This is a genomic window from Pseudomonas sp. BLCC-B112, from assembly GCF_028550695.1.
Lineage (GTDB): Bacteria > Pseudomonadota > Gammaproteobacteria > Pseudomonadales > Pseudomonadaceae > Aquipseudomonas > Aquipseudomonas danubii.
Genome location: NZ_JAQQGK010000001.1, coordinates 785,695 through 1,016,380 on the forward strand (window position 1 = coordinate 785,695; position 230,686 = coordinate 1,016,380).

At 59.3% G+C, this 230,686-nt stretch carries 185 protein-coding genes and 12 pseudogenes (2 of these 197 running past the window's edge); 124 read left to right on the forward strand and 73 right to left on the reverse strand.

The annotated features are described in order from the left end of the window. The 14 genes from PQT43_RS03715 to PQT43_RS03780 form a co-directional block, all read left to right on the forward strand. Positions 1-424 carry the 3' portion of a GntR family transcriptional regulator gene (locus tag PQT43_RS03715; protein ID WP_102879083.1) on the forward strand. 293 nt of this gene lie to the left of the window's left edge, so 424 of the gene's 717 nt are visible here — the last part of the coding sequence; the start codon falls outside the window, past its left edge; the stop codon is at positions 422-424. After that, positions 421-1,209 (forward strand): SDR family oxidoreductase, encoded by a 789-nt coding sequence (locus tag PQT43_RS03720; RefSeq protein ID WP_272753519.1) that lies wholly within the window; start codon positions 421-423, stop codon positions 1,207-1,209. The genes PQT43_RS03715 and PQT43_RS03720 overlap by 4 nt, the downstream gene beginning before the upstream one ends. Before the next feature lie 99 nt (positions 1,210-1,308). Continuing rightward, positions 1,309-2,241: a 3-keto-5-aminohexanoate cleavage protein gene (locus tag PQT43_RS03725; protein ID WP_272753520.1), complete on the forward strand. Its 933-nt coding sequence runs from the start codon at positions 1,309-1,311 to the stop codon at positions 2,239-2,241. A 79-nt stretch (positions 2,242-2,320) separates the two neighbouring features. After that, the gene (locus tag PQT43_RS03730) at positions 2,321-3,670 is read left to right on the forward strand and encodes an MFS transporter (RefSeq protein WP_253083907.1); all 1,350 of its coding nucleotides are present in this window, start codon (positions 2,321-2,323) and stop codon (positions 3,668-3,670) included. Between the two features lie 544 nt (positions 3,671-4,214). After that, positions 4,215-4,796 carry a fimbrial protein gene (locus tag PQT43_RS03735; protein ID WP_272753521.1) on the forward strand — a complete coding sequence of 194 codons (582 nt, stop codon included), beginning with the start codon at positions 4,215-4,217 and terminating at the stop codon, positions 4,794-4,796. Between the two features lie 28 nt (positions 4,797-4,824). Then, entirely contained in the window at positions 4,825-5,580 is a 756-nt protein-coding gene (locus PQT43_RS03740) for a fimbrial biogenesis chaperone (protein WP_102878731.1), read from the forward strand. A 144-nt stretch (positions 5,581-5,724) separates the two neighbouring features. Beyond that, positions 5,725-8,349 (forward strand): fimbria/pilus outer membrane usher protein, encoded by a 2,625-nt coding sequence (locus PQT43_RS03745; RefSeq protein ID WP_323808908.1) that lies wholly within the window; start codon positions 5,725-5,727, stop codon positions 8,347-8,349. Next, positions 8,346-9,095, forward strand: a complete 750-nt coding sequence (locus tag PQT43_RS03750; protein ID WP_253083909.1) for a fimbria/pilus periplasmic chaperone — start codon at positions 8,346-8,348, stop codon at positions 9,093-9,095. Before PQT43_RS03745 ends, PQT43_RS03750 begins: the two co-directional genes overlap by 4 nt. 85 nt (positions 9,096-9,180) lie before the next feature. After that, the gene (locus PQT43_RS03755; protein WP_253083967.1) at positions 9,181-10,833 is read left to right on the forward strand and encodes a ShlB/FhaC/HecB family hemolysin secretion/activation protein; all 1,653 of its coding nucleotides are present in this window, start codon (positions 9,181-9,183) and stop codon (positions 10,831-10,833) included. A gap of 76 nt (positions 10,834-10,909) precedes the next feature. Beyond that, positions 10,910-13,903 carry a two-partner secretion domain-containing protein gene (locus tag PQT43_RS03760; RefSeq protein WP_123393409.1) on the forward strand — a complete coding sequence of 998 codons (2,994 nt, stop codon included), beginning with the start codon at positions 10,910-10,912 and terminating at the stop codon, positions 13,901-13,903. Positions 13,904-14,037: 134 nt separating this feature from the next. Continuing rightward, entirely contained in the window at positions 14,038-15,201 is a 1,164-nt protein-coding gene (locus tag PQT43_RS03765) for a fimbrial protein (protein WP_253083910.1), read from the forward strand. A 90-nt stretch (positions 15,202-15,291) separates the two neighbouring features. Next, positions 15,292-16,212: a LysR substrate-binding domain-containing protein gene (locus PQT43_RS03770; protein ID WP_110595086.1), complete on the forward strand. Its 921-nt coding sequence runs from the start codon at positions 15,292-15,294 to the stop codon at positions 16,210-16,212. 238 nt (positions 16,213-16,450) lie between these two features. Continuing rightward, positions 16,451-17,641, forward strand: a complete 1,191-nt coding sequence (locus tag PQT43_RS03775) for a low temperature requirement protein A (RefSeq protein ID WP_272753522.1) — start codon at positions 16,451-16,453, stop codon at positions 17,639-17,641. An 82-nt stretch (positions 17,642-17,723) separates the two neighbouring features. After that, positions 17,724-18,089 (forward strand): 5-carboxymethyl-2-hydroxymuconate Delta-isomerase, encoded by a 366-nt coding sequence (locus PQT43_RS03780; protein ID WP_102878737.1) that lies wholly within the window; start codon positions 17,724-17,726, stop codon positions 18,087-18,089. 12 nt (positions 18,090-18,101) lie between these two features. Here the strand turns inward: PQT43_RS03780 and PQT43_RS03785 are convergent, their stop codons facing one another. The 5 genes from PQT43_RS03785 to PQT43_RS03805 form a co-directional block, all read right to left on the reverse strand. Then, on the reverse strand, positions 18,102-19,040 hold the full coding sequence (locus PQT43_RS03785) for a LysR family transcriptional regulator (protein ID WP_102861732.1): 939 nt from the start codon (positions 19,038-19,040) through the stop codon (positions 18,102-18,104). Positions 19,041-19,220: 180 nt separating this feature from the next. Further along, complete coding sequence (locus PQT43_RS03790) at positions 19,221-20,129, reverse strand: DMT family transporter (RefSeq protein ID WP_272753523.1); 909 nt, start codon at positions 20,127-20,129, stop codon at positions 19,221-19,223. A gap of 21 nt (positions 20,130-20,150) precedes the next feature. Further along, positions 20,151-21,335, reverse strand: coding sequence for a cyanate transporter (locus tag PQT43_RS03795; RefSeq protein WP_110595089.1), 1,185 nt, complete (start codon positions 21,333-21,335; stop codon positions 20,151-20,153). 236 nt (positions 21,336-21,571) lie between these two features. Next, positions 21,572-22,042 (reverse strand): cyanase, encoded by a 471-nt coding sequence (cynS, locus tag PQT43_RS03800; protein ID WP_267269534.1) that lies wholly within the window; start codon positions 22,040-22,042, stop codon positions 21,572-21,574. A gap of 35 nt (positions 22,043-22,077) precedes the next feature. Beyond that, positions 22,078-22,737 (reverse strand): carbonic anhydrase, encoded by a 660-nt coding sequence (locus PQT43_RS03805; protein ID WP_102878741.1) that lies wholly within the window; start codon positions 22,735-22,737, stop codon positions 22,078-22,080. A 108-nt stretch (positions 22,738-22,845) separates the two neighbouring features. On the opposite strand from PQT43_RS03805, the gene cynR reads away from it, so the two are divergent. After that, complete coding sequence (cynR, locus tag PQT43_RS03810) at positions 22,846-23,736, forward strand: transcriptional regulator CynR (RefSeq protein ID WP_110651917.1); 891 nt, start codon at positions 22,846-22,848, stop codon at positions 23,734-23,736. Here cynR and PQT43_RS03815 read toward each other — a convergent pair. Continuing rightward, on the reverse strand, positions 23,715-24,497 hold the full coding sequence (locus tag PQT43_RS03815) for a transporter substrate-binding domain-containing protein (RefSeq protein ID WP_272753524.1): 783 nt from the start codon (positions 24,495-24,497) through the stop codon (positions 23,715-23,717). The two genes, cynR and PQT43_RS03815, sit on opposite strands and share 22 nt — an antisense overlap. 181 nt (positions 24,498-24,678) lie before the next feature. Between PQT43_RS03815 and PQT43_RS03820 the strand changes: the two genes are divergently transcribed. The 4 genes from PQT43_RS03820 to PQT43_RS03835 all read left to right on the forward strand — a co-directional run bounded on the left by PQT43_RS03820 (position 24,679) and on the right by PQT43_RS03835 (position 27,939). Next, positions 24,679-25,341 carry a class I SAM-dependent methyltransferase gene (locus tag PQT43_RS03820; protein ID WP_110595094.1) on the forward strand — a complete coding sequence of 221 codons (663 nt, stop codon included), beginning with the start codon at positions 24,679-24,681 and terminating at the stop codon, positions 25,339-25,341. Positions 25,342-25,463: 122 nt separating this feature from the next. Further along, on the forward strand, positions 25,464-26,597 hold the full coding sequence (gene rnd / locus PQT43_RS03825; protein WP_272753525.1) for a ribonuclease D: 1,134 nt from the start codon (positions 25,464-25,466) through the stop codon (positions 26,595-26,597). After that, a complete protein-coding gene (locus PQT43_RS03830) occupies positions 26,594-26,887 on the forward strand; it encodes a YcgL domain-containing protein (protein ID WP_016964446.1) in 294 nt (97 codons plus the stop codon). Before rnd ends, PQT43_RS03830 begins: the two co-directional genes overlap by 4 nt. A 119-nt stretch (positions 26,888-27,006) precedes the next feature. Beyond that, positions 27,007-27,939 (forward strand): D-2-hydroxyacid dehydrogenase, encoded by a 933-nt coding sequence (locus tag PQT43_RS03835; protein ID WP_272753526.1) that lies wholly within the window; start codon positions 27,007-27,009, stop codon positions 27,937-27,939. Between the two features lie 31 nt (positions 27,940-27,970). On the opposite strand, the gene PQT43_RS03840 is transcribed toward PQT43_RS03835, so the two are convergent. After that, the gene (locus PQT43_RS03840; RefSeq protein WP_102861634.1) at positions 27,971-28,564 is read right to left on the reverse strand and encodes a nitroreductase family protein; all 594 of its coding nucleotides are present in this window, start codon (positions 28,562-28,564) and stop codon (positions 27,971-27,973) included. A 273-nt stretch (positions 28,565-28,837) separates the two neighbouring features. Here PQT43_RS03840 and PQT43_RS03845 point away from each other — a divergent pair, with 273 nt between their 5' ends. Then, positions 28,838-29,287 (forward strand): YcgN family cysteine cluster protein, encoded by a 450-nt coding sequence (locus tag PQT43_RS03845; RefSeq protein WP_102861635.1) that lies wholly within the window; start codon positions 28,838-28,840, stop codon positions 29,285-29,287. A gap of 50 nt (positions 29,288-29,337) precedes the next feature. After that, positions 29,338-30,573: a hypothetical protein gene (locus tag PQT43_RS03850; protein ID WP_272753527.1), complete on the forward strand. Its 1,236-nt coding sequence runs from the start codon at positions 29,338-29,340 to the stop codon at positions 30,571-30,573. 39 nt (positions 30,574-30,612) lie between these two features. Here PQT43_RS03850 and PQT43_RS03855 read toward each other — a convergent pair whose 3' ends face one another. The 4 genes from PQT43_RS03855 to PQT43_RS03870 form a co-directional block, all read right to left on the reverse strand. After that, the gene (locus PQT43_RS03855) at positions 30,613-30,984 is read right to left on the reverse strand and encodes a YgaP family membrane protein (protein ID WP_102878748.1); all 372 of its coding nucleotides are present in this window, start codon (positions 30,982-30,984) and stop codon (positions 30,613-30,615) included. Positions 30,985-31,066: 82 nt separating this feature from the next. Beyond that, on the reverse strand, positions 31,067-31,534 hold the full coding sequence (locus PQT43_RS03860; protein WP_102861638.1) for an RNA methyltransferase: 468 nt from the start codon (positions 31,532-31,534) through the stop codon (positions 31,067-31,069). Between the two features lie 108 nt (positions 31,535-31,642). Continuing rightward, positions 31,643-32,020, reverse strand: a complete 378-nt coding sequence (locus tag PQT43_RS03865) for a YajD family HNH nuclease (RefSeq protein WP_102861639.1) — start codon at positions 32,018-32,020, stop codon at positions 31,643-31,645. 49 nt (positions 32,021-32,069) lie between these two features. Then, on the reverse strand, positions 32,070-32,756 hold the full coding sequence (locus PQT43_RS03870; RefSeq protein ID WP_272753528.1) for a spermidine synthase: 687 nt from the start codon (positions 32,754-32,756) through the stop codon (positions 32,070-32,072). A gap of 75 nt (positions 32,757-32,831) precedes the next feature. Here PQT43_RS03870 and PQT43_RS03875 point away from each other — a divergent pair, with 75 nt between their 5' ends. Continuing rightward, positions 32,832-33,146, forward strand: a complete 315-nt coding sequence (locus PQT43_RS03875; RefSeq protein WP_102861641.1) for a hypothetical protein — start codon at positions 32,832-32,834, stop codon at positions 33,144-33,146. Here the strand turns inward: PQT43_RS03875 and PQT43_RS03880 are convergent. Both PQT43_RS03880 and PQT43_RS03885 read right to left on the reverse strand, forming a co-directional pair. Further along, positions 33,143-33,616, reverse strand: coding sequence for a cyclic nucleotide-binding domain-containing protein (locus PQT43_RS03880; RefSeq protein WP_272753529.1), 474 nt, complete (start codon positions 33,614-33,616; stop codon positions 33,143-33,145). The genes PQT43_RS03875 and PQT43_RS03880 overlap by 4 nt on opposite strands. Before the next feature lie 103 nt (positions 33,617-33,719). Next, on the reverse strand, positions 33,720-35,774 hold the full coding sequence (locus tag PQT43_RS03885) for a S9 family peptidase (protein WP_272753530.1): 2,055 nt from the start codon (positions 35,772-35,774) through the stop codon (positions 33,720-33,722). A 100-nt stretch (positions 35,775-35,874) separates the two neighbouring features. On the opposite strand from PQT43_RS03885, the gene PQT43_RS03890 reads away from it, so the two are divergent. Genes PQT43_RS03890 through PQT43_RS03900 form a run of 3 tightly spaced genes read left to right on the forward strand, consistent with a single transcriptional unit; the run spans position 35,875 to position 37,734 of the window. Next, positions 35,875-36,372, forward strand: coding sequence for an MFS transporter (locus PQT43_RS03890; protein ID WP_102861644.1), 498 nt, complete (start codon positions 35,875-35,877; stop codon positions 36,370-36,372). A gap of 32 nt (positions 36,373-36,404) precedes the next feature. After that, complete coding sequence (locus tag PQT43_RS03895; RefSeq protein ID WP_102878751.1) at positions 36,405-37,181, forward strand: class II glutamine amidotransferase; 777 nt, start codon at positions 36,405-36,407, stop codon at positions 37,179-37,181. A gap of 10 nt (positions 37,182-37,191) precedes the next feature. After that, on the forward strand, positions 37,192-37,734 hold the full coding sequence (locus PQT43_RS03900) for a DUF2937 family protein (RefSeq protein ID WP_272753531.1): 543 nt from the start codon (positions 37,192-37,194) through the stop codon (positions 37,732-37,734). A gap of 130 nt (positions 37,735-37,864) precedes the next feature. Here PQT43_RS03900 and PQT43_RS03905 read toward each other — a convergent pair whose 3' ends face one another. Next, positions 37,865-38,785, reverse strand: a complete 921-nt coding sequence (locus tag PQT43_RS03905) for a LysR family transcriptional regulator (protein ID WP_272753532.1) — start codon at positions 38,783-38,785, stop codon at positions 37,865-37,867. Positions 38,786-38,923: 138 nt separating this feature from the next. Between PQT43_RS03905 and PQT43_RS03910 the strand changes: the two genes are divergently transcribed. From PQT43_RS03910 to PQT43_RS03925, 4 genes are all read left to right on the forward strand, one after another. Beyond that, complete coding sequence (locus tag PQT43_RS03910; protein WP_102861648.1) at positions 38,924-40,207, forward strand: MFS transporter; 1,284 nt, start codon at positions 38,924-38,926, stop codon at positions 40,205-40,207. Positions 40,208-40,279: 72 nt separating this feature from the next. Continuing rightward, positions 40,280-41,032, forward strand: coding sequence for a 5-oxoprolinase subunit PxpA (locus PQT43_RS03915; protein WP_110595101.1), 753 nt, complete (start codon positions 40,280-40,282; stop codon positions 41,030-41,032). Then, the gene (gene pxpB, locus PQT43_RS03920; RefSeq protein WP_265074335.1) at positions 41,029-41,733 is read left to right on the forward strand and encodes a 5-oxoprolinase subunit PxpB; all 705 of its coding nucleotides are present in this window, start codon (positions 41,029-41,031) and stop codon (positions 41,731-41,733) included. Before PQT43_RS03915 ends, pxpB begins: the two co-directional genes overlap by 4 nt. After that, positions 41,730-42,647 carry a biotin-dependent carboxyltransferase family protein gene (locus tag PQT43_RS03925; RefSeq protein ID WP_272753533.1) on the forward strand — a complete coding sequence of 306 codons (918 nt, stop codon included), beginning with the start codon at positions 41,730-41,732 and terminating at the stop codon, positions 42,645-42,647. The genes pxpB and PQT43_RS03925 overlap by 4 nt, the downstream gene beginning before the upstream one ends. Positions 42,648-42,779: 132 nt before the next feature. Here the strand turns inward: PQT43_RS03925 and PQT43_RS03930 are convergent, their stop codons facing one another. From PQT43_RS03930 to PQT43_RS03940, 3 genes are all read right to left on the reverse strand, one after another. Next, positions 42,780-43,958 carry a vWA domain-containing protein gene (locus tag PQT43_RS03930; protein ID WP_102861652.1) on the reverse strand — a complete coding sequence of 393 codons (1,179 nt, stop codon included), beginning with the start codon at positions 43,956-43,958 and terminating at the stop codon, positions 42,780-42,782. Positions 43,959-43,970: 12 nt separating this feature from the next. Then, positions 43,971-44,816, reverse strand: a complete 846-nt coding sequence (locus PQT43_RS03935; RefSeq protein WP_272753534.1) for an AAA family ATPase — start codon at positions 44,814-44,816, stop codon at positions 43,971-43,973. 143 nt (positions 44,817-44,959) lie between these two features. Then, positions 44,960-46,036: a DUF748 domain-containing protein gene (locus PQT43_RS03940; RefSeq protein WP_272753535.1), complete on the reverse strand. Its 1,077-nt coding sequence runs from the start codon at positions 46,034-46,036 to the stop codon at positions 44,960-44,962. 127 nt (positions 46,037-46,163) lie between these two features. Here PQT43_RS03940 and cysK point away from each other — a divergent pair, with 127 nt between their 5' ends. The 4 genes from cysK (at position 46,164) to PQT43_RS03960 (ending at position 50,249) form a co-directional block, all read left to right on the forward strand. Continuing rightward, positions 46,164-47,138, forward strand: coding sequence for a cysteine synthase A (gene cysK / locus PQT43_RS03945; RefSeq protein ID WP_102861654.1), 975 nt, complete (start codon positions 46,164-46,166; stop codon positions 47,136-47,138). 236 nt (positions 47,139-47,374) lie between these two features. Continuing rightward, positions 47,375-48,313, forward strand: a complete 939-nt coding sequence (locus tag PQT43_RS03950; protein ID WP_102878768.1) for an aspartyl/asparaginyl beta-hydroxylase domain-containing protein — start codon at positions 47,375-47,377, stop codon at positions 48,311-48,313. Positions 48,314-48,665: 352 nt separating this feature from the next. Further along, positions 48,666-49,529: a DMT family transporter gene (locus tag PQT43_RS03955; RefSeq protein WP_102878769.1), complete on the forward strand. Its 864-nt coding sequence runs from the start codon at positions 48,666-48,668 to the stop codon at positions 49,527-49,529. A 342-nt stretch (positions 49,530-49,871) separates the two neighbouring features. After that, a complete protein-coding gene (locus PQT43_RS03960) occupies positions 49,872-50,249 on the forward strand; it encodes a type 1 fimbrial protein (protein ID WP_267269539.1) in 378 nt (125 codons plus the stop codon). Positions 50,250-50,264: 15 nt separating this feature from the next. Here the strand turns inward: PQT43_RS03960 and PQT43_RS03965 are convergent, their stop codons facing one another. The 4 genes from PQT43_RS03965 to PQT43_RS03980 all read right to left on the reverse strand — a co-directional run bounded on the left by PQT43_RS03965 (position 50,265) and on the right by PQT43_RS03980 (position 54,413). Next, a complete protein-coding gene (locus tag PQT43_RS03965; RefSeq protein WP_102878770.1) occupies positions 50,265-51,209 on the reverse strand; it encodes a LysR family transcriptional regulator in 945 nt (314 codons plus the stop codon). 70 nt (positions 51,210-51,279) lie between these two features. Further along, positions 51,280-52,809 (reverse strand): tripartite tricarboxylate transporter permease, encoded by a 1,530-nt coding sequence (locus PQT43_RS03970; RefSeq protein WP_102878771.1) that lies wholly within the window; start codon positions 52,807-52,809, stop codon positions 51,280-51,282. Then, the gene (locus tag PQT43_RS03975) at positions 52,806-53,339 is read right to left on the reverse strand and encodes a tripartite tricarboxylate transporter TctB family protein (protein WP_102878772.1); all 534 of its coding nucleotides are present in this window, start codon (positions 53,337-53,339) and stop codon (positions 52,806-52,808) included. The genes PQT43_RS03970 and PQT43_RS03975 overlap by 4 nt, the downstream gene beginning before the upstream one ends. A gap of 75 nt (positions 53,340-53,414) precedes the next feature. Further along, the gene (locus PQT43_RS03980) at positions 53,415-54,413 is read right to left on the reverse strand and encodes a Bug family tripartite tricarboxylate transporter substrate binding protein (protein ID WP_110595107.1); all 999 of its coding nucleotides are present in this window, start codon (positions 54,411-54,413) and stop codon (positions 53,415-53,417) included. A 351-nt stretch (positions 54,414-54,764) separates the two neighbouring features. Between PQT43_RS03980 and PQT43_RS03985 the strand changes: the two genes are divergently transcribed. The 6 genes from PQT43_RS03985 (at position 54,765) to PQT43_RS04010 (ending at position 61,464) form a co-directional block, all read left to right on the forward strand. Then, entirely contained in the window at positions 54,765-54,887 is a 123-nt protein-coding gene (locus tag PQT43_RS03985; protein WP_442962461.1) for a hypothetical protein, read from the forward strand. A gap of 23 nt (positions 54,888-54,910) precedes the next feature. Beyond that, entirely contained in the window at positions 54,911-55,915 is a 1,005-nt protein-coding gene (locus PQT43_RS03990) for a 4-hydroxythreonine-4-phosphate dehydrogenase PdxA (RefSeq protein WP_213664900.1), read from the forward strand. Between the two features lie 343 nt (positions 55,916-56,258). Next, positions 56,259-57,584: an MFS transporter gene (locus tag PQT43_RS03995; protein ID WP_102878775.1), complete on the forward strand. Its 1,326-nt coding sequence runs from the start codon at positions 56,259-56,261 to the stop codon at positions 57,582-57,584. A gap of 33 nt (positions 57,585-57,617) precedes the next feature. Next, a complete protein-coding gene (locus PQT43_RS04000; protein WP_272753536.1) occupies positions 57,618-58,793 on the forward strand; it encodes an L-rhamnonate dehydratase in 1,176 nt (391 codons plus the stop codon). A 52-nt stretch (positions 58,794-58,845) separates the two neighbouring features. Next, positions 58,846-59,841 (forward strand): AraD1 family protein, encoded by a 996-nt coding sequence (gene araD1 / locus PQT43_RS04005; protein ID WP_110651928.1) that lies wholly within the window; start codon positions 58,846-58,848, stop codon positions 59,839-59,841. Between the two features lie 42 nt (positions 59,842-59,883). Continuing rightward, complete coding sequence (locus PQT43_RS04010) at positions 59,884-61,464, forward strand: aldehyde dehydrogenase (NADP(+)) (protein ID WP_272753537.1); 1,581 nt, start codon at positions 59,884-59,886, stop codon at positions 61,462-61,464. Between the two features lie 191 nt (positions 61,465-61,655). On the opposite strand, the gene PQT43_RS04015 is transcribed toward PQT43_RS04010, so the two are convergent. Then, on the reverse strand, positions 61,656-62,552 hold the full coding sequence (locus PQT43_RS04015) for a DMT family transporter (protein ID WP_170001317.1): 897 nt from the start codon (positions 62,550-62,552) through the stop codon (positions 61,656-61,658). A 249-nt stretch (positions 62,553-62,801) separates the two neighbouring features. Between PQT43_RS04015 and aceK the strand changes: the two genes are divergently transcribed. The 17 genes from aceK (at position 62,802) to argS (ending at position 86,160) form a co-directional block, all read left to right on the forward strand. Continuing rightward, positions 62,802-64,523, forward strand: coding sequence for a bifunctional isocitrate dehydrogenase kinase/phosphatase (gene aceK, locus PQT43_RS04020; protein WP_110651930.1), 1,722 nt, complete (start codon positions 62,802-62,804; stop codon positions 64,521-64,523). 132 nt (positions 64,524-64,655) lie between these two features. Continuing rightward, positions 64,656-68,567, forward strand: coding sequence for an ATP-dependent RNA helicase HrpA (gene hrpA, locus PQT43_RS04025; RefSeq protein ID WP_272753538.1), 3,912 nt, complete (start codon positions 64,656-64,658; stop codon positions 68,565-68,567). Between the two features lie 293 nt (positions 68,568-68,860). Beyond that, on the forward strand, positions 68,861-69,982 hold the full coding sequence (locus PQT43_RS04030; protein ID WP_102861661.1) for a beta-ketoacyl-ACP synthase III: 1,122 nt from the start codon (positions 68,861-68,863) through the stop codon (positions 69,980-69,982). An 80-nt stretch (positions 69,983-70,062) separates the two neighbouring features. Next, on the forward strand, positions 70,063-70,677 hold the full coding sequence (locus PQT43_RS04035) for an RNA polymerase sigma factor (protein WP_102861662.1): 615 nt from the start codon (positions 70,063-70,065) through the stop codon (positions 70,675-70,677). Further along, a complete protein-coding gene (locus PQT43_RS04040) occupies positions 70,671-70,904 on the forward strand; it encodes an anti-sigma factor family protein (protein ID WP_102861663.1) in 234 nt (77 codons plus the stop codon). Before PQT43_RS04035 ends, PQT43_RS04040 begins: the two co-directional genes overlap by 7 nt. A gap of 295 nt (positions 70,905-71,199) precedes the next feature. Next, the gene (locus tag PQT43_RS04045; protein ID WP_102878782.1) at positions 71,200-72,534 is read left to right on the forward strand and encodes an OprO/OprP family phosphate-selective porin; all 1,335 of its coding nucleotides are present in this window, start codon (positions 71,200-71,202) and stop codon (positions 72,532-72,534) included. 662 nt (positions 72,535-73,196) lie between these two features. Next, a complete protein-coding gene (gene dmpG, locus PQT43_RS04050; protein ID WP_110595115.1) occupies positions 73,197-74,198 on the forward strand; it encodes a 4-hydroxy-2-oxovalerate aldolase in 1,002 nt (333 codons plus the stop codon). Positions 74,199-74,234: 36 nt separating this feature from the next. After that, positions 74,235-75,092, forward strand: a complete 858-nt coding sequence (locus PQT43_RS04055; RefSeq protein WP_102878784.1) for an acetaldehyde dehydrogenase (acetylating) — start codon at positions 74,235-74,237, stop codon at positions 75,090-75,092. A gap of 41 nt (positions 75,093-75,133) precedes the next feature. Further along, the gene (locus PQT43_RS04060; RefSeq protein WP_102878785.1) at positions 75,134-77,290 is read left to right on the forward strand and encodes a carbamoyltransferase C-terminal domain-containing protein; all 2,157 of its coding nucleotides are present in this window, start codon (positions 75,134-75,136) and stop codon (positions 77,288-77,290) included. A gap of 34 nt (positions 77,291-77,324) precedes the next feature. Next, entirely contained in the window at positions 77,325-78,548 is a 1,224-nt protein-coding gene (locus PQT43_RS04065; protein ID WP_267269544.1) for an 8-amino-7-oxononanoate synthase family protein, read from the forward strand. A 28-nt stretch (positions 78,549-78,576) separates the two neighbouring features. Beyond that, positions 78,577-79,440 carry an HpcH/HpaI aldolase/citrate lyase family protein gene (locus tag PQT43_RS04070; RefSeq protein ID WP_272753540.1) on the forward strand — a complete coding sequence of 288 codons (864 nt, stop codon included), beginning with the start codon at positions 78,577-78,579 and terminating at the stop codon, positions 79,438-79,440. Continuing rightward, entirely contained in the window at positions 79,437-79,964 is a 528-nt protein-coding gene (locus PQT43_RS04075) for a MaoC family dehydratase (protein WP_213664904.1), read from the forward strand. The genes PQT43_RS04070 and PQT43_RS04075 overlap by 4 nt, the downstream gene beginning before the upstream one ends. After that, a complete protein-coding gene (locus PQT43_RS04080; protein ID WP_272753541.1) occupies positions 79,961-80,950 on the forward strand; it encodes an ornithine cyclodeaminase family protein in 990 nt (329 codons plus the stop codon). Before PQT43_RS04075 ends, PQT43_RS04080 begins: the two co-directional genes overlap by 4 nt. Before the next feature lie 56 nt (positions 80,951-81,006). Then, on the forward strand, positions 81,007-81,774 hold the full coding sequence (locus PQT43_RS04085) for an SDR family NAD(P)-dependent oxidoreductase (protein WP_102878790.1): 768 nt from the start codon (positions 81,007-81,009) through the stop codon (positions 81,772-81,774). Positions 81,775-81,825: 51 nt separating this feature from the next. Continuing rightward, positions 81,826-83,139, forward strand: coding sequence for a hypothetical protein (locus tag PQT43_RS04090; RefSeq protein WP_267269548.1), 1,314 nt, complete (start codon positions 81,826-81,828; stop codon positions 83,137-83,139). Between the two features lie 51 nt (positions 83,140-83,190). Then, positions 83,191-84,393 (forward strand): MDR family MFS transporter, encoded by a 1,203-nt coding sequence (locus PQT43_RS04095; protein WP_110595120.1) that lies wholly within the window; start codon positions 83,191-83,193, stop codon positions 84,391-84,393. Between the two features lie 54 nt (positions 84,394-84,447). Beyond that, positions 84,448-86,160 carry an arginine--tRNA ligase gene (argS, locus tag PQT43_RS04100; RefSeq protein ID WP_110651937.1) on the forward strand — a complete coding sequence of 571 codons (1,713 nt, stop codon included), beginning with the start codon at positions 84,448-84,450 and terminating at the stop codon, positions 86,158-86,160. Between the two features lie 49 nt (positions 86,161-86,209). On the opposite strand, the gene PQT43_RS04105 is transcribed toward argS, so the two are convergent. Beyond that, positions 86,210-86,611, reverse strand: a complete 402-nt coding sequence (locus tag PQT43_RS04105; RefSeq protein WP_267269549.1) for a DUF4440 domain-containing protein — start codon at positions 86,609-86,611, stop codon at positions 86,210-86,212. Continuing rightward, a complete protein-coding gene (locus PQT43_RS04110) occupies positions 86,592-87,959 on the reverse strand; it encodes an MFS transporter (protein ID WP_267269550.1) in 1,368 nt (455 codons plus the stop codon). The genes PQT43_RS04105 and PQT43_RS04110 overlap by 20 nt, the downstream gene beginning before the upstream one ends. 83 nt (positions 87,960-88,042) lie before the next feature. On the opposite strand from PQT43_RS04110, the gene PQT43_RS04115 reads away from it, so the two are divergent. Together PQT43_RS04115 and PQT43_RS04120 are read left to right on the forward strand one after the other, a co-directional pair. Next, on the forward strand, positions 88,043-88,948 hold the full coding sequence (locus PQT43_RS04115; protein WP_102878796.1) for a LysR family transcriptional regulator: 906 nt from the start codon (positions 88,043-88,045) through the stop codon (positions 88,946-88,948). An 87-nt stretch (positions 88,949-89,035) separates the two neighbouring features. Then, positions 89,036-90,160, forward strand: a complete 1,125-nt coding sequence (locus PQT43_RS04120; RefSeq protein ID WP_110651940.1) for a GNAT family N-acetyltransferase — start codon at positions 89,036-89,038, stop codon at positions 90,158-90,160. 16 nt (positions 90,161-90,176) lie between these two features. Here PQT43_RS04120 and aqpZ read toward each other — a convergent pair whose 3' ends face one another. The 5 genes from aqpZ to PQT43_RS04145 form a co-directional block, all read right to left on the reverse strand. Beyond that, complete coding sequence (aqpZ, locus tag PQT43_RS04125) at positions 90,177-90,875, reverse strand: aquaporin Z (RefSeq protein WP_102861680.1); 699 nt, start codon at positions 90,873-90,875, stop codon at positions 90,177-90,179. A gap of 345 nt (positions 90,876-91,220) precedes the next feature. Next, the gene (locus PQT43_RS04130) at positions 91,221-93,053 is read right to left on the reverse strand and encodes an ABC transporter ATP-binding protein (RefSeq protein ID WP_102861681.1); all 1,833 of its coding nucleotides are present in this window, start codon (positions 93,051-93,053) and stop codon (positions 91,221-91,223) included. 91 nt (positions 93,054-93,144) lie between these two features. Further along, positions 93,145-93,708 carry a peptidylprolyl isomerase gene (locus tag PQT43_RS04135; RefSeq protein WP_102861682.1) on the reverse strand — a complete coding sequence of 188 codons (564 nt, stop codon included), beginning with the start codon at positions 93,706-93,708 and terminating at the stop codon, positions 93,145-93,147. 3 nt (positions 93,709-93,711) lie between these two features. Next, complete coding sequence (locus PQT43_RS04140; protein ID WP_267269551.1) at positions 93,712-94,515, reverse strand: alpha/beta fold hydrolase; 804 nt, start codon at positions 94,513-94,515, stop codon at positions 93,712-93,714. A gap of 30 nt (positions 94,516-94,545) precedes the next feature. Next, the gene (locus PQT43_RS04145; RefSeq protein ID WP_102878799.1) at positions 94,546-95,469 is read right to left on the reverse strand and encodes a LysR family transcriptional regulator; all 924 of its coding nucleotides are present in this window, start codon (positions 95,467-95,469) and stop codon (positions 94,546-94,548) included. Positions 95,470-95,518: 49 nt separating this feature from the next. On the opposite strand from PQT43_RS04145, the gene PQT43_RS04150 reads away from it, so the two are divergent. The 3 genes from PQT43_RS04150 to PQT43_RS04160 all read left to right on the forward strand — a co-directional run bounded on the left by PQT43_RS04150 (position 95,519) and on the right by PQT43_RS04160 (position 97,700). Then, positions 95,519-95,833, forward strand: a complete 315-nt coding sequence (locus PQT43_RS04150; protein ID WP_102878800.1) for a 3-phosphoglycerate kinase — start codon at positions 95,519-95,521, stop codon at positions 95,831-95,833. Between the two features lie 158 nt (positions 95,834-95,991). Next, complete coding sequence (locus tag PQT43_RS04155; RefSeq protein ID WP_102861686.1) at positions 95,992-96,591, forward strand: FMN-dependent NADH-azoreductase; 600 nt, start codon at positions 95,992-95,994, stop codon at positions 96,589-96,591. A 245-nt stretch (positions 96,592-96,836) separates the two neighbouring features. After that, positions 96,837-97,700, forward strand: a complete 864-nt coding sequence (locus PQT43_RS04160; RefSeq protein WP_123393356.1) for a carboxylate/amino acid/amine transporter — start codon at positions 96,837-96,839, stop codon at positions 97,698-97,700. A gap of 193 nt (positions 97,701-97,893) precedes the next feature. On the opposite strand, the pseudogene PQT43_RS04165 reads toward PQT43_RS04160, so the two are convergent. Continuing rightward, a pseudogene (locus tag PQT43_RS04165) lies at positions 97,894-98,430 on the reverse strand (mechanosensitive ion channel family protein); the annotation flags it as partial. A 318-nt stretch (positions 98,431-98,748) separates the two neighbouring features. Between PQT43_RS04165 and gmtY the strand changes: the two are divergent. The 3 genes from gmtY (at position 98,749) to gmtX (ending at position 105,336) form a co-directional block, all read left to right on the forward strand. Continuing rightward, positions 98,749-100,164 carry a gamma-mobile-trio recombinase GmtY gene (gene gmtY / locus PQT43_RS04170; protein ID WP_110651944.1) on the forward strand — a complete coding sequence of 472 codons (1,416 nt, stop codon included), beginning with the start codon at positions 98,749-98,751 and terminating at the stop codon, positions 100,162-100,164. A 578-nt stretch (positions 100,165-100,742) separates the two neighbouring features. Further along, positions 100,743-104,612, forward strand: coding sequence for a gamma-mobile-trio integrase GmtZ (gene gmtZ / locus PQT43_RS04175; RefSeq protein ID WP_110651945.1), 3,870 nt, complete (start codon positions 100,743-100,745; stop codon positions 104,610-104,612). Positions 104,613-104,739: 127 nt separating this feature from the next. Next, positions 104,740-105,336 (forward strand): gamma-mobile-trio protein GmtX, encoded by a 597-nt coding sequence (gene gmtX, locus PQT43_RS04180; RefSeq protein ID WP_110651946.1) that lies wholly within the window; start codon positions 104,740-104,742, stop codon positions 105,334-105,336. Positions 105,337-105,632: 296 nt separating this feature from the next. On the opposite strand, the gene PQT43_RS04185 is transcribed toward gmtX, so the two are convergent. Continuing rightward, positions 105,633-106,412, reverse strand: a complete 780-nt coding sequence (locus tag PQT43_RS04185; RefSeq protein ID WP_110651947.1) for a hypothetical protein — start codon at positions 106,410-106,412, stop codon at positions 105,633-105,635. A gap of 457 nt (positions 106,413-106,869) precedes the next feature. Between PQT43_RS04185 and PQT43_RS04190 the strand changes: the two genes are divergently transcribed. Then, positions 106,870-108,441 (forward strand): hypothetical protein, encoded by a 1,572-nt coding sequence (locus PQT43_RS04190; protein WP_110651949.1) that lies wholly within the window; start codon positions 106,870-106,872, stop codon positions 108,439-108,441. A gap of 655 nt (positions 108,442-109,096) precedes the next feature. On the opposite strand, the gene PQT43_RS04195 is transcribed toward PQT43_RS04190, so the two are convergent. After that, positions 109,097-109,726, reverse strand: a complete 630-nt coding sequence (locus PQT43_RS04195; protein ID WP_146232925.1) for a hypothetical protein — start codon at positions 109,724-109,726, stop codon at positions 109,097-109,099. A 732-nt stretch (positions 109,727-110,458) separates the two neighbouring features. Here PQT43_RS04195 and PQT43_RS04200 point away from each other — a divergent pair. After that, positions 110,459-110,823 (forward strand): annotated as a pseudogene (locus PQT43_RS04200) (histone-like nucleoid-structuring protein, MvaT/MvaU family). Between the two features lie 497 nt (positions 110,824-111,320). Here PQT43_RS04200 and PQT43_RS04205 read toward each other — a convergent pair. Next, a pseudogene (locus PQT43_RS04205) lies at positions 111,321-111,724 on the reverse strand (arsenate reductase/protein-tyrosine-phosphatase family protein). 276 nt (positions 111,725-112,000) lie between these two features. Between PQT43_RS04205 and tnpA the strand changes: the two are divergent. The 3 genes and pseudogenes from tnpA to PQT43_RS31290 all read left to right on the forward strand — a co-directional run. Beyond that, positions 112,001-112,330: an IS66-like element accessory protein TnpA gene (tnpA, locus tag PQT43_RS04210; protein WP_146232927.1), complete on the forward strand. Its 330-nt coding sequence runs from the start codon at positions 112,001-112,003 to the stop codon at positions 112,328-112,330. Positions 112,331-112,374: 44 nt separating this feature from the next. Continuing rightward, the gene (gene tnpB / locus PQT43_RS31285; protein WP_375538374.1) at positions 112,375-112,539 is read left to right on the forward strand and encodes an IS66 family insertion sequence element accessory protein TnpB; all 165 of its coding nucleotides are present in this window, start codon (positions 112,375-112,377) and stop codon (positions 112,537-112,539) included. Beyond that, a pseudogene (locus PQT43_RS31290) lies at positions 112,503-112,607 on the forward strand (transposase domain-containing protein); the annotation flags it as partial. The gene tnpB and the pseudogene PQT43_RS31290, both read left to right, overlap by 37 nt. 64 nt (positions 112,608-112,671) lie before the next feature. Here the strand turns inward: PQT43_RS31290 and PQT43_RS04225 are convergent. After that, a complete protein-coding gene (locus PQT43_RS04225) occupies positions 112,672-112,983 on the reverse strand; it encodes a hypothetical protein (RefSeq protein WP_110651952.1) in 312 nt (103 codons plus the stop codon). Positions 112,984-113,446: 463 nt separating this feature from the next. After that, complete coding sequence (locus PQT43_RS04230; protein ID WP_110651953.1) at positions 113,447-114,247, reverse strand: CHAD domain-containing protein; 801 nt, start codon at positions 114,245-114,247, stop codon at positions 113,447-113,449. A gap of 207 nt (positions 114,248-114,454) precedes the next feature. Between PQT43_RS04230 and PQT43_RS04235 the strand changes: the two genes are divergently transcribed. The 6 genes from PQT43_RS04235 (at position 114,455) to PQT43_RS04260 (ending at position 125,113) form a co-directional block, all read left to right on the forward strand. Then, positions 114,455-114,784, forward strand: a complete 330-nt coding sequence (locus PQT43_RS04235; protein ID WP_110651954.1) for a hypothetical protein — start codon at positions 114,455-114,457, stop codon at positions 114,782-114,784. A gap of 866 nt (positions 114,785-115,650) precedes the next feature. Next, entirely contained in the window at positions 115,651-116,775 is a 1,125-nt protein-coding gene (locus PQT43_RS04240; RefSeq protein ID WP_110651955.1) for a response regulator, read from the forward strand. A gap of 29 nt (positions 116,776-116,804) precedes the next feature. Further along, positions 116,805-118,526 (forward strand): putative bifunctional diguanylate cyclase/phosphodiesterase, encoded by a 1,722-nt coding sequence (locus tag PQT43_RS04245; RefSeq protein ID WP_110651956.1) that lies wholly within the window; start codon positions 116,805-116,807, stop codon positions 118,524-118,526. Between the two features lie 61 nt (positions 118,527-118,587). Beyond that, positions 118,588-123,129, forward strand: coding sequence for a PAS domain-containing hybrid sensor histidine kinase/response regulator (locus PQT43_RS04250; protein WP_220039254.1), 4,542 nt, complete (start codon positions 118,588-118,590; stop codon positions 123,127-123,129). Beyond that, positions 123,130-124,077 (forward strand): diguanylate cyclase, encoded by a 948-nt coding sequence (locus PQT43_RS04255; RefSeq protein ID WP_110651957.1) that lies wholly within the window; start codon positions 123,130-123,132, stop codon positions 124,075-124,077. A gap of 670 nt (positions 124,078-124,747) precedes the next feature. Next, positions 124,748-125,113, forward strand: coding sequence for a histone-like nucleoid-structuring protein, MvaT/MvaU family (locus PQT43_RS04260; protein ID WP_110651959.1), 366 nt, complete (start codon positions 124,748-124,750; stop codon positions 125,111-125,113). Between the two features lie 43 nt (positions 125,114-125,156). On the opposite strand, the pseudogene PQT43_RS04265 reads toward PQT43_RS04260, so the two are convergent. Together PQT43_RS04265 and PQT43_RS04270 are read right to left on the reverse strand one after the other, a co-directional pair. Next, positions 125,157-125,287: pseudogene (locus PQT43_RS04265) on the reverse strand (DUF2256 domain-containing protein). Between the two features lie 75 nt (positions 125,288-125,362). Then, complete coding sequence (locus PQT43_RS04270) at positions 125,363-125,827, reverse strand: cupin domain-containing protein (RefSeq protein ID WP_110651960.1); 465 nt, start codon at positions 125,825-125,827, stop codon at positions 125,363-125,365. A gap of 77 nt (positions 125,828-125,904) precedes the next feature. Between PQT43_RS04270 and PQT43_RS04275 the strand changes: the two genes are divergently transcribed. Together PQT43_RS04275 and PQT43_RS04280 are read left to right on the forward strand one after the other, a co-directional pair. After that, a complete protein-coding gene (locus PQT43_RS04275) occupies positions 125,905-126,744 on the forward strand; it encodes an AraC family transcriptional regulator (RefSeq protein WP_146232929.1) in 840 nt (279 codons plus the stop codon). A 101-nt stretch (positions 126,745-126,845) separates the two neighbouring features. After that, a pseudogene (locus PQT43_RS04280) lies at positions 126,846-127,447 on the forward strand (IS3 family transposase); the annotation flags it as partial. Here the strand turns inward: PQT43_RS04280 and PQT43_RS04285 are convergent. The 3 genes from PQT43_RS04285 to PQT43_RS04295 form a co-directional block, all read right to left on the reverse strand. Next, a complete protein-coding gene (locus tag PQT43_RS04285; protein WP_181433924.1) occupies positions 127,402-127,791 on the reverse strand; it encodes a hypothetical protein in 390 nt (129 codons plus the stop codon). The pseudogene PQT43_RS04280 and the gene PQT43_RS04285 overlap by 46 nt on opposite strands. Positions 127,792-128,021: 230 nt before the next feature. Beyond that, the gene (locus PQT43_RS04290) at positions 128,022-129,236 is read right to left on the reverse strand and encodes an XRE family transcriptional regulator (RefSeq protein ID WP_110651962.1); all 1,215 of its coding nucleotides are present in this window, start codon (positions 129,234-129,236) and stop codon (positions 128,022-128,024) included. Continuing rightward, positions 129,233-129,889, reverse strand: coding sequence for a hypothetical protein (locus PQT43_RS04295; RefSeq protein ID WP_110651963.1), 657 nt, complete (start codon positions 129,887-129,889; stop codon positions 129,233-129,235). Before PQT43_RS04295 ends, PQT43_RS04290 begins: the two co-directional genes overlap by 4 nt. A 593-nt stretch (positions 129,890-130,482) precedes the next feature. Here PQT43_RS04295 and PQT43_RS04300 point away from each other — a divergent pair. Together PQT43_RS04300 and PQT43_RS04305 are read left to right on the forward strand one after the other, a co-directional pair. Further along, the gene (locus tag PQT43_RS04300) at positions 130,483-131,376 is read left to right on the forward strand and encodes an OST-HTH/LOTUS domain-containing protein (RefSeq protein ID WP_146232931.1); all 894 of its coding nucleotides are present in this window, start codon (positions 130,483-130,485) and stop codon (positions 131,374-131,376) included. 15 nt (positions 131,377-131,391) lie between these two features. Next, entirely contained in the window at positions 131,392-132,255 is an 864-nt protein-coding gene (locus tag PQT43_RS04305) for a hypothetical protein (protein ID WP_110651965.1), read from the forward strand. Positions 132,256-132,346: 91 nt separating this feature from the next. On the opposite strand, the gene PQT43_RS04310 is transcribed toward PQT43_RS04305, so the two are convergent. Then, positions 132,347-135,112, reverse strand: a complete 2,766-nt coding sequence (locus PQT43_RS04310; RefSeq protein ID WP_258379218.1) for a UvrD-helicase domain-containing protein — start codon at positions 135,110-135,112, stop codon at positions 132,347-132,349. A gap of 1,661 nt (positions 135,113-136,773) precedes the next feature. Here PQT43_RS04310 and PQT43_RS04315 point away from each other — a divergent pair. Continuing rightward, complete coding sequence (locus PQT43_RS04315) at positions 136,774-137,280, forward strand: hypothetical protein (protein ID WP_146232932.1); 507 nt, start codon at positions 136,774-136,776, stop codon at positions 137,278-137,280. A 56-nt stretch (positions 137,281-137,336) separates the two neighbouring features. On the opposite strand, the gene PQT43_RS04320 is transcribed toward PQT43_RS04315, so the two are convergent. Both PQT43_RS04320 and PQT43_RS04325 read right to left on the reverse strand, forming a co-directional pair. Further along, positions 137,337-137,663 carry a hypothetical protein gene (locus PQT43_RS04320; RefSeq protein WP_110651969.1) on the reverse strand — a complete coding sequence of 109 codons (327 nt, stop codon included), beginning with the start codon at positions 137,661-137,663 and terminating at the stop codon, positions 137,337-137,339. 212 nt (positions 137,664-137,875) lie between these two features. Next, positions 137,876-138,967 (reverse strand): TauD/TfdA family dioxygenase, encoded by a 1,092-nt coding sequence (locus tag PQT43_RS04325; protein ID WP_110652005.1) that lies wholly within the window; start codon positions 138,965-138,967, stop codon positions 137,876-137,878. 144 nt (positions 138,968-139,111) lie between these two features. On the opposite strand from PQT43_RS04325, the gene PQT43_RS04330 reads away from it, so the two are divergent. The 6 genes from PQT43_RS04330 (at position 139,112) to PQT43_RS04355 (ending at position 147,222) form a co-directional block, all read left to right on the forward strand. Further along, positions 139,112-140,077 carry a hypothetical protein gene (locus PQT43_RS04330; protein ID WP_110651970.1) on the forward strand — a complete coding sequence of 322 codons (966 nt, stop codon included), beginning with the start codon at positions 139,112-139,114 and terminating at the stop codon, positions 140,075-140,077. Between the two features lie 2 nt (positions 140,078-140,079). Further along, on the forward strand, positions 140,080-143,388 hold the full coding sequence (locus PQT43_RS04335) for a UvrD-helicase domain-containing protein (RefSeq protein WP_110651971.1): 3,309 nt from the start codon (positions 140,080-140,082) through the stop codon (positions 143,386-143,388). Positions 143,389-143,559: 171 nt separating this feature from the next. After that, positions 143,560-144,360, forward strand: coding sequence for an abortive infection family protein (locus tag PQT43_RS04340; protein WP_110651972.1), 801 nt, complete (start codon positions 143,560-143,562; stop codon positions 144,358-144,360). Positions 144,361-144,412: 52 nt separating this feature from the next. Further along, a complete protein-coding gene (locus tag PQT43_RS04345) occupies positions 144,413-145,525 on the forward strand; it encodes a hypothetical protein (protein WP_110651973.1) in 1,113 nt (370 codons plus the stop codon). A gap of 150 nt (positions 145,526-145,675) precedes the next feature. Continuing rightward, positions 145,676-146,389, forward strand: coding sequence for a hypothetical protein (locus PQT43_RS04350; RefSeq protein ID WP_110651974.1), 714 nt, complete (start codon positions 145,676-145,678; stop codon positions 146,387-146,389). 278 nt (positions 146,390-146,667) lie between these two features. Next, positions 146,668-147,222: a sce7726 family protein gene (locus PQT43_RS04355; RefSeq protein ID WP_110651975.1), complete on the forward strand. Its 555-nt coding sequence runs from the start codon at positions 146,668-146,670 to the stop codon at positions 147,220-147,222. On the opposite strand, the gene PQT43_RS04360 is transcribed toward PQT43_RS04355, so the two are convergent. After that, a complete protein-coding gene (locus PQT43_RS04360) occupies positions 147,214-148,281 on the reverse strand; it encodes a beta family protein (RefSeq protein ID WP_110651976.1) in 1,068 nt (355 codons plus the stop codon). The genes PQT43_RS04355 and PQT43_RS04360 overlap by 9 nt on opposite strands. Positions 148,282-149,226: 945 nt before the next feature. Beyond that, positions 149,227-149,694, reverse strand: coding sequence for a Cro/Cl family transcriptional regulator (locus tag PQT43_RS04365; RefSeq protein WP_110651977.1), 468 nt, complete (start codon positions 149,692-149,694; stop codon positions 149,227-149,229). A 207-nt stretch (positions 149,695-149,901) separates the two neighbouring features. Between PQT43_RS04365 and PQT43_RS04370 the strand changes: the two genes are divergently transcribed. From PQT43_RS04370 to PQT43_RS04410, 10 genes and pseudogenes are all read left to right on the forward strand, one after another. Continuing rightward, entirely contained in the window at positions 149,902-150,639 is a 738-nt protein-coding gene (locus PQT43_RS04370; protein ID WP_103289704.1) for a metallophosphoesterase, read from the forward strand. 21 nt (positions 150,640-150,660) lie between these two features. Then, on the forward strand, positions 150,661-150,945 hold the full coding sequence (locus tag PQT43_RS04375) for a hypothetical protein (RefSeq protein WP_110651978.1): 285 nt from the start codon (positions 150,661-150,663) through the stop codon (positions 150,943-150,945). Positions 150,946-151,039: 94 nt separating this feature from the next. Then, positions 151,040-151,537: a hypothetical protein gene (locus PQT43_RS04380; protein WP_110651979.1), complete on the forward strand. Its 498-nt coding sequence runs from the start codon at positions 151,040-151,042 to the stop codon at positions 151,535-151,537. 51 nt (positions 151,538-151,588) lie between these two features. Further along, entirely contained in the window at positions 151,589-151,855 is a 267-nt protein-coding gene (locus PQT43_RS31295; protein ID WP_110651980.1) for an antitoxin Xre/MbcA/ParS toxin-binding domain-containing protein, read from the forward strand. A gap of 61 nt (positions 151,856-151,916) precedes the next feature. After that, positions 151,917-152,357 (forward strand): annotated as a pseudogene (locus tag PQT43_RS04385) (cation:proton antiporter domain-containing protein); the annotation flags it as partial. A 603-nt stretch (positions 152,358-152,960) separates the two neighbouring features. Next, a complete protein-coding gene (locus PQT43_RS04390; protein WP_110652006.1) occupies positions 152,961-153,266 on the forward strand; it encodes a hypothetical protein in 306 nt (101 codons plus the stop codon). 54 nt (positions 153,267-153,320) lie between these two features. Further along, positions 153,321-154,391 carry an ABC-three component system protein gene (locus PQT43_RS04395; RefSeq protein WP_110651981.1) on the forward strand — a complete coding sequence of 357 codons (1,071 nt, stop codon included), beginning with the start codon at positions 153,321-153,323 and terminating at the stop codon, positions 154,389-154,391. Next, positions 154,392-154,826 (forward strand): ABC-three component system middle component 2, encoded by a 435-nt coding sequence (locus PQT43_RS04400; RefSeq protein WP_110651982.1) that lies wholly within the window; start codon positions 154,392-154,394, stop codon positions 154,824-154,826. Next, on the forward strand, positions 154,826-156,643 hold the full coding sequence (locus PQT43_RS04405) for a hypothetical protein (RefSeq protein WP_110651983.1): 1,818 nt from the start codon (positions 154,826-154,828) through the stop codon (positions 156,641-156,643). Before PQT43_RS04400 ends, PQT43_RS04405 begins: the two co-directional genes overlap by 1 nt. A 210-nt stretch (positions 156,644-156,853) precedes the next feature. After that, complete coding sequence (locus tag PQT43_RS04410) at positions 156,854-159,205, forward strand: hypothetical protein (protein WP_110651984.1); 2,352 nt, start codon at positions 156,854-156,856, stop codon at positions 159,203-159,205. 797 nt (positions 159,206-160,002) lie between these two features. Here PQT43_RS04410 and PQT43_RS04415 read toward each other — a convergent pair. Further along, positions 160,003-161,211 carry a tetratricopeptide repeat protein gene (locus tag PQT43_RS04415; protein ID WP_110651986.1) on the reverse strand — a complete coding sequence of 403 codons (1,209 nt, stop codon included), beginning with the start codon at positions 161,209-161,211 and terminating at the stop codon, positions 160,003-160,005. 594 nt (positions 161,212-161,805) lie between these two features. Then, a pseudogene (locus PQT43_RS04420) lies at positions 161,806-162,567 on the reverse strand (mechanosensitive ion channel family protein); the annotation flags it as partial. A 193-nt stretch (positions 162,568-162,760) separates the two neighbouring features. On the opposite strand from PQT43_RS04420, the gene PQT43_RS04425 reads away from it, so the two are divergent. Then, a complete protein-coding gene (locus PQT43_RS04425; RefSeq protein ID WP_042941946.1) occupies positions 162,761-164,101 on the forward strand; it encodes a DEAD/DEAH box helicase in 1,341 nt (446 codons plus the stop codon). 86 nt (positions 164,102-164,187) lie between these two features. Here the strand turns inward: PQT43_RS04425 and PQT43_RS04430 are convergent, their stop codons facing one another. Together PQT43_RS04430 and PQT43_RS04435 are read right to left on the reverse strand one after the other, a co-directional pair. Continuing rightward, positions 164,188-164,496, reverse strand: a complete 309-nt coding sequence (locus PQT43_RS04430; protein WP_103741196.1) for an addiction module antidote protein — start codon at positions 164,494-164,496, stop codon at positions 164,188-164,190. After that, positions 164,493-164,792 (reverse strand): type II toxin-antitoxin system RelE/ParE family toxin, encoded by a 300-nt coding sequence (locus PQT43_RS04435; RefSeq protein WP_123393354.1) that lies wholly within the window; start codon positions 164,790-164,792, stop codon positions 164,493-164,495. Before PQT43_RS04435 ends, PQT43_RS04430 begins: the two co-directional genes overlap by 4 nt. Before the next feature lie 320 nt (positions 164,793-165,112). Between PQT43_RS04435 and PQT43_RS04440 the strand changes: the two genes are divergently transcribed. From PQT43_RS04440 to PQT43_RS31300, 5 genes and pseudogenes are all read left to right on the forward strand, one after another. Next, positions 165,113-166,855 carry a ShlB/FhaC/HecB family hemolysin secretion/activation protein gene (locus PQT43_RS04440; protein WP_272753542.1) on the forward strand — a complete coding sequence of 581 codons (1,743 nt, stop codon included), beginning with the start codon at positions 165,113-165,115 and terminating at the stop codon, positions 166,853-166,855. 27 nt (positions 166,856-166,882) lie between these two features. Next, positions 166,883-175,054: a two-partner secretion domain-containing protein gene (locus tag PQT43_RS04445; protein WP_272753543.1), complete on the forward strand. Its 8,172-nt coding sequence runs from the start codon at positions 166,883-166,885 to the stop codon at positions 175,052-175,054. Beyond that, positions 175,051-175,416: a hypothetical protein gene (locus tag PQT43_RS04450; RefSeq protein WP_267269553.1), complete on the forward strand. Its 366-nt coding sequence runs from the start codon at positions 175,051-175,053 to the stop codon at positions 175,414-175,416. Before PQT43_RS04445 ends, PQT43_RS04450 begins: the two co-directional genes overlap by 4 nt. After that, complete coding sequence (locus tag PQT43_RS04455) at positions 175,407-175,577, forward strand: hypothetical protein (RefSeq protein ID WP_267269554.1); 171 nt, start codon at positions 175,407-175,409, stop codon at positions 175,575-175,577. Before PQT43_RS04450 ends, PQT43_RS04455 begins: the two co-directional genes overlap by 10 nt. A gap of 83 nt (positions 175,578-175,660) precedes the next feature. Further along, positions 175,661-175,813 (forward strand): annotated as a pseudogene (locus PQT43_RS31300) (DUF2846 domain-containing protein); the annotation flags it as partial. Positions 175,814-175,880: 67 nt separating this feature from the next. Here PQT43_RS31300 and PQT43_RS04460 read toward each other — a convergent pair. Then, a complete protein-coding gene (locus PQT43_RS04460) occupies positions 175,881-176,162 on the reverse strand; it encodes a hypothetical protein (RefSeq protein WP_267269555.1) in 282 nt (93 codons plus the stop codon). A gap of 392 nt (positions 176,163-176,554) precedes the next feature. Between PQT43_RS04460 and PQT43_RS04465 the strand changes: the two genes are divergently transcribed. Beyond that, positions 176,555-180,982 (forward strand): DUF637 domain-containing protein, encoded by a 4,428-nt coding sequence (locus PQT43_RS04465; RefSeq protein WP_442962463.1) that lies wholly within the window; start codon positions 176,555-176,557, stop codon positions 180,980-180,982. Continuing rightward, on the forward strand, positions 180,982-181,587 hold the full coding sequence (locus PQT43_RS04470) for a hypothetical protein (protein ID WP_272753545.1): 606 nt from the start codon (positions 180,982-180,984) through the stop codon (positions 181,585-181,587). The genes PQT43_RS04465 and PQT43_RS04470 overlap by 1 nt, the downstream gene beginning before the upstream one ends. Positions 181,588-181,638: 51 nt before the next feature. Here the strand turns inward: PQT43_RS04470 and PQT43_RS31305 are convergent. Then, a pseudogene (locus PQT43_RS31305) lies at positions 181,639-182,077 on the reverse strand (transposase); the annotation flags it as partial. On the opposite strand from PQT43_RS31305, the pseudogene PQT43_RS31310 reads away from it, so the two are divergent. The 6 genes and pseudogenes from PQT43_RS31310 to PQT43_RS04500 all read left to right on the forward strand — a co-directional run. Then, a pseudogene (locus PQT43_RS31310) lies at positions 182,065-185,046 on the forward strand (hemagglutinin repeat-containing protein); the annotation flags it as partial. The pseudogenes PQT43_RS31305 and PQT43_RS31310 sit on opposite strands and share 13 nt — an antisense overlap. Positions 185,047-185,059: 13 nt before the next feature. Further along, positions 185,060-185,509 carry a hypothetical protein gene (locus PQT43_RS04480; RefSeq protein ID WP_272753546.1) on the forward strand — a complete coding sequence of 150 codons (450 nt, stop codon included), beginning with the start codon at positions 185,060-185,062 and terminating at the stop codon, positions 185,507-185,509. Positions 185,510-185,568: 59 nt separating this feature from the next. Next, positions 185,569-186,693: a hypothetical protein gene (locus PQT43_RS04485; protein ID WP_272753547.1), complete on the forward strand. Its 1,125-nt coding sequence runs from the start codon at positions 185,569-185,571 to the stop codon at positions 186,691-186,693. Beyond that, positions 186,694-186,969, forward strand: coding sequence for a hypothetical protein (locus PQT43_RS04490; RefSeq protein ID WP_108544737.1), 276 nt, complete (start codon positions 186,694-186,696; stop codon positions 186,967-186,969). Between the two features lie 369 nt (positions 186,970-187,338). Next, positions 187,339-187,551: pseudogene (locus PQT43_RS31315) on the forward strand (hypothetical protein); the annotation flags it as partial. 5 nt (positions 187,552-187,556) lie between these two features. After that, complete coding sequence (locus tag PQT43_RS04500; protein ID WP_272753549.1) at positions 187,557-187,811, forward strand: MafI family immunity protein; 255 nt, start codon at positions 187,557-187,559, stop codon at positions 187,809-187,811. A 78-nt stretch (positions 187,812-187,889) separates the two neighbouring features. On the opposite strand, the gene PQT43_RS04505 is transcribed toward PQT43_RS04500, so the two are convergent. Continuing rightward, positions 187,890-188,162, reverse strand: coding sequence for a hypothetical protein (locus PQT43_RS04505; RefSeq protein ID WP_123393339.1), 273 nt, complete (start codon positions 188,160-188,162; stop codon positions 187,890-187,892). A 449-nt stretch (positions 188,163-188,611) separates the two neighbouring features. Between PQT43_RS04505 and PQT43_RS04510 the strand changes: the two genes are divergently transcribed. After that, complete coding sequence (locus PQT43_RS04510; protein ID WP_267269571.1) at positions 188,612-189,193, forward strand: hypothetical protein; 582 nt, start codon at positions 188,612-188,614, stop codon at positions 189,191-189,193. A 135-nt stretch (positions 189,194-189,328) separates the two neighbouring features. Here PQT43_RS04510 and PQT43_RS04515 read toward each other — a convergent pair whose 3' ends face one another. Together PQT43_RS04515 and PQT43_RS04520 are read right to left on the reverse strand one after the other, a co-directional pair. Then, positions 189,329-190,276, reverse strand: coding sequence for an AraC family transcriptional regulator (locus PQT43_RS04515; protein ID WP_115581841.1), 948 nt, complete (start codon positions 190,274-190,276; stop codon positions 189,329-189,331). 146 nt (positions 190,277-190,422) lie between these two features. Continuing rightward, positions 190,423-191,169 carry a DUF899 domain-containing protein gene (locus tag PQT43_RS04520; protein WP_110651992.1) on the reverse strand — a complete coding sequence of 249 codons (747 nt, stop codon included), beginning with the start codon at positions 191,167-191,169 and terminating at the stop codon, positions 190,423-190,425. Positions 191,170-191,364: 195 nt separating this feature from the next. Between PQT43_RS04520 and PQT43_RS04525 the strand changes: the two genes are divergently transcribed. Further along, positions 191,365-191,757, forward strand: a complete 393-nt coding sequence (locus PQT43_RS04525; RefSeq protein WP_272753550.1) for a transcriptional regulator — start codon at positions 191,365-191,367, stop codon at positions 191,755-191,757. 10 nt (positions 191,758-191,767) lie between these two features. Here the strand turns inward: PQT43_RS04525 and PQT43_RS04530 are convergent, their stop codons facing one another. Together PQT43_RS04530 and PQT43_RS04535 are read right to left on the reverse strand one after the other, a co-directional pair. Next, a complete protein-coding gene (locus PQT43_RS04530; protein WP_272753551.1) occupies positions 191,768-192,637 on the reverse strand; it encodes a DUF6279 family lipoprotein in 870 nt (289 codons plus the stop codon). Between the two features lie 258 nt (positions 192,638-192,895). Then, a complete protein-coding gene (locus PQT43_RS04535) occupies positions 192,896-193,084 on the reverse strand; it encodes a hypothetical protein (RefSeq protein ID WP_016962619.1) in 189 nt (62 codons plus the stop codon). Positions 193,085-193,437: 353 nt separating this feature from the next. Here PQT43_RS04535 and PQT43_RS04540 point away from each other — a divergent pair, with 353 nt between their 5' ends. The 3 genes from PQT43_RS04540 to PQT43_RS04550 all read left to right on the forward strand — a co-directional run bounded on the left by PQT43_RS04540 (position 193,438) and on the right by PQT43_RS04550 (position 195,693). Further along, positions 193,438-194,274, forward strand: coding sequence for a CvfB family protein (locus PQT43_RS04540; RefSeq protein ID WP_060838083.1), 837 nt, complete (start codon positions 193,438-193,440; stop codon positions 194,272-194,274). Positions 194,275-194,450: 176 nt separating this feature from the next. Beyond that, entirely contained in the window at positions 194,451-195,374 is a 924-nt protein-coding gene (locus tag PQT43_RS04545) for a DMT family transporter (protein ID WP_102878814.1), read from the forward strand. 190 nt (positions 195,375-195,564) lie between these two features. Beyond that, a complete protein-coding gene (locus tag PQT43_RS04550; protein WP_011059908.1) occupies positions 195,565-195,693 on the forward strand; it encodes a PA1414 family protein in 129 nt (42 codons plus the stop codon). 88 nt (positions 195,694-195,781) lie between these two features. Here the strand turns inward: PQT43_RS04550 and PQT43_RS04555 are convergent, their stop codons facing one another. The 4 genes from PQT43_RS04555 to speB all read right to left on the reverse strand — a co-directional run bounded on the left by PQT43_RS04555 (position 195,782) and on the right by speB (position 199,173). Next, positions 195,782-196,042 (reverse strand): acyl carrier protein, encoded by a 261-nt coding sequence (locus tag PQT43_RS04555; protein ID WP_272753552.1) that lies wholly within the window; start codon positions 196,040-196,042, stop codon positions 195,782-195,784. Between the two features lie 26 nt (positions 196,043-196,068). Further along, entirely contained in the window at positions 196,069-196,200 is a 132-nt protein-coding gene (locus PQT43_RS04560; protein ID WP_258381420.1) for a hypothetical protein, read from the reverse strand. A 298-nt stretch (positions 196,201-196,498) separates the two neighbouring features. Beyond that, a complete protein-coding gene (locus PQT43_RS04565; protein WP_102878816.1) occupies positions 196,499-197,887 on the reverse strand; it encodes a sodium:solute symporter in 1,389 nt (462 codons plus the stop codon). A 335-nt stretch (positions 197,888-198,222) separates the two neighbouring features. After that, positions 198,223-199,173: an agmatinase gene (gene speB, locus PQT43_RS04570; RefSeq protein WP_011059912.1), complete on the reverse strand. Its 951-nt coding sequence runs from the start codon at positions 199,171-199,173 to the stop codon at positions 198,223-198,225. Positions 199,174-199,531: 358 nt separating this feature from the next. On the opposite strand from speB, the gene PQT43_RS04575 reads away from it, so the two are divergent. Continuing rightward, the gene (locus PQT43_RS04575; protein ID WP_102861700.1) at positions 199,532-200,425 is read left to right on the forward strand and encodes a LysR family transcriptional regulator; all 894 of its coding nucleotides are present in this window, start codon (positions 199,532-199,534) and stop codon (positions 200,423-200,425) included. Between the two features lie 9 nt (positions 200,426-200,434). Next, the gene (locus PQT43_RS04580) at positions 200,435-201,034 is read left to right on the forward strand and encodes a tRNA-uridine aminocarboxypropyltransferase (RefSeq protein ID WP_110595136.1); all 600 of its coding nucleotides are present in this window, start codon (positions 200,435-200,437) and stop codon (positions 201,032-201,034) included. 102 nt (positions 201,035-201,136) lie between these two features. On the opposite strand, the gene PQT43_RS04585 is transcribed toward PQT43_RS04580, so the two are convergent. From PQT43_RS04585 to PQT43_RS04595, 3 genes are read right to left on the reverse strand one after another with little or no spacing between them, the layout of a single operon-like run. Continuing rightward, positions 201,137-202,492: an HlyD family type I secretion periplasmic adaptor subunit gene (locus PQT43_RS04585; protein ID WP_102878819.1), complete on the reverse strand. Its 1,356-nt coding sequence runs from the start codon at positions 202,490-202,492 to the stop codon at positions 201,137-201,139. A gap of 11 nt (positions 202,493-202,503) precedes the next feature. Further along, positions 202,504-204,663, reverse strand: coding sequence for a type I secretion system permease/ATPase (locus tag PQT43_RS04590; protein ID WP_102878820.1), 2,160 nt, complete (start codon positions 204,661-204,663; stop codon positions 202,504-202,506). Positions 204,664-204,681: 18 nt separating this feature from the next. Then, positions 204,682-206,058: a TolC family outer membrane protein gene (locus tag PQT43_RS04595; protein ID WP_102861704.1), complete on the reverse strand. Its 1,377-nt coding sequence runs from the start codon at positions 206,056-206,058 to the stop codon at positions 204,682-204,684. A 578-nt stretch (positions 206,059-206,636) separates the two neighbouring features. Between PQT43_RS04595 and PQT43_RS04600 the strand changes: the two genes are divergently transcribed. Beyond that, positions 206,637-215,228, forward strand: coding sequence for a retention module-containing protein (locus PQT43_RS04600; RefSeq protein WP_267269577.1), 8,592 nt, complete (start codon positions 206,637-206,639; stop codon positions 215,226-215,228). Positions 215,229-215,280: 52 nt separating this feature from the next. Here PQT43_RS04600 and PQT43_RS04605 read toward each other — a convergent pair whose 3' ends face one another. Together PQT43_RS04605 and PQT43_RS04610 are read right to left on the reverse strand one after the other, a co-directional pair. Continuing rightward, a complete protein-coding gene (locus tag PQT43_RS04605; protein WP_102864085.1) occupies positions 215,281-215,676 on the reverse strand; it encodes a YbaN family protein in 396 nt (131 codons plus the stop codon). Between the two features lie 10 nt (positions 215,677-215,686). Beyond that, positions 215,687-216,274 carry a UPF0149 family protein gene (locus PQT43_RS04610; RefSeq protein ID WP_102864084.1) on the reverse strand — a complete coding sequence of 196 codons (588 nt, stop codon included), beginning with the start codon at positions 216,272-216,274 and terminating at the stop codon, positions 215,687-215,689. 274 nt (positions 216,275-216,548) lie between these two features. Here PQT43_RS04610 and recQ point away from each other — a divergent pair, with 274 nt between their 5' ends. Next, positions 216,549-218,675, forward strand: coding sequence for a DNA helicase RecQ (gene recQ, locus PQT43_RS04615; RefSeq protein ID WP_267269578.1), 2,127 nt, complete (start codon positions 216,549-216,551; stop codon positions 218,673-218,675). 119 nt (positions 218,676-218,794) lie between these two features. Then, entirely contained in the window at positions 218,795-219,229 is a 435-nt protein-coding gene (locus PQT43_RS04620; protein WP_102864082.1) for a MarR family transcriptional regulator, read from the forward strand. Between the two features lie 96 nt (positions 219,230-219,325). Here PQT43_RS04620 and PQT43_RS04625 read toward each other — a convergent pair whose 3' ends face one another. Beyond that, positions 219,326-221,515 carry a patatin-like phospholipase family protein gene (locus PQT43_RS04625; protein ID WP_102864081.1) on the reverse strand — a complete coding sequence of 730 codons (2,190 nt, stop codon included), beginning with the start codon at positions 221,513-221,515 and terminating at the stop codon, positions 219,326-219,328. A 72-nt stretch (positions 221,516-221,587) separates the two neighbouring features. On the opposite strand from PQT43_RS04625, the gene PQT43_RS04630 reads away from it, so the two are divergent. After that, on the forward strand, positions 221,588-221,875 hold the full coding sequence (locus tag PQT43_RS04630; protein WP_102864080.1) for a SelT/SelW/SelH family protein: 288 nt from the start codon (positions 221,588-221,590) through the stop codon (positions 221,873-221,875). On the opposite strand, the gene PQT43_RS04635 is transcribed toward PQT43_RS04630, so the two are convergent. Beyond that, positions 221,869-222,762: a DMT family transporter gene (locus tag PQT43_RS04635; RefSeq protein ID WP_272753553.1), complete on the reverse strand. Its 894-nt coding sequence runs from the start codon at positions 222,760-222,762 to the stop codon at positions 221,869-221,871. The two genes, PQT43_RS04630 and PQT43_RS04635, sit on opposite strands and share 7 nt — an antisense overlap. 229 nt (positions 222,763-222,991) lie before the next feature. Beyond that, positions 222,992-223,801 (reverse strand): helix-turn-helix transcriptional regulator, encoded by an 810-nt coding sequence (locus tag PQT43_RS04640; protein ID WP_267269579.1) that lies wholly within the window; start codon positions 223,799-223,801, stop codon positions 222,992-222,994. Positions 223,802-223,933: 132 nt separating this feature from the next. On the opposite strand from PQT43_RS04640, the gene PQT43_RS04645 reads away from it, so the two are divergent. After that, a complete protein-coding gene (locus PQT43_RS04645) occupies positions 223,934-224,755 on the forward strand; it encodes a UDP-2,3-diacylglucosamine diphosphatase (protein ID WP_102878827.1) in 822 nt (273 codons plus the stop codon). 139 nt (positions 224,756-224,894) lie between these two features. Here PQT43_RS04645 and PQT43_RS04650 read toward each other — a convergent pair whose 3' ends face one another. Then, complete coding sequence (locus tag PQT43_RS04650; RefSeq protein WP_102878828.1) at positions 224,895-225,206, reverse strand: DUF962 domain-containing protein; 312 nt, start codon at positions 225,204-225,206, stop codon at positions 224,895-224,897. Between the two features lie 158 nt (positions 225,207-225,364). Between PQT43_RS04650 and PQT43_RS04655 the strand changes: the two genes are divergently transcribed. Next, on the forward strand, positions 225,365-226,426 hold the full coding sequence (locus tag PQT43_RS04655) for an AraC family transcriptional regulator (RefSeq protein ID WP_102864076.1): 1,062 nt from the start codon (positions 225,365-225,367) through the stop codon (positions 226,424-226,426). Here PQT43_RS04655 and PQT43_RS04660 read toward each other — a convergent pair. Beyond that, positions 226,383-227,837 (reverse strand): TrkH family potassium uptake protein, encoded by a 1,455-nt coding sequence (locus tag PQT43_RS04660; RefSeq protein WP_253084422.1) that lies wholly within the window; start codon positions 227,835-227,837, stop codon positions 226,383-226,385. The genes PQT43_RS04655 and PQT43_RS04660 overlap by 44 nt on opposite strands. A 122-nt stretch (positions 227,838-227,959) precedes the next feature. Between PQT43_RS04660 and PQT43_RS04665 the strand changes: the two genes are divergently transcribed. Next, positions 227,960-228,526, forward strand: a complete 567-nt coding sequence (locus tag PQT43_RS04665; protein ID WP_272753554.1) for a nitroreductase family protein — start codon at positions 227,960-227,962, stop codon at positions 228,524-228,526. A gap of 81 nt (positions 228,527-228,607) precedes the next feature. Here PQT43_RS04665 and PQT43_RS04670 read toward each other — a convergent pair whose 3' ends face one another. From PQT43_RS04670 to PQT43_RS04680, 3 genes are all read right to left on the reverse strand, one after another. Continuing rightward, on the reverse strand, positions 228,608-229,948 hold the full coding sequence (locus tag PQT43_RS04670; protein WP_272753555.1) for a sensor histidine kinase: 1,341 nt from the start codon (positions 229,946-229,948) through the stop codon (positions 228,608-228,610). 67 nt (positions 229,949-230,015) lie between these two features. Next, positions 230,016-230,453 carry a Spy/CpxP family protein refolding chaperone gene (locus PQT43_RS04675; protein WP_102864072.1) on the reverse strand — a complete coding sequence of 146 codons (438 nt, stop codon included), beginning with the start codon at positions 230,451-230,453 and terminating at the stop codon, positions 230,016-230,018. Between the two features lie 143 nt (positions 230,454-230,596). Next, positions 230,597-230,686, reverse strand: partial view of a response regulator transcription factor gene (locus tag PQT43_RS04680; protein WP_110652182.1) — the end only. The gene runs 588 nt beyond the window's last position; the window shows 90 of its 678 coding nt (coding positions 589-678); the start codon falls outside the window, past its right edge; its stop codon occupies positions 230,597-230,599.

Here is a 230,686-nt window from a genome sequence, read left to right on the forward strand (position 1 = left end):
CCTGGAAGGGCTGCTGGCGGAAAAAGCTCTGCAGCATCTGCAAAAGAGCGATCTGCAGGAGATCACCGATCTGTGCCGGCAGATGCAAAAGGCTGCCGATGAGGTGGATGTGTCCCGTTACCTGTGGACCAACTTCGCCTTTCACCGACGTATCTATGCCGTGGCCCGAGCCGAGCTGACCATGGCCGCGGTGGAGAACTTCTGGCTGCACATGGGGCCGTGTTTTGCCCTGGTGGCGCCGGACCAGGCCCACCTGCAACGTTCCATGGAAGCCCACAATCGCATCGTCGAAGCCCTGGCCACCGGCGATGGTCCGGGAGTGCGAGCGGCCGTCACCGACGACATTATGCAAGCGGCGGATTCCCTGGGCCGGCTGTTGGCCAAGAAGCCTGGTGCGGCGGCGCTCAAAGGAGGTCGGGCATGAGCATCTTGCAGCGTTTACAGCCTTACCCGGGCTTGCGGGTGATGATTTCCGGCGGCGCGGCGGGCATCGGTGAAGTGCTGGCCAGGGCCTATCTCGAAGCCGGCGCCCAGGTGCACGTCTGCGATGTCAGTGAGGCGGCCCTGGCGGCGTTCCGGGATCGCTATCCCGAGGCGCTGGCGACCCGCACCGATGTCGCTGATCCGGCACAGATCCACGCGCTGTTCGAGCTTCAGGTGGCGCGCTTCGGCGGGCTTGATGTGCTGGTCAACAACGCTGGTATTGCCGGGCCCACGGCCGGCATCGATACCGTCAGCGACGCCGACTGGCAGCGCACCATCGATATCAACCTGACCGCGCAGTACCGTTTTGCCCACCACGCAGTGCCCTTGCTCAAGGCTTCGGACAACGCCCATCTGCTGCACATCGCCTCGGTGGCCGGGCGCCTGGGATATGCCTGGCGTACGCCGTATGCGGCCACCAAGTGGGCCATTGTCGGGTTGATGAAGTCTCTGGCGGCCGAGCTTGGGGCCAGCGATATCCGGGTCAATGCGCTGTTGCCGGGGATAGTCCAGGGGCCGCGCATGGACGCGGTGATTCAGGCCCGGGCCGAACAGACCGGAGTGCCGGTGGCCGAAATGCGCCAGGAGTACCTGAACAAGATCTCCCTCAAGCGCATGGTCAGCGCCGAGGACGTGGCCGCCATGGCGCTGTTTCTCTGCTCGCCGGCGGCTCGCAACATCACCGGCCAGGCGATCAGCGTCGACGGCAACGTCGAGTACCTCTAGCCGCGCCCGCGATCCGCACCGCTGAAGGTCGTCAGCGGTGAATTCCATCAGCGACACCCAGGGATTTTTTTCATCAAGAATAAAAGTCGGAGTACCGTCATGTCTGAAAAAACGCCTGTCATCATCACTTGTGCTGTCACCGGGGCGATTCATACCCCGTCCATGTCGCCGCACCTGCCGATCACCGCCGCAGAAATCGCCGCCGAGGCCATCGCTGCGGCCCAAGCCGGTGCGGCCATCGTGCACCTGCATGCCCGAGACCCGGAGGACGGGCGGCCGAGCCAGGACCCCGAGCTGTTCCGGCGCTTCCTGCCGCAGATCAACGCGGCCTGCGACGTGGTGATCAACCTCACCACCGGTGGTGCCCCCACGATGGGCGTCGAGGAGCGCCTGCAGCCGGTGCTGGAATTCAAGCCAGAGCTGGCCTCGTTGAACATGGGCTCGATGAACTTCGGCCTGTACGAAATGCTCAACCGCTTCACCGAGTTCAAGCACGACTGGGAGCGGCCGTACCTGGAAGAGAGCGACGACCGGATCTTCCGCAACACCTTCCGCGATATCGCCCATATCCTCAGCGCCTGTGCCGAGAATCGCACCCGCTTCGAGATCGAGTGCTACGACATCGGCCACCTGTATACCGCGGCGCATTTCCTTGAGCGCGGCCTGCTCAAGGCGCCGCTGTTCATCCAGTCGGTGTTCGGCCTGCGGGGCGGCATCGGTGGTCATCCCGAGGACCTGGCGCACATGCGCCGCACCGCCGACCGGCTGTTTGGCGATGCCTATCACTGGTCGATCCTCGGCGCCGGGCGCAACCAGATTCCCCTGGCCACCATGGGCCTGGCCATGGGCAGCCATGCCCGGGTCGGCCTGGAGGACTCGCTGTGGGATGGCCCCGGCAAACTGGCGGCCAGCAACGCTGATCAGGTGCGGCGCATTCGCACGGTCATCGAAGCCCTGGGCGGTCGTGTGGCGACCCCGGATGAAGCCCGGGCCCTGCTCGGGCTCAAGGGGCGTGAGCACGTCGCGTTCTGACCCTTGAAGGTCCGTGTCAGCGGCCCTGGCTCCAGGCCCGCTGACGATCCCGCATAACAACTACAAAGGGATATGCCCCATGAACACTGCAACCACTGCAGCGCCCCGGGACTCGCAACAGCTGACCCGCCTGATGTTTCTCAAACTCATGCCGCTGTTGATCGCGGCCTATGTCCTGAGCTTTCTCGACCGCACCAACATCGCCCTGGCCAAGCATCAACTGGATGTGGACCTGGGGATTTCCGCCGCCGCCTATGGCCTGGGTGCCGGGTTGTTCTTCCTCACCTATGCGCTGTCCGAGGTGCCTAGCAACCTGATCATGCACAAGGTCGGCGCGCGCTTCTGGATTGCCCGGATCATGGTCACGTGGGGGCTGATCTCCGCCGCCATGGCCTTCGTCCAGGGCGAGACCTCCTTCTATGTACTGCGCCTGCTGCTGGGGATCGCCGAAGCCGGCCTGTTTCCCGGGGTCATGCTGTACCTGACCTACTGGTTCGACCGCCGGCAACGGGCCCGGGCTACCGGCTATTTCCTGCTGGGGGTGTGCCTGGCCAATATCATCGGCGGTCCGCTGGGCGCCGCGCTGATGAAGATGGACGGCTTGCTGGGCTGGCATGGCTGGCAGTGGATGTTCCTGCTCGAAGGGCTGCCGGCGGTGTTCTTCGCCTGGGTGGTCTGGCGGCGCCTGCCGGACCGTCCAAGCCGCGCGCCCTGGTTGAGCGCCGAGGAGGCCCGGGGTATCGAGCAGCGCCTGGCCGACGAAGCCGATGAGGGGGCAGGGCAGGGCGGGCATTCGTTCCGGCAGTGCTTTACGCCGCAGATCCTGCTGGCGATCTTTGTCTACTTCTGCCACCAGATCACCATCTACACCGTGATCTTTTTCCTCCCCAGCATCATCGGCAAGTACGGCAGCCTGAGCCTGATGAGCGTCGGCCTGCTGACCTCCTTGCCGTGGATCGTCGCGGCGCTGGGGGCGATCAGCCTGCCACGGCTGGCCACCAGCGCGCAGCGGGCCCGGCGCTTGCTGGTCTGCGGCTTGCTGACGATGGCGGCCGGGCTGCTGATTGCGGCCTTTTCCGGGCCGGTGTTCAGCCTGCTGGGGTTCTGCGTGGCGGCGCTGATGTTCTTTGTGGTGCAGTCGATCATCTTCCTGTACCCGGCGTCACGGCTCAAAGGTGCGGCCCTGGCGGGAGGCCTGGGCTTTGTGAACTCCTGCGGACTGTTGGGCGGTTTTGTCGGCCCCTCGGTGATGGGGGCGATCGAGATGAGCACCGGCGATGCCATGAACGGCCTCAAGGCCATTGCCCTGGTGCTACTGGTGGCGGCGCTGGCGGCCTTGCGCTTGCGTCAGGGCCAGGAAGACCCGCGTCCGGTGCGCCCCATGGCCGCAGTTGCGCACCCAGTTTCGGGGCGCTCAAACGCGTTGTGAGCGCTTGCAGCACAGGCTGCGTTGTCGAGAGCTTTGGCCAAACGCCCGGTGCAATGCACTGGGCGTTTTTCGTTGGGCGGATGTTCGGGGCTTGCCCAGCACTTGGGTCCGGAACCGGCCGACCGTCACTTGATCAGTTGGTTACAGCGCCGAATCTCTGTCGTATATCGCGTGTTTGCAGTCTATGGGGCTCTATATAAGAAGTGTCTTATTTATTGGCTGTTTTTAGTGTGTTTAGTGGTTTTTAAGTAGTACAAGTTTCCGAGAAAAATCTTGTTCATTTAGAGAGTGCTCCTCGTTACATGAAGATTGGTCGTTATTCTAAAAGAAGAGGGCAGTCGGTATCGTAATGTCCGCTCTGGATGGAATGCAGATGCCTGTTGTCAATATGCATTTTATTGTGGGCGAGAGCGGTTGGTCGAGGTTGTTGTGGTGTTCAACTCATGTCTCGTTGGCTCGAAGTTCAGCAAGGCTGTACGTCTCGGGAGGGCGAAGTTGTTTTGAATACTGTGCTCTTAGACGGTTTTTAATAATAGGGAATCAGATGAAACTTAAATCTTTTGCATCCATGGCGACCTCCGGGTTGCTGCTTGCGGCACTGACTCCGGCATTGAGCTACGCAGAAACCGGTCTCAACTCCGGCAACGTGAAGTTCGAAGGCCTGATCTCCAGTGTCAGTTGCAAGGTTCAGGTCGATGCCAACGAATCCGGAGCGAACACCGGCACGGTCAAGTTCGGCAACGTCCTGCCTTCGGTTTTCGCCGGTGGCATCGGCACGGCTTCCGAGTTCAAGGAATTCAACATCAACCTCAGCGGCGGCGGCTGCACCGACGGCTCCAAAGCCGCCGTCAGCTTCCACAAGGATGGTTTCATTGATAACGCCACCGGCAACCTGCGTCTGATCGACAGCGGTTCTGGTTCGGCCTCGGGCGTGCAGATCCAGATTCACAACAACGGCGCCACGCCGGGGAAAGTCGACCTGTCGGAAAACAACAGTCAGCAGGTTGCCGAAGTTATCGGTAACAAGGCCGTGCTGAAGTTCAAGGCCTCTTATGTGGCGGTCAGCGACACGATCGTAGAAGGTCGTGCCGACTCCAATATCAACTTCGATGTGACGTACAACTGACATCTGTCAGTTACATAAGGAGTTGCTCATGGCGCCGAAAGCGCATGTATTTAAAACGTTCGTTATCGGCGCCCTCTTCCTGAGTTTGTTCTCTTCGGTAGTCAATGCGGAAATAGTCATTCATGGCACTCGTGTGGTTTATCCGGCGAGTGCGCGTGATGTGACACTGAGAATGAATAATCCAGGCGGTATGCCGATATTGGTTCAGGCCTGGATTGATGATGGTGATGCCAGTAAGGCGCCGGAAGAAATGAAAGTGCCCTTTCAACTTACACCGGCACTCAGTCGCCTGGAGCCCAATGCCGCGGCGGTGCTGCGTATTGGTTATTCGAAAGAACCGTTGCCCGCTGATCGTGAGTCACTGTACTGGCTGAACATTCTGGAAGTTCCGCCACAACAGAAACAGGATGAAAACCGATTGGCCTTTACCTTCCGTCATCGGATCAAGTTGTTCTTTCGTCCTGCGGACTTGAAGGTCGATGTCAACTCGGCGGTGGGAAAACTCAGTTGGAAGTTTGAGCCCGCGGGAGTGGCCAAAGACCAGGCCGCAGGTCCGGTCATCCAGGTATCCAATCCAACGCCTTACTACCTGTCTTTCAGCAAGGTCGAGGTGCAAGTGCAAGGACGCACCGTCGACCTGGGGGCCGGGATGGTCGCGCCTTTTGGTCGGGAGTCCTTCGCCTGGCCGGCAAGCGCTGAAAGAGCGCCACGCAATGCGGCTGTGCGCTTTGAAGTAGTCAATGACTTCGGTGGCCGGGTGCCGCTTGAAAAGAACCTTCTCTAGTTGCCCTGTTTATTCAACTCCGCTCTTGGCCCTGGTTATTAAACGCTGAGTGCATTGGTATCGATTATGTTCAGTGTGCGGCCCTTTTGGCTGGGTTTTCCTGTGCTTGCGCGAGTCTGTCCTGGCGATGGTCCGGCCCGGCTCTTGCGAGCACTGTCGGTGCTGGCCGGGCTGCTGGGGCTGGCGGCTCCTGTGGCTGCCCAGCCGACGACCGCTGATCAAGCCGTGCTGTCGGAGGTGTCCGGCGACACGCCGCAGAACAGCCCGGTTTTCTTCGATACCCAGATGCTGTTCAAGGGGCCGGGAACCCTCATCGACACGCAGCGCTTCGAGCGCGCGGGTTACGTGGCGCCGGGCAAGTACCTGCTGGATGTGCGGGTCAGTGGCGCCTGGCGCGGGCTGATCGAGATCGAATTGCGCGAAAGCGCTGACCCCCAGGGCAGCCAGCCCTGCTACGACCGCGAGTTGCTCACGCAACTGGGCATCGACCTGCACAAAGCCGACGCTGCGCTGGCGCCTGCCAGCCATCCGCTGCAAGGCGATGGCCTGTTCTGCGGGGACCTTGCCAGTTACATCCCCCACGTCACCACCAGGGTCAACATGGCCGAACAGCAGCTTGAGCTCTCGGTTCCACAGCTGTTCGTGCTGCCTGAAGTCGCCTCCAGCTATGTCGATCCGGCCAGTTGGGACTCGGGCATCAACGCTGCCCGGCTGAACTACAGCACCAACCTGTTCAGCTCCCAGAGCCGTGGCCAGCGCAGTACCAACGGTTATGCCGGATTGAACATGGGCCTGAACCTGGGAAACCTGCGCCTGCGTCACAGCGGCACCTTGTCCTGGTCGCCCGACAGCGGCAGCGATTATCAGCGGGGCTACATCTACGGCCAGACCGACCTGACCGACTGGCGTGCGCAATTACTGGTGGGGGAGAGCGTGACCGATTCCGAGCTGTTCGATTCGGTGTCGTTTCGCGGGGTCAAGTTGTTCAGCGATGAACGCATGCTGCCCACCACCCAGCGCTATTTCGCCCCGGTGGTGCGCGGCACGGCCAATACCAACGCCAAGGTCACGGTGCAGCAGCGTGGTTACCTGGTGTATGAAACCACCGTTGCCCCAGGCCCCTTCGAGATTGCCGACCTGCAGGCCGCCAGCTTTGGCGGTGACCTGGAGGTGACGGTCACCGAGGCCGATGGCCGTACCCAGCGTTTTACCGTGCCCTTTGCCACCATGGCCCGCCACCTGCGTCCCGGCGTCACCCGCTACAGCCTGACCGGCGGTCAGGTGATCAGGGCCGGAGGGCGTGGCCTGCACCAGTATGTGGCCCAGGGCACCCTGCAACGCGGGCTGGACAACCGGGTCACCGGTTATGCCGGCGCCTCGCTCACCGGCAGCTACATGGCCGGCCTGATCGGCGCGGCGCTGAACACCGAGCTCGGTGGTTTCGGTCTCGACCTGACCCAGTCCCGCACCCAGGTGCCGCGCAATGGCAATCTGCAGGGCACCAGCCTGCGTCTTTCCTACAGCAAGAACCTGCATGACAGCGGCACCCAGTTCTCGTTGCTGGCTTATCGCTATTCCACCCGGGGCTACCTGAGCCTGCGGGACGCCATCGACCTTGAGGACTTCGTCAACCGAGGCGCGCGCTTCGAAGACTTCGCCCGGGTCCGCGATCGGCTGGATGTGACGATCAACCAGCGGGTGGATGGCATCGGCGGTAACTTTTACCTCAACGGCTCCTCCCTCAACTACTGGAACAGCCGCGGTCAGGCCCGCAACTACGCCATGGGCTACAACCACCAGTGGCGCGGCCTCAGCTATGCCCTAAGCGTCCAGCGCACCCAGGGTTCGAGCCAGTTTTCGGGGCGTCGCACCCGCAGTGAGAACACCTTGTGGAGCCTCAGTCTGTCGCTGCCCCTGGGGGGCGTCGCCGGGCGTTCCACCCTGGCCAATGCCTTTGCCAGTCACGACCAGAATTCCGGTGCCCGTTACTCCAGCGGCATTTCCGGTTCACTGGGTGAGCACGACACGGCGTCCTATGGCGTCTCGGTGTCCCATGATGCCCAACCGCGGGAAACCTCGACCAACGCCAACCTGAGCTACTACCTGCCGCAGGTGACCCTGAGTTCGAGCCTGTCCCAGGGCCGTGACTATCGGGCCCAGTCGCTGGGTGCCTCCGGCGGCATGCTCCTGCATTCCGGGGGCCTGACCCTGTCCCAGACCCTGAGTGAAACCGCAGCCCTGGTGCATGCCCCCCATGCCAGGGGCGCCAGTGTCGGTTACGCCGGTACGCAGGTGGACGGACAAGGTTATGCGGTGCTGCCGAGCCTGGCGCCCTATCAGCTCAATACCGTGGACCTGGACCCCAGCGGCATGGATGAGGATGTCGAGCTGCAGGTCAGTTCGCGCAATGTCGCGCCCCGGGCGGGGGCCGTGGTCAGGCTGTCCTACCCGACCCGCAAGGCCCGGGCGTTTCTGATCGACAGCCGGCAGGCCGATGGCGCGCCGCTGCCCTTTGCCGCCAGTGCCCTGGACGCCGACAGCGGCGAGGAGCTGGGGGCGGTGGGGCAGGGCAGTCGCCTGGTGCTGCGCAGCGAGAAGGACCGGGGCCGGATTCGTGTGCAGTGGGGCGAAGGACCTGGCGAGCAGTGCCTGATCGACTATGTATTGCCGGCGCCCGCGGCGCAGCCGGGCAACGATTCGCTTCTGCTCGACTTGCCGTGTCACCGCTGGGCGCAGCAGAGCGCCATCACCACGGAGCCTGCATCTTGAGTAGCCGTCTTGCTGGTGTGGTGCGTTGCGTGTGCCTGTTGGCGGCGGTGCTGCTGTTCAGTCAGGGCGTGCGCGCCGATCTGTCGATTGTCGGCACGCGCTTTATCTATCCCCAGGGGCTGGCGGCCTTGAGCATCCGGGTCGGCAATCTCGGGACGGCGCCGCTGCTGCTGCAGACCTGGCTGGACAAGGGCGATGCCTCGGTCGATCCGAGCCGGCTGGCGGTGCCATTCGTGCTTTCGCCCCCGCTGTCGCGGCTTGATCCGCAGCAGAGCTCCGTCCTGTCGCTGCGTTACAGCGGTGAGCCGCTGCCTGCCGATCGCGAGTCGGTGTTCTGGCTCAACTTTCTGGAAGTGCCGTCCCTGCGGCCTCTGAGCAGCAACCAGCTGAGCCTGAGCTACCGCCTGCGCATGAAGCTGCTGTATCGCCCCAAGGGCCTGCCGGGTCGCGCCGACGAGGCGGCGCGCCAGCTGCGCTGGAGCCTGCAGATGGCGGCGCAGGAGTCTGGGGCTGCGCTGCTCAGCGTGAGCAATCCGACGCCGTACTACGTGTCCCTGGCTCGGGTGGATGTGGGCGAGCCGCACCAACCCATGACTGTGCAGGGCATCACCGTCGAGCCGTTCGGCTCGGCGCGCCTGCCTTTGTCCGCCGCGCCGGTGTTGAGCGGCGGCGCGGCAGAAATTCGATACCAAGTGGTTTTAGACAGCGGGGAGACGCTGAGTGGAAGTGTGCAAGTACAGCTGTAGTGGTGCGCCAGCCGGACTGTCGGTTGGTGTGGGCAAGGGGCGAGGTCCGGAGCGGGCGCGAGTGCCGTTGGCGCGGCGGCCGGTGATGTTGCTGGCGCTGTTGTTGCCTGTGCTGGCGCAGGCCCAGATGCGGGTTCAGGTGCCCAGCGCCGGACAGGCCATACGGGATATCGAAGCCACCCAGCCGGCGCTGCCGCCGCCCACCGATGACGTGCAACTGGAGGTGCCCAAGGCCGAGCGGCCGACACCGGCCCCGGATACTTCGGGCCTGCGCTTGCAGGTCAAGGCTTTCGTCATCGAGGGCAATCAAGTGTTCAGCGATCAGGACCTGCAGCCGCTGCTGGACGATCTGCGCGGGCGGGAACTCGACCTTGACGGTTTGCGTGACGCGGCGCAACGCATCACCGCCCATTACCAGCAACAGGGCTACCTGCTGGCCCGGGCCTTCTTGCCGGCTCAGGAAGTCGATGGCGGGGTGGTGCGCATCGAGGTCATGGAGGGCCGCTACGGCCGGATCGAGCTGAGCAACCAGTCCCGTGCCCGGGATGGTGTGCTCCGTGGGCCGCTGGCCGCACTGGACGATGGCTCGGCGGTCAACAGCGCAGACCTTGAGCGCAGTCTGCTGCTGCTCAACGACCTGCCCGGGGTCCAGGCCAAGGGCACCTTGCGCGCGGGGCAGGCCCCCGGCACCAGCGATCTGCTGGTGGAGGCGCGGCCCGGTCCCTGGGCCAGCGGCAGCCTGGAGGCCGACAACTTCGGCGGCTACCACACCGGCGAGTTCCGCCTGGGGGGCAGCTTCAACCTCAACAACCCCCTGGGCCTGGGGGACCAGCTCAATGTGCGCCTGTTGGGCAGTGACCGCGACCAGCGCTACTGGCGCAGCGCCTATCAGTTGCCCCTCGGGCCCTGGTCGACCCGGGTCGGCGCGGCCTATTCGCACATGAGCTACGAGCTCAACAGAAAGCGTTTGAAGAAGCTGCAGATCAATGGCCAGGCCAGTGTCCAGAGCCTGTTCCTCGCTCAGCCGATCCTGCGCGGGCGGACGTTCGACCTGAGTGCGCAACTGCAGTACGAGAACAAGCAACTGCGCGACGACATCGACCTGTTTGAGCTGAGCAAGCGCAAGCACATCGAGTTGTGGACCCTGAGCCTGGGCGGCAACCGTCAGGACCGGTTTCTCGGCGGTGGCTACAACCAGTTCAGCCTGTCCTACGGCTCCGGCCGCCTGACCTTCGATGACGCTTTTGAGCAGCGTCTGGATCGCTATAGCGCCGCCACCGGCGGCGGCTTCGCCAAGACCAACCTGCAGGTCGCGCGGCTGCAGCGCCTGGGCAACCGCTTCCAGCTCTATGCCCAAGTCAATGCCCAGTGGACCTCGGCCAACCTCGACAGCTCGGAAAAGATGGGGCTGGGCGGCCCCTACGGCGTGCGCGCCTATCCCCTGAGCGCCGGTATTGGCGACCAGGGCTGGCAGGCCGGCCTGGAGCTGAGCTACGCCCTGGCACCCGGCTGGCAGCTCAGCCTGTTTGCCGACAAGGGCTATGTGCAGGTCAACCGCCTGCCCTGGACGAGCGAAATCAATACCCAGCGCCTGCAAGCGGCGGGGCTGGGGGCACGCTGGAGCGGCGATCAGCGGCAACTCAACCTGACCAGTGCCTGGCCACTGGATAACCAGAAGGCCGGGGACGGTCCCGAGCGCACCCCACGGATCTGGGTCAGCGCGACACAGTTTTTCTGAAGGCCTGCGTGTGCTTTGGAAGTAGTGCCGTTCTGCGAAAAACAGCAGAGCGTTTAAACGTCAATAAGGAGTCATTGTGAATAAGATTTATGCGTTGGTATGGAACCAGGCCCAAGGTCGCTGGAGCGTGACGTGCGAGGGCGCGCGGCGCCGGCGTCGCAGTGGTGGGCGCAAAGGGTTGCTGGTGATGGCAGCCGGCTTGCTTGCCCTGGGAGGACTGACGCCGGCGATGGCGTTGCCCCAGGGAAACGTTACGGTTAGCGGTAGTGCTGACTACAACGTCACGGGTAACAACATGGTGATCCAGCAGCACAGTGACAAGTTGGTGACCAACTGGAACGAGTTCAGCATCGGTGCCGATAAGTCGGTGACCTTCAATCAACCCGGGCGCGAGTCCATCGCCCTGAACCGGGTGACCGGCTTCAAGGGCAGTAATATCCAGGGCGCGCTGAATGCCAACGGCCAGGTGTTTCTGATCAACCCCAACGGGGTGCTGATCGGTCAGGGCGCCCAGGTCAACGTGGGCGGCCTGGTGGCCTCGACCCGTGGCATCAGTGACGATGACTTCAATAACGGTCGCTATCAGTTCACCGGAAAATCGGCGGTGGAAGTGATCAACGACGGCAAGATCACCGCGGCCGACGGCGGCTACGTGGCGCTGCTGGGCGCGCGGGTGCGCAACAACGGCGAAATCGTCGCCAATCAGGGCGCCGTGGCCCTGGGCGCCGGTAACGATTTCACCCTGAGCCTGGGTAGCGACAACCTGATCAACCTAGAGGTCAAGGGAGCCGCCGCCGATGCATTGGTGCAGAACACCGCGCTGATCAAGGCCGATGGCGGTCAGGTGCTGATGCTGGCCAAGAGCGCCAATGCGTTGACTCAGGCAGTGGTCAACAACCAGGGCGTGATCGAGGCCAATACCCTGTCCAACAAGGAAGGACGTATTGTCCTGGACGGTGGCGAGCGTGGCGTGGTCAATGTGGGTGGGAAATTGACGGCCAAGGCCTCAGCCACCGACGGTAACGGCGGTACGGTTCAAACTTCGGGCGCGCTCACTCGGGTCGAACTCAACGCCGAGGTCGATACCCGCTCCAGGAACGGTCGTACCGGCACCTGGATCGTCGAGTCCAACGAGGTCAAGGTCGGTTCCACGGGTGAGCCCGGCAATCCGGCCCTGGTCGAAAGTACGCTCTCCCAGAACCTGAACAACACCAACGTTCATCTGCGCAGCCGCAATGGCGATGTGGCGGTGGACGCTGCGGTGGAGTGGAAAAGCGGCAACCAACTGACCCTGACCTCCACCAAGGACGTCAAGGTCAATCAACGGATCAATGCCACGGGTGACAACTCGCGTCTGGAATTGAACGCCGCCAAGTCGGTCCGGCTCGACAGTCACGTGAGCCTCACCGGCGCCAACAACAGCCTGGGGGTCAAACATGGCGAGCAACTGGTCGTGGGCAACAAGGGCCTGGTGACCTTGTCTGGAGAGAACGCCGGGTTTGACGCCAATGGCAAGCAGCACAAAGTGATCCAGAACAGCCAGCAGTTGCAGGCCATTGGCAACAAGCTCGATGACCACTACGTCCTGGGCAATCAGATCAAGGGCTCCGGGAGCATCAACTCGATTGGCGGTGATCAGGTGTTCACCGGCTCCTTGAACGGCCTGGGCAATACCATCAGTGGCTTCACCATCAACAGTTCGGGCCTGTACGCCGGATTGTTCGGCCAGTCCTCCGGCACCATCAGCGATCTGAAGCTGGCCTCGATCACCGTCAACGGGAGCAACTTCCGCAACGGTTTCAGTGAAATTGGCGGTCTGGTGGGGCGCAACAGTGGCAGCATCGAACGGGTCAGTGCCCGCGATATGCAGGTCTCTGTCAATAGCGACCAGCGCAACAAGGTCGGCGGCTTGGTGGGGGTCAACTACGGCGGCTCGATCAGCGACTCTTCGGTAGCCGGTTCGTTGTACGGCGGCAGCCTGACCACGGCCATCGGCGGCGTGGCCGGGGAAAACCGCTTCGGCAATGGCAGAACCGGTCTCATCAGCGGCAGTGCCAGTGATGTCGATATCACCACCAAGATGTATAAACAGGCCATGGGCGGCGCCGGAGGACTGGTTGGGATCAACAATGGCGCAGTGATTTCCAACTCGTCGAGCAAGGGCACCATCGGTACTTACAATCCACTCTATAAGGGACTGAACCTGGGCGGGCTGGTGGGCAACAACCAGAACGGCACCATTACCGGCTCCAGTTCCTCGATGAACGTGTACGGCGCGCTGGAGAGCCATATTGGCGGCCTGGTCGGGTTCAACCGCTCTGGCACCATCAGCGGTTCCAGTGCCAGCGGTAACGTTTACGGGGTGGGCAGCGAGTCCGCTGGTGGGTTGATCGGCTCGCAGCAGAACCAGAGCGTGGTGAGCAACGTCAAGGCGACTGGCGATGTGATTGACCGCTTCGGCACGAACCTGGGTGGCCTGGTCGGAAAAAGTGACGACAGCACCATCCGCGGTTACATCGAGGCCAAGGGCGATGTCAAAGGAGGTGTGAAGGCCAACGTCGGCGGTCTGGTCGGTAGCAACATCGGTGGCCTGATCTACGATGCCAAGGCGCATGGTGCGGTGGAGGGCTACGCCAAGAGCAATATCGGCGGTCTGGTCGGCTACAACGATGGTGACCTGGTCTCGGTTGCGGCTCACGGCAAGGTCTTTGGCGATACCTATAGCTCCGTGGGTGGGTTGGTGGGCTTCAACGCCGATTACTACGACCACGTGATCGAGCGTGCCGTGGCGACCGGCAATGTCCATGGAACCTGGCACAGCAAGGTCGGGGGCCTGGTCGGCGACAACCAGTCGCGGATCGTCAACTCCGAATCCCGTGGCCGCGTCAGTGGCGGCTGGCGTGCCACCCTGGGTGGGCTGGTGGGTGTTAACGAGGGGCGGATCCAAGGCTCGAAATCCACCGGCAAGGTCGATACCGTCTGGGCCTACTTCCAGACTTACGGTAACCAGATCGGCGTCAACCACGGCACCAACTCTTCGGCCCGGGTTTCCAAAGGCCTGATGGACTAAGGAGCGTCGGCAAGACCTCGGCCCGGCTGCCCCTGGCATGCCGGGCACTTGCCACCTATTCACTATCGATTGACCGGCTCCCGGGGCACCGCAGCGTGCACCAGGGGCCGGCTTGGAAAAAGAGGCAATGACCGATGAGTGATCCATGGTCCAGGCTCCTCACCGATGGGCGCCGGCGCGGTCTGTTGATACGCGCGATCATCCTGATGCTGTTGGGCGTGCAGGCGAGCGCGCCGGTGTACGCCGTTACCGATGAGGGCAATGCCAAAGGGTGCGTGTTCAGTAGTTATGGCGGCTCTGCCCAGGATTGGGTCGAGATCACACCACTGACCCGGAGCACGCCGGTGGGGTCCGTGTTGAAACAGCGTCACGTGAACCCGATCATTGAATACACCACTGAGAAGTCTGTAACCAAGGAGCCGCATGAATTGGTTTTAGGTGCGCATTTGCCGGGGATCAGGTTTCTCGATGGCATCGTTCCGACCAATATCGATGGCATCAGTTTTAAAGTGACGGCCTATCCTTCAGGCTCGGACGCACAGATACTGACGGGTAGTTTCTATCCCTTGGTACTGCAAAAATACAGGGTGGAGAGCTCAAACGGCGAGCTGAAAAAAGACTTCATAAACTACGTGTATTCGCTGATTCTGACCCGACCCGCCAATGAGTTACCCAAGGGATCGCTGCAGGTCAACAGCCTCGCCGGTGTCCAGGTGGCGATGTACGCGCTGGACCTGGACGCGGGCGTGGCCCAGGTTGGGCAACACTTGCTGGACCTGCCGCAGCAGGACAACCGGGATCGGTGTTCGAAACAACTGTTGCTCAGCGAACAGGATCTGCTGGGCGCCGAAGGCGTCAAGTTCGCCGCCAAGTGCCAGGTGGTCACCCGCAACGTTACGCTGCGTCTGGGCAGTCCCTCGGCCCATGACTTTCCCACGCTGGGCTCGACTTCGCCGCCTTCGGCCGTGGCCAGGCTTGAGGTCAACGACTGCTCGTTCAACAGCCTGCCGAAGGTCTCGTTCAGCGCCGAACCCGCCTCGCGCTGCGACCCGACAGGGGTCCTGGGGCTGACTCAATCGGCACAGGATCAGGGGCGGTCCGTCGCCAAGGGCGTCGGCATCGTCATGTTCAATGAGCAGATTCCGCGCATTCATTGCAATGGCACTCAATACGCTATGGAGCGCCTGTTGGGCAGCGATAGCGCCAGCTTCAGCTTTCGCGCCCAGTACATTCGCACGGGGCCGATCACTGAGGGGGCAGCCAACAGCAGCGCCCAGTTCAACTTCACCTTCGACTGAAGCACCGGCCGCAGGCCTCGGGTGTTTGCCTGGACGCCGGCCCCCGGGCCTTTCTACACTGACCTCCGTCTGGGGACCGGGGGAGCACCGATGAATCGCAATGAACTGCGCAAGGCCGACATCAACCTGATGGTGGTGTTCGAGGCGTTGATGCTGGAACGCAATGTCACCCGGGTAGCGGAGAAGCTGTTTCTCGGCCAGCCCACCATCAGCTCCGCCCTCAACCGTTTGCGGGCGATGTTCAACGATCCGCTGTTCATCCGTGTCGGCCATCGCATGGAGCCCACGGCGCGTGCCGAGCAGCTTATCCAGCACCTGTCGCCGGCCCTTGACGCGCTGTCCTCGGCCCTGAGCCTGACCCACGATTTCGATCCCGCCAGCAGCACCATGACCTTCCGTATCGGCCTGTCCGACGACGTCGAGTTCGGCCTGCTGCCGCCTTTGCTGCGAGCCCTGCGCCAGGAAGCACCGCAGGTGGTGGTCGTGGTGCAGCACGTGGACTACTGGCGGATTCCCGACTTGCTGGCCTCCGGCGACATCACCGTCGGCATCAGCCAGACCCGGGGCCTGCCGGCCAATGCCAAGCGCAAGCTGTTGCGGCATATCCAGCCCTGCTTGCTGCGGGCCGACGCCAGCGACACGCCGCTGACCCTCGATGAGTACTGTGCGCGGCCCCATGTGCTGGTATCCCACACCGCCAATGTCGCCGGCTTCGCCGATGAGTGGCTGGCGGAGATCGGCCGCACCCGTCAGGTCGTGCTGTCGGTGCCGCAGTACAGTTCTTTGCCGGCCCTGCTGGCCGGGACCAAGCTGATTGCCAGCCTGCCCGACTACGCCGCTGCGGCCATGGCCGCCTCGGGGCAGCTGTACTGCGAGCCGTTTCCGTTCAAGACCCCAACCCTGGACCTGTCCATGGTCTGGCTCAGCCATGTGGACACCGACCCCGCCGAGCGCTGGCTGCGCTCACGCCTGGAAGCCTTCATGAGCGAGCGGGAGCCCCTCGCGAGCTAATCGTGCTTTGTAGCCGCTGCCGCAGGCTGCGATGGACCGCGCAGCGGGCCCGAAACCGGCCCATGCGGTCTGCCTGGCGGATCGGGTGGGCGGCCTTGCCCGTCCTGCGGACTGGGTCGCAGCCTGCGGCAGCGGCTACAGCGGCGCAGTGAACGGAGGCCGCCAGCTTGGCATAGGCACAGGCGGCTGCTTTGCTGTGTGGATCGTCTGTTGAAACATTGATCGGTGGAGTGTGCCCATGAGTCGTTCCCGTTCCCTGTTGCGTGGGCGTGGCAGCCACGACAGCGGCAAGGTTGGCATGGTCGAGCTGTTCTTCGACCTGGTGTTCGTGTTCGCTGTGACCCAGTTGTCCCATTCCCTGCTGGCCCATCTGTCCCTGGGTGGGGCGCTGCAGGTGGCGTTGCTGATGGTGGCGGTGTGGTGGGTGTGGATCTTCACGTCGTGGATCACCAACTGGCTGGACCCTGAAACCCTGCCGACCCGCCTCGGGTTGTTCGTGCTGATGGTGGCGGGGTTGCTGCTGTCGTCGTCGATTCCCCAGGCCTTCGGTGAGCGCGGCCTGCTGTTTGCCGGCGCCTATGTGTTCATGCAGGTGGGCCGCACCGCCTATGCCCTGTGGGCAGTGCGCGGCGAGCCGGTAAACATGACCCGCAACTTCCAGCGAATCCTGTTGTGGCTGATGTTCTCGGGGGTTTTCTGGATCACCGGCGGCCTGCTGGAGGGCTCGCAGCGGCTGGCCTTGTGGGGGCTGGCCCTGGCTATCGAAGTACTGTCGCCGTCGCTGTATTTCTGGGTGCCGGGGCTGGGGCGTTCGACCCTGGCCGACTGGAATGTGGAAGGCAATCACATGGCCGAACGCTGCGGCCTGTTCGTGATCATCGCCCTGGGAGAATCGCTGCTGGTGACCGGTGCCACCTTCGCCGAGCTGACCACCAGCGCCCAGGGCCTGCTGGGGTTCGTGGTGGCGGTGCTGGGCAGCATCGCCATGTGGTGGGTGTATTTCGACAGTGGCGCCGAGCGTGCCCACCACCGTATCGCTCATTCCGACGACCCGGGGCGTCAGGCGCGCATCGCCTACACCTATCTGCACCTGCTGATCGTGGCCGGGATCATTGTCAGTGCCGTGGCCGATGAGCTGGTGCTGATGCATCCGGAACACGCCAGCCCGGCCGGGGTGCTGGTGATAGTCGGTGGTCCCTGGCTGTTCCTCTTGGGCTGCGCCCTGTTCAAGTGGGTGATGAACGATCGGCCGTTGCCGCCGCTGTCGCACCTGGCCGGGCTCGCGGTGCTGTTGCTGTTGTTGCCGGCCGCCTGGAATCAGCTGTTTTCTGCTCTGGCCCTGGGCAGCCTGACCACCTTGGTGATGGTGCTCGTGGCCGCCTGGGAAACCCTGGCCCTGCGCGAGCGGGCAGCGACGGCGGGGCAATGAGGCCGGCGGATAATGCAAGCGCGGGGGCGGGCCTTGTGTAGTATGGAGCGCCTTTTCCCCCTGACAGACCAGGAGTTCTGCCATGCCGCACCTGCATATGGAATACACCGCCAACCTGCCCCAGCTGGACGTCGACAAGGCGCTGCTGCGGCTCAATCACGGGCTGGTGGCCTCCGGGCAGTTTGCCGATGAGTTCGATATCAAGAGCCGGGCAGTGAAGGTCGAGTCGTTCCGGGTGGGTACCGGCCTGGGTGAGCGGGCCTTTGTCCACGTCAAGTTGGCCCTGCTCAGCGGCCGCTCGCCGGAGATCAAGAAGCAATTGTCCGACAGCCTGCTGGCCCTGCTGCAGGACCTGGCGCCCTGGCCGGCTGAGCTGGCGGTGCAGTTGTGCGTGGAGATTATCGACATCGACCGCGCGTCCTACAGCAAGGCGGCTGTCGGTCTCTGATGGGGGTAGGGCCTAAAGCAGGCCCGGTTCGGCGCAGACCTTGACCACCTGTTCGCGGAACCAGGTCTGCGCGCTGTCCTGATCGGTGTTCTGGTTCCATTGCATGTCCAGGGTGAACCCCGGCAGGCCGCTGGGGGCCTCGCAATGGTTGAACACCGCTTCGTTGGCCAGCAAGGCCTGGATGCGTCGGGGCAGGGTCAGGATGAAGTCGGTGCCGGTGATCATTTTCAGCGCTGCGCTGTAGCTGTTGGAGCGGGCGACGATCTGCCGCTTGTGCGCCTGGCGGGCCAGCCAGCCATCCACCATGTTGCTGTCCGACGTCCAGGGCGTAGGAAAAACGTGGCGCCGTTCGATGAACGATTGCAGGCTGAAACGCGGCTCCCTGGGCGGTGTGGCGCGCTTGTCGAAGACGCACACCAGATCGTCCTCCAGCAGCATCTGCGACTTGAAGTCGGCATGGCTGCGATGGAAGTTCGGACCAAAGCAGATCACCAGGTCAATGCTGCCGTCACGCAGCTCCTCGGCAGGAATGTCGCTCTCAAGCTTCTGCACATTGACCGTCACCGGCAGGTCGGCGTAGTCGAACCCCTTGAGCAGGCGCGGCAGGATCAGCAGCTCGAAGTATTCCGGGGCGCAGAGGTTGAAGGTCACGGCCTGGCGGGTCGGATCGAAGGCCGGTACGCCGCTGTGGCACAGATTGATGCTTTCCAGGATCTTCAGCACGTGGCTGTACATGCTGGTGGCCTTGTAGGTCGGGCGCATGCCGGTGCGGGTATTGATGAACAGCTCGTCCTCGAAGCCGTTGCGCAGTTTCTTCAGGCAGTAGCTGACAGTCGACTGACTGACGCACAGGGTTTCCGATACCCCGGTGACACTGCTTTGCTCGTACACCGCGATAAAGACCATCAGGTCCTGCATGTCGAGTTTTCTGAGCACGTTGCTGATGAGCATCTGTTCCATCCCGCTGAGCACCTGGCGCCGGTGGCGCACAAACCGGGTCGATGCTAGCGGAACGATCGTCCTAATCAAATGCCCGGTGTGGGGATTCGCGGACAGCATCCGGACATTAAATTCCGATAACACGACCTGCGCAGTTTCTCGCAGAATAATGTCCCCTGTCTCAGGGTCATTTCAGGCCATGGCTGCCCCGGGACGGCTGCCGCGAACCAGACCGAACATGCCCAGGGCCACCAGCAGAGCACCGAGCCCTTCTCCCAGGAGCGGACGCTGGCCCAGCCACAACCAGTGGAACAGGGTGAGGAACAGGGTGCTCAGGTAGATGTAGGAAATCACCGTGGACGGGGCGATGACGCCTATGGCCCGGTGCAACAACCAGAAGGTCGCCAGGGTTGCGAACAGGGCCAGGTACAGCAGCCACAGCAGGTCGTTGCTGCCGAGCAGGGCGGCGCTGCGCCAGCCGCCGCTGACCAGGCTGGCGGCAAACAGGAACAGCGCCCCGAAGAGCATGTTCCAGAACGTCATGGCGGCCGGGCTGCGGCCTTGCAGGCTGCGAGCCTTGAAGCGCTGGCTGAGGGGCGAATAGGCCGCCATGGCCAGGCAGCCCAGGGCATAGACCGCCATGGCATACAGGGAGGGCAACTGCCCCGGCGCGCCCCCCTTGAGCACCAACAGCAAGGCCCCGGCGCCGGCCACCAGCATCGGCAGCAGGCGGCGTTGCTGGCTGCTGCCGGGCAACAGCCAGCCTTCGAACGCCAGGGTCAGCAGCGGCACCAGGGTGAACAGGGTGCCGGTGTTGACCGCCGAGGTGTAGCGCAGGGCTTCGAACAGCGAGCCAAAGTACAGCGCCAGCAGCAGGCCCAGTACCGCGTGGGCGCCCAATCCGGCCCGGGTCGGCGCCGCAGCGCCCTGGAACCACAGCAAGGGCACGAACATCAGTGCCGAGAACAACAGGCGCAGGGCGGTCAGCAGCACCGGATCGATGGCCTGGCTGACCTGGGCGGCCGCGAAGAACGAGGCGGCGATCAGCGCTGCCCAGAGCAGCATGCCGAGGTTGGCTTGGGTGAAACTCACAGGGTTCATGCAGGCCTCCCGGGCCGATGCTCAGCGGATGTGCCGGGCGTAATGCCGAGGGTCGAAGCGCAGCACCATGAGGATCATCACCCCCATCACTGCCGTCAGTGACCACCAGGCCCATTCGAAACTGCCCAACTGGTCGCGGATCATCCCCGCCAGCAGCGGTGACAGGCCGGCGATCAGGTAGCCGATGCCTTGCACGAAGGCGGTCAGGCCGCCGGCCCGGCGCGGGTCGGGCAAGTGGTCCAGGGACACGATCAGGCTCATGGGAAACAGTCCGCCAATGCCCAGGCCCAGCAGGCACGGCCAGAGCAGGCTCAGGTATTGCGGGCTGAGGATCAGGCCGCAAAAGCCGGCGATGATCAGCACCAGCAGGGCCACCAGCACTCGGCGCCGATCCTGGCTGCGGTTGGCGATGGCCGGGGTGACCAGCCCGGAAATCACTTCCATGGCGGTGAGAAAGCCCAGCAGCAGGCCGGCGTTCTGTTCGCTCCAGCCGTTCTCCACGTAGTAGGGCGCCAGCCACGCCAGCACGCAGGTGTAGGACGCGGTGCCAAGCCCGAAGAACACCGCCAGCAGCCAGGCCCGGCGATTGCCGCTGAAGGACTCACGCCCGCCGCCGGCGGCCGGCAGGCTAGGCAGTGAACGGCGCTGGGCGGACCAGAACCCCAGGGCCAGCAGGGCCAGGCCGGCCCAGATCGCCAGGGCCAGGCGCCAGCTGCCGCTGTGGTTCATCACCAGTGGGGCGAAGGACGCCGCGATGGCCGCGCCGCCCATGATCGAGGTGACATACAGGCCCATGAACAGCGAGACGTTATCGGCAAAACGCGACTTGATCAGGGCCGGCATCAGCGCCTGGATCAGGGCGATGCCGACACCGGCCAGCACGGCGCTGAGAATCAGCTCCGCCGCCGAGTCCATGAACAACCGCGAGACCGTGGCCAGCCCGATGATCAGCAAGGACAGGACCACGGTGCGGTGTTCGCCCAGGCGCTGACTGATGGCCATGCCGAAGAACATCGCCAGGCCCATGGCCATGACCGGCAACATGGTCAGCAGCGACGCCAGGCTGAAACTCAGCGGGACATCGCCACGGATGCCCGACAGCAGAGGGCCGACGGCGGCCATCGACGGCCGCAGGTTGAGGGCCACCAGGACCACGCTGACCATCAGCCAGAGCGCGGGACGGGAACTTGCACGAACGTTTTCCATAACCAGACCTTCAAGGAACAGGGGCTGATTAGGCGGCGAGGGGGACAGTCGGGGCAAATCAGAAAGTCCGCAGTGTTATTTAAAAACTAAATATCACTGCGGACCTGTAACCGCTGCCATAGGCTGCGATTCGGTGCGCAGGACGGGGCAAACCGGGCGCCGCGGTTTATCGGTAAGGCCCGGTGCCTCGTTGCGACCCGGCGCCGCCTGCAGCGGCGGCGACTAGGCATGGTGGATCAGAACGGTTTGGTTGGCAGGTACTTGCCATCCAGGGTGATTACCGCGCGGGAACCACCTTCCGGGTCTTCGACCTTCTTGATGTCCAGCTTGAAGTTGATGGCGCTGATGATGCCGTCGCCGAACTGCTCGTGCACCAGGGCCTTGAGGGTCGAGCCGTAGACCTGGAGCATTTCATAGAAGCGGTAGACGGTCGGGTCGGTGGGGATGCCGCCGGCGATGCTGCCCCGCAGGGGAATGCTCTGCAGCAGGCGGCTGGCGTCCTGGTCCAGGCCGAGTTTTTCGCATACCCGATCGGCAGCAGCAGCGGGCAGGGCATGCTGGCCCAGCAGGGCGGCGGTGACGAAGGCCAGGCTCAGCCCGGTACCGTCGGCAAGGTCCTGCCACGACAGGTTCTTGCGCGCCTTGGCGTCGATGATGGTGTCGGCCAGGGTCAGGCGTGGAGCTTGGGCGAATTGAGATTGCAGCATGGGTCTGTTCCTCTTGGGGGGATGAAAGGGGTTGCTCAGGCAGCGGTTGAAGCGTGGCTGGCCAGGGCGCAGGTCTGCGGGTGTTCGGTCAGGGAGACAAAGCGCTGGCTGTTGCCGTCGAGAGCGGCGATGGCGCCGCGCTCGATGTCATACACCCAGCCATGCAGGTTCAGCCGGCCCTGTTCCAGGGCCAGGGCCACCGAAGGATGAGTCTTGAGGTTCGCCAACTGGGCGATCACGTTGTCACGCACCAGGGCGTCCAGGTGCTCGGCGGGGGAGGCATGCTGGCGGGCGGCGTTGATCACCTTGGCCGACTCGGCGTGGCGCAGCCAGTTGGCCACGGCGGGCAGGTGATCGAGGCATTTGCAGGTGGAGATGGCGGTCATTGCGCCGCAGTCGGAATGGCCGCAGATGACGATGTCACTCACCCCCAGCACCGCTACCGCGTATTCCACGGTGGCCGACACGCCACCGGGTTCCGGGCCGTAGCTGGGGACGATGTTGCCGGCGTTGCGAATCACGAACAGGTCGCCGGGCTCCTGCTGGGTCAGCAGCTCGGGAACGACCCGGCTATCGGAGCAGGTGACGAACAGGGTGCCGGGGCTCTGCTTGTTGGCCAGCTGCCTGAACAGCTCGCTGCGTTGCACAAAGGCCTCGCGCTGGAACTTGAGGAAGCCGTCGATGATGTTCTGCATGGGAGTCTCCTTGCGTCGCTGATGGGGCAAGGATGGAAGTGTTCGGCTATAGCGTCCAAGACCGGTTTATTATGCTTTCCATAAGCCCTGCCTATAGTTGGAGCCGTCATGCTCTTGCGTCATATCCGTTACCTGCTGGCCGTGGCCGAGCATTGCAATTTCACCCGTGCCGCCGAGGCGCTGCATGTTTCCCAGCCGACCTTGTCGCAACAGATCAAACAGTTGGAGGAGTCCCTGGGGGCGCCGTTGTTCGACCGCTCCGGACGCAGCGTGCGTCTCACCGATGCCGGTCAGGCCTATGTCGTCTATGCGCGCCGCGCCCTGCAGGACCTGCAGGCGGCCAAGCGGGCGATCCATGATGTGCAGGACCTGAGCCGCGGTTCACTGCGCCTGGCGCTGACCCCGACGTTCACTGCCTACCTCACCGGCCCCTTGCTCAGCCGCTTCAACCAGCAGTACCCGGGGATCGACCTGAGTCTTGAGGAAATGACCCAGGATCGCCTGGAAGCAGCCCTGGCCGAGGACCGCCTGGACCTGGGGATCGCCTTTGCCGGCGAGCACCTGGCGGACATCCACAGCCAGCCGCTGTTCACCGAAACCCTGAGCCTGATGGTCGGCCTGCACTATCCGCAGCAGGGCCAGCAACCCTTGAGTGCCTCGGCCCTGGCTCGTCATTCCCTGGTGCTGCTCAGCGCCGACTTTGCCACGCGCCAGCATATCGACCTGTATTGCCGGCAACAGGGCATTGCGCCGCGTATCGCCATCGAGGCCAATTCGGTGAGTGGGATTGTCGAGATCGTGCGCCGCGGGCCGTTGGCGACCCTGCTTCCGAGTGCCATCGCCCGCGAGCAGCCGGGCTTGCGGGCATTGGCCCTGCAATCACCCCCGGCGCCCCGCAGCGTGGTGCTGCTGGAACGCCGGGGTGCCTATCGCAGCGCCGCCTGCCAGGCCTTTCGGCAGATGCTGCTGGACCAGGACTACGGCGCCGCCAGCCACTGATTCACCACCTGGTCATAGGCGCCGGTGGCCTTGCTCAGGTGCAGCCACTGGTCGACGTAGCTTTTCCAGGCCATGTCATCCCGAGGCAGGAGAAAGGCCTTCTCGCTGTATTGCAGGTAGCGCTCGGGGTTGACCGCGCACAGCCCCGGCTTGTGCTTCTGCTGGAAGCGCGCCTCCGAGGCGTCGGTGATCATCACGTCGGCCTGCTTGGTCAGCAATTGATCGAAGATTTTCACGTTGTCGGCGAACAGGATCAGCTCGGCCTTGGGCACATGGGCCCGGGCGAAGACTTCGTTGGTGCCACCCGGTGGTTCGATCAGGCGCACCGAGGGCTGGTTGATCTGCTCCAGGGTTGCATAGCGCTTGAGGTCCTGGCAGCGCACCAGGGGAATCTTGCCGTCAATCCCCAGGGGCTGGCTGAAGAAGGCTTTTTTCTGCCGCTCCAGGGAGACGGAAATACCCCCGACGGCGATATCGCATTGCTGGCTCTGGAAGTCCGCCATCAGGGTCTTCCAGGTGGTATTGATCCACTTCACCCGGACCCCGAGGCTTTTCGCCAGGGATTCGGCCATGTCGATGTCGATGCCCTCGTAGTGGCCATCGTCGCGCAGGTAGCTGTAGGGCTTGTAGTCGCCGGTGGTGCAGACCGTGACGTGGCCACGTTCGAGCACCCGGTCCAGACGGGAGGTCGGGTCCTGGGCGAAGCTGAGGGCGGGGGCACTGAGGCCGAGCAGAGTGCAAAGCAAGAGGCGGGGCAGCATGGGTCGTTCCTTGAAGTGAAGGGCGGGACGCGGTGCCGAAGCATTATTGGCATCGGCCCCTGGTCGGGCAAGGGTGGCCTGGTGCTGCGCCTGGACAAAACCGCCTGAGGGCTTTCGACCTTTTTTTCACGAACGACTGGTTAACCTGTGGCTTCTGGATACCTACAAGAGTTCGCCAGTCATGTCGTCCCATCCCCCACCATCCATCGAGCTGGAGTTCGCCCGGCGCTATGATCAGGAGCACGCCCGGGTCTGCGGCGAGCCCCGGCCTGCCGGGCTTGCCGCGCGCCTGGCGCTGTGGCGCACGGTGCGCCTGGTACGCCATGCCCTGAAAGCGGCCGGCGAGCCGGGACTGATCCTGGATGTGGCCTGTGGTGCCGGGCGTTACTGGCCGGTACTGGCCGAACATGGCAACCGGGTGATCCTGGCGTCGGACCCTTCCCAGGACATGCTCAATCATGCCCAGACCCATCACCCGGCCAGCCTGCTGCAACGGGTCAAGACCTTGCACAGCTCGGCGTTCGACATCGGTCTGTCGGCCAATGCGGTGGACAGCATCATCTGCATGCAACTGTTTGCCCATGTGACCCGCAGCGAGGATCGCCTGGCGCTGCTGCGGGAGTTTCATCGGGTCAGCCGTGATTCGGTGATCCTCGCGACCCGGGTCGAGCCGTTGTTCAAGCACCTGGCCACTGCGCGGGGAGAGTCCGCGGCGTCACTGGCGATCGGCAGGGTGCAGTTGGAAGGCGAGTTCAAGCAGGCCGGTTTCGAGGTCGTGAGCCAGCAGGATTTCCTGCCCGGCTGTGGGGCGGCGCGGGTCTATGTCCTTAGAAAACCCAGCTGATTGCGACTCTCGGACTATTCTTGCCGTCCGGCATAAGGTTTCGCACTTGCTCTTGTCGGGTGAATGCTCAGAAATCGCCGGAGGCGATATATACTGCGCGCCATTCTTCAAGGGAGAGCCGTGTGGCCATCGATATACACTGGATTCGCGACAACGATAGCCTCGGTCAGTTTTGCGCCGAGTGGCAGCAGTTGCCATTCGTCGCCCTCGATACCGAATTCATGCGGGTCGACACTTTCTATCCCATCGCCGCCCTGTTGCAGATCGGCGATGGGCAGCGCGCTTACCTGATTGATCCTTTGACCGTCGACAACTGGAAGCCCCTGGCGGCCCTGCTGGAGAACCCGGCGGTGGTCAAGGTGGTGCATGCCTGCAGTGAGGACCTCGAAGTCCTGCTGCGCCTGACCGGCAGTCTGCCGGCGCCTTTATTCGACACGCAACTGGCGGCTGCCTACCTGAACCTGGGCTTTTCCATGGGCTATTCGCGCCTGGTGCAGGAAGTCCTGGGCATCGAACTGCCCAAGGGCGAGACCCGCTCCGACTGGCTGCAGCGTCCACTCTCGGAAACCCAGGTCAGTTACGCCGCCGAAGATGCCGTGCATCTGGCCCAGGTGTTTACCGAGCTGCGGCCGAAGTTGTCCGAGGACAAGTACCGCTGGGTGCTGGAGGACGGCGCCGAGCTGGTGGCCAACCTGCGCCGCGAAGTGGACCCCAACGAAGTTTATCGCGAGGCCAAGCTGGCCTGGAAACTCTCCCGTGCCCAGTTGGCGGTGCTGCGTGAGCTCTGTGCCTGGCGCGAGCGTGAAGCCCGCGCCCGGGACTTGCCGCGCAACCGCATCGTGCGTGAACACGCCCTCTGGCCCCTGGCCAAGACCCAGCCCGATACGCTGGCGGCGCTGGCCAAGATCGAAGACATGCACCCGCGTACCGTGCGTCAGGATGGCGAGTTTCTCCTCGACCTGATCAAGCGCACCGCGGCCCTTGGCCCGGATCAATGGCCGCCGGCCGTACCCGAGCCGTTGCCGATCGAAGCCGCGGCCCTGCTCAAGCGCCTCAAGGCAGTGGGGCAGGCCGAGGCCGAGCGTCTGGGCATCGCCCCGGAAGTCATGCTGCGCAAGAAAACCCTGGAGAGCCTGCTCAAGAGCGGCTACCCCAACGGGCCTTACCAATTGCCTGATTCGCTGCGTGGCTGGCGCCGCGAATTGATGGGCCAGGCGCTGCTGGACAGCCTGGCCACCGCCGGAGAACAGCCTTGAAACGTATCTGCTCCATCTATAAAAGCCCGCGCAAGAACGAGATGTACCTCTACGTCCTGAAAAGCGAGGCCCTGGAACGCGTGCCGGAAAACCTGCTGCTGGCTTTCGGCAAGCCGCAACATGCCTTCGATCTGGTGCTGACCCCGGAGCGCAAGCTGTCCCGGGAGGACATCCACCAGGTGCTGGAGAACCTCGAAAAGCAGGGCTATCACTTGCAGATGCCGCCGGCGGAAGACGAGTACATCGAGCACTTGCCCGAAGAGTTGCTGCGCCGCAATGATCCGGTCTGACCTCTAGAGGCTCGGTTCCGGGCCGCTGTGAAATGCAATTGACTGACCTGGCCACCGCCTTGATCGATGGAGCAATGCTCCGTCGGCGGCGGCCTGCACCGTTTTTTAAGGTTTGAACCATGCGCGTTCTGATTGCCGAACACGATCACGCTGTTTATGCCCGCCTGTTGCGTCAGGCGGCTCCGGAGCTGGAAGTGCTGACCAGCGGCGATTCCGCCGAACTGTCGCGGCTGGCGGCCGATTGCCCGGTCTGGCTGGGCCAGCCGGACCTGCTGGCGACCCTGCTGCGTCAGGGCCATCAGCCCCAATGGCTGCAATCCACCTGGGCCGGTATCACCCCGTTGCTGGCCGACGGTCTGCCCCGGCATTACCGCCTGACCCGGGCGGTGGGCATCTTCGGCCAGGTAATGGCCGAGTACGTGCTTACCTACATCCTCGGCCATGAGCGCGAAGTGCTGGCGCGGCTGGTCAGCCAGGTGGAGCGCAAGTGGGACAACCGCATGGGCCAGAGCCTGGTGGGGCGCAAGGTGCTGATCGTCGGCACCGGCGACATCGGCCAGAGCGTGGCGCAATTTCTGCTGCCCTTTGGCGTGAAGCTGTACGGCATCGCTAGCCAGGCGCGGGAGCAGGCCCCCTTTATCGAAGTGGCCGGCCTGGAAGACCTGGGACGCTTGGTGGGGGAGGTGGATTATGTGGTCAATCTGCTGCCCAACACCCCAAGTACCCACGACCTGTATGACGCGGCGCTGTTCAAGCAATTCAAGTCCACGGGGCTGTTCATCAATGTGGGCCGGGGTGTTTCCGTGGTCGATGGCGACTTGGTGCAGGCCCTCAAGGATGGGCATCTGGCGGGGGCGGTGATCGATGTCTGCCGCCAGGAACCCTTGCCGCAACGGCACCCGTTCTGGACGGCCTGGGGCTTGCTGCTGACGGGCCACAGCTCGGCGCCCACCTCGCCGGAACTGATGGTGCAGTTGTTCGTCGACAACCTGCGGGCCTACGAGACCAAGCAGGCCTTGCGCGGCGAAGTGGATTTCGCTCGCGGCTACTGAAACGTGCCTGATCGTAGGAGCGAGCGCGGTATTAGAGGCTGAAATCGCCTTCGGCCACGGTCTCGCTCAATGGACGGCGCGGGCTCGGTTCTTCCCGGGCCTGCAGGTAGTCGGCCAGGGTCGACTTGTCTCCCAGCTTGCCCACCGCTATCGCTGCGTGCAGTGCATAGCCTTCTGGAATCTTCAGCTCCTTGCGGGTCAGCTCCTGGTCGAAGCCGGCCATGCCGTGGGTGTGCCAACCGCTGAGGCTGGCCTGCAGTGCCAGGTGGCCCCAGGCCGAGCCAGTGTCGAAGGTGTGCCACAGGGCCGGGCTTTCTTCCGTGGCGCCGGGGGCGGTGAAGGTGGTCTTGGAAATCACGATCACCAGGGCCGAGGCATGTTGCGCCCAGCCACGGTTGAATTCGTTGAGCAGGCCGAGGAAGCGCTCCCAGTTCGGCGTATCGCGTCGGGCATAGAGAAAGCGCCAGGGTTGCGAGTTGTAGGCCGAAGGCGCCCAGCGCGCGGCTTCGAAGAAGCTCAGCAGGGTTTCTTCAGGGATGGTTTCGCCGGTGAAGGCCCGTGGCGACCAGCGCTGGGTGAACTGCGGGTGGATGGCGTAATCGGCAACGCGAGGATTGGCGCTCATGGAAAAACTCCTGGCAGCGAGTGAGAAGGGTGGAATAAACCGGCAAGCGCAGATCAGCTGAGCGAAGGGGTATTCCTGACCCCGTGCGGTTTGCCGGGTGCAACGCGGTCGAGCGTTAATGGCACTCGGACGCGGGGTGTCCGAGGCGCAAAGCTACTGTGCGGGCCTGCCGCTGACAAGCCCCGGCCTACCGACAGTCGTAAGCGCTTGGCCCGCCGGGCCTTCGGCACTAGACTGGCGGCCTTTTCACCCTCGGATACTGATGCTTGAGCCATGGCCGCCAAAGTCGAACCTTTCTGGATACGCAAAACCCTCGAACAGCTCGACCAGGACGAATGGGAGTCGCTGTGCGATGGCTGCGGTCTGTGCTGCCTGCAAAAGCTTGAGGACGAGGACGACAACAGCGTCTATTACACGCGCATCGCCTGCAAACTGCTGGACCTGAAAACCTGCCAGTGCAGCGACTACCCCAATCGCCGGGCGTCGGTGCCCGACTGCATCCAACTGACCCCGGGCAAGGCCGACGAATTCAAGTGGCTGCCACCCACCTGCGGCTACCGCCTGGTGAGCGAAGGCAAGGACCTGCCGCTCTGGCACCACCTGGTGTGCGGCGATCGCGATGCGGTGCACCACGAACGTATTTCCCAGTCCGGGCGCATGCTGGCCGAAGGCAGCGTGGCGGAAGAGGACTGGGAGGATCATCTGATTTTCCGCGCCGGCTGAGGATTCGCCGCGTTGGCTGCAGAACCAGGTTACCCAGGAAAGGAGTGTGTATGAGGGTGGGGGCGAAACTGGCGCTGGCCGCTGCAATGCTGGCATTGAGCGCTTCGGCCTTTGCGGCGAAGAAAGTCGATCTGGATTATCACGTGCGTTTCCTGCCCCAGAGCGATCAGGCCGAGGTGCGCCTGACCCTGGCCGAGGGCTCGGCCTTGCGCAGCCTGGACTTCGACCTGGGGCGTGACGGCGACTACAGCGACTTCAAGGCCGACGGCCAATGGCAGGCCGGGGCGGCGGATGCCGGTGGCCAGCGCGGTGTCTGGCGTCCGGCCAGCGGTAAGGCCAGCCTCAGCTACAGGGTGCGCCTGAGTCACAGCATCAAGAAGGGCAGCTACGACAGCCGCAGCAGCGCCAACTGGGTGCTGTTGCGCGGTGAGACCCTGGTGCCCCCGGCCCGGCTCGATCAACAGGATGGCGTCGAGCTGGTGGCGCGTCTGGACTTCGACTTGCCGGCCGGTTGGAAAAGCATTGAGACCGCCTGGCCGCGTATCGGCAAGAATCGCTTCCGCATCGACAATCCCTCGCGGCTGTTCGACCGTCCCGCCGGCTGGATGCTGGCCGGCAACCTGGGCAGCCGCCGCACGCGTCTGGGAGCAACCGAAGTCAGCGTGGTGTCGCCCCTGGGCCAGGGCATGCGGCGCATGGACGTGCTGACCCTGCTGACCTTTGTCTGGCCGCAAGTACAGGCGGTGTTCCCGCGTCAGCCCGGCAAACTGTTGATCGTTGGCGCGGCCGATCCGATGTGGCGCGGTAGTCTGGCGGGGCGTGACTCGCTGTTCCTCCATAGCCGCCTGCCCCTGGTCAGCGAGAGCGGCAGCAGCCCGCTGTTGCGGGAACTGGTGCAGTCACTGTCGCGGATCAACGACAGCCAGGGCAGCGACTGGATCAGCGAGGGGCTGGCGGAGTACTACGGCATTGAACTGTTGCGCCGGGCCGGTGGCATCAGTGACGAGCGCTATCAGGTGCTGCACAAGCGCCTGGTCCGGGACAGTCACAAGGTCGACAGCCTGCGGGGCGAGCAGGTGGACAGCGCCACCGTGGCCAAGGCCGTGCTGCTGTTGCAGGAGCTGGATCGGGAAATCCGCCTCAAGACCCGCAACAAGCGTTCCCTGGACGATGTACTGCAAGCGGCGATGCGCCTGGAAAGCGTCAGCACCGCCGAGTTCATCCAGCTCAGTGAAAACGTGCTGGGCGAATCGTCCAAGGTCCTGGACACCAGCCTGCTGCACTGACCTCTGCCCGCGCAGGGGACCCGCAGGAACGCCTTCGCCTCAAGCCTTGGGCGTCTTCACTTCATCATTGCTGGCCGCCTTGGCATGGCGGCTGGCCGCTTCGGCATTGGCCTTCAGAGTGCGCAGTTCTTCCCCGGCGCGTTCGATCTTGCTGCGCACGTTGTGCATGTCCTGGCGGCTCTTCTCCAGCAGGCTTTTCGCCGAGCTATGACCGGTAATCCCCCGGGCCAGGGCCACGCCACCGATGGCCACCTGAATCAGGCCGAACACGCCGCCGCGGCGCAGGCCCTTGCCCATCATCACCACGCCACCGGCCAGGGAGCCGATGCGCTCCCAGCCCTGGACGTTCTGGGTCGGTTGGCTCGGCAAGGGTGTGGCTTCGATCGTTTGCAGCTGTTTGCGCTCGCTCATGCTCTGTCTCCAAGGGAGGTGTGGGATACAAAGCTGACTGCACCAGGGCGTCGCTGGTTCCCGGGGATTGATCGGCGGGTTTTCAGTACTTCGGACCGGAGCGGGTGTTGTTGCCCTTGGCCAGGCGATCGTAGAGCACCACGTTGACCGTGGCCGCCAGGTTCATGCAGCCGGTGGTGGGGATGTAGACCACGTCCTCGCACCAGTCGCGGATCTCCTTGTCGAGGGAGCCGTCTTCCGGACCGAAGATGTACAGCGCGCGGTCCGGGTGGGTGTATTCCGGCAGCGCACGGGCGCCTTCCACCAGTTCCACGGCCACCGGGATGCAGCCCAGGGGGAGGATTTTCTTCAGGTCGTCGATGCCGATCAGGGGAATGTCCTGGTGGACCTTCTTGGTGTCGGTGACGAAGTCGCGGGCACGTTCATAGCGCTTGCCGGTGTAGAACACCGAGGCGACGCCATAGCAGCCGGCGGCGCGCATCACCGAACCGACATTCTCCGGTGACTTGGGGTTATACAAACCGATGCAGCTGTACCTTTTGTTTGCCACGAGCGAGGAGCCTTGGGGGAAAAGAGCGCGATTATACGGGGATTGTGTGGGGTGTGGCGGGGTGCTCGGCGGTTCGCGGGCAAGCCGGGCGGCTGGCCCGCGAAAAGCTTACTCGTCGTCTTTCTTCATCAACCCGGCCAGGGCGGCAAACGGGTTGTGGGTCGCCTTGGCAATTTTCGGGGTGCTCAGGGAGCCTTCGCCGAAGTACTGCTGGTCGGTGTAGCGCGAGTGCTCGTTGTCATGGCAGTACAGGCACAAGAGTTCCCAGTTGGAACCGTCCTGGGGGTTGTTGTCGTGGTTGTGATCGCGGTGGTGCACGGTCAGCTCGCTCAGGCGCTTGCCGGAAAACTCCCGGGCGCAGCGGCCGCAGACGTGGGGGTACATCTTCAGCGCCTTGTCGCGGTAGCCCATTTCCCGGTCGCGCTGGGCGTCGGCAAGGATACGGTCCAGCTTGGCGGTGTTGGACGGGGGAGTGGACGAACTCATGGGTTCACCTTTGTAGAAGGACTAATGACGGTAATGGACAAAGTTTAGCTCAGGCCTTGAGCTTCTCGGCAATCCAGATGGTATGCCGGGTGCCGCGATTGCCGTGAGCGTACACCTGCACTTCCTCGGCCTTGAAGCCGGCCTTGCGCAGGCGCTCGGAGAACTTCTGGTCGGCGCTGGCCGACCACACCGCAAGAATGCCCTTGGGCCGTAGAGCGCGGGCACAGGCGGCCAGGCCGGCGCTGGAGTAGAGCCAACTGTTGGCTTTCTGGGTCAGGCCTTCGGGGCCGTTGTCGACGTCGAGCATGATCGCGTCGAAGCCCTGGGGCTCGGCCTGCAGGACCTGGGCCACGTCTTCCAGGCGGATCACCGTGCGCGGGTCCAGCAGCGGCCGGCCGGACTTTTCCCCGAGCGGGCCACGGTTCCACTCCACCACTCCGGGCACCAGTTCGGCGACCACCACCTCGGCGCTCTGGCCCAGGTGCTTGAGGGCCGCGGCCAGGGTGAAGCCCATGCCCAGGCCGCCGATCAGCACCCGCGAGTTCGGGCGCCCGGCGACCTTGCTGCAGGGAATCTGCGCCAGGGCGTCCTCGGAGCCGTGCATACGGCTGTTCATCAATTGGCCGCCGTCGCCGCCCTGGATCTTGATGACGAAATCCTCACCGTATTCGAACAGGCACAAGGCACCGCCGTTGTCGGGAATCGCAGTGGTGTCCAGCAGTACGAAACGTTTCATGGAGATCTCATTGAGGAAGGCAAAAGCTCCCGGTTGGGAGTAGCCTGACGCCAGACAATAGCAATGGAGCCATTGATGAAGCGCACTATTCTAACGGTGATTGCCCAAGCGGCGCTCGCCCTGACCGCCGCCCTGGCGCTGAGTGCTGGCCCGGCCCTGGCCGACGAGCCGCAAAGCGCCCCGGTGGTGACCCCGACGCCGACCCTCGGCACCCCGGGCACGGCCACCCCCACGCCTTATCCGCAAGTGACCCCACCCAGCACGCCGAAAACCGGCAGCAGTGGCAGTGCGCCCTTGCTGCCGCCCATCGACATGCCCAAGCCGCCCAAGGATCAGACCCTGCCGGGGCTGGAGCAGAATGACAACAAGGCCAAGGTGCAAGGAGCCTAGATCTGCTGTGCGAGCAACTGGCCGTCGGCCATGCGCAGGCGCTTGGACAGGGAAATAGCCAGGGCGCGGATGATCTTGGCGGCGATCTTCGGCGCATCGTTGAGCATCTTCTCCAGGGAGTCCTTGCCCAGGTTGAGCAACTGGCAATCACAGGCCGCCACGCAGGTGGCCGAGCGTCGCTCGCCATCGAGCACCGCCATTTCGCCAAAGGCCCGGCCGCTGCGCAGGGTGGCGATGGTCAGCGGCTGGCCGTCCAGGGTGCTCTTTTGCACGGCCACCTGGCCGCTGTGGATGATGCACATGAAACTGCCGGCATCGCCTTCACGAAAGATCGCTTCGCCTTCGGCGATGCTGCTGATGCTGAAATAGCCGGCCGCCGCGTTGAAGTCAGCGGGCTGCAGTTGGTCGAACAGGCCGCAGTCCATCAGCCAGTCGCGGATCTCGTTGTTCAGTAAGGTGGGTTCAGACATGGGATCAGGGTCTTTTTCTTGTGTCTGTTGCACGGGCGCAGGCCCGGTCCGGCGGTTGCCGGCGGCGGTCCAGGGTTAAGACAGGAGCGCCGCAGGTAGTTCCTCAGTCCAGGCCCAGAATGTTCAGGATAAAGGCATATTCGAGGGCTACGTCACGTAATCCCTGGTAACGGCCGCTCATGCCGCCATGGCCGGCACCCAGTTCGGTCTTGAGCAGCAGCAGGTTGTCGTCGGTCTTGGTGGCGCGCAGTTTGGCCACCCATTTGGCGGCTTCCCAGTACTGCACGCGACTGTCGTTGTAGCCGGCGATCACCAGGGTCGACGGGTAGGCCTGGGCCCGGACATTCTCGTAGGGGGCGTAGGCCTTGATCCGTTCATAGACCTCAGGCTCCTCGGGATTGCCCCATTCGTCGTACTCGGTGACGGTCAGTGGCAGGTCCGGGTCGAGCATGGTGTTGAGCACGTCGACGAAGGGCACTTCGGCGATGGCCGCCCGGAACAGTTCGGGACGCTGGTTGAGCACGGCGCCGATCAACAGGCCGCCGGCACTGCCGCCGCTGATGGCCAGTTGCTGGGCGCTGGTCAGGCCCTGGGCGATCAGGTGCTCGGCGCAGGCGATGAAGTCGCTGAAGGTGTTCTGTTTGTGTTCCTGTTTGCCGGCGCGATACCAGGCTTCACCCAGTTCGCCACCGCCGCGCACATGGGCGATGGCAAAGGCCACGCCGCGATCCAGCAGGCTCAGGCGGGCATGGGAGAACCAGGGATCGAGGCTCTCGCCATAGGCGCCGTAGCCATACAGGTACAGCGGTGTCGGTTGGCCCAGGCACTCGCGCTTGACCACCAGGCTGATGGGCACCTGGGTACCGTCGGCCGCGGTGGCCCAGAGGCGCTGGCTGACGTAGGCATCGGCGTCGAAGGGGCCCAGCACCGGGGTTTCCTTGAGCACCTGCTGTTGACCGTCGGCCAGTTGCAGCTGGCGTACCTGGGCCGGGCGATTCAGCGCCTCGTAGCGCAGGCGGATGCGATCGCTGGAAAACTCCAGGCTGTTCTGCACGTGCAGGCTGTAGGCCGCATCCGGCAGTTGCACGCGATACACGGGCAGGTCCTGGGGATGCACTTCGATGATCGGCAGCCCGCCTTCGCGCAGGCTCAGGGTCATGGCGCCGGCATTGAGGGTCACGCCGTCGAGCATCACCTCGGGGTTGTGCGGGACCAGCAGTTGCCAGTCGCTTTCCTCGGGGATAACGCCTTCGTCCGCAGCCTGGTAGAGGGCGAAGTTGATGCCTTCGCGGTTGCTGCGGATGAACCAGGTCCAATGGCCGTCGAGCTGGCCGTGATCGACATCGTATTCATGGCCTTCGACCCGTGGCGCCAGGCAGGTGAACGGCAACTGCGGCTGCGCGGCATCCAGGGCCCAGGTTTCGCCGGTGGTCTTGCTGCCCAGGGACAGCAGCAACTGGCGCTCGGAGCTTGAGCGGTAGCAGTGCAGGAAGAAGCGTCCGTCCGGCTCATGGAACACTTCCTCGGCGGCGGTGCCGTCCAGACGGTAGCGGAACAGTTTGTGCGGGCGGTGGGTGTCGTCCAGTTCGCCGAAGAACAGGGTCAGGCTGTCGTTGGCCCAGGTCATGCTGCCGTCGCAGTTGTCGAAGGACAGCTCGCTGACCTTGCCGTTGGACAGCTCCTTGATGAACAGGGTGTAGATTTCCTCGCCGGTGGTGTCGAGGCTGTAGGCCAGGCGCTGGTGGTCGGGGCTGATACTGAAGGCGCCGAGGGAGAAGAAGCCACCGTTGGCCAGGGCATTGGGGTCCAGCAGCAGCTGTTCGCGGCTTTCGTCCACCGTCAGGCTGTCGTCTGCCGGGCGCGGGCAGCGGTAGTGCCGGGCGTATTCGTCACCGGCGGTGGTGCGGGTGTAATACAGGTACGGGCCCCAGGGGGAGGGCAGGGACAGGTCGGTCTCGAGGATTCGCCCCTTGATCTCCTGGAACAGTGTCTCGCGCAGCGGCGCCTGGTGGGCCAGCCGGGCTTCCTGGTAGCTGTTTTCAGCGTTCAGGTAGTCGAGCACCGCGTCGGTGTCGCGTTCCTGCAGCCAGGCATACGGGTCAGCGCCTTCGGCCTTGTGGGCAATCGGGGCGCTGCTGTCGTTGGCGGGTAGGGGCATGGGTGGCTCTCGAACGAAGACAAATGAGGGCTTGGCAGACGGCGGTGCAGCCTGACACGGGAAAAGTCGTTATCATAAGCGCCTCTTTGCCTGCCTTGCCATGGACACCATGACCGAGAACGACTATCTGATCGCCTGGGGCCTTTACGCCTTTGCCGCCTTGGGCTGCCTGCTGGTGTGGATGCGCCTGACCCGCTGGATGTGGCGCTGGCTGCGCGAGCCGCTGCGTGTACTGGTGGCGGTGCTGCTGTTCAGTCCCACCATCATCGACCCGGTCAAGGAAAAATTTGCCCCGGCGGTGGCCATCACTGCCCTGGATATGGCCTTCAAGGTCGGCAACAACGCCTGGCGCGCGGTGTCCGATTTGTTCATGTACGGCATGATCGCCTTTGGCGTGTACCTGCTGTTCGTGCTGATCCGCTGGCCCATCGAGCGTGCCGCCAATGAACGCCGCCAGCGCAACGAAGCGGCGCAAGCCGCGGCCAAGGCTGCCGAAGTCGAGGATGACCAGCCCTTTGGCGGTGCCGGCAATGACCGTTATGGTCGTCCGCCAGCTGCGGGCACCCCCCTGAACACGCGGGTCGAGCCGCGTCTGTAACCTGGCCCCGGCATTGCAGCGAGAGTCCGAGCATGTGTGAGTTATTGGGCATGAGCGCCAATGTACCGACCGATATCGTCTTCAGCTTTACCGGGCTGATGCAGCGCGGCGGCCGTACCGGCCCCCATCGCGACGGTTGGGGCATCGCCTTCTACGAAGGCCGCGGCCTGCGGTTGTTCCAGGACCCGGCGGCCAGCAGCGAGTCGGAAGTGGCCAACCTGGTGCAGCGCTACCCGATCAAGAGCGAAGTGGTCATCGGCCACATTCGCCAGGCCAACGTCGGCAAGGTCTGCCTGGCCAACACCCATCCCTTTGTCCGTGAACTCTGGGGCCGCAATTGGTGCTTTGCCCATAACGGTCAGTTGGCGGACTTCCAGCCCCAGACCAGCTTCTATCGTCCGGTGGGCGATACCGACAGCGAGGCGGCCTTCTGTGACTTGCTCAACCGGGTGCGCGAAGCCTTTCCCGAACCGGTGGAGGTCGAGGAACTGCTGCCAACCCTGATCCAGGCCTGTAGCGAATACCGCAGCAAGGGTGTGTTCAACGGCTTGCTCAGCGACGGCGACTGGCTGTTCTGCTTCTGCTCCACCAAGCTGGCGCAGATCACCCGGCGCGCGCCGTTCGGCCCGGCCCGGCTCAAGGATGTCGATGTGATTGTCGACTTCCAGGCGGAAACCACCCCCAACGATGTTGTGACGGTGATTGCCACCGAACCTCTGACCGAAAACGAAACCTGGACCCGCTACCAACCGGGCCAATGGAGCCTGTGGCGGCGCGGTGAATGCGTCAGCCACGGCCAGACCGAATAAGGACATCTCTATGTTGCTCAGTTATCTGCGGCTGGTGTTGTTCGCCGCCGGCCTGTTGATCGGTGTGCAAGTGCCGGGTTTCATCAGCGACTACGCCAAGCGCGTAGAAGCCCACTTGATTGAGTCGCAGAACAGCCTGCGGGGCTTCCAAGGCACCGCGCAGCAGTTCTTCAAGGGCGATCTGAATGCGCTGGTGGCCCATTACCGGGCCAGCGAAGATCCGGTGTTTCGCAGCGATGCCGATAGCTTGAGCGGTTTGCTCCATCGTCAGCTGGCCCTGGACAAGCAATACCAGGCGATGCAGGGCCCGTGGTACATCCGCCTACTGCAAGTGGCCCTGGCAGCCGACCCGGATATCCGCAAGGAAACCTGGGACGGCTACAGCTACCAGATCCTGCTGACCCCGGAAGCGATGATCTGGGGCATGAGCGGCGCCATGCTGCTGTCCTTTGGACTGGAGTGCCTGTATCGCCTGATCGACTGGGTGGTGCTGGGAGGCCGGCGTCTGCGCCAGAGCCGTCCGATCGAAGAACGCGACCTCAAAGGCCTCTGACTGCCAGTAGGTGCCTTCACTCCACATATGTAGGAGCCGGCTTGCCAGCGAAGGGGCCGCGTGGCTTGCGCCTGGCTGCAGATCGCCTTCGCTGGCAAGCCAGCTCCTACGCGGGGTGTGATGGCGATGTTTACTGGGGGGCGATCAGAACCAGCTGATCCTCGCCGACCTTCTGCCCATAGCGCTGCACCACGCGCTGGCACAGCTCCACGATATCCTCCACCAGCTCCACGCCCACGCGCCACGACACCACCACCTGCAGGTTGGGCGGGCGCTGGTCGATGGCCAGCAAGGTCAGTTCGCCACGGGCCAGCTCCTCGCGGACCAGCACCGGCGGCAGGGCGCCAATCCCGAAGCCGTCCCTTAACAGGCGGGTGATGGCCGACACCGAGTTGACGCAATTGAGCCGTGGCGCCAGCACCCCGTTGGCCTGCATCAGGCTCAGTACCTGCTGGTGGGGCAGGGAGTTCTTCGAATAGGTGATGATCCGCTCCCGGGCCAGCTCGGCGAGATTGGCGTAGTCGCGGTTGTAGATCGAGTTGCTGGCGGCAATCCAGCCCACCGGGTGGCTGGCCAGCTCCCGGCTGCGGATACTTTCCTGGCGCAGCAGGTCGGTCTGCAGCACCAGGTCGAGAAAGCCTTTTTGCAGCTGGTCGCAGAGATTCAGCGAGGTGTCGGCCACCAGTTCGATTTCCACTTGCGGGTAGTGATCCATCATTTCCGCCACCAGGGGGCTGAGCCAGGTGTGGATCACCGTATCCATGACCCCGATGCGAATCCGCCCGACCTTGCTCGACGGCGCCTCGATGGACTGTTTTAGCACCTGCAGGGTGTCGAGCATCTGCTCGGCGTGCTCCAGCACCTTGAGCCCTTGCGGGGTCAGGCTGACGCCCCGCGAGTCCCGCAGGAACAGCTTCACCCCCAGTTCGGTTTCCAGCACCGCGATACGGCTGGAGATTGCCGCCTGGGTGGTGAAGAGTTTTTCCGCGGTCAGGCTGAAGCTCTTGAGCCGCGCTACCCAGACGAAGGTTTCGAGAAACTTGAGATTCATGGGATCAACTTTTCTTATGCCTTGGGGCGGTTTTTATTAGTTGGACGCAGGTTGTGCCTGAACCGAAGAATGGCCCGACCCACGATATGCGTCGTCGGGGCCCAGAACAATACCAACAACACTACCCTGGAGATCGCCATGAGTGCGCCCGAAACATTGGCCGCCAAGGCTCCGCGCCGCGCCGGCCCGTTTGACTGGTACCGGGACATCAACCAGCAGGAACGCCGGACATTCTGGAGCTGCAAGATAGGTTACGGCCTGGATGGCATGGACACCCAGATGCTCAGCTTCGTGATCCCGACCTTGATCGCGCTGTGGGGCATCACTTCCGCCGAAGCCGGCCTGATCCATACCAGTACCTTGCTGGCCTCCGCCCTGGGAGGCTGGATCGCCGGGATCCTTTCCGACCGCATCGGCCGGGTACGCACCCTGCAACTCACGGTGCTGTGGTTTGCCGTCTTCACCTTTCTCTGCGGTCTTGCGCAGAACTACGAACAGTTGCTGATCGCCCGCACCTTGATGGGGTTTGGATTCGGCGGCGAGTGGACCGCCGGGGCGGTGCTGATCGGTGAAGTGATCCGCGCCAAGAACCGTGGCAAGGCGGTGGGCATGGTGCAGTCCGGCTGGGCCCTGGGCTGGGGGCTGACGGCGCTGCTGTATGCGCTGCTGTTCTCCTTGCTGCCGCCGGAGGACGCCTGGCGCGGGCTGTTTCTGCTGGGCATCCTGCCGGCGATTTTCGTGATCTTCGTTCGTCGCCTGGTCAAGGACCCCGAGGTCTACCGGGCAACCAAGGCACGTGAAGCGCCAAGCAACCCGGCGCGGTTCTACGAGATCTTCGCCCCGGGGATTCTCAGCACCACCCTGCGCGCCTCCTTGCTGGCGGCAGGGGCCCAGGGTGGTTACTACGCCATCACCTTCTGGCTGCCGACCTATCTGAAGACCGAGCGCGGCTTGAGCGTGCTCAGTACCGGCGGCTACCTGGCCATGGTGATCGCCGGCTCCTACGTGGGCTATGTGATCAGCGCCTACCTGACGGATATTCTCGGCCGCAAGAAGAACTTCGTGCTGTTCGCCGCCGGCTCTTTCACCATTGTCCTGCTCTATACGCAAATGCCGGTGAGCAATGCCGTGATGCTCTGGCTGGGCTTTCCCCTGGGCTTCTTCGCTTCAGGCATTTTCAGCGGCATGGGGGCATTCCTCACTGAGCTGTTCCCCACCCGTATCCGCGGTTCCGGCCAGGGTTTCTGCTACAACAGCGGCCGGGCGCTGGCGGCGCTGTTCCCGCTGCTGATCGGCCTGCTGAGCCAGCATGTACCCCTGAGCGTGGCCATCGGCAGCTTTGCCGCGGTGTCCTACGGCGTGGTGGTGCTGGCGGCCCTGAGCCTGCCGGAAACCCGCGGCAAGGAACTTGAGGCGCGCTAACTGATAATCTTCGCGGACATTGCGCGACAGCCCTGCAGCTGACCCACAACAAGAACCACAGGAGCACTGACCATGAGCCGCCTGTTATTGAATTGCGACATCGGCGAGAGCTTTGGCAACTGGACCCTGGGCCTGGATGCCGAGGTGATGCCCTTTATCGACTGCGCCAACATTGCCTGCGGCTTCCATGCCGGCGACCCGGGCATCATGCGCAAGACCGTGGCCCTGGCCCTGGCCAACGGCGTGCGCATCGGTGCGCACCCGGCCTATCAGGATCTGGCCGGTTTCGGCCGCCGCTCCATGAGCTATTCGCCCGAGGAGATTCGTGACCTGCTGCACTACCAGATCGGCGCGCTGGACGGCATCTGCCGGGCCCAGGGCGCGCGGGTCAGCTATGTCAAACCTCACGGCGCGATGTACAACGACATGATGGCCAAGCCGACCCAGTTGCGGGCGGTGATCCAGGCGGTGGCGGCCTACGACCCGCAACTGCCGCTGATGCTCATGGCCACGCGGGATAACAGCACGGCCCAGGCCCTGGGCGATGAATACGGTGTGACCCTGTGGTTCGAGGCCTTTGCCGACCGTGCCTACGACAACGCCGGGCATCTAGTGTCGCGGCAGTTGCCGGGCGCGGTGCATCACGATCCGCAGACCATTCTCCAGCAGGCCTTGACCATCGCTCGGGGCGACACCCTGACCGCCAGCGACGGCAGCGCCTTGCTGCTGCAGGCCGACACCCTGTGCGTGCATGGTGACAACGCCAGTTCGGTGGCCGCCGTGCAGCGCATTCGCGAGGCCTTGAACCAGCAGTCCGGCCTATGAAGCCACAGGTTGAAGTCGTCGCCATCGACTGCCTGATGGTGCGCTTGTTCGAGGTGATCGCCGAGGACAACATGCCCTGGATGCTGGCCGCCGCCCAAGGGCTGCGGCGGGCTTTTGGCGAGTCTCTGATCGACCTGGTGCCGTCCTATACCACGTTGATGGTGCATTACGACCTGCTGGCCCTGAGTCCGTCCGAGGCTCGACAGCGGATCGCGGTCGCCTTGACCGATCTGGCGCCCAGTACCACTCAGGCCGGGCGCGAGCATGTGCTGCCGGTGTGGTACGACCTCAGTGTCGGGCCGGAACTCGCGCTGTTGTCCCGGCGCAGCGGGCTGTCGGTGCCTGAGGTGATCGAGCGTCACAGCCAGCGTGAATATCAAGTGTTCGCCCTGGGTTTCGCGCCCGGATTTGCCTTTATGGGGTTGGTGGAAGAGGCGCTGGCGGCGCCGCGGCTGAACACCCCGCGCAAGCGGGTGGCGGCGGGCAGTGTGGGGATCGCCGAACGGCAGACCGCCGCTTACCCGGTGGTATCGCCGGGAGGCTGGAACCTGATCGGCCGGACCCCGAGCCGCCTGTTCGATCGCGAGCGCGAAGGCTACAGCCTGATGCAGCCGGGGGACCGCGTGCGCTTTGCTGCCGTGGAGCGGGCCGAGTTCCTGCGCCTGGGGGGCGATGACACGCCGCTGGAGGTGTCGGCATGAGCCGCTTGATGATCGAGGCCAGCACCCCGCTGTGCCTGCTGCAGGATGCCGGGCGTTTTGGTGTGCGCCATTTGGGCGTGACCCAGGGTGGGGCGCTGGATTGGGTGTCGATGTCCTGGGCCAACTGGCTGCTGGGCAATGCCCTGGATGCGCCGGTGGTGGAAATCACCCTGGGCGGTTTCACCCTGTTGGCCGAGGACTATTGCCTGCTGGCCCTGGCCGGGGCCGATCTGGGGGCATATGTCGATGAGCGGCCTTTGAGCCCGGGACGCAGTTTCATCCTGCAAAAGGGCCAGCGCCTGCGTTTTACTCAACCTTTCTTGGGTGCCCGGGCCTACCTGGCAGCCCCAGGCGGGTTTGACGCGCCCAAGGTGCTGGGCAGTTGCGCCAGTGTGTTGCGCGAAGCCTTGGGCGGCCCGGATGGTCATGGCCGGGCCCTGAGCGAGGGCGGGGCCTTGAGTTACTCGGGGACTGGCGGTGCGCTCAGGAGTCTGTCGGCCGCGCAGTTGCCGGATTGGCAATGTGCAGCACCCCTGGAGGTGATTCTGGGCGCGCAGATCGGCCAGTTCAGCGGTTTGAGCCTGTTCGACGCCTTCAACAGCACCTGGACCCTGGACAGCCGGGCTGATCGCATGGGCGCGCGCTTGCTGGGACCGACCTTGCAGTATCAGGGCCGGCCGATGATTTCCGAGGGCATTCCCCTGGGGGCGATCCAGGTGCCGCCGGACGGCCAGCCGATCATCCTGCTCAATGATCGGCAGACCATTGGCGGCTATCCGCGATTGGGGGCGTTGACCCCCTTGTCACTGGCGCGGTTGGCGCAGTGTTTGCCGGGCAGCGAGGTGCGATTGACGCCGGTGGTGCAGGAAACGGCGCATCGGCAGCAGGTGGCATTCTTGCGCAGGTTTGGGTAGTGGCTGAAGGCGGCCGCTTCGCGACCGTTCGCAGCCTGCGGCAGCGGCTACAGGGGATTTCCTGTAGCCGCTGTCGAGCCTTGGCGAGGCTGCGAAAAGGCCGCAAGGCCTTGCTTGACGGCCCCGCGCCGCTTACTTGGACAGGAAGCGCATGCCTTCTTCCAGGCCACGCAAGGTCAGCGGGTACATCTGGTCTTCGATCAACTCGCGAACGATGTTGGTCGAAGCGGTGTAGCCCCAGGTGTCTTTCGGGTAGGGATTGATCCAGATGAGCTTCTTGTACTTCTCCATGAAGCGCTGCATCCACACATAGCCGGCTTCTTCGTTCCAGTGCTCGACGCTGCCGCCGGCCTGGGTGATTTCGTAGGGCGCCATGGCGGCGTCACCGACGAAGATCACTTTGTAGTCGGCGCCGTACTTGTGCAGCAGGTCCTGGGTCGAGGTGCGCTCGGAACCGCGACGCAGGTTGTTCTTCCACACCGATTCATAGATGAAGTTGTGGAAGTAGTAGTACTCCAGGTGCTTGAACTCGGTCTTGCAGGCCGAGAACAGTTCCTCGCAGATCTTCACGTGGGCATCCATGGAACCGCCGATGTCGAACAGCAACAGCAGCTTGATGCTGTTGCGTCGCTCCGGGCGCATCTGGATGTTCAGCAACCCGGCATCACGGGCGGTGTGGTCGATGGTACCGTCGATGTCCAGCTCCTCCGCCGCACCCTGGCGCGCGAACTTGCGCAGCCGGCGCAGGGCCACCTTGATGTTGCGGGTGCCCAGTTCCACCGAGTCGTCGAGGTTCTTGTATTCGCGCTGGTCCCAGACTTTCACCGCCTTGCCCTGGCGCTTGCCGGCATCGCCGACGCGGATGCCTTCCGGGTTGAAACCGCCGGAGCCGAAGGGGCTGGTGCCGCCGGTGCCGATCCACTTGTTGCCGCCGGCGTGGCGTTCCTTCTGTTCTTCCAGGCGCTTCTTGAACTCTTCGATGAGCTTGTCCAGGCCGCCCAGGGACTGGATCTGCGCCCGTTCCTCATCGCTCAGGGAACGCTCGAATTCCTTGCGCAGCCAATCCTCGGGGATCAGCGCTTGCAGGTGGTCATCGAGCTTTTCCAGGCCATTGAAGTAGGCGCCGAAGGCTCGGTCGAACTTGTCGAAATGCCGTTCGTCCTTCACCAGGATCGCCCGGGCGAGGTAATAGAACTCGTCCATGTCGGCGAAGGTTACGCGCTGCTTGAGTGCGTTGATCAGGTCCAGCAGCTCGCGTACCGACACCGGTACCTTGGCCGCGCGCATTTCATTGAACAGGTTGAGCAGCATGGAATCAGCCTCTTAACGACTACCGCGACGGCTCATGAACGCCAGGCGCTCCAGCAGTTGTACGTCCTGTTCGTTCTTCACCAGGGCGCCGGCCAGGGGCGGGATGGCCTTGGTCGGATCGCGTTCGCGCAGCACCGCTTCGCCGATGTTGTCGGCCATCAAGAGCTTGAGCCAGTCCACCAGCTCCGAGGTCGAGGGCTTCTTCTTCAGGCCCGGCACCTTGCGCACATCGAAGAACACGTCCAGGGCTTCGATGACCAGGTCTTTCTTGATGTCGGGGTAGTGCACGTCGACGATTTTCTGCAGGGTGGTGCGGTCGGGGAAGGCGATGTAGTGGAAGAAGCAGCGACGCAGGAAGGCGTCCGGCAGCTCTTTCTCGTTGTTGGAGGTAATGATGATGATCGGCCGCTGCTTGGCCTTGATGGTCTCGTCGATTTCGTAGACGTAGAACTCCATCTTGTCGAGCTCTTGCAGCAGGTCGTTGGGGAACTCGATGTCGGCCTTGTCGATCTCGTCGATCAAGAGGATCACCCGCTCCTCGGATTCGAAGGCTTCCCAGAGCTTGCCCTTCTTCAGGTAGTTGCGGATGTCGTGGACCTTGTCCACACCCAGCTGGGAGTCGCGCAGGCGGCTGACCGCGTCGTACTCATACAGACCCTGGTGGGCCTTGGTGGTGGACTTGATGTGCCAGGTGATCAGCTTGGCGCCAAAGGATTCGGCCAGTTGCTCGGCGAGCATGGTCTTGCCGGTGCCGGGTTCGCCCTTGACCAGCAGCGGACGCTCCAGGGTGATGGCGGCGTTGACTGCCAGCTTCAGGTCATCGGTGGCGACGTATGCGCTGGTGCCTTCGAACTTCATCTGCAATTCCTCGAACGGTGACGGCGAGCTGCCCGGGGCAGATCGATTGAATGGAGAGTGATGGCGCGACTATAACGCGGTGCCCGGTCGACTGTGAACGTGGACGCCCCATTCAGTCTCTGAATGGAGCGTCACGGGGTGACTCAGTCAGTCGAGGGCTTGGGTTGTTCGTAACGGGCATTGAAGGCCTGGATGAATCCATTGCGCAAAATCTGCAAAAACGCCTGGAATGCGCTGATATCTTGCCGGTGCACACTGCCGCTGAGTTCTACCCGGGTGGCGAACTGGTTCTTGTGCTGGTTCTTCAGCAGGTTTTCCCCGGCCCCCACCAAGGCTTCCCATACCGAGCGGAATACTCCTTTGTTGCGGTTCTCCACGTCCTGCTGCCAGTTGAAGATTTCCACGTCCCGCAGCAGCGGCTTGATATAGCCATGCAGTTGGCCCTTCTCGGCCTGGGCTTCGATCACCACGTCGCCGTGTCCGGCATTGAAGTCGAACTTGCCGTAGGCCGAGGCGAAGTCGTTGAAACGCTTGAGTTCGATATCCCGGGCCCGCAGACGGAATTCGAAGTCCTCGAAATTGCTCAGGGGGTCGAAGGTGGCGGTGCTTTCCATGGGGGCCTGGCCTTGCAGCAAGGCCTTGCCGTCGAAGCGCGCATCGCGTTTGCCCTGGGTATCCACCACGTTGGTCAGGTTGTAGAAACTGGCATTGACCTGGGTGGCGCCGATGTTCACCGGGGGAGTGGAGCTGAAGTTGCGAAAGTGGATCTTGCCGTCGCTGATCCGCAGCTCGTCGAGAGTGATGGGCAACAGCTTGCCCAGTTGCGCCCGCCAGTCGGTGCCTTCACCGGTCTGCGACGCTTGCTTGTCGGCGCCGCCATCGACGAAGTTCAGCTCCGGCTGGACAAACTGCACCTTGGCCACCACGGCGTGGTCGTACCACAGTGAATGCCAGCTCACCGCCAGGTCGATCTGCGGCGCCTTGACGAAGGGCACCGGTACCTTGCCGCTGACCTTGACGATCTTCAGCCCGTTGATGCGGTAGGCGCCGCGCCACAGGGCCAGGTCGATATCGCTGATCTGGCCACGGTAGTCGCCCATGTCCGCCAGTTTGTCATTCAGGTAGTCGCGCACCAGATAGGGCAGGGTGAAGTGCAGGGCCAGCAGCAGGACCAGCAGGCCGGCCAGGGTCCATAGGGGCCAACGGTAACGACGTTTCATGATCAGCAGTCTCCAGCCGTATAGAGGCATTGACTGCCTGGGGTCGCAGTCGTTCGGCGCGACTGGACGCTCAAAGGCACCAGGCATACCCTTGAGGACTTCTTCACTGCTGCATAAGGACCCAGCCATGAGCCGAATTTTTGCTGACAATGCCCATTCCATCGGCAATACGCCCTTGGTGCAGATCAACCGTATCGCCCCTCGCGGCGTGACCATCCTGGCCAAGATCGAAGGGCGTAACCCGGGCTATTCGGTGAAATGCCGGATCGGCGCCAACATGATCTGGGACGCGGAAAGTCGCGGCAAGCTCAAGCCGGGCATGACCATCGTCGAGCCCACTTCGGGCAACACCGGGATTGGCCTGGCCTTCGTCGCCGCTGCCCGTGGTTACAAGCTGATGCTGACCATGCCGGCGTCCATGAGCATCGAGCGGCGCAAGGTGCTCAAGGCCCTGGGGGCGGAGCTGGTGCTGACCGAGCCGGCCAAGGGCATGAAGGGCGCGATTGAAAAGGCGGCGGAAATTCTCGCCAGCGATCCGTCCAAGTACTTCATGCCGCAGCAGTTCGATAACCCGGCCAACCCGGCGATCCACGAGAAAACCACCGGTCCGGAAATCTGGAACGACACCGACGGCGCCGTGGATGTGCTGGTGGCTGGGGTCGGCACGGGTGGCACCATCAGCGGCGTGTCGCGCTATATCAAGAAGACCCAGGGCAAGCCGATCCTCTCGGTGGCGGTGGAACCTGCCACGTCGCCGGTCATCAGCCAGAAACTGGCCGGCGAAGAGATCAAGCCCAGCCCCCACAAGATCCAGGGCATCGGCGCCGGTTTCGTGCCCAAGAACCTGGATCTGGAAATGGTCGACCGGGTCGAGCTGGTGACCGACGAGGAATCCAAGGCCATGGCCCTGCGGTTGATGCAGGAAGAGGGGATTCTCTGCGGGATTTCCTGCGGCGCGGCCATGGCGGTGGCGGTGCGCCTGGCCCAGACCCCGGAAATGCAGGGCAAGACCATCGTGGTGATCCTGCCGGACTCCGGCGAGCGCTATCTGTCGAGCATGCTGTTCAGCGACCTGTTCACCGAGCAGGAAAACCAGCAGTAACGCACCCTGGGCATTCGCCGAGAGGCGCCGGCTCGCCGGTGAATGCTGACCTACATCAGGCAAGGGCCTGGCCGCTTATGCTACTTAAGCGCCTTTGTTGCACGCCCGTTAACACTGAATGTTGAGTCGTGCGGGTTTTTCCAGGGTCCAGGAGTGTTTATCATTGCCGGCTGCCAGGTTGGGTGAACACTCCCCCACACAGCCTGCACAGGTGCCTATTTCCAAGGAGTCGTTGCATGAGCTTTTCCTTTGCCGCCAAGTTCGCGGTGTTGTCGCTGTTCGTCGGCAGCATCCTTTACGTGCATCTGCGCGGCAAAGCGCGTCTGCCGGTACTGCGCCAGTTCGTCAACCATTCGGCGTTGTTTGCCCCCTACAACGCGCTGATGTATCTGTTTTCCGGAGTGCCTTCCAAGCCTTACCTGGACCGCAGCAAGTTCCCCGAGCTGGATATCCTGCGGGATAACTGGGAAGTGATCCGCGAGGAGGCCATGCATCTGTTCGATGAGGGGTATATCCGCGCGGCGGAGAAGAACAACGATGCCGGCTTCGGTTCCTTCTTCAAGAAGGGCTGGAAGCGTTTCTACCTCAAGTGGTACGACAAGCCCCTGCCGTCGGCGGCCGCGCTGTGCCCCAAGACCGTCGAGCTGGTGAGCGCCATTCCCAACGTCAAGGGTGCGATGTTCGCCCTGCTGCCCGGTGGCAGCCACCTGAACCCGCACCGCGATCCCTTTGCCGGCTCGCTGCGTTATCACCTGGGGTTGTCGACCCCCAACTCCGACGCTTGCCGGATCTTTGTCGATGGTCAGGAGTACGCCTGGCGCGACGGTGAAGACGTGATGTTCGACGAGACCTATGTGCACTGGGTGAAGAACGAAACCGAAACCACCCGGGTGATCCTGTTCTGCGACATCGAACGGCCGTTGAGCAGCCCGTTGATGACGCGCATCAACCGCTGGGTCAGCGCCCAGTTGGGTCGTGCGACCGCGCCGCAGAACCTTGATGACGAGCGCGTCGGCGGGATTAACCAGGCCTATGCCTGGAGCAAGCGTTTCAGCGACAGCTTCAGCGGTGTGGTCAAGCAGTGGAAGCGCCGCAATCCCAAGCTCTACCGCATCCTGCGCCCGGTTCTGGCGGTGGTGGTGCTGGTGGTCTTGTGGAAGTGGTTGTTCGGATAAGTCTTGCAATGAATATCGGACGCCGGTTACATTCGGCGCCCGATGAGTCAGCCGACTCATGGTTTTTTCCCTTCAAGAAAGATCAGCTCATGGCCTTTTCCCTTCTCAACGCGGTAGTGGTTTCAGCGGTCAACGCTGGCGTCGTGCCGTGCGGGAATCAGCAGCCTGTGCAGATCGGTCAGTACCCCCCACCTGTCAGTAGCACGCCGGTGTACGCAGTCGTATCACCGCCGGGCGTTGGCTTTTCGGGCTGATCAGCAATCGCTGCTGTTCCCTGTGCCCGCCTGAACCAAACACTACTGAACTTCAGCCTTGGCTGAATTGGCTTCTTGCCTGATTACAGGTGGTTTTCATGTTGCTCATTTCCAAAAAGTCCGCACTTGCGGCGGCCTCCACGAGCCTGTTCGTCCTGCTCTGGAGCAGTGGCGCGATCTTCTCCAAATGGGGCCTGACCCAGGCTTCGCCCTTTGCCTTCCTGCTGTTGCGTTTCATCATCGCCCTGATGGGCCTGGTGCTGCTGATGCCCTTGCTCAAGCTCCGCCTGCCCCGGGGGCGTCGGGCCGTGGGCTTTGCCATGGCCACCGGCCTGGTGCTGCTGGGGGCCTACCAGATCTTCTACATCCTGGCCCTGGACCTGAAGGTCACCCCTGGCGTCATGGCCACCATCATGGGGGTGCAGCCGATCCTCACCGTGGTGCTGATGGAGCGCCAGCGTTCCTGGAGCCGCCTGTTCGGCCTCAGTCTGGGGCTCACCGGGCTGATCATGGTGGTCTACCAGGGCATCGGTCTGGCGGGGATATCCGTCTCCGGCATGCTCTGTGGCCTGCTGGCCCTGGTCAGTATGACGGCCGGTTCGATCATGCAGAAACGCATCACCGACAACCCCTTGGGCACCCTGCCGGTGCAGTACCTGGCGGGCCTGTTGCTGTGTGCGCTGTTCGTGCCGTTCCAGCCGTTTCACTTCGAGTACAGCGCCGGCTTCGTGATTGCGCTGCTGTGGATGGGGTTGGTGGTGTCGGTACTGGCCACACTGCTGCTGTACCGATTGATCGCTCAGGGCAACCTGGTGAATGTCACCAGCCTGTTCTATCTGGTACCGGCGGTGACCGCATTGATGGACTTTATCTTTTTCGGCAATCGTCTGGCCTGGCTGAGCCTGATGGGCATGGGCCTGATCATTGTCGGCCTGGTCTTCGTGTTCCGTAAGAGCGCCTGATAGTTACGGGCGACGATCTTCGCGGTGGTTGTCCAGACCTGCGGCCGAGCGCAATGCTCGGTCGCTTTTGCCCATTATTGATTCAATTAATGATCGACTATAAGCATGAATAGTGGCTAGATGCCACTATCGTCGTGTAGTTCTTTGCCGGTCAATAAAGGTCTGATTTCAAACCTTGTATGTGCACGTAATGAGCGACTGAAGCGAACCCTCAAGGTTCTTTTGATAACCAGATGCTTAGACTTTTTTGTTGGTATTCCAAATTAGTCCATCAGACAAACCTTAAAAGCTAAAGCCGGTACCTAGACTGACGACATAGTCCTTAAACAAAGGAGAGTCAGTATGAACGCAACGTTCGCTTCAACCGCTTTCGGTTTGCTTTTGGGACTGTCGAGCAGTTGTTTCGCCGCTGCTCCCGTGGCACAGGGGGTCATCCGCTTTACCGGCAGTATCGTTGAGAGCCATTGCACCACCAGCGCCGCCAGCACAGGGCTTAGCCTACGCCAGTGTCCTCAAGGCTCGCGCGGCACCGCAATCGACGTAGCCCGTGTGGGAGCCGTGGCCAGCGTCAGCGCTTCGGATCATTCCGCCGTCAAGGTCAAGCTTTTGACCGACAGTGGTTCCCAGGGCCGCTACTACAACCAGCACTATGCCTTTGTTGATCAGGCCGGCAAGGCCGTAACCTCCGGCACCTACCTGATTACCCTGAACGTTCCTTGAGCCCCTTGCTGGCACTCAGTCTCGGTTCAACCCATGTTCCTTGCGAACCGAGTTCATGAAGGCCTGCATCGCCGACGACTGGATGCGGTGCCGCCGGGTGATCAACCCGAAGGGCGGCAACCGCGCCTCGAACTGGATCGGCAGCACCGCCAACAGGTGACGCCCGGGATAGTCCTCGACTACCGAAACCGGTGTAACACCGATCATGTCGGTCTGCTGCACCAGGGACAGCAAGGTCATGATCGAGGTGGTCTCGACGATGCTGCTGGGGATATCGACCCGGGCGTTGTGGAACACTTGGTTGATGATCGAGCGCATGGGGCTGGGATGCTGTTGCAGCACCCAGGTTTCGTTCTGCAATTGTGCCCAGCTCAAGTGCGTGGCTTGTGCCAGTGGATTCTGCGCCCCGGCGATCACGCACAGGGCCTCTTCACCCAGGCTGTCGAAGAGCAGTTCCTCGGCCCGTGCGCCAGCGGGGATCCTGCCCAGGACGATGTCCAGTTGATCCTGCAATAACGCCTGTACCAGCACATCGCTGGTGTCTACCTGAATGCTCATGGACAGCCGGGGGTGACTCTGCTTGAGGGTCGCGATGGTCCGCGTCAGCAGTCCTGAGGCCAGGGCTGGAATGGCCCCCACCGCAACCCGCCCGAGGTTGCCGGATTCCAGGGCTACCAGTTCCTCGCGCATGCCACTGAGTTCGGCGAAGACCATCTGGGCGTAGTAGATCACCGTCTCGCCGAAGGGCGTGGAGCGCATGCCCCGAGGCAGGCGTTCGAACAGCTCGACCCCCAGCAGGTCCTCGGCCTCATGGAGCATCTTGGTCGCGGCTGGCTGGGTCATGCCGATGTTGTCCGCAGCGCGGCGCAGAGAGCCGAACTCCTGCAGGGCCAGCATCAGTCGTAATTGGCGCAGACGCAGGCGACTGTGAATCATGTTGGCATCAGGAATCTTGGTCATAGGGCCGGGCTCGCAGTAAGAGGCAGCGGCAAGCCTGACAATAAATGCCAGGCGTTGCCAGGAGTAGCATTCAAGGGGAGGAATGACTGTCGGCCGGACCCTGCGAGCGGCCCTTGACCACGTGTTGCAAGGCCGTAGACAGCAGGGGCCAGAACAGCATGATCAGCGCCGCCGTGGTCAGGCTGCCCACCAGCGGGTTGGACCAGAAGATCCCCAATTGCCCGTCGGAGAACAGCATCGATTGGCGGAAGGCATCCTCGGCCTTGTCTCCCAGTACTGCCGCCAGCACCAACGGCGCGATGGGGTAGCCGAGCTTTTTGAACAGGTAGCCCAGGGCGCCGAAGCCCAGCATCAGCACCACGTCGAAGAAGGCGTTGTGCACCGAGTAGGCACCAATGGCGCAGACCATGATGATGATCGGCGCAATGATCGAGAAAGGAATCCGCAGGATCGAGGCGAACAGCGGCACGGTGGCCAGCACCACGATCAGGCTGACCACGTTGCCCAGGTACATGCTGGCGATCAGGCCCCAGACGAAATCGTGCTGCTCGACAAACAGCGTCGGCCCCGGGTGCAGGCCCCAGATCATTAGCCCGCCGAGCATCACCGCGGCGGTGGCAGAACCGGGAATGCCCAGGGTCAGCATCGGCAGCAGGGCGCTGGTACCAGCAGCGTGGTCGGCGGTTTCCGGGGCGATCACGCCTTCGATCTCACCCTTGCCGAAGTGCTCGCGGTGCCTGGAGAAGCGCCGTGCCAGGCTGTAGCCCATGAACGAGGCTGCGGTGGGACCGCCGGGTGTGATGCCCATCCAGCAGCCCACCAGGGTGCTGCGCACCAGCGTCAGCCAATAGCGCGGCAAGCGCGCCCAGGTACGCAGGATGATCATCGGCGTGATCCGCGCGTGCTCGCCACGGAACACCAGGCCTTCCTCCACGGTGCAGAGGATCTCGCCAATGCCGAACAGACCGATCACCGCCACTTCAAAGCTGATGCCGGTCATCAGCATCGGCTGGTCGAAGGTCAGTCGCAGGTTGCCCGACACCGTGTCCATGCCCACCGCGGCCATGGCGAAGCCGAGCATCATCGCCACCAGGGTTTTTAGCGGCGGGTTCTTGCTCATGCCAATGAACGTGCAGAACGCCAGCAGGTACACGGCGAAGAATTCCGGTGAGCTGAAGGACAGGGCGAACTCGGCAATCCGCGTCGACAGGAAGGTCAGCAGCAGCACGCCGCAGAGGGCACCGATCAGTGCCGAACTGAAGGCTGCGGTCAGGGCCTCGGCCGCCCGACCCTGGCGGGCCATGGGGTAGCCGTCGAAGGTAGTGGCCACCGATGAGGGCTCACCGGGAATGTTGAACAGGATCGAGGTGATCGAACCGCCGAACAACGCCCCCCAGTACATGCACGAAAGCAGGATAATCGCCGACACCGGCGTCATGCTGAAGGTCAGCGGCAGTAACAGAGCGACACCGTTGGGCGCGCCGAGCCCGGGCAGCACTCCCACCAGGATACCCAGCAGTACGCCCACCACCATCAGTCCGATATGGCCGGGGGTGAGGATCAGGTTCATGCCTTGCAGCAGGGAGTCGAATTCGCTCATTTCAGGCGACTCCCGGCCAGGGCCAACCAGTCGCCCAGCGGCCCGGCATCCAGCGGCACCTTGAACCACAGGGCGAAGATCAGGTAGCTGGCCAGCACTGCTCCGAAGGACACGCCACCGATCATCCATCTGCCATAAGGCCGGGCCCGCAACCGGTCGCGCCACATGAACCAGGCGATGAACAGCGCTGAGGCCAGGTAGATGCCGGTGAACGGCATGGCCGCAACGAACAGGGCAATGGGAATGAACACCGAGAGCACCTGGACGAACGCCTTGCGGCTGACGAAGGCCAGGCCCAGGGCGTGCCAGCGCAGCCCGGTGAGCAGGGCGTTGGCGGCGCTGGCGCCACTGAGCAGCAGGCCGATGTAGAACGGGAAATACCCAGGCTGGGGGCCGGCGTCGCCCCAGCCGATGCCTTGTTCGAGGCTACCGAGCATCACCGCGGCGCCGATCAGGGCGGTGAACAGGGCCAGCCCGAGTTCGACCCAGCGGGTGCCCAGGAGTGATGATGAATTTGCGCAATGGGACATGCTTGCACCTCCGAAAAAAGGGCGAGCGGCAGCGGCCCTGCCTGAGTCTCAGGCGGGGCGGGGCCGCCCGCGGGATCAGTCGCGCAGCCAGCCGGCTTCCTTGAAGACCGGGGTCACCCGTGCAGTGTCCTGCTCGATGTAGGCGTTCAGTGGCTCGCCTTCGAGAAAGGTCGGCACCAGGGCGTTCTGGCTCACGTAGGCCTTGAACTCCGGAGCCTGGGTGACCTTGCGCAGCAGCTCAACGTAGAACGCCCGCTGCTCGGCACTGACCCCGCCGGGCATGAACACGGTGCGCGGGAAGCGGTACTGGTCGATCCCCAGGCCTTGGGAGTGGCAGGTGGGAATGTCTGACCAGGAGCGTTCGCCGGCGACCTTGTCGGTGTACTGCATGGGCTCGCGGCTGAACACACACAGTGGCCGGACCTGATTGCCGCGCCATTGGCTGATGCTTTCTGCGGGATTGTTGACGTTGCTGGCGATGTGTTTGCCCGCCAACTGGGTGGCCGCCTCACTGCCGCTCTTGAAGGGGATGTAGGTCAGCTTGCTGCCAATGGTGCGGTTCAGCAGCAGGGTCAGGGTCTGGTCGACGTCCTTGGACTGGCTGCCGCCCATGCGCAGCTTCGGCTCGGTTTTGACTGCCTCATAGAAAGCCTTGGCGTCTTTCCAGGGCGCGTCCTGGTAGGTCCAGAGGATGAAGTCGTCCTCGGCCAGGGCGGCCACCGGCGTCAGCTCCTGCCACTGGTAGCCGAGTTTGGCCACTAGCGGCAGCAAGTAGATGTTGTTGGTGCCGATCACCAGCTTGCCTGGATCGCCCTGGGCCATCTTCAGGTCAAGGAAGGCCTCTGCGCCGTTGCCTCCCCCCTTGTTCAGGACCACGGTGTTGACGTCCAGCAGCTTGTGGGTGGTGATGATTGACTGGATCAGTCGGCCGAGTTGGTCGGTACCGCCTCCGGGGCCACCGGCGATTACGATCTCGACGTTCTTTTCCGGCTGCCAGGCCAGGGCGGGCAGGGCGCAGAGCAGGCTGGCGCCGAGCAATAGGCGTGACGTGCGACGAACGAAGGTTGAGCGCATGGTAGAGCCTCTGGTTCTTGTCGTTGTTATGAGTGGCTTGTCCGTGGCCTGAGGCCGCAAGCCTGGAACCGAGTGTGGGAAGCCGGTGGCACGACGTCTACTCAAAACATGAGATACACCGATAGCCTGGGGTTATAGATCGACGGGGCGGCGCAGCAGGGAAGACGCTGAAACAGGCGGTTCAGAGCCTTTTGTGAAAGTTGGTTGGAAAATACCGTAGAGCTTCGGAGTTCTCTGAATCCCTTGTAGGCATATCTTCCAGCTATCGGTGTATCTCAAGTTTTGATTAGACGGTTATCTCCAAGGCCTCGATAGTGCCCCCAACGTGGCGCTGTCCCAGTCGAGCGCTGCATGCATTACAACAATTTCAAACACAGGGTCGCCGATCTGCCACGGGCCGATCAGCAGCGCCTGTTCTACAGCAATGCGCAACAGCTCTTCCGTTGCGAGCCGGGCGTGGATGCGCGCCCCTAGCCTGAACCTGCAAGGAGTGAAGCATGAGCAAGAGCACCATCGCCATGGTCCTGGGCGACCCGGCTGGCATCGGCCCGGAACTCATTGCCCGGTTGTTGAGCCAGCCCCAGGTGCGGGCCCAGGCCAAGGTGATCCTGATTGCCGATGAAGCAGAAATGCGTCGCGGCATGGACATCGCCGGGTGCGAGTTTGCCTATCGCAAGGTCAGTACCCTGGAGTCGTTGGCGTTCACTGACGACACGCCGCTGTTCTATGATTTTCGCGGCAATGCAGTAGGCGAGTTTGCGCGCCGCCAAGCCAGCGCCGTGGGTGGGCGTTATTGCCTTGACACCCTCGAAGTGGCCCTGGGCCTGACCCGCGACGGGACCACTGACGCGGTGCTGTTCGGCCCCTTGAACAAGACCTCGCTGCACATGGCCGGTATGGCCCACAGCGATGAGCTGCACTGGTTCGCTGAGCGGTTGGGCTTCCACGGGCCGTTCTGTGAGTTCAACGTCCTCGACAACCTCTGGACCTCACGGGTGACCTCCCATGTGGCCCTGGCCGAGGTGCCGGGCCTGCTCAGCCAGGCGCGAGTGCTGGAGGCCATCCAACTGATCGACCAGGCCCTCAAACGCAATGGTCTGGCACGGCCGCGCATCGGCGTCTGCGGTCTCAATCCGCACAATGGCGACCATGGCTCTTTTGGTCGCGAGGAGCTGGATATCATCGGCCCGGCAGTGAAGACCGCCCAGGCCCTGGGTATCGGCGCTGACGGGCCTTATCCGGCTGACACCATCTTCCTCAAGGTCCAGGGCGACGCCAGTGCCTTCGACGCGGTGGTGACCATGTACCACGACCAGGGGCAGATCGCGATCAAGCTCATGGGCTTTTCCCGTGGCGTCACCGTGCAGGGCGGCTTGCCTATTCCCATCACCACGCCGGCCCACGGTACGGCGTTCGATATTGCCGGGCAGGGCCTGGCCAATGCCGGCGCCATTGGCCAGGCCTTCGAGATCGCCTGCCGCATGGGTGCCCACCGCCACTGATCGCAGCGTTTGCTTGCTCGCGCATTCCCATGCCTTGGCATGGGAATGCTTTCTGGCATCCGCCGTTTGCCGGAACGCCTGGGCCGGCATGGCTGTAGGAGCCGGCTGGCCGGCGAAAGGCAGGCGCTCTCTCTGATAACCCTGAAAGGCGATAAAAGGTCTCTTGCGATCACCGGTGGTTATCGCTGGATACCCATAAGTGATTAGCCGGTGCTGTCGGCGCTGGCTAAAGTCGCCCCATCGATTGAGCGGCTGCCAGCGACTCCCTCAAGCGATCGAACAACTACAAGAAGCCCGCCTTGTCCCTTGCGCAAGGCATGATCGGCACTCAAGGAACATCCACATGACTCGTCCAGATTCCGCGCTGGCGCTCGCCAGCGCCATCTCCAAAAGCCGGCTGCGTCTGCTGCCGTTCCTGATCCTGATGTACATCCTGGCCTTTATCGACCGCTCCAACGTCGGCTTCGCCAAGGCCGCATTACAAGCCGATACCGGCCTCGGCGATGCGGCCTTCGCCTTTGGCGCGAGTATTTTCTTCATCGGCTACGCCTTCTTCGAAGTGCCCAGCAACTACATGCTGCATCGCCTTGGTGCGCGGGTCTGGCTGTGCCGGATCATGGTCACCTGGGGCCTGGTGTCGGCGGCGATGATGTTCGCCCACAACGCCCAGACCTTCTATGTGCTGCGCTTTCTCCTGGGCGTGGCCGAGGCCGGCTTCTTCCCGGGGATCATTCTGTACCTCACTTACTGGTTCCCGGCCCAGAGCCGGGGCCAGGCCCTGGGGCTGTTCTATTTCGGTCTGCCCTTGGCGCTGGTCCTGGGCAGCCCGCTATCGGGTTGGTTGCTGGAGTTCCACGGCGTGTTCGGCCTGACCAACTGGCAATGGCTGTTCGTGGTCGAGGGCCTGATGGCCTCGGTCGTCGGCGTCGCCGCCTACTTTTACCTGGTGGATCGTCCCGGCGATGCACGCTGGTTGAGCCACGAGCAGAAGCAGGCGCTGCATGAGGCCCTGGCCGAAGAGGACGCGAGGAAAAAGGACAGCAGCCCCCACGGCTTCTTCAGTGCCTTGCGCAACCGCCGGGTCCTGCAATTCTGCCTGGCCTATTTCACTATCCAGATGAGCGTCTACGGCGTGGTGTTCTACCTGCCGACACGCATCGCCGGGCTGCTGGATGGCCACGTCGGCCTTAGCGTCGGGCTGATCACCGCGATTCCGTGGATCTGCGCCTTGCTGGTGACCCGTCTGGTGACTCGCTATGCCGACCGCAGTGGTCAGCACCGGCACCTGGCGGTGGTCATGCTGAGCATGGCCGCCCTGGGCATCGCTGCTTCGGCGCTGGGCAGCAGCATGGTGCCGGTGGTCCTGGCCTTCTGTTTCGCCGCCGCCGGCTTTGTCGCCGTGCAGCCGCTGTTCTGGACCATTCCCACCGGCTACCTCAGCGGCGCCGCGGCGGCCGGCGGCATCGCCCTGATCAACTCCATCGGCAACCTCGGCGGCTTTGTCGCGCCGAACCTCAAGACCCTGATGGAAACCCAGTTTGCCGACCCGCGTGCGGGGATGTTCGCCCTGGCCCTGGTCGGCATCCTCGGCGCCATTCTGTTGTCACGCCTGAATACCCGGCACACCCCGACCACTCCCAAACAGCTCACACCGGCCCAGGTCGGCTGATCACTACCCACGCCTTGCAAGGAAAACCTCCTGATGAAAATCACCGCGATCCGTACCCGTGTATTCGAGTGGAAAGGCAAAGTCGTGCCACCCCAGGCGCACTTTTGCACCAACGCCACGGACATCCTCTTCGAGCGTGGCGATGCCATGGGCTCGTTCCGTTTCCACGGCTGGCTGGTGGTGGAAGTGGAAACCGACAACGGCCTGGTGGGCATTGGCAATTGCGCCCTGGCGCCGCGGGTGGCCAAGGAAATCATCGACACCTACCTGGCCCCGATCGCCATCGGTGAGGACCCTTTCGACAACGAATACATCTGGCAGAAAATGTACCGTCAGAGCCACGCCTGGGGGCGCAAGGGCATCGGCATGGCGGCCATCTCGGCGATCGACATTGCCCTCTGGGACATCATGGGCAAAGCAGTGAACAAGCCGGTATTCAAGCTCCTCGGCGGGCGCACCAAGGACCAGATCTGGACCTACGCCTCCAAGCTCTACGCCAATGACAATCTCGATCTGTTCCTCGAAGAGGCCCAGGGCTACCTCAACCAGGGTTTCACCGCGCTGAAGATGCGCTTCGGCTACGGCCCCAAGGACGGCCCGGCCGGCATGCGCCGCAACATCGAGCAGGTACGCGCCCTGCGCGAACTGGCCGGCCCGGACGTGGACATCATGCTTGAGTGCTATATGGGCTGGACCCTGGAATACGCCCGGCGCATGTTGCCCAAGCTGGCGGAGTTCGAGCCGCGCTGGCTGGAGGAGCCGGTGATCGCCGATGACCTCGAAGGCTACGTCGAGCTGAAGAAAATGGGCATCATGCCGATCTCCGGCGGCGAGCACGAGTTCACTTCCTATGGCTTCAAGGACCTGCTGGAACGTCGCGCCGTCGACGTGATCCAGTACGACACCAACCGTGTCGGTGGCATCACCGCCGCGCGCAAGATCAACGCCATGGCCGAAGCCTGGTCGGTGCCGGTGATTCCCCATGCCGGGCAGATGCACAACTACCACTTGACCCTGTCCACCACGGCCTCGCCGATGGCCGAGTTCTTCCCGGTGTTCGACGTCGAGGTCGGCAACGAACTCTTCTATTACGTGTTCAAGGGCGAGCCGCAGCCGGTCAAGGGCTACATCCAGCTCGACGACCACAAACCGGGCCTGGGCCTGGAAATCTCCGAAGATTACCTGAGCGAATTCAACATCATCGAATAAGCCTCGGGCGCCGCTTGCGGGCGGCGCTGTGCAGACCTGTGGGAGAGCGAACATGCGCTTGATTCAATTTTTCAGCAGCACCGGTCAGCGTCAGGTCGGGGTGATCGAAGAGCAGCAACTGCGAGTATTGCGCAACACCGCCAGCACCCGAGAGTTGGCCCTGGCGGCGATCCGCAACCAGCGCACCCTGCAGCAGGAAGCGCAACGGCGTGGCAGTGATCCGGGGCCGGACTATGCACAGCTGCTGCAGCAGCGCCGGGTCCTGCCGCCCCTGGATCATGAGGACCCGGCCCACTGCCTGATCAGCGGCACCGGCCTGACTCACCTGGGCAGCGCCTCGGCCCGGGACAAGATGCACCAGCATGACGCTGGGGTGGAAGCCGGCATGACCGACACCATGCGCATCTTCAAATGGGGCCTGGAAGGCGGCAAGCCCGCAGCCGGGCAAGTGGGAGCCCAGCCGGAATGGTTCTACAAGGGCGACGGCAGCATTGTCGTACCTCCCGGCGGCGATTTTCCTGTACCGCCCTTTGCCGAGGATGCCGGCGAGGAGCCGGAGCTCACCGGCCTTTATGTGATCGGCGAGGATGGCCTGCCGTACCGCGTCGGTTATGCCCTGGGCAACGAGTTCTCCGACCATGTAATGGAGCGGCGCAACTACCTGTACCTGGCCCACTCGAAGCTGCGCTACTGCGCCTATGGCCCAGAATTGCGGGTCGGCGAACTGCCCCGGCACCTGGTGGGCCGCAGCCGCATCATCCGCGACGCTGAAGTGCTCTGGGAAAAGGAGTTTCTCAGCGGCGAGGACAACATGTGCCACAGCCTGGCCAACCTCGAATACCACCACTTCAAGTACGCGCAGTTCCTGCGTCCCGGTGACGTCCATGTGCACTACTTCGGCACCGCCACCCTGTCCTTTGCCGATGGGGTGCGCACGCGGCCCGGCGACCGCTTCCAGATCAGCCTCGAAGCCTTCGGCGCGCCCCTGGAAAACACCATCGGCGAAAGCGCCCAGCCCTTGGCCATCGGCCAGGTGCGTGCCCTGTAAACCTTCAACTACCGGCCCCTGGCGCCGGTCAAGGAATGCCTCATGACTCGCTTGTCTGGACACAACTATATTGGCGGCGGCCGCAGCGCACAGGGTGAGGTGCAACTGCACAGCCTGGATGCCGACAGTGGCCAAGCCCTGCCGGGAAGCTTCTTCCAGGCGACTGCGGCAGAAGTGGATGCTGCGGCCCGGGCCGCCGCGCAGGCCTTCCCGCTGTACCGCAACCTCAGCGCCGAGAGGCGCGCCCAGTTTCTCGATGCCATTGCCGATGAACTGGATCGTCTCGGCGATGACTTCATCGCCACCGTCTGCCGGGAAACCGCCTTGCCCGCTGCGCGTATCCAGGGCGAGCGTGGGCGTACCAGCGGCCAGTTGCGCTTGTTCGCCAGGGTCCTGCGTCGGGGTGACTTCTATGCCGCACGCATCGATCGCGCCTTGCCCGAGCGCCAGCCGCTGCCGCGCCCGGACTTGCGCCAGTACCATATCGGCCTGGGCCCGGTGGCGGTATTCGGTGCGAGCAACTTTCCCCTGGCGTTTTCCACGGCCGGTGGCGACACCGCTGCGGCCCTGGCCGCCGGTTGCCCGGTGGTGTTCAAGGCCCACAGCGGACACATGGCGACCGCCGAGTGGGTGGCCGACGCGATCATCCGTGCGGCGCAGCGCAGCGAGATGCCCGCCGGGGTGTTCAACATGATCTACGGCGCCGGGGTCGGGGAGTGGCTGGTCAAGCACCCGGCGATCCAGGCAGTGGGCTTTACCGGCTCCCTCAAGGGCGGCAACGCTTTGTGTCAGATGGCTGCGAACCGGCCGCAGCCGATCCCGGTGTTCGCCGAGATGTCGAGCATCAACCCGGTGATCCTGCTGCCCGAGGCACTCAGGGTCCGGGGCGCGCGGATCGCCGCCGAACTGGCGGGCTCGGTGACCTTGGGCGCGGGTCAGTTCTGTACCAATCCGGGCCTGATCATCGGCCTGCGCTCGCCGCAGTTCAGCGCCTTTCTCCAAGCGTTCAGCGCGCAGATGGACCAGCAGGCGCCGCAGACCATGCTCAACAGCGGCACGCTGGCCAGCTACTGCCGGGGTGTTGAAGCCTTGCACCAGCATCCCCGCCTGCGGCACCTGGCGGGTCGGCCACAACAGGGCGCCCAGGCACAGGCTCAGCTATTCCAGGCTGATGTCAGCCTGTTGCTGGAGGGGGATGAACGGCTTCAGGAGGAAGTCTTCGGCCCAGCCAGCATCGTCATCGAAGTGGCTGATTGGAGCGAGCTGGCGGCGGCCTTGCAGGGGCTGCGCGGGCAACTGACCGCGACCCTGATCGGCGAGGAGCCGGAGTTGCTGGAGCATCGCTGGTTGACCGAGACCCTGCAGGACAAGGTCGGTCGGCTGTTGCTCAACGGTTATCCGACCGGGGTCGAAGTCTGCGATGCCATGGTTCATGGCGGGCCTTACCCGGCCACTTCCGATGCCCGGGGCACCTCGGTGGGCAGTCTGGCGATCGAGCGCTTCCTGCGGCCGGTGTGTTTCCAGAACTACCCGGACGCGCTGTTGCCCGAAGCCCTGCGCAATGCCAACCCGTTGGGTATTCGGCGTCTGGTGGATGGCGAAATGAGCAACGCCGCGCTTTAGGCTCCGTAGCCGCTGCCGAGCTCCGGCGAGGCTGCGAAAAGGCCCGCAGGGCCTTGCTTGACGGTCTGCTGCCGAACCTTGTACGGGCGCCAGATGGCCGCGTCTGCTGCGTCGCAATGCCGCCCAAGCCGTTCGCCGCCTGCGGCAGCGGCTACACGACCCGCGCTAGCCGTGGCCACAAGAGCCACGGGTCAGCGAGCGCTGCTCGTGACCGTGGGCCGCAGCACCAGCCACAGGGCGGCGCCAATCAGCGCGCCGCCATACAGATGCGCCATGGACAGCGGCTCATCCAGCAGCAAGGCCCCCCACAACACGCCGAACGGCGGAATCATGAAGGTCACGGTCATTGATCGCACCGGACCGATGGCGCTGAGCAGACGGAAATACAGCACATAGGCAAACGCCGTGCAGCCCAGCCCCAAGCCCAGCAGCGACAGCCACACGCTCCAGCCACCCCAACTGGCTGGCGGCTGGCTGATGGCGTTGTAGGCGAACAGGGGCAACAGCAGCAGGGTGGCACCGAGCATGCTGCCCAGCGCCGAGAGGCGACTGTCCAGGCCGCCGGCCTGATCCAGCCAGCGCCGCGCGAGGAAGCCGGCAAAGCCGTAGCAGGTGGTGGCCATCAGGCAGGACAGGGCGCCCAGCAGCAGTTCATGGTCGAAGGCCACGGGGCCGGCGCGGGTCAGGATGCCGACGCCGAACAGGCCCAGGCAGACGCCGGCGATCTTGCTCAGGCTCAGCCGCTCATGAAAGAACAGCCCGCCGATCAACACCCCCATCAAGGGCGTGGTGGCATTGAAGATCGCCGAGTAGCCGGCAGGCAGCACCTGGGCTGCCACCGAATACATCGTTGCCGGTATGCCTGAGTTGATCACACCGAGCAGCAACACGGTCTTGAGCTTGCCGCGAAAATTCCAGTCGACCCGCATCAGCGCCAGCATGACCAGCAGCCCGAGCGCGGCAATCGACACCCGGAAAAACGCCGTGGGTACGCTGCCCAGCACCGGGGCGATGATGCGCATGAATAAAAAGCTCGCGCCCCAGATGGCGGCCAGCGACAACAGACGCAGGAGATCGACAAGTCTCACGGAAGGATCCTTCGGTTTGAGGGCGGGGATCTTGCCCAGCGCTGGCGGGCATGGCAAACCTTATTGGCGCACAGGGCGAAGAAACCCGGCACTGGGTTTGTTGTGTCCCACGATCCGCCACACAAGCCTGGGGAGCAGGGCGACTGCCGGGTCATTTTCCGGCGTACGCTTGATCACAAAAATACGCTTCTCCTCAAGCCGTTTCACTGGCTAAGCTCTGGCATCGTAAATTCCCGCAGAGGTCTACTTATGCCGCAGTCATGGCCCGCCGCCGATATCGCTCGAATGATCCTCGATGGCTTCGACGACTACCGCGAGCATTTTCGCCAGATCACCGACGGTGCCCGGCAACGCTTCGAGCAGGCGCAATGGCAGGAAGCGCAGAGGGCCTCGGCGGCGCGGATCAACCTGTATGAGGAAAAGGTCGGGGAAACCGTGGCCCGGTTGCACCAGTCCTTCAGCGACGATGCGTTGATGGATGTCGGCCAGTGGCCCCTGGTGAAAAGCGCCTACATCAGCCTGATCGACCTGCGTTTTGACGATGAGCTGTCCGAGACCTGGTACAACTCGATCTTCTGCGGGCTGTTCAGCCATGACCTGATCAGCGACGGCTGCATGTTCATCCACACCACCCGGCCCAGCCTGCGCCGGGCCCGGGCCGCGCAGACCCGCAGCTACCACCCCAAGGGCAACCTGCCGGCGATGCTCGAGCAGGTGTTCGCCGACTACCGCTTCAGCGAGGACTATGCCGACCTGCCGGGCGACCTGCGGCGCCTGGAGGCGCAACTGCGGGAGAACCTGCCGGACTGGGTGTGCAAGGACCCGGAGTTGACCCTGGAGCTGTTCTCCTCGGTGCTCTATCGCAACAAGGGCGCTTACCTGGTGGGGCGTATCTTCACCCACGAAGAGCAATGGCCCCTGGTGATCCCGCTGCTGCATCGTGAAGGCCGGGGCATCCAGATCGATGCGCTGATCACCGACGAAGCCGATGTCTCGATCATCTTCTCCTTCACCCGCTCGTATTTCATGGTGGATGTGCCAGTGCCGGCGGAGTTCATCGGCTTTCTCAAGCGCATCCTGCCGGGCAAGCACATCGCCGAGCTGTACACCTCCATCGGCTTCTACAAGCACGGCAAGTCGGAGTTCTACCGCGCCCTGATCAACCACCTGGCCAGCACCGATGACCGTTTCATCATGGCTCCCGGTGTGCGCGGCATGGTCATGAGCGTGTTCACCCTGCCGGGCTTCAACACCGTGTTCAAGATCATCAAGGACCGCTTCTCGCCGTCGAAGAACGTCGACCGGGCCACGGTGATCGAGAAGTACCGGTTGGTGAAAAGCGTCGACCGGGTCGGGCGCATGGCCGATACCCAGGAGTTCGCCGATTTCCGCTTCCCCCTGAGCAAGTTCGACCCGGCCTGCCTTGAGGAACTGTTGGAAGTGGCGCCGTCCACCGTGGCCGTGGAAGACCAGACCGTGCTGATCCGCCACTGCTGGACCGAGCGCCGCATGACCCCGCTCAACCTCTACCTGGAGCACGCCAACCCGGATCAGGTCCGCGAGGCTCTGGAGGACTACGGCCTGGCGATCAAGCAACTGGCGGCAGCCAACATCTTCCCCGGCGACATGCTGCTGAAAAACTTCGGCGTGACCCGTCACGGCCGGGTGGTGTTCTACGACTACGACGAGATCTGCTACCTCACCGAAGCCAACTTCCGTCACATTCCGGCGCCCCGTACGCCGGAGGACGAGATGGCTTCCGAGCCCTGGTATTCCATCGGCCCCCACGACGTGTTTCCCGAGGAGTTCCCGCCGTTCCTGTTCGCCGATGCCGGCCAGCGCAAGCTGTTCGACCAGCTGCACGGCGAGCTGTACAACGCCGACTACTGGAAGGGCCTGCAGGACGCCATCCGCGCCGGCAAGATCATCGATGTCTTCCCTTACCGGCGCAAAGGCCTGGAAGACGAATAGAAGTGCAGGAGCCGGCGTGCCAGCGAAGGTGCCCGTGAGGACGCCTTCGCCGGCACGCCGGCTCCTACGTATTGCCTGCGCTTTTCTGCGACAATCGCGCCCTGCCTACATAGACGACATTTTGCGTACCTGATGACTTCCGAATCGCCTGCAATCGACCAACTGTTGAAAAACCTCGATCAAGCCATGCTCGCCGACCGCCACCGGTTGCGTCGGCAGTTGCTTGAACTGCGCAAGAAGCCCGACGAGGCCAAGCTCGCCCAGTGGCTGGAGCGGATGCAGGCGTCGTGCAACCTAGTGACGGCGCGGCGCGACAGCGTGCCGCTGATCCGCTATGACGACAGCCTGCCGATCGCCGCCAAGCGCGACGAGATCAAGGAGGCGCTGCTCAAGCATCAGGTGCTGATCATTGCCGGTGAGACCGGCTCGGGCAAAACCACCCAGTTGCCGAAGATCTGCCTGGAGATCGGCCGCGGCCAGCACGGTCTGATCGGCCATACCCAGCCCCGGCGGATCGCTGCCCGCAGCGTCGCCAGCCGAGTGGCCGAAGAACTGGCTACGCCCCTGGGTTCGCTGGTGGGTTACCAGGTGCGTTTCGAGGATCAGAGCGACTCCAGCACCCTGATCAAGTTGATGACCGACGGCATCCTGCTGGCGGAAACCCAGAACGACCGTTACCTGGAGCGCTACGACACGATCATCGTCGACGAGGCCCACGAGCGCAGTCTGAACATCGACTTCCTCCTCGGTTACCTCAAGACCCTGTTGCCTCGGCGTCCGGACCTGAAGGTCATCATCACCTCGGCCACCATCGACCTGGAGCGTTTCTCCAAGCACTTCGATAACGCGCCGATCGTCGAAGTCTCTGGCCGCACCTTTCCGGTGGAAACCTGGTATCGCCCCCTGACCCTGGAGCAGGACGAGGAGGGCAACCGGGTCGAGGACGACCTGACGGTGGACCAGGCGATCCTCGCCACCCTGGATGAAATCGCCGCCTACGAGCGCAGCGAACGCCGCAGTCCCGGAGACGTGCTGGTGTTCCTGCCGGGGGAGCGGGAAATTCGCGACGCCGCGGACATGCTGCGCAAGGCTCAGCTCAAGCACACCGAGATCCTGCCGCTGTACGCGCGCCTGTCGCCGGCGGAACAGCAGCGGATCTTCCAGTCCCACCCGGGCCGGCGGGTGGTGCTGGCGACCAACGTTGCGGAAACCTCGCTGACCGTGCCGGGCATTCGCTATGTGATCGACAGCGGCACTGCACGCATCAGCCGCTACAGCTACCGGGCCAAGGTCCAGCGCCTGCCCATCGAGGCGGTGTCCCAGGCCAGCGCCAACCAGCGTAAAGGCCGTTGTGGCCGGGTCGAGCCGGGGATCTGCGTGCGCCTGTACAGCGAGGAAGATTTCCTCGGCCGGCCGGAGTTCACCGATCCGGAAATCCTGCGTACCAACCTGGCGGCGGTGATCCTGCAGATGCTCCATCTGCGCCTGGGGGAAATCACCGCCTTCCCGTTTATCGAGCCGCCGGATGGCAAGGCCATCAGCGACGGTTTCAACCTGCTGCAAGAACTCTCGGCAGTGGACCGCAACAGTCAGTTGACGCCCCTGGGCCGGCAACTGGCGCGGCTGCCGGTGGACCCGCGCATGGGCCGCATGCTGCTCGAAGCGGCCAAGCTCGGCAGCCTGCAGGAAGTGCTGATCGTTGCCAGTGCCATGTCGATCCAGGACCCTCGCGAACGTCCGCCGGAGCGTCAGCAAGCCGCCGACCAGGCCCATGCACAGTGGAAGGACGTGGATTCGGACTTCGCCGGGCTGGTCAATCTGTGGCGCGGCTTTGAAGAGCAGCGCCAGGCCCTGACCGCCAGCCCGCTGCGCAACTGGTGCCGCAAGAATTTCCTGAATTACCTGCGCCTGCGGGAATGGCGCGATTCGCACCGGCAGCTGAGCCTGATCTGCCGCGACCTGCAACTGAGCCTGAACAAGGAACCGGCGGACTACCCGAAACTGCACAAGGCGGTGCTGGTGGGCCTGCTGAGCCAGATCGGCCAGAAGACCGAAGACGGCGACTACCTCGGTGCCCGGCAGCGACGTTTCTGGATTCACCCGTCCTCGGGCCTGGGCAAGAAGCGCCCGCAATGGCTGATGACTGCCGAGCTGGTGGAGACCACCAAGCTCTATGCGCGCATGGTGGCCAAGATCGAGCCCGACTGGATCGAGCCCCTGGCCGGCCACCTGGTGAAGAAGAACCACTTCGAACCCCATTGGGAGAAGAAGCGTGGCCAGGTGGTGGCCTACGAGCAGATCACCCTGTTCGGGCTGATCGTGGTCGGCCGTCGGCCGGTGCATTACGGGCCAGTGGACCCGGTGGTGTCCCGCGAGTTGTTTATCCGCGAAGCCCTGGTGCGCGGTGAGATCCAGTCCAAGGCCAAGTGCCTGAGCGCCAACACCCAGTTGCTGGAACAGCTCGACGCCTTGGAGGCCAAGGCTCGGCGCCGGGACATCCTGGCGGACGAGGAAACCCTGTTCGCCTTCTACGACGAGCGCCTGCCGGCGGAGATCCACCAGACCGCGACCTTCGACAGTTGGTACCGGGTCCACAGCCAGAAGAACCCGCAGCTGTTGATCATGCGCGAAGAAGACGTGCTGGCCCGCGAGGCCAGTGAAGTCACCGCCAAGCAGTACCCGGACACCCTGCATATTGGCGATCTGGAACTGGCCCTGAGTTATCACTTCGAGCCCAACCACCCCCGGGACGGCGTGACCCTGCGGGTGCCGGCGCCCCTGCTGCCGGCGCTGCCCGCCGAACGCCTGGAATGGCTGGTGCCGGGGTTGATCGAGGCCAAGTGCATCGCCCTGGTGCGCAACCTGCCCAAGGCCCTGCGCAAAAACTTCGTGCCAGTGCCGGACTTCGTCAAGGCGGCCTTGCAGCGCATGGTCTTCGCCGAAGGTTCGTTGCCCCAGGCCCTGGGCCGCGAACTGTTGCGCATGACCGGCGCCCGGGTCAGCGACGAGGCCTGGAGCGAGGCCGCGCAGCAGGTGGAGAGCCACCTGCGGATGAACCTGGAAATCGTCGACGCCCAGGGCAAGTTCCTTGGCGAAGGTCGCGACCTGGCCGAACTGACCGCGCGTTTTGCCGAAGCCAGCCAGGCCGCCCTGGCCGTGCCGCAAACCGCCAAGAGCCAGCAGCCGGTGGAGGCCCGTGTGTTTGCCGCGGTCGCGGAAAAGACCCAGCAGAAGATCGCCGGACTGTCGATGACGGTGTACCCGGCCCTGGTGGAAGAGGCGGGGACGGTCAAGGAAGGGCGTTTCTCCACCGCCGCCGAGGCCGAATTCCAGCATCGCCGGGCCCTGCAGCGCCTGCTGTTGCAGCAATTGGCCGAACCGGCCAAGTTCCTGCGCGGCAAGCTGCCGGGGCTGACTGAGCTGGGCCTGCTGTACCGTGAACTGGGCCGGGTCGATGCCCTGGTGGAGGACATCCTCCTGGCCAGCCTCGACAGCTGCATCCTCGACGGCGAAGCCTCGCTGCCTCGCGATGGCGCGGGCCTGGCGTCCCTGGCCGAGCGCAAACGCGGCGCCTGGACCGAGCACGCCGAGCGTCTGGCACGCCTGACCCTGGAGATTCTCAAGCTTTGGCACGGCCTGCAAAAACGCTTCAAGGGCAAGATCGACCTGGCCCAGGCGGTGGCCCTCAACGACATCAAGTCGCAGTTGGCGAATCTGGTGTACCCGGGCTTTGTCCGGGAAACCCCGGCCCTGTGGCTCAAGGAACTGCCGCGCTACCTCAAGGCGGTGGAACTGCGTTTCGAGAAACTCGGCAGCCAGCTGCAGAAGGATCGGGTCTGGAGCACTGAGCTGGCGGGCCTGTGGAGCCAGTACCAGACCCGGGCGCAGAAGCATGCCCAGGAAGGCAAGCGCGACCCGCAACTGGAGCTGTATCGCTGGTGGCTGGAGGAATACCGGGTGTCCTTGTTTGCCCAGCAACTGGGGACCAAGGTGCCGATTTCCGACAAACGCCTGAACAAGCAGTGGAGCCAGGTCGAAGCCTGAGCCCATGCAGGCGCCGGCTCCCCAGCGAAGGTGTCTGCGTGGGCAACTCAAGGCTCCAAGGCCCCTTCGCCGTCAAGCCGGCGCCCACCGGGCACACTGCAATTGCGGCGAAATGCCGGTGTTTATGGCAAACTCCGCCGTCATAAATACCGGCCCTGTTGTTCTGTACCCCAGGCAAACGGGCGGATCGGAATAAAGCGATGCCAGGAAGGCTCCCACCAGCGGGGCAGTCCGTTTATGGTTTGGCACGGCGGTGCCAAGACCTTCTGCCTCATCACACTAGAGGAACGACCGTGCATAACGTCGTCATCAGCGGCACCGGCCTGTTTACCCCGGCCAACAGCATTTCCAACGAAGAGCTGGTGGAATCTTTCAATGCCTACGTCCACCAGTTCAACAGCGACAACGCCGCGGCCATCGAGCGGGGCGAGGTGCAGGCCCTGACCGAATCCAACGCCGCTTTCATTGAAAAGGCCTCGGGGATCAAAAGTCGCTTCGTCATGGACAAGGACGGCATCCTCGACCCGCAACGCATGGCTCCGCGCCTGCCGGAACGTTCCAACGACGAATGGTCGGTGCTTTGCCAGATGGCGGTCGCCGCCGCCGAACAGGCCCTGCAACGGGCCGGCAAGACCGCCGCCGACATCGACGGGGTGATCGTTGCCTGTTCCAACCTGCAGCGTGCCTATCCGGCCATCGCCATCGAAGTCCAGGCCGCCCTGGGCATCCAGGGCTTCGGCTTTGACATGAACGTGGCCTGTTCTTCGGCGACCTTCGGCATCCAGGCTGCCTGCAACAGCGTGCAACTGGGCCAGGCCCGGGCCATCCTGATGGTCAACCCGGAAGTCTGCACCGGACACCTGAACTTCCGTGACCGCGACAGCCACTTCATCTTCGGCGACGCCGCCACCGCGGTGATCATCGAGCGTGCCGACCTCGCCACCTCGGCCCAGCAGTTCGAGATCGTCAGCACCAAGTTGCTGACCCAGTTCTCCAACAACATCCGCAACAACTTCGGTTTCCTCAACCGCGCGGCGGAAGAGGGCATAGGTGCCCGGGACAAGCTGTTCGTCCAGGAAGGCCGCAAGGTGTTCCGTGACGTTTGCCCGATGGTGGCCGAACTGATCGCGGCCCACCTGGAAGAGAACCAGCTCAATGTCGGCGACGTGAAGCGTTTCTGGCTGCACCAGGCCAACCTGAGCATGAACCACCTGATCGTCAAGAAACTCCTGGGCCGTGAAGCCACGGTGGAAGAGGCCCCGGTGATTCTCGACACTTACGCCAACACCAGTTCGGCCGGCTCGGTGATTGCCTTCCACAAGTACCAGGACGACCTGGCCAGCGGCTCCCTGGCCGTGCTCAGTTCCTTCGGCGCTGGCTACTCCATCGGCAGCGTACTGCTGCGCAAGCGTTGATCTAGGCTGATGCGGGTGTGGCGCAGGGCCGGGTTGGCGCGTCATACCCTCTCAAACCTGCATGATTGAACGAGGCACGAATGGCTGCTGCTGATGACACGCAACTGCTAGAGCGCCTTTTGGCGGGTGAGCAAAAGGCATACAAGGAACTGGTCAGTACCTACCAGAGCGCTATGCGCGCGGTGGCTTACGCCATTGTCGGCAACCGCCATGCCGATGAAGTGGTACAGGACGCCTGGTTGTCGGTGGTGCGCAATCTGTCAGGGTTTCAGGGGCGTTCCAGCCTCAAGACCTGGCTGCTGACCATCACGTCCAACGCGGCCAAGGGCCGTTACAAACAGAATCGCCGGGAAGTCCTGCTGGATGATTTGCCCGCCCCCCACGGCACCGTGGGCGATGAGCGTTTCTCTTCCAGCGATGGCCACTGGCTGGTGGCGCCCTTCGCCTGGCACGAAGACACCCCGGAGGCCCTGCTGACCGAGTCCGAGCTGCGTGACTGCCTGGAGCACACCCTGCTCAGCCTCTCGGAACTGCAAAGCAGCGTCCTGCTGTTGCGCGAACGTCAGGGGTTGGAACTGGAAGAAATCTGTAATCTTTTGGGGCTCACGCTCTCCAATGTACGGGTGCTGTTGCACCGGGCGCGTTTGAAAGTCTTCGCCACCGTGGAGCATTTTGAGGAAACCGGCCAATGCTGACCTGTAAGGAACAAGTGGCACGTTCCAGCGACTACCTGGACGGCCAGCTGAGTTTTCGCGAGCGCCTGATGGTTCGCCATCATCTGCTGTTCTGCCCCAATTGCCGGCGTTTCATTCGTCAGATGCGCCTGCTCCAGGCCACCTTGCGGGTGCTTCCCGAGCCGCCTCTGGAAGGCCTGGACGAACTGGCCGAACGCCTGGCTGCCGAGCACAAGCGCGACCTCTGACCTTTGCCCCCATGCGGATGCCGCTGTGCATCCGCATCTGTCATCAATCGGTCATCCGATCGAAGGTGACAGCCCTGTAATGTCCCCCCATTCCCCCGCAAACCCTGGCGAAAGCGCTCTAGCACGGGCTTTTTGCCTTATTGCATTTCGAAGTAAAAAAGTTCCCCTGTAATTAAATCTTTATCTATCAGCAACCCGGCTGAAATAACCCATCGCCAAGATTCCCACCCAACACCAGCGGGCCAACCCCGCGTGTTTTCCAACGCTACAGACCACCAATTAGGGGAACTCTTCGATGATCCGTAAGCACTTCGCCGGTTTTGCCGCCAGCGCCCTGGCCCTGGCAGTAACCGCCCAGGCTTTCGCTGGCACCGTCACCACCGACGGCGCCGATATCGTAGTCAAAACCAAGGGCGGCCTTGAGGTTGCTACCACCGACTCCGCATTCAGCTTCAAGCTGGGCGGTCGTCTGCAAGCCGACTATGGCCGTTTCGACGGGTTCTACACCAAGAATGGTGATACCGGCGACGGCGCCTACTTCCGCCGCGCCTATCTGGAATTGGGCGGCACCGCCTACAAGGATTGGAAATACCAGATCAGCTACGACTTCTCCCACAACTCAGGCACCTCCGATGACGGTTACTTCGACGAGGCATCCATCTCTTATGTGGGCTTCAAGCCGGTGACCATTCGCGCCGGTCGTTTCGACGCCGACTTCGGTCTGGAGAAGGCCACCAGCTCCAAGTGGGTCACCTCCATGGAGCGTAACGCCGCCTACGAGCTGGCCGACTGGATCAACTCCCACGAGAACGGCATGGGGCTGCAGGTCAGCTCGGTGGTGGCCGACATGGCTTACCTGTCCGGCAGCGTCTCGGCCAAGGACATCAACGACAGCGATGGCGACAGCGTCAAGCAGCTCAACGCCCGTGCCGTGTTTGCACCGCTGCATGAAACCGGCAACGTCCTGCACTTCGGCCTGGACTTCGCCAGCCGCGATCTGGGCGATACCGCTTTCGACTCGCGGATTCGTCCTCGCCTGGGCGTGCGTGGCATCGCCACCAACGGCGGCAACGATGCCGGCGCCAACGGCAACCGCGCTACCTTCGGCGGTGGCGTGGGCCTGAACGCCTCGAACCTGACGACAGCAGGCGCTTATGACAATGACCGAGTGTTCGGCGGCGAGTTCGCCTTCGCCAGTGGCCCGTTCTCGGCCCAGGCGGAATACCTGACTCGCAAGCTCAAAGCCGACAGCAACGCTTACAAGGACGTCAAGGCCAACGGTTTCTACGGCCAACTGGCCTACACCCTGACCGGCGAATCCCGGGTCTACAAACTCGATGGCGCCAAGTTCGACACCATCAAGCCGGAAAACAAGCAGTACGGTGCCTGGGAAGTGTTCTACCGCTACGACAACATCAAGGTTGATGACAAGAACATCGTCGCCGCCACCGCTACCCGTGAAGTTGGCGATGCCAAGGCCAACATGAACACCATCGGGGTCAACTGGTACGCCAACGAGGCGATCAAGGTGTCCGCCAACTACATCAAGGTCAGCACCGACAAGATCAGCAACAGCGTTGGCGATGACAGTGGCGACGCCCTGGTGGCTCGCGTGCAGTACGTGTTCTAAGGCTGTTGCAACATCCAGGTAGAGCTCTTTCTCATCCGTTATAGCTCCTCTCGTTTTGACCCCGCTGCGGCGGGGTTTTTTTTTGCCCGAATACGGCAATACGCTGTTTCTGGAGTGAAGGTTATAGCGATCGAAGGACGCTAGTTAGCCCCTTGGCAGGCGTCAAATTTAAAAAATAAATAGCCTCTGGATAGTTCCCGTCGAGTTTATTTTCGCTGTTGAAATCCGCCATCAATCGCTCTCGCTACAGCCGTTGGCGAAAGTGCTCATGGGCCAGTCGATACGGGGCAATGGTGGATGAGGCGAGGGCGTCGATATGGTTTTTTTTCTGGAGTGATTTTCTTTCTTAAATAATATTACGGTTTTTTAGAATGAAATTAGTGCGGTTGACAGTCTCGGAATGGCTATGGAAGTATCAAAAAAGATTTCAGATCAAGCATTGGGAAAGTTGTCTGAAAGATAGTGTTCTACACGGAGTTTTGTAGAGCTGGTCAGGCTGATTGTTGTCAGGGAAGTTAGAGCTTTAACCGGATTGTTAATACGCTGGTGGCCGGCGCTGGTTGGTTTGGTCATGCCCCGGCCCGATAAGCCCTTCAAGGAAGTGAAGGGTGGGGCAGAGTCATTAAGTACCCCTGTACCGGGGGTCGCAAGGGATTGCTGACATGACGAAAGTTGAACTTTACGACCCGACACTTCGGGACGGTAATCATGCGCTCGGGCACCGCCTTGGCCTGGAGGACATCAGTGCCTATTGCCGCGCCGTGGATGCCTGTGGGCTCTATTGCGTGGAGGTCGGCCATGGCAACGGCCTGGGGGCTTCGTCCCTGCAGTTGGGACTGGCTCCCCACAGTGATGAAGCGATGCTGAGCACCGCCCGGGAAGCCTTGCAGCAGACCCGCCTGGGAATTCATGCGATTCCCGGGTTCGCCAGGATCGATCATCTGCACATGGCCATCGAGCAGGGGGTGGATGTGCTGCGCATCGCCTGCCATTGCACCGAGGCCGATATCACCGCGCGCTACATCGACTTCGTCAAGTCACGGGGCGCCGAGGCCCAAGGCGTGCTGATGATGACCCACATGGCCAGTGCCCGGACCCTGCTGGAGCAGGCCCGACTGCAGGTCAGCTACGGCGCCGACGCCATTGTGCTGATGGATTCCGCCGGGGCCTACATGGAGCAGGACGCCTTTGAAAAGGTCTCGCTGCTGGCCCAGGAGTTGCCGGTGCCCATAGGTTTTCACGGGCATAACAACCTGGGGCTGGCGGTGGCCAACAGCCTGAGTGCGGTCAGGGCCGGAGCCCGGTTGCTCGACGGCACCATCAATGGCCTCGGCGCCGGCGCCGGCAATACCCCCTTGGAAGTGTTGTGCGCGGCGCTGATGAAGCTCGGTCTGGTGGACGAGGCTCGGGCCTTTGCCATGATCGTCGCCTCGGAGCAGAGCACGGACCGGATCAAGAGCGCCCAGCCCCATATCAGTGCCATGAACATTGTCAGCGGTTTGTACGGGGTGTTCTCGGGGTTTGAAAAACCGGTGTTGAAGGCCGCACAACAACATGGTGTCGCGGCGCTGGATATATATCGCGTGCTGGGCAAAAGAAAAGTAGTGGCAGGTCAGGAAGACCTGATTATTGAAGTTGCGATGAATCTGGCCAAGGCGCTGTGAATTCAACTGACTTCCCATAAGCAAGGAGAGCGCTTTATGGTACTTAGAGTCGCGATATTAGGCAGCGGTAATATTGGCTGTGATCTTCTGTTGAAGGTCATGCGCAGTTCTTATTTGCGCTGTGATTATTTTATTGGGCGCAATCAACAGTCGGCGGGGCTGGACTATGCCGCAAAACTGGGAGTGCGTTGTGATCATCGCGGTATTGATAAGTTAGTTGAACATCTCGATGAAGTTGATGTGGTGTTCGATGCCAGCAGTGCCCAGGCCCATGTGCAACATGCCCAAGTGTTGGAGGGGCAGGGCAAGTTGCTGATCAACCTGACTCCGGCCGATACCGGCGTCTGGTGTGTGCCCACGATCAATTCGAGCACGTTGCGGGATGTAGAGAACCTCAACATGGTCACCTGCGGTGGCCAGGCCTCCCTGCCGATCGTGCACGCGCTGCGGCGCACCGGGCAGCACCTGAACTACGTGGAGGCGGTGTCGTCGATTTCCGCCCGCAGTGCCGGCGCCGCAACCCGGCTGAATGTGAACGAGTACCTGTGCACCACGGAGAAGGCCCTCAAGCATTTCTCCGGCGCCCCGAGCGTCAAGTCGATCCTCAACATCAATCCGGCCGATCCGCCGGTGGACATGCAGACCACGGTCTTCGCCCTGATAGACAAACCGGACATGGCCGAGCTGCGGCACAGTGTCCGCGTGATGCTCGATCAGGTGCGCCAGTACATGCCCGGCTACTCGCTGATCATGGAACCCAGCCTGATCGACGGCAAAGTGGTGACCATGGTCCGGGCCAGGGGGGCAGGGGACTACTTGCCGGCCTATGCGGGCAATCTGGACATCATCACCAGTGCGGCAGTCCGGGCCGCCGAAGATCGTTGCCGGAACTGAACCCAGGACGGGTTCGAGGTTTATCTCAGGAGAGTGTCGACATGACCACGGTATATGGAACCTACGGGCCGAAGCTCAAGCGCCTGCCCGAGTGGGTCAAGCGCGTGACCGACTATGTCTACGAGAAGTTGGGCCGGCGGCAGCATTTCTACAGCGGTGAAAGCGCCTTCGCCCAGGAGCGCGGAGCGGAGTTCGCCCGGCGTCTGGCTCAGGGCGAGAGCCTGTACCTGCTGGGGGTCGGCCCCTTTGGGCACAACACCGGCGTGGCCCTGATCAAGGTCAGCGCCAAGGATGGCATCCACATCATTGCCAACAACGAGGAGGAGCGCTTCAGCGCAGAAAAACACTCCAACAAGTTTCCCCAGCACAGCCTGGCAGAGATCCGCCTGATCATGGCCAGCCGCAACATCAGCGCGCAGGACATCTTCTGCATTCTTGGCAGTTGGGACTACATCCGCGCCCTGGGCTTTGACCTGAAGATCATCTTCGAACATGCCCCCAGCAGCCTGACCCTGCTCAACCCGCGGCACGACCCGAACTTCAACCTCAGCCACCTGGTCAAGGGCCTGGGGGCGCCCAAGCGGATCTCCCAGAGCCTGGGCCTGGAAACCACCCAGCCGCTGATCGGCATGCATCACCACAACAACCATGCCTACCTGGCCTATGCCCTGTCGCCGTTCGCCCGGGAGCCTGAGCCGGTGATCCTCACCGTGCTCGACGGCACTGGCGACAACGGTGCCATCTCGCTGTACGAAGTCCGCGACGGCCAAGTCATCTGTCACCGGCAAAACCAGAGCACCATCGACTCCCTGGGCTACCTGTACGGCTACATCAGCTCGACCCAGGGCGGCTGGAGTTTCCTCAGCTCCGAAGGGCGCTACATGGGCGCCGCGGCCTGGGGCAATGCCAGCCGGCTGACCAACCCCTATTACAAGCGCCTGCGGCAGATCCTGTATTTCGCCGAGGAAGGCAACATCCACGTCAACCGGACCATGGTCAACTGGCACATCAAGAGCCACACCGAGCCCTATGGCCAGCCGCTGATCGACATCCTCGGCGCGCCCATCGCTCCGGGGGACATGTGGAACCCGGACAGCGTGCTCAGCGTCGACGACATCGAGCATTCGGACATCACCCAGGATCGGGTCGACAAGGCCCAGGCCCTGCAACTGGTGTTCGAGGACGCGCTGTTCCATATCGTCGATCACCTGATCCGCAAGACCTGTGCCCACAAGCTGGTGCTCACCGGCGGCACGGCGCTCAATTGCATTGCCAACATGCATCTGGTCCAGCACTTCAATCGCGACTACTTCCAGCGCTACCTGGGCCAGGACCAGTGCCTGAAGATCTGGGTGCCGCCGATCCCCAGCGACTGCGGTGTGGCCCTGGGCGCGGCGATACAGTTCGCCATGCGCAATGGCGCCGACGCGCGCAACGATTTCGCCAGCCCGTACCTGTGTGGCCTGGCACCGTCCACGGCGCAGATCCAGCGCGCAGTGATCGAGGAGCAGGGGGTCGAAGCCCGCAAGATCGGCTCTCTGAACCAGGCCGATTCCCTGACCGAGGTGGCGCGTTTCATGGCCAGCCTGGTGTGCAACAACGCCGTGATCGGGGTGTTCCAGGGCCCGGCGGAAACCGGTCCGCGGGCCTTGGGCAATCGCAGCATCCTGGCCAACCCGCGCAATCCCAACACCCTGGAACTGCTCAACTCGAAAGTGAAGTTCCGGGAGAAGATCCGGCCGCTGGCGCCCATGGTCACCCTGGAAGAAGCCCATCGGCTGTTCGAGCTCGATGAAGGGGCCAAGACCGACGACTACTCGGCCTACAACTACATGGTGCTCACCGCCCGGGCGCGCCCCGAGGCCCGCAGCCGGGTTCCGGCAGTGGTCCATGTGGACGGCACCAGTCGCCTGCAGATCGTGCGTCAGTCCCTCAACCCGCTGATCCACGCCTACCTCAAGCAGATGGGGAAACAGTGCGGGGTCGAGGCCTCGGTGAACACTTCGCTGAACGTCGGCAGCCCGATCGCCCAGACCCCGGCTCATGCCCTGCAGACCCTCAAGCGGGCCAAGGGCATGGACGCGCTGATCATGGTCGGCGCCAGTGGCGACATCTTCGCGGTGTGGAAAACCGACAGCGACTTCAAGCGGCGGCTGGCGGTGTTCGAAGCCCAGGCCCTCGACGTCATGCCTACCTGACAGGCACCTACTCACTCGAATTCCGGAGAGCATCATGACCGACAACACTCAGCCTCAGGTCACCAACAAGTACCGCAACAACCTCAAGGCCTTCGATTACGGCAACCAGTTCTGGGACGAATCCGAACGCAACGGCCTGGCGGGCATCGTCGCCAACCTGGTGGGGGACGGCAGCCTGGAAACCGCCGATGGCCATCGTTTCATCAACGTCAGTTGCTGTTCCTACCTGGACCTGGATTCCCATCCGAGCATTGTCCAGGGCGCCATCGACGCCTTGCATCGTTATGGCGTGCTGGATCACTGCATTTCCCGGATTCGCATCCAGATTCCGGCGCTGCTGGAGCTGGAGGCGTCGCTCTCGCAGCTGTTCGAGGCCAAGGTCATCACCGCCATTTCCGCCGGCGCGGCCACGGCAGGCATCCTCCCGCTGCTGGCGTCCGGGCACCTGACCCAGGGCGTGCGCCCGGTGATGGCCTTCGACAAGTTCGCGCACTTTTCCATGAGCCTGTACAAGCCGGTGTGCGGCGATGAGACCGAGGTGTTCACCATCGGCCACAACGACATGAACGCCCTGGAAGACTTGTGCCGCAAGTACCGCAAGGTCGCCTATGTCGCCGACGGCACCTACAGCATGGGCGGCCACGCGGCCCTCGGGGACTTGCTGACCCTGCAGGAAAAGTACGGCCTGTTCCTCTACCTGGACGATTCACACTCGCTGTCCATCGTCGGTCGCCACGGCGAGGGCTATGTGCGCTCGCACATCGATCAGGTCAATGAAAACACCATCATCGTCGCCACCCTGAACAAGGCGTTCGGCACCAGTGGCGCAGCCATCATGTTCGGCCCCAAGGGCAAGCAGGTGGAGGACATCCTGACCCGTTTCGGCGGGCCGATGGCCTGGTCGCAGCCGATGAACACCGCGGCCATCGGCGCCTCCCTGGCGTCTGCCGAGCTGCATCGCGGCCCGGAACTGGCGCTGCGGCAGAACGCCCTGTCGCGCAACATCCAGCTGTTCGACGAGTTCATCCGCACCGAGCAGGCCGGCAATGCCTTTCCGATCCGCCTGGTGCAGTTGCCCAACGACAAGGTGATCCGCAGCGGCCGGCTGCTGTTCGAAAACGGCTTCTATGTGTCGCCGGTGTTCTTCCCCATCGTGGCCAAGGACAACGCCGGGTTGCGGGTCATGTTGCGCTCCACCATCAGCGAGGAGCAGGTGCTGTCCATGTGCGAACTGCTGCGTGGCTGCATCGAGTCCTGAACCCATCCATTGCTGCGAGTGTCCGGTTATGCAAACCCGTGGTTATTCAGTTGCCCCCATTCCCCGGTTGCCCCGTTCGATCCTCTACACCCCGGCCTTCAACCTCGAGCGGCTGCAAGGCGCTCGGGAGGCGGGGGCCGATGTCTGTCTGATCGACCTGGAAGACTCGGTGCCCCCAGCCAGGAAAGCCCAGGCCCGGGAGCATTGCCTGCAATTGCTCAAGGCTCCGGCGTCGGCGTCCCGGGTGGCGGTGCGGATCAACGAACTGCGCTCGCCCCAAGGCCTGCTGGACCTTGAGGCCTTCATCCGCCATGGCCTGGCGCCGGACATCGTGATGCTGACCATGGTCCGCGATGCCTGCGAACTGGAGATCGTGCGTGCCCAGCTCAGCGGCCTACAGCGTCCGGTGGAGTTGTACGTCACCGTGGAGACCCTGGAGGCCATCGACGCCATCGACCCGATTGCCAGCCAGTGCTCGGGGCTGGTGTTCGGCTCGGCGGACTTTGCGGCCGAGCTGGGGGTGGAAATCGGTTGGGAAAACATGCTCTACGCCCGCCAGCGCATCGCCAACGCAGCGGCGCGCTACGACATCGCGGCCATCGACACCGCCTGCTATCACCTGGACGACCCGCAGCTGTTGCTGCAGGAAAGCCGGGCGGTCAAGGCCCTGGGATTCCATGGCAAGGCCATCGTCCATCCACGCCAGCTGGCCACGGTCATGGAGGTGTTCAGCCCCAGCCCCGGCGAGCTGGAACGGGCCCGGGAGATCCTGCGTCGGGCGGAGCACAGCCAGGGCGAAATCTTCACCCTGGATGGCGACATGATCGGTCCTCCGTTCATCAAGAAGGCCCGCAAGCTGCTGAACAATTTTACCCAGGAGCTACATCCATGATCTCGACCCTGCAACGGCTGGACAACGGTGAGTACCTGGAGTCGCCGGGGATGTTCTTCGAGGACTTCAAGCCCGGCGACGTGATTCGTCACTGGCCCGGGCGCACCGTGCTGGAAACCGACAACACCTGGCTGACCCTGTTGTCGATGAACCATCACCCGCTGCACTTCGACCACGAGTACGCCAAGGACACGGAGTTCGGCAAGGTGCTGGTCAACAGCGTGGTGACCTTCGCCATCATCAATGGCATGTCGGTGCAGACCATGAGCTTTCGCACCCTGGCCAACCTGGGCTGGGATCAGGTGCGGCTCTCGGCCCCGGTGTTCATCGGCGACACCCTCTACGCCAAGTCGAAGGTCCTGGCCATCCGCCCCAGCCGTTCACGGCCGGGGCAGGGGATCGCCACCATCGAGACCGAAGGCTTCAAGGCCGATGGCAGTGTGGTGCTCAGTTACCAGCGTTCATTCCTGGTGCCCCGGCGCGAGCCCCTGGCCTTGCCCGCGGCCGAACAGGAGGTGCCATGAATTTTCTCAGCCTCGATCGCCAGGCCATGGCTCGGGCACTGTCCATGGGCGAGGCCATCGAGGCCCTGCGCCAGGCCCTGGCACCGGCCATGGCGGACGGCGTGCAAGTGCCGCCGCGAACCATCATGACCCTGGGCGACAGTGCCGAGAGCAACCAAGTGCTGGTGATGCCGGCGGCCCTGCCCTTGGCCCAGGCGGTGGCGGTCAAGGTTTCGACCATCACCCCGGACAACCCCCGCCACGGTCGGCCACTGATCCATGCCCTGGTGATCCTGCTCAGCAGCCAGACCGGGGAAATCCTGGCGCTGATGGAAGGCGCCCATCTGACGGCCCTGCGCACCGGGGCCATGGCCGGGCTGGCCACCGACCTGCTGGCGCGGCCCGCATCCCGGGTGCTGGCGGTGATCGGTGCCGGGGTCCAGGCCCGCAGCCAGATCGAGGCGGTCTGTGCGGTGCGCCCCATCGAACAGCTGTTGCTGCATTCCAGGAGCCTGGACAAGGCCCGGGCCCTGGCGGCCTGGGTCAGCGATCGTGGGTTGTGCCCCCAGGTCATGGTGACCGACAGCGTGGCCCGGGCGGTGCGCATGGCGGACGTGATCTGCACGGCCACTTCCACCGCCAGTGCCGAGCCGCTGGTGCGGGCGGCGGATGTGCGCCCCGGGACCCACATCAATGCCATCGGCGGGGTCGATGAAATGGCCTGCGAGATCGATCCGCTGCTGCTGGGACAGGTGGCGGTGTACGTCGAGGAGCGCGATGCCGCTCTGCGTGAGGCCGGCGAGCTGATTCAAAGCCTGCGCCTGGGGGTTCTGATGCCCGGGGATGTGCAGGAAATCGCCAGCCTGCTGGGCGGCTCCGTCGTCCCGCGGGGCAACGCCAGCAGCCTGTTCAAGTCAGTGGGCACGGCGATTCAGGATGTGGCGGTGGCGGCAGCCCTGCTGCGCTCGGCACGGACCAAGGGGCTGGGCACACGCGTCAGCCTCTGAAACCACAGTCTCTGAAACCACAGTGCCTGGGGCCCAGGCATGACAAGGATGAATACATGGCAGAACAACGATTGTCCGGCAAGAACGCGCTGATCACCGGCGCCAGTCATGGCATTGGCCAGGCCATCGCCCTGGCCATGGCGCGAGAAGGGGCCAATGTGGCGTTTACCTATCAGCGCGATGAGGCCGCCGCGGCCCAGGTGCTGGGTCAACTGCAAGAGTTGGGGGTGAAATGCCAGGCCTTCCAGGTGGATGCGGGGGAGGCCAGTGCCGCGCCGCAACTGGCCGGTCGAGTCCTCGCCGGGTTCGATGAGCTGCATGTGCTGGTCAACAATGTCGGCATCACCACACGCACGGGGTTTCTCGAAACCAGCGTCGAGGACTACCACAAGGTGATGAATGCCAACCTGCGGTTTCCGTTCTTTCTGACCCAGGCGGTGATCGCCCACATGCTCGAACGGCGGATCGCCGGCAGTGTGATCAACGTGTCTTCCATCAGTGCCTTCAAGGCCATCAGCCAGATGGCCCACTACCAGTCATCCAAGGCCGGGCTGTCGATGCTGTCCAAGAGCCTGGCCTACGAGTTCGCTGCCCAAGGCATCCGGGTCAATACCCTGTCACCCGGACTGACCGCCACCCAGGGCAACCGCAACCAGTGGCACAACGATCCGCAGTTGTGGCGCGAACGGGGCAAGGACATTCCCCTGGGCCGCGCCGGCACGCCCCAGGATCACGCCGGCGCGGCGGTGTTTCTGGCCAGTGATGAAGCCGCCTGGGTGACCGGTGCCGACATCGTGATCGATGGCGGCGAAGCGACCCTCTGATCCATTCCCACCGAGGGCTTGTCCCCTCATTTGCATCAGGAAGCGCGATCCATGAATTTTGAAGAGCTCAATCGCCCGTTGTTCGATGTGTTTGGCCAGCGCAATCCGCAGTTGATCAAGCCCCAGGGATACAAGGCGACCCCCTTTCCCCTGGCCCTGTTTCCCGCCACTGCCTTTCAGGCGGTGGCCGCCGACCTGCGTCTGATCCTGGCGGCGCAGTCGCGGATGCTTGCCCATTTGCTGACCCTGCACAGCCGCGAGCACATCCTCGAATTGTTCAATGTGCCGGTTCAGGTCCGCGACCTGGTGGATTGGTCGCTGCTGGAAAAGGGCGGGCGGCTGATTGGCCGTGCGGACGTTCTGCTGAGCGAGGATGGCCAGTACCAGCTGTGCGAACTGAACATTGGGCCGGCCATCGAAGGCCCGCAGTTGCACGAATTCTGTGCCCGTTTCCTGGAGTCGCGAGGGGTGCAGCTCAGTGGCTTCGAACACGGGCAATCGCCCTATGTCGATCTGGCGCGGTTGATCCAGCGCCTGTGCAAGGAGCAGCGGCGCAGTCGTGTGGTGCTCCTGGATCTTGAAGCCTATGACCACTGGGCAGGCGCTTCGGCCTACCAGCCGTTGTTGCGCCATGTGCGTCAGGCCTGTGCGGATCTGGAAGTGGTACTGATCAAGGAGCACCAGTACCAGGCGCAGTGGCTGAGCGCCGAAGAGGGCGCGCGAACCCTGGTCTATCGCCTGTTCCTGGAGGAGGAAATCGTCGATGGCGGCGATCTGGTGCGGCGTATCTGCGGTTCGGGCGCCTTGCTGCTCAACACCTTTGAAAACTACGTGAGCAGCTGCAAGTCATGGTTCTCGCTGTTTCATGAGCCGGCGCTGCGGGCGGTGCTGGACGATGAACAGCGCGCCGCCATCGATCGCCGGATACCCATGACGGTGCGGGTCAGTGCGCAAAACCTTGAGGGTTTGCTGCTGCGGCGCCAAGAGCTGGTGTTCAAGCCCTGCAACTCCACCGGTGGCAAGGGGGTAATCCTCGGTGAGGAAGCCACTGACGAACTGATCCGCGCCTGCATCGGTCCAAGTCACGGTGAATGGATTGCCCAGGCCACCATCCGCCAGCGCTCCTATGCTTTGCCCCAGGCCTTCTGGAACCAGCCGGTGGAGCAGTTCGTGGTGTTTGGCCTGTACTACATCAATCAGCAGATGTCGGGCCTGTATTTGCGCTGCAACGGTCGCTCCAGGGCGGTCAATGTGTTGTCCGGCGGCATGCCGGGCTGGGCGCTGCCGATCACCGACCAGGAGCACCAGCGGCTGCTGGCGCAACTCAAGACCCAGGAGCCTGAACCGTGTCCTCTAGCGCAATGAACCAGGGCCGGGGAGGACAGGCTCCCCCTGGCGGGAGAAGTGGGCCGGCCCATGATTGAAAGAACCTTCAGCTGGGCGCGCTACGCCACCCTGCCCAGGGAGATCCATGTGGTGCTGTTCGGCACCCTGCTGACCCGTAGCGCGTTCTTCATGATCTGGCCGTTCCTGGCGATCTTCCTGTACCAGGACTATCACCTGGGGGCGACCTTGATCGGCACCCTGCTGGCGGTGGCCATGGTTGGCGGCGCACTGAGCAGTATCTACACCGGCTGGCTCTCGGACCGCTTCGGGCGACGGCGCCTGATCCTGGCGGGCGCCTTGTTGAGCGCGCTGTCGTTCTTGCTGTTCATCGAGGCCGGCTCGGTGTTCTGGTTCGGCGTAGCAGTGGCCGGCGTGAGCATCGGCTGCTCGCTGCTGGAGTCTACCTGCAAAGTGCTGATCGGCGATTACGTGGAGGACCTGCAGTCCCGGGAGCTGGCACTGTATGCCAACTATTTTCTGGTGAACGTCGGCGGCTCCATCGGGCCGCTGATCGGCATGTTGCTGCTGTCCAGCGTGCGCTCCCTGGTGTTCGCCGTCTGCGCCCTGGTGTACACGGTGTTCGGCCTGCTGCTGTGGCGTCTGCTGCGGGACAAGGAGGCCCGGGTGCAGCGGCATGCCAGCGCCCCGACCCCCAACTTCCTGGTGGCCTTCGGTGCGGTGCTCAAGCATCGGCGATTTACCCTGCTGATGCTGTGCAACACCGTGGCGGCCTTCGTCTATGCCTCGTTCGACTCGACCCTGCCGCAGTACCTGGCGCGTAGCGAAGTGCAGGACCCGGTGACCCTGCTGGTGATCCTGATCACCCTCAACTCGCTGATTGTGGTCTTTACTCAGTTTCCTCTGTTGCGCTTGCTGGAGGTTTATTCCACTCGCTGCCGGCTGTTCTGGGGCATGGCCCTGATGTTAGCGTCGCAGCTGGTGTTCGCCGGCTCGCCGGTGACGCTGTTCTGGGGGCTGGCGCTGGCCACGCTGCTGTTGAGCGTGGGCGAGTTGATTGTGTTCCCGATCTTCAGCATCGAGGTCGACCGGCTGGCTCAGGAGAGTCTGCGCGGCACCTATTTCGGGGTCTCCAGCCTTTATCGGGTGGGCATTGCGCTGTCGCCGATCTACGGTGGCGGCATGCTCGACCTGGTGGGGGGGCAATGGATGTTCATAGGACTGGCCGCACTGTGCGGGCTGGTCATGGTGGTACAAAACTACGCCGTCAGGTAAAGGGCAGGGTTGCCGCCTGAGGTTCGAAATCTTCAAGGATGAGGTGTATCCGACATGTCTGTAATGCGCATTCTGGACCAACGTTTCGCGGCCGCCCTCAACGGCCTGGGCGCCACTGACAGTCCGCCGGTGATTCAACTGGCCAGCCGTCCCGAGTTTGGCGATTTCCAGATGAGTGGAGTCATGGCCGCGGCCAAGAAGCTGGGCCTGGCGCCGCGCGAGTTGGCCTTGCAACTGGTGGAGCGGGTGGACCTGCGGGGCATCGCCGAGCACCTGCAGATCGCCGGGCCGGGCTTTATCAACATTTCCCTCAGCAAAGACTTCCTGCGCGAACGCCTGGAGCATGCGCTGCTGACCCGCAACCTGGGAGTCGAACCGCAGCCGGCCAAGCGGGTGATGGTGGAGTACGCCTCGGTCAACCTGGCCAAGGAAATGCACGTCGGGCACCTGCGCGGCAGCATCATTGGCGACGCCCTGGCGCGGATCAATCTGTTCATGGGCCAGGACGTGATCCTGCAGAGTCACGTCGGCGACTGGGGCACTCAGTTCGGCATGCTCCTGGCCTATATGAAAGAGGCCACCGATACCTGCCGGCAGGACTACGAACTGCGGGACCTGAACCGCTTCTACCAACAGGCCAAGCTGCGCTTCGATGAATCGGCGGATTTTGCCCGCCGTGCCCGGGATTATGTGGTCCGGCTGCAACAGGGAGACGCCGAGGTGCTGCGCATGTGGCACACCTTCGTCGAGGTGTCGCTGTCCCACTCCCTGGATATCTTCCAGCGCCTGGGCCTGTTGCTCAAACAGTCGGACATCCGTGGCGAGAGTTTCTACAACGATGACCTGCAGCCCCTGGTCCAGGCCCTGCAGGACAAGGGCCTGCTGACCGAAAGCCAGGGCGCCAGGGTGGTGATGCTGGCGGAGTACGCCAACAAGGAGGGCCAGGAGGCGGCCTTTATCGTGCAGAAGCAGGGCGGTGGCTTTCTCTATGCCACCACGGACCTGGCGGCGATCCGTTTTCGCATTCGCCAGCTCAAGCTCGACCGCTGCCTGTATGTGGTGGATGTGCGTCAGTCCCTGCATTTCCAGCAGTTGTTCCTGGTGGCGCGCAAGGCCGGCTTCCTGCCGCCCCAGGCGGATTTCGAGCATGTCAGCCATGGCACGATCAAGGGCGCCGATGGCAAGCCGTTGAAGACCAAGTCCGGCGAGTCGGTCAAGCTCGATGCGTTGCTGACCGAGGCGGTGGAGCGGGCCGAGGTGCTGATCGCCGCGAAGAACAACGGGCTGGACCCCGAGGCCCGTCGACACGTGGCCCGGGTGGTGGGCATCGGCGCGCTGAAGTACGCCGACCTGTCCCGTCATCGCAACACCGACTATGTGTTCGACTGGGACGCGATGCTGTCCTTCGAGGGCAATACCGCGCCTTACCTGCAATACGCCTACACCCGGGCCAACCGCGTGCTGACCCGGGCCGGGAGCGTCAAGGAGCAAGGCCTGCAGATCATCGAGCCCCATGAGCACAGCCTGGCCATCGAGCTGCTGCGTTTCGAGGATGTGATGTTGCAAGTGCTGCGCGAAAGCCTGCCCCACGTGCTGTGTGCCTATCTGTACGGGCTGGCCACGGCGTTTTCGCGTTTCTACGAGTCCTGCCCGGTGATTGCTGACGAGCGTGTCGATGGTTCGCGGCTGAAACTCTGTGAACTGACCGCCCGCACCCTGAAGGAGGGCCTGGGGCTGCTGGGGATCGAGGTGGTCGACACCATGTGATGCCGTGCTTTGCCGAGGCGGGGCGCGTGCCGCGCCTCGGGCAAAGGGCTCAGGGGCAGGCGGTTTCGTGCAGGTACAGCCACTGCACTGCATCGTCCTGGACCCGGATGATCGCCAGTGACAGGCGCGAGGTCTGGCTCTGGTTCAGCCAATGGGTTTCCTTGTAGCGGATCGCCGCGCTGTGGCCTTCCTGCCACAGGCAGTGCAGATCGCTGACGATGATCTCCAGCCCCGCGCGGGTACCCAGGGCACCGCGAAACAGTTGCTCCACCTGTGCCCGGCCAACCAGGGCGCCGCTGGTGGTCACCATCTGGAAATCCTCGGCGAACAGCGGCAGCAGTTGCTCGATGCAGGCCGCGCCATCCCCCCTTTGATCGGTGAAGACACGGTGAATCAGTTGATGAATCCAGTGCACGCTGTGCTGTGCCTGTTTAACGATCGAGTTGGGCATGGGAGGCCTTTTGTGGAGTGAGTCTGCCGAGGGCCGGCAAGGGAAGCAGGCCGGCCAGGGCGGCCAGTAGCAGGCTCAGGTGATAGGCCGCGAGAGCGTCCAGGTACCTGAGCAGGAGGTTGTAGAGCATCAGCAGCAAGGCGGCGCCAAGGCTGAAGGCCAGCTGCCGGTTGATGTTCCAGATCACGCTGGCCTTGTGCGTATCGCTGCCGCTGAAGTCCAGCAGGGCGGTGGTCTGGGCGGTGTTGGCACCGGCGCCGCCGCCAAGGCCCATCAGCAGGTAGGCCAGCATGATCAGCGGCAGGTCGGATGTCGCGTTGACCCAACACAAGGTGGCGATGCCGGCGCTGTGCAGCACCAGGGCGATGGCGAACAGCCGCGGGGCGCCGATGCGGTGGTAGTAACGCCCGCAGGCCAGCATCGCCAGCAGGGCGCCGGCGGCATACAGCAGCATGAACATGCCGCTGTGTTGCGCGCTCAGGTGCAGGCTGTCCTGCAGAAAGAACAGGCTCAGCAGGTTGACGCCGGTGAAGATCCCGGGAATCGCGTGGTAGATGCCCACCGACAGGCCGAGGCGGGGATTGCTCAGCAGGTGCAGATCGACGATGGGCTGTGGGCAAGCCTGGCAGTGCCTGCGGTACAGCGCGGCCAACAGCAGGCCAGCCGCGAGGCAGAGCAGGGCCTGATAGGCCGGGTAGCCGCTGCCGTACAGCGACATGCCCAGCAGCAGGCTGCCCAGGCTGGCGCTCACCAGCAGCAGGCCGCGCAGGTCCGGTCGGGCCGGATGCGGAGTGCGTTCGCTGCGGACCCAGCGCCAGGACAGCAGCGCCGCCAGCAAGGACAACGGCAGGCTGGCGAAGAACACCCAGCGCCAGGAACTGTGGTCGACGATCGCGCCGCCCAGGGTCGGCGAGAGTGCCGGCGCCAGCAGTGCCACGGCCATGATCAGGGTCGAGATGCGCGCCCGTTGCGGGCCCTGGAACAGGTTGAAGGTCAGGGCTTGCCCCAGGGGAATCAGCAGGCCGCCGGCCATGCCCTGCACCAGTCGCCAGAACACCAGCCACCTGAAGTCGTCGGCCAGCCCGCAGAGCAGGGCCGCGCCACTGAACAGCAGCATCGAGGCGCTGAGGATCTCGCGGCTGCCGAAGCGTCCTGCCAGCCAGGTGCTGATGGGAATCACCAGGGTCAGGCCGAGAATGTAGGCGTTGGCCACCCAGGCCACGCTGGCGCTGGAGATCTGCCAGTGCGCGGCGATGCTCGGCAGGGCCACCGCCGACATGAAGATGTTCACGCAGTCGATAAAGAACCCGAGAAGAAATACCACCGCCACTTTGTATCTGTAGGTCATGCCGCCTCCGTTTTGCCCGCAGCTTAGGGAGCTTGGGCGGAGACTGTCGAGGTGCCTATACTTGACGCATTGTTTAACAGGATTTGACAGTGAGCGAGACCTTTCACGGCCAACTGCACCGGGTGCAGACCTTTCTCGCGGTGGTGGACTTTGGCTCCTACACCCGCGCCGCGCAGTACCTGGGCATCAGCAAGGCCATGGCCAGCCTGCATATCAAGGCGCTGGAGCAGGCCCTGGCCAGTACCTTGCTGATCCGCACCACGCGGCATATCGCCCTGACGGAAAGCGGCCAGGACCTGTATGACGAATTCAAGGGGATTGTCGCCAATATCGATACCGCCTTTGACAACGTGCTGCACGGACGCAACCGGGTCAGCGGCAAGTTGCGCATCAGCTCCACGGCGGAGTACGCCGAGACTTTCGTGCTGCCGATCCTACCGTTGTTCACCGCGCGCTACCCCGAGGTGCGCCTGAGTTATCACTTCAATTCGTCGTTGAATGACCTGGTGGCGGAAAAGCTCGATCTGGTGATTCGCCTCGGCCACCTGGCGGACTCGGGGTTCAAGGGTCGCAAGCTGGCGGACTACGGCATCGCCCTGGTGGCCAGCCCGGATCTGCTCAAGGGCGTGGAACTGGCGCAGGCCGAGGATCTCTGTCGCTTGCCGTGGATCGGCAACAGCAATCTGGCGGGGCCGCCCAGCTGGACCTTCAATCATCCGCGTCGGGGCGAGGTGGAGGTGCGGGTCAACCCCGGGCATGAGTCCAATTCGGCGACGGCGATTCGCGCCCTGGCCCTGGCCGGCCTGGGGCTGGCGGTGCTGCCCGAATGGCTGGTGCTCGACGACCTGGCCAACGGGCGCCTGGTGCGGGTGCTGCCGCCGTACAGCCTGGCGCCGCAGCCGGTGCATGTGCTGTTTCCCAACAGCGCCCACTTGCCGCGCAAATCCCGGGTGTTCATCGATTTTCTCGCCGAACACCTGGGGCATTGAGAGGGAGGGCAGGGTGCTGGCGGTTTCGGTGAGTCCGGGGATGGAGGATACTCGCCGGGTCGTTCGATCTGAATTCCGGGGACCCCCATGCCGCTGCAATCCTTGAACAGTCTGTCTGCCGTCGATCCTGTGCAATGGGATGGCCTGCTCAAGGACGGGCAACCCTTTGTCCGTCACGCCTTTCTCAGTGCCCTGGAAGACAGTGGCAGCCTGGGCCCGGGCTCCGGTTGGCAGGCCGAGCACCTGCTGCATGTAGAAGACGGCCGGCTGCTGGCGGCCCTGCCCAGCTATCGCAAATGGCACTCGTACGGTGAATACGTGTTCGATCATGGCTGGGCGGATGCCTGCGCGCGGGCCGGGATTGACTACTACCCCAAGCTGCTGACCGCGGTGCCGTTCAGCCCGGTGAGCGGCGCCCGGGTGTTGGCGGCGACCCAGGCGGACGCCTTCGAACTGCTGAAAAGCCTGCCCGGTTACCTGGAGATCGAAGGGCTTTCCAGCGCCCATATCAATTTCACCGACGACTTCAGCGATCAGGCCCTGGAACAGCAACCGGGCTGGTTGCAGCGCCTGGGCTGTCAGTTCCACTGGCAGAATCGCGGCTACCGGGATTTTCAGGATTTTCTCGACGCCTTGAGCTCGCGCAAGCGCAAGCAGATGCGCAAGGAGCGCGAACAGGTGGCGGGGCAGGGCTTTGATTTCCAGTGGTTCGAAGGCCATGAACTGGACGAGGCACTGTGGGATTTCGTCTATGCCTGCTACGCCAATACCTATGCGGTGCGGCGCCAGTCGCCGTACCTGACCCGGGCCTTCTTCAGCCTGCTGGCCGAGCGCATGCCCGAGGCGATTCGCGTGGTCCTGGCCAAGCAGGGCGGGCGCCCGGTGGCCATGGCCTTCAGCCTGGTGGGGGGCGACAGTTTCTACGGCCGCTACTGGGGCTGCCTGGCGGAGTTTGACCGCCTGCATTTCGAGACCTGTTTCTATCAGGGCATGGACTACGCCATCGCCCAGGGGCTGCAGCGCTTCGACGCCGGGGCCCAGGGCGAGCACAAACTGATTCGGGGCTTCGAACCGGTGATCACCCGCTCCTGGCATTACCTGCGTCACCCCGGGCTGAATGCCGCGGTGCAGGATTTCCTGCATCGGGAGCGGGTCGGGATTCGCGCTTATGCCGAGGAGGCGAAGGACGCCTTGCCCTATCGGCAGGCGTGATCCTCGCCGCCGTTGCTCAGCCGTCTTCCTTGCCCAGCCAGCGGTAGAGCACGGCGCCGATCACTGCGCCGAGGATCGGTGCCAGCCAGAACAGCCACAGTTGCTGCAGGGCCCAGCCGCCGACGATCAGCGCCGGGCCGGTGCTGCGGGCCGGGTTGACCGAGGTGTTGGTGACCGGGATCGAGATCAGGTGGATCAGGGTCAGGGCCAGGCCAATGGCAATGGGCGCCAGCCCCGCCGGGGCGCGTTTGTCAGTGGCGCCCAGAATGATCACCACGAACATCCCGGTCATCACCAGTTCACAGACAAACCCCGCGGCCATTGAATAGCCGCCGGGGGAGTGCTCGCCATAGCCATTGGAGGCCAGCCCCGAGGCCAGCTCGAAGCCGGGCTTGCCGCTGGCAATGAAATACAGCAGCGCTGCGGCGATGGCCCCGCCGATGACCTGCGCCACGATATAGGCCGGCAGCTCCCTGGCCGGAAAGCGTCCGCCCACCACCAGGCCCACGGACACGGCGGGATTGAGGTGGCAGCCGGAAATATGGCCGATGGCGAAGGCCATGGTCAGCACCGTCAGGCCGAAGGCCAGGGCGACGCCCAGCAGACCGATGCCGACATTGGGAAACGCCGCCGCCAGCACGGCGCTGCCGCAGCCGCCGAGAACCAGCCAGAAGGTCCCGAGCAATTCAGTCATGGAACGTTTGAACAAAGACATGAGTGATTCCTTGATAGGCCAACCTATCAACGCGATACAACTGTTATGCATCCCGCGGGTTAACTGCAGGTTCTGTCCCGGAACCTAGGCTCAGTACAGCAGGCTTTTGGCGCAATTCCAGCCCACAAAAAACGCCAGGGCCCCTGGAAACGGGGCCCTGGCGTTGCGAGGCACAACCATCTGCACCTGATTGCTGTAGCCGCTGCCGCAGGCGGCGACCGAGTCTGCAGGACTCGCAAGGCGACCACCGCGATTGACCAGGCAAACCGCTGATGCAGGTTCTGCGGCCCCGGCGGTGCCGATCGCAGCCTGCGGCAGCGGCTACAGATCAGTCGTCGCCGCCGGTCAGTCGATGCCGACGAATCCTCCAGTCTGGTGCTGCCACAGGCGTGCGTACAAACCACCATGGGCCAGCAGTTCGGCGTGGGTGCCGGCTTCGGCAATGCGCCCCTGTTCCAGGACGATCAGGCGGTCCATGCGGGCGATGGTGGAGAGACGGTGGGCGATGGCGATTACGGTCTTGCCCTGCATCAGGGTCTCCAGGCTTTCCTGGATCGCCGCTTCCACTTCCGAGTCCAGGGCCGAGGTGGCTTCGTCCATGATCAGGATCGGCGCGTCCTTGAGCAGCACCCGGGCAATGGCGATGCGCTGGCGCTGGCCGCCGGACAGCTTGACCCCGCGTTCGCCAACGTGGGCATCGAAGCCGGTGCGGCCCTGGGCGTCGGACAACTGCGGGATGAACTCGTCGGCCCGGGCCTTGCGCACCGCTTCCCAGAGCTCCTCGTCGGTGGCATCGGGGCGGCCGTAGAGCAGGTTGTCGCGGATCGAACGGTGCAGCAGCGAGGTGTCCTGGGTGATCATGCCGATGCGCTCGCGCAGGCTTTCCTGGGTCACCTCGGCGATGTTCTGGCCGTCGATAAGGATCTGCCCGCCCTGCAGGTCGTAGAGGCGCAGCAGCAGGTTGACCAGGGTCGATTTGCCGGCCCCGGACGGGCCGATCAGGCCGATCTTCTCCCCGGGACGGATGTCCAGGTTGAGGTCGCTGATGACCTTGTTGGCCTTGCCGTAATGGAACTCCACATGCTCGAAGCGCACGCCGCCCTTGGCCACCGCCAGCTTCGGCGCCTGCTCGCGGTCGGTGAGTTGCAGCGGTTGGGCGATGGTCTTGAGGCCGTCCTCGACCATGCCGATGTTCTCGAAGATGCCGTTGATCACCCACATGATCCAGCCGGACATGTTGACGATGCGGATCACCAGGCCGGTGGCCAGGGCGATGGCCCCGGCGCTGATCAGCGACTGGCTCCACAGCCACAGGGCCAGGCCCGTGGTGCTGACGATCAGCAGGCCGTTGAGGCTGGTGATGGTCACGTCCATGGCGGTAACCACGCGGCCGGCCAATTGGCTTTTCTCGGTCTGCTCGGCGATGGCTTCGCGGGCGTAGCTCTGTTCGAAATGGGTGTGGGCGAAGAGCTTGAGGGTGGTGATGTTGGTGTAGCCGTCGACGATCCGCCCCATGAGTTTGGAGCGGGCGTCGGAGGCGTCCACCGAGCGCTTCTGGATGCGTGGCACGAAGTAGCGCATGGCACCGATGAAACCGGCGATCCACAGCAGCAGGGGGATCATCAGGCGCCAGTCGGCGTCGGCGAACAGCACCAGGGAGCCGATGGCGTAGATGGTCACGTGCCACAGCGCGTCGATCACCTGTACCGAGGAGTCCTGCAGCGAATAGCCGGTCTGCATGATGCGCTGGGCGATGCGCCCGGCGAAGTCGTTCTGGAAGAAGTTCAGGCTCTGGCGCAGCACGTAGCTGTGGTTCTGCCAGCGGATCAGGCTGGTCATGCCGGGGTTGATGGTCTGGTGCATCAACAGGTCGTGCAGGCCCACCATCAGCGGCCGGAACAGCAGGGCCACCACCGCCATCCAGGCCAGCTCCAGGCCGTGGTCGGTGAATACCTGGACGCTGGGCGTGCCCTGGGCCAGGTCGATGATGGTGCTCAGGTAGCTGAACAGCGACACCTCGATCAGGGCCACGAACAGGCCCACCACCAGCAGGGCGACGAAGCTGGGCCAGACTTGCTTGATGTAGTGGAAGTAGAACGGCAGGACCCGATTGGGCGGGGTGGCGCTGGGGGCGTCGCGGAAGATATCGATCAGTTGTTCAAAACGACGAAAGAGCATGGGGGTCTTGAAGCCCGGGGTACGGGCTCTCCTGTTCTGAAAGCGGACGGGGCGCCGGGTAGGGCGCCGCCGTCGGGACAGGCTGCGGAATTCAGTCGATGCGCTTGGCCGACTTGATCAGCACCGGGTCCACAGGCACGTTTTGCATGCCTTGCTTGGTGGTGGTCTGGGAATTGACGATCTGGTCCACCACGTCCATGCCGCTCACCACCTTGGCGAACACTGCGTAGCCGGCATCGCGGCCCGGGTCGAGGAAGGCGTTGTCGGCGACGTTGATGAAGAACTGGCTGGTGGCCGAGTTGGGGTTGGAGGTGCGGGCCATGGACAGGGTGCCGCGAACGTTATGCAGGCCGTTGGAGGCTTCGTTCTTGATCGGGTCGCGGGTGTCTTTCTGCACCATCTGCGCGGTGAAACCACCGCCTTGGGCCATGAACCCCGGGATCACCCGGTGGAAGATGGTGTTGTTGTAGAAGCCGCTGTCGACGTAGTCGAGGAAGTTCTTGCTGGAGATCGGTGCCTTGACCGGGTCCAGTTCGACTTCGATCTTGCCGAAGCTGGTGTCCAGCAGGACGTGAGGCGCCTTGGCCGGTTGGGCGGCCATCAGGTTGGCAGCGAACAGCACGGAGCCGGCGACGAGGGCGATTTTTTTCAGCATGGTTCAGTGATCCTGAGTGGTGGTGTCGACTGTGGTTATGAAGTCCAGCAGGGTGTGGTTGAAGCGCTGCGGCTGGTCCAGCGGCGTGGCGTGTCGGGAGTCCTCGATCACCACCAGCCGTGCATCCGGCAGCAGTTTGACATAAGCCTCTTTGACCGCCACCGGGGTGTAGTCGCGGTCGGCGCTGACGACCAGGGTTGGACAGGTGATCCGCCCCAGACGTTCCTGCACTCCCCAGCCGACGATGGCGTCGAAGCTGGCGAGATAAGCACGTTTGTCGTTTTTTGCCCAGCGCTCGGCCATCTTTTGCCGCAGCTCACCCTGCTCCGGCTTGGGAAACAGGCGCGGCCCCAGGGCCTTGCCGATGGCGGCCGGGCTCAACACCCGGGCCAGGCTCCAGCGCTTGAACCACTGCCAGTAGTCATTGGCGCTGCGTAGCTTGACCTCGGGGGCGCTGTTGACGATGCACAGGCTCTTGAGCAATTGCGGCTGATCCACCGCCAGCTGGAAGCCGATCATGCCGCCCATGGACAGCCCGACGTAGTGCGCGGGGCCCAGGTTCAGGTGCTCGATCAGCGCCACGATGTCGGCGCTGAAGCCCGGGATGCTGTAGCGCTCCCGAGGTTTGTCGGAACGCCCGTGACCGCGAATGTCCGGGATGATCAGCCGGTAGCGGGCCGAGAGCTCGGGGATCTGCTTTTCCCAGTCCAGGGCGCTGGAGCCCAGGCCGTGAACCAGCAGCAGGGGGGCGCCCCGGCCGTATTCCTCGTAGTGCAGGGTGCAACCTTCATGCTCGAAATACGCCATGGCAGAACTCCTGTTCTGGTGGGTGGGACGTCAGGCTTGCTCGGGGGCGGCAAAGGGCGCATCCAGGGGCGCGGTGTCGAAGGTGCGCAGCAGTTCCACGAGGATCTGCGTGGCCGGGCCCAGGGGTTTGTCCTTGTTGGAATAGAGGAAGAAGGTCGGATGGCGGCTGCCGCCCTGGTCCAGGGGCAGGACCTTGAGCAGGCCTTCGCGCAGCTCCCGTTCGATCAGGTGCCGGGGCAGCCAGGCAAACCCCAGGCCGCTGCTGACGAAGGTCGCGGCGGTGGCCAGGCTGCCCACGGTCCAGCGTTGTTCGGCGCCGAGCCAGCCCACATCCCGCGGTTGCTGGCGGCCGGAGTCGCGGATCACCACTTGCAACTGGCTTTCCAGGTCCTGGAAATGCAGTTCCCGTTGCAGGCGGTGCAGGGCGTGTTCCGGATGGGCCACGGCGACGAACTCCACCGAACTCATCTCGGTGCCCAGGTAACCGGGAATGTTGAAGCCACTGATGGCCAGGTCGGCCACGCCTTCGAGCAGCACTTCCTCGACCCCGGACAGCACTTCTTCGCGCAGGCGTACGCGGCAGCCACGGCTTTGCGGCATGAAGGCGGTCAGGGCGCGCACCAGCCGCGCGTTGGGGTAGGCGGCGTCCACCACCAGTCGCACCTCGGCTTCCCAGCCCTGTTCCATATGGTGGGCCAGGTCTTCCAGCTGGCTGGCCTGCTTGACCAGTTGTCGTGAGCGGCGCAGCAACACGCCGCCGGCTTCGGTGAGCACCGCCTTGCGGCCATCGATGCGCAGCAGCGGCACGCCGAGCTGGTCCTGCATGCGCGCCACGGTGTAGCTGACCGAGGACTGCGAGCGGTGCAGGGCTTCGGCGGCCTGGGCGAAGCCACCGTGATCGACCACCGCCTGCAGGGTGCGCCATTGATCCAGGGTCACGCGGGGCGCTTTCATGAGGGACTCCTCTTGTCCTAAGCTGGCGCTCCTTATTGGAGACTGCCGAATGAGAAAATTCTGTTGTGTGTTGCTGGCGCTGTTGCCCCTCTGCGCCTGGGCCTATCCCATCGATGTCGAGAAGCAGTTGAACGGCCAGAGCATCGACTACACCACCTTTGCTACCGATGAAGACATCGGCTCCATCCAGTTGAACAACTACGGCAAGAACGACGCCGTGTGTTCGGTGGTGTTTCGCAATGGCCCCGAGGCGCCCCGCACCCGCAAGGTGGAAGTGGCGGCCGGCAAGAGCAAGAACGTGACCGCCAAGTTCAATCGCAAGATCATCAAGCTGCGCCTGGACCTGAACTGCCAGGCCAAATGATGGACTCGGGGCCGGCCCGGCGTACTGCGTTGGGGCTGGCTCCGCTTATAAACGAATTTGTTGATTGGTTATAGCAGTTATTTGCGCTTTTTCATCGATATCACTCTGTTTAATCTGCGCTCCATCGACTTACGCATACCCCGATGGAGGCTTCAGCCATGTCCCGCGTCCTGATCATTGAAAGCAGTGCCCGCCAGCAGGATTCCGTATCCCGGCAATTGACCCAGACCTTTATCCAGCAATGGCAGGCCGCTCACCCCGGCGACTCGATCACGGTGCGTGACCTGGCCCGCAACCCGGTGCCGCATTTGGACGCCAACCTGTTGGGAGGCTGGATGAAACCTGCCGAGCAGCGCAGCGCCGCCGAGCAGGAGTCCCTGCAGCGCTCCAATGAGCTGACCGAGGAGCTGCTGGCCGCCGACGTGTTGGTGATGGCCGCGCCGATGTACAACTTCGCCATTCCCAGCACCCTGAAAGCCTGGCTCGATCATGTGCTGCGTGCCGGGGTGACCTTCAAGTACACCGACACCGGGCCCCAGGGCCTGCTGACCGGCAAGCGTGCCTACGTGCTCACTGCTCGGGGCGGCATCTACGCCGGCAGCAGCGCCGATCACCAGGAACCCTACCTGCGTCAGGTCATGGGCTTTATCGGTATCCACGACGTCGAATTCATCCACGCCGAAGGTTTGAACCTGGGCGGCGACTTCCACGAAAAGGGCTTGAACCAGGCCAACGCCAAGCTGGCCCAGGTGGCCTGAGCCCCGTTGGACGAAGCGGCGCTGCAAGATGGGCGCCGTTAATCCGCAGATAATCCGCCGGTGTTCAAGTAGCGCCTGCGGATCCCCTTCAAGCCGGTTCGCGCATCGAACCTCCCTTTGCACTGGTTGCTTCTTCAGTGCCGACGCCCGATTGCACGCCCAGCGAGATCGGGCTTTTTTTTGCCCGGGATTTCATCTGTACCGGCAAAACCGCTATCGTCGCCGCCATTCAAGATGAGGCGAACATGGGCTATCTACTTTTTGTCACTCTGATCCAGGCATTTTCCTTCAGCCTGATCGGCGAATACCTGGCCGGGCATGTCGACAGTTACTTCGCGGTGCTGGTGCGGGTGCTGCTGGCGGGGCTGGTGTTTCTCCCGCTGACCCGCTGGCGCCGGGTGGAACCGGCCTTCATGCGCGGCATGCTGCTGATCGGGGCCCTGCAGTTCGGCATCACCTACGTGTGCCTGTACCTGAGCTTTCGGGTGCTGACGGTGCCGGAGGTGCTGCTGTTCACCATCCTCACGCCCCTGCACGTGACCCTGATCGAAGATGCCCTGAACCGGCGTTTCAACCCCTGGGGGTTGCTGGCGGCGCTGGTGGCGGTGGCGGGCGCGGTGGTGATTCGCTACGACAGCGTCAACCCGGACTTCTTCATCGGCTTCTTGCTGCTGCAACTGGCCAACTTCACCTATGCCGCCGGGCAAGTGCTGTACAAGCACCTGGTGGCGCGCTACCCCAGCGACCTGCCGCATTACCGGCGCTTCGGCTACTTCTACCTGGGGGCGTTGCTGGTGGTACTGCCGGCGTTCCTGTTGTTCGGCAAGGCCCATTACCTGCCTGATGCGCCGCTGCAATGGGCGGTGCTGCTGTTTCTCGGCCTGGTGTCCACGGCATTGGGGATGTACTGGTGGAACAAGGGCGCGTGCCTGGTGACCGGCGCCACCCTGGCGGTGATGAACAACTTGCATGTGCCGTTGGGGCTGCTGGTCAACCTGCTGATCTGGAACCAGCATGAAGACCTGGGGCGCTTGTTGCTGGGCGGGTTGGTGATCCTTGGGGCGGTGTGGATCAGCCGCCGCGGCTCTGCGGTGCTGGCGACTCGCTGAGGCAGCGATCCAGGGGCTGGATGCTGGCGGCGCTGCCGGGCTGGTTGTAGCCGCTGCCGCAGGCTGCGATCGAGGCCGCAGGACTCGCAAGGCGGCCGCCGCGTATGACCAGGCGAACCGCCAACACAGGTTTCACGGCCCCTGTGGGGCCGATCGTCCGAACGCGGCCCGAACCTTCGGCAGCGGCTACAGGTTAAAGCGCGTGCTTTTCTGGTTGTGGAACATGGCTGGCGCCCGCTATCGCCGGCAGCAAGCCGGCCCGCAGGTCGGTGCCGCTGGGCTGCTGGTAGAGGTTCAGGCCAAATTCCGGCATCACCGCCAGCAGGTAGTCGAAGATATCCCCCTGGATGCGCTCGTAATCCACCCAGGCCGTGGTGCGGGTGAAGCAGTAGATTTCCAGCGGAATGCCCTGGGCCGTGGTCTGCATCTGGCGCACCATGCAGGTCATGTTCGGCTGGATCTCCGGGTGGCTCTTGAGGTACGCCAGGGCATAGGCGCGGAAGGTGCCGATATTGGTCATGCGCCGGCGGTTCGCCGACAGCGCGGCGACGTTGCCCTGGGCTTCGTTCCAACTCTTGAGCTCGGCCTGTTTGCGCCCGATGTAGTCGGTAAGCAGGCGCACCTTGCTCAGCCGCTGTTCTTCTTCGTCATGCAAAAAGCGCACGCCGCTGGCATCGATGTACAGGCTGCGCTTGATCCGCCGACCGCCGGATTGCTGCATGCCGCGCCATTATCACCGGTACCAAATTTATACTATCTAGCCTCCTCAAGGCCCTTCATCCCCAAAAACCGCTTAAAAAACAACCAAATAATCTTGCCTCCAGCTCTACCACATAGGAGAGCTCTGTCTCTATAATTGACAATATCCATATACTAACTACTACATACTACTAAAATCAAAAGCACTCCAACCCCAGAAGCCACGCACCCTCCGCCAAGCTGCAGACCAGAGCTGGCCTTCCAAGCAGAGTGAGTGAGATCAAAGACACAGACCTCAACCAGGTTTGCCAGCAGAGGGCGTGGAGAAGAGGGCAGGAGAGCAAGCACCATGACAGTCAGTTTGAAGATCAGGACGCTGTATCAAAACGACAATACGGGGCGTGAGATCGAGCTCCCAGCGTTACTCACGCCTCAAGGTATCCTGATCTCCCACCTGAGGTTTCTGGCCTCGACGCGCTACCTCAAGAAGAGCGCTTCGTGGCGTGAGCGGAACGTATTCGCGATGAAGCTGCTGCTGTCGTACATCGGTGCGAACGAAGGCCACTTCACTAAGACGACAGAGCTCCTGGAGTCGTTTGCGACAGCATTGCAGTACGGGACGATCAACATCGAGACCCAGCAAGATCCTGGTGGGCTGTACTGGTTACCGCGTAAAGCCGAGGATGCTCGCACGCTCTTGCAGCACATCACTGCGTACACCGACTGGCTCGTTGGTGAGTCTGGACACGAGAAATCCTTAGTCAACCCATTCAGGAAGGCGACATCGGTGGAGGAGCGGATGAACTGGTGCGCCTACTACCAGCGTCAATCCAATGTGTTCCTGAACTATCTCCACAAACCAAAGGACGCAGCCGCTGAGAATCAATGGGTTCGGCGCACGCAGACTTCGAGCGTGCCTATGTTCAATAGAAGGCCCAGCAAGCGCTTTCCTGAAAGTGAGATTCACAACTTGCTTGAAAACGGATGGGTGCGGCGCATGGCCGACCCGGACGCTACGGAAAATGATCGTATTGACTGGAAGGGAAGGGCGATCACAGTCTTGATGCATTATGCGGGGCTGCGTAAGAGCGAGATCTTTCACTTATTTTTGTCTGACGTGATCGTCGACAGGACGCGTAAAGAAGCCTATGTGCGTATCTGGCACCCTGAGAATGGGCGCGTTCAGGAAGAGGGCTATACCAATCGCCGTGATTATCTGAACCGGCGTTATCGCAGAAAGCCTCGCACGGAGTATTCAAAGACAGACTCGCTGCATGCCGGGTGGAAGGCTCCGCTGCTGACTGATGGCTCTGATGGCTTTGTTGAAGTCTATTTCTACCCATTGGATATGGCCAAGGTATTCCTTCACTATTACGCAAACTACCTTAAGTACCAGCGAGTTAACCCTCAGCCAACTGAAGACCATCCGTACGCGTTCACGAACACAGACGGTAGGCCGGAGACGATGAAAAACTTCAACCGCCAACACCGGGATGCAGTTCACCGTATTGGTTTGGAGCACTCCAAAAAGCTCGGAACTACCGAACATGGTCATCGTCACGCATACGGTTACAGGCTCTGTGAATCCGATCTTTCCGAGGAGTTTATTCAAAAGGCCCTGCACCATCGCAATATCGAATCTCAGCGGATCTACAAAGAGCCTACCTACGAAGACACTAGGGTCGAAAGGATGAAGGGTGAGAAACGTCTCGCAGAGAAACGTCGGGAAGCGCGCGAACTCCAGAGCGAACAGGAACACTGCTAGGCGATGCAAGCTGCCCGGTCTGAACCCCAGGCGGCCCCGCCGTGTGAGTCATTCAGTAGCCTGATGGCAACCAGCCGGGCTGAATAGTTTGCTAGCCGGCCCTATCTCCTTCCTCCTCAACGTCAGCCACTCCGGGCCTTTCACCTCGAAAGCCCAGGGAAGCCCACAGCAACCGCCACTAGGACAAAAGACGTCTCCTAGAGCCTGTTTCCCATCTGATTCAGCGAACCGAAGCTTGGCCGGCCATAAATAGGCCTAAACCCTCAAAAACGTCCTAAAATGTAACAAGGTGTTTCAATTTTGGCTCAATTCTAAATTGAGCTAAGCGCTGAGGCCGGCCAGAGAAAAATTCCAATTTAAAATTGGCGACCCTTTCGTAGAAATTCCGAGCCCTCAGCGCGCCTGAGTTCGCCAGAATGCACGAGGCGAAACTCAATTCAAGATTAGCTTCAATATACGCTTTAATTCTCAATTTAGAATTAGCTATATATTGCTTTTTTGAAAATTAAGTGGGTCTTCTCAATTGTATTTATCTTAGGTAGTTTTGTTGTCTTCAGATCAAACGTTGGAGAGCGCCCATGGCCAAGTCAGGCGGCAAGCAGAGCTATGCCCAGGAAAAAGTAAATACCCAACACGAAGTGGGCGAGATTTCTCGTGTTGAACATGGTCAAAATGAAGGTGAAGTTGAAAGCCAAGTCCCTATAACAGAGAAAAAGAACTTAGTGCAGCAAGAGAGTGCTAGTGTTGGTGGGGCAAAAAATTTTAGAAAAAAGCCTACTCGAACTTTTAATTACGGTGCGCGCCGCCCTATGCTTGTTGCTCAGGTCTTTAAGACTTACGAAGAAGCCAAGGCGTTCATGCTGGAGAGAGGTATTTCACGAATTAAAGATTACCAAGCGCTTCAGGAACAGCATGACGACCTGCCCAAAAACCCTATTAAAGTGTACGCAGGTAAGTGGGTTGGCTGGAATGAGTTCTTCGGTATTCCAGAATTCTATACGTTGAATGAACTTCAGGAGGTTGTTCGAGGCTTGGGTTTGACTACCGTCCGCTCTTACCAAGCAGCACAAAAAAAAGATCCAAGAATTCCCAATACACCTGCTCTGGTCTACAAAGACTTTCCGGGAATCCCTGTCCTTCTTGGAACAGAAAAGCCGTCTTACAAGACCATTGAGGAAGCCGCTGCGGCATGCGCGTGCCTGGAAATCTATAATGCGGACAATTACCGGCGCAGACGACATCTGGATCCCCGCCTGCCGAAGAGTCCGAGCAAAACCTACGGCAGCGCATTCAAGAATTGGGCTCACTTCTTGGGAGTGGATGAAACTGATGTTCGGGATCCAGCAGCCGACGGTTACTATGCGACATTTGAAGAGTTCATGGAAGCGGTCAAACTTCTATATATAAACTCTAAGGAAGACTACGCTCGTAAATACCGTAGTGACCCCAAGCTACCTGCCCGACCTGAAAATATCTATCTTTCTCATTGGCGGGGCTGGTCTCCCATCACGCAATCGACGACTAGCTACTATTGCACGACTTGGCAGCAGGCACGCGAGCTAGCGTTGCCACACAGGTTTTTCGGAGCAGATAACTATCGAAAGAATTGGAAGGTCGACGCGCGTTTACCTGCCCAGCCCAATAGGCGCTTCCCCGATTTTCCGGGATGGCCAACATTCTTGTTGCCTAAGGCGTGCGACAACATGGAAGACTTGAAACTTGCGATCAAGATCCTCAAGCTGAGTAATCAAAGTGATTACCAAGTCGCCCGTCTAACCTACCCTGTGCTGCCTGAAAATCCGGAAAAGATGTTTGCGGGGGAGTGGAAGGGCTGGCCCTATGCGATGGGAGTACCGGAGCCTTACCTTTATGAAGATCTCAGAGCGATCGCCATTCGATACAAGTGCAAAACTCGCTCCGACTACAGAGCTCTTTGCGCCAAGTTGAAAGATCCAAGGATGCCCTACAATCCTGAGCTGATCTATGAAGAGTGGGTAAATATCTTCGAATTCTTAGAGCAGGATTTGCCTTTCAGGCTTGAACAAATCTCGGATAAAAGTAAGGGTTGGCATGATGATATCGCGCACTTTGTCAACAATAGCCCGGTGAAAGGTTCGTTGGAACATTCACTTTGCAAGTTTCTGCGCAACTATGTAGAGCCGAACGATCTCGGCGCAGATGTGCGTGAGTTTTTGACAAAAAAGGTGGTCGACACTAAGAAATACCTCGAATTTTTGCAGGCTGAGTCTGATCCGGTCATCGGGCGCCGGATTTGGCACGAGGTCAATAAATACCTGAACGATGCATTGAAGCGTCACTTCACTGAAGAGGATGAGAATGGCTTCGTCTACATCGTGCCCGGTGCATCCAATCCATTGGCAGCTGTTGAATTTATGGGGCAGAGGGAACGGCCCTCCGAATCCGTCAAGCCGGTTCTCGCCTACCAGTATGTTGAAGAGGTTCGTAACTGGATCATCCCGCCGGAGGCGAAGACGTTCGCGGATCTGAAGAATATCCAGAACTACGACGCTGACTACTATCCTGTGGACAAGGAGCTGATCGACTTCGATGATCCCAACTGCATTTGGCGGGAATCAGGTGGCGAATACTACCTGTGGATTCCAGTCTTCTGGATTGCGCTGTACTGCATGGTCTCGGTACCCGCCCGGGGCCGGCAGGTCATGTATAACGACTCGGGAGAGTCGGATGAGTACCTCGTAAGACTCGTCGATGGCAAGCCCGAGTGGGTGAAAAATATGGGGCCCTTAGCTAAGCATGGGCGTCAGGAAGGGTTCGTGCGACGCGAAACGGACTCAGAAGGGAACCCAGCGTGGGGCATGCACTTCACCAGCAATAAGACTTCCTACGACGGTGCTGGTTACGATGTCCCGTGGATACCGGAGCCGATGATCTATTGGTTGACGGTGCTTCGGGAGTGGCAGCGCAAATACAATCCCATTACCCGTCTAACCCCTTGGGTGGATTGCAGCAAACGTACAGGGCTCTCCAAGAAGAAGCTTGCGCGGAAGGGCTCGAATACTTTCCTGTTCAGGGCGTTCGGCGAGGATCAACCTCCGACCTTTGCCCCTTCTCTGACCACGCGCCTAGCGGCGGCGCTGTACAACATCCAGCCCAAGAACCTGACGCTGGCTACCTTTGAAGAGGGGGCTCGTCCTAGTGCGCTGACCGCCTACGAATCTCGTTTCACTCCGCACTCCATGCGGGTGAGCCTGATCACCGCGTATGTCGCTGAGTTTGGAATGCCCATCCACATCATCATGAAGATCGCTGGACATGCATCCATCGTGATGAGTGTCTACTACACCAAAATTGGTGGTGCAAAGATGCGCCACGCGATGGCAGAGGGGGAGAAGCGAGCCCTTTTGAACAAGGCCGTGCACGCTCAGTTGATGATTGAGCAGAACCGGATAGATGAATTGAGGCACCAATTGGTGGCGAATAGTGAGGAAGCCCTCGCTGCGCTGATGTCGGGCATGACGGGGACTCAGTTGGTGCGCGACTATGGCATCTGTCCGTATGCCGGTTCGCGTTGCGAGGATGGAGGGCCGGCGCTAAATTCGCTTGCTTATGGGGCGACACCGGCTGGTTATCTAGGCATGCAAAATTGTCCGCGCTGCCGACATTTCATTACCGGGCCGGTTTTCCTCGGTGGCCTGTCCGCGCTGTGGACTGAGATCAGCCTGGCCGTGACTTTGGTGTACGAGCAATATAGCGATCTGGAGAAGCAGACGGCAGGGAACATGCAACTGATCCAAGCGCTTGATCGGGAGCAGGTGATGTGCATAAGGGCGGGCGTCGAGTTTGATGAGGCGAGGCGGCTTGGGCTGGAACTCGCCAATAGCCGATTGCACGCTGACATGGAATCACTGGCGACGAAAATGGATTTGCACCTATGCGACATGCAGGCAATCACTCGCCTCATCAATGATTCCCGTGTCGTCTTGAACAATCAGGCTGAGGCATCAGCGGAAGGGGAAGATATGCCACTGCAGCTGATTGCTACCGATCGTAGCGATATCGAGATCGAGTACGAAGAGACCTCGTTCTACCAGCACTTGAACGAGGTGTGCGTGAACGCCACGATCTACCAGTCTTCTTCGGCTCTCATGGCGACCCCACGCCGTTCGCAGATGATCGATCGAATGGCACAGATGAACGACCTAAGGCCCTCCATGTTCAACCTAAACGAGAAGGAGCAACTCATCCTAGGTAACCAGGTAACGGATTTCTTCCTGACTCGGCTTCATAGCTGGAATAAGGTCAACAAGCTGGTCTCTGGTGAGCTCTTGATTGATGACCTGCAGGGCCCGGATCGTATCTCCAAGCCTGATTTTGCCAGGTTGCTGGAAATAAGGCCGTTCCTGGATGCCTCAGCCTTGCCCTTCATGGAGGAGATAGAGTCGATCGAGTTGGAGGCCTTTGCTTAGTCGTCTGTGATCAAAAAGATCGGGAGAGCGATGCATCATTGATCGCTCCTTCGGTAAAGTATCTTCACGAGGCCGTCTCTCTGAGACGGCTTAGGCATGAGTGGGTCGGCCAGAGAACGAGAGAGAAATGACACCTGAGGAAATGCTCGCCTTGCTGTGCGAGAAGAACCCGAAGCAGCGAGCTTCGCTTGAAGCGATCTTTGAGGTTTGCCAGGAAATCGTGGCGGAGAAAAGTACTGATTTCTCCTACGCCAATGTCGCGCGGCTAGGGGAGTCGAGAAAGGTGCCGAAGGCACAGAGCATCGCCAACAGCACCGGTGATAACTACAAGGCGCTAATCAAATGCTTCGCCAATTCCTCAGCCAGTCGTAAAAGGCCCAAGCGACCACGTCGCGGGGATGCATGGGCCGACGAGATTCAGGATCCACAATTACGGTTGCTGGTTCAGCAGACCCTCGTCGAGCTAGCTGAGGCGCAGGCTTCTCTCAAACAAATACATCCTCCTGGAAAGGTGATCCGGATTGATGACCGTGCGGGCAGTGCGCCGGACTTCAAGCTCAATTCCCTAGAGCGGCGCGCGCTTGAATACCTAGGCTCGAAAGACTTCTTGAATGATTTCAAGCTACAGCACGGCGATCTGGGGGATGTGCTCGACCAAAATGGTAGGGCAGTCTTCAAGCCTGGCACTCTCGATGCGCTTGATAAGGTGCTGAAGCTTCTCTGAAACCACTCATGGCGAGGCCTGACGGGATAGTACATGGTGGGCTAGAGGGCTAACCAACGCCCAGTCAGGGCGGCTGGGCGTTGGCAGCGTTGAGTTAAATAGAGGGGAGACCTAACTCAAAACTCTCGTCGATTGTGGCTCAAAGCGCGGGCTCTCCGCCGCCTTCAGTCGTGGTGGCCTCCGGAGCTTCTTCTGCACGCAGAAGTTCCTGACGTACCTGGGGCTCACATTTATGGCAGGCAAAGTATTGAATTCTCTCCACATCGCCCGTGATGAGAGATCTTGGATGGAGTCAGTTATGACTGGGCTGCCTCAGTCCAGCGCAGATAGAGCTGCTCGGCGTGAGCCGGATTATCGAGCTTCGGTTTTGAACGTAAAGCGAACGCCTTTCCAGCCAAGTCCGCCAGCCGCTCAGCAGTTTTGGGCAGCCAGCCATTCTTGATCGCCCACAGCTTGATGTTCTCTGCCGGCTCTTGGTGGTTACGCGAACGCAGGATTCTAAGGATGCGTTTGGCGTGATCATCATCGGAGGCGTTCAGGACGGCGGTGCCCAAGTTGATCACTGAGCTCAGAGACTTCATTGCTTGCTCAACGATTGGATCGGCGATGAGCTTGATCGCCGGGGCAGCAGACTTCCCAGATTTTGTGGGCTTGCCCAGCACTTGGGGTGACCAGGTTCTATTCCAATTTTCAATTGCATCGGGTGTCCATGGGACAGCCACGACAGCCACTAGGTTTTGCAGCGAATCGATTTTGTCCATCATGTCCTGGCCGGCAAAGATGGCGATCAGCACGGATGGTTTGGATACCCATTTCAAGGTCTTCATCGTTTCGCAGCGCATCTGGGCGCCGCTAGGCAATGTCACGGGTACTCCTTTGACCAGCTTACTGTGCATCGTCGCCCCTAGCGCCTCATGGAGGGCGCCAGAGGTGAGTGATGCTTTGGCGGGTACCAGGAAAATGACTTCGAGCGTGCCGGAGGTCTCGCACAGACGGTCTGCAACGTTGATACCTGTCAGGACGTGCACAGGGTTTTGATTGGTATCGGGTAGGAGTAGCCGTTGTACGGTGGGCATGTAGTCGTCCTTGTCAGAAATAGTTGTCACGGGTGAGCCGGATCAGGGTATCAGAGCCAATTAAAGGTGATGGTGTCTGCGGATCTAACGGAAACCATTGCCTCAAGCGTCGGTGTCAGGAAAGGTGTGTTGCCCGTACGGTTACGCAGAAGGCCTGCTGCGGTGCTGATGAAATCTCGTCTCCAAAAAGCCTAGATACTGCATTATTTCGCGCGGGTAGCATGCGACCTTCTTTCCACCCAATAGGAAGCAGTCATGGCCAAGCCAACCAGTCCCACCAGCCAGCAGCGTCAGCAGCAGAACGACAGGTCAGATGCATTGAACAGTAATCGTGGCACATCAGGCACTAATCCCAAGAACGCTCACGCTCATGGTAATCGTGGCAAGCAGCTCAACCCCAACCAGCGCTAGGAATGCGCACCCCGGTCATTATTGGCCGGGGTATCAAGGATCTCAGATGAATAGAGATATTTGCTTCGCCACCCAAGGCGAGTTGGTGAAGCTGGCCTACGATGCCTTTGGCGTGCTTCCGCGTAAGGAAGCCAGTCGTGATGACGTTGACGAGACGCAGAAGAAGTCCCTCCAAAAGCAGTTGATGAGGCTGGCCAAAGAAGAAGGTGGGCTGCTTTCAAATTTTGGCCAAGTCATTCAGGGACTCAGCAACATCCTGACAGCGTACATACCCAGCATCCAGATCATGAGCGCTATAGGCGATCCACTCAACGATCTGCTGGATGTATACAGCCGGCTGGTTAGTGAAGAAGGAACCTACCTCAGCAAATCGGAAACCGTTCAGTACTTCATTTCGACGACGGCAATTCCTGTGCTGGTTGTGTCGCTGAATCAAAGCCTTCTCAGCCACAGGCTTACAGACCTGAAGCTGGAAACGCCAGATGACACATTCTGGTACCTGCCGACGGTTGCTGCAGATGGCAGTCTGGTATTGCCTCTGGAAAAGGTTATGCGCTGGGCATATGCGTGCTGTGGTCTTTCACAGACGCAGTTTCATTACCCTGGCAAGAACCCTCAAAGCGACAGCAACTCGCTTCAACAGAACCTCGACAACGCCATAAAGTGGGCGCGAGGAGTACGACTTCCGGCGCTTCCAGCACTGTTCAAAAATTTTGAAGAATCATTCGCCGCCCTTGCTCGAAACAGGCGAGAGATATCCAAAGAGCTTCAAGTCAGCATCTTTGTCGCGCTGTTGATTGCTCGGGTATCGAGCTACCTCGCGAGGGAAATCACAAAAGCCTACGACCCCCAGTACCTCGCCGACGCTTGCCAACAATTTCAAGAGTACGCCGTATGGATTGCCGATGACGTCGACGAGTTCAAAGCTGAGCTTGCACCCGTGATGCAGCAGCAAGAATCCCCTGAGTCTGCCTCGTACGTTTGGGTAGCTGCCTGTAGAAATTACTGGGCATTTTTTGGCAGCAAAGTGACCGCTGTCGCCGACACGGTGTGGCAGCTAAAAAATGCTCACCCTGGCGTGCCATTACGTGATGACGTCCTCGACGCCCTCAAGAGTAAGTATGGTCTTTTCGCCGTATGCACCCATCTGGATCTGCTTCGGCGGCAGTCAGCCTTGACCCCTCCCCAGGGTTTTGCAGAACTTCTGAAGAAGGGCTTTGAGCTCAAGGGCGATGCGACCACACAGCTGGGGCAGATCGACGATTATGCTGCTCAGGTAGCGGCCTACGGACTGGATGAGCAACTGTGCTGGATGGTGCCCTGGTTACGTGGGGTCTACCACTACCGTAAGGATCAGTTCGAGGCAGCGATGCCTCATTTCCAGGCAGCGTTCGAAAATGCCAAATACAGGGCAGGCAAAAACCAATACAAACTGGTCAACCAATACGTTGAGCTCGCAGCAAAAAATGATGACCGGCGAAGCTTCAAGAAGGGTATCGAATGGGCGCAGTACCTAGGCATCAAGATACGCTGGCTACGTGATGATGAGCCGACTGAAGAGAAGCTGGACTTCGTCTGTTCCATGCTGAAGATGGCCCGGTACGATCACCAAATGTAGCGAGGTTAGATGAGCCGATCATCTGCCTCGCCCAGATCTGGTCGGGATCCACTGATGCAGGCCCGTCATGATTTTGCCCCCGTGGTCGTGACAGGCTCAGGCGCTCGTCAACCCGAACAACTTGGCATTTGAGAGCGGCGGCGTATTTCAGGGCTGAAAGCTCGCCGTCAGCCGGCTACCGATTGGGAGCACATGTTCGCCTGTCTGACCTCGCTTTCGCGCAGCAACTGGCAAACCTCTCTGGTGGTCAGCGGAGGTGACTATTCGTCTGTGCTCATGTCTGGTAGCTCGTGGTCTGGGTGAGCGCACGCTGGACGTCATGACCTGCATGCATGCCGCCAAGCGGGCTCCTTTCGCAATAACTGATCGCTTCCTCGAAGGTGGTAACGTCCCCTAAATTGTGGGCCTGTCCCACGCCCCACAAGCCTGTGGCGTGATAATGAGCGGCGCTTTGACTTTGGGGATGTCGTACCCCAAGTGGTCTCCATCATAGGCCACGATAGTACCTCTATGGCAGTGGGCACCGTATAAGCTGAGCGCCGGGCCTGCCCCGAGGCCTCCTGAAGCTCATGAAGCCGTAAGATACCGTTGTTTCGGTAGTCGTTGAGCCTAGGGCCATCTCGCATTCGCCCGTTCGATACAAGCGCTCGCGATTTCACAGAGGCCTGGCGGATTTGGCCTCGGCTACAAGTTTTAAGCTATACGTCTCGACCGCTCCCTTTATTGCGCTGTAGGCGGTACGGATAGCGTCATTGCTGAACCCCGGGGCGTGAACCTTCGTGTCCCAGGACTCGAAAGACGTGGAGGAGCGGGCGAAGTTGACTACCTCAATTGCACCCTTCATGGCGCCGGTGCTGGCTACATCGAAGACGATCAGCGTCTCATCAAGCTCGCGCTGGAAATCTGCGCTCTCAAAGTCCAACCAGGCTAATCCAACGGCCTCTTCAAAGACAGGATTGGCGGTAGCCCTCAATGAGCGTTTCATCTGCATCCGCACAGTCGCCGTCTGACCAGTAGCGCCGCAGCGTGTCGACACGACCAAGTCGTCAGTGTTGTGCTCGTGGATGCGGCCCTGGAATTGCAGTTTGACGATGGTGAAGTCCTGACGAACCCCTGAGCAGGCTGCGCCGAGACACATGGCCAAAAGACGGACAGCCTGAACGCGGCGCTCAAATGCCCCTCCTCGATCGCCCGTTGCAGCAGGGCTTGCTAATTTCTTCCGGGGTTTCGCAGGTTGCTGAGCCACAACGGTTTTAGAGCGTTTGGAGGGGCGATCCTTCGGCATATCCGCATCGCAAAACTTAGAGAAGCGTCATTCTAGCCCAGTGCCATCATGGCGGTAAGCCGCTACTTGGCAAGCTCCGCAAACCCATCGTGATCAAGGTCGGGTAAGGGTGATTCGTCTTCGGGGGATAGTTAATTTCTGTGACCTGGCGTCCATCAAACGGCGCCGTGACATGGCGCGATTATCAGTAGTGCGCATGTTTTTCTCCTCCCCATGAGCTACGCCACTCGTCTACGTCGCTAGGGGCCAGATAAAAACACGGCCTATGCATAAGAGGTATTGCAGGTAGCGAAACTGTCCGGTGGGATGCTGCCGCCGTTCTCTCGAGCCGTCGCCGAGTAGATACGGGCCTTGGCGTCCTGAGTCATAGGTTGAGATTTCGTGCTTGAAGATTTCTTGGTCATGTTGAAGGTTGGGTTGAACGCTTGAGCGTCGTGATCAACCTTACGTACGCTTCCGATTGTGGTCAGGGGGGCAACCTAGGAAAAATCTGAAGCGCATTCACAAGCTGTTGATTCCACGACCAACCAGGGATCGACTACTACTAAGTCAATGGACGTCATTCAGATGTTCAAGTTAGTGTAGAGCGATTTTCAAAATGATCGTCGAGTTAGCTTTTAAGTGTTGTGTATTGCTGGCTGTCCGCGTGAACGGCTAAGACGCAGCTACCTGAAAGTGCGTGCCGTGATTTATGGTGTAACCTTCTTGTACTACTCATATCGAGAACTTTTTATATCGAAGCTTGCAGAGTTCCGCCAGATCGAAAAACACCTCGCCGAGCAACTCCAGGCTCTAGAAACCCTCAAGGGTGATGCTGGCCTGAAGAAAAAATAGAATTCGAGACCAAATTGCGTGATTTGCTCGCAAAATACGGCTACAGCCTTAAGGGTGTGATCAACCTGCCTGATCCGCAAGCTGGTCGTCGCGCTCCAGACGTCGAGTCGAAAGTCCGTAGTCGTAAGCCTCGCCAGCTGAAGGTTTATAAAAATCCTCACACTGGCGAAGTCGTTGAAACCAAGGGGGGTAATCACAAGACGCTGAAGGGATGGAAAACAAAGCACGGCGCTGCGCGCGTCGAGTCCTGGCTGACCAAGTAATTTCAGGATGTAAGAACGTAGGGCCCTTCAGTGACCTTTTTTGTTTTGTAGTCAAATCAGTAGCTGCTCTCCCATGACTTGTTTTTGATCAATCTAAAGAACCTTATAAGTTATCGGGCATCAGGTAAGGTCTCTGATAACGCCCGGCAGAGGGAAGCCAGCTGCTCAACAAGGCTTCGACTTCAGCACTGCTTATGAGATCCATTGGATATCGCTGTAAAACGGCAGCCTGGTATTCAGCTGTCCTGATCACTGGAGAATGGCGGCTGCAAAGCGCGCTAATGATCCTCCTTCGTGAACGGAGGTTGGCAGCTATGCGCCGAGTCTTCGGCCAGCATACACTATTCATAAAGCACCCTTTGAGCATCTTGGCGAAGGAAACCTAAGCGACGAATGTGACAGTTAGAAGTCGGAACGATGACGATGGATCAACGGTTATTGGCTGACATTCTGGCGACCGTTTTTGACCGCCTTAGGCTCTGAAGCGATGGGTAAGCCTACGCTGAGGTATTTCGAGTTTTTACCGTGACGAACATCTTGATGCGATCATGGATTTCCTGGAGGGTATGGCGAAAAGGTTCAGGCTTTTCACTGGTAGCTGGATCCTCGAAACTCCAAGTAATCACCTCGTCCGAGGATGGCATCCGGGATGCCTCCTCAGATGAATTATCACACAAGGTGACAATGTAGTGGAAATCCTGCCCTTAAACTCATCGATACATTTACTCCGCAGCACACTTGAATCGACACCGATATGCTGAAGCGCTTCCAGCGTTCGCTGATCGATGTCACCAACGGCAAGCCCTGCGCTGAATGCCTCAAAGTGGCCGGAGTCAGTGTGTCTTAACAAAGCCGCAGCTAACAATGAGCGAACGTCGTTTTTCGCACACACAAACAGCACTCGTTACTTCTCTGGCATGGTTATCTGCCAGTTAGAGCAGATGGTTGAGCTTTGGCCAGTTCTTCAGTTACTACAGCAGCATTTAGAAGAATCACGGCGTTTCTCGACGAATAGCATAGAGCGTTTTTTTAGGCTTCTAAAAGCGACCTCGCTCCTCGGGTGATGCACCAACACCGTAACCGTCCAGCCAACTCACCTTCCTGACCCCGACGCCAAAGGCGATGGTGTCCACCTAATTTAAGTGGACACCATTTCTAGCCTTTTAGCGGGTTTTCCATGCAGCCACAACGCCGTTCCTATTCCAAATCCTTCAAGGCCCAGGTTGTCCAAGAGTCCGCTCAACTCGGTGCTTCGATTGCTAGCGTCGCGCAGCACCACTGCCGTAACGCGAACCTCGTCCATAAGTGGATTCGGGTACAAACGAACAAAGCCACGGCGCTGAAACCTGTTTTCATTCCGCTACCTTTGCAACTGGCCGGAGGGCATTCCCAAGCTTCTTCATCGAGCATCTGCGTTGAAATTCAGCACCCGCGTGGCACCGTCAAAGTGAACTGGCCGACCGAAAGCGCTGCTGCCTGTGCCACTTTGCTGCGAGACCTGCTGTGATAATTCGCATCGATGCCATCTGGCTCGCCACTGAACCGATGGACATGCGCGCCGGTACCGAGACCGTGTTAGCCCGGGTGGTTAATGTCTTCGGTGCGGCGAAGCCGCACTGCGCTTATCTCTTCGCCAATCGCCGTGCCAATCGGATGAAAGTGCTGGTGTATGACGGCGTGGGTATGATCCGTATGCCTCTCTCAAAGATGTGCTGACTCGGTTGCCGGCGCAGCGGGCGAGTGAGATTACCGAGCTACTGCCGCATAATTGGGCGCCCTTCTAACCATGCAAGGGGTTCTGGGCAAACGCTACTTCTTATCCGACCGCTTGCGATTTGCAGAGACTATCTATCGGTTCCCAGCGTCACCAAAATAATCATCCTTCGCGACCAGACCGAGATTATCGGCGAGATCCTGGCCATCCTCGCTGAGCAGATGTTGAGTTCGTCGCTCCTGCTTGAGGTAAGCCAACGTTCGGAAGAAGCATTCCTCACACAGGTGCAGTTCATAGCGCTCCCCATCATGGGCAGTGCCATAGCCCCAGTGTGCTTGTAGGGTGCCGAACTGATGCCCACCAGTATCCAAGCGGGTGGAGCAACGGCACACATCGCACACGACGTCCGTGACGGTCTGGACTTCGACTCTTCCGGTTATTTTCATCGCTGACTACTACAAATGGCTCTGACTTTTGCTTTCAGCATACAGTCTCCAGGACTGAGCTTAGGCTGGCTATTGTTACATCCACCGTTTGAATCCACAGTCGTTCTCTGCCGGTCAAGGTCATGAAATGTGGTGGTCAATTCCATGCAAATGGCTGGTCAGGTCGAATGCAATTGGATGGGCGAGTCTGCGCAATACCCCAACCACGCAAGGTGAGTTGGCGGAACGCTTACCCAACACCAGCCACACTTCGCACCGCAATCCAGGGTGGGGCGTCTGCTAAGCTCAATTTTGTATTGACGAGGTGCCGTCATGTCAGTTGAAACGCAGCTGTCAGACAGATCGGATAAATGCACCGCACTACCTGCCAGAGCACATCTATCTGGCTGACGAGGCACTGCCATGAAGATGACTCAAAAGAGTCAGCATAATGTCGGCATACATAGTGCTCATCGCGTGCTCTTTATTTAGCTGCCAACTTAGACAGCTTTTTTTTGCTCAGCGATTTTGGAAGTTGCTTTGCTGCTTCCGACAACCGGGCCTCAGCCTCTTCAAGGGCGGCTGCAGCGCAGGCCGTCCATACAGCCTGTAATGGAAGGAGATCCTTTTCAATCAACGCCTGCTGGCACCACTGGTAGTGGTCGTGCCAATCACCCAGAGCTGATTGCAAGCTTTTCAATATCTTGTTCTCGCTACTCGACAGCGGGGACAGCGCTGGAAACGCGTCCGTCAGGTAGCGAGTGCGTTTCACCAACACCCTCAATTCGTGTCGGTCAAACTCCTTATTTTCTATCGCGACATGGAGCCGGTCGACCTGCTTTTTGATCGTTTTTTCAATACTCGGCTGAATACCCGACCATCCTCCATTGAGCTCTACCGCACGGAAACCTTGAGGCCAAGCATCGAGTGCCCCCATTAGCCGTTTGAGCGGCAAGCCGTTGAGGACGGCCCCATAGCTGTTGTTCAGCTTGAGACGTCTTGGTTTTGCGAGCTGGGGTAGTTTTCTATTTTCAAGTTGTTGGATGAGGACTTCCAGGTCGCGCCCCGGTGTAGTCTGCCGACCAACCTCCGCAGCAGCCTCGCTCAGCACTTGCATCTCCTCCACTGAGCGGAAAGGTCTCAGCAGGCTTCTAATTCGTCGTACGGCTATCCTTAGATCGTGTAACGCCTCACCATCCGTGCGCTCCTCAAGACGTGCACGTGTGTTGTACAGTCTCACTTGTAGACTCAGTATTTCAGCTACAAATTTGTCGGTGAACGACATGCATTAAGTCTCCCCTGTGATCACACATCGAAAAGACCAGCAGCAATTGGTGCCGTCTCCATTTCGCGCAACGAACGACATTGATCCCAATCAGTCGCCACACTCCGTGCTCACTGTAGTCTACAATTTTGTTTCAGTTTCAATTCAGCGCACTGAACGCAGCGCGATGTTTCAATCCCCCGCCAACCTCACTAAGGATAGTGGACGATGCAGATATCCCTAGAGGCAGTTCGTGAACAGATGCGTGATGCAGAGGCCATATTGCAGCAGCTTGACCTAACGCTAGAGGCGATTCGCTTTGACCCGTCCATTCCTGCCAGTGTGGCGGCGGCTGCCAAGCAAACATCGGCGGTAATCGATTTGCTCTTAGCTGGATTTAGGGGCAACCCGGTGCTTGCTCCGTTGGCAGATCAACTAAAGATCCAATACCTGGAAAACATCGAGTACAAGGTCGTTGCGTCCAAGAGCGCTCAGCTTCAGGCGGCCAATCCGCTTGCCAGAGTTTGGAATATTCTTCGGGGAAGCAGCAAAGCCTAATACTAAACTCGGCCCTTACCATGCTTTACCAGTCGGCGGCAACGCCAAGTGCGATGCACTGTAAAACGGTTGGCAGGAGATGCAGTCGAAAGTCCTTGCATCGTCCAGGATGACGCCTCCGCGTCTATCTCTCTTCCACTAAACCTACAAGACAAGCAGCATTTCATGAGCATGAATGCACGAAGCGACTGAGTTTAACCGTTGCAGAGTCAGCCAATTCCGGTTCTGCGTCACATCGCAAATCTAGCCCTGCTCCATCAGAGGCAAGATCAATGCACATGCCATGCGGTAGTGACATCGATGCTGACAGTCCCGCTCCCCCACGGGCTCTGACACTTAATGCGTTTCGCTACACCTGCGAAAATCAAACAGATAATGGGGGCCCCTGATTGAGTGTTGACCTGACTCACCGTAGAGCGATTTGTCCAAACTAGGTGACCTGGTGCCCGACGCTGCTACGGGGAGTGTCTATAGTTCTATTCGATCTTGTTTCTGATGGCGTCGAGTTTGGCAATCAGATACCCCTATCTGGAGAGCAATCTCGCCTGAATTGGCATTCGGTATCATTAGATAACTGAGAACCATAGCTGGGTTACAAATGTTTAATTCTGGGGGAGAAGACCTAATAGATGCGAACGAAAACAGCGAAAAAAACTGCTTGATATTTCTTAATGATAAGTAATTGCAAATAAGTGAGTCGTGCTCTAAATAGATTTTTATTATTAGGGTTTTTAGATTGATAGCTTTCGGGTGTTTCTCTCTAAAAATACTGAACTCTGCATCGGTGACTACAATTTAAGTCGGTAACTGATAATCTGCCCTTAGTCTTTAAGCAGTCTGTCTGTCTGTCCGGTGAGGGGCACCGTATGCGTGTGATGATTTTGGATGATGACCCTTGGATGACTGACCTTTTAAAACAGGTGGTTCTAAGTGTTCGCTCCGTTGCGCAGGTCGAGTGCTTTTCTGATGTTTCTAGCGCTTTAGCTGCTTGGCACCAGAATGACTATCATTTAGTTATGGCTGACTGGAACCTTCCTGATGCTCCCGGCGTGGAAATGCTCAGGATTATTCGTAAAAAAGATCAACACACGCCCCTGATAATTATCACCGCACGCGCAGACAGGGACAGCGTACTGGTGGCAAAGCCGCTAGGTATCAGTGCATTTTTTACCAAGCCATTTCAAATTCCTCGACTTGTGCAATGCTTGGAGTCGCTTCTCCCGCCAGATGAGAAGGTACGAGAGCCCCTTATCATTGCGGAAGATCTGATTCACTATCTCAATCGCTTGTCGCCAGTTGAGTTGGATTTGCCTTTGTTAACGTCCGTAAAAGAGGCGCTTAAATTAGGTCGCGGTGAGTGCCTACCGCATCTAAGCGAGCTCGTTGAAAGTTGGCAGAATGACCCGGCCATAACTGCCTATTTGATAGCAGCGGCCAATAGCCCTGCTTATCTTGGACAAGGTCAGATAAGCACCACTCTGAACTCAGCGTTAGCTCGCTTAGGCTCCCTTACAAGCTTGAATTTGGCGTCTAGCCAAGCCTTAAAGCAGAAGGAGGTTCAGCCTAAAGGAATGCTTACATCCCTATTACAAGCCCATCTTGATGCTGCCGAGAGATTAGCGCAAAGAGTCTTGCTGATTGCTGAGCAATGCGGCCTGGATCCAGCCCCTTTGTGCACTGCGGCTCTCTTGCACCGTATGGGAGAGCTCTGTGTGATTTACCAAATACAAAAGTGGGAGAGCATGGGGAACACTACAAGTGAAGAAACGCTGTCACACGCGATCCGTGATTTCTCTTCACCGTTTGCAAATCATTTGAAAACTCGACTGGGACTTCCAAAGGGTTTACGCGAGTTGATTGGTGCTATCTATGCCTTGCCAGCCATGCAAGTACGTCGCGAACAGGTGGTCATGCGCCTAGCTGAGGCTGTCGGCAATGGCGAACCCGAGGAGAGCATTCAAAGACTTAAAAGATTGGCTGGTTTAATGTAGGTAATTCAGGGCTTATACGGAGCGACGGAATGCAGAGTTTAACGCCCATGTCAAAATCAGTTGTTTTGATTGTAGATGATCAGGTTTCTGATCTGCGCACGCTAAGTGCAGCAGTAGGAGGTTTAGCTGAGATATATATCGCTCAAAGAGGAGAAGATGCTCTAGAAATTGCAAGGCAGTGCAAGCCGGATTTAGTGTTGCTTGACATAGAAATGCCAGGGATGAATGGTTTCGATGTCTGCAAAGTTTTAAAGGCCGACCCAGATTTTTCTGGTATAGCCGTTATCTTTGTAAGCGCTCACACAAAAAAAGATGAAGAGCTACTTGCGTTAGAGTGCGGCGGTGTAGACTTTATTGAGAAGCCGATAAATATTCCGATTGCCAGGGCGCGTATTAAAGCGCACATAGGATTGCGTAATGAAGCTAAAAGAGTATCCAGTTACGACGCATTGACAGGACTAGGCAACAGAAGGTTGTTGATGCTGCGTATTGATCAGGCTTTGGAAAGTGCGAATAGTAAATGTTTGCGAGTTGCATTGCTCATAATTAATCTTGATAATTTTAAGTTTATAAACGACGCGTTTGGGTACTCTGCGGGTGACTTGGTTTTGCAAGTTGTTGCATCACGCTTAAGTCAAGCTATACCTATGCAGGATACCCTTAGCAGGGTGGGAGGCGACGAGTTTGTACTTTTGCTGTCGGAAGTATTAGCTGTTGAAGAAGTTGATTTGTACGCAGGAAAATTGATCGAAAATATCTCGAATCCTCTTTCAATTAAAGGCCTACGCCACGATTTATCTGTAAGCATAGGAATCAGTATTTTTCCTGATGACAGCACGGATGCTGAATCCCTTTATCAGCACGCTGACTCAGCAAAATATCAGGCAAAATTGGCAGGTCGTAATAGGTATTGTTATTACTCCTCGCGCAGTCAGAACGATATCCGCGCTAAGCACTTACTTGAACGTCATATTCGAGATGCTTTGGAGAAGCGAGTTTTTGAGATTTTTTACCAACCAAAAATAAATATACAGAAAAAGCGAATAGTCGGATTGGAAGCGCTAATACGATGGCGTAATAATGATGGAGCGCTTATTTCGCCGGATGAGTTCATTCCTTTGGCTGAGGAGACAGGGCTGATAATTCCAATAGGGAAGTATGTCTTGTTACAGGCGTGCAAAGATGCGGAGAGGCTGCGTACACAGGGCTATGACATTTCGGTAAGTGTGAATATTTCTTTGGTGCAATTTCTGGAAGAATCATTTTTTTCGATGGTCGAAAGAACTTTGCTTGAGTCCGGACTCGAAGGAAAGTATTTGGAATTGGAAATAACTGAAGGTGTACTAGCGCAGGATGCTGATGGGGTCAGAAAGATACTTCTTAAAGTCAGAGCGTTAGGGGTACGTATCTCTATTGATGACTTCGGTACTGGCTACTCAAGCCTTGCTTATCTAAAACGCTTTCCAATTGATATTTTAAAGATTGATCAAGGCTTTGTTAGGTGCATGCTTACAGATAAAAGCGATTCTGCAATTATTGAAGCGATCATTCAACTCGGCCTAGCACTAAATCTCGAATTGGTTGCTGAAGGAGTAGAGTCCCAAGCTCAGGCGGAAGCGCTTTTTCAAAAAGGCTGCCAGATTATGCAAGGCTATCTATACTGTCATCCTATACCATACGATAAGTTGTTAAATTATTTAGCTGGCAGTATAGTTTTTGATGGTGAGGATGCAAGTAAATACGTAAGTTAAACTGAGTATTTTTCATATTGTGGTTTGGCCTATTAATACCTTTAACACCGAGGGCTCGCGATTGATTAAAACAAAAAAATCTACATTGAGCTGGGGAGCCGTTCTCACCTTGGCTCTCGGTATAGGTGCGAGCTTTGTTTTAAGCTTGATCGTCTATCGCGTCAATGAGCGACAGGCTGAAGATTCGGTTGTAGCAACGACCGAACAGGTGGCAGGTCTGGTTTTAGAGCGACTTAAACTTTACCAATACGGTTTGAGAGGAACTCGTGGCGCCGTAATTACTGCGGGCGAGCATGGCATCAGCCGTGAGCTTTTTAAAAAGTATCAAAATACCCGTAACCTTACTTCTGAGTTTCCCGGGGCGAGAGCTATGGGCTTCATTAGGCGTGTGCCACAGCATGATGAAATTGAATTTCTAAAATCTGCACGGGCTGATGGAGCTGCTGATTTTTCAATACGACAGCTCGCAGCTCATACCGGTGAGCGCTACATAATACAGTATGTTGAACCGGTTGAAGAAAATCGTGCGGCAATTGGCTTAGATATAGCGTCTGAAACAGCAAGGAGGGAGGCTGCTGAATCATCGATGCAAAGCGGCATGGCGCGACTCACCGGGCCCATTACGCTTGTGCAGGCCATTGGAAAGCCGCAGCAATCTTTCTTGTTAATGATGCCGATTTATCGCGATGGTATTACTCCTGTGACTCAGGCCGAAAGAGAGAAAGCAGCTTTCGGATGGAGCTATGCTGTCCTCCAGACCGAACAGGTACTTAACAGTCTTGGCATAGAAAATAGTGCTGTACATCTAAAGTTGCGAGATGTAACTGTACCAGGCCAAGAACAACTTTTTTATGAAAGCACGAGCTCTGCTAGCGACGCATCGCTTATGTCCCATCAAGTTGAGCGTGAGGTGTTCGGCAGGCAATGGAAAATCGAGTTGGCTGTAAACTCTTTGTACCTAGATCGGTTAAATCAAGTTTCACCGGCTTTTGTTTTGTTATTGGGTTTTTTACTTACATTTCTTGTGGCGACTTTGATAGGTGTCATGAGTGTCAGTCGTGAGCGTCGAAGGCAAGTAATATCGGAGCAAGCGAGGCTAGCAACGATTCTTGAAAGCTCGGCTGAGGCTATTATCGGAAAAACGCTCGACGGTGTTGTAACCACTTGGAATAAGGCGGCAGAGCGTCTATTTATTTATACGTCCGAAGAGGCCATAGGCCAATCATTGGCAAATATGATTGTCCCGCCAGAGCTAAAGACGGAGGAGATTGATCTACTTGCTCGTATAAGGCTCGGTGAGCGAGTCGAAAATTTCGATACCAAACGTTTCGATAAAAATCGGTGCCTTGTTGATGTTTCTATAAGTGTCTCACCTATTTATGGCGAGGACGGTCGCATCGTTGGCGCCTCCAAAGCTGTAAGGGATATTTCTGCGAAGAAACAGGCAGAGGCACGTATTCTTGAGCTTAACTCGAGCTTGGAAGAACAGGTGGCGCAGCGAACTCACGAATTACGAAGTCTCAATGTTTTGCTCGGAAGCGTGCTGCGTTCTGCTACTGAGGTTTCAATTATTGCGACAGACATGGATGGTGTTATTCGCGTATTCAATGATGGTGCCGAGCAGATGCTTGGCTATACAGCCGACGATTTGATAGGTAAATGCACCCCTATAGTTTTCCATGACACGGATGAAGTCGATGCGCGCGGCGTTGAACTGAGCCAAGAGTATTCTCAAACCGTCGATGGTTTCTACGTTTTCACTCAAAAACCTAACAATGAAGGAGCAGAAACGCGGGAGTGGACATATATTCGCAAAGACGGTTCGAGTTTTCCCGTCACTCTGGTCGTAACGTCGATGCGTGATGACGATGGTAAACTAAGTGGTTACTTGGGTATCGCAGTAGATATCACCGAGCGTAAAGCTGCAGAAAGAGAGCTGGCTGCTAGCCTGGAAACGACCGAGAGGCAGCGAAGCGAACTAATGGCGATGCATGAGCAATTGGTTTTGGCCGCTGACGTAGCAGAGCTTGGTATCTGGTCTTGGACATTAGCGGATAATGCTTTGCAGTGGAACGACAGGATGTTCGAGCTGTATGGTCAACCTATGTCATTGCGTAATAGCGGTTTGAATTACTCCCACTGGTATTCGCGTGTTCATCCCGATGATGTCGTAGACACTTCTGCAAGGCTTAACGCCGCTGTCGATGGGGCTGGTACATACGATACAGTTTTTCGTGTCGTCCGCCCTGATGGCCAGATCCGCTTCATTCAGGCAGGCGCGCAGATTGAGCGCGATTCTTCAGGTACAGCTTTTTGTGTTACCGGTATCAATAGGGACATCACTTCACAGCGAGAACTGGAGTCGCGTTTACTTTATGCAAAAGAGCAAGCAGATCTAGCCAGTGCAGCTAAGTCAGCATTCCTAGCCAACATGAGTCATGAAATACGTACACCCATGAACGCAGTGTTGGGTATGTTGCAGCTAGTACAGAATACGGAGCTGAATGGTCGCCAGCTTGATTATGTCACTAAGGCCCAAACCGCAGCAAAATCGCTTCTTAGCTTGCTTAATGACATTCTAGATTACTCAAAGATTGAGGTGGGCAAACTCCAGCTCGATCTGCATCCGTTCCAGCTTGAGACTTTAATGTGTGATCTTGCGGTAGTGTTGGCCGGTAACCAAGGGCAGAAAGAGGTAGAGGTCATATTCGATATAGACTCTAATCTCCCAAATGATCTGATCGGCGATAGTCTACGACTGCAGCAAGTGCTTATTAATTTAGCAGGGAATGCACTCAAATTCACTTCGGAAGGCCAAGTCGTAGTTAGCATTCACCAGATCCTTGATACGGAGGAAAATATAACTGTTCGCATTGCAGTATCTGATACTGGTATCGGTATTAATTCGCAGCAGCTTTTGAGGATTTTTGAGGGATTCACACAAGCAGAAGCTTCAACTTCTCGGCGCTTTGGCGGTACAGGCTTGGGGCTTGTGATATGTAAGCGGTTGGTCAGCCTTATGGGAGGTGATCTTCAAGTCGAAAGCCAAGAGGGTGTCGGAAGTCGCTTCTGGTTTGATATCACATTAGATATTGCCGATAAGTCTCTCCTAAGATCTTTTTGTCCTGGAGTCGATGAGCATATACGCGTGCTAGTGGTCGACGATAATGCAATGGCTAGTGAGCTGTTAGTCAGAACCGTACGTGCGCTGGGCTGGAAAGCAGATGAAGTGAGTGGTGGCGCTCAAGCGGTGGAAAGTGTTTTATGTGCCCAAGCATCAGGCGAACCTTACAACGTGGTATTGATGGACTGGCGTATGCCCGTTGTGGATGGGTTGAGTGCCGCACAAATGATCCAGCAGTCGTCTAATAGTCTGCCTCCGCCCATGATAATTATGATCACTGCATATGGCCGTGAAGTATTAGCCGATGCAAATAAAGATGGGAATGCTCCTTTTGTTGGTTTTTTAACTAAGCCCATTACTCCTAAGCAATTGGCAGATGCTGTGAATCAAGCCTTCAGTGGGGGAAGTAGTTTTCCCACCGCTTATAAAACCCCCAATATTGATAGGCCCAAACGTCTCAGTGGACTGAGGCTCTTGGTCGTCGAGGATAATGAGTTCAATCGACAGGTCGCCGATGAATTACTCACAAGTGAGGGGGCTCACGTGACGCTTGCAGAGGGTGGATTGGAGGGAGTTAAAAAGGTTGTGGAAGAGCGAGTTTCGTTCGACGTAGTGTTAATGGATATTCAGATGCCTGATATTGATGGTCTGGAAGCAACACGTCGTATTCGATCTCATGACGAGTTTCTAGAACTTCCGATTTTAGCAATGACCGCGAATGCCTCAATTAGTGATCGAGAAGAATGTATTGCAGCAGGTATGAATGAGCATGTGGGTAAACCTATCGATTTAGAACATCTCGTCGCTACATTGCTGTCTCAAGTAAGCGGTAGATTCGAGCCAATACTTCAGAGCCCTAATAAGATAGGCGAAGGTCGGGATATTGTTGAAAATAAAAATACGATTATCAATCGTTTTGGAGGTAATCTTGACTTGATCAAAAAGGTACTGAGTAGTTTTGGCCCTGAATTGGAAAAGCAGCTTGTGCGATTGCGGCATGATATTCTACGCCATGACACTTTAAATGCGGCGCTTGTGCTTCATACCATCAAAGGAAGTAGCGGTAGTATGGGGGCGACATCACTATCTGAGTATGCAGGCAGTCTAGAGCAAAAAATAAAACATGGAGACGAGATATCCAAGGCAAACTTGCTTTCGGATATGACATGGGTTTCAGAACTTGAAGTGCTACTGACCAAAAGTATCCAGAAAATGAATCTGGACTTTGGCTTTACCTATCCTTCAAGTGTTACTAGCAACGTTGAAAAAATGGAATTGACGCAGTGGAAAGATTGCCTAAAAGAGATTTTGATCTTATTGAAAGCCGGGAATCTTGATGCTCTGGACTTAGCAGCCGACGTAGCTCCAAAAACTCCAGATTTACTACGTGAAAGATTCAATGATTTCTGCCTAAAAGTAGAATCTCTAGACTTTCGTGCTGCAATACCAATGGGGCAAGATTTGTTGGAGTCTTTTTAAATGGGTGGATTAATGGATACCTGGCTGCCTCATTCATTCGTCCGACCAAAGCTACTTTTGGTTGACGATCAGGCGACTAATATACGGATACTTCATGAGTTATTCCGTGAGAATTGTGATGTTTTTATGGCAACTAGTGGCCAGCAAGCAATTGAGATATGTCAAGACCAAGCTCCAGATTTGATTTTGCTAGATGTAGTTATGGATGGCATAGACGGCCATGAAGTCTGTAGACGTCTAAAAGCTAATCCTGAAACACAGAATATTCCTATAATTTTTATCACTGGTAATCAACAAGAGGCTGACGAAATTCAGGGTTTTGAGCTTGGTGCTGTGGATTTCATTAGCAAACCAGTTAATCCAACGATTGTTAAAGCGCGTGTCAGAACGCATCTCACGTTGAAGCTACAGAACGATTTGTTGAGGTCAATGGCGCTCATGGATGGACTAACGGGCGTCGCGAATCGTCGTAAATTTGATCAAGATATTTCAGCAGATTGGCGGCAGTGCTTTCGAGAGCAAAAACCGCTATCGCTTATATTAGTGGATGTAGATTTTTTTAAACGCTATAACGATCATTACGGCCATCAAGCCGGCGATAGTTGCCTTATATCAATTGCCCAGGCTTTGTCTGAGTGCGTTAAGCGTCCTTATGATCTGGTCGCTCGATATGGTGGTGAAGAGTTTGCCTGTGTTTTGCCAAAGACCGATCATTTGGGTGCATTTGAGATAGCAGAGAGGATGTTGGCACACGTGCGTGCCCTACGCATCGAACATGTCGCCTCGGATGTAGACTGTGTTGTAACTATTTCACTAGGCGTGGCAACAGTTACGCCGATGGGAGATCTTGAATTGAAAGGGCTAATAAACGAAGCGGATAAGCGACTCTATGAAGCTAAGGAGAGTGGGCGGGGGCGTGTTGTCTCTGGACTGCCTCCGGTACCGTAGACATCTCCAGCCTATGCTTTAATCGAAAGATGCTCGCGATTGCCTTTAAGCATAGTGTTCAAGGGCCTTGTTCATACAGCAGGGACTTTCGGGTTTATAGTTAATAAATTTCCAGCCAAGAAGTGGTAACGTGAATGCCAATTGTAGGTACGCTCCTGACTCCCCTGCACAAATGGCGTTGGTGCCACTCGATTAGTTTTTGATGGATTTTTCACCCAGCGGCAAATTCGGGTTATCCGCCTCCAAGTTGATTTTTGCACACGCGGTCTCTGCAACAGTCTTGTCTTGAAACCCATACGCTAGCCTTACTTTCTCTTGATTGTCGTAAATGTCAAAACGACCTAGGTGGGCCTGCGATTGAACATGAAATCCTGAACCATGGGATCTCCGTTCGACTTGAACCGCTGGAACAAGCACAAATCTAGGTCTCATTGTTCGTGTCTCCTCGGTTGACTTTTGCTTTGAGCACGCAGTCTAACCTCACCCGTATCAACCAAGGTGGTAAAAGCTACATTTTTTAGGTAACGCACCAGGTGCTACTTATTTTACTTTTCATTATGGTGATGCAGCCCGAAAATTTAATTCCTACTGGTCAGAAAATTGCCTAGTATGTTAGAGATTGAAGGGTTCAAGTGTATGCCATACCTATCAAATCAAAGTGAGAGTTTTAATGTCTAAACTTGCCGAATTCCGTCAACTCGAAAAACACCTCGCCGAACAGCTCCAAGCGCTCGAAGCCTTGAAGGGCGATGCTGGCCTGAAGAAAGAAATCGAATTCGAAACGAAGCTTCGCGATTTGCTCGCAAAATATGGCTACAGCCTGAAAGACGTGATCAATGTGTTAGATCCACAAGCAGGCCGTCTTGCTTCAGCCGTCGAGTCGAAAGTCCGTAGTCGTAAGCCTCGCCAGCTGAAGGTTTATAAAAATCCTCACACTGGCGAAGTCGTTGAAACCAAGGGTGGTAACCACAAAACGCTGAAGGAATGGAAAATAAAGCACGGCGCCGCGACCGTTGAATCCTGGTTGACCAAGTGACTTGGATTGAACATTAAGGGGCCTCTAACGGCCCTTTTTTGATTCAGCCTTTGCTGCGTCGGCAGCGCTCCGAGCAGTAGCGCACTTCCTCCCAGCAGCGTGCCCACTTTTTCCTCCATGTGAATGGAAGGCCGCAGGTCACGTACGTTTTACCGGTAGCTCACTCTTTTTCAAAATGACTCACCATTGTCTATCGAGCGAACAACATCTGATGGTACACCCCAAAGGTATCTCGATCTTTTTTCGCCTTTATAGATAGCTCAGACCATATCTTTGCTGGAGCTGGAGCAGTTCTTCCGAACTAGGCTTTTCTGGAGCGAGACGACGTATCAATTCACCGGCTTCCCTGAAAAAACCTTCTGCTCCTCCAGGGGTAAAGGTGGTGAGAAATCGACAATCGCTGTCACCGTCGTTCTTAAAATACTGCTGTACGCCGCGCGGAGCAACGACATAGCTGCCCGGCCCGGCTAAGTGAAAATCCTCGCCAATCTGCATGGCTAGCTGTCCTTCGAGGATATAGTTATTTTCATCCTCACCCTCGTGTATATGTCGCGGCACTACACCTCCAGGTGGGAGTACGGTCTCCATAAGCGAATAGACTCCTCCCGTTTCGGTAGCAAACACCTTGATGTTCATGCGGGCGCCTGTAGGGTGCAAAACGTGATGCCCCTCACTAGGGCTGATCATGCGGGCTTTAATCGAATTACTACTCATAATTTCCTCCAGTAATTTCCGGCCAGGATGGGTGGATAGCCATCTCACGCTTGTGGAGGATTTTATTGGGATAAGCCGTGTTAGGATTTGTATATCTGGTCAATTTATCTGCAAAAAACGTCAAAATGGCAAAGCATCTACTTCTACCTTCCGGCGCGTCAGGAAAAATCGTAACTGCGATCAGCTTTACGGCCTTTAGTGAGGGACTCTCGGGATCAAAGGCTCATGTTCATGAGCTAGGGCAACTGGTGTTGTCAATGCAGGGGGTTGTCGCGTGCGAGGTGGCCGATAACCATTGGATAGTGCCACCACATTGCGCTCTCTGGATTCCTGCCGGCGTCCCGCATCAGAGTCGCGCCTCTGCTAATGCCCATGGCTATTTCCTTTTCATCAAACCCTCAGCATCTACTCTTCCAGACGAGTGCTGTACGTTCAGTATCAGTGCCATGTTGCGCGAAATGATTATTGAACTATGCGAAGGTCGCAGCGACCGCACTACTCTCAGTAAAGATCTCATCACTCAATTACTGCTTGAAGAGTTGAGCGCTATGCCAAGGGTGAGCACGTATTTCCCAATACCCGCTGATTCGAGGTTGAAAAGGATAGCTGAAGCATTAATCCAGGCTCCTGACAATAGAAGAACGCTAGAGCAATGGGCAAGTTTTGGCGGGATGAGCGAACGCACATTTTCACGACAGCTGTTCAAGGAAACCGGGATGTCGTTCGGTAAATGGCGTCGACAGCTTCATCTGATGGTCGCGCTGAAGTTGTTGGCTGAGGAGAAGAGCGTCCAGCAAGTAGCAGGAGACCTAGGGTATGAGGCCGTAACGAGCTTCATCAGGATGTTCAAGCTTGCGCTCGGCACCACGCCCGCAAAATATGTTTCATTGCCTAGCGTGGGGTACAAAGGACAATAGCCTGAAAACAGCATTCTGAAAGAAGCGGCGTGAATCAGATGAATCGCCCCGGGTTTCGTAGACACCTCTTTGCCTTAAACTGAGGTCAATTAGGAGGTGCCATGAGCAACCCGCGTTACCCCGAAGAATTCAAAATCCAAGCAGTCAATCAAGTCACCGAAAAGAAGCTGCCTGTCGCTGAGGTAGCGGCCCGTCTTGGCGTATCGACGCATAGCCTCTATGTCTGGATAAAGCGCTACAGCAAACCCCAAGAAGAACGGCAGCAGGATGATGATCAGCACGCTGAACTGCGTCGTCTGCGAGCGGAACTCAAGCGCGTCACTGAAGAGCGAGACATATTAAAAAAGGCCGCCGCGTACTTTGCCAAGGAATGCGGCTGAAGTACGCCTTTATCAAGCGGCGCGCGGGCGACTATTCGATTCGACGGCTTTGCCTGACGCTGAAAGTCCATCCCAGCGGTTATTACGCCTGGCTGTCTGAGCCACAATCTTTACGCGCCAAAGACGACCAGCGACTGCTGGGTTTGATCAAGCATTCCTGGCTGGAGAGCGGCGGTGTTTATGGATATCGCAAAATCCATGACGATCTGCGCGAGGTCGGTGAGGATTGTGGTCGGCATCGTGTGGCGAGGCTGATGCGTCTTGAAGGTCTGCGCTCTCAGACAGGGTATCGACGCCGCCCTGGAAAGCACGGCGGTAAGCCACCCAGGGCTTTGAAATTGTCGGAGGCCTCTTTCTCGATCTTTTCGCCGATGATGGCCGGAATCCGCTTCAAGGCATCATCGAGAGAGACGGAGAGAAAATCTCCTACCGCAAGGCTTTGGAGGTCTCCGGTTTCAGGCTTGGATAGCATCAACGTCCAATGCTCGCTCATCAGTCGCGCTTTCAGAAACAATTCGACCGCTGTGTAAAGGTCGACGATGGCGTTCTTAGGCTTTTTCTTCAGATGCTCAATCGACGTATTCACGAAGCCAAGGGCATTTTTTACCAACGCGTCGAAGAGTTCTTCTTTAGTCCGTCGCTCTTGAGCGAGCCACTTGCGTCCCATCTATGTTCACCCTATCCGATCAATATAGGTGGTGCTGTTTTGAATTATTGCGGTAATGATCGGGGCCACGGGACGGTATGCCCCCTCCGAACGGTTGGCCCTGGGTCTCCGCATGGGATATGTCAATGCGATGAGTACAGGCCGCGCTTCGGCAGTATGCCCAGGGGGCATGCCACATCAGCTCCGGAGGGTATTTGATCAACGTAGGCCAACACTGGCCTCCGTGAAAATCATCTACCGCGATTGAACGGGAGCACTACCCCTGCATCCGGTGCTTTATGCGCAACAGTCACGGGAGTCATGGGGCTACTGTTACTCTTGAGCTTGGCCAAGTGCACCACTTCAGCATTGCCACTGAGGTAGCGGTTGGGTAAGCCTGTCAGCATCTCGATATCCGTTGCTGCCAGACCGATATAGGCAGCGACTCCGTTCACAGGCAAGACGCCTGAAGAGGCCAGCAGCTCGATGGTGCGTTTGAGGAGACGAGGTTGTTCAGGTGAGCGACCTTCATCACCTGGTTCTGCTTTCACGCCCCAGCGAGCTGAGCGGCGCTTGAAGAGCAGGCCCTTTGCATCATCATCGATCACCTTCAATGCCCAGAGGCGCATGACCATGGCTGCCACAGAAACGCCCCACCGCTGTTTGAGCAGGAGGAGGCTATCCAGGGTAACCGGGCTGCGGACTTCAGCGGCGAATGTCTCGGCTGGAAGCAAGAAGGCGCCTGCAAAGCGGTGCGCCTGGTCTTCCATCATTTTGTGCCGAATAGGGTCAGTCGAGCGCTCGATTCCTTTGTGCAGGATCAGATGGCCAAGTTCGTGGGCCAGGTCGAAGCGACTGCGGAAGCCGTTTTGCTTGTCAGCGGAAAGCAGCACGAGTGGACGGTTCAACACCTGACTCCACGCCGACAATCCCTCAATGGTTGCAACGCCGGTTTCTTCGCGCACCAAGATAACGCCGGCGCCTTCGACCGCCATTGCCAGGTCAGGTATTGCACGGCGACCTAGGCCCCAAAGCTCGCGACATTCATCGGCAGCTTCTTCGATGTCGGCGCTGGTGATCTGCTCTGGATCTGTGAACTGGCGCTTAGGCAGATTCACTTCTGGGAAGTCCACGAACTCACCCAACGCAAGCGCGATGTCCTGAGCCCATTCGAGACGTGCTTCAAGCATCGTTCGAGCGCTGGCGTGCGCCGAGGCATTGCTTCGGAACAAGGGGAGAGAGCATTTCTCAGGTAAAGGGCGGGTGAACCATTCAGGTGCCACATTGATGACCTGAGAAAGGCTAGCCAATGCTTCAGCCTCGGGAGACTGCTGCCCGCTTTTCCACTTGCTTATCGTGGCAGGGGAGACTCCCACCATGCTTGCCAGTGCGACTTGAGAAAGGCCGCGAGCCGCGAGCGCTTGTACTAGCCGCCCCGGCTCGAACCCTGTGATTCCACGACTCATGATTCTGTATCTTGCCCTATTTCGAATAGACCCGTTTCGAGCACACCTGTTTTGAGCTTCGGCTTCGCATTGTCCACCTGCTCTGGTGCTGCATCGTAGCGAGCGAGGAACTTACTCAACGGCTCTCGGAAAAGCCAACCTTTCATTTCCGCATCCGGCACCGCGATGTGGATTTCCAGTGGTGATTCGGGCTGATTGGTCAGCGAGCCGCTGAAGCACGATACGAAGAAGAACGTACCGGAGGTGATAGGTTCCGGAGCAAAAAGCGACGGCTGAACCAGCTGAGTCATGGCCTGGTTGGCCTCCGCGAGCTGACGACGGGTGGCGCCGCGCTTGACGTTGTTCCAAAGGGAGGAGGACATATTCACCCGGCCGAACTTGAAGATGCCAGCGTGTCCCAGGACGACCCCATTGCCTTTAAGGGGTGTATGGACTGCATCGGCGGCAAGCAGCATCTGCTCGAAAGACTCGTTCATCCGGAAAGCCCGCATCTGCCCAAGCGCATTCTTCCGATGATTTTTGTCCATGTCCTTTGTGTCCAAATAGGCACGGAGCGCACCTGCTTCACAGGCATCCTCGGCACCCATCACAATGTTTCGAGGGACGTGGCGGATCAATAATTCGGGAATGGAGGGCTGGCGGGTTTTGCTCATATAGAGGATTCTCGAGTTTCGGGTTGCGGGATTATACCTTGAAAAAATTTCGTATGGCCAGGGATGCTGCGTATTCTATGACTTTATGGCGTCGAAAATCCAGGTGAGCGAATGAAGCAATGGCTTGAGGTTTTGGGCTACGGGTGACTCCCAAGCTGGAGACCCGGCTGAGGTCAAGGTTATCTGCTTTTGCAGGGGAGGGCGGCTTCGAGACCTACTCGGCTCTGCATCTGTGATCTGCGAAGGTCTTAGGTATCGCAGGCTTTCAGTCCTCGTTCGGCTTGGCGTTTCGAAGCGAGGTGCAGATGTAGTACACGTTGCGACGTTGACTCACAACATGTGGTGCGCTTAACATTGTCGTACGGCTTCCTGATCATCATGATTTTCAGGAAGGGCTACTACGAGATCGATAGCTCCATTCTTGGAGCGACGGAATCGCTTCTCAAGGGCTGTAGCAACGCCCAAGCGCTGACTGGTATGGAGTTCTACCCTTCAGACGACGTTGCCAACAGTTTGGAACCCAGAGCATATGATAGACACCAAGATACCCGCCACACTCTGTGGCGGGGTATTGCTTTCAGCCTGGGATCTTTATGGACGAATTGCAACTCATCACTCGAATCATCATCGAGCTGATTTCGAATTCTTCTGGCGAGCTCGGTGCTCGTCTCAAGCAACGCCTCAATGCCACCCTTATATCTCAAGGCCACCCGGCCCTTGATGAGAAGAAGTACGGCTTCCGTAAATTCGCTGATTTCCTGAAGGGCCAGCTTGGGGACTACGTCAAGCTCGAATGGCCAGAGGGCTCGGGCGACGTGCGCGTCACGGTAAAGCGTGACGCGGCACCGGTTCGGCAGAAGCCTGTCAGTCGGGAAAGCCGGACGAAGGTCGATCGGCCCACTGCTTTGCGCAGTGACGTCTGGCAAGCCTTTACGAACCCGGACATCAGCCGTAAGCGGTTCTACAACTTGGTTACCAATCGGGTCATTCACTTCGTGGAAGGCGTTGACCACGACTATCATCGGCTCGTTGACAGCAAACCCGCAGACTTCGTAGAAATTGTGCAAATTCCGGTCGAAGCACATCGAGCGTGGATGCGCGAATTTCTGGAGCTAGCAGCAGTTACGCCCGGTGAACTGGTGCCCCTGCAGGCACTGGTGGAATCGACGTATAGCAGCGACGTGAACGCGGCCTTTACCAAGGCTCTCGGTGATCGGGAACTGCAATGGCGTCAGATGCGCACGCTCAAAATCAGCGAAAAGATCCAAGCGTGGGCCGTTGAACACAACATCAATCCTGACCACCTGAGCATTCAACCGCCAGCTGCCGGCGCACCTGCAGTTGAGCGCCCAGCGACCCCATCAGGCAACATCCTCAGCCCTCGTCAACAGGCCATTCGCTTGCTGGAGTTGATGAGCGACGAAGACATCCTGAAATCAGCCATTCCCGTACTGCTTAACAGCGTGCTGAGCAAATCCAAGTTCTGACGCATGTGAGCAGTCATGAGACAGGTCTTCCTAATCGGCGTGCCGAAGCAGTTGCGAAGAAGGATCGAAAGTGCTCTGGAAGGTCGTGGCATCTCTCCGAGTACGATCATCACTGACGTGGATCGAGTCGGTAGGCTCCAGCTGATGCCGAAGCCTGAGATGGCGGTCACGCTGCTGAGGCAGTACTACGAACCTCTGGAAGGGGGATTCGAGAACGCTGAAGTCTACGTTCTGCCCTACGCGCCCGTGCCTGGTGATGTGGAGGATGAGCTTGAGACAATGGTTGAGATGGGCGCGCAGGTGTATGACTTCCAAATGGAAGTCGACGATTGGCCATATCTCCACATTCCTCGCCCCAAGGTAACCGAGCGGTTCCTGGATGCGGTGTTTGACGCTCTCATGCACGCGCTGGTAGACGAAATTGCTCCAGACCCACCGCTCTCGCAGCACATCGCCAGGGCGGTAGCATCCAGCCCGCGACTTGTCCTGATTGCTGACGCGATCGAGCTTTGCGATGGATTGCCCGACTACCGCCAGGGGTTTGTCACTTCGGCGATGGAGGCTTTCGTCGAGCTGGTGGCGGGCAACGGGTGCGGCGTCGGGCTAGACGAGTTCTTCAAAACCCGAAACCTCCACTTCGCCAAAACCGGCGGAATTCAGACCAAGCTCAAAATTAGCGTGAACGGCAGGGTCATCCGGGATGAGGTGCATAATCTTCACCTGAAAAGTGGTGATCGCACATCGCCGCAGGGGGCGGCCAGGATCTATTTTCAGATGCTCACCCATGAGCAATTACTCTGGGTCTTCCTTCTCTATGTTGGCCCGCACCCCGATACAAATATCACTCGCACCATCGACTTGGTGATAGAGCCCGCTTGAGCTCCCGCGTGACTGGCTGCGACTCAGGCCGCCCCCTGCTGGGCAGCCTATGCCGGAAGTGGGTAGCACAGTCGTAATACAAGGGTGATTACTACCAGGGGGAGGGCTGTCCCCGCGACGAGCCCTGGTCGTTCTCAACATCCGTGCAGATGCCAGGCTTGCTCGGTGGGGCTTCAATGTGCCGCTCCATGTGCCGACATGAATCATTTTCTGCTCTCTTGTAATGCGAGCATCCCCACTTGTTGACTTTTTCGCGGAAGACCATCTTCCCACCCGTTTTGGGGCAGACAGCGACCCAGCCATTGCAGCTTGGTGACACGCAGAGACGATAACGTCCCGATCGGATCATGGGAGCCTTACAAGACGGGCAGCCGCTCTCTCTGTGATTGCATTGCGGGAAGTTCGAGCAGCCAATGAACGGGGCTTTGTCAGATTTCCTCACCCTGTTGACCAGGTTACCCTGGGTGCACACAGGGCAATTGGCCGCGAGCGCGTTCACCTGTTCGGGGGCGGTTTCGAACTCTTCGTATTCCAGGGGATATTTGCCCTCAATCAGCTCTTGTACGAAGGGGGAACAGCGCATCATGTCGCATAGCAGGTACACGCGGTGTTTTGCGCGTGTCAACGCTACATAGAACAGTCGGCGCTCTTCAGCGTGAGGGTAGGCTTCTGCAGGTGGCTGCAGAGCTTCGATCAGCGGGTGAGTCACGATCTCTGAGGGCAGTCCGTACTTGCCTTTTGCCAAGCCCAGAATAATGACGTAGTCCGCCTCTTTGCCTTTTGAACTGTGGATTGAGTCATTTTTGAAGGAGAGGTTGGGGTACTGGCTTGCCAGGGCTTCGAGGTTGGGCAAGTCAAACTTGAACCTCGCAAGGAAGTAAACCGAGGAGCCTGGCCTTGCAGTTTGGCTGATGCGGTCTACCGTGCGTTCAATCGTCTCAGCTTTGGCGGAGTCTTCTCCCAGAGGAGCCCTAACCAAGGACACCGTCGGTGTATCCACGATAGTGTGGGACTTTATGTCCTTCGTAATCTGCCGGTTATTTCGCATTACGAAGCGACTGGCTACTGCACCAATCATGCTGTTGAAACGGAATGTTTTCTTGAGCTCACTGGCCTTGGTGGCGCCGAAGATTTTCTCGAAATCGGCTGTGAAGCTAATGTCGCTACCAGTGAACCTGAAGATCGACTGCCAGTCGTCACCTACACAGAAGACGGAGACGTCCTCGTGGCTTTTGCGCAGGGCTCTGACCAGGTCTGCCCGAGATTTTGCGATGTCCTGGAATTCATCAACGATGATGAATTTCCATGGGCTCTTGAAGCTGCCGTCGAGCACGTATTTATAGGCTTTGTTGATCATGTCATCAAAGTCCATCTTCTTCTCGTCGTCGAGCGCCTCCACGTAGGCCTCAACAATAGGTGTGAGAAGGTCTAATGCCGCGTTGATCTGGGCTGGATCGGCAGATCGAGCGATCAAATCCTTTAGCTCCTGGTCGTTCAGATTCGCAGCTCGAAGCAATCCAAGCATGTCCGTCAGAATTTCTGCGAACCGAGTAATGGCACCGAACTCGCGCAGGGTTTCCAGAACTGCTTCTGGGGGCAGCGGATCCAGTAGGACGCCTGCGTTAACCAGGTGCTTCTTCAATGCATCGAGTAATACGCCTTCCTGCTTTTCATAATGGAACGTCTCGATCAGCGTTGTGGCGCCCTGCTTGTGAACCTCGCGTTTCCACTCCATGTCGGTGTGGTATTGGTCTCGGTCAATGTAGGGAGCGGTATCACCATTACGATCCGTGCCAAAATGTTCGATGTAGATACCGTACTCTGGGAGGTAGAAATCAGGGCAGTAGGCGCCGCGAGCCCGCATTCGTATCGCCGTGTTGTAGACGGCCTCGTACTTGTATTCGATTCCATTTTTGAACAGGAAATTGGCAATGTCGCACTCTCCGAAACCTTTCACGGCTTCGCCCTTGAGCGTGCGAATCTCGTTGTCCTGCAGGAATCGGTAGTATTCGCCTAGAGTTTTAAAGTCGAAGGGGTTACGAACAGGGTACAGCCACTGCTCGAAGTAGCTCAGCAGCAGTTTTCGGTACCCAGACTCTCGTTGTTTGGCCTCAAAGACGGTGTTGATGAAATGGGCTTTCAGGGTTTTGTCGGTAGCCATGGGGCTGGTGGCAGCTGGATCCGCCTCCGACTTGTGAACGATGCATTTGCCCAGCCGGTGGAAGGTTTCAGCGGTGACGCCCTTGATACCCAGCTTACTTTCAAGGCGTTCCCTCAATTCTTCGGCGGCTTTGCTGCCGTACGCTAGGAGCAGGATCTCTTCGGGCTTGGCTTGTCCACTTTCAACGAGAAAGGCAACTCGGCCAATGACGGTACTCGTCTTACCGGTACCCGCGCCGGCGAGGATGAGATTGTTATCCTCATCAATGATGCACGCCTTGCGTTGGTCAGTTGTCAGCGGGCTGCTCTCGACGTTCTCAAACAGGTCGTGATAGTCGACCTGGGCCTGGGCAACGTAAGTGTCACGGGATTTCTGCAGCCATTTCTCGGGATGCTGAGTGAGATCCCTCATCTGGGCTAGGTGGTTTTGCTGCTCAAGCGTTAGAAGACCTTTGGGTGGGGCCGGAGGGCATGTGCTTGCCCATGACAGAGCCTTCAGTCTGTAAGGTTCCCATCTTGACGTCCGTAGGTAGCGTTCGCTCAGCAGGGCCTCTTCGAAAGCCTTTAGGTGAGTTTGGGCTGCCGTAATACGGGGGGTGTACCAAGCCCGGGTAAGCGCTTCCCATGCGGCATCTCTTTGCTGCTCTGTACGAAAGTAAAGGCGTGAGATTCCGCGCGACGTGTTGATGGATGCCATGTGCAGAAACCAAATGGGAGACCTTTTGGGACGATGGTTGATTGCAGCCCACTCAACACTCTCAGCGCCTCTTCGCGTGTGAATCTCAATGCCGGCAGCGGAAATGTTCAGAGCGTGCGCAGACAATGGAAGCCAGCGAGTCCACCATGGAGGAGAGAGTTTTGTGAGCATCTGGTACCAGCACCGGCATCAACGCTTGGCGTTCGGTGCACTTCCTTTTTGATTAAATAGGGTATGCGCTACAGGGAAAATTGCTCTGAGCAAACCCGGAAGGTGGTGCAAAGATGCGTAACGCCACCCGGAGTGGCATTGTGATATGACTTAAGGGTGCCCACAACCTATCTCTGAGCCGCACGTACGGGACTGGCCGTGCTCGATCAATCCGGTCGGTTCAGTTTGATTGTTGAACCGGATCATCACCGCTTTTATCACCGTGGTGAGCTCAGGCAAATGGTGAGCCACTTGAGAAAGCGTGCCACCCCTGCGCGGTTGAGCACCTTATCCAGAAGCGAATTCGGTTCACATGGACGTCCGTGTGATGGCCTGCTCGCTGCAGGTCAGGATGCTCCCAGACCGTTTTCTCGTGCATGAAGCGTGGTTGTGGCTCATAACCCGGTGATTTTATGTCTGCAGGGCCCGTTTTCTCTGGCCTCGGGTGGGAAATCAGCCTTTGGCAATTTTTCAATTTAGTGACCGTTCGTCGGAGGTTTCTGACTAATTCGCACCCCACCCCCTTGAAAAATTTTAAGCGAGACGGAGTTCTTATATTTGAAGGCAAGAGAAAAGCTGCAGTGGCCCAGGCACCGCTTTTCTCACAGGATCCCACCGGCTTTTATGTCTGATATTTACGGCTTCTAGATCACACGGTTTTGAGGGCTGGAGGTGAAGTTGAGGCTGGAATGATGGGGCTGGGGGCGGAGGAGAAATCGTTTTACTTTGCAGCCTCAGGCTGCTGCTTACGCTTTGACGTCAAACCAATAAGGCTCTTTTGCTGGGATCAGTCCGTCTGAAATTCCACCTGTCTCGGACAACAGGCGTCTACAAGCGTCCGTCACCGTCATATTTCTAGCGAAACGCATTTGGTAACCTGAAGCTCGGTTCGACAATGTTGGCCTGTAAACCTAATTTTTAGACTGTAAACTGCGGCGATTAACACGTTAAAAAATAGGTTTACAGGTTTCCGTGATGATTCGTTGGCGCATGGGATTCCTTGGCAGGGCGATCGCGTCCGGCTCGAACATGCGCGAACACCATCGCCCTTAGCGTCGGACTTCGAAAGGAGTTTGCCGAACGCCTTCAGTATCCTAGATTCGGCGCGCGCCTGGGGTTATGTTGCCAATTTATTGATAATGCGAACCCGACATCGGATCCTATGACCGCACTGTCTGATAGTCCGCTCTGGTCTCTTGCGTGCAGAGCCTATGGGGATGATTTGCCTCTGATCCTTGGATCGATCGTAAGCGCCTACCAGCGTCGTCCTGGGCTGGATAATCTCATCCGTGTTCACAGGTCGGTCATCGGGGCTGTTGGCTTTACGGCGCTTCGAGAGGCCCTTGCTACGCAGCGCCCCAATGGCTTCCATCAGATCGAAGGTTGCTTGGAAATCCGTGAACCTTTGGCCTGGCATCTCGTACGCCATCTGCAGCAGAAGCTGATAATCGATGGGCATGCTCCTGCTTCAATCCGCGACCAGTGTTTTGCGGGAGACCTGGGGCTTTGATCTTGTCCCGGTGAGGCAACTAGTCGTTCATTGTGTTGAGATGCTCCTGATCGTCATCGGTTGTGTCGGCTCTCTGCCTGATTTCGATCGCAGTTGTTCGGACATGGTTCGGGGTCGACGAAGCGTCAACAATGTCGAAATCACGTTCGTCTTCGACAGGAACGAAGGAACCTCAGGCTCAGCACGTACCAAGTGGCTTCTTGGCATCCGTCATCTGGGCTGTCTGCTACGTGTGAACAAGCTTAGAAAAGGTCTCAAGGGCGCCCTGCATATCGAAGCCACCGTCCTGGCGATTCGCAGCGCCCATGAAGAGTTGAAGTCAAGGACGTACGAGATTGGTCTCTACCAAAGCGGCCTCATAGGTTATGAGGTTGAATATGAGGAGTTGGAAGGTTCCGAGCCTGATTACGATGATGATGGTAAAAACGATGACTCACTTTACTCGTAGCTCGGGCGTGACGTGAATCCACTCCTTTGTGAGTAGAGTCTTCGCGTTGAACGTGCTTAGTCACCGAAGCCTTCAACGCTTTGGGCTCTGGCAACGTCATCTGCTGACCACGTCGCGATTTCTTCTTTGAAAATCCCGAGCGACTTAAACGGCATCGTCGACACCGCGTCGATCATTCCCACGCGCTGATTCTCCCACCTGTCTTGGTCATCGACCTTCAGAAAATAGCTGTCGGCGAACTCGGAAAAAATGAGTTCGGCGGTCTCGTTGAGTTGCAGCTTGCTGCGGATGAGTGTGAGAGGGTAGTCAGGCCCCTGAATCAAGCTTACGGCTTGGATGTACTTCTTGGGGCAAAGGGGCAGCTCATTTCTGGAGTCTGGCATTAACGGCCTCCTTTAGGCGTTGTAGCAGTAATTCTAGCCAGCACGGGACACGAGGGCACTATTGAGGTTGCGTGCTAGGGCGGGGATTCACCAAAGCTGTATTGGAGAGAGTCCAGCGATCCGCTCTCGTTGCAGGTGTGCGTAGTGTGGGCATCATGGCCTTCGGCGGCGGTGTCAGGAATATGTGTTTGAATCGCCCCGGACTCTCAAGTTTACGGGTATAGCTTGAAGTCGCTGCCCTCATGCCACTGGCTAGGGTCGATATCAGTGATTTCTAGCCCGTAGCTGCGCAGGAGCCAGCGTGTTTGCTCGCCGTATTCACTTCCAGGCTCACTGCGACCGTGTAGCGCAATGCGATTGTTCACCAGGGCGATATCACCTGGCTGCAGAGGTACAGCGATCGCGCATTCAGTACATGCGTGCTTCAGAGCGTCCATCGCCTCCTGTGCGGATCTATGGTTGATATCAGCAATCTGCGTGGTGCGGTGGCTGAATCGAATCCACCAGTTCCCATTCACTTGGAAGAGCAGCTGCGCATCATCGACATCAAGCTCGTCACCAAGGATGGCTGCCATTCCATCGCGGAAGGTCTCCTGTGAACCGATGATGTACTGGGGCTTCTGGAGCTCATCGATATGCTCTTGGCTCAGCCGCGCCATGAGATGGTCGAGGGGCATCACCGTGGTCGGCACTTGCTTCGGATTGCGCAATGCCGACAAGCACACGAAATCCGGAGAAGGTGCAATGCGGTCATTCAGGGGGTCGCGGTACCCGCGCAGCGGGAAGGTCACGCCATCGGTGTGCCCGCTCATCTTTTCCGTCGATTTGACTGTGAGTTTACCTCGGCCAGGCGGGAACACCACCAGGTTCACGAATAGGTCGCCTCCGTTCTCGGAGCCGTAAGAAACCGTGGCGGAATTGATAGCCGCAAGGCACGCGATCGCAGTTACTCGGGCAATGACTGTGCCTTCTGCTTCAGGCACTGGGCAAAAATCAATGGGGGTGTCGGGTAGGTCATCTGGCTGGAAGATACCCTCCAGCGTCAGGCAAGGTTGTGCCCATGCAAAGGCTTGTACCTCTGCGCAGCTGCTGCCCCGGCTGATCAGCTCACGTTCGATCGCAGGCTGCAGCTCACGCCCCAGATCGCCAGGGCGCGTCAAGTACTCAAGCACTTGCTCAAAGGTCACGTTCGCTCGCCATTCGCTGACTACGACACGGACTGCTTCTGTAAAGATTGCCTGGATCAATTGTGTCCCTACACGCGCGAGTGATATAAAAGTGATGTACGCCAGCGTGATTCTCACGCACGACCCCACCAGCGACCAAATCCGTCTATGAAAATGCCCAAGCTTCAGCCTGCCGATTATCTCCAAGGGTGCGCTAGTTTCCTAGCCTGCCTTAAGCCATTCATGCACCTGCGGGAGACCTCTCAGGGCATTGAATGTGAGATGACTCTGGCTAATGGCCGGCCTGTGGTGGTCACTGGCAAGGACGAGCCGCACCTGCTGCTTGGCTTGATGTCCGTGCTCGTCGAACTGATTCCTCAAGTTCCTGCTGACGAACGGTCAGCAATGCCACCTGTCTCACGCACAGTGCCTGCGGATAAGCAGACTTTGGAGACGACCATGCAACCTACCGCTACTACCAATACCACCGATGAACGAACCCAAGCTGCCCGCTTGCAAATTGGTTTAACTACCAAGGTCTCGCTTCACGAGTTGGTAAGAGGCGTAGCAAAACGCCGTGGGGTTTCGCTGTCGATCGCTGCGCGAGATCTGTTACAGGATGGGTTGACTCGATTCGACACAGAATCAAGGACAGTAGACCCTTCGGAGCTGCTGACTGACTACGAGCGCACTGCCAATGATTACGAGGGCGCTGATTCGGAGAGTTGGATTATCCGGGCTGACAGGCGCCTGGTGATGAGAACGCGTTTACGCGCAGGTGAATATGAGCGCTCGTTGTCATCATTCTCCAACTTCCTTCTCGCCAACGCGTTGAGCCATTGCCCTCACGCTGCCGCTGTGCGTGAGGTGACGACAGGCTCGAATACTAGTGATGAGGCTGTCTTAGAGGCTATCAAGGCGATTGAGCAGGTCAGTGGGGTCAAGGCTCGTGCTCTCGCTCCTCAGATCGATCTAGGTGAGCAACGCGGCCTAACCAACATGATCCTTGGTGGTTCGGTACTGGCGCCTGCGCGAGTCCTGGCGAAGCTGGCCGTTGTGTTGAAGAAGCCTTTGGACGTTGTCTCGGTAGCCTTGGAGCGTCGGTTCGCCACCCAGTGCGTTCCAGCTTTCAAAGCGACTGACGGGAAACCTACCGTGCAAGCGGAACGCAAGGCTTGGAGTGTTGCAGTCAAAGAGCTTCAGCTGCCGGCTGAGGAGCAAGAGCGTCTCCTGAATCTAGAGGGCTAAGTGTGAATCCATTCGACCGGGCACGTCGGCAAGCATTCGAAACCCGAGAAGCCCTGGTCGGATTGGCCGCCTCTCTAGGTGGGGTCAGATCCTCTGAGCTCCTTGCTCATGTTGAGGACACGCTCGAAATCGCAATTGAGCGCTTACCCTTCGGGCACCCAGAGCTGGGTGGCGGCAGCGGCGTGCTCAAGCGAGAAATTCAAACCATCTATATCCGCAACGACGTGTCTCCGGGAGAAACGGCCTATCTCATCTCCCATGAGTTGGGTCACTGGTACCTCGACGGAGATCGCCCTGCACAGACGGTCGCTCATCTGACCAGCATGACGGATTCCTATGGGAGTCAGGCTACGGTGGCGGTTGAAGCATATGGTGCTCGTGAGCGCTTGGAGCTTCAAGCCAACGTGTTTGCCCGTGAGCTTCTGCTACCCCGTGGTGTCGCAAGCCAACTGTTCCATAGCGGTAGTGGTGCCACGGTCATCGCTGCCACTCTGGAGGTACCGCTGGAGATCGTTCGCCTTCAGCTCTTCGACGGCATTTTGCTCCCCATACTGCCTCCTGCTCCACCTCCTCCTCTGCCGCTTATGACGGAAGGACAGCACGATGCTGCTACCGCGTCCGAAACCTTCGTCAACGTTGTTGCTGGGCCGGGTACTGGTAAAACGACGACACTGATCCATCGCATCAAACACCTGGTGGAGCGCGGTATCTCTCCCAGCCAAATCTTGGTGCTGACCTTCACGAACAAAGCGGCTCATGAATTGGTTGAGCGCCTGAAGGTATCTGGCATCGCCGGAGCCGCTGACGTGTGGGCCGGGACGTTCCATGCATTCGGGCTCGAATTCCTTCGCAAGTATCATCAGATTTTTGGCTTGGAGTCCGATGTTCGGCTCGCAGATCCGCTGATGCAGGTTCGCCTAATGGTGGGCACGCTGCCCAAGGTGCGGCTCAAGTACTATCTGAGGCTACAGAACCCGTACGATTGGTTACCTGGCGTCCTGGGCCATATCAAGCGACTCAAGGAAGAATGCCTCACTGTTGCTGACTACCGAGCACGCCTGGCTGCGCTGCCGCCCTGTGAACCGGATGTAGCCAATGAGCGCGAAGACATCGCCACTCTGTTTGAAGCCTACGAAACCGCAATGCGGACTGAGCATTTGGTCGACTATGTTGACCTGATTGCCCTCCCTGCATCCCAGGCCAAGCGGGATCGAACGAGCGTTGCTCAGTACATCGACCATTTCTCGCACGTGCTAGTGGACGAGTATCAGGATGTCACCGAGGTGATGGTCGACCTCCTAAGACAATTGGCTCTCAATGCTCAATCATTTTGGGTCGTTGGCGACGTGCGCCAAGCCATCCACCACTGGCGAGGCGCATCGATCCGTAGCTTGATGAACTTCGACGCCACGTTCCAGAGCACTATTCCACGAGCCACGGTGCGCCGTTACGCTCTCGACCTGAACAGGCGAAACACCCCTGAGATCCTGGAGTTATTTTCCTGCGCAGGCATTCATCATGCACTTAATGACCGGACGCCTCTGGAGCCAGTAACAGCGTATCGTCCCTCAATCGGAGTCATACCTACCCTGTATGAATGCGACTCCAAGCCCTCCCAAGCCGTCACGATCGCTCAGCGCATTGATGGTCTGGTGCAGAGGGGGGTGCCTTACAGGGATCAAGCCGTGATCAGCCGTAAATCGGCAAACGTTGAGCAGATTGTTGAGGCGCTTGAAAACCTGAATGTGCCAGTTCTGCACATCGGCGATGTCTGCCAGCGCCCTGAGATAAAGAAGCTACTGTGCCTGATGGAACTGCTGTGTATGCGACAGCCGCGCTCACTGGTCGGGCTGATCTCTGAGCCAGCGTTTCGAATGCCACCCCAAGACATTGAGCACCTGATATTTCTGACTCGCAAAGGCGCAGGATTGAGCATGCAGCGAGGCCGGTGGCTGTGGTTGCCTACGCCAGGCCTCTCGCCCGCTGGCCAGCAAGCCAAGTCAAATTTGGCGTCGTTGTTGAAAGGGCTCAAGCGCAATTCAAGGCCCTGGGATTTTGTCTCCAAAGTACTGCTCGATCAGCGCTACGGTCTTCCAAACCCTGCTGATCAGACCATACAAGCCCATACTCAGCGCTTGGCAACATGGCTGTTCGTCTACGCCGTACGCAATGGTGACGGCGATGTCCGCCAGGCACGGCTTTCCCAGTTCCTGCTTCGCGAGGAGCTACGCCGTAGGATCGGAGAAAAGCTAGGGGATCGTGGTTTACCGCCTGAAGCGCGAGTCCTGGATGCGGTGAGCGTCATGACCGTGCATTCCAGCAAGGGGCTTGAGTACCCAGCAGTTCACGTCACCGATGTTGACGACGCGTCATACGGCGCCAATCGACCCTATGCATACGATGTGCGGGGATTGGATCTCATCCCCCCGGAAGTGCTTAACAGCAACGGGGCAGAGTTCATGTTCGAAGAACGGGTGGAGCGCAATAATCTGCTCTATGTCGCTCTGTCTCGGGCCCGTGATTACCTGTATCTCTATGAGATCAGCGGGTGGCCACGTCCAGTTCCGCTCAATCTCGCTGCTGCCACAAGTCTGGTTAAGCGCTCGGGGGTGAAGGTACCGCCCGCACCGATCATGCCGGTGCCGATGGCGAGCAGCACTGTGGTATCCATTGTGAGCTATGAGGCGTTCCAGGCCTACATGAGCTGTCCCCTGCAGTACCACTATCGCTATGAGCTAGCGCTCACTGCCGAGCAGGAAATCGACGTCTCGATCCGTGCTCGTTGGGCGATTATGGACATGCTGTTGGTCGTGGCGAGGGACGGCACTGATCCCAACACGGCATTCCAAGCCGCATGGGCGTTACACGGTCTACCAGATAGGACAGAAGATCCTGGCTTGATGGACGATGCGATTGCCGCCGCCAAACGTGGGCTGGTGGTGGTAAACAGCGTCGGCGGTTCCGTTGAAGAAGGGATGGTTTCCGAAGTCAACGGTGTGCGCATTGAGCTCCCTTGGATGATCGCCGATAAAGGGCAACTGCACTGGATTCGAGCTCAGACGGGGATCCAGTACACCCTTAGTCACCTACGGCCCATGATGCTGGATATCAACGGGTCTGTAAGGCCGAGTGCGAAGATCTATTCCATTATCACTGACCAGCACGTGATGGATGGCCCTTCCAGGCAGGTCGCAAGCACGTCCGTATACAAGATGGCTCAACGTTTTGCTGCGGGTGATCGATCTGCTTCCAGAGGTCGCCATTGTGGGCGCTGCGCCTATCTGAGCATCTGTGCCAACTCCCCTGATTGACCTCCGTGGCCCCCGGTCTTGAGTGGCTGGCTTGAATACGCTGTTCTCCTGTTTACCTGGCAATAGGATGACGATGTGATAGGCAACATTTTCAACGTTTTTTCTCGAAGGAAGGAAAACAAGTCGGTGGCTAGAAAACCACTGACAGACGGATTTCGGCGTCGGACGCTCATGTTGCTGCGCGACGCAAATGGTGGAAGCCTGTATGAAACCCTTGAGTTTCTTCACGGGAAGCTGGCCTATTTAGTTGGGCGAGTTCCGCTGACTCAGACCAAGGTTGACTCCATTGTGGAGGATGCCATGGAGTTCCTCCGTACGTGCAGTGACGCCCACTTTCTCGATGCTGTGGAATACATTGTCCATTCAGACGCACACCGCTGCTTGGGCGGCCAGCAAGAGAAGGTCGTGGAAAGGCTCAACGAATTTTTGAGTGTTGACGATCTGCCTTATTTCATCACCAAGCAGATCTGGGAGCCGTGGCAGAGTGACGACTTTCGCGGCCAATCCATTCGGTTGCTCGAAGAGTCCAAGGTGATTCCGAAAGACAGCCAGGTGATTCATGAGACAGCGATCGAGCCGGCCCTTGAGCTGCTTCGGCAGCCCGCCTTCCGCCATGCCAATGCTGAATTCATGGCTGCGCTAGAGGACTACAGGCACCAGAAATTCGGAGACTGTGTCACCAAGTGCAACTCCAGTTACGAAAGCGTGATGAAGGTGATTTGCGGCCAGAAGGGCTTCGGGTATACCCAGGGCGACACCACCTCGAAGCTCTTGAGAACTATCATGGGGCAGACTCAAATGGATAGCTTCTGGGAATCGCCACTGCTGATCGTGGGCACTCTCCGTAACAAGCTTGGCTCTGCCCACGGAGCAGGAGAAAAGGCGAAGGTGGTGCCTGAGCATGTGGCAAAGTACGCGCTCAACGTGACAGCTTCCGCCATGGTGTTCCTAAATGACCAAGCTTATAAATAAGATCTGATTTTTCCATAAAAAACCCGAAGTATCACTTGTGCAAAGGATTGTCATGCAAGGCTATAAGGATGCGGTTGAAGATTACATCAAGCGGCAGATTTTCTCGAAAACTGGCGAGGCGTTTCTCGATCTTTCGATTCAAGAAGATGTAATCTATTCTGAGTTTGATTTTGTCGGTCGAATGCTGTGTCAGAAATATATAGAGGGTGATTCGAGCTTCTATCTCTTAGACAGCGTGCAAGTCCAAGCCGCAGCTGTTCACGGTCATCAAGCAGTTTTAGTTTGTAAGGGCATGCTTGATCTGATATTTCGTACCTCAGCTATGATGGTGGGAGCAGAGCGGCGTCAGAAATCCCCAGAGGATGAATTCTACGAGCCCTGGATAAACAATTTAAGCTACTGGTTTAAGAGCGCTGAATTCGATTGGTCGGATGAAAGGTATTGGTGGCTTCATCAGGACGATTACAGGAATTTTTTCGAAATGCTTGCCGAAGGCTTATTTGTATTCCTTGTGCTGCATGAAATAGGACATCTCCATAATTTGCATGGTGACAGACGAGCCGAGAATTCAAGGTCTGCACCTACTTCTTCTTCAAACGCTGATGAAATCTTTGTGCACGAGGCACTGGGTGGCGGTGAGGCGATGAGTGAGGACGATAGGCTAGCTGCACACACTCGTGAAGTGATTGCTGATACTTACGCGTTCCAGTTCATGCTTGTAGAGCTTCGGGAATGCTTACTTCCTGAGTCGGAGTATGCTGGTCGTGATGAGGGTGCGCTGCGTGCTCTGAACTTTAGTATGTGCATCTATATGGTTGCTTCCTTGTTCTGGGCGTTAAGCTTCCAGCGGCCAATGCGGGATGATACCCAAGACGATGATTATCCCTCTCACCTTTTCAGACTGCAAAGCATTGAGGCTACCTCCCTTGAGCATCAGTTGTGTGGTGGTAACCAGCAAACGTATCTCGGCATGCAAATTGGTATAAAGAATTATACTGAGAAGTTGATATGTGCCGCTGGTGATGAGGGCTTCGTTTCTTGGCGGATGACGGCTGACCTCCCTGCGAATCACGCGCACTATCAGAAGATTTGTGAAATTACGGATGAGTGGTCAAATATTAAATTTGGTGTGCGCAATGAAGATTGGCTGCGCTGGCCATTCTGAAGTCTCGGGTAGATAAACCTAAATACCCTCACCTTATGGTGGCATCTCAAACGGCCACTTTTCGAGGTGAGGTATAGGCGAAAATTTGCCAGTGGCTTTAGCCCGAGATGAGGTGGTAACTAGGCCTCTTACACAAGGAAATTTGTGGTTATGACGTGCATTAACTTGCCCAGTGATCAGCAAGCTGCAATCAGCGAGGTTGATGAGGCAGTGCTTCGGTCGGCGGTACGCAAGTGCCTTGATGAGGAGCGCATAGGGCCGATTCATGGCCTCGGTCTCAATAACTGTGGGCCCTATGTGGGTACCAAGCTCCATGGGTTCCAGCAAGCGATCACTGAGTACAGCAAGGCCAAGGCCCATGCCAAGCGCGAACGCATTCGGCAGGATGCGCTGTATGCCGGCAATGACCTCATTCACGCTTTGCAGCAGATGAAAGGGAGGCTCGAAACTGAGCGTAAAGAAGGTGAGCTGTTTTTCATTGACGATCAGATCAGGCCGCCTTTCCATCCCAGCAAGCGACTATCTGTGCAAGTGTCGTTTCGCTGGCGAGCATCGCCATCTACGGACTGGAAGCACGGGTATGTGACTTTCGTCTACGATTTCTCGCCTCAGCCCAGCTACACCTTGCCGCTGCCCAAGCGTAAACCCAGCGCCGCCCAGGCGGCGAGGGATCTTGAAGACAGTCTGTACCGAGAGTGGGAGCGCTTGAAGGCTCAGGCGCTCTTCTCTATGAGGGAGTTCTTCCGCGATGGTGGTGACGGTGATGATGTGCCTGAAGTGTTCGCGGTAAGGCCTAGTCCTTACGGTGGGGGCTTGAATAATTTCAGCTGCAATTTTTGGCAGCCCGAGAGGCCGGCCTCCTAAATTCGGGGAGCCATCAGCTTCGGTAACTGTGGTTGGTGCAAGCGATCGCCCGTACACCACGTATGCGCGAACCTCCCCCTGTCTTGCGAAGCGCACGTCATCACGGACTGAGGTCGGTCAGGGGCTAGAAAGGTTGGAAACCCAGGCCCCAGCTAACATCTGTTGCATACCCCCCACCTTGTGCAAGACATGCAGTAGCAGGTGCCAGCTCTGGAGTGGTCGACAACCGGATGCTTTTTTAGCGTGAGAAGCCTCGACTGTCTGTCTATAATCCGCGCATGTTGAATCCGACCGAAATCCGCCCAATCCTCAAGCAATGGGTCGCGAAAGCGATGTCCCACGAAGAGGGTGACGTCTTCATTGAGGAGCTGTGCTTCATCGATAAGGCCAGGCGCGCCGATCTCGTTCACGCCAATGGAAAGCTAACAGCTTTCGAAATCAAATCTCATGCTGACACCCTGGCGCGCTGGGAGGGTCAGCAGCAGGCCTATATGGCGTGCTTTGATGAAGTCTGGCTATGCTGCCATTCAAAGCACTTGGTGAAGGCTCTTGAGTCTTGTCTTCCGCATGTTGGGGTACTCGTCGTCGATGACTATTCCGGCATGGCGATGATTCGAAAGGCGAAGCCCAACAAGCTCCAGGATAAATTTCACCTTACGGGATTCTTGTGGCGTAGCGAGTTGGACGCACTCGCGAACCAGAATGGGGTGCCAACGAAAAGTCGCGACCTCATAAAAGAGGTGCGTCGCCAGCTATGCGACGCCCTCCCCATGAGTGTGATCAGATCACATGTACTAGCAAGCTTGAAGCAACGCTATCGCTTGCTAGAGTAAGTCGTCGGCATCAAAGTCATCGAAACTGTTATCCGTAGCTATGATGGACTCGATCATGGCGCAGATATGCTGATTGATCCTGTACCCATTCCATGTGCCGTTGTTCCCGTAACCTGTAGATGTGGCGACAATTCTGCTGTACTCACGAGTAGCCCAGCAAAAGTCATCACCGTGGTAACCCGGCAGCCCTCTGATTTCTTGGGCGATTTCAATGTATCGCACAAATTCCTTATCCGAACCTTTGCGTCGTTGCCACCATTCCGTCGGCGTGTAATAGCAGGCAAAAGGAAGCACAGGCATGCCTCGTATGTATTCCATCGAGGCGGTTGGATTGGTGGCAGCATAATCCCCGTAGACAATATCCGACTCTATGCCACTGGTATCGACCCTTGCTTGCCACGCAACGTCGTAACAGGCGGAGGAACGTGAGGTGTTTGAGGCCGGCTTATCGATAGGGAAGGAGGTGCTGATCAGAACCAGATTCCGTATCTGATAGCTGTTGAGTTGACGCAGGGATACGTTGAAATCCGAACCTGAGGCAGTGTTGGCTGGAGCGGTGGCACCGAAGTCCAAAATTACCGTCGCGGCGTCCGGGCGTTCAAGAGCATCCAGGATTGATAGTAATCTGCTCCACGAAGTCGCAGTGGGGTTTTCCGGGCAAGTAACCCTGATAGCTATATGTGGGAAATCGCCTTGCAGAGCGAGTGCACTTTGAATGACTGCTCGCTGGGGATCATCATCAACCCAGGAAACCACTGGTATTGCGTTCTGGTTGATGCCTGCCACATCTGAGAAGAATCGACGTTTGTTCTCAAACGCACCATGAGGATTGTGCAGGTCATTAGTAGTAATGAATTCTTCACCAACATCCTTCGTTATTCTTGAAACGTCTAGGAAAAAAGGATGCTCAGTCCAATTCGCTAGGAATGTTTGTAGGTGTCTGTCGTCGTCACCTCGCATGTCCAACAGCGGAGCTACGACGTTCCGCCTGTGGTCTTCCAGATTTATCAGCGCCTTAACGTCATTCTGACCAACTCGTAAACAAGCCACGTACTGCATCTTGCACTCCTTGCATGCTGTGAAAAAACGGCTTAGCCATACTGCTGAGTGCACAGCGAGTTAAAGCCTGGTGGTCAGCAAGCGTCGATATCCAGGACATATCGGCGCGTCGCACAGCCACTGGCCTTTGTCATGCTCCCAGCGAGACGGCAGGTCGAGATCGGTACGATAGCATTTGGCCACTCAATAAAGGCCTTATGCGTTGCTTTTGGGAAACGCGTTGTTTTTTTAGGATATGGGGTTCGCCTATGTCCGATCAGTTGGTGGACTACTCATAGTGGAGTTCACCAAACAGTCCGATCATGAGGTCGCCATCCAGGATCTCGAAAGGGAGGGTGACGTACTGGTCAGGATGCCGAGGCAGCGCCTTTCCATCGTGTGGTGCATTTTTCGTGTGCCCTTGAACCTTTTCTCCGCTCTCCTTGATATAGGGAAGCATGACGATCCGACCATGGTTCTTGGATAGAATCGTTCCCTCGTGCCACTGGGTGTTTCCTTCATCACTGTTGGACTCGCCCCCCGTATTTGTTCACTACCCACCGTGGTACTCCGTCGTCCTCATACCAGAACACGAAGCCACCGCAGACCAGTACTTTTTGGCCGCGCATCTTCGCCTCGGCGAGCATTTGCTTGACGCTCGCTAACTGCAGCAGCTGGTTGGCTCGGGGGAGTAAGAGTGCGCGTATCTGCGCTTTGGTTCTTCCCCAGTGATCGGCTCCCGAAAGACCAGACTCTTTGGTTGTCACTTCGCGCAAACAGATCTGCGAGCGTTTGGGGGACAAGGCTCCGATCTGTTCCCATGTCTGGTCTTTGATGCGGCCAAGGCAGATGTTGAATCTCGGTATGGCAACTATCTCTAGATAAGGCGCACGCTCAAGCTACTGGTAGAGGGGTTGTCGTAAGCTTTCCATCGTATTTGGCTTCCATTGGAAACCAAGCACGCGGCTAGTCATGCCAATGTGTTTGAACCGTTGAACGTGGGATTCCGAGCTCCCTGGCCGCTTCCGATTGATTCCTGCCCTCAGCTTTAAGCCGACGAATCTCAGCAACGGCTTGATGATCCCTGGGTTTTCCGCGAGGCCTTTTTACGATCGCACCGTCTGAAATCTCGCTCTGCATCAGATCGATACCACCAGCAGCACGAAAAGCCTCGATCTGACTCGCCGTTGATCCAATCACCTGCTCCGGCTCGACACCTCGCTGAAGGCTGTCACAGAGAACCACGAAGGTTGGAAGATCGAATCCTAGCGTCTGCGCTACAGATGCGAGCTTATCTAGCGTCACGCCAGTGCTGGCTCGTTCGAGCTCTCCAATCGTTCTACGAGCAGCATGGTCAGACAGGTGGGCATAGCCTGCACCGTGCACATGACGTAGCGCTCGAAGCACGGCGGCAACTTCATTTTTCAGCGACATAAGTGCCCAAAAAGGCAGGATATGGCCACGTTTATGCGTGCCAAATAAACTACGTATATTGTAATTATCTGGCTACTCGCCTTAAGATTGCTGGCAGCACCATTACGGGGTTGCTGTGCGATGGGCTTGGCGCCCAGCCCAAGCTGCACGTTGCGCGCATCCGTATAAAAGGTCATCAATAAACGAGTAAACCGACCATGAGAACAGATGAAAGCCCTCGTTCTGTCCGACCTACATCTTGAGTTCGAACCTATCCAGCTGTCCTTGGTCGATGTCGATCTTGTCATCCTGGCCGGGGACATCCACAAAGGCGCCCGAGGGGTACATTGGGCGAGTGAAGTGTTCTCGATCCCTGTGCTGTACGTTCCCGGCAACCATGAATTTTATGGGGGCCACATCCACCGCACTCTCGAAAAAATGCGGGCAGCGTCAGCCAACCATGCAAATGTGCATGTGCTCGATCAAGATCAAGTCATTATTGCAGGCGTCCGATTTCTTGGTGCGACTAGCTGGACTGATTACACCGCTTCCGGAGACCTGGCGCGAGCAATGTCAGTCGCTAGGGAGTCGATGAATGACTTCAAGCTCATCCTTGCAGATGCTCATTATAGGAAGCTACGTCCCGACGATCTCTTGACACGCAGCCGGCTTGCTCGTGAATGGCTGTCCGAGCAATTGGCGGCATCTTTCAAAGGGAAGACGGTGGTCATCAGTCATCACTGCCCGATTTCACAAGTCGCAGGGCACGAGAACAGCGATAGCCATCTGAGCGCGAGCTACACGAACAACTGGCACTCGTTAGTCGACCAAAGTGATTTTTGGATTTTTGGCCACACGCATCATTCAGTTGACGTCACGCTCGGTCGCTGCCGGCTCATTTCAAATCCTAGAGGTTACCCAGATGAGCAGACCGGTTTTGACTGCTTGAAAATCATTGAATTTTGACTTGGCGCTGGAGATGACGACGTGTCTGCTTTTGAGGTTTTTCCCAGCTTGTCGACGCAGCTTGAAGCTGCTCAGGCGATTGATTGGGGTGTGCTTGTTGACGGATATCTCACTGATGCTGCGGTCGTCGGAGACGTGTACGCAGCGTCACTCTATTTTGATCACTCTCGGCGAATCCCGGACGGCACGACTGTGGTAACTCCACCGGTAAGATCGATTCATCAACATGGCGGCTTTACCCTCCTGCGCAGCCTTTGCAGAAAAGACCATTACGTTGTCGTCACCGAGTTCGGTGGGGCTGTTTGAATGAGACATCGTAAGTCCGAGAGTAATGTTTATTGACTTGTTAGCTACGGCGAGACTGACAGGAACGCGCCGCTCTGCATATTAAGGAAAGTGCATGTCTGATCTCAGGAAAATGACCGTCATCGTAAAAAACTGCAATCTTCAAGCCGCTGGTGATCTTGACGCGCTTTATAATCGAGTCAGGCTCGAAGATGAGAGCGGCAAGACGTTCTATCTCAAAGAAGTGGTAATGCTTAGATACCTGGAACGTCACGGGGCGATGGTCGAGAACAAACCTAGAACTTGGTACTATAAGAGCTTGTCGAAGAAAGCCATTGTCTTGATAGCAATCGAAAAGCCGGGCGGAAAAGTCGAGTATGATCTTGATGATATGCGACTAGTTGTAAAGTCCAGTGTTCTTAAAGGCATCGTTTTCGGATTAGGATCGATACCAGGGGGGATTATTGTTGCTACAGCAACTTTTGGTATCGGATTGATACTGATTCCGATGGGAATTTGGTACGGCTATAGGAACGTCTTCAAGATTCCATCCATGCTGCGCCGCAAGACGCTCGTCAGTGACCTCGCTGCTCACGGCGTTGTTGTTAGATAGCTGAGTCGGGATCCTGGCTTCCTTCGACCATTATCGCCAGAAGGCTGAAGAATGAATGAGTTCAAGGTTGTCGGACGATGCGCCTTTCTCCCTGTCGGTTGCTGGAGCGCGAGCTTTCGTTGCTACCTTGCGCGATACGAGCACGTTCTGTCGATTGCACTCAAGGTGTTCGGAAGTCGAAAGAGAGCGCTACGTTGGATTGGAAGAAGTATGGTCGGGCTGGGCGATCAGGCTCCCTGTCGGCTGCTGTGCACACCTATGGGATACACAAATATCCATGACGAGCTCATGCGTCTTAATCACGGCATATGTGTCTAAGCCTGTCGCTTTCTATCGAGTGAGGGGATGACGGAGCGTCCAGATCTGCTAGCGTTCGCAGCTCGCTGCCGTGCTCTCGCCGACTGATGCTGTATCGGCTATTGCTCAGGGACGGCTGCCCACGCCTTTGATGAACATGCTCCAGGGCGAGACGCTGCTCAACGATGCTTCTGGCCTGGTGACGTTTAAGTTTGCCCTGGCGGCAGCATTTACCGGGGTGTTCTCACTCACCGATGCGAGCCTGACATTCTTTCTTGTTTCTCTGGGTGGTCTGGCAGTCGGCGTGGCCTTAAGCTAGCTGCTTGGGCGTCTGCGCATGTGGATGATCACACGTGGATGGGATGATCCGGCGACTCATGTGGTGTTTATGCTTCTGCTGCCGTTCGCCGCATATGTCCTGGCGGAGCGCCTTGGCGTCTCTGGCATCCTCTCGGCGGTGGCCGCTGGCATGATGCTGAGCTGGCTTATGCCCCCCAAAAAACTACTAGTGGTGAGCGAGTGAGTGTGTGGGTTCGACGCTGCGGACGAATAGTTGTGGATACTTTTCAAACCAAGCTCACCACCGGCTGGCACTGAGCTGAAAAATGTGAAGCCAGGCAGCCCCGCATTCCTCACGTAGACTGATGTGAGTTGTGTATCTGTGAGCTCGCTCTCTAGATGGGCATATCAATCTCATACCAATCAGCAGCTTGAGATTTTTCGAATGTCCGTTTTTTCGCTAGATCGATGGACAGCCCTGCTGCCTCCACAACGCTGGCATTCCCCAACCCCTCGTCCTACCAGACCCCCGACGCTTCCTGGCAGGCCCAAAGCCGCCTGATCGGTCTCCCCAGTACAGCGCAATGACGATAGTATTGTGCCATTACCTAGGGACACCCGGATGCCCAGCCACCCTCGCCGAGAGAGGGACTAGGACGGTAGGAGAATGGCATGGATCAGCTACGCCACAGAAACGCACACAGAAGACATCCCGAAGCGGTTATTTGGGAGGATTCGTCATGCCTGCGAATTGACGAGCAATCGCTTGAAAGTCCGGTAGCAGTGCAGCCCAGCAATCCCTACAGATACCTATACGAACAATATTTGCATAATCAAGGTACTCATGATGAGTGAGCAGGAGCAAGAACTGAAGCAGGATCAGAAGCAGGAATACGCTTATCATCCAGCTGATCTAATCGAATACGCGATGGACAAACCCATTGGCGCAGCCCGCGCGGCGTTGGCAATTGGACTGGAAGACGCTGACGTTGACCCTGAAGTCGTTATTGCCGAACTGATGGGGAACATGGAGCTGAATCAGCGGCTTTTGAAAAAGCTCGCGGGCGCCTTGCGAAAGAATCCAAATAAAATCATTGGTGAGATGCCAGATCGTATCCAGGCTCTCCAAGTGGAACGCGGCCTCGGATTATGATGTGGGCTCATTGCAGTTCAGCAAGCAAAGCACATTGTCGCAGAGGTGTAGCTAATGTCTTTTGGTGAACATACTATTAAGCTCCCTCCACTCCCGGAATTCGAGCTAACGGCACTGGATGTTGAGAAAGGTGAGCCAGTTCATCCTTTAGATCGCTTGCAGATCATGTCTGCGGATACTTGGGAAGTCTTTACGCTGGAGTTCGTTTCTTACCTGGGTAAAGACTACGAGTCAGTCACTCGCTGTGCTGGTGCGGGAGACAAGGGGCGCGATGTCATCGCCCGTCACGCAGCCGGATGGGACAATTACCAATGTAAACACTATAAAGATAAGTTGAGCGTTGCAAATGTAGTGGCAGAGCTGGGTAAGCTGGTTTATTACACTTGGAAAAAAGACTATACCCTGCCGCGCGAGTATCGCTTCGTGTCACCGAAAGGCTGTAGTTCTGATTGTATTGATATGCTGGCCAAGAAGTCCCGTATCAAGACTGAGATCATCAAGCGCTGGGATAAGGTCTGTAAGGACAAGATTACGAAGACAGAGTCGATTCCTCTTGAGGGAGCTCTGTTGACTTACCTCAATACCCTCGACTTTTCGTTTGTTGATGAGTTGTCTTCACAGGAATTGATTGAGAAGCACGCACGTACACCCTATCACACAACCCGATTCGGGGTTTATCACCTAAAGCGACCGCAGGTTCGTAAGCCCGAGCCTGGTGCAGTTGGTGATAACGAGAAAGTCTACATTGATGCACTATTAGACGCGTTCTCTGATGCTGATGGGGCAGAGTACTCATTTGATAGCGTCATGGAAACTGAGTACAAGGACGATCTTGAGAGAGCTAGGATTAACTTTTTTAGCGCAGAGTCGCTAGAGATTTTTTCACGCGATGCGTTTCCTGCAGGGTGCTATGAAAGCCTCAAAGGTGAGTGTCACGAAGGTGTTCACAGTGTTGTGCGTAAAAAATACGATGATGGGTATCAGCGGTTTTTAGAGGTTAGTACTCATTGCGTGAAAATCCCATATGATGCCCATCCACTTCGTCATTTTTTGCAGACATCCGATAGGAAGGGTCTGTGCCATCAGTTGGTGAATGATCTGAAGTTTAAATGGATCAAGAAATAGATGATTAACTCAAAGGATTTGTATAACAGCCCTGTGGAAATTGGAGCGCGCCTTGTTCTCTTGCTTGCCGGTCTTGCTCGGGAGTTTGACTTGGATGAGCTTATCTTCCTTGACTATGCGTCGATTTACAGCAGCGACTTTCAGGGGGAGCCAAGCCTGCACCCAGTCCTGCTAAATCGACTCGCTGAACTGGTTCGTAGGAGAGAGATATTCCCTGGTGCGATTAAATTGTTTATCGCTAAGGGCTTGATGACTTCTCGTGTTGATGAGCAGGGCGTTCGATATCTAATTACTGACGCAGGCAGGCTGTTTGCCGCCAAGTTGACCACTGAGTATCACGCAGATTTCAGGCGGCGTGTTGCATGGGTTGAGGGCAATATTGACTACCTGGCCGTTCAGCGTCGAGCAATTTATAAAGTTGACAGGGTGGTCTGATGTATATTGAAAGTGTGGTTGTGAGTGGCCCTGAGTTGATGGATGCTGCTGTTTTTTTCACGAAAGGCGCAAATGTTGTCCAGGGTGGTTCTAATACTGGCAAATCATATATCGTTCAGTGCATCAAGTTTGCCCTGGGTTCTAATAAGCCGCCGAAGACAATTGATGAGTCTCTTGGGTATACCTCAGTCAAGGTGAAGTTCGTGAATGATGATGAGACATCATTTGCGATCGAGAGGACGCTTTCTCCTAGCTCTAAGCCTACCTTTTATGATGAGGAAGGGAAAGTTCAGGTTTTGGGGGTGAAGCATAATCCAACGAAAATGAACTCTATCTCGAACCAACTTCTGGATAGGTTAGGGCTTAATGGAAAGCTTTTGCTTAAAGGCACCGCTTCCTTGAATAGCGCCTCGTTCTCGCTTCGCGATTTCGAGAAGGTTTTCTTGATGGATGAAACACGAATTGTTGCTGACTACTCTCCTCTGGGTACAGGCCAGAATGGTGAGGGCCCTAAAGAAAAATCCATCCTGAAACTCTTGCTTACTGGTGAGGACGACGCTGGAGTTAAGCAGGCTAAAAAGGAACTGGCGTCGAAGGGGGCGCTGAGGCATAAGGTCGCTGCTGTTGAAGAGATCATCAAGAAGTTCTATCCGGGGGACGACGCCCTTGAAGATCTGGAACTTCAGAGGCTTAGTTATTTTTCTACCCAAGTCGCACTTCGGCTGGAGGTGGCTGAAGATGAACTGAAGGGCGCGTTCCATTCGAGTGAAGACTTGTTCACCCAGAAAGCCCACCATATCGCCGAGCTAGAGGCAGTTGAAGGAAAAATTGCTGAAGATAAGGCCCTCTTTGGTCGATTTGACATGCTTGGTCAGAAGTACGAATCAGACCGCCAGCGGCTACAGGGTATTGAGCAGGCAGCAGTCCTGCTTGATGATTCAGATGCGGTGCTTTGTCCAACCTGTGGTAATCATTTTGACTCTGAGTCATGCACGACCGATGTGGATGATATCAAGAAAGGTGTTTCCTTCGAGTTGGAGCGAATCTCGAAGAACCTCTGTGAGCTTGGAGAGGCCCAGGAATCCCTGGCGGCAGCGATTGAGCGGAATACCTCCACCGCTGAGGCTAGTAAATCGTCCATCTCCGCGCTGGAGAAACTGATCACTTCGGAGATCCAGGACTCGGTGCAGGCAGTGAGCGACCTAAAGGAACTGGGCTCATGCCTCAAACAAGATCATTCGGCGCTGGCTAAGCACATCGCGAATAAGGCCAACCTAAGAGGGGAGTTGAAAAAGCTAGGTGTTCTGCTTCTTGAGGAGCAAAACACATACACCCCTGAAAGCTTCGAGGACTCTGCCAAGCCCCTGGTGAAAGAGATTCAGGCAATCTTGGAGCGCTGGAGCTTCCCGAATCACTCACCTGTAGAATTTGATTTCAAAGAACGGGATATCACCATTGGTGGCAGTGCGAGAGGCAATTTCGGCAAGGGGTATCGCGCTATCGCTTCCTCTGCGTTTGCTTTGGGGCTGATGAATCTGCTGAAACTTTCAGGGCGCCACCCTGGCTTTGTAGTGCTTGACTCGCCACTGACCACGTACAAGGAGGGCGATCCTGAGCCAGAGGAAGATGATAAGGAAATAGCTGCGGACGTAATTTATGCGTTCTATCAGGATATTGCCGATAACTTTAAGGATTCTCAAGTTATTATATTTGAGAACAAGGAGCCTGATATGGCGCTCATCCCTCAGATAAATTATCAGCATTTTACGAAAAGCAAAAAGATTGGGAGATATGGCTTCTTCCCACTAAGAGGCTGATTTAATTGTGTAGTGTTGTCGATCACTCGTTACATGGCGCGGTGATCGATTCTCTATCGTCTGGTTTTCGGTTGCGGGTAATATCGAGGTCTAATAGCCGGAGGGGATAATCTCATCCCGGCCTTCAGAATCGAGAATGTCTTTGCAACAAAGTTCACAGCTCGTGGTTAAATTGCGGTTTAGCTAGCAGGCAGCAAGCGCGAGGGGCTGATGGGCAAGGATCACGAGGTGGGGGTGGCCGAGGTTGACACGGACGCCAAAGGCAATGAGCCGGCTGTAATGGCTCCGCCTGCGAACGCGAATGAGCAGGTTCAAGCCATTGCCGAGCACTGGCGCGGAGCCTGGAGCGATCTCAGTCGCACGGATGCCTTTGTTGCGCAAGGCCCGAGCTTTGTCCTGTGGCGGTATGAAAAAGACGGCTTCGAGAGTCCCGGTACCTTTTTCCCTTCCGAGGCGATTGACCAGACTATCCCGCACGCCGGGATGCGCGAAGCGATGCGGCAAGCTCTGGCTGAGACCGACCACGAGCGCCACCTAGTGGCCGTCATCGTTTTGAAAGGGGACGTTGGTGCTGCGATGTCGGTGATTCCAAAGACGGCTGTCTGCAAAGAACAGGCTTGGTTTGAAATGACCAAAATCCGGAAGTCATCCGTTTCGGACAAGGTCTGGATCCCGCTGCGTGCTGATTACATGCTGACGTCTGAGGGGGAGTATGGCTATGAAGGCTATCTTGAAGAATACTTCGGCGTTGGGTCGGTCATGTTTGACCTCCAACATCGCGATGAAATAAGCAAACTGGGCTGGGGCGACATTGGTGGGAACACCTTTGCCGGCGGTGAGGAAACACATCGGGCATGGCCCAATGAGAATGGACACGACACGTCGCAAGATTCGAGTCCAACCCACACCGAGCAGGGGACATCGGTCGCAAGCTTCCGTGTGCCATTTACAGACCTGAACTTGTCCCTACGCACTCGCCCAACCAAATCTGCCGCCCCTCCCGAACCAGTGGCTCCAGCAGAGCCTACCTTTGTCACAACCTACTATTGGGCAGGCGACTGGGCCAGTCATCATTCTGATGCGGTAGGCACTGGACTGATTATCGAGCAGAACTTCGATGGTGCGGCGCCGAATGAGTGGCACCTGCATCAGGATTTCGTGATCTCACTGGGCCTGCAGCGCGAAGGCGACATTTGGTTGCGGCCAGTCGAGGGCTTCCTGGAGGTCGTAAGGCTCAAGCGTGACGAGCAGGGTAAGCCTGTGCTTCTGGAGGCGCGCACTGAGCACCTCCGTGATTATTTGAAAGCTCGGGGCATGTACCTGCTGCTTACCAGTTACCGAAACCGCTCACAGATCGTGTCTGATGCGTCCTATATTGACTGGGCTTCAGGATTCGTCCAGGAGGAAAAGGATGGAAGGGAGTGGGAAGGGATCAATTCTGAAATTCATGAGGGCGGGAAGCCGTATGGCTCCTCAACGGGAGTTTTCCATGTCTCGCGCACAGACGTTGATGCTGATGACGACGTGCCGAAGCTCGGTTTACCCGACGACGATTCTGTCGTGTCCAAATCCTGGTCGATCCAGCATGAGGGGAGAAAACTCCACTCTCTGAGTGGTTCGCTTTCGATGACTGAGGTTGTTGAGCCTGGGCGTGTGAGCGAACGAGTTAAGGGCGAAGCGTCGCTGACCAAGGTGGACTTCGCGATTAATGCCTCTGGCGAGCGTATCAGCGGGGATGAGCTTGAATCCACAGGTGGTTGGCTGTGGTTTCGCCCGAATGTCACAACCTTGCTCGGTAGTTACCGAGGCTCTTATCTTCGATGGTATACCCGGGACACTGGCGCTATTGGGATTTCAATCGGAGACAGCGTCCATTTCGGCTTGAATTCTCTCGGGTTGCTCAACGTATATGCCAAGGACATTGGCCGGCTTCCACCTTGGCAGCAGCGTGTATGGGCCGGTGCGAACATGGTTCCCGAGGGCGGGGTGTCAGAGGAGCTGTTGGCGTCTCAGGCTAAAGCTTCCCCTGCTGATACGAAAGCGCCTGAGGCGAGGCTGCGGCCGGCATACGACGAGCTCAACGCTACATTTGAGAAGGTCAGCGGCAAGCCACTGTTCTCTCCGCACCATGCGACTGACGACATTTTCAAGCGTGTTCACCGGTTCCGGGCTTTGGAGAACACTGGGGTACTTGAGCTTGCTAAGGATTTAGCGAGGCTGACAGTGGAGTCGCTTGATGGAGCTGCGTTGACTGTCATGGGGGCACAACCTGGGAAAACGAAATCGGGGTCTGTGAAGCATGTGGAAGCCGGTCTGATGACGCGGGAAGCGACATTAGAGGAAGCAAGGGCGCTGACCAAGGTGCTGGTGGGGATCAACCAGTTGAGGCAGGCCGACGCGCATTTACCGTCTTCAGGATTTGCTGACGCGTTTGATCTGGTCGGTGTTGATCAGCAGGCCGATCCAGTGGCGCAAGGGCGCCAGATGCTTGAATTGTTGGTCGACTCTCTGCTCGGGATGACGAAGGTCTTTGCCAGCCAGCCGTCAAAGCCAAGCAACTAAAGTCTGAGAGGCTGGCCGGGAGGGCGCTGAAGCAAAAAACTTAGCTGGTGCGACCACTCCACAGGCGCGTCAGATTGCTACAGAGCGGGTTCGTTGGATGCATGCCCCGGCAGGGTATCTGTCCATCAAGTGAAGGGCGTACTCTTTGACACGAAGGAGACGAAAGTCGATTACCACGGGAGTCCCGGGCGCTGCCGTCTCAATGATTTCTAGCTCTGGTGAACGATTTCAAACTGCAGGAGGGCGGCTTGGGCGATGTGCTGGATCAGAAGGGGAGAGCAGTCTTCAAGCCCGGAACTCTCGATGCGCTGGGGAAGGTGCTGAAGCTGCTCTGATGCTGGTAAAGATGTAGGTGTAGATGTGAGCAAGAACCGGCGAGTACGAACTCGCCGGCTTGTTCACCCTCAGGCGGTCTTACGTACAGGCTGGGCAGCTTTGCTTGCCCGAGCCGTCACATCGTTCGCAGGCGCCCTCATCTTCATCCCGCCCTTCACCGCTGCCGTGACACAGCCGACAGGTAATCTCCTCTGACCCGCCACAGGTCATGCAGTCGTCTTCAGAGAGTTGGCCTGTTCCGTGGCAAGGAACGCACAGAACCGAACCCTGGCCGCCACAATGACCACAGTCTTGCGCGTCGACAGCGCCTTCACCCTCGCAACGGTTGCACTCACGCAGCTTTTCAGCATCCGGATCGTACCAGTTGCCGTCACCACCGCAGTCTGGGCACGTAACCATCCCACGACCTCCTTGGCAGGCAAAGCAGCTGGTGTAACCATCTTCACAGTGGGGGCAAGCAATCAGTTTGGCCATGTTATTTGCCCCCCCTTGTTGAACTGCTGTGCGTCGTGAAGTTGAGCGGCTTCGGCGGCCAGACGGTGACCCGAGACGGAACCAAAACGCGTTGCGTTCAGAAAGCAATCACGGGCATGCTCGTACTGATGTGTCCTCATCCCGATATCGCCTAGCGCAAGGAAGGCGCGTTTGCGTACCTCATCGTTCTCAGGGTTGTTCGCCGCACGCTTATACCAGTGAATGGCTTGATCGATGTCCTTGGGTACGGAGAAGGTCGCTGGGCGACTGTCTTCGTAGATATTGCCCATTATCAGTTGGGCTACAGCAAACCCGTGATCTGCTGCCTGCTGGTAAAGCGCTACCGCCTCGTCCAGGTCTTGCTGCACGTGCTGACCTTGCTCGAAGAGGTCGGCGAGCCAGAACATGGCTCTGGGGAGTCCGTCCGCAATCGCTTCGCGCAGCAACTCCTCGGGGGTAGCGTGTAGGGAGAAAGCCTGAGGATCGTTCAAGTACAGTTCAACCATCTCGACTGTAGCGTCAGGGTATCCACGCATAGAGGCTTGCCCGTAAAGCTTGAAGGCCTTTTGGATGTTCTGCTCGATGCGTCCGGCTCCTTGGTGGTGCATCTGGGCCAGCTTGAAGGCCGACATCGCGCATTTTCGCTTATCGCCCTTGCGCAGGTACTGCTCAGCCTTGTCCCAGCGCTCTTTTCGCAGGTAGTAAATGCCAAGCTCAGCAGCTGCGTCGGAGTGCTTGCTCTCGAAGGCCTTCAGCATCCAGGTCAGGCCTTCTTCCTCGGTGTGTCCGAAGTACTTGCCCGCTGAGCAGTAGAGCAGGCCCAACTGCATTTTGGCATCGGAGTAATCCTGGAGGGCACAGGCAAGTAGGTTGTGCTCGACGTCCTGCAGGAGACTCTCTTGAAGCGCGCCGGGCTCGCCAAGCTTGATGCCAGCCATGACTCCAGCCAGCAAATAAGCCGCGCTGTCAGTCGCGAGCTCAAAGCGTTGCCGCGCGGCCTCTATCAAGTCGTCCAGCGATGTGTTGAACCGCTCAAGGCAGTAGGCGTTGACGTCTGTACCTGCAAGTCGCAGCTCTCGGACAGGCTGGCCGTTGGGGAGCAGCAGGAAGTCAGGGTTGAAAACGCGATTTTGGTCGTGCTGCGCTTCTTTTTCACGAAGCCAGCGAGGGATACGGGGGGTAGGGGTATGGGTCATGATTGCACCTGATTTTAGACAATAGTTAAGCAGAGCCCTGCCGCTTGGTGGCTGTGCTGATTTACATCACTAATTGTCTGGCCAGTGCATCATGGAAACGGGCGCGGCTCAGATCCCGTGTCGCGTGGCCTACACGACGCTTCTAGCATAGGGATCTTTGCGGTCATGTCAATACCCGGAAAGAATCACGGATTCGGAAACCGGGTCGGTTGTGAGCCTGCACCACCTTCCCCTGATTAACCTATGAGTCCTCGCCACCAGGCCGCCGTGCTTCGAGGGTCTTGCGCCAGTACGCGAGGCGACCACTCTTGGGCGCCTCACCGTGACGGTAATTTCTCCCGCGTTCATCACCTCTGAGCAGTGGTTGATCTGGTCAAAGGCGGCGCTGTTGTAGGTGCAGAGTGCTGAGGGAGCCTCAAACGGGTGGGCGTAGTCAGCTATCGGTTTGGATCAGCGGGGCGTGTGATCGAGACCTGCCGGGGGGGGGGAGTTAGTAAGATAGTAGTATTAGCGATAGTACTCGTACTATCTAGAGGGCTATGCCATATAGGGCTTTGAGATTAAATAGTAGTAGATATGAGGTGCTTGGATCGAGTTCTTGAACGACTCGCTCATCAAGCGCCAGGTCGGGATGGAGACGATGGTCTTGTCGAAGTTCTGCACCTTGACCGTGTGCAGGGTGATGTCCACCACATCGCCGTCGGCGCCCACCTGGGGCATCTCGATCCAGTCGCCGACCCGCAGCATGTCGTTGCTGGTCAACTGCACGCTGGCGACGAAGGACAGCAGGGTGTCCTTGTAGACCAACAGGATCACCGCCGACATGGCGCCCAGACCGGACAGCAGCAACAGCGGCGAGCGGTCGATCAGGGTGGCGACGATGATGATTGCGCCAAACACGTACAGCACCATCTTCGCCAGTTGCACGTAGCCCTTGATCGAGCGGGTGCGGGCGTGTTCGGTGCGCGCGTAGATGTCCAGCAGGGCGTTGAGCAGGGCGCTCAGGGCCAGGAGCTGGAACAGGATGGTGAAGGCCATGGCCAGGTTGCCGAGGAACAGCAGGCTGGTCTTGCTCAGCTCCGGCACCAGGTGCAGGCCGAACTGGATCACCAGGGACGGGGTCATTTGCGCCAGGCGGTGGAACACCTTGTTGTGGCGCAGATCATTGAGCCAGTGCAGGGACGGCTGGCGGCCCAGCAGCCTGACGGCGTGCAGGATCAGGTAGCGGGCCACTCGTCCGAGCACCAGAGCGATCACCAGTAACAGGGCCAGGCCGATGCCGGCGTGCAGGAGAGGGTGTTGATCGAGGGCTCCCCAGAGGTCCTGGGTATTGAGCCAGAGCTGTTTGAAATCCATGGGCTAAAACGATTCTTCTATGAGGCACAAGGGCAGGATTAGAGCATTTAACCCTGGGAAAGTTACGGTTAAGGACAAATCGGCTAACAAAAAACCAACTCTTTGCCACCGTTTGCACAAAGAAACTCGGCCTGCGCGCTCGAAACCGTTACCCTATGCAGCTGTTTTTTTGCATATCTTCGAGGTAGCACCCGTGTTTTCCCAATTCGCCCTGCACGAACGCCTGCTCAAAGCCGTGGCCGAGCTTAAATTTGTCGAGCCGACGCCGGTGCAAGCAGCGGCTATTCCGCTCGCGCTGCAAGGGCGTGACCTGCGGGTGACGGCACAGACCGGCAGCGGCAAGACCGCGGCCTTTGTCCTGCCAATCCTTAATCGTCTGATCGGCCCAGCGAAGATCCGCGTCAGCATCAAGACCCTGATCCTGTTGCCGACCCGGGAACTGGCCCAGCAGACCCTCAAGGAAGTCGAGCGTTTCTCCCAGTTCACCTTCATCAAGTCCGGCCTGATCACCGGCGGTGAAGACTTCAAGGTTCAGGCCGCCATGCTGCGCAAGGTGCCGGACATCCTCATCGGCACCCCGGGGCGCATGCTGGAGCAACTCAACGCCGGCAACCTCGACCTCAAGGAAGTCGAAGTGCTGGTGCTCGACGAAGCCGACCGCATGCTCGACATGGGCTTTGCCGAAGACGTGCAGCGCCTGGTGGACGAATGCCCGAACCGCCAGCAGACCATGCTGTTCTCCGCTACCACCGGCGGCTCCGGCCTGCGCGAGATGGTCGCCAAGGTCCTCAACAACCCTGAGCACCTGCAACTCAACAGTGTCAGCCAGCTGAACGAAACCACCCGTCAGCAGATCATCACCGCCGACCACAACCAGCACAAAGAACAGATCGTCAACTGGCTGCTGGCCAACGAGACCTATCAGAAGGCCATCGTCTTCACCAACACCCGGGCCATGGCCGACCGCATCTACGGCCGCCTGGTGGCGCAGGATTACAAGGCTTTCGTCCTGCACGGCGAGAAGGACCAGAAGGACCGCAAGCTGGCCATCGATCGCCTGAAGCAGGGCGGGGTCAAGATCCTGGTGGCCACCGACGTCGCCGCCCGTGGCCTGGACGTTGATGGCCTGGACCTGGTGATCAACTTCGACATGCCGCGCAGCGGCGACGAATACGTGCACCGCATCGGTCGTACTGGCCGTGCTGGCAACGATGGCCTGGCCATCTCGCTGATCTGCCACGGTGACTGGAACCTGATGTCGAGCATCGAGCGCTACCTCAAGCAGAGCTTCGAGCGCCGCACCATCAAGGAAGTCAAAGGCACCTACAGCGGCCCGAAAAAGGTCAAGGCGTCCGGCAAGGCCGTTGGCGTGAAGAAGAAAAAGACCGACGCCAAGGGCGACAAGAAAAAGTCCGTGGCCAAGGCCCCGACCAAGCGCAAGACCGCCAACCGGCCGAAAAGCGACAGCCTGGTCAGCCAGGACGGTCTGGCGCCGCTCAAGCGCCGCAAGCCACAGGCGCCGGCAGCTGAATAAGCCAGCGGCCAGCGGTAAACGAAAAACCCGGACCTGGTCCGGGTTTTTTTTGGCTGGCTTTCAGAGCTACTCCGGGCCTCGATGGCTCAACTGGCCTTGGGTTTCTCCACATGCCCTGGCTGGGCCTGCAGATCGATCCCCAAGGCATGAATGACCTTCAAGACGGTGTCGAATCGCGGTTTTGAGCCCGGGGCAAAAGCCTTGTACAGGCTTTCCCGGCCCATCCCGGCATCCCGGGCAATCTGGGACATACCCCGAGCTTTGGCTACGTAGCCGATGGCTCGAAGAAACTCCTCGGTATCACCGTCGGCCAGCACTTGTGACAGGTACTCTGCGATGGCCTGGTCGCTGTCCAGCAACTCGGCCATGTCGAAGTGGGTCAATATCTGGGTCATGTTGAAAGGTCCTTTGCCAATATCTTTGCCCGGCGAATGTCCGCGTCTTGAGAGGATTTGTCCCCGCCTGCCAGCAACACAATGATCACGCCGCCACGCTGGGTGAAGTACAGCCGATACCCGGGACCCACGTCCACGCGCAGTTCCGAAATACCTTCTCCCACGGATTTCACATCCCCCAGATTGCCTGTTGCAGCGCGATCGATGCGGCGGGCAATGGAGATTTTTGCGCGCAAGTCCTTCAGTGATGAGTGCCATCTGGCAAAGGACTGGGTTTGTTGGATGAGATATTTCATGCAGCAAACGTATCCATTTGGATACGTTTTAGCAAGAGGGGTAGCACGGACTCGACTCGGGCTTTTTCTCGGTGTGGGCCAGTTCCTTGGGTTGCTGGTCGATCAACAGCCCGCTGCCAAGAAAACTTTCCTGAAGATTCAGAAGCATCTGATGTGTCGCTTGCCGGGCTCTATCTAGTATCGGCACCCGCTCCAGTGCCCGGATTATGCGGGGATACGCAGTTTGTCGGGGTGTTCAGCGCTTATTTGACGTCAAGATGGTGGCACATTAATATCGCGCACCCTGTCTTGACCCTTGCTGCCCGTTCGAAGGACCGAATATGTCTATCCCCACCCTCGGGATGAGGTTGTGCCGTGCCTTGTCCTGCCTGCTGCTGACAGTCCCGCTGTCCATGGCGATTGCCGCCCCCTTGCCCGCACCGACCTTCAACCCCGGTGACCAGGACTTGATCCGCGACCGGCAGAACCGCCTGCTGGAAGAACAGCAGCGGCGTCTCGAAGAACTCAAGGACCTGCCCGGCAAGAGCGCCGCGCCTGTAGCGCCCAGCGCGCCTGCCGACAGTCGCTGCTTCCCGATTCAAGACATCCAGCTCAAAGGCGCCGATTCGCTGTCCGTCAGCGAACGCGAGAGCCTGCTCAAGCCCTATATCGGCCAGTGCCTGGGGGTGGCCCAGCTCAACGAGCTGCTCAAGGTCATCACCAACCGCTACATCGAGAAGGGCCTGGTCACCAGCCGCGCCTATCTGCCGCAACAGGACCTGTCCAGCGGCCACCTGCAGGTGCTGGTGGTAGAGGGCAAGCTCGAAGGGCTCAAGGCCGCCGAGGGCAGCAAGTTCACAGCCCGCGAACTGAACATGGCCTTTCCCGGCAGCAGCGGTGAGCTGCTCAACTTGCGGCAGATCGAACAGATGGTGGACCAGCTCAACCGCCTGCCGTCGAACCAGGCGCAGATGGAACTGGCCCCGGGGCAGGCCGTGGGCGGCAGTGAAGTCCTGGTCAAGAACAACCCGCAAAAGCCCTGGCGCGTCGGTCTGTCGCGCAGCAACGAGGGCCAGAAGAGCACCGGCGAGCAGCAGTGGGGCAGCTCTTTCGAATGGGACAGCCCTCTGGGATTGGCCGACCAACTGGTGTTGCGCGGCGGCCACGACGCCGTCAGCGACCACCAGAAAACCTCGCGCAACGCCATGCTCTACTACAACCTGCCGTTTGGCTGGTGGAACCTCAGCTACAGCTACAGCCAGAGCGAATACCGCTCCCTGGCCCAGGCCGTGGGCTTCAACTTCAAGCAGACCGGCGACAGCCAGAACCATCAACTGCGCCTTGAGCGAGTGATCCACCGCGATGCCGTGAGCAAGACCTCGCTGAACAGCGGCCTGAGCTACCTGCGCACCAACAACTACATCGAAGACAGCAAGCTGAGTAACAGCAGCAACCGCCTCAGCGAAGCCCAGTTCGGCATCAACCACGGCCGGCGTATCGGCAGTGCCTTCCTCAACCTCGACCTGGGGCTGCAGGACGGTATTGGCGCCTTCGATGCCCAGCGCGAAAACCAGCGCGACAAATACGGCAATCGCCAGGCCAACGCCCGCTACCGCAAGTACACCGCCACCGCCAGCTACCTGCAGCCGTTCAAGCTGTGGGACGAGTCCCTGGTGTTCAGCAGCCTGGTCACCGGCCAGCGCAGCGAGGATGTGCTGTTCAGCTCGCAACGCATGAGCCTGGGCAGCCAGTCCTCGATCCGTGGCTACAAGGACCAGAGCCTCAATGGCGACAGCGGCTACTACTGGCGCAACGACCTGCGCTGGAGTCGCCCGGTGACCTGGGACTGGCTGCGCCCGGTGTTCGCCGAGTACGGCACGGGGCTGGGCTATGACCTCGGCGCGATCCGCAACGACCGCTACAACGCCGAGCAGCATGGCCGGGTCTCCAGCGACTCCATCGAGTTCTTTGCCCGCGGCAAGAACCTCGCCGCCAGCGTGACCTTTGCCCACTCCCTCGAACGGCCCGAAGCCCTGAGTGAAGGCGAAGCCCCGATCTATTTCCGTCTGGACCTGTTCCTTTAATTCCGCTCTTTACCCGAGATACATGACATGGACGCTCGTCAGTTTGCCTTTCTGGCCCGCCAGCCTTCCGCCACCCTGCAAGCGCGGGATACGTTCTGGGGGCTGTCCAAGCGCGGACTGGCGTTCATCCTCGCCAACATGATGTTCTGGCAGCCCGTGGTGGCGATGGCCGACGGCATCGTGGTCAACGGCAGCGGCACCACACTGGGTCAGGCCGGCAATGGCGTGCCCATCGTCAACATTGCCGCGCCCAACGGCAGCGGGCTGTCCCACAACCAGTTCAGCGACTACAACGTCGGCCAGCAGGGCGTGATCCTCAACAACGCCATCAACCGCACCCAGGAAACCCAACTCGGCGGGATCATCCTCGGCAACCCCAACCTGGGTGGCCGCGCGGCGAATGTCATCCTCAACGAAGTCAACGGCGGCAGCCCCAGCCAGCTCAAGGGCTACACCGAAGTGGCCGGGCAATCGGCCCACGTCATCGTTGCCAACCCATACGGCGTCAGCTGCAACGGCTGCGGCTTTATCAACACCCCCAAGGCCACCCTGACCACCGGCAAACCGGTGATCGAGAACGGCCAGCTCCAGCGTTACCAGGTGGATCAAGGCAGCGTCGCCATTGAAGGCGCGGGGCTCAACGCGAGCAATATCGACCAGTTCGAAATCATCACCCGCAGTGCGAAAATCAACGCCGAGATCCAGGCCAAGCACCTGGCGGTGATTGCCGGGGCCAACGATGTCGACGCCAAGACCTTGAACGCCACGGCGCGGACCACCAACCCGACGGATGCGCCGCAACTGGCGATCGACTCATCCGCCCTGGGCGGCATGTACGCCGGGGCCATCAAGCTGGTGGGTACTGAGGCTGGGGTCGGGGTCAAGCTCGACGGCAAACTGATCGCCAGTGGCGGTGATATCCAACTGGATGCCAATGGCCAGTTGCGCATGGCCGACGCCACTGCCGAGAAGGGCGCGGTGGCGATCAAGGCGCAAAGCCTCGATGCTCAGGGCGCGGTCTACGCCGGCACCGATCTCAAGGTGCAAACCCAAGACGACCTGAACAACCACAGCACCCTGGCGGCGGCCAACAGCATCAATCTGGGCAGCGGCGGGCAACTGAACAACCACGGCATCATCGAAGCCGGGGTCAACCTCGACAACAGCCGCAACCCGAACGGTGATGTCACCCTGACGGCGCAAAACCTGAACAACAGCGGCAAGAGCGTGGTGGCCAGCCGTGATCTGACGGTCACGACCAAGCAGACCCTGAACAACCAGGGCGGCACCCTGAGTGGGCAGCGCCAGGTAACGGTCAGCGCTGGGACTCTGGATAACAGCCATCAGGGCAAGCTGCTGAGCGCCGAGCGCCTGCAACTCAATGCCGAGCAAGTGCGCAACGGCCAGGGCGGCCTGATCAAGAGTCAGCAGTCCCTCAACGCCACCCTGGGCCACTTGGGCAACAGCGGTGGCGAGCTGTCGAGCCAGGGCAGCAGCACCCTGGTGCTGGCCGGCATGGACAACCTCACCGGCGTGGTGCTGGCGCAACAGACCCTGGAGATTACCGGTACTGCGGAACTGGACAACCAGGGCGGGCTGCTGTCGGGCTGGCAGGGCCTGACCCTCAAGGGCACCGGCCTGAACAACAGCAACAAAGGCACCGTCTCCAGCCTCAAGGGTGGTGTCGACATCACCCTCAGCAATGCCTTGAACAACAGCCAGGGCGGCGCCCTGGTCAGCCAGCAGGCCCTGGACGTCAAGGCCGCGAGCCTCGACAACAGCTTCAAGGGCGTGATCTCCAGCGCGGGTGCACAGAGCCTCAAACTCAGCGACCGGCTGGACAACAGCCAGGGCGGCTCCATCGACAGCGCCGCCACCCTGACCCTGCAGGCCATGGCCCTGGGCAACCAGGGCGGCACAGTCAACGCCACTGGCGACCTGGAATTCATCGGCAGTGACCTGGACAACAGCCACGGCACCTTCACCGGCAAGCAGGGCGTCACCCTTGATCTGCTGGGACACTTGATCAACAACCAGGGCACGCTGTCTGCCGCCGGCCCTTTGCTGCTCAAGCGCAGCACTAAGGTTGAGAACCAGGGCGGCGAACTCTCCAGCCAGCAGTGGCTGCGGCTGTTCACCGAACACTTGGACAACCGTCAGAAAGGCCGTGTCGCGGCCAATGACTCGGTGTTGATCAGCGCCAGTGGCGAAGTGCAGAACAGCGATGGCGGCGAGATCCTCAGCCGCGAAGCCGACCTGCAACTCAATGCCGAGCGCCTGGATAACGCCAAGGGCCTGCTGCAGACCAAGACCACCCTGGGCCTTGAGGTTGCCGCCGCTGCCGGCAACCAGGGCGGGCAGATCATTGCCCAGCAGGGCGACCTGACGCTCAAGGCGGGCCACCTCGACAACAGGGCCGGCAAGGTGTCCGCCCTCAACGGCGCCGCCACCCTGGAAACCGCTGCCGGTGGCCGCCTCGACAACCGCGACGGCGCGCTCTTCGCCCAGCAGGGCCTGCATATCAGCGCCAAGGACCTGGACAACAGCGCCGGCCAGATCAGCGCCCGGCAGATCGAGCTGGAACTCGCTGGTGCCCTGGACAACCGCCAGGGCCTGATCGAAAGCCGCAGCACCCTGGCCACCGCCGCCGCCAGCCTGGACAACCAGCGCGGGCAACTGCGGTCCCTGGGCCTGGTGAGCAAAACCCGCTTCGATATCGGCGGCACCTTCGACAACCGCGACGGCCTCCTGGAAACCGCCAACCACGACCTGGCCTTCGACGCCGGCGGCTTCAACAACCGCGGCGGCAGCCTGCTGCACAGCGGCAGCGGCGTGTTCGGCATCTCCATGGCCAACCTCGAAGACGTCGGCGGTCGCCTGAAGACCGCCGGCCAACTGACCCTGGAGGCCGAGCGCTGGACCAACAGCAGTGCAATCCAGGCCGACCAGTTGCTGGTCAAGGTCGACCACCTGACCCAGACCGCCGATGGCCAGCTCCTGGCGGGCAACGGCCTGACCGGCAGCGGCAGCCACTGGAGCAACGACGGCCTGATCGGCAGCGACGCCGCGCTCAACCTCGACCTGAGCGGCAACTACAGCGGCAAGGGGCGCCTGAGCAGCCTCGGGCAACTGGACCTGCATGCCGCCCAACTGGACCTGGCGGACAGCGCCAGCATCGCCGGCGGCGCCAACAGCACCCTGAAGGTCGACGGCGCGCTGAACAGCGCCGGGCGCATCACCGCCAAGCAGAACCTGCACCTCACGGCCGCCAGCATCAACAACCACGGCACCCTGGGCAGCGGCGAAGACCTGAACCTCACCGCCGCCACCCTGGTCAATGACCACGGCCTGATCTCCAGCGGCGGCAATATGCAGCTGCTGACCACGAGCTTCACCAACCGCTACGCCCAGGTGTACAGCCTGGGCACCGCGCTGATCGCCAAGGACGACCAGCAAACCCGCGCCGACCTGCTGGACAACCGTTCCGGGGATATCGAAAGCCTCGGCAAGCTGAGCATCGCCGCCAGCACCGTCAACAACGTCATGGACGTGCTGGAGTACACCGAGCACGAAAAGAGCGCTGCCAGTATCACTCGCTTGCCGTGTGAGTGGATTGGTTGCGACGACCGTGGCGGTGGTCGCATCAACGGCCTATGGGAAGTGGCCGAGACCGACCGCTTGCGGGTGACCAACAGCAGCGCCGCCGCCAGCCTCAACAGCGGCGCGGACCTACAGATCGACACCCAGATCCTGACCAACACCAGCAGCCTGATCACCGCGGCCGGCGACATCAACGTCAAAGCCGAGACCGTCCACAACCAGGGCCTGCAACCCCAGGAAATCACCACCCTGCGGCGGTATCAGAGCTACGTCAACGAAACCGGCAACGCCGCCGCCCGTGCCGCCGCGTTCAACGCCCGCAACAACCCGACTCCGTCTGCCAGCTTTGCTTCCGACCTCAGCGCCTTTATCGCCTGGACCGGGGTATTGCTGTCCTCCAGCAGCAAAGTAGTGGATGGCGACCAATCCTTCGCCGCCACCATCCAGGCTGGCGGCAAGGTCAACCTCAAGGCTGATAAAACCCTCGACAACAGCGTGATCCGCTCCTTCTACGAGTACGTCGGCGCCGGCAAGACCCTGACCGACACCGGCGTTGGCAACGGCTACTCGACGCCGATCCGGATCAACCCGCAACTGCCCCCGGAACTGGCCCAGCAACAGGTCAACCCCCTGGTACTGCCGGGCTTCACCCTGCCCACCAGCGGCAACGGCCTGTTCCGCCTCAGCGGTCAGGGCAGCACCTTGGCCCAGGCCCCGACGCCTGCGCAGATCGCCGGCCTGCCGGACGCCGCGAGCCTGTCCCGGCCGCACAAGTACCTGATCGAAACCAACCCGGCGCTGACCAACCTCAAGCAGTTCATGAGCTCGGACTACCTGTTGTCCAACCTCGGCTACAACCCCGATGAAAGCGCCAAACGCCTGGGTGATGGCTTCTACGAACAGAAACTCATCCAGCAAGCCATGGTGGCCCGCACCGGCCAGCGCTTTATCGACGGCCAGGACAGCAACGAAAAGCTCTTCAAGCACCTGATGGACAACGCCATCCAGAGCAAGCAACAGCTTGACCTGTCGGTGGGCGTGACCCTGACCTCCGAACAAATCGCTGCCCTGACCCACGACATCGTCTGGCTGGAAAGCCATGAAGTGAATGGCGAACAGGTGCTGGTGCCAGTGCTGTACCTGGCCCAGGCCAACAACCGCCTGGCGCCCAACGGCTCCCTGATCGCCGGCAAGGACGTGAACCTGATTGCCGGCAAGGACTTGAACAACGTCGGCACCCTGCGCGCGGCTAATGATCTGTCGGCGGTGGCGGGGGAGAACCTGGTTAATAGTGGGTTGGTGGAGGCGGGCAACCGCCAGGATCTACTGGCGGGCAACCATCTGGTCAACCGCGCCGGCGGCATCATCGCCGGGCGCGATGTGACCCTGACCACCACCCAGGGCGACGTGATCAACGACCGCACCCTGACCACCCACCAGAGCAGTAGCGAAGACTACGTCCGCGAGCAGCGCCGCGACTTCCTCGACAGCGCCGCCCGCATCGAAGCCGGCAACAGCCTGAGCATCGATGCCGAACGGGACTTCGACAGTAACGGCAGCGTCCTGCACAGCGGTGGCGACACCCGCATCAAGGCCGGTCGCAACGTCAGCCTCAACGCCGTCGAACAAGTGGTCAGCAACGACCGCGGCATCGGCAACCTCGACCAGAGCAAAACCCAGCACGGCGCCACCCTGGAGAGCAGCGGTGACCTGAGCATTGAGGCCGGAGGCAACGTCACCGCCGTCGCCAGCCAGATCGACGCCAAGGGCGACGTCTCGATGACGGCCAAGGACCACCTGACCCTGGCCTCGGCCGCCAATGAACAACACTGGGCCAGCAAGACCGGTACCACCAAGAGCGAAGAGGATCGCGTCCACCAACAAGCCACCACGGTGACGGCGGGCGGGGATGTGATGCTCAAGGCTGGCCAGGACATGACCCTGATTTCCAGCAAGGTCAAGGCTGGGGATGAAGCCTATCTGGTGGCTGGTGGCGAACTGAACCTGCTGGCGGAGCAGGACAGTGAGCATTCGCTGTATGACATGAAGAAGAAGGGGGGCTGGGGCAGCAAGGAAACCAAGCGCGATGAAGTCACCCGGGTTACCCATGTTGGCAGTGAGATCAGCGCTGGTGGCAACCTGACGCTCAAGAGTGACGGTGACCAGAAGTACCAGGTTGCCAAGCTGGAGAGTGGCAAGGACCTGACCCTGGAGAGTGGTGGCGCTATCACCTTTGAAGGGGTGAAGGACCTGCACCAAGAGAGTCATGAGAAGAGCAGTAACAGCCTCGCCTGGACCAGTGCCAAGGGTAAGGGCAACACCGATGAGACTTTGCGTCAGAGTCAGTTGGTGGCTAAGGGCGAATTGATCATCAAAGCCACCGATGGTTTGAAGATCGACCTCAAGCAAATCGACCAAAAGTCCATCAGTCAGACCATCGACGCCATGGTGCAAGCCGATCCGCAACTGGCCTGGCTCAAGGAGGCCGAGAAGCGCGGCGATGTGGACTGGCGCAGGGTGAAAGAGGTCCATGACAGTTACAAATACAGCCATTCCGGGCTTGGCCAAGGGGCGATGCTGGCCATCATTATCATCGTGACTGTTTTGACCGCAGGCGCGGCGAGTGGCGCGGTGGGTACGGCATTTGCGGGTGCCGGTTCTGCAGGTAGTGGCACCGTTATGGCGGCTGGCGGGGTTTCCACCGTTGGGGCTTCTGCAGGCACCTTTGTTGCTGCCGGTTGGGGCAACGCCATGGTTACGGCCGGCCTGACTTCAATGGCCAGCACCGGGGCTGTCAGTGTCATCAACAACAAGGGCAATCTTGGCGCAGCGTTCAAGGAAACTTTCAGCAGTGACAGCTTGAAAGGCGCTGCAATATCGAGCCTGACCGCTGGATTCACCACGGGAGTTATAGATCCTCAGCTAGGGGGACAAACCAAACCCTTTAATGGCCTCACCAAAGGATTTGATCTCAGAACACTGGAGGGTATTGGTGGTTTCGCAGCACATGCGGGAGCTCAGGGGGTGGCAGCAGGGGCGATTAAAACCGCCATTGATGGAGGTAGTTTTACTCAGAACCTGAATGCAAGCCTGGTTTCTCAAGCTGGAAACGTAGTCGCCGCTACTGCGTTTAACTTCGTTGGGGGGTATGCGCAAGAGCATTGGCAAGCTGCAAAGAATGCTGGTGATACAACGGGGATGGCTATGTGGGCTGAGGGGGGCGCAGCCAGAGTCGCGATGCATGCCTTGTTTGGTGGCGCGGTGTCTAGTGCTACAGGAGGTGACTTCAAGACAGGAGCTATCGCCGCTGGCGCCAGTCAGGCCATGGCGCAAGTGTTGAATGACATCTTTGATCAGCAGCCTGCTTTGAGGCAGGGATTCTCACAAATTGTTGGATTGGCGGTAGCGGGTGCTGCTGGAGGTGATGTCAACAAGGCTTCATGGGTTGCGCAGATGGCCGATGAATACAATCGCCAACTGCACCAGAAAGAAACCCTTGCCCTTGAGGAACTACAGCGCGAAGACCCAGAGAATGCCTACCAGCTTCGGGCCGCTGCCTGTGCCTTGGTAAACTGCTTGTCTTCGGTTCCTCCTGATGATCCCTTGTATAACGCCGTTGCACAGCTTGAGGCGGATGGGCGTAACTTCAAGGATGCGCAAGCCAAGCTCATGGGCACCGGAGCTTTTGATGAGTATGGAGCATGGGACAAGGCGAATGATGAACTTCTAAGAAACGACAAAGAGCTTAGTCGCTCAGGTAATGCTAGCCGAGCAGTCTTGGGAGCGGTTGGTGCAGCTGCCGGATTCGGCGGTGCGATATTGACTACTCCGGCCTGCGTCACGGGTTTAGGTTGCGCACTGCCTACTTTCTCTGCATTGGGGGGTACGCTCTCGTTCCATGATGGATGGCAGGCGACGGGCCAGTTGTTTGCTCCGTACGAATACACTCAAGGCAGTAAAGTCCTCAATTCGTTTAGCTCAGAGAACTATCCTGGCGATGTCAGCCCGATGCGCGACTATGGGACTGCTGCGGCTAGGGCGGCGCTTGAGATTGTCCTCTTCAAGGGCGCGGCTAAGCTCGCGAATGGGACGGGAGCTTCTGTTTTACTTAAGGAGCAAGCTGGTGCCAACGCTGCAAAAGAGATAGGTGTCTCAACAGGTAAGGTGACTCCCGGACCAATTAATTTTATGGGTGACGCTGATCAGTTCTTCAAAAATGCTTCTAAGAGATCTGATATTGATGCTGACGGCTTTTTTGATGTGGTAGCTCATGGAAGTAAACAGAAAATAGAAATTGTTACACCTAATGGCACGGTTATGGCTGATCAAAGAGTAGTTTCAAAGCTTATCGAAAATAATCCTAATTATAATGGTCAACCAATTCGATTGTTGTCGTGTGATACGGGAGCTTGTGACGCTGGATTCGCTCAGAATTTGGCAAACAAAATGGGGGTGGCGGTGAAGGCACCGACTAATTTGGTTTGGGCTTATGGTGACGGTAAAATGGTAGTTGCTCCGAGGTCTTCGTTGAATCAGAATTTGCCTGATCTATCGAATCTAGGAACGTTTAAAATATTTACTCCTGGTAAGCCAGAATGAAGAGGTTCGATTCTATGTTATGTGAGCGATGTGGAGGGGGGCTGGAAATCTTCAACGAGAATAGCACTAAAGGGCTAAGATGCCCTGAGTGCGGCTGGTCTGTAGTGACGACAAATATTTCAGGTATTAAAATTGATGAAGCAAAATATGAGGTTCGGTGTGGTGGTGACTATAAGAATAAAGATCACATAAAAGCAGTATCTGAGGTGGTGGGCTGTAATTTTATAATGTCTAGGGAAATTCTAAAGAAAGATTCTTCTTTAGTATTTGTCGGGCAGGCTGTGGATGTATTGCGAGTTAAAAATATTCTTCTTTCTGCTGGGCTTTATTGTGTTGTTAGTCCTGAGTTTAAATGGGGTTAATTAAGTATTGTTTGGGTTTCGTTTTTGGTTTGGAGTTGGTGCAGGTTTTTGGTGGTGAAGTAGGTTATTCAGTTTGTAAGGTGATGGGTGAGTATGTTTTTGATGAAATAGGCTGTGATATTGATATTGAGTGGGTGTTGAAAGCTTTTTCAACTCTCTGAATCTATCAGGATGCTTGTTGGATGGTATAGAGGAAATAATTAATAAGTGTGGGTTTGTGATTAATGAGGCGTATTGTTGTTTTTCTGATAAGGCAGGCAAGTTTATCTGCATTAAGTAAGAAGTGAAAGTTGGCGTGATGATGGCTCGCAACAGCTTGAAGGTGTTAAGTGATGTGGAGGGGCGTTATCTAGTCAAGGATGCAGGTCAGGGCACTATTGCCAAAGAAAGCAAGTAAGCCTTTGAACGATAGGTATCCGATCTACTGAGAGAGAAGGGGCGACTTTCAAGCCGCCCTTTTGGGCTTACTGGAGCACCTGTTCCTGCATTCGCCTCGTTGTTACATCCATCAAATCACACCCATCGCGCAGCAGAATGCTGCACACCAGCGACAGCTCCTGCAGTACAACTGTACCTTTGGGCGCTTCATCAGAAACCGAGAGGTTCTCAAGTAGTTGAGTCACAGCGCGAATGCGATACGCCGCTGCATCGTGGAGGACGTCAATGGGGGCCTGGGTATCGATCAACAGCGAGGGAATGTTGCAGTCATGGCCGGTAATCGGCATGTATCGATTCAGAGTCGTCATGGATCTTACTCCTATATCAATCTGAGCCATCACCTTCTGCCGCCAAACAGAGTAAGGGTGACGGATTGCACAAGGTTGGCGGACCAGGGATATAGGACCTGGCACTCCCGAAGGAGTCCCTGCGCAACCCGCCATAACACGAGAATGCGGGCGCAAAAAAAGCGCCTGCAATCGTATTGGGGGCGCTGTTGCGCCTATATCTGTTTGGACCGCCAAGTCCAATCGCAGCATTTTCTGCGAAGGCTGAAGGGTAACGTGGAGGACGAGTAGTAGCAACTCACGAAGAGGATAAAAAACCTCCGGAAACATCTTGCTGACAGCTCAAGCAGTTCATGAGCTCGGACTACCTGCTGTCCAACCTCGGCTACAACCCGGACGAAAGCGCCAAACGCCTGGGGGACGGTTTCTACGAACAGAAACTCATCCAGCAAGCCATGGTGGCCCGCACCGGCCAGCGCTTTATCGACGGCCAGGACAGCAACGAAAAGCTCTTCAAGCACCTGATGGACAACGCCATCCAGAGCAAGCAACAGCTTGACCTGTCGGTGGGCGTGACCCTGACCTCCGAACAAATCGCCGCCCTGACCCACGACATCGTCTGGCTGGAAAGCCATGAAGTGAATGGCGAACAAGTGCTGGTGCCAGTGCTGTACCTGGCCCAGGCCAACAACCGCCTGGCGCCCAACGGCTCCCTGATCGCCGGCAAGGACGTGAGCCTGATTGCCGGCAAGGACTTGAACAACGTCGGCACCCTGCGCGCGGCCAATGACCTGTCGGCGGTGGCGGGGGATAACCTGGTCAATGGTGGGTTGGCGGAGGCGGGCAACCGCCAGGATCTGCTCGCGGGCAACTACCTGGTCAACCGTGCCGGCGGCATCATCGCCGGGCGCGACGTGACCCTGACCACCACCCAGGGCGACGTGATCAACGACCGCACCCTGACCACCCACCAGAGCAGCAGCGAAGACTACGTCCGCGAGCAGCGTCGCGACTTCCTTGACAGCGCCGCCCGTATCGAAGCCGGCAACAGCCTGAGCGTCGATGCCGAACGGGACTTCGACAGCAACGGCAGCGTCCTGCACAGCGGTGGCGACACCCGCATCAAGGCCGGTCGCAACGTCAGCCTCAACGCCGTCGAACAAGTGGTCAGCAACGACCGCGGCATCGGCAACCTCGACCAGAGCAAAACCCAGCACGGCGCCACCCTGGAGAGCGGCGGCGACCTGAGCATTGAGGCCGGAGGCAACATCACCGCCGTCGCTAGCCAGATCGACGCCAAGGGCGACGTCTCGATGACGGCCAAGGACTACCTGACCCTGGCCTCGGCCGCCAATGAACAACACTGGGCCAGCAAGACCGGTACCACCAAGAGCGAAGAGGATCGCGTCCACCAACAAGCCACCACGGTGACGGCGGGCGGGGATGTGATGCTCAAGTCCGGCCAGGACATGACCCTGATTTCCAGCAAGGTCAAGGCCGGGGATGAAGCCTATCTGGTGGCTGGTGGTCAGTTGAACCTGCTGGCGGAGCAGGACAGTGAGTACTCGCTGTATGACATGAAGAAGAAGGGGGGCTGGGGCAGCAAGGAAACCAAGCGCGATGAAGTCACCCGGGTTACCCATGTTGGCAGTGAGATCAGCGCTGGTGGCAACCTGACGCTCAAGAGCGATGGTGACCAGAGGTATCAGGTCGCCAAGCTGGAGAGTGGCAAGGACCTGACCCTGGAGAGTGGTGGCGCTATCACCTTTGAAGGGGTGAAGGATCTTCTTCAAGAAAGCCACGAACAAAGTAAGGGGGATCTGGCTTGGACCAGTTCCAAGGGCAAGGGCAACACGGATGAAACCTTGCGTCAGAGCCAGTTGATGGCCAAAGGCGAGTTGATCATCAAGGCAGCTGATGGCCTGAAGATCGACATCAAGCAAATCGACCAGAAATCCATCAGCCAAACCATCGACGCCATGGTGCAAGCCGATCCGCAACTGGCATGGCTCAAGGAGGCCGAGAAGCGCGGCGATGTGGATTGGCGCCGGGTCAAGGAGTTGCACGACAGCTGGGACTACAGTCACTCCGGGCTGGGGGTTGGAGCCCAGTTGGTCATCATGATTCTGGTGAGCTACCTCACGGCAGGTTTAGCCAGTGGTCTTGTCGCGACCGGGGCTGCTCAGGGCTCGGCAATGGCTGCTGCAACGACGACGACCGCTACGGTCGGAGGTGTGACGACGACCACCACCGTTGCAGCCGGTTGGGGCAACGTCATGGCCAGCAGCATTCTGAGCTCCATGGCCGGTAGCGCTGCAGTCAGTACCGTCAACAACAAAGGCAACCTGGGGGCGGTGTTAAAGGACATCACTTCCAAGGACGCGCTCAAAGGTTATGCCACAGGTGCGGTGACCGCAGGCTTCACCGCCGGAGTTCTGGATAACGCCTTCGGGGTCACTGGCGACAACGTCAACAAAGTGACCAAAGGCTTTGATCTGGGCAGCGTGAAGGATCTTGGTAAGTTCGGCGCCTACCTCGGCGCTCAGGGAGTTGTTCAGGCAGGGGCGCAAAGCGTCATTCAGGGCGGCAGTTTCAGTGAAAACCTCAGCAAATCCCTCACTGCACAAGGGCAGCACTTGCTGCAGGCTGGTGTTTTCAATTGGGTCGGGGACGTTTCGGATGAGTACGACTGGAAAGAAGGTAGCGTAGAAAAGATTGCCTTCCATGCGCTTGTTGGCGGTGCCCTCAGCAAGGCGACAGGGGGGGACTTCGCTACTGGTGCCGCAGCAGCGGGGGCCAGTGAAGCGCTTATTACTCGCCTTTCTGGACTGATTGGTAACGACAAGAACCTTGAGCTGATGGTTTCTCAGCTCATAGGTATCAGTGCTGCAGCTGCGGTCAATGGTGATGTGGCTAAAGGCGCAGAGATTGCCAAGAACGCTACCGCTTACAACCGTCAACTGCACCCCGAAGAGCGTAAGCGTATTCAGCAACAGGCCAAGGTGTTGGCCGATGAACAAAAAATCAGCGTTGCAGAGGCAGAGCGACGTTTGGCTGAAGCCTTCGCTTTTTATACGGACAAGGCTTGGCAAACAAAGCTGAGCAGATCAGGCGTGGTGTTTGCGGACAGTACTCTGGCGCATCTGGGACAGGCCTTGGCACCGCTGGGGGCTTTCTATGACACACCGACCGAGGTTGTAGGGGATATTCCTGTCGCTCCTGGCCCGGGGAAAACCTATACGCCATCTGAAACCTTGGCGATGTTGAAAAACTATGAGTTTACCCATGCTGACTTCTTCAGTCCGATGGTTAATCTTGAGTACATCACTGATAAAGAGCAGCGGGATTACTATAAAAATAATCTCGATTACCGCCAGTTCGACATTCTTGCAGAGGGCTCAGGGGCAGCAAAGGGTATAGGCGGTGCCCTTAAGGGCAGTGCTGAGGATCTCTATGGCTTTGGCAAGGGGTTGTTATTAGACACGGCTAACACTGCCAATGGGGTCACCCATGGCTTGATACGAGCTGCGAGTAACCCGCAAGAGGTAATTGCTGCCTTTAATAGCGCCAAGCAGGATGCAGAGAACTTGGCGTTTTTGTACGAATTACAGGGAAATCCTGGCGCCGCTCTTGAAGTCAGGATGAAGTGGGCGACTGAGTTTGCACTGAATTTTGCGGTTATCAACCGGGCTGGCAAACTTGGCAAGGTTGCCAACTCGTTGCGTGACCAAGAGTTGGCGACGCAAGGAGCTGCTGCTGGCGCTACAGGAAGTAAGTTGATCTCTCAGTCCGAGGCCAAGCTGGCAGGCTATAAACCCTGCTGTTTTGCCGCCGGCACTATGGTCGCGACTCCCAAAGGGGAGCGGGCTATTGAAACGCTCAAGATCGGTGATGTTGTTTGGAGCAAGCCTGAACAGGGTGGCGAACCCTTCGCTGCAGCTATCACCGCAACTCATGTTCGAACTGATCAGCCTATCTATCGCTTGGGGTTGAGAAAGGACAGTGTCGACGGTGTTGCATCGTCGGAGACGCTGGAGGTGACCCCCGGACATCCATTCTATGTTCCGGCACGCAAGGGTTTTGTCCCTCTGATTGAGCTCAAATCCGGTGATCGCCTGCAGTCGTTGGGGGATGGGGCTGGTGAAGGCAGTTCGATTACGGTGGAGTCTGTTGAGCTGCTGCAACCTCAGGGGCGAACCTACAATCTGACGGTGGACATTGGCCATACGTTCTATGTTGGTAAGCTTGGTACGTGGGTGCATAACGTTGGGCCTTGCTATAGCTGTAACAATGGATCGTGTTCGATTCATGAAGCATTATCTGAGGTATCTAATGCTGCAAAAGTTAGTGATGAAGTAGTTGAGCTACCTGCTACATCTGCTATTGCTAGAGATGGATTGCGTGAGGAATTGGCTGCGCAGGCCGGTGTGCCTCGAACTAATATTGCTGAAACACCAGCCAGCGTATGGGGTAAGACTATAGAAGAACTAAAGCAGTCATTTGTTATGGATCGCTTGACTGTGACAACCTCAGCTAAAGAAGGTACTTCGGGTAATGCTCAAGTATTTAAGGTTAGTTCTAGTGATGGTGGGGTTTCTAAAGTTGTAGAGGTGCAATACAGTCCTTCGACCATAGGTGCGGTTAAACAGTCTACGCATATGGGTGAGTATTATAAAATTACCTATTCTGATGGTAGTAAAGTTAAAGTTGTTGATCCTGGTACGTATCGCCCAACCTTCGAGAAGGGGCAGCCTATTTACGATAGGAAAACAATTTACTTGAATCCTCAAGGGCAAAAAGTTAAATTCAATGCTTTGAAAAATATGTGGGAGCCTCACTGATGAAGCCTAATGATGTTGTGCTGTCATGGTCAGCTCCGATAGTTCCATCCTGCTCACTGGCAGGGATTTCTCTGGGCATGCATGTGAATGATCTTGAAAAAGCTCTTAGTAATTATGTATGTGATGAATCGGAAAGGTTGTATGGCTTTTTTGGTTCTCCAGTTTTAAGGATGGAAAGAAAAATCAGCCCGGATGGGGCAGGTGGATATGGGTTTTATGTCGTTGACTTAGAACTGACTAATTGGCGGTTGTACTATTCTAGATCCGATCATCCGGGTATAGAGTTGCGAGCTCTTCATGTACTTGTTGATGAATGGAAAGTATATGCTGTTAAGGCTTGGATGTTTGAGTGTCTTGCTGAAGAAGATATGCCTGTAAATTCATATCAAGGGAAATTGCCAGAGGGGCTTGGGCTTGGAAACTTGGTGTGCGAGTTGCTACCTTACACAGCGTTAGAATATGATAGCGCTGAGGAGTGGTTCTATACGGACAAGAACTATGGGGGGGTGGAGGTTGGTGGTTGTGGAAGTGATTTGGATGATAGACCGGATCAGAGAATTATGGCGTTAACTGTAATTAAGAAGTCTCCTTTTGGTAGTGGCTAGATTTTGTCTTGGAAAGAGTGTGAAGAGTTTTTTATGTTGTATTTTTACTCCTCACGGATTGCCGGGAGGCACGTTCTTAACTTTCATGAAAAAGAATTCACTGTCTCGATAACCGTGTGGCATCCGTTTGATAACCTTTATTCGATTGTTGATGCCTTTTAACTGACCGGTATGCATCGGTCAGCGAATCCGGTATCACGATATCTCGCCAGTATGTCTTACGTCGCTTGGAGAACTGGATCAGGCTTGTACCCACTTTCATGCGCATGGTGCTGTCATTGCTTTCAAGTGGCTCTCCAGTGCCAGACCGTGTTGACTCGTTTTGAGTTCATCCTTCATCAGATAAGCCGTTATCAACGATTGATTGGCAGCAAGTAGTTCCTTTAAACGGCTCTCTTGCTCCGGCTTCTTCAGATTCTCTGGATTGCGCGGCAGTAAGTCCAGGGGCTTGCTTGATGAGCTTTAGGGCCGGCTTGTCGTGACGCAAACGTGGTGGGCAGCGGCATCAGCGCCGGGCGCAATGTCAGCCTCGACGCCGGACGTGACGTCAATGTCGTGGCGGCACAGAACAGCTCGGCGGAGCAGGACTGGAAAAAGAGCAAGCAAGTCGGCGTGGGCGTCAGCAGTGACGACAACGGTGTGAGTTTCTTCGCCGGTGCTGAGCGCAACAAGGAAAAGAACCGCGTCGAAATCCAGACCGCTGCCGCCAGCCAGATCAGCGCCGGTGCAGACCTGTCGGTCAACGCAAAGCGCGACATCAATCAGATCGGTTCCGACCTTCGGGCCGATCACGACATCAATCTGGTGGCCGGCCGCGACATCAAGATCGACGCCGCCCGGGAAGTGCGGGTGACCGAGCAGCAGCGTGAAAGCGAGCGCAATGGCCTGGGTGTCACCATTAACCACAACTATGGCAAGACCAAGGACGCGGTCAACGGCGCCGGCGACGGTGAAAACAACACCAGCAAAGCCTCCAGCACCCTCAAGGCCGTCGACTCGGTCAGCCAGTTCCTCGCCGGGCCGACCGCTGACGTCAAGCTTGGCAACAGCAAGCAAAGCAGCAGCCAGGAGATCATCGAGCAGAGCAACCGCTCTTCAACCCTGCAGGCCGGCAACGACCTGAACCTCACGGCCAACAACGACGTGACCGTCAAGGGCAGCCAGTTGGGTGCCGGGCGCGACATCAACATTAAAGGGCGAGACGTCACCCTGGATGTGGCCAAAGGCAGCATCAGCGAGGAAACCCGCAACACCGAGATGTGGGGCGGCATTCACGGCGGCACCAGCGGTGGCTTCAAGATCGGCGTCGGCGGCAGTTTCGGCACCGCCAGCACCGAGAGCAGCCAAGGTTCCTCCACCGCCACCCAACTGGATGCCGGGCGCGACATCAACCTCAAGGCCAGCAACGACCTGAACCTGATCGGGACCCAGGCCCAGGCCGGACGCAACATCGACCTGGATGCCGGTAACGACCTGAACATCCGCGCCGCGCAGAACGACCACAGCAGCGAGAACAACCGCAACAGTGGTGGTGGGGAGATGGGCTTCACCTTTGGTTCAGAAGGCGTGGGTGTCTACGCCAGCGTCAGCATGGGCAAGGGCAATCTGGAGCGTGAAGGCGAGCGCCAGCAAGAGGCTTATCTCTATGCCGGGGACCGTCTGGGCTTCACCAGTGGCAAGGACACCAACATTTCTGGTGCCAACCTGCGTGGTGATGAAGTGATCGGGCGTGTCGGGGGGGACCTGAACGTCGCTTCGGTCGCCGACACCGGCAAGGTCAAGGGCAAGGAATTCGACATCAGCGTCACCGCCACCTTTGGTCCTGCTCCGGGGCTCAGTGGCTCAGTCGGTTATGGCCAGACCACCGGCAAGACCGACTGGGTTGAAGAGCAAACCCGCATCACTGGCAAGAACAAGGTCGATATCCGCACCGAAAACCACACCCAAATCGACGGTGCGCTGATCGCTGCTGACAACGGCAACCTCAAGCTGGACACCGGCACCCTGGGCTTCAGCGATATCGCCGGCAAGGACAAGGAACACGGCTATTACCTGAACGTGGGCGGCACCTACAGCTCCGGTAGTGGCACCACACAAGACAGCAGCCAGGTGGGTAAAGGCAAGGAAGGTGAAACCGGCTGGAGCGTCAGCGGCTGGGATTACCAGAAGGACCGCGAGCAGATCGTGCGCGCCACCGTCGGGGCGGGCGAGATCGTGGTGCGCAAGGATGCCGAGACCGGAGCCGATTCAACCGCCGGGCTGAACCGGGATGTGAGCAAGGCGTATGAGATCACTAAGGATGAGGAGTCGCGTACGGATCTGTATGCGAGCAGTTCTTCCCTTGGGGCGGTGGCGAGCCCGAAGAAGGCGTATGAGCAGTGGAAGAAGAGTGTTGAGTTGTATGGGGAAAAAAGCCGGGAGACGATGGTAAAGCTGACCCTTCTCTTGGCCAGCATGGGCGTTCTAATCGCGTCGCCAGACAATCTTCAGGGCACATCCGAAGACATTAATAGAGTTCTGGTAGAAACCGAAAACTATCTAAAAGCCTTCAGTAAGGATGAGAACAGACGTGCGGAGGCTATTGAGTTTCGCCTGAGGGAGCAGTTGGGAGACTTAAGTTCCGATGGGGAAAAGATTCTCCTCGCTCGGATGAAGGAAATTGTCCGTGAAAGCCCTGAGAAATCAGTTGAGCTGACAGCAATGATTTCCACTCTGAGAGGCTCTCCTACAACGGCGCAGAATTATGTACAAGGAGTAGCCTATGCTGGAGCAATGGCAGCACTTGCTGCGGCTCTGGTCTATCCTACTTTGACACCTGAAAGTCAAGAGCGGATGCGTAACTCTGCTAATTCGATGATTAAAGCTGTAAGTCAAGATTTCGCTTTAACAAAGGAGCAAATGCAGAACCAACTCAAGGTTACGATGGCAGCCTGGGAAATGGTCATTCTCATGCCGTTCCCAGTTCATCTACTTGATGACGAAAACCGAAAGCTGGTCAATCCGATTGTTGATGCATCAGGAGAGAATCCTGCCAGTGGGGGCTACGCTGAGGGTGGCGGAGTTATTACAACGCCACATACCGGCGGTACTCAACTGGATGGGGTGCAGAAGGATGGTGCCTATGTGACTCCGGAGCACAAGCTGAATCCGGGGGTGATGGCTAATTCATCTAGCACTCCTGAGGGGCGTGTACTGACAGGTCACTCGGTTGAAAGCTTGCGACGTCATGGTTTTAAGGATCTTAAACAGGTTGATGATGTGATTAACAATGCAACACACAAAGTCAATCAAAGGGATGGTGCTGTTGTTTTTGTTCAGAAAGTAGGGGTGGGTAGTAAGGCAAAGTATAATTTGGTTGTTGAAGGTGAAGAGGGTATTTTTACTGGTATGCGTAATTTTGATAGGTTTGATGTTCAGAAGATGGCCCGAAACCAAGGCTGGGAAAGTTTTCCTTTTTAAGTGAGGAAGTAGCGTGAGGATTGAACTTGAATCCGAGGCAGGGGTGCTGAGATTTTTTGTTAAAAGTACAGAGGCTAAGAATTGTTTTTTTGATTTTGATATTGTCTGTGCTTGGAGTAAGAAGTTTTCAGGTTGTCTGCCGGATAGATATTTTTGCAGTTTGAACTTTGACGATATAAATAGACTCGTGGAGTATTTTTATAGGCATAAGCTGTCAGTGCTCGCCGATAAGGTTGATGGGGCGTTGGTTTTTATGCCGTTGGAAAATGATTTTCAAATAAGGTTTATGGCGGGAGAAGCTGATAGCTTGGAGGAGGGGTATTTTTGGATCGGAATTTTATTTAATTTTGGAGGGAAGGATGAAGATTCTCCAAATGTGTATTTCGGATTTGAAGCTAGTGTTGAGTTTTCAGCAGTAGATGATTTTTGTAGCTCTTTGATGGGGTTGATCCCTGATAAGTAGAGTATTAGATCGCGTCGTCAGACAACCTTCAGTACAAATCCGAAGAAATTAATAGAGTCTTGGTAGAAACTGAAAACTACCTAAAAGCCTTCAGTAAGGATGAGAACAGATGTGCGGAGGCTATTGAGTTTCGACTCAAGCAGAAGTTCGGAGATCCAAAATCTGACGGGGAAAAGCTTCTCGTCGCTCGAATGCAGGAAATTGCCCGTCAGAGCCCTGAGAAGTCAGTTGAACTGACAGCGCTCATCGGCCGCCTCCGCGATTCTCCTGCAGGCGCAAATAACTATGCTCAGGGGCTCGCTAGTTCGGGGGTTATGCTTGCCCTGGTTGGCGCACTGGCTTATCAAGCGTCCACACCTGAAAATCAAGCGCGGATGCGTAACGCGGCCAACTCCATGATTGAAAGTGTCAGCCGGGGCGTCTCTGAAACAAAGGAGCAAGTGCAGAGTCGGCTGAGGGTTTCGATGGGGCTTTGGGAGTTGGTAACCCACATGCCGTTTCCAATTCACCTGCTTGATGACGAAAACCGAAAGCTGGTCAATCCGATTGTTGATGCATCAGGAGAGAATCCTGCCAGTGGGGGCTACGCTGAGGGTGGCGGAGTTATTACAACGCCACATACCGGCGGTACTCAACTGGATGGGGTACAGAAGGACGGTGCCTATGTAACTCCGGAGCACAAGCTAAGTCCGGGAATTGTGTATAGTGAAAAGGTATCGGAAAAAGGAACTGTGACCATTGCACAGAACCTCCCTGATAGTAGATTGCCTCTACAAAAAGAAATTGATATTGCTAATATTCTTGCCGAAGAGCGAGGGGTGAGTGTTCTGTTGAGAGGCTCTAATACACCAAGTGGTGACGCGACTATTCGTTTGCCAGATGGCACAAGGCTTCGTGCAGAGTTTAAAACTTTTGAAACTCCAGATGCTCCGGTGTCAGAGCTGACGGATAATCGTATAAAGAGAATATTTGAGCGAAATATTAGTACCGGGAGTTCGCAGCTTAATGGTTTTCCAAGTGCGGTGGTGATTGATGCGCGTGCATTGAGTTTGTCATCTGAGCAGGTTGCTGGCTATATAGATAGAGCTTTAAATAACGTGGTGCCGAAGCGTCCTGAGTTGGAGCAGGTATTTGCAATCACACAACATGGGGTTATTCAAATGCCGATTGTGAGAGGGAAGTAAATGGGTACGTATTATTATTTGTGCTGCAAAACTTGCCGAATTTCATTGAACTTAGGAAAGAAGCTGGCGAAGGAGGGAGGGCGATTAGTTGTTCAGGGGGTTTACTCTGACAAGGAAAGAGCTTGGCTTAATGATAAGCGTGCGTGGGATATTATTCAGGCCTTTTTTCAGCAGCATGAAGGGCATGATTTACTATTCGTTAATGATGACGACTTTTCGCAGATCCAGTTGTATGACTATGTTGAAGGGGACGACTTTTTGGAGGGGGGGACTTGATTGGTGGGTTTTCTGTAATAACAATTTTTGTTATGGCTGCTGCGTAAAGGTCTAAAGGAAGTGACGTACTGGATACAATAGGAAATATCTGTAGCCTAAATAGAGAGGAGGGGGGTGTTTGGTATTCTAAATTTACTTTAGTTTCTGATGCGGGAGTAGTAGGTGTTTGTGGAAAAAAATGGTGGGGCGGCTGTCTGAATATAGTGGGGAGAGGGCGGTGAAGAGCTTCTAGGCGGCTTTCCTAACTATTGGTTAGGGATGGGGGATGTTGAGTTGTTGTTGTTGTTGTTGTTGTTGTTGTTGTTGTTGTTGTTGTTGTTGTTGGCCGAGATTGCTTGTTTGGTTTCGGAAGTCGAGTTGTGGGCTAGTATTGATGATATCGCGATTTCCCCTAATACCAAGTGGTATGCCCAAACTGGTACGGGTGGAATTTATACAGCTAAAGGTGACCCCGCTAAATGGATTGCTTATGAAGTTCGTGATGGAGTTCGTATGCGAGTTATTTGTTAGCCAGCTACAGGGAAAGTTATTACTGCTTTTCCGGATAATGCACCTATGCCAGCCTATAAGCCCATTAAGTAGGTTTTATGTGCGCGGATCGAATTCTTAAATTTGGAGAGATGTTTCAGGTGCGGCTGGACTCTAGCCTGCTCCAGGGAACATTGGACTATGTGGCATGTAACGAGGAGAGTTTAGCTTTCGAAATTTTATGTGACCATGTTTGTGAGTATAATGTGCTCATAACGGAAAGTGAGTATAGAGAGGCTATGCAGTTGGCCTTAGATATGGGATTTGATGTAAAGGCGGGGCCGTTCAAACATTTGATTGGATTAAAGCTATAGGCCAAATGTTAATACTCTCTCGATATCGCCATCAATGGCGAGAGAGAAAGGGCGACTTTCAAGCCGCCCCTTTTTTGCTTACTGAAGCACCTGCTCCTGCATCCGCCTCGTCGTCACATCCATCAAATCACACCCATCTCGCAGCAAAATGCTGCACACCAGCGACAGTTCCTGCAGCACCACTGCACCTTTGGGCGCGTCATCACAAATCGCGAAGTTTTCCAGTAGTTGAGTCACAGCGCGAATGCGATACGCCGCTGCATCGTGCAGGACGTCTATGGGGGCTTGGGTATCGATCAGCAGCGAGGGAATGTTGCAGTCGTGGCCGGTAATCGGCATGTATCTGTTCATGTGTAGACCTCTGTTTGACTGGCTGAATGCCTTCACCCGTTGTCGCCAAACAAGTGGGTGACGGCTGTACGCAGGTTGGCGAACCGACTACAGAGGTAAAGTCGGCAGATCCTGAGATCTCCCGCGCACAGCCGTCATAGAACTGCGTGTGCGGACGCAAAATACCTGCAAGCTGGATCTTTTGCATTCCCTCTGTAAATCAGGTCGCCAAACCCGGTCGTCCTTTCAACGACCCCTCGACTATATCCAGCGTTCCCCCTGTCCTTAAAGCCCCATTCCTACTGGATTGTCTGCTTCTGCCGTAAGGCAATTCCTAATTTGCCGAGCGTATCTTTTCGAGCCGGTTCGCCGTGATTTTCCTGGCTTACAATGCCGCCGCTTATCGCCATGCCACAGGTGGTTTTCAGGTGGCGGTGCGTTGTTGAAAACCTTCTCAAGGAAGATCCGTCATGCGTCTGTTATCTCTGCTCTTCACCCTCGTTCTGCTCGCCGGTTGTGCCTCCACCCCGGACTATTACATCTCGCCCAAACCGGTACAGATTCCCGCTACCGCCACTTACTGGATCGATACCTTCAACCTGCAGTTGGTCGGCGAGAGCGAGCGCTTTCTGCCCGAGGACAAGTTGCGCCAGCAACTGGGCATGGAGTTGATCCGGCAATTGGGCAATGCCAATCGCTACGCCGCCACCAAGGACAGCGCCGACTACCTGCTGGATGTGAATGCGGTGTACAAGCGCCGCCTCAGTGATTCCAAGGGTGGGCTGGTGTCGATGGTTGTCGATGACAATACGATCCTTGCCAGTGTCGATTTCGGCTACAAGGTTCAGGTCAAGCGCGACGGCGCCGAGGTGTTGCATTTCGCCCAGGAGCGCAATGGTTTGCAGCCTGCCGGGGCCGTGGGCCAGTTGCGCAATATGAAGACCATGTTGGGGGCGATCACCAACAGCGGTAACTCGGATGTGGAGAACTTCTACATTCGCGCTCTGCCGAAGTTCATCGTTCGTGATATCACGGCCATTCCTTCTCGTTGAGTGGGTGTGTCGGGATTGTAGAAGCGAGCTTGCTCGCGATGAACCCGATGGCGCCGCGCTCTGTCAGTAACAGCGCGTTATCGTTGGCGTTCTTCGCGAGCGAGCTCCTACATGGGGATCAACGTGCTTTTTGGGTTACAGCTTCTTCACCGGAATGCAGATCTCACACTCCAGCTCTCCCGTCTTGAGGTCGTAGTACGCATCCGCCGGGTAGCGCTCGAAGGCCGGGCGCGGGTCGAACTGCAGGCCGCTCTTGGGTAGCCAGTCGCGGCACAGTTCGATCCAGGCGTCGGCGATAGCTGGGCCCAAGCCGCGGAAGTGGGCCACGGCGTACAGGCCGCCGGGCAGGGTGGTGACGACGGCGGGGGCGCTGGCCTTGAAGTCCTTGGGCACTTCGACGCAGGCGTCGTAGCGGCATTTGTCGGCGGGGGTGAGGTCCGGGTCGTCGTGGCCGATGCCATAGCGCACGTGGTTGAACAGCTGGTGTTCGAGCATCCAGGGCATGGCGGTTTCGCGCCAGAACAGGCCGATGCCGGGCCCGTAGGCGCCGATGTAGCGCAGGTAGGCCACGCGGGTGGCGGGCAGTTGCTGCAGGGTGACGTTCATGCTGGTTTCCTTCAGATGAATGAAGGCGTCAGGATCGTCGAAGGCCGGGATGTGGGTCTGATCAGGATTGCTCAATTCACGCAGGCGGCGTTCGCGGATGTCGTCGAGGCGGCGGTGCCAGCGTTTGGGTTCGGTGTCGCGCCAGGTGCTGGGTGAGACCGAGAAGTGTTGCTTGAAGGCCCGGGAGAAGGCTTCGCCGGAGCCGAAGCCGACATCCATGGCGATTTCCAGGATTGAGGCTTCGGGGCGGCTGGCCATCAGATAAGCCCCACAGGCCAGGCGCCGACGCCGCAGGTAGGCCCCGAGGGGCTCTCCGACCCAGGCGCTGAACAGGCGGTGGAAGTGGTAGGGCGAGAAATGCGCCACCCGCGCCAGATCAGCCAGCTCCAGAGGCTGGTCCAGGTGTTGGTCGATATGCTCCAGCACCCGGCTCATGCGCAGGGTGTATTCGTGGAGGCTGTGGTAGGCGGCGCTCATGTTTGCAGATTAGTTGGCTGTGGAGGGGGACGTTGCAGTCTGTCGCAGATTTGTGCCGTTTGTGAGAGCGAATCGCCTGTCGGTACGATTCGCCGGCAGCCGGCTCCTACAAACGCCCCGTAGCCGGCTTGCCGGTGAACACGATCTTAAGCGTCACCACAGCAAGGGTGGCTTCCCTTGCCTTCGGGTGTCTGTTCGTAGCGGTCATGGAGGCGGACCCAGTCCATGATCTGCTCTTCATTGCGCCCTTTGGGCGTCAGGTCGAGGAAGTTATAGGCTCCCACCAGCAGGTCCAGTCCGCGGGCATAGGTGGAGTAAGTGTGAAAAATCTCACCCTGATCGTTGCGATAGAACAGGCTCAGGCCGGGCAACTCGGCTTCATCGCCACTGGCCTGTTCATAGTTGTAGGTCGCGGTGCCCGCGGCTAGCTGCTGGGCGCTGAGGCTGACACCGAAGTCCTGATTGAAGTCGTCACCGGCACTGGAATACCAGTCGAAGCGCCAGCCCATGCGTCGACGGAAGCTCTGGAATTGGGCATAGGGCGCGTGGGAGACAGCCACCAGCGTTACGTCGTGATGGGCCAGGTGCAGGTTGGCGCCGTCGAAGTGGTCCGCGAGAAAGGAGCAGCCCTTGCAGCCTTCTTCCCAGCCGGCGCCGAACATGAAGTGGTAGACCAGCAACTGGCTACGCTCGCCGAACAGTTGCGCCAGGCTCAGTGCTCCGTCGGGGCCTTGAAAGCGGTAGGGCTTGTCGATCTTGACCCAGGGCAACGCCCGTCGCTCGGCACTGAGCTGGTCGCGCTGGCGGGTAAAGGCCTTTTCATGGATCAGGTGCTGCTTGCGTGCGAGCAGCCATTGTTCCCGGGAGACCACGGGGTGATCGGTAGTGCTCATGGCGTTTCTCCTCAAGGCAGGGGGCATGGGTCTTACACACGCTAGTCGTTTGGCGCAGGGCTGGATCGACAAGCTGCCCAGCGGTTTTCCGATCAGGGGTCAGGCTGGCGCGGCGTATTTCCTGAACGGCTGAAAACCCGGTCGGTCACAACCTATGAACGGCATTTCATTCTCATGTCTGGAGGTTGAACCGCAATGACCACATATAACTGGGATCTGATTGAACGACTGCTGCACGAAGTGCAGAACGGCGCCGGCCACAGTTTCACGCCTCGCCCCTACGCCGAGCAGCATGCGGCGGCCAAGGAGGCGGAGGGTGAGCCCGCCGGCAATCTGGATGAACTGAAAGTCACCGCCACCCAGTACGAAAAGTTGCTGCTGGACCGGGGTTTTATTGAAACCAGGCCCGAGGAAGAAGGCGGCAACGGCGAGAACTTTGTACTGACGCCTCGCGGCTCAAGCCTGTTGTGTCTGATCGACAGCAGTATTCCGGGCAACGATCACCCGCGTCAGGTGCTGGATGAACAGGCTGATGCCCTGGCTGCGGATACCTTTGACGAGGTGGCCTCCAAGGCGCAGATCGCCTAGTTTCGCGATGCTAGCCCTGGCTTGCGTTCTGCAGGCATTTCAGGGCGGCGAAGTCCTTGCGTACACCGTCGATTTTCTTCAGCAGGTGCTGGCGTTGGTCCACGCTGCTGGCTGCCATCAAGTCAACCAACAGGCTGCGTGCGGCCTGTTCGGTGTGGGCGTAGGCCTGGCGGTAGTCGTCTGTCCATAAACTCTCGCGGTTGATCAGCAACTGCTCGATGCGCTGTGGGAAATCGCTGTCTCGGCGTTGCGCCACCGCGGCGCTGAATTGCGTCTGCCAATGGACGCGATTGGCGATCCACTGCTGGTTCTGCTCTCCCAGGGAGGCAGACCATTGCTCGATTCGTTGTTGCTGGCTGGGGGTCAGGGGGCCGAGCCAGGCATTCAGGCGCTTGCTCATGCGCTGACTGCGCTGCTGGATCTGTTGCGCCAATGATGACGTGAGGTACTGCTCGCGGTGTTCTTGCTGGTCCTTGGCGAAGGCGTTGTTCATCTCTTTGACTTGCCCGTCGTCCAGGCCCTGGAGCAGTTCTACAGCGGAAGGGGTGATCTGTCTTACAGTCTCGGCGATGGCCTGCTTGGCTTCCCGGGTTCGTGCTTGCAGGTCCTGATCACTGACCTGATTGCTCTGCACCATCAGTTGCAGGCGATCGAGCCAGTCCAGATAGCCGGGCAACTGGGTGCTGCAATGCCAGCTCAGGTGCTGCTGCAGACGCTGGTTGAACCAGCTTTTCTGCTCGCTGTTCATGTCCAGGTAGTCGTTGAGGGTCCAGGGGATGATTACATCCAGGTTGCGATAGGCCAGTCCGACTCGGCTGCAGGCGCCGAGCAGCAGGCTGAGGATCAGCAACGAGATAAGCAGGGGCCACTGGCGCGCCATGTTCGAGTCCTTGCGAGTTCGGGTTCCTGCATCTGAACCCGGAAGGCTGCCAGCCGTTCAGTCGCAGGGCGGAAGGCCGGCAGTGATGAACTGGGAGTTGGCTGAAACTATTGATCCAGAGAGCTGAAAGGATAGCGGCCAGGAACAGCGGATAAGGGCCGTTGGTCGACTTTTAGTGCTAGAGGGGGAGGAGAGAAGGGGTGCCAGTCCTAGCGCTTTGAGGGCAAAGCGCTAAGGGACCAGGATAATGCGGGGGAATTACTTTTTGCCGAGGCTGATCTGCTTGGATGGGCCGAAAGTCTGGCCGCTGACGCCTTTGGCAATTTGCTGGATTTCGCCGCCCGATTTCAGGAAGGCCGCGATTTGTTCGTTGATCGATTCGCTGGTTTCAACGGCGGGAGCTGGTTTTGCTTTGCTGTTGGAGGCTTTTACTCGCATGGCGGCCATTTAACCTTTTGGAAAATTAATTTGGCCAGGCATCTTATCAGAAATACTTGACAATTGCTTGGTAAATATCATCTGAAACAAAGGGTCGTTTTTTGGGCTTTTTCCTTAAGTTGATCTTGCTGACATCTTCCTAAGTGGCTGTTTTAAATAAAGACCCGTTACTGAAAATGCGGCCTGGTGGCTGTTTGCCCTTACCCGGCAGGTCGCTGTTGGCCTGACGAATGGCCGCTTGAGCGCCAGTGATGCTAGAAAAACCAAGGCTCTTCACGGAATTTTCCGGTCCGGGACTCAGGAGCGCCAACCTGGGCGTGGAAAACAGGTAGAATGCCGCCCACGCAATGAGGGTATTGGAAATGGCTTTAGTCGGGCGCTACAACAGTTTGCAAGTGGTTAAACACACTAACTTTGGTTTGTATCTGGACGGAGGGGCGGACGGCGAAATATTGCTGCCCAATCGTTATATTCCCAAGGACATTCCCAGTGAAGATGAAGACTGGTTGAATGTTTTTGTTTATCTGGACAGTGCCGACAAGTTAATCGCAACTACCGAAAAGCCGAAAGTTCAAGTTGGCGAGTTCGCCAGCCTTAAAGTCGTCGAAGTTAACAGTATCGGGGTATTCCTGGATTGGGGATTGCCCAAGGACCTGCTGCTGCCCTACTCGGAAGAGAAGCGCCAGATGAATGCCGGCGAGTACTGCGTGGTGCATGTCTATCTGGACAAGCACACCCGTCGTATCACGGCCACGGCTCGCCTGGACCGCTACCTGGACAAGACTCCGGCTAACTACAAGGTTGGTCAGGAAGTCGACCTGTTGGTGGCTGAATCCACCGACATGGGCTTCAAGGCGATCATCAACAACAAGCACTGGGGCCTGATTCACAAGAACGAAGTGTTCAAGTTCCTGCGCTCCGGCATGCAAGAGAAGGGGTTCATCAAGGAAGTGCGGGCCGATGGCAAGATCAGCCTGAGCCTGCAACCGGTGGGTGAAGAAGCGGCCACCAGCCTGAACTCGAAGATCCTCGCCAAGTTGCGCGAAAACAATGGCTCTCTGGCGGTCAGCGACAAGAGCGATCCGGCCTTGATCAGCAGTTTGTTCGGGGTCAGCAAAGGCAACTTTAAGAAGGCCATCGGCGCGCTCTATAAACAGGGCCAGATTGTCATTCACGCAGATCGTATCGAGCTAAGCTGATTCTTGTTTCGCTCTGGGGTGGATGTGCTTAAAGCCCCACCTCTTCTTTGTCTCGTGTTGCTTGTCTTTCCTGGTGCGGCCGGCCTTGCAGCACGACGGCTGGGCGCGCGCCTGGGGGCGTTGTCTTTTCCACAGCGGGTAGCTGTCATGTCGATGAATCAATCTGAGGGACTGCGGTGAGCATCGAGCGGCGCAACGCCGATGGTTTTGCCCTGCAGGTGATGCTGGGGTTGTGCCTGATCTGGGGCGTGCAGCAGGTGATGATCAAATGGGCGGCGGCGGATATTGCCCCGGTGATGCAGGCGGCTGCTCGTTCCGGGATTTCGGCGCTGCTGGTGGCCCTGCTGATGTGCTGGAAAGGGGGCTGGTCCCAGGTCTCCAGTACCTGGCGCGGCGGTTTACTGGCCGGCGCCCTGTTCGGCCTGGAGTTCCTGTTCATTGCCGAGGGGCTGAAGCTGACGAGCGCCGCGCATATGTCGGTGTTCCTCTACACCGCCCCGATCTTCACTGCCCTTGGGGTCAATTGGTTGCTGCCCAGTGAGCGGCTGCGGCCGTTGCAATGGTTGGGGATCATCCTTGCTTTCATTGGCATCAGCATCGCCTTTGCCGGTGGAATCTCCCTGGACAATCTGGATCGGCGCATGCTCCTGGGCGATGTATTGGGATTACTGGCGGGGCTGGCCTGGGGCGCGACCACGGTGGTGGTACGCGCCTCGCGATTGTCGGAAGCGCCAGCCACACTGACCCTGTTCTATCAGTTGATCGTCGGGTTCGTCGGCCTGCTGCTGATTGCGGTGCTCAGCGGCCAGGTGACCCAGGTCAGCCTGACCCCGGTGGCCGTGGCCAGTGTGTTGTTCCAGGGGCTGGTGGTGTCGTTCTTCAGCTACCTGACCTGGTTCTGGCTGTTGCGTCGCTATCTGGCGGCGAACCTGGCGGTGTTTTCGTTTATGACACCGATGTTTGGCGTGACCTTCGGCGTGCTGTTGCTGGGTGAGCCCTTGAGCCTCAACTTTGTGCTGGGGGCGCTGCTGGTGTTGTTGGGCATCACCTTTGTCAGCGCCGAGCAATGGCTGCGTCGGCGGATCAAGCGCTTTCTATAAGCCGCTGCCCATGCGCCTGCCGGGCAGGCGCCACAGGCGCTGCGGGCCAATGGCTGAATAGCCTTGGCCGATTCGCTTCAATCCAGTAACAGTTCATTGCTATTGCGAGGCAGCGCGCGGGAAAAGTTAGGACTATTATCTGCTTGAGGCGGCGCAGTATCGCCGCTCGGCACGACCCTGAGGGGGCACTATGAAAGACAAACTGCAAAGCTGGCTGCACGACCTTGGTGTCGCACTGGGCCTGATCGAGCCACCGCTGCAACCGGTGCCGATTCCTACCGACGAAGAACTGCGGCGCCGTCAGCAACGTCGTCGTTGAGCTCAGGGCGAGAGCGGAGTGCAGACTCCGGCTCTCGCCAGGGTTTTCTGGCCGGCAGTCGCTCGGCCATCCACCCGAGGCAATCGGGTCAATCCTGATTTTGCCGGGACTTTTCCAGCAACCATTGCACTAGGTCGTCGACCTTTTCCAGGCGCCAGAGCGCTCGCTGTTCTTCCCGGGGGGAGATGCAGAGATCGAACCTGTCCTCCAGGCGCCAGAGCAGCGCTTCGATATCCTCCCGGTCGAGTCCGAGTGCTTGCAGAGCGCTTTGGTCATCGAAGTCGGTGAGTTCATCCAGCCCCCGACGGATGAGCAGGTGTACGGCCGCGCGTGCTTCGGCCCGTTTCATCGCGTTACTCCCGAGGGGCGAGCAGGTCAGGCGGGACGGGCAGCGTCGGCGCGGGTCTTTTCCAGGATGACCTGGCTGAGTTCGCTGATGGAGTTGATCCGGTACAGATCAAGGTCCGGATCAAGGCGGATGCTTGGCTGGATGTCGAAACGGTCCATAAACACCTCGGGGCAGGGGAGAGGTTCTGATTGTTTTTTGACCCCGTCCAAGGGTGAAGCGATAGCGTGCCCTGAGGCTGCCAGCGATCCTTGTACTGTTCAGTAACAGTCGTCGCTGAATCAGATTACAGCAGAGGTTTTTTCCGGCGGTGGTGACCGCTCGTCCAGTGGGCGGCTTCCTGGGTCGGGCTGAAGCGAGCGTCATCCGGCGTTGTGGCACTTTTTCGTGGACGAAAAAAACGGGTGCGGCCACCGACGCCGCACCCGTCGAAGAAAGCTTCAGGCGTCTGACTTCAGGTCAGATCGCGTTGGCCAGAGGCACCGAGCGCCGGGAGACCAGGCTCACCACCACGAAACTCACCAGGCCCACGGCCAGGCTGTAGTAAATCGGTGTGTTGGCGTCCAGGCCGTCCTTGAACATGAAGAACAGCGCGGTCATGAAGCCCAGAGACATACTGGTGATGGCCCCGGCCGTGGTGGCGCGTTTCCAGTAGATGGCGCCGATCAGCGGAATCAGCATGCCGCCCACCAAAAGGTTGTAGGCCAGGGTCAGGGCACTGATCACGTCGCTCACTACCAGGGCGATACCCAGCACCACAACCCCCAGCAGCAACGTCGCGATGCGGTTTTCATGCACGTCGCCATTGCCGCTTTCACGGCCACCGCGCAGCCGCGGCAACAGGTCCTGGGTCACGGTGGTGGAGGCCGCCAGCAGGCCGGCGCTGGCGGTGGACATCAGGGCTGCCAGAGCCGCGGCAATCACCAGGCCGCGAACGCCGTTGGGCAGGCTGGTCTGGACGATGCTGGCGAAGGCATTGTTGACGTTATCCAGATCCGGCAGGACCACCTTGGCGGCCATGCCGATCAGCGCGCCGGCCAGGCCGTAGAGCACGCAATAGATGCCGGCCGCGGTCCCGGCAACCTTGGCTACCCCTTCGCTGCGGGCGGTGAACACTCGTTGCCAGATGTCCTGACCGATGAAGATGCCGAAGAAGTAGATCAGGAAGTAGGTGAGGATGGTGTCCCAGCCGATGGCGGTGAAGTCGAAATAGCTGGCGGGCAGTTTGGCCACCAGGGTATCCCAGCCGCCGGCATCGACGATGGACAGCGGCATCAGCAGGAACACCAGGCCGATGGTCATGATCAGGAACTGCACGATGTCGGTCAGGGTCAGCGACCACATGCCGCCGATGGTCGAGTAGAGCACCACCACACCGCCGCCCACCAGGATCGATACCCAGAACGGCAAGCCGAACAGCACTTGCATCACTGTCCCAATGGCAATGGTGGAGGTGGCGCCGATCATCAGTGCGTAGACCAGCATGATCAGTCCGCTGGCGTGGCGTGCCGCGGGGTTATAGCGGCGTTCCAGCACTTGGGTGACGGTGTAGATCTTCAGTTTCAGCAAGGGTTTGGCCAGAAACAGGCTGAGTCCGACGATGCCCAGGCCGATGGCGCCGCAAAGCCAGAAGCCGGAAATGCCGTGGACGTAGCCCAGGCGTACGGTGCCGATGGTCGAGGCGCCGCCCAGTACGGTGGCCGCCATGGTACCCAGGTAGAAGCCCGGCCCGAGGTTGCGGCCGGCTACCAGATAGTCATCACGGGTCTTGGCCCGGCGCATGCCGTACCAGCCCAGGGTGATCATGCCGGCGGCATAAATCAGTACTACGAGAATATCCAAGCCCATGTTCGGGTCCTCACAAGCAAGTTGTTATTGTTGTTGCCACCCGCCGATGCGGACGGTCACCCCGTTGACCAGTGGAGGCCGGTCTTCCGGAAGAGCTGCGGTTGCTGGGGCAGTTCAGGCCAAGGGGGGCCTGTTTCGAGAGAGGTCGTACAGGGTGCTGCGTCGAGGGGCGGGAATCTGGGCGTCCCCGTTGTTCATGTCGTTAAGGCTGTTTTCTTTATTGTTATTCATGATCTGCTCCGACCACGTTGGCTAAGGTGTTGCGCTCCTTTGCATGACGGTTCCATGGCCGCGCTCGTGCTTGAGCGCGGCACCAGCCCTCCCAGGGCCGAGACTCAGCGGTGGGCCACGCCGGGCAGTACGCAGAGCATTTCGTACAGCAGGTTGGCACCCAGCAGTGAGGTGTTGCCGGTGGTGTCGTAAGGCGGCGAAACCTCCACCAGGTCGCAGCCCACCAGGTCCAGGCCCTGGCAGCCACGGACGATCTCGATGGCCTGGATGGTGGTCAAACCGCCGATTTCCGGGGTGCCGGTGCCCGGAGCCCAGGCCGGGTCGATGCCGTCGATGTCGAAGCTCAGGTAAACCGGACCGTTGCCGACCTTTTCACGGACTTCGGCCATCAGCGGTTCCAGGGATTTGTGCCAGCACTCTTCGGCCTGGACCACACGGAAGCCCTGCTTGCGGCTCCAGTTGAAGTCTTCGGCGGTATAGCCCTGTGCGCGCAGGCCGATCTGCACCACGCGGTCGCAGTCCAGCAGGCCTTCTTCCACTGCGCGGCGGAAGGTGGTGCCGTGGGCGATCTTCTCGCCGAACATGTGGTCGTTGACGTCCGCGTGGGCATCGATGTGCACCAGCCCGACCTTGCCGTGTTTCTTGTGGATGGCCCGCAGGATCGGCAGGGTGATGGTGTGGTCGCCGCCCAGGGTCAGGGGAATCACGTTGTGTTCGAGGATGCCGTCATAGGCTTCTTCGATGATGCGCACCGCGTCCAGCAGGTTGAAGGTGTTGATCGCCACGTCGCCGATGTCGGCCACCGACAGCGAGTCGAACGGAGCGGCACCGGTGGCCATGTTGTAAGGGCGGATCATCACCGACTCGGCGCGGATTTCCCGCGGGCCGAAACGGGTGCCGGCGCGCAGCGAGGTGCCGATGTCCAGAGGCACGCCGACGAACGCAGCGTCCAGGCCGGCGGCGGATTGCAGATGGGGAAGACGCATCATGGTGGCGATGCCGCCGAAGCGCGGCATTTCGTTGCCGCCCAGTGGTTGGTGGAGAATCTTGTCCACGGGATAGGCCTCATCGTTGTTTTATATTTATGGGGCTGAGGGCGCAGCAGGTATCGCCCGTTCAACCGATTGGGCCGATTCTGCGAAATGTAGTGAGGGGAAAGAATCGCTACGAACAAATACTTAGTTCAGATTTTTCTAAACTAATGGCCGGGGTCGCGCTAGACTCCCGCACGGCTTCCAGGGCCCTGCGTGGTGAGTGAGCGAGCATCCGCTCGGTGGCGTAGCCACCGTTATCCGGGTTGCAGGGTCTGGTTGAAAGTGCGCATGGAGGTCATCGGGGCTGCTTGGTCGCCCGGCGCAAGTACGCTCTCTTGGCACAGGGAAGTGGTTGTTTTGCCTGTTATCGGAGCCTGTCATGGCCAACGCTTTACCTGATCTGAAACTATTGCGCATCTTCGTCAGCGTGGTGCGACATCAGGGGTTCGCCAATGCCCAGCACGAACTCAATCTCTCGACGTCGGCCATCAGCACCTACATGAGCCAGCTCGAAGGCGCCCTCGGGTTGGTGCTCTGCCACCGTGGCCGTGGCGGGTTCAGCCTGACCAGCAAGGGGGAGCTGTTCCACCAGGAGACCTTGCGTCTGCTGGGGGAGCTGGAGGGCTTCGAACAGTACGCCGCGGCCCTCAAGGGCGAGTTGCGCGGCACCCTGAACCTGGGGGTGATCGACTCCACCGTCAGCGACAAGGCCCTGCCGTTCGCCGAGGCCATCGGCGCCTATAGCCAGGAGCATCCGGCGGTGCATTTGCACCTGTCGGTGATGAGCCCCCACGAACTGCAACTGGGGGTCCAGGACAACCGCCTGGACCTGGCCATCGGCGCCTTTTCCACGCGCATGAGCGGCCTGGTGTACATGCCGCTGTACCGCGAGCAGCACTGGTTGTATTGCAGCAACCGGCATCCGCTGTACAGCGAGCGGCGCATTCCGGAGCAGGTCATCACCCAGCAGCGCATGGTCGGCCGTGGCTACTGGAGCCAGGCGGAACTGGCCCGGCACGGTTTCAAGCACAGCGCGGCGACCGTGGAGAGCATGGAGGCGCAGTTGATCCTGGTGCTGTCCGGCGCCTACATCGGCTACCTGCCGGAACACTATGCCCAGGCCTGGGCCGACAAGGGCGACCTGCGGGTGCTGCTGCCGGCAACCTTCGGCTACCAGGCGCCGTTCTCCCTGATCATGCGTCGTGGCCGGGGCCGTGAACCCCTGATCCAGACCTTTCGCGATCTGCTCAAGGCCCAGCTCAACCAGTCATAAGGAATTCCCATGTCCAGAGCACGCTGCGAGCGTTGCCTGCGTCCCACAGGCCATTGTCTGTGCCCGCTGATCCCGGATTTGCCCAGCCGCACCCGGGTGTTGCTGCTGCAGCATCCCAGTGAGGTCAACCACGCCTTGAACACGGCGCGGCTGGCGGCCCTGGGGCTGCACAATGCGCAGTTGCGGGTGGGCGAGGTGTTCGAGGATCTGCCGACGCTGCTCGCTCAACCCGGATACCGGGCTTGCCTGTTGTTCCCGGCGGACGATGCCCAGCCGCTGCAGGCCTATGCCGAGACCGATGAACCGTTGCTGCTGGTGGTGCCCGACGGCACCTGGCGCAAGGCCCGCAAGCTGTTGCACCTCAATCCGCTGCTGGCGGCCTTGCCGCGAGTGACCCTGGCCGCCGCGACGCCCTCGCGCTATCGCCTGCGCAAAGCCCCTGGACCGGGTGCGCTGTCGACCCTGGAAGCCATTGTCCAGGCGTTGCAGGTACTGGAGGCGCCGGCCTCCTTCGAGTCCTTGCTGCGCCCCTTCGAGGCCCTGATCGAAGGGCAGATCGCGGCGATGGGCGAAGACACCTACCAACGCAACCACGGCGCCAAACCCTGAGTTTTTTCTGTAGGAGCGGGCTTGCCCGCGAAAGCACTCTCAAGTCTGCGGCAAAGTCAGAGGGCCTCTTCGCCGGCCAGCCGGCTCCTACGTAGCCGGCACTCAGCGTTCGCGCATGGCTTCGGTGCGGGCCTTGAGCACGGGCTTGAGCAGGTAGTCCAGCACGCTTTTCTCGCCGGTGATGATGTCCACCGTGGCCACCATGCCGGGGATGATCAGCAGTGGATTGGCGTCGCCCCCCAGGTGGTTCTTGTCGGTGCGTACCTGGATCAGATAGAAGCTGTTGCCCTTGTCGTCGGTGATGGTGTCGGCGCCGATCAACTCCAGCTTGGCGCTCAGGCCGCCGTAGATGGTGTAGTCATAGGCGCTGAACTTGACCATGGCTTTCTGTCCGGGGTGCAGGAAAGCCACGTCCTGAGGCCGGACCTTGGCCTCAATCAGCAGGTTGTCTTCCATGGGCACGATTTCCACCAGGTCGCTGCCGGGCTGGACTACGCCACCGATGGTGTTGACCTTGAGCAGCTTGATCACGCCGTGCACGGGCGATACCACCGTGGTGCGGTTGACCCGGTCATCGATGGCGATCCCCGACGCGGTGATCTTCGACAGGTCGGTGCGTTTCTCGTTGAGTTCCTTGGCGGCATCGGAGCGGAAGGTCTGCACCGATTCATCGATCTTGCTCTTGATCTCGTTGATGGCCGATTCGGCCCGTGGAATGGCCAGGGTAGTGGCGTCCAGGGAGCCGCGAATCTCTACCGCGCTGCGCTTGAGCCGCAGGATTTCCACCGGTGACACGGCGCCAGTGCCCACCAGGGGAGCCGACATGTTCATCTCTTGATTGAGCAGGGCCAGGCTGGAGCTGTATTGCCCCTGCTTGGAGCGAAATTCCGCCAGTTCCTGGGTCTTCTGCCGCAACTGTTCGCTGAGGGTGCGCTGCTCGCTGGCCAGGCGTCGCTGGCGTTGGTCGTACAGCGAGCGTTCGTCTTCCGCCACTTGCGGCGCCTTGCTCAGCACTTCGGCGGATGGGGTGAAGGGCTTGCCTTCGGCTTCGGCGGACAGACGCTCGACCTGGGCCATCAAGGCGAAGCGATCCGCCTCGCTCTCGCCCTTGTTCGAGCGAAAGCGCGTGTCATCCAGGCGCAGCAGGGTCTGGCCCTTGTCCACCATCTGCCCCTCGCGGACGAAAATCTCGGTGACAATGCCACCTTCCAGGTTCTGGATCACCTGGATCTTGCTCGAAGGAATGGCCTTGCCTTCGCCCGTGGTGACTTCCTGGAGCACCGCGAACCTGGCCCATACCAGCGCGCAGAGGATCAGCGCGGCGGCGATCCAGACCGTCAACCGTGATCTGCGGGGCGAGTCTTGCAACGAGGCTTCTGCGGTTTCCGGCATGAATTCGCTTTCCGCACTTCGGCGAAAACTGCCCAGGTAACTGCGGGGTGACGATGGTGTCGACATGCTCGGCACTCCTAGACGGCTGCAGAGCCAACACGGCCCTTGCGCAGTGCATCGATAACCGCGTCTTTCGGTCCGTCGGCGACAATCCGTCCTTCGTCCAGAACCACCAGGCGGTCCACCAGGCTGAGCATCGAAGTGCGGTGGGTCACCAGCAGCAGAGTCTTGCCCTGGACCTTGGCGTGCAGGCGCTGACGCAGAGCGTCTTCGCTGCTGTTGTCCATGGCGCTGGTGGGTTCGTCCAGCAGCAGGATCGGCGGGTCCAGCAGCAGGGCCCGGGCCAGCAGCACCGCTTGGCGCTGGCCGCCGGACAGCAGTTGCCCACGTTCACCCACCGGCCGGTCGAAGCCTTGGGGGTGGGCGCGGGCCAGTTCGGTGACCCCGGTGAGTTCGGCGACTTCGAGCATTCGGGCATCGCTGATGTAGCGCGCGCCCAGGGTCAGGTTATCCCGCAGGCTGCCGGCCAGCAGCGGCAGGTCATGGGCGACGTAGCCGATCTGCTGACGCAGGTCGGCCACGTCCAGTTGTCGCAGATCCAGGCCGTCCAGCAGCAGTTGGCCTTCCTCCGGGGCGAGAAAGCCCATCAGCAACCGGGCCAGGGTACTTTTCCCCGAGCCGCTGCGGCCGATGATGCCGACCCGCTCTCCGGGCTTGAGGCTGAAACTGATGTTGTTCAGCGCCGGGGTGCTTTGCCCGGGGTAGCGAAAGCTCACTCGGCTGACTTCCAGGGCGCCGTGCAACTGAGTGCGCTCCAGAGGCCGCTGACGGGCATCGCGTTCCTGGGGCAGGGCCATCAAGGCGTCGGTGCTGCGCATGGTCAACTGCGCCTGTTGGTAGCGGGTGATCAGCCCGGCGATCTGTCCCAATGGCGCCAGGACTCGACTTCCGAGCATATAGGTGGCCACCAGGGCGCCGACGCTGAGGTTGCCGGCGATGATGCTGTAGACCCCGGCGACGATGGTGGCCATGCCGGACAACTGCTGAATGAACAGGGTGCCGTTGGTGGCCAGGGCCGAGAGGTTGCGGGCGTGGCTGTCGAGGCGGGTCAGGGCGCCGTGGGTGCTTTCCCACTTGTGCTGGCGTTCGCTTTCGGCGCTGCAGGCCTTGAGGGTTTCCAGGCCGCCGAGGGTCTCGATCAACAGCGCCTGACGTTCGGCGCCCAGGGCCAGGCTTTTTTGCACGGTGTCCCGCAGGCGCACCTGGATCAGCATGGCGAAGACGATGGTGATGGGGAACGCGAGTATCGGGATCACCACCAGCCAGCCCCCGAGCAGGCCGATCACCACCAGCATCAGCAGGGCGAAGGGCAGGTCGATCAGGCTGGTCAGGGTCACGGCCGTCAGAAACTCCCGCAGGCCCTGGAAGTCGTGGATGCTTTGGGCAAAGCCGCCGATGGTGGCTGGTCGGGCCTTCATGTTCATGCCGGTGATGCGTTCGAACAGGGTGGCGGAGAGGATCACGTCGGTCTTTTTCCCGGCCTGGTCCAGCAGGTGGGCCCGTACCACCCGTAACACCAGCTCGAACCCGGTGCCCAGCAGCAGGCCCAGGGTCAGCACCCAGAGGGTCGAGGTGGCCTGGTTGGGCACCACCCGATCGTAGGTCTGCATCACGAACAGCGGCACCATCAGGCCCAGCAGGTTGATCAGGAGGCTGGCGAGAATGGCGTCGCTGTAGAGCCAGCGCGAGAGCTTCAGGGTGTCGCGAAACCAGGCGTCGACCCTGGGCACCAGGGGGCTGCGCAGGTCTTCGAGTTCATGGCGGGGGCGGGCGAACAGGGCCTGGCCGCTGTATTCCCGGGCCAGTTCCTCGCGGCTCACCCACTGCTCGCCACCTTCGGCCTCGCTGGGCAGGATCAGGGCCTGGCCATCCTCGCCCCAGCGCCTGAGCACTGCGCAACGACCGCCTTGGAGGATCAGCAGCACCGGCAGGTTGAGAGCGGATATCGCCCCCAGTTCCCGGCGCAGCAGGCGAGCCTGAAGGCTGGCCCGGGCCGCGGCCCGGGGCAGCAGGTCGAGGCTCAGGCGTTGCTTGTCCAGGGGCAGGCCTGCGCTGAGGCTGCCCCGGCTGACGTTGCAGCCGTGGAGTCGGCACAGGATCAGTAATCCGTCCAACAGCGGGTCATCGAAGCTGGCACGCGGATCGGCGTGCGGGCTCCCGGGTTCGAGGCTGGTCAAATCGAGTCCTCCACGGGACTACTTCATTTCCGGCAGGCGCGCCTCGCTTTTCACTTCGCTTTGGGCGATGGCTTCGGCCGGTACCACGACTTTTTCCTTGCTCAGCAGTTCGCCCATGTTGGCCAGTACCCGGTACATGGAGAACTCTTCGGTGTAGCGCACTTCGGTGTAGCGGCGGTTGGCGTTGTACAGCTCGTTTTCACTGTCCAGAACGTCGAGCAGGGTGCGTTGGCCGAGGCCGAACTGGTCCTGATAAGCGGCCCGCACCCGGGTGGTGGTTTCCGCATATTCCCGGGCGGTGGGGGTCTGTTTCTTGGCGTTGAGCATGGCGTTCCAGGCCAGGGTGATGTTTTCGTTGAGCATGCGCAGCGCGTTGTTGCGGATGTCCATGGCCTGGTTGATCTTGTGCGCGTTGGACTGCAGGCGGGCCTTGTCACTGCCGCCGCGGAACAGGTTGTAGTTCATGATCACCCCGACCCGCCATTCGTTATCGTGGCCCAGGTCGCCCTGCACATTGTCGTTGGCGTTGACTGCGGCCTCGGCGTCGAAGCGTGGATAGAAGGGCGACTTGGCCACTTCGTACTGACTCTCCGCCGCCTGGATGTCAGCCTGGGCGGACTTCAGGTAGGGGTTGTTCAGCAGCATGCTCTGCTTGGCGTCGTTGAGGTTCTGCGGGATTTCGCCGCGGATCGACGGCAGGCTTTCCAGCTCGTCGGGCAAGCGTCCGACTGCGCTGTAGAAGTTGGCCTCGGCATCGGCCAGGTCGACCTGAGCGGTGTCGTAGTTGTTCTCCGCCAGGGCACGTCGGGCCTTGGACTGGTCGAGGTCGGCGGTACTGCCCACGCCTTGCTGGCTGCGCAGGCCGATCTGGTCGTTGACCCGCAGGTGGGCCTGCAGGTTGTTCTTGGCCAGGGTCAAGAGTTCACGGCGCTTGAGCACCTCCAGGTACACCTCGATGGTGCGCAGGGCGAGGCTTTCGGCGGTGCCGCGGGTGAAGTAGGCCCGGGAGTTGACCACCGACTGGGTGCGGCCCACTTCATTGGCCGTGTTGAAGCCGTCGAAGAGCATCTGCCGCAGGCGCAGTTCCGACTGGGTGTAATTCAGGGTCTCGGTGTTGTGGTTGCCGGTGCCGCGCGCCACCCCGTAGCCGCGGGTGGTGCTGTTGTCGCTGTAGCCGCGGCCATAGCCGGCATTGAGGTCCAGGCTGGGATAGAAGCCACCCTTGGCCACCTTCACATCCTCGTCGGCAGACAGCCGGTTGTTCTGGCTGGCGCGAAGTTCAGGGTGGTTGTCCAGAGTGCTCTGGATCGCTTCAGTCAAAGACATGGCCTGAGCCGGGCTGACACAGATTGAGGCCAAAAGAATTGCACCGCTGAGGGGGGTGAAAACGCGCATGGGTGTCTCTCCCTGATCCAGTGAAACAGTGTTTTCGTCAAAAATATGACTAAAAAATTGAGACTTAACCGTCTCATCTTGTTTACAACAGAGCTAAGAACATCCAGAAGGATAGCTAAGAAAAAAAATTCATAAGTTTTATGCCAAAAAAAACTTATGCATGTTTGTCAAAGCAAGACATTGTTCCAATCGCAGACCCGGAATTTTCAGGCGTTGAGGTATTTCCTGAAGTTTCTGGGGACGTTCAATTTTCAGGTAGTTCAGGGCGGGGAAGTGGTTACAAGGAAGAAGGTACGGAACAGGATATGGCGGCATTTTTTTGGCGATTTCGCCTTTTGACCTGTTTCGCACAATGTAGTTGGTGAGCGATCCGCAGGCGCGGATGAGGCTGTTTTGTCCGGCGCCCTGCGGTATCAGCCGTCCGACTGGTAGCAAGGGAGGGCGGGACATCAAGACTGGCGCGCTTCGCCATGGGGGCGGAGCGGCCAGACACAGGGTCTGTTCAACCACGGGTTAACGCTGTCTGCGCTGCCGCTAGCAAGCGGATGCCGATTGTTCTCGGCATCGGAGGAGTGCACATGGCAACGTTAATCGGCATTGTGACCAAGGTGATCGGGCAGGTTTACGCGGTAGGCGCGGATGGCGCCCGTCGTCTCCTGGTGGAAGGGGACCGGCTGTTTGTCGGTGAGCAGTTGGTCACTGGAGCCGAAGGTGCGGTGGCAGTGCATCTGCAAAATGGCCAGGATCTGACCCTGGGCCGTGACAGCAGCCAGCAACTGACGGCGCAGTTGCTTGACCAGCAGGCCACTCAGGTCGATACCCCGCAAGTGCTGGCACCCAGCGATGCGCAACTGAGCGATGTCGAACAACTGCAACAAGCCATTGCCGCCGGTGATGACCCCACCCAAACCGCTGAAGCCACTGCGGCGGGCCCCACCGGTACCGGTGGCGCGCCGGGTGCCGAGGGCGGCGGTCACAGCTTTGTTCTGCTGGAGGAAGTCGGGGGCCGGGTCGAGCCGGTGATCGGCTTTCCGACAGCGGGCTTCAATGGCATCCCCGAATTTGTCCCTGAGCGCATCGATGGCCTGCTTCCGATCAATGGTGCAACCCCCAACAACCCGGTGAGCCTGAGTGGGCTTGCGGTGGAGGGCGGTGAACTCACGGTCAATGAAGCCAACCTGGAGCAGGGCTCGGCAAGCAACCCGGCGGCCCTGACCCAGAGTGGCACTTTCACAGTCTCGGCCCCGGATGGGCTGTTCAGTCTGAATGTCGGTGGCATCAATGTGGTCAGCGGCGGCGTGGCGGCGGCTTTTCCACAATCCATCGCCACCGGCCTGGGCAATACCCTGACCATCACCGGCTTCAACGCGGCCACCGGGGTGGTCAGCTACAGCTACACCCTCAATGGCAATGATCTGCACTCCGCGGCGGATGGCACCAACAGTCTGAGCGAGCAGTTCAGCGTGGTTGCCATCGACAGCAATGGCGACTCGGCCAGCAACACCCTTGACGTCAATATCACCGACGATGTGCCGACGGCAGTCAATGACAACAACGCAGGCACCGCCTCGGAAAGCCAACTGACCCTGAGCGGCAATGTGCTGACCAATGATGTGCAGGGCGCTGATCGGGTGGCGGCCGGACCTGTTACCGCCGGCACCTTCAATGGCACCTTCGGCACCCTGGTGCTGGCGGCAGACGGTAGTTACACCTATAGCGTGAACACCAGCGATCCGGCTTTCCTGGCGCTCAAGGGCGGCGGCAGCGGCACTGAAACCTTCGCCTATACCCTGACTGATTCCGATGGCGACGCCAGCACCGCCAACCTGGTGCTGCAGGTGAACAACAATGACGATCCGGTGCTGCTGCGAGGCTTGGAGGTCGAGGGAGGCGAGCTCACTGTCTATGAGAAGAACCTGACCACCGGCAGCGGCCCGGATACCCCGGCCCTGACCCAGAGCGGCACCTTCACGGTGACCGCCCTGGACGGCCTGCAAACCTTGACTGTCGGCGGTATCACTGTGGTCAGCGGCGGCGTACCGGCGGGCTTTCCGCAAAGCGTCACCACTGGCCTGGGCAATACCCTGACCATCACCGGTTTCAACCTGTCCAGCGGCGAGGTCAGCTACAGCTACACCCTCAATGGCAACGATGCCCATCCGAACGCCAATGGTGCCAATAGCCTTGGCGAGCAGTTCAATGTAGTGGCCACTGACGTGGATGGCAGCAGTGCCAGCGCCTCACTGGATGTGAACGTGGTGGACGACCTGCCCACGGCGGTCAACGACAGCAATCCCGGGACCGCTTCGGAAAGCCTGTTGAGCCTGACTGGCAATGTGCTGGGCAACGACGTGCAGGGCGCCGACCGGGTCGCTTCCGGGCCGATCACGGCCGGCACCTTCACCGGAACCTACGGCACCCTGGTGCTGGCAGCGGATGGTTCGTACACCTATACCCTGCATCCCACCGACCCTGCGTTCCTCGCGCTGGGCGGGGGCGGCAATGCTACCGAAACCTTCACCTACACCCTGACCGACGCCGATGGTGACCCCAGTACGGCCAATCTGGTGCTGCAGGTGCACAACAATGACGACCCGGTGACCTTGAACGGCCTGGAGGTCAATGGTGGCGAACTCACCGTTTACGAGAAGAACCTGACCACTGGCAGCGGCCCGGATACTCCGGCGTTGACCCAGAGCGGCACTTTTACTGTAACGGCCCTTGATGGTCTGCAGAGCCTGAACGTGGGCGGCATCAGCGTGATCAGCGGCGGGGTGGTGGCGGGTTTTCCGCAATCCATCGCCACCGGCCTGGGCAACACCTTGACCGTCACCGGTTATGACGCAGGCACCGGGGTAGTCAGCTACAGCTATACCCTCAATGGCAACGATGCCCATCCGACGGCCAATGGCGTCAATAGCCTCAGCGAGCATTTCAGTGTGCTGGCCACTGATGTGGACGGCAGCACCGCCAGCGGCTCTCTGGACGTCAACGTGGTGGATGACCTGCCTACTGCGGTCAATGACAGCAATCCGACTACTGCCTCGGAGAGCCAACTGACCCTGACGGGCAACGTGTTGACCAACGATGTACAAGGCGCGGATCGGGTGGTTTCCGGACCCGTCACTGCCGGAACCTTTACTGGCACCTACGGCACCCTGGTACTCAACGCTAACGGTTCCTACACCTACACGCTGAACACTGCGGATGCTGACTTCAAAGCCCTGCGCGGCAATGGCAACGGCACAGAAACCTTCGCCTACACCGTCACCGACTCCGATGGCGACCCCAGCACAGCGAACCTGGTGCTGCAGATCCATAACAACGACGACCCGGTGACCTTGAACGGCCTTAACGTCAACGGTGGCGAGTTGACGGCCTATGAGAAAAACCTCAGCGATGGCAGTAGCCCGGATACCCCTGCGTTGACTCAGAGCGGCACGTTTACCGTGACCGCGCTGGACGGCCTGCAAACCCTGACCGTGGGCGGCATCAATGTGGTCAGCGGCGGCGTCGCGGCGGGCTTTCCGCAAAGCGTCACCACTGCTTTGGGCAACACCCTGACCATCACTGGCTACAACGCCGGTACCGGAGTCATCAGCTACAGCTACACCCTGCTGGACAACGAGGCCCACCCGAGCGCCAACGGTGCTAACGGCCTCAGCGAACAGTTCAATGTGGTGGCTACGGATGTGGATGGCAGCAGTGCCACCGGAACTCTGGATGTGAACGTGGTGGACGACCTGCCTACTGCGGTCAATGACAGCAATCCGACTACTGCCTCGGAGAGCCAACTGACCCTGACGGGCAACGTGTTGACCAACGATGTACAAGGCGCGGATCGGGTGGTTTCCGGACCCGTTACTGCCGGTACGTTCACCGGCACCTACGGCACCCTGGTGCTCAATGCCAACGGTTCCTACACCTACACGCTGAACACTGCGGATGCCGACTTCAAAGCCCTGCGCGGCAATGGCAACGGCACAGAAACCTTCGCCTACACCGTCACCGACTCCGATGGCGACCCGAGCACAGCGAACCTGGTGCTGCAGATCCATAACAACGACGATCCGGTGACCTTGAACGGCCTTAACGTCAACGGTGGCGAGTTGACGGTCTATGAGAAAAACCTCAGCGACGGCAGCAACCCGGATACCCCTGCGTTGACCCAGAGCGGCACGTTTACCGTGACCGCGCTGGACGGCCTGCAAACCCTGACCGTGGGCGGCATCAATGTGGTCAGCGGCGGTGTGGCTGCGGGCTTCCCGCAAAGCGTCACCACTGCCTTGGGCAACACCCTGACCATCACCGGCTATAACGCCGGTACCGGAGTCATCAGCTACAGCTACACCCTGCTGGACAACGAGGCCCACCCGAGCGCCAACGGTGCCAACGGCCTCAGCGAACAGTTCAATGTGGTGGCTACGGATGTGGATGGCAGCAGTGCCACCGGAACTCTGGATGTGAACGTGGTGGACGACCTGCCGACTGCGGTCAACGACAGCAATCCGACCACTGCCTCGGAGAGCCAGCTGACCCTGACGGGCAACGTGTTGACCAACGATGTACAAGGCGCGGATCGGGTGGTTTCCGGACCCGTTACTGCCGGTACGTTCACCGGCACCTACGGCACCCTGGTGCTCAATGCCAACGGTTCCTACACCTACACGCTGAACACTGCGGATGCTGACTTCAAAGCCCTGCGCGGCAATGGCAACGGCACAGAAACCTTCGCCTATACCGTCACTGACTCCGATGGCGACCCTAGTACAGCGAACCTGGTGCTGCAGATCCATAACAACGACGATCCGGTGACCTTGAACGGCCTTAACGTCAACGGTGGCGAGTTGACGGTCTATGAGAAAAACCTCAGCGATGGCAGCAGCCCAGATACACCGTCCCTGACCCAGAGCGGCACGTTTACCGTGACCGCGCTGGACGGCCTGCAAACCCTGACCGTGGGCGGCATCAATGTGGTCAGCGGCGGTGTGGCTGCGGGCTTTCCGCAAAGTGTCACCACCGCCTTGGGCAATACCCTGACCATCACCGGCTACAACGCCGGCACCGGAGTCATCAGCTACAGCTACACCCTGCTGGACAACGAGGCCCACCCGAGCGCCAACGGTGCCAACGGCCTCAGCGAACAGTTCAATGTGGTGGCTACGGATGTGGATGGCAGCAGTGCCACCGGAACTCTGGATGTGAACGTGGTGGACGACCTGCCGACTGCGGTCAACGACAGCAATCCGACCACTGCCTCGGAGAGCCAGCTGACCCTGACGGGCAACGTGCTAACCAACGACACTCAAGGCGCTGACCGAGTGCCCAGCGGGCCAGTGACTGCCGGAACCTTTACGGGCACCTACGGCACCCTGGTACTCAACGCCAACGGTTCCTACACCTACACGCTGAATACTGCGGATGCTGACTTCAAAGCCCTGCGCGGCAATGGCAATGGCACAGAAACCTTCGCCTACACCGTCACCGACTCCGATGGCGACCCGAGCACAGCGAACCTGGTGCTGCAGATCCATAACAACGATGATCCGGTGACCTTGAACGGCCTTAACGTCAACGGTGGCGAGTTGACGGTCTATGAGAAAAACCTCAGCGATGGCAGCAGCCCGAATACCCCTGCGTTGACCCAGAGCGGCACGTTTACCGTGACGGCCCTGGACGGCCTGCAAACCCTGACTGTGGGCGGCATCAATGTGGTCAGCGGCGGTGTGGCTGCGGGCTTCCCGCAAAGCGTCACCACCGCCTTGGGCAACACCCTGACCATCACCGGCTATAACGCCGGCACCGGAGTCATCAGCTACAGCTACACCCTGCTGGATAACGAGGCCCATCCAACGGCGCTGGGCGCCAATAGCATTGCTGAACAATTCAATGTGGTGGCCACCGATGGCGACGGCAGTACCGCGTCCGGGGTGATAGACGTCAACATCGTCGATGACCTGCCCGGCGCCGTGGCGGATACGGCCAGCGGCACGGAAGGCGCCACCATCAATGTCAGTGTGCTGGGCAATGATGTGCTGGGCGCCGATGGTGCAGCCGTTGGTGGCGCGGTGGTCGGCGTGCGCGCCGGCAGCAATACCGCCACCTCGGCCATCGGCGGGCTGGGCAGCAGCATCGCCGGCACCTACGGCACCCTGACCCTGGATGCCGCCGGCAACGCGGTGTACCACAGCAATCCGAACTCGGTGAGCCCGCCCGGGGCCAGTGATGTCTTCACCTACACCATCCGCGACAGAGATGGTGATGAGAGCACCACCACCCTGACCATCAATGTCACTGACAGCGGCCTCAAGGCAGTGACCGATCAGGACGTCACCGTCTATGAAAAGGCCCTGGACCTGAATAAGGATGGTCAGGACCTGGCTGCTGGCACCGTGGCTGGTAGCGATCCGGGCTCCACCGCGGAAACCGCCAGCGGTACCTTGGTGGGCTCGGTCACCGGCGGCTCTGGAGGTATCACCTTCAGTCTGGTGGGCAGTGCCACGGGCAGCTACGGGCAGATTCTGCTCAACCCCAATGGCACCTACACCTACACCCTGACCTCGGCGCCGAAAACCACCCCCAACGCCAACGATGGCGCCAATACCTTGAGTGAGAGCTTCACCTACAAGGCCACCGATGCCCTGGGCAACAGCACCACCGGCAGCATCCTGGTGAGCATTGTCGATGATGTGCCCAAGGCAGTGGCCAGCGAGCGTTCGGTCACGGCGGTGGAGGTGGACTCCAACCTGCTGCTGGTGATCGACGTGTCGGGCAGCATGGCTGATCCTTCAGGTGTTTCCGGGCTGACGCGGCTGGGCCTGGCCAAGCAGGCCATCAGCGCCTTGCTCGACAAGTACGACAACATGGGCGATGTCAAAGTCCAGCTCGTCACTTTCAGCAGCTCCGCTACCGCCCAGACTCCGGTGTGGGTAGACGTGGCCACGGCCAAGGCAATTGTCGCCACGCTGGTGGCAGGAGGCGGGACCAACTACGACGCGGCGGTGGCGGCGGCGAAGCTGGCCTTTGTCACCAGTGGCCAGCTCAGTGGCGCGCAGAATGTCGGCTACTTCTTCTCCGACGGCGCACCTACCTCAGGCCAAGGAATCGGCACCGCGGACGAGACGGCCTGGAGAGCCTTCCTCGACGCCAATGGCATCAAGAACTATGCGATCGGCCTGGGCAGCGGGGTCAGCAATGGCAACCTCGATCCGCTGGCCTATGACGGCAGTACTCACGTCAACACCAATGCGGTGGTGGTCACCGACCTGAACCAGCTCAATTCGGTGCTGTCCGGTACGGTGCAAGGCTCTCCGGTCACCGGCAGCTTGCTGGGGGATGGCGGCAGCTTTGGTGCCGACGGCGGGTTCATCAAGTCGATCGTGGTGGATGGCGGAACCTACACCTACGACCCCAAAGGCAACAGCAATCAGGGCTCGCTGACCTTCAGCGGCACCACCAACAACGGTACCTTCAATACCGTCAACAACAGCATCAGCATTGCCACCAGCAATGGCGGCACCCTGGTGGTGAACCTCGATACCGGGGACTTCAGCTACAGCTCGCAAAAGGTCACAAACTCCGTAATCACTGAGACCTTCGGCTATACGGTGAGCGACAACGACGGTGACCTGGCGAGCTCGACTCTGGTGGTCAAGGTCAATCCCAATGCGTCTCCGGTCGCCGGGGATGACCACATCATCACCAACGTATTGTCCAGCAGTGTGGCGATTCCCGAGGATGTACTGCTGGCCAACGACAGTGACGTCAATGGTGATCCTCTGAATGCGGCGCCCACCACTTTCAACACCGGCTGGGCGGCCAAGGGCGCGGCGTTCACGGCGGCGAGTCAGCAGACCATCGGCTTTGCCGGGAATGGAAACAATGGCGCCAACCAGGCCATCACCATCGATCGCGCCTCGTTCAATGCCAACGCCGCGACCATGACCGCGGTGGTGCTGGTCAGCGGTTACCTGGGAGCCGTCACTAACGCCAATGCCAACGATGAGGACGTGATCACCGTCAATCTCAAGCAGGGGGAAACCCTGAATCTGAATCACAATCTGGCCGCCGGCCGCGTCTCCATGGAATACGCCTTTAACGGTGGAGGCTACACGGCGATCGCCGATGGCGGCACCTTCACGGCGGCGGCGGATGGGCCTTACCAGATCCATATCGTCAACATCACCAACACCAGCGGCGGCAACACCACGGCAGCGGAAAACTATCAGCTGACCATGACCGTGAATTACTCCGGGGCGCAGGACGTCACCCCGGATTACCACGGCACCTACACCGCCAGCGATGGTCACGGTGGCAGCGATGTGGCGGCGGTGAGCATCTCCTATCAGGATGGCAACACCCTGACCGGCACTTCCGGTGACGATGTGCTGGTGGCGGGCAGTGGTAACAACATCCTCAATGGCGGCGATGGCAACGATGTGCTCACCGCAGGCTCGGGCAACAACACCCTGAATGGTGGCAGCGGTAATGACCTGCTGTTCAGCGGGCCGGGCAATGATCTGCTGGATGGCGGTGCGGGTATCGATACCGCCAGTTACGCCCATGCCACGGCGGCGGTGACGGTCAACCTCGGCCTGGCGGGGGCGCAGAACACCCTGGGCGCGGGCACTGACACCCTGACCGGCATCGAGAACCTGGTGGGCTCCAACTACAACGACACCTTGACCGGCGATGGCAACGCCAACGTCATTACCGGCGGGCTGGGGAACGATGTGCTCAATGGCGGTGGTGGCGATGACCTGCTGATCGGCGGGATGGGCAACAACACCCTGACCGGAGGCGGCGGCAGCGATACCTTCCAGTGGCTGCAGGGTAACAATGGGCACGATGTGGTGACCGACTTTACGCCGGGCACCGACAAGCTGGACCTGTCGCAGCTGTTACAGGGGGAGAATGCGACTTCCGCTTCCCTGGATGACTACCTGCACTTCAAGGTCACTGGCAGTGGCGCGACCCTGGTCACCAGCATTGATGTCAGCGCGGTGGCAGGGGCGACGCCGACCCAGACCATTGACTTGGCGGGGGTCGACCTGGCCAGCCATTACGGAGTCACGCCAGGGGCGGGCGGGGTGATTGCCGGAGGGGCGGACACGGCCACCATCATCAACGGCATGCTCAACGATCACTCGTTGAAGGTGGATACCGTCTGATGGTTGTCACGGTCCTTGAGGCCGCTGCCCAGGCAGCGGTCGCTGGGGCTGCTCAAGGGCGCCGCAAGGTTTTCTGGCGCAGGATGTAAATGCTGACCAGCACCGCGCTGGTCAGCATGAAGCCTCGCGCCCAGGGCAGTGGCACCAGGTAGCACGAGAGCCCAATGCTCAGCCACATCAGGCCGATCGCATACACCTTGCCCTTGAGCGGAATGCCATTGCCATCCAGGTAGTCGCGGATCCACGGACCCAGGCGCGGGTGTTGCACCAGCCATTGGTAGAAGCGTGGAGAGCTACGGGCGAAACAGGCGGCCGCCAGCAGTAGAAAAGGGGTGGTGGGCAATACCGGAAGGAAGATGCCGAGTACCCCCAGCGCTACGCTCAGCCAGCCGATGGCCAGCAGAACGTAACGTAATACCAGGGGGCGTTGGCCTATGGGCTTGGCCATAGGCGCCGACTCAGTGGTGGCGAGGCTTGAGCAGCGCCGGTTTTTCGTCGGGTGCGTTGCACAGCAGGTACAGCGCGGTCAGTGCTTCGGGGATCTGCACGATCATGTCGTCCATCAGGTTGGCATCGCTGGCGATGTCGGAGAATTCCGGCTGCTCGTCGAACAGGCCGGAACCCACCATGATCGGCAGCAGCATCTCGCTGACTTCTTCCTCTGCGGTTTCGAACCAGGCTGCTTCACGCAGGAACACGCCTTCCATGAAACCGATGCACCAGCCGCGCAGGTCGGAGTCGTCCGGGTCGTCGCCCAGATCGAGTTCGCAAGGTAGCTCGAACTCTTCATCGGAAGCCAGTTGGCGCGCGATGTGCGCCTTGAGGGCCAGCAGCGTGGACTCGATCGCTTCGCGTTCGGCGTCGTCGCTGTAATGCGGCTCTTCGGCGAACAGGGCGTCGATCCATTCACGGTCGGGAACGCTTTCCGAGCAGATCGACAGCGCGGTCAGGTAGCCGTGAGCGGCCACGTAGTCCAGCGCCTCGTCGTGCAGATCATCTGCGTCGAGGAAGACTTGCAGGCGGGTTAGTTGCTCAGCGAAGGACATTGACGGCTACCTTGGGGAATAAACGATGCTGAATTCTAGGCTTTCTTGAGCGCTCAAGCCAGCCACGGGGCAGATTTGAGCGGTTCTAAAGGTTACCAGCGGTCCATTGTCGGCGCCCTCTGCCGGGAAGGGCTCGGGTATACTCGCGCGTTTTGTGATGCCCTGCAGGCCCGACGGCAAGTGCGGACAAGTCCGCTAACGCATTTGTCGGTGAACCACGCCGACTTTTCGGCCAGTCTGCATCCAGGGAAATCGGCGATTTTTGGAGTTTTTCATGCTCGAACAGGCTCAACGCGTCCTCAAGGACATCTTCGGCTACGACAGTTTCCGTGGTCGCCAAGGTGCGATCATTGAGCGCGTTGCCAGCGGCGGCGATGCCTTGGTACTGATGCCCACCGGCGGTGGCAAGTCGCTGTGCTTCCAGGTTCCGGCCCTGCTTCGCGAAGGCCTGGCGGTGGTGGTCTCGCCTTTGATCGCGTTGATGGACGATCAGGTGGCCACCCTTGAGGAACTCGGTGTTGCGGCCGCCGCCTTGAACTCGACCTTGAGCGCCGAGCAGCAGCGTGACCTGGCGGCGCGTATTCGTCGCGGCGAGGTGAAAATGCTCTACCTGGCACCGGAGCGCCTGGTTCAGCCACGTATGCTGGCGTTCCTGCAGAACCTCGATATTGCTCTGTTCGCCATTGACGAAGCTCACTGCGTGTCCCAGTGGGGGCATGACTTCCGTCCTGAATACCTGCAGTTGGGGCAGTTGGCGGAAATGTTCCCGAACGTGCCGCGCATTGCCCTGACCGCCACCGCCGACAAGCGTACCCGGGAAGAGATCGTCAATCGCCTGCACTTGCAGGACGCCGAGCGTTTTCTTTCCAGCTTCGACCGACCGAACATCTTCTATCGCATCGTGCCCAAGGAACAGCCGCGCAAGCAGTTGCAGGCCTTCCTCAACGAGCGGCGCAGCGATGCCGGGATCGTCTATTGCCTGTCGCGCAAGAAGGTTGACGAAGTGGCGGCCTTCCTCTGTGAACAGGGCTTTACCGCGCTGCCGTATCACGCTGGCCTGCCCAACGAGTTGCGCGCCTATCACCAGAAACGCTTCCTCAATGAGGAAGGCCTGATCATGGTGGCAACCATTGCCTTCGGCATGGGCATCGACAAACCCAACGTGCGGTTTGTGGCCCACATGGACCTGCCCAAGTCCCTGGAGGCGTACTACCAGGAGACCGGTCGTGCCGGCCGTGACGGCCTGCCGGCGGACGCCTGGATGGCCTACGGACTGCAAGATGTGCTGATGCTCAAGCAGATGCTGCAGAACTCCGAAGGCGACGAACGCCACAAGCGTCTTGAACAGCACAAGCTCGATGCGATGCTGGCCCTGTGCGAGGAAACCCGCTGCCGGCGCCAGACATTGCTGGCCTATTTCGATGAGGACATGCCCCAGCCTTGTGGCCATTGCGACAACTGCGTCGATGGCGTGCAAACCTGGGACGCCACCGAGCCGGCGCGCCAGGCACTGTCGGCCATCTATCGCACTGGTCAGCGTTATGGTGTCGGTCACTTGGTGGACGTGTTGCTGGGCAAGGACACCGAAAAGGTCCGCAGCTTCGGTCATCAGCACTTGTCGGTGTTTGGGGTCGGCAAGGCCCGTAGCGAAGGCGAATGGCGCTCTCTGTTTCGCCAACTGGTGGCTCGCGGGCTGGCGGACATCGACCTTGAAGGTTATGGCGGTCTGCGTCTGAGCGACACGTGCCGGCCCTTGCTCAAGGGCGAGGTAACCCTGGAGCTGCGACGCGATCTCAAGCCGCAAAGCACTCCCAAGAGCAGCACCAGCCAGGCCAGCCAACTGGTACGTGGCGAGGAGCGCGAGCAATGGGAGGCGCTGCGAGCCCTGCGGCGCAAGCTGGCGGAAGAGCATGGGGTGCCGCCCTATGTCATTTTCCCCGACTCAACCTTGTTGGAGATGCTTCGCAGCCAGCCCGGCTCCATGGCGGAGATGGCCGAAGTCAGTGGTGTCGGTGCGCGCAAGCTGGAGCGTTATGGCGCAGCGTTCCTCGAAGTGCTGGGGGGCGGTGTCGAGGCGGCGAAGGTGGTCGCCGATATCCGCCACGAGCTGATTACCCTGGCCCGTGCCGGGATGACCCCGGTGCAGATCGCCGGGCAGCTGCAGTGCACGGAAAAGAACGTCTACACCTTGCTGGCTGAAGCCATTGGCAAGCAGCAACTGTCCCTGGAACAGGCGCTAGATCTTCCGGAAGACTTGCTGGGGGAAATCCAGGACGCCTTTCTCGACGGTGAGGGCGAACTACCGCCCGTGGTCGAGATCAGCCAAGTGTTTGCCGGACGAGTCCCCGAAGGTGTTTTGTACTGCGTGCGTGCCGCGCTGCAGTCGGAGTTTGAAATGTGAAGGGGTGCGTCAATGTTGTAACGATTCAGTCCCTTAGAGGCCTTGCCTCCTGGCAAGTGTCATGCTTAGCTGACTAATAATTAGTTTTTCTTTATTTTCAGTCTGATCATGAGTGTTTTATGCCGTTAACCGATGAACACCGTTTTGGTATGCAGCTGGCGCATATGTCTCGCGGCTGGCGTGCCGAACTGGACCGCCGCCTGGCCGGGCTTGGCCTGTCCCAGGCCCGCTGGCTGGTGCTGCTGCACCTGGCCCGTTTTGAAGACGCGCCAACCCAGCGTGAGCTGGCGCAAAGCGTTGGCGTAGAAGGGCCAACCCTGGCTCGGCTGCTGGATAGCCTGGAAACCCAGGGCCTGGTCCAGCGCCAATCGGTGGTGGAAGATCGCCGGGCGAAGAAGATCGTCCTCTGTCCTTCCGCGCGGCCCTTGATCGAGCAGATCGAGACCATCGCCACTGCCTTGCGCCATGAATTGTTCATTGGTGTCGACGACGAAGACCTGCGGGTCTGCATGCGCGTTCATGGGCGCATCCTGGCTAATCTGGAAAAATCCTGATGCCTTCAGCCGGGGTTGCCTGACCCCGGTTCGTCCTATTTTCGCTTCCCTTGAATCCTGCTGATTGCGCCCTCCGGTGCGGCATTTGTGCGCCTGTCAGAAGGTTTGGCCAAGGTTCAGCGACAGGGCCTTCTGGTTGTCGTCGTTGAAGCCGTAGCTGAAGTTCAATGGGCCCAGCGGGGTGTCGAAGCCCAGGAAGATGCTCGCGGCATTGATATAGCCGCTGTCGAAGGCGTTGTCGTTGTTCCACACCCGCCCGCGTTCCAGTGAGCCGCCCAGGTAGAGCGGGAAATCCAGTGGCAGGTAGGAGCGTGGTGTGAGTCGGCGAAAGTACACGGCGCGGGCCAGGGTGATGTTCTGCCCGGACAGGGCATCCTGACGGAAGCCGGACAACTGTCGTGCGCCCCCCAGAAGGAAACTGGAGGTCACGACATCGGCATTGTCCAGGGTTCGGCCATAGCGCCCTCCCAGTACGAAGGTATTGGGGCCGCTGCTCAAGGCCTTGTCGAGCTTGAACTCCCACTGTCGGTAGCGATTGTCCGAACCCAGGCTCGGTTCGAACTGGCGCAGGGTCAGGCCGATGTCTTCACCGGAGTGGGGGAAGTAGACGTTGTCCAGGGAGTCGAAGGAGTACTGCAGCTGGTAATAACCCTCATTGAAGTTCTCGCTGGGCAGGTCGTGGTCGCCGATCCGCACATCGGCCTTGCCCCAGGCCTCGCCCACACCGAAACGCACTTCGCCGCTGTTGCCGATCTGCCGCCCCAGATTCAGGCCCAGGCCGTAGCGTTCCAGGCGGTATTCGGCGATCGGATCGTTATCCAGCACCGCCTCGACATTCTGCGCTTGGGCAGCGATAAACGGCGCAATGAAATAGCGTGAACCGGCATCCAAGGGTTGATAGAACTCGCTATAGATTTCCTGCCGGTCGCCGATCTGTACCCGGGTCAGCCATTCTGCACCGAGGCTGTTGATACCGTTCATGCGATAGCTGGCACCGATGTTGAAGGCGCTGTCGCCGCGCATGTCATCGGACAGGTTCAGGCCCAGGCGCAAGTAGTCAGTGCCGCTGCGCTTGCCCCGCGCGCTGATCACCAGGGTGTTGTCCTGGCCTTTGTGCACCACGCGGTATTGCACCTGTTCGAAGAAGTCCAGGCCGTACAGGGTGCCCATGTCGGTTTCCAGGCGGCCCAGGTCCAGGGGTTCGCCGATGTGTTGGCGGATGTAGTAGCGAATGACCTCATCGCTGACCTTGGAGTCGTTCTCCACCTTGATTGCGCTGATGATCGGCGTGCGCTGGCTGGGCAGGCGCGCGGCGGCCAGTTGCGCATCCTGTGGTTGGGTCGCACGCAAGCGCGCCAGGCGGGCGTCGAGGATACGGGTGGCGCGATAACCGGCGTCGATCACCTCCTGGGCTCGACCGAAGTCGGTGACGCCGAAGCTCGACAACGACGGCTGGATCAGCACGTCGTCCTTGTGCAGCGTCGCCAATTGTTCCTCGGAATTGCGCCGGGTCATCAGGGTAATGGACTGGTTGAGCACGTCGACCACGGTGTTGAGTTGCTTGCGCGAGCGCAGCGGCGTGCCGATGTCCACCACAATGGCGATGTCGACCCCCATGTCCCGGGCGACGTCCAGGGGAATGTTGTCGGTCATGCCGCCGTCCACCAGTAGCCGGCCATCGAGCTCCACCGGCGCAAACACTGCCGGAATCGACATGCTGGCGCGGATCACCTGGGGCAGGTGGCCCTTGCGGAACACCACCTTTTCGCCGCTGGCGATGTCGGTGGCCACGGCCCGGAAGGGTATGGGCAGCTTGTCGAAATCCCGGGTGTCGCTGGCGTGCGCCAGCTTGCTCTCTAGCAGTAACGCCAGGTTCTGGCCCTGGATCACTCCCAGTGGCAGGCCCAGGCTGCCGTCGTCACGGAAGCTGAGTTTCTGCTTGACCAGGAAATCCCGATCGTCCTGCTTGCGCCGGAAGGGCACGTCTTCCCGGGGCGGAGCGTCGGACAGCGCTTGCCTCCAGTCGATGTTCAGGGCGAGTTTTTCCAGCTCGTCGATCTTGTAGCCCGAGGCATAGAGCCCGCCGATCACCGCGCCCATGCTGGTGCCGGCAATCGCGTCGATGCGGATGCCTTGCTCTTCCAGGGCCTTGAGCACGCCGATATGCGCCATGCCACGGGCAGCGCCTCCGGACAGCACCAGACCGATTTTCGGTCGCGGCGCTTCACTGGATTGAGCGAGCAGGGGCAGCAGGCAGAGGAACAGGCAGGACAGCAGGCGGCGCATCGTGGTTCTCGGGGACGGACGATAAAGCCGGCTATTATAGCGACGCCCTTGAACTCAGGAATCGGCCGTACCATGACTGAACGTAAACCCGAAGTGGTCATCACCTATTGCACCCAATGCCAGTGGCTGTTGCGAGCCGCCTGGCTGGCCCAGGAGTTGCTGAGCACGTTCAGCGATGACTTGGGCAAAGTGTCTCTGGAGCCTGCTACCGGTGGCACGTTCCGCATTTCCTGCGATGGCGTGCAGATCTGGGAGCGCAAGGCCGATGGCGGTTTTCCCGAGGCCAAGGTACTCAAGCAACGGGTGCGCGACCAGATCGATCCGGAGCGCAACCTGGGCCACAACGATCGTACTCAGTGAGAGCCGGCTTCAGCCGTGGCAACCTTGCTGCCTGAGCCCATCGACAGGCGACTTGAAACCACGATGGCAACGATGATCAAGGCTCCGCCCATCAGCATGCGCAGCGTCGGATTCTCGCCGAACAGCAGCCAGGCCACGGTAATCCCGTAGACCGGCTCCAGGGCGAAGACCACTGCCGCGGTGCGTGCCTTGATCACTGCCAAGCTGGCGACAAACAGGCTGTGGGCCAGGCCAGTGCAGAAGATTCCCAGCAGACTGATCCACAGCCAGTCCATGGCCCGGACCTGGCCAAGCTCCGGTGCCGCCACCGGTAACAGGCATAGGGCTACCACCACGTTCTGGCAGAGGGCCGCCTGCACCGCAGGAATACGTCCGGAGCTGGCGCGGTTGTTCAAGGACAGCAGTGCAAACAGCAGGCCCGACCCCACGGCCCAGAGCAAACCGGTGGTGGCCTGGCTGGCCAGATCGAAGTCTGGGGTCACCAGCACCAGGCCGATGCTCACGAGGATCACCAGCAGAATCTCGTTAAAGCGGATTCGCTCGCGGAAGATCAGGCCTTCGAGAATCACCGTAAAGGCCGGGAAGCTGGCAAAGCCCAGGGTGGCGATGGCCACCCCGGCAACTTTTACCGCGACGAAGAAACTCACCCAGTGGCCGGCCAGCAGCAGGCCGCTGACCAGCAGGCGCCGCCCATCGGTGGCGGCCAGTTTCTGCCAGGGGGTATTGCTGGCCAGACGGGCAAAGACGCCCAGGGCGAGTACGGCGAAGGCGGCGCGGCCGAAGACGATGACCGCAGGCGAAGCGGCGGCGAGCTTACCGAATACACCGGTCAGGCCGAACATCAGGGCGCCGATATGCAGGGCGCCAAGGGCGGTACGCGGAGTCATCTCTATCCTTAGCCACAAGACGGGCAGTAATGGCCTTAGGCTTTGTACAAAAAGCCTTGATACTCGGTGATGCTGCGTCGAAAACGGTCTCGTGCGCGAGTCCGATCGGAATGCTCATTTACAACCCGTAAAGTCGAACGCGACCCCGGCCGTTCCTCGACTGTTTTCGCCTTGCCTGACCTTCGTCTCAACACTTTTCGTACAGAGCCTAGGCGGCAATGAGCTCAGTCTAGGGGCGGGCGACCTGTTGGTCTGTCGCGATCCTGGCGTTTTTTGTCGAGGGACTAGCGTCTGCCCCTTGGCGCAGTTGGCGCGGCGAGTGGCCGTACTGCCGCAGTATCGCTGCGGCAAAGGCACTCTGGGAGCTGTAACCCACGCGGCTGGCGATTTCGCCCATGGGCAAGGCTGATCCGCGCAACAGTTCCAGGGCCATGTGCAGGCGCCGGCGTCGCACGTATTCCATGGGGCTGGCCCCGCACTCGGCGATGAACCGTGCGTGCAGACGGGCAGCGGACAGCCCGGCGATGCGGGCCAGGTCGGCCACCTGTAAGGGGTGGGCGGCGTGACGATCGATATGGGCATTCAGGGCGGCATAGGGCAGGCGGCGCTCGCCAGGCTGGCTGTCGGCGCAATGGTTGAGGCTGGCCAGCAGCAGGACAGCGCCTTGTTGGGCAATCAAGGGGTCGTCCACCGGGCTGTCCGCCAGCCAGTTGACCAAGCGGCTCTGGCTCGGTCCCAAGACCTGATGTCGGGGCGCATCGAGCAAACGTCGGCTGGCCTCGGCATGTTCGCCCAAAGACTGTTGCACCCAGCGTTCACCGGGTATGTCCAACACCAGGCAATGGCTTCCGCTGGGGCTGCCGCAGACATGCCGGGCGCCGGCCGGCACCACCACGAAGCTCTGCTGCTGCACTTGGCTGCCCTGGCCTTCGACTTCGAACTGGAGCTGGCCACGCAGGCCGAACACCAGTTGCGCATGCTCGTGGCTGTGGGCGATCAGGTCATGGGTGTAGTGGCGTAGGGTGAGGATAGATCCCATCACGGTCTCCTTGGCAGGCGGCCAGTGTACACCGGCGGTCGGAGGGCTCGCGTTGTCATCGCACTGCCGCATTTTTGTCATGGGCTATTAATCGCTGCGGCGCAAGCTCGCAAAAAATCCCGGAGAGCGTCCATGACCCATGCCGAACTCGCCAAGCCCAGCCGCAAGCAACGGGTACGGACCTTATGGATTTCCGATGTGCATCTGGGCACCCGGGATTGTCAGGCGCAACACCTGGCGCAGTTTCTCAAGGGGTATCAGGCCGACCGTATCTATCTGGTTGGCGACATCATCGATGGCTGGAAACTGCGGGGCGGCATGTACTGGCCCCAGGCCCATACCAACGTGATCCGCCGCTTGCTGACCATGAGCAAGCGCGGCACCGAGGTGATCTACGTCACCGGCAATCACGATGAGTTCCTGCGCCGTTACTCCAAGCTGATTCTGGGCAACATCCAACTGGTGGACGAAGCCGTGCATGTCACGGCTGACGGCCGCCATCTGCTGGTGATCCACGGTGACCAGTTCGACGTCATTACGCGATATCACCGCTGGCTGGCCTTTCTCGGCGACTCGGCCTACGAGTTCACCCTGACCCTCAATCGTTGGCTCAATCATTGGCGGGCGCGCTATGGCTACGGTTACTGGTCGCTGTCGGCCTACCTCAAGCACAAGGTCAAGACTGCGGTGAGCTTCATCAGCGACTTCGAGGAGGCCATTGCCCACGAGTGCGTCAAGCGTGAGTTGCACGGGGTGGTCTGTGGCCACATTCACCATGCCGAGATCCGTAAGGTGGGCGAGGTGGATTACCTCAATTGCGGCGATTGGGTGGAGTCCTGCACAGCCCTGATCGAGCACTGGGACGGCAGCATCGAACTCTATCGCCTGGCCGAGGCCCAGGCCCGGGAAGCCCAGCTCAAGGCCGAGCGCATGAAGATGGCGGAGCCGGCCTGAGCGATGGCTTGTCGATCAGGCTTCAGGTGGGGCTGGCCTGTTCCATCGCCGCCTTGTACAGCGACGCTCGGGGCTGGAGTCTATGCCTGCGTCCCGTCACCACAGTGGCTGTAGGGGACGGCTTGCTGTCCGGCCGGGCCTAGAAGGGGACCTTGCCGAGAATCATGTCGCGGTACATGACGAAGTCCCCCAGCAGGCTGTACAGCGGATGCTGGAAGGTGGCCGGGCGATTTTTCTCGAAGAAGAAATGCCCGATCCAGGCAAAGCCATAACCGGCAACCGGCAAGGCCAGCAGTAGCAGCCAGGCGCCTTTGCCGATGGCAAAGGCCAGGAGGAAGATCACCAGGCTGGTGCCGATGAAGTGCAGGCGACGGCAGGTGCTGTTGCTGTGCTCACTCAGGTAATAGGGGTAGAACTCGGCGAAGCTGTTGAACTGTCGGATGTTTTCCATGGCCGCGATCTCTGTGCTTGTTGTTCGTGAGCGGATGTTCTGCGGGGAGCTTATTTGAGTCTAGAGTCCTTGGCAGCGCTGGCCAGTGACAATAGGCGCCACTTTAGTATCCTTGTGAAATTGGCCGTAGCATGCGGCTCATCATGTAAGAAACCCTCATGAGCGAACGAACGACTTCTGCAAGCTGGGCCTTGGGAATAGTCAAGGCCCTGGAGATGGACGGCCTGGATTGCCGCGCTTTGTTCCTGCAGTTAGGGCTCGACTATGGCGCCCTCGACGACCCCGACGCACGTTTCACCCAGGACTCGATGACACGGCTCTGGCAGCGTGCGGTCGAGTTGTCCGGCAACCCGGCGATTGGCTTGAACATGGGCAAGTTGGTTCGCCCGGCGTCCTTCCATGTGGCCGGTTATGCACTGATGTCGAGCCGCACCCTGGTAGAGGGCTTTCAGCGCCTGGTGCGTTATCAACGGATCATTGCTGAAAGTGCTGACCTGAGTTTCCGTCTTTTACCTGAGGGTTATGCGCTGATTCTGACGGTGCATGGCGATCATCTGCCCCCTACCCGGCAAAGCTCCGAAGCCTCGCTTGCCTGCGCCCTGGCCTTGTGTGGCTGGTTGACGGGGCGCGCCCTGCAGCCGCGCAAGGTGCTGTTGCAAGGGCCGCAACCGCAGGATGTGCAGCCTTACAAGGACATGTTTCATGCGCCGCTGGTGTTCGCTGCGCCTTTTGATGCGCTGATTTTCGAGCGGGCCGACATGGAAGCGCCACTGCCGACTGCCAACGAGGCCATGGCCTTGTTGCACGATCGTTTCGCCGGCGAATACCTGGCGCGTTTCTCCGAGAGCCGGGTGACCCACAAGGCGCGGCAAGTGCTGTGCCGTCTGCTGCCGCAGGGCGAGCCCAAACGCGAGATGGTGGCGCAGACCCTGCACTTGTCCCAGCGTACGTTGCAACGCCGCTTGCAGGAGGAGGGCACCAGCTTCCAGACCCTGCTCGATGACACCCGCCGCGAGCTGGCCGAACAGTACCTGGCACAGCCGCGCATGACCTTGCTGGAAATTGCCTACCTGTTGGGGTTTGCCGATCCGAGCAATTTTTTCCGGGCGTTTCGTCGCTGGTTCGATGTCACGCCCGGAGAGTACCGGGCGCGGTTGCTGGCGCTGCCGGGCTCGATCAATGACGCCAGAACGCCGGAATGCACAGCACGAACACCGTGATGATTTCCAGCCGGCCCAGGAGCATGCCCAGGGACAGGATCCACTTGGCAGCGTCGGGCAGGGTGGAGAAGTTGCCCGCCGGGCCGATGGTTTCTCCCAGGCCCGGGCCCACCCCGGATACGGTGCTGGCGGCGCCGGTCAGGGCGGTCATCCAGTCCAGGCCCAGCAGCGACAGGGCGAGGGCGATCATGCAGATGGTGATCGCGAAGAAGAACGAGAAGGTCAGGATCGAGCGGACGATTTCCTCGTCCAGGCGATGGCCGTTGTACTTCTGCTTGATCACCGCCCGGGGGTGGATCAGCTGATTGAGGTTGGCCTTGAGCAGGATGTAGGCGACCTGGAAGCGGAAGATCTTGATCCCGCCCGCCGTTGACCCCGAACACCCGCCGACGAACCCCAGGTAAAAGAACAGCATCAGTGAGAAGTTGCCCCACAGGCTGTAGTCACCCAAGGCAAACCCGGTGGTGGTGACCACCGAGGTCACGTTCAGTGCTACGTGACGCAAGGCCTCCAGCCAGTGCAGGTTGGTGGTCCACCAGTACCAGGTGCCGAGCACCAGCCAGGTCACCAGGAGCATGCCCAGCAAGCCCTGGACCTGCTGATCCTTGATCAACGCTTTGCGGTTGCCCCGCAGGGTTGCCACATAGAGGGCGAAGGGCAGGCTGCCGAGGATCATCACCACTACCGCCACCCAGTGCACCGCCGGTTGCTGCCAGTTGGCCAGGGATTGGTCAGAGGTAGAGAAGCCCCCAGTGGAGATCGCCGACATGGCGTGGTTGATGGCATCGAAGATGTTCATCCCGGCCCACCAGAAGGCCAGGCTGCCGAAGATGGTGATGCCCACGTAGGTGGCGACAATCAGGCGTGCCACCATGTGCGAGCGAGGCATGACCTTTTCCGAGCGGTCCGAAGATTCGGTCTGGAACAGGCGCATGCCACCGATGCGCAGCAACGGCAGGATCGCCACCGCCATGCCGATAAAGCCGATCCCTCCCAGCCAGTGCAGCATCGAGCGCCAGATCAGGATGCCCGGGGACATGTTGTCCAGGCCGCTGAGCACGGTGGCGCCGGTGGCGGTGATGCCGGACATGCTTTCAAAGAACGAGTCGGTGTAACTGATGTGCTGGGTCAGCAGGAACGGCAGGGCGGCGAAGATACACACCACCACCCAGCTGGAGACCGTCAGCAGGTACATGTCCCGGGGGCGCAGGTGAATATGTTCGGGACGGCCAGGAATCACCAGAGCCAGGCCGGCGATGAAGGTGATCATGCTGGCCCAGAGGAAGGACGGCAGGTCGCCGGTGCGTTCGAAGATCACCAGTGTCGCCATCGGCACCACCATGGCGATGGCCAGGGTGATGAGGAAGATGCCGATAATGAAACCAATGATCCTTAAGGTCGGCAACGCCATGTGTTCCGCTCGGGCTGGTATGAGAAGGGCGCCCATTCTACCTGCGGTGCAGGGCATGTAAACCGGCACCCGGCCGGCAGATACCGCTAGAATAGCCGGACATTTTTTTCAGGAGGTGGCCGATGGAGGCTCTCGACGCTTTGCTCAACCGTGTTTCCGTGCCGCGCCTGGTGGAGCCAGCCCCCACGGCGCAGCAACGCGAAGCACTGTTCGCTGCCGCCTTGCGGGCGCCGGATCACGGGCAACTGCGGCCTTGGCGCTTTCTCACCGTTGAAGGCGAAGCCCGTGACCAGTTGGGCGAACTGCTGGTCGAAGCGGTACAAATGCAAGGCGGCGAAGTGACTCAGGCCGCGTTGGACAAGGCTCGGGCCATGCCGCTGCGTGCACCGCTGGTGGTCGTGGTCGTGGCACGGCTGCAGGAGCATTTCAAGGTGCCCAAGTCCGAGCAATTGCTGGCGGCGGGCTGTGCAGCCCACGGTATTTTGCTGGCAGCCTATGCCCAGGGTATCGGCGCGGTATGGCGCACGGGCGAGTTGTCCTATTCGCCCCATGTGGCCAAGGGGCTCGGCCTGGCAGACGGCGAAGAGATCATCGCCTTCCTTTACCTGGGCACGCCGCTGAACGAACCGCGGGTCGCACCGAAAGTCGACACCGTCGAGTTCGTCAGCGCCTGGACCGCCAGGGCCTGATTATCCCCTTCGAAAGCTGAGTACCTTGCGGGCAAGCCCGCTGCTGTCGAACCTCGCAGCAGCGGCTTGCCCGCGTTGCATTCAGGCCTGCACCACGGCTCCCGGGACCAGGGGCAGCTCCAGCGTGGCGATGAATCCGCCCAGGGGATGGTTGCCCAGTATCAGGCTGCCGCCGTGGCGTTCCGCTGCGCGGCGGGCGATGGCCAGCCCCAGGCCATGGCCTGGAGCACTCTGCCCTGGGGCGCGGAAGAACGGCTCTCCCAGTTGTCGCAAGTGCTCGGCATCCACGCCAGGACCATGGTCGCGCACGCTGATCTGGATCTTCTCGCCCTGGCGCAGGGCCGTGACTTCGATCGGTTGCCCGGCAGGATTGAAGCGCTGGGCGTTGCGCAGCAGGTTGTCCACCGCCCGTTCAAGCATGGTCGGCCAGCCCCGCAGGCTCAGTTGCGCTTGGGCAGTGATCTGGACCTGCTGCTCGGGACAGGCCAGTTGCGCGTCTTTTTGCAGGGCCAGCAGCAAGGCGTTGAGGTCGACCTCTTCGGCGCTGGCGTTGTCCGCATCGACCCGAGCCAGCACCAGGATCTCGCTGATCAGGGCCTCCAGACGATCACATTCCCGTGTCAGGCGTGGCCAGAGTCTCTCCCGTTCTTCGGGGGCGGCGCGCTCCGCCAGTGCCAGGGCAATACGCAGGCGCGCCAGGGGCGAACGCAGTTCGTGGGAGACATCCCTGAGCAGTTGGCGCTGGCTGCCGATCAGGCTCTGCAGGCGTGACCCCATGCGGTTGAAGTCTCGGGCCAGCACGCCGAACTCGTCACGGCGATTGGCCAGGCGCGCCAGGCTGTTCTGCTGATAGGTGGCCTGGCCAAGGTCGTGAACCGCGCCGCGCAGGCGGCTCAAGGGGCGGGTGATGGACAGGGTCACCAGCAGGCTGAACAGGGTCAGCACCACCAGGGCAATGGCCAGGGCGCTGAGGGGCCAGGTCAGGCTGTCGCGATGCCAGGCATCCAGTTCCGGATGGGGGATGCGGTAGATGAACAGGTAGGTGTCGCCGGTGGTCGGGCTGGTGTATTCCGCTGTCAGGCGGCGCCAGGGCAGGTGGCGGTCATCGTTGTTCTGCCGGGCTTCGAAGGCAGCCGCGCGGCGCGGGAAAGTCCCGCGTACCACCGGGTCGCCGCTCTCGTTGAGTACCTGAACATCGATGTGGTACTGGCGCTTGCGCTGCTGGAGGATGTCCTGGGCGGCGTCTTCGCCCTGGGTCTCGTAGGTTTGCGTCCACTGCGCGGTGAGGCTGTTGAGCCCCGGATGGCGGCTGAGAATCCAGGCGTCCTGGTTGAGCATGTGCCCAAGCAGGATCGACAGTCCTGCAACCAGGGTGATGGCCAGCCAGAAACTGGCCAGGATGCGCCAGAACAATGAACGCACAGGAACTCCTCGAACGCGAAAGCCCAGTGGGGGAGGCCACTGGGCTATTAGGGTGAACGCTAACGCATTATTGCGCTTTTTGCGGCTGTTGCGCTTTCCAGGCCTTGAACTGGGCCCATTCGGCGCGACGTTCCTCTTGTTTCTTGACGATGGCGTCGAACTCTTTCTGTTGTTCGGGCTTGAGCAGGGCGCGGATGTCGGCCTGGGTTTTCTGCTGTTTGGCGGCCAGTTCATCCTTCATGGCTTTCTGGTCGGCCGGCGAGAGTTTCTCCAGGTACTTTTCCACCACGGCCTTGCGGTCGTGCATTTGCTCGCCCATCAGTTTGCCGATCTGCTGACGCTGTTCACGGCTCAGGTCCAGTTCGCTGAAGGGGCCTTTGCCGCGCATGTGTTCGCTGTGCCGAGGGCCGTCCATCGGACCCATCGGGCCGTTGCCTTCAGGCATGGCCATGGCCACGGTTGGCAGGGCGGCGGCGAACATCAGGGCGATCAGGGTCTTGCGCATGGTGTGTCTCCTTGTCTCATTCCCGGTAAGTTCCGGATGAGTTCAGGTTACCCAGATCAAGGTCAGCGGCAGTCAGCGGAGGGTAAAGCTTGGGTAAAGAAGGTATTTCCGGGCCCTGACAAATGCGCCAGGGCACATTGCAATCACAGGCTGTAGTAATAACCGCGGCTGCGCAGGGCGACGATTCGTGGGCGGCCGTCGGGGTGGGGGCCGATCTTCTTGCGCAGGTTGCT

What these genes read in the sequence shown, in the direction of transcription:
- hrpA (WP_272753538.1), top strand. Translation starts at nt 64,656, where the DNA reads ATGACTTCCGAATCGCCTGCAATCGACCAACTGTTGAAAAACCTCGAT.
- PQT43_RS04095 (WP_110595120.1), top strand. Translation starts at nt 83,191, where the DNA reads ATGATTGAAAGAACCTTCAGCTGGGCGCGCTACGCCACCCTGCCCAGG.
- PQT43_RS03855 (WP_102878748.1), bottom strand. Translation starts at nt 30,984, where the DNA reads ATGAGCGAGCGCAAACAGCTGCAAACGATCGAAGCCACACCCTTGCCG.
- gmtX (WP_110651946.1), top strand. Translation starts at nt 104,740, where the DNA reads ATGACACCTGAGGAAATGCTCGCCTTGCTGTGCGAGAAGAACCCGAAG.
- pxpB (WP_265074335.1), top strand. Translation starts at nt 41,029, where the DNA reads ATGAAGCCACAGGTTGAAGTCGTCGCCATCGACTGCCTGATGGTGCGC.
- PQT43_RS04085 (WP_102878790.1), top strand. Translation starts at nt 81,007, where the DNA reads ATGGCAGAACAACGATTGTCCGGCAAGAACGCGCTGATCACCGGCGCC.
- PQT43_RS04110 (WP_267269550.1), bottom strand. Translation starts at nt 87,959, where the DNA reads ATGACCTACAGATACAAAGTGGCGGTGGTATTTCTTCTCGGGTTCTTT.
- tnpA (WP_146232927.1), top strand. Translation starts at nt 112,001, where the DNA reads ATGCAGCCACAACGCCGTTCCTATTCCAAATCCTTCAAGGCCCAGGTT.
- PQT43_RS04130 (WP_102861681.1), bottom strand. Translation starts at nt 93,053, where the DNA reads ATGCTCTTTCGTCGTTTTGAACAACTGATCGATATCTTCCGCGACGCC.
- PQT43_RS03740 (WP_102878731.1), top strand. Translation starts at nt 4,825, where the DNA reads ATGGCGCCGAAAGCGCATGTATTTAAAACGTTCGTTATCGGCGCCCTC.
- PQT43_RS04660 (WP_253084422.1), bottom strand. Translation starts at nt 227,837, where the DNA reads ATGGCGTTGCCGACCTTAAGGATCATTGGTTTCATTATCGGCATCTTC.
- PQT43_RS04445 (WP_272753543.1), top strand. Translation starts at nt 166,883, where the DNA reads ATGGACGCTCGTCAGTTTGCCTTTCTGGCCCGCCAGCCTTCCGCCACC.
- PQT43_RS04620 (WP_102864082.1), top strand. Translation starts at nt 218,795, where the DNA reads ATGCCGTTAACCGATGAACACCGTTTTGGTATGCAGCTGGCGCATATG.
- PQT43_RS04320 (WP_110651969.1), bottom strand. Translation starts at nt 137,663, where the DNA reads ATGCCAGACTCCAGAAATGAGCTGCCCCTTTGCCCCAAGAAGTACATC.
- PQT43_RS04390 (WP_110652006.1), top strand. Translation starts at nt 152,961, where the DNA reads ATGAGTGAGCAGGAGCAAGAACTGAAGCAGGATCAGAAGCAGGAATAC.
- PQT43_RS04440 (WP_272753542.1), top strand. Translation starts at nt 165,113, where the DNA reads ATGTCTATCCCCACCCTCGGGATGAGGTTGTGCCGTGCCTTGTCCTGC.
- PQT43_RS03875 (WP_102861641.1), top strand. Translation starts at nt 32,832, where the DNA reads ATGAAGCGCACTATTCTAACGGTGATTGCCCAAGCGGCGCTCGCCCTG.
- PQT43_RS04665 (WP_272753554.1), top strand. Translation starts at nt 227,960, where the DNA reads ATGGAGGCTCTCGACGCTTTGCTCAACCGTGTTTCCGTGCCGCGCCTG.
- PQT43_RS03950 (WP_102878768.1), top strand. Translation starts at nt 47,375, where the DNA reads ATGAGCTTTTCCTTTGCCGCCAAGTTCGCGGTGTTGTCGCTGTTCGTC.
- PQT43_RS04505 (WP_123393339.1), bottom strand. Translation starts at nt 188,162, where the DNA reads ATGAACAGATACATGCCGATTACCGGCCACGACTGCAACATTCCCTCG.
- PQT43_RS03770 (WP_110595086.1), top strand. Translation starts at nt 15,292, where the DNA reads ATGAATCGCAATGAACTGCGCAAGGCCGACATCAACCTGATGGTGGTG.
- PQT43_RS03870 (WP_272753528.1), bottom strand. Translation starts at nt 32,756, where the DNA reads ATGAAACGTTTCGTACTGCTGGACACCACTGCGATTCCCGACAACGGC.
- PQT43_RS03915 (WP_110595101.1), top strand. Translation starts at nt 40,280, where the DNA reads ATGAGCCGCCTGTTATTGAATTGCGACATCGGCGAGAGCTTTGGCAAC.
- PQT43_RS04635 (WP_272753553.1), bottom strand. Translation starts at nt 222,762, where the DNA reads ATGACTCCGCGTACCGCCCTTGGCGCCCTGCATATCGGCGCCCTGATG.
- PQT43_RS04270 (WP_110651960.1), bottom strand. Translation starts at nt 125,827, where the DNA reads ATGAGTAGTAATTCGATTAAAGCCCGCATGATCAGCCCTAGTGAGGGG.
- PQT43_RS04070 (WP_272753540.1), top strand. Translation starts at nt 78,577, where the DNA reads ATGCAAACCCGTGGTTATTCAGTTGCCCCCATTCCCCGGTTGCCCCGT.
- PQT43_RS04345 (WP_110651973.1), top strand. Translation starts at nt 144,413, where the DNA reads ATGCAAGGCTATAAGGATGCGGTTGAAGATTACATCAAGCGGCAGATT.
- PQT43_RS04520 (WP_110651992.1), bottom strand. Translation starts at nt 191,169, where the DNA reads ATGAGCACTACCGATCACCCCGTGGTCTCCCGGGAACAATGGCTGCTC.
- PQT43_RS04435 (WP_123393354.1), bottom strand. Translation starts at nt 164,792, where the DNA reads ATGAAATATCTCATCCAACAAACCCAGTCCTTTGCCAGATGGCACTCA.
- PQT43_RS03900 (WP_272753531.1), top strand. Translation starts at nt 37,192, where the DNA reads ATGTTGCTCAGTTATCTGCGGCTGGTGTTGTTCGCCGCCGGCCTGTTG.
- PQT43_RS03985 (WP_442962461.1), top strand. Translation starts at nt 54,765, where the DNA reads ATGCATTACAACAATTTCAAACACAGGGTCGCCGATCTGCCACGGGCC.
- PQT43_RS04430 (WP_103741196.1), bottom strand. Translation starts at nt 164,496, where the DNA reads ATGACCCAGATATTGACCCACTTCGACATGGCCGAGTTGCTGGACAGC.
- PQT43_RS04380 (WP_110651979.1), top strand. Translation starts at nt 151,040, where the DNA reads ATGTCTGATCTCAGGAAAATGACCGTCATCGTAAAAAACTGCAATCTT.
- PQT43_RS04260 (WP_110651959.1), top strand. Translation starts at nt 124,748, where the DNA reads ATGTCTAAACTTGCCGAATTCCGTCAACTCGAAAAACACCTCGCCGAA.
- PQT43_RS04395 (WP_110651981.1), top strand. Translation starts at nt 153,321, where the DNA reads ATGTCTTTTGGTGAACATACTATTAAGCTCCCTCCACTCCCGGAATTC.
- PQT43_RS04540 (WP_060838083.1), top strand. Translation starts at nt 193,438, where the DNA reads ATGGCTTTAGTCGGGCGCTACAACAGTTTGCAAGTGGTTAAACACACT.
- PQT43_RS03795 (WP_110595089.1), bottom strand. Translation starts at nt 21,335, where the DNA reads ATGGAAAACGTTCGTGCAAGTTCCCGTCCCGCGCTCTGGCTGATGGTC.
- PQT43_RS04510 (WP_267269571.1), top strand. Translation starts at nt 188,612, where the DNA reads ATGCGTCTGTTATCTCTGCTCTTCACCCTCGTTCTGCTCGCCGGTTGT.
- PQT43_RS03720 (WP_272753519.1), top strand. Translation starts at nt 421, where the DNA reads ATGAGCATCTTGCAGCGTTTACAGCCTTACCCGGGCTTGCGGGTGATG.
- PQT43_RS04080 (WP_272753541.1), top strand. Translation starts at nt 79,961, where the DNA reads ATGAATTTTCTCAGCCTCGATCGCCAGGCCATGGCTCGGGCACTGTCC.
- PQT43_RS04525 (WP_272753550.1), top strand. Translation starts at nt 191,365, where the DNA reads ATGACCACATATAACTGGGATCTGATTGAACGACTGCTGCACGAAGTG.
- araD1 (WP_110651928.1), top strand. Translation starts at nt 58,846, where the DNA reads ATGCGCTTGATTCAATTTTTCAGCAGCACCGGTCAGCGTCAGGTCGGG.
- argS (WP_110651937.1), top strand. Translation starts at nt 84,448, where the DNA reads ATGTCTGTAATGCGCATTCTGGACCAACGTTTCGCGGCCGCCCTCAAC.
- cysK (WP_102861654.1), top strand. Translation starts at nt 46,164, where the DNA reads ATGAGCCGAATTTTTGCTGACAATGCCCATTCCATCGGCAATACGCCC.
- PQT43_RS04225 (WP_110651952.1), bottom strand. Translation starts at nt 112,983, where the DNA reads ATGAAAATAACCGGAAGAGTCGAAGTCCAGACCGTCACGGACGTCGTG.
- PQT43_RS04155 (WP_102861686.1), top strand. Translation starts at nt 95,992, where the DNA reads ATGTCCCGCGTCCTGATCATTGAAAGCAGTGCCCGCCAGCAGGATTCC.
- PQT43_RS03880 (WP_272753529.1), bottom strand. Translation starts at nt 33,616, where the DNA reads ATGTCTGAACCCACCTTACTGAACAACGAGATCCGCGACTGGCTGATG.
- PQT43_RS04010 (WP_272753537.1), top strand. Translation starts at nt 59,884, where the DNA reads ATGACTCGCTTGTCTGGACACAACTATATTGGCGGCGGCCGCAGCGCA.
- PQT43_RS04585 (WP_102878819.1), bottom strand. Translation starts at nt 202,492, where the DNA reads ATGTCGACACCATCGTCACCCCGCAGTTACCTGGGCAGTTTTCGCCGA.
- PQT43_RS04140 (WP_267269551.1), bottom strand. Translation starts at nt 94,515, where the DNA reads ATGGCGTATTTCGAGCATGAAGGTTGCACCCTGCACTACGAGGAATAC.
- PQT43_RS04370 (WP_103289704.1), top strand. Translation starts at nt 149,902, where the DNA reads ATGAAAGCCCTCGTTCTGTCCGACCTACATCTTGAGTTCGAACCTATC.
- PQT43_RS04310 (WP_258379218.1), bottom strand. Translation starts at nt 135,112, where the DNA reads ATGGCATCCATCAACACGTCGCGCGGAATCTCACGCCTTTACTTTCGT.
- PQT43_RS03940 (WP_272753535.1), bottom strand. Translation starts at nt 46,036, where the DNA reads ATGAAACGTCGTTACCGTTGGCCCCTATGGACCCTGGCCGGCCTGCTG.
- PQT43_RS04400 (WP_110651982.1), top strand. Translation starts at nt 154,392, where the DNA reads ATGATTAACTCAAAGGATTTGTATAACAGCCCTGTGGAAATTGGAGCG.
- PQT43_RS03955 (WP_102878769.1), top strand. Translation starts at nt 48,666, where the DNA reads ATGTTGCTCATTTCCAAAAAGTCCGCACTTGCGGCGGCCTCCACGAGC.
- PQT43_RS04410 (WP_110651984.1), top strand. Translation starts at nt 156,854, where the DNA reads ATGGGCAAGGATCACGAGGTGGGGGTGGCCGAGGTTGACACGGACGCC.
- PQT43_RS03910 (WP_102861648.1), top strand. Translation starts at nt 38,924, where the DNA reads ATGAGTGCGCCCGAAACATTGGCCGCCAAGGCTCCGCGCCGCGCCGGC.
- PQT43_RS03995 (WP_102878775.1), top strand. Translation starts at nt 56,259, where the DNA reads ATGACTCGTCCAGATTCCGCGCTGGCGCTCGCCAGCGCCATCTCCAAA.
- PQT43_RS03775 (WP_272753522.1), top strand. Translation starts at nt 16,451, where the DNA reads ATGAGTCGTTCCCGTTCCCTGTTGCGTGGGCGTGGCAGCCACGACAGC.
- PQT43_RS04315 (WP_146232932.1), top strand. Translation starts at nt 136,774, where the DNA reads ATGGGCATGCTCCTGCTTCAATCCGCGACCAGTGTTTTGCGGGAGACC.
- PQT43_RS03980 (WP_110595107.1), bottom strand. Translation starts at nt 54,413, where the DNA reads ATGCGCTCAACCTTCGTTCGTCGCACGTCACGCCTATTGCTCGGCGCC.
- gmtY (WP_110651944.1), top strand. Translation starts at nt 98,749, where the DNA reads ATGACAGTCAGTTTGAAGATCAGGACGCTGTATCAAAACGACAATACG.
- PQT43_RS04515 (WP_115581841.1), bottom strand. Translation starts at nt 190,276, where the DNA reads ATGAGCGCCGCCTACCACAGCCTCCACGAATACACCCTGCGCATGAGC.
- PQT43_RS04360 (WP_110651976.1), bottom strand. Translation starts at nt 148,281, where the DNA reads ATGCAGTACGTGGCTTGTTTACGAGTTGGTCAGAATGACGTTAAGGCG.
- PQT43_RS04610 (WP_102864084.1), bottom strand. Translation starts at nt 216,274, where the DNA reads ATGTCCTTCGCTGAGCAACTAACCCGCCTGCAAGTCTTCCTCGACGCA.
- PQT43_RS04300 (WP_146232931.1), top strand. Translation starts at nt 130,483, where the DNA reads ATGGACGAATTGCAACTCATCACTCGAATCATCATCGAGCTGATTTCG.
- cynS (WP_267269534.1), bottom strand. Translation starts at nt 22,042, where the DNA reads ATGCTGCAATCTCAATTCGCCCAAGCTCCACGCCTGACCCTGGCCGAC.
- PQT43_RS04630 (WP_102864080.1), top strand. Translation starts at nt 221,588, where the DNA reads ATGACTGAACGTAAACCCGAAGTGGTCATCACCTATTGCACCCAATGC.
- PQT43_RS03895 (WP_102878751.1), top strand. Translation starts at nt 36,405, where the DNA reads ATGTGTGAGTTATTGGGCATGAGCGCCAATGTACCGACCGATATCGTC.
- PQT43_RS03755 (WP_253083967.1), top strand. Translation starts at nt 9,181, where the DNA reads ATGTTGCTGGCGCTGTTGTTGCCTGTGCTGGCGCAGGCCCAGATGCGG.
- gmtZ (WP_110651945.1), top strand. Translation starts at nt 100,743, where the DNA reads ATGGCCAAGTCAGGCGGCAAGCAGAGCTATGCCCAGGAAAAAGTAAAT.
- PQT43_RS03850 (WP_272753527.1), top strand. Translation starts at nt 29,338, where the DNA reads ATGAGGGTGGGGGCGAAACTGGCGCTGGCCGCTGCAATGCTGGCATTG.
- PQT43_RS03725 (WP_272753520.1), top strand. Translation starts at nt 1,309, where the DNA reads ATGTCTGAAAAAACGCCTGTCATCATCACTTGTGCTGTCACCGGGGCG.
- PQT43_RS03835 (WP_272753526.1), top strand. Translation starts at nt 27,007, where the DNA reads ATGCGCGTTCTGATTGCCGAACACGATCACGCTGTTTATGCCCGCCTG.
- PQT43_RS03805 (WP_102878741.1), bottom strand. Translation starts at nt 22,737, where the DNA reads ATGCAGAACATCATCGACGGCTTCCTCAAGTTCCAGCGCGAGGCCTTT.
- cynR (WP_110651917.1), top strand. Translation starts at nt 22,846, where the DNA reads ATGCTCTTGCGTCATATCCGTTACCTGCTGGCCGTGGCCGAGCATTGC.
- PQT43_RS04135 (WP_102861682.1), bottom strand. Translation starts at nt 93,708, where the DNA reads ATGCTGAAAAAAATCGCCCTCGTCGCCGGCTCCGTGCTGTTCGCTGCC.
- PQT43_RS03785 (WP_102861732.1), bottom strand. Translation starts at nt 19,040, where the DNA reads ATGCTCATCAGCAACGTGCTCAGAAAACTCGACATGCAGGACCTGATG.
- PQT43_RS04230 (WP_110651953.1), bottom strand. Translation starts at nt 114,247, where the DNA reads ATGTCGTTCACCGACAAATTTGTAGCTGAAATACTGAGTCTACAAGTG.
- PQT43_RS04120 (WP_110651940.1), top strand. Translation starts at nt 89,036, where the DNA reads ATGCCGCTGCAATCCTTGAACAGTCTGTCTGCCGTCGATCCTGTGCAA.
- PQT43_RS04160 (WP_123393356.1), top strand. Translation starts at nt 96,837, where the DNA reads ATGGGCTATCTACTTTTTGTCACTCTGATCCAGGCATTTTCCTTCAGC.
- PQT43_RS04195 (WP_146232925.1), bottom strand. Translation starts at nt 109,726, where the DNA reads ATGCCGAAGGATCGCCCCTCCAAACGCTCTAAAACCGTTGTGGCTCAG.
- PQT43_RS04295 (WP_110651963.1), bottom strand. Translation starts at nt 129,889, where the DNA reads ATGAGCAAAACCCGCCAGCCCTCCATTCCCGAATTATTGATCCGCCAC.
- PQT43_RS31295 (WP_110651980.1), top strand. Translation starts at nt 151,589, where the DNA reads ATGAATGAGTTCAAGGTTGTCGGACGATGCGCCTTTCTCCCTGTCGGT.
- PQT43_RS04330 (WP_110651970.1), top strand. Translation starts at nt 139,112, where the DNA reads ATGACTCTGGCTAATGGCCGGCCTGTGGTGGTCACTGGCAAGGACGAG.
- PQT43_RS04580 (WP_110595136.1), top strand. Translation starts at nt 200,435, where the DNA reads ATGTCCAGAGCACGCTGCGAGCGTTGCCTGCGTCCCACAGGCCATTGT.
- PQT43_RS04675 (WP_102864072.1), bottom strand. Translation starts at nt 230,453, where the DNA reads ATGCGCAAGACCCTGATCGCCCTGATGTTCGCCGCCGCCCTGCCAACC.
- PQT43_RS03965 (WP_102878770.1), bottom strand. Translation starts at nt 51,209, where the DNA reads ATGACCAAGATTCCTGATGCCAACATGATTCACAGTCGCCTGCGTCTG.
- PQT43_RS04075 (WP_213664904.1), top strand. Translation starts at nt 79,437, where the DNA reads ATGATCTCGACCCTGCAACGGCTGGACAACGGTGAGTACCTGGAGTCG.
- PQT43_RS04625 (WP_102864081.1), bottom strand. Translation starts at nt 221,515, where the DNA reads ATGCGCCGCCTGCTGTCCTGCCTGTTCCTCTGCCTGCTGCCCCTGCTC.
- PQT43_RS04045 (WP_102878782.1), top strand. Translation starts at nt 71,200, where the DNA reads ATGATCCGTAAGCACTTCGCCGGTTTTGCCGCCAGCGCCCTGGCCCTG.
- PQT43_RS04415 (WP_110651986.1), bottom strand. Translation starts at nt 161,211, where the DNA reads ATGACCCATACCCCTACCCCCCGTATCCCTCGCTGGCTTCGTGAAAAA.
- PQT43_RS04555 (WP_272753552.1), bottom strand. Translation starts at nt 196,042, where the DNA reads ATGAAACGGGCCGAAGCACGCGCGGCCGTACACCTGCTCATCCGTCGG.
- PQT43_RS03885 (WP_272753530.1), bottom strand. Translation starts at nt 35,774, where the DNA reads ATGCCCCTACCCGCCAACGACAGCAGCGCCCCGATTGCCCACAAGGCC.
- PQT43_RS04455 (WP_267269554.1), top strand. Translation starts at nt 175,407, where the DNA reads ATGGGGTTAATTAAGTATTGTTTGGGTTTCGTTTTTGGTTTGGAGTTG.
- tnpB (WP_375538374.1), top strand. Translation starts at nt 112,375, where the DNA reads ATGCGCGCCGGTACCGAGACCGTGTTAGCCCGGGTGGTTAATGTCTTC.
- PQT43_RS04600 (WP_267269577.1), top strand. Translation starts at nt 206,637, where the DNA reads ATGGCAACGTTAATCGGCATTGTGACCAAGGTGATCGGGCAGGTTTAC.
- PQT43_RS03890 (WP_102861644.1), top strand. Translation starts at nt 35,875, where the DNA reads ATGGACACCATGACCGAGAACGACTATCTGATCGCCTGGGGCCTTTAC.
- PQT43_RS04645 (WP_102878827.1), top strand. Translation starts at nt 223,934, where the DNA reads ATGACCCATGCCGAACTCGCCAAGCCCAGCCGCAAGCAACGGGTACGG.
- PQT43_RS04575 (WP_102861700.1), top strand. Translation starts at nt 199,532, where the DNA reads ATGGCCAACGCTTTACCTGATCTGAAACTATTGCGCATCTTCGTCAGC.
- PQT43_RS04500 (WP_272753549.1), top strand. Translation starts at nt 187,557, where the DNA reads ATGTGCGCGGATCGAATTCTTAAATTTGGAGAGATGTTTCAGGTGCGG.
- PQT43_RS03840 (WP_102861634.1), bottom strand. Translation starts at nt 28,564, where the DNA reads ATGAGCGCCAATCCTCGCGTTGCCGATTACGCCATCCACCCGCAGTTC.
- PQT43_RS04150 (WP_102878800.1), top strand. Translation starts at nt 95,519, where the DNA reads ATGAGAAAATTCTGTTGTGTGTTGCTGGCGCTGTTGCCCCTCTGCGCC.
- PQT43_RS03865 (WP_102861639.1), bottom strand. Translation starts at nt 32,020, where the DNA reads ATGAGTTCGTCCACTCCCCCGTCCAACACCGCCAAGCTGGACCGTATC.
- PQT43_RS04305 (WP_110651965.1), top strand. Translation starts at nt 131,392, where the DNA reads ATGAGACAGGTCTTCCTAATCGGCGTGCCGAAGCAGTTGCGAAGAAGG.
- PQT43_RS03975 (WP_102878772.1), bottom strand. Translation starts at nt 53,339, where the DNA reads ATGTCCCATTGCGCAAATTCATCATCACTCCTGGGCACCCGCTGGGTC.
- PQT43_RS04595 (WP_102861704.1), bottom strand. Translation starts at nt 206,058, where the DNA reads ATGCGCGTTTTCACCCCCCTCAGCGGTGCAATTCTTTTGGCCTCAATC.
- PQT43_RS04185 (WP_110651947.1), bottom strand. Translation starts at nt 106,412, where the DNA reads ATGCCCACCGTACAACGGCTACTCCTACCCGATACCAATCAAAACCCT.
- PQT43_RS03780 (WP_102878737.1), top strand. Translation starts at nt 17,724, where the DNA reads ATGCCGCACCTGCATATGGAATACACCGCCAACCTGCCCCAGCTGGAC.
- PQT43_RS04145 (WP_102878799.1), bottom strand. Translation starts at nt 95,469, where the DNA reads ATGAAAGCGCCCCGCGTGACCCTGGATCAATGGCGCACCCTGCAGGCG.
- PQT43_RS03815 (WP_272753524.1), bottom strand. Translation starts at nt 24,497, where the DNA reads ATGCTGCCCCGCCTCTTGCTTTGCACTCTGCTCGGCCTCAGTGCCCCC.
- PQT43_RS04640 (WP_267269579.1), bottom strand. Translation starts at nt 223,801, where the DNA reads ATGGGATCTATCCTCACCCTACGCCACTACACCCATGACCTGATCGCC.
- PQT43_RS04105 (WP_267269549.1), bottom strand. Translation starts at nt 86,611, where the DNA reads ATGCCCAACTCGATCGTTAAACAGGCACAGCACAGCGTGCACTGGATT.
- PQT43_RS03905 (WP_272753532.1), bottom strand. Translation starts at nt 38,785, where the DNA reads ATGAATCTCAAGTTTCTCGAAACCTTCGTCTGGGTAGCGCGGCTCAAG.
- PQT43_RS04255 (WP_110651957.1), top strand. Translation starts at nt 123,130, where the DNA reads ATGGGTGGATTAATGGATACCTGGCTGCCTCATTCATTCGTCCGACCA.
- PQT43_RS04355 (WP_110651975.1), top strand. Translation starts at nt 146,668, where the DNA reads ATGTTGAATCCGACCGAAATCCGCCCAATCCTCAAGCAATGGGTCGCG.
- PQT43_RS03935 (WP_272753534.1), bottom strand. Translation starts at nt 44,816, where the DNA reads ATGAAGTTCGAAGGCACCAGCGCATACGTCGCCACCGATGACCTGAAG.
- PQT43_RS04190 (WP_110651949.1), top strand. Translation starts at nt 106,870, where the DNA reads ATGAATAGAGATATTTGCTTCGCCACCCAAGGCGAGTTGGTGAAGCTG.
- PQT43_RS04550 (WP_011059908.1), top strand. Translation starts at nt 195,565, where the DNA reads ATGAAAGACAAACTGCAAAGCTGGCTGCACGACCTTGGTGTCGCACTG.
- PQT43_RS04490 (WP_108544737.1), top strand. Translation starts at nt 186,694, where the DNA reads ATGGGTACGTATTATTATTTGTGCTGCAAAACTTGCCGAATTTCATTG.
- PQT43_RS04340 (WP_110651972.1), top strand. Translation starts at nt 143,560, where the DNA reads ATGTTGCTGCGCGACGCAAATGGTGGAAGCCTGTATGAAACCCTTGAG.
- PQT43_RS04565 (WP_102878816.1), bottom strand. Translation starts at nt 197,887, where the DNA reads ATGGGCTTGGATATTCTCGTAGTACTGATTTATGCCGCCGGCATGATC.
- PQT43_RS04000 (WP_272753536.1), top strand. Translation starts at nt 57,618, where the DNA reads ATGAAAATCACCGCGATCCGTACCCGTGTATTCGAGTGGAAAGGCAAA.
- PQT43_RS03790 (WP_272753523.1), bottom strand. Translation starts at nt 20,129, where the DNA reads ATGAACCCTGTGAGTTTCACCCAAGCCAACCTCGGCATGCTGCTCTGG.
- PQT43_RS04605 (WP_102864085.1), bottom strand. Translation starts at nt 215,676, where the DNA reads ATGGCCAAGCCCATAGGCCAACGCCCCCTGGTATTACGTTACGTTCTG.
- PQT43_RS04405 (WP_110651983.1), top strand. Translation starts at nt 154,826, where the DNA reads ATGTATATTGAAAGTGTGGTTGTGAGTGGCCCTGAGTTGATGGATGCT.
- PQT43_RS03845 (WP_102861635.1), top strand. Translation starts at nt 28,838, where the DNA reads ATGGCCGCCAAAGTCGAACCTTTCTGGATACGCAAAACCCTCGAACAG.
- PQT43_RS04040 (WP_102861663.1), top strand. Translation starts at nt 70,671, where the DNA reads ATGCTGACCTGTAAGGAACAAGTGGCACGTTCCAGCGACTACCTGGAC.
- PQT43_RS04090 (WP_267269548.1), top strand. Translation starts at nt 81,826, where the DNA reads ATGAATTTTGAAGAGCTCAATCGCCCGTTGTTCGATGTGTTTGGCCAG.
- PQT43_RS04655 (WP_102864076.1), top strand. Translation starts at nt 225,365, where the DNA reads ATGAGCGAACGAACGACTTCTGCAAGCTGGGCCTTGGGAATAGTCAAG.
- PQT43_RS04235 (WP_110651954.1), top strand. Translation starts at nt 114,455, where the DNA reads ATGCAGATATCCCTAGAGGCAGTTCGTGAACAGATGCGTGATGCAGAG.
- aceK (WP_110651930.1), top strand. Translation starts at nt 62,802, where the DNA reads ATGCCGCAGTCATGGCCCGCCGCCGATATCGCTCGAATGATCCTCGAT.
- PQT43_RS04285 (WP_181433924.1), bottom strand. Translation starts at nt 127,791, where the DNA reads ATGGGACGCAAGTGGCTCGCTCAAGAGCGACGGACTAAAGAAGAACTC.
- PQT43_RS04065 (WP_267269544.1), top strand. Translation starts at nt 77,325, where the DNA reads ATGACCGACAACACTCAGCCTCAGGTCACCAACAAGTACCGCAACAAC.
- PQT43_RS04240 (WP_110651955.1), top strand. Translation starts at nt 115,651, where the DNA reads ATGCGTGTGATGATTTTGGATGATGACCCTTGGATGACTGACCTTTTA.
- PQT43_RS04535 (WP_016962619.1), bottom strand. Translation starts at nt 193,084, where the DNA reads ATGGCCGCCATGCGAGTAAAAGCCTCCAACAGCAAAGCAAAACCAGCT.
- PQT43_RS04460 (WP_267269555.1), bottom strand. Translation starts at nt 176,162, where the DNA reads ATGACGACTCTGAATCGATACATGCCGATTACCGGCCATGACTGCAAC.
- PQT43_RS04350 (WP_110651974.1), top strand. Translation starts at nt 145,676, where the DNA reads ATGACGTGCATTAACTTGCCCAGTGATCAGCAAGCTGCAATCAGCGAG.
- PQT43_RS03970 (WP_102878771.1), bottom strand. Translation starts at nt 52,809, where the DNA reads ATGAGCGAATTCGACTCCCTGCTGCAAGGCATGAACCTGATCCTCACC.
- PQT43_RS03925 (WP_272753533.1), top strand. Translation starts at nt 41,730, where the DNA reads ATGAGCCGCTTGATGATCGAGGCCAGCACCCCGCTGTGCCTGCTGCAG.
- PQT43_RS03820 (WP_110595094.1), top strand. Translation starts at nt 24,679, where the DNA reads ATGTCGTCCCATCCCCCACCATCCATCGAGCTGGAGTTCGCCCGGCGC.
- PQT43_RS04365 (WP_110651977.1), bottom strand. Translation starts at nt 149,694, where the DNA reads ATGTCGCTGAAAAATGAAGTTGCCGCCGTGCTTCGAGCGCTACGTCAT.
- PQT43_RS04290 (WP_110651962.1), bottom strand. Translation starts at nt 129,236, where the DNA reads ATGAGTCGTGGAATCACAGGGTTCGAGCCGGGGCGGCTAGTACAAGCG.
- PQT43_RS04470 (WP_272753545.1), top strand. Translation starts at nt 180,982, where the DNA reads ATGAAGCCTAATGATGTTGTGCTGTCATGGTCAGCTCCGATAGTTCCA.
- PQT43_RS03930 (WP_102861652.1), bottom strand. Translation starts at nt 43,958, where the DNA reads ATGCTGCTCAACCTGTTCAATGAAATGCGCGCGGCCAAGGTACCGGTG.
- PQT43_RS04060 (WP_102878785.1), top strand. Translation starts at nt 75,134, where the DNA reads ATGACCACGGTATATGGAACCTACGGGCCGAAGCTCAAGCGCCTGCCC.
- PQT43_RS04650 (WP_102878828.1), bottom strand. Translation starts at nt 225,206, where the DNA reads ATGGAAAACATCCGACAGTTCAACAGCTTCGCCGAGTTCTACCCCTAT.
- PQT43_RS04560 (WP_258381420.1), bottom strand. Translation starts at nt 196,200, where the DNA reads ATGGACCGTTTCGACATCCAGCCAAGCATCCGCCTTGATCCGGACCTT.
- PQT43_RS04055 (WP_102878784.1), top strand. Translation starts at nt 74,235, where the DNA reads ATGGTACTTAGAGTCGCGATATTAGGCAGCGGTAATATTGGCTGTGAT.
- PQT43_RS03730 (WP_253083907.1), top strand. Translation starts at nt 2,321, where the DNA reads ATGAACACTGCAACCACTGCAGCGCCCCGGGACTCGCAACAGCTGACC.
- PQT43_RS04450 (WP_267269553.1), top strand. Translation starts at nt 175,051, where the DNA reads ATGAAGAGGTTCGATTCTATGTTATGTGAGCGATGTGGAGGGGGGCTG.
- PQT43_RS04245 (WP_110651956.1), top strand. Translation starts at nt 116,805, where the DNA reads ATGCAGAGTTTAACGCCCATGTCAAAATCAGTTGTTTTGATTGTAGAT.
- PQT43_RS04530 (WP_272753551.1), bottom strand. Translation starts at nt 192,637, where the DNA reads ATGGCGCGCCAGTGGCCCCTGCTTATCTCGTTGCTGATCCTCAGCCTG.
- PQT43_RS04035 (WP_102861662.1), top strand. Translation starts at nt 70,063, where the DNA reads ATGGCTGCTGCTGATGACACGCAACTGCTAGAGCGCCTTTTGGCGGGT.
- PQT43_RS03990 (WP_213664900.1), top strand. Translation starts at nt 54,911, where the DNA reads ATGAGCAAGAGCACCATCGCCATGGTCCTGGGCGACCCGGCTGGCATC.
- PQT43_RS03765 (WP_253083910.1), top strand. Translation starts at nt 14,038, where the DNA reads ATGAGTGATCCATGGTCCAGGCTCCTCACCGATGGGCGCCGGCGCGGT.
- PQT43_RS03960 (WP_267269539.1), top strand. Translation starts at nt 49,872, where the DNA reads ATGAACGCAACGTTCGCTTCAACCGCTTTCGGTTTGCTTTTGGGACTG.
- PQT43_RS03735 (WP_272753521.1), top strand. Translation starts at nt 4,215, where the DNA reads ATGAAACTTAAATCTTTTGCATCCATGGCGACCTCCGGGTTGCTGCTT.
- aqpZ (WP_102861680.1), bottom strand. Translation starts at nt 90,875, where the DNA reads ATGTCTTTGTTCAAACGTTCCATGACTGAATTGCTCGGGACCTTCTGG.
- recQ (WP_267269578.1), top strand. Translation starts at nt 216,549, where the DNA reads ATGCTCGAACAGGCTCAACGCGTCCTCAAGGACATCTTCGGCTACGAC.
- dmpG (WP_110595115.1), top strand. Translation starts at nt 73,197, where the DNA reads ATGACGAAAGTTGAACTTTACGACCCGACACTTCGGGACGGTAATCAT.